Raw genomic sequence first — 224,252 nt, 5'->3', positions numbered from 1 at the left:
CGTCGCGGATCGCCGTGTGGGGGCAGGCGCCGGTCTCGACGGCCCGGATCCGTTCGGGGTCGAGTACGCCGGCCGCGCGCAACATTCGCGCGTCCTCGTCGGTGTAGATGTCGTTGGTGATGACGCCCAGCTCGAGCTCGGCCGACAGCTCGCGGCAGATCATCGCGATCAGCGAACTCTTGCCGGTACCAACTGGTCCGGCGACGCCCAGGCGGAACGAGCGGTTGTTGTCAGGCATGGAATAACCTCATTCTCTCGACGGCATGAGCTTGTGCGAACACCTCGACCAGCGGAGCCCCGTACGCCGGTACCTCGGCCGGCGTCGTCGTCCGGCTGACGGCGGTGACGAGTTCCTCGATGTCTGGATGGAGTCTCAGCAGCCAACTCGCCGCTTCGGCCGGATCGACCGGCAGCAACTTGAGCGAGGCGGCCACGACGGTCTGCGCGTCGTCGTACCCGATCAGCCTTGCGGTCTGTTCGGCTGACAACCCGGTCACGGCCGCGACGACGCCGACGACAACCGGTCGTGCGATCTCCGCGTCGGCTTTCAAGAACTCTGCTGTGGAAGGCCAAACTCGGCATGCCAACCGTAGGTAGGCGCGCCCTTGCCGGCGAGATGCCGCTCGGAGAGCCTGGCTCGGAGTACGCGCTGCCCAGGCGGCTTCGGCCTGTTCCACCAGTTCGCCATCGAGGGTGAGTTGGCGCGCGACCACCGCCGTCGCGGCCTCGACCCGGACGATGGTCCGCAATCGGTCAGCGGCGTAGCTCGCCACATCGGCGAGCCGTGTGCCGTCGGCTCCCAGGCCGGCGCGGACGGCCGGCTCCAACCCCGCCGACTGCGTATGGCCGCCGGTGGGCAGGCGCGCGTCGGCGAGCATCAGCGCGACCAACTCGGGGGAGCCCATCAGAACAGGTTGTAGAGCTGGGCGAGCGGAAGCTGTTCCGCCGGGGACGGTTCGATGAGTTCGCCGTCGACCTTGATGGCGAACGTCTCGGGGTCGATGTCGATGCTCGGCAACGCGTCGTTGTTCTTCATCTGCGCCTTGCCGATGTCGCGCGTCGGTCGGACGCCTTCGAGGCGTCTTTTCAGCCGCAGCCGATCGGCGAGCCCGTCGTCGAGGGCGGCGGGGGACACGAACGAGATGGACAGATCCGCGCCGATCGCGTCACCGAACGCCGGCCGCATCAGCACCGGCTGCGGCGTGGGGATGGACGCGTTCGGATCGCCGAGCGCGGCCCACGCGATCGCCCCGCCCTTGATGACCAGCCGCGGCCGCACCCCGAAGTACGCGGGATCCCAGAGCACGAGATCGGCCAGCTTGCCCACCTCGACCGATCCGACGACGTGATCGATGCCATGGGCAACGGCCGGGTTGATCGTGTACTTCGCGACGTACCGCCGTGCACGTTCGTTGTCGGCCGGCAGGCTGGTGCCGAGCGATCCGCGCCGCGCCTTCATCACGTGCGCCACCTGCCAGGTGCGGGTGATCACCTCGCCGATCCGCCCCATCGCTTGTGCGTCCGACGAGGTCACCGACAGCGCGCCGAGGTCGTGCAGGATGTCCTCGGCGGCGATCGTGGTCGCCCGGATCCGCGACTCGGCGAAGGCAAGATCCTCCGGTACGTCGGGGCTCAAGTGGTGGCAGACCATGAGCATGTCGAGGTGCTCGGCGACGGTGTTCACCGTGTGCGGCAGCGTGGGGTTGGTCGAGCCCGGGATGACGTGCGGGTGGCTCGCGATGGAGAGGATGTCCGGTGCGTGGCCGCCGCCGGCGCCCTCGACGTGGAACGCGTGGATCGACCTTCCGGCGATCGCGTTCAGCGTCGACTCGACGAATCCGGCCTCGTTCAGGCTGTCCGCGTGCAGGGCGACCTGGAGGCCCCAGTCGTCGGCAGCCTTCAACGCGGCATCGATCGCCGCGGGTGTGGAACCCCAGTCCTCGTGCACCTTGTAGCCGGCCGCGCCCGCGAGCGCCTGCTCGGTCAGCCCCTCGGCGCTGACCGTGTTGCCTTTGGCGAGCAGCAACACGTTGAGCGGAAAGGCGTCGAGGGCGCGGTGCATCTGCGCGAGATGCCAAGCCCCGGGCGTGACCGTGGTCGCTTTCGAACCTTCGCTCGGCCCGGTCCCGCCGCCGACGATCGTGGTGATCCCGGTCGCCGAGGCTTCGTGCAACTGCGACGGCGACAACAGGTGCACGTGCGAGTCGATCGCCCCGGCGGTCAGAATCCGCCCCTCGCCGGCAATGACGTCGGTCGAGGGACCGATCCGCAGCTCCGGGTGCACTCCGTCCGCGATGTCAGGATTGCCGGCCCGCCCCAACGCCACGATCCGACCATCCCGGATCCCGACGTCCGCCCGCACGATCCCCCACCAGTCGAGCACGAGCACGTTGGTGATCACCGTGTCGGGCGCCCCCTCGGCCCGCGTCGCCGTACCCTGCGCCATCGACTCCCGGATCGACTTCCCCCCACCGAAGATCGCTTCCTCGCCCCCGACCGTGCGATCTTCCTCCACCTCGATCCACAAATCCGTATCACCCAACCGAACCTGGTCACCAACCGTCGGCCCATACAACGCGGCGTACGCCGCCCGCGAGATCTCAACCATGGGTTGCCGCCGGGGCGGTCTCGTCGGCTGGGCTCGGCTTGATCTGAATGCCGGGCACCTTCCGTTGGCCGCCGAGTGCTACCGCTGCGACCTCCTTCGACGCTCCGGGTTCGAAGCGTTGCGACGTTCCGGAAGGGATGTCGAGGCGGAAGCCATCCGCGGCCGCGCGGTCGAAGGCGAGGGCGGTGTTGGCGTCCGGTAGGTGCAGGTGCGAACCGATCTGGACTGGGCGGTCGCCGGTGTTGACGATCACCAGCGTCAGCTTCTCGCGGTTGGCGTTCAGTTCTATCGTTCCTTCGGCGACCCGCACGGCCCCTGGGCCATTTCTGTTCATCAGATGCCTTCAGATGATTGGGTTGTGGATGGTGACGAGTTTGCGGCCGTCCGGGAAGGTGGCTTCTACCTGGACGTCTTCCAGGAGCTCCGCGACGCCGTCCATGACCTGGTCTCGGGTGAGGACCAGGCGGCCTTGTTCCATCAGGTCTGCGACGCGGGCGCCTTCGCGGGCTCGTTCTATGACCCAGGTGCTGAGCAGGGCGACCGCCTCGGGGTGGTTGAGGCGTACTCCCCGGGCCAGGCGGTCGCGGGCGACCATCCCGGCCACGGAGAGCAGCAGCTTCTCGATTTCGGACGGGGTGAAGTTCACGCCTGCGCCGCCAGCACGTGATCCGCGACCTTGTCGGTGCTGAGGCAGAGCGAGCACACGTACGCGTCGTGCGTCTCGCAAGCAGTCATGTCCGGCCGCTCGTAGTCCTGCCGGCACACGTGACAACTCAGTACTGCGCCCGACGGGTTGCCGTGTTCGTCGTACATCGGCAGGTCGATCCCGTCGCTCGTACGGCGCAGGTAGTACTTGCCGCGAGTCGCAATGGCCAACACCGGCGGCAGGACGAGTGCGAGCACGATGGCGACCAGCGGTGAGTACGGCTTGATCCCGTCGCCGAGTCCGCCGAAGAACACCAGGATCGAGACGCCCGCGGCCACTGCCATCGACACGAACCCGACCGGGTTCACGGCGTACAGCATGCCGCGACGGAACTCGGGCTCCTTCGGCGACAGCTTCAGCAGGTACTTGTTGAAGACGATGTCGGAGGCGACCACCACGATCCACGCGATCCCGCAGTTGGCGTAGAAGCCGAGGATCGTGTTGAGGAAGTCGAACATGTTGGCTTCCATCAGCACCAGCGCGATCACCAGGTTGAGCCCGAGGAACACGAGTCGCCCGGGATAGTGCCGGGTCAGCCGGGTGTAGGAGTTGGTCCACGCCAGCGAACCGGAGTACGCGTTCGTCACGTTGATCTTCACCTGGCTGATGACGACCAGTACTACGGCCAGCGTCATCGCGAGCCAGCCGGGCAGGAAGCCCTGGTAGATCTCGAGGAACTGGTGGACCGGCTCGTTGGCCACCGCGGCGCCGTCGGTCAGGTTGGCGATGAGGTAGACGGCGAGGAAGAGGCCGATCACCTGCTTGATCGCGCCGAAGATGACCCAGCCCGGTCCCGCAAGCAGCATGTGGGTCCACCAGCGACGCGAGTTCTCCGGCGTCTTCGGCGGCATGAAGCGCAGGTAGTCGATCTGCTCCGCGATCTGCGCGATCAGCGACAGGCAGACGCCGGCCGCGAGCAGCATCGAGCCAACGTCGGTCGCGCCCTTGCCCTCCTCGCCCTGGTAGTCGAAGAACGACGACACCGACTCGGGGTGCGAGACGACGAGGTAGACGAACGGCAGCACCATCAGCAGCAACCACAGCGGCGTGGTCCAGACCTGCAGCGTGGACAGCACCTTCATGCCGTAGATCACCAGCGGGAAGATCACCAGCGTCGAGACGGCGTACCCGAGCCACAACGGTACGTGGAGGCCCAGTTTCAGGCCCTGGGCCATGATCGAGCCTTCGAGCGCGAAGAAGATGAACGTGAACGACGCGAAGATCACGTTCGTCACCACCGACCCGTAGTACCCGAAGCCGCTGCCGCGGGTGATCAGGTCGAGGTCGATGTTGTAGCGCGCGGCGTAGTACGCCAGCGGCAGGCCGGTCGCGAAGATGACGACGGCGAAGATCGCGATGCCCCACAGCGCGTTCGTGGTGCCGTAGGAGATGCCGATGTTCGCGCCGATCGCGAAGTCGGCCAGGTAGGCGATACCGCCGAGCGCGGAGACGGCGACGACACCGGTCGACCACTTGCGGTACGAGCGCGGCGCGAACCGCAGCGTGTAGTCCTCGAGCGTCTCGCGGGTGGCGGCGGTGGTTTCCGGCGGGGTGGCAGTGCGGTGGTCGATCGAGGGTTCAACGGTCATGGCGAACTCCTGCGGCACCTTCGGGCGGGATGGTGCAAGGCGCCCGGCGACGCTGCCGGAACTGATGCACCCGAATGGAAGGAACCTAGGAACGCCGCGTTACGTGGGTGTTTCGAACGCGCTAAGCTCGTGTATTTCCATCTGGAAACATCCGTACTGCGGTCCGGCGGCTGGTCAGAGTGAGCGTTGGAGCCGACGGAGGCCGCCGGCGAGACCCTGCAGCCGGTCGTCGCCGAGTTCGCTGGCGATCGCGGACTCGATCCGGCGCTCCTCGGCGCGCAACCGCTCGGCGACCGTGGTGCCGACCGGGGACAACGCGGTGACCACGCGACGCCGATCGTCGGCGTGGATCCGCCGGACGACCAGACCGCGTTCGACCAGTTTGTCGACGTGCCGGGTCAGGCTCGCGTTCGGCAGTACCGCGGTCGCGGCGAGCGTGGACATCGGCAGACCGGGCTCGTCCGCGAGTGCCGACATCACCCGCCACTGCTCCAGCGACAGGCCGAACTCGGCCAGGATCGGCAGCAGTTGTTGCTCGATCCGGCGTTCGGCCTGCTTCAGCAGCAGGAGCAAGCTCGACGTCATCGGTCAGTCCTCACGCTGTCTCACGGTGTGGCGAATATAGCTCAGCACGCGCGGATCCGGCCCGGGCTGCGCAACACTGGACACGATGCTGAGCAGATCCGGCGTACGCGAGGTGCTGTCGATCGCGTTCGTGGTGCCCTTGCAAGGCCCGACCGGCATCTACGGTCCATCCTGCCTGGCCTGCGCCCAGCTCGCGGTCGAGCAGCTCAACGCCGGCCGGGGGATCGCCGGCCGTCAGGTCGAGCTCGTCCAGGTCGATGCCGGCCGTCCGCCGGCGGTCGTCGCGGAGGAGGTCGGCCGTTTGGTGGACAGCGGCCGCGTCGATGCCGTCGCGGGCTGGCACATCTCCGCGGTACGAGTCGCCCTCACCCGGCGGATCGGCGGCAAGGTCGTCTACGCGTTCGCCGCGATGCACGAGGGCAGCGACGACACTCCCGGCGTCTTCATGCTCGGCGAGCGCCCGGTCAATCAGTTGCTTCCGGCAACAGATTGGATGCGCGAACAGCACGGCGTACGCCGCTGGGCCGTGGTCGGCAATGACTACGTCTATCCCCGGGTGACTGCCTCGACCACCACCCAAGCGCTCCGTGGGTCGGGCTCTTCGGTGGTGCAAGCGGACTTTGTTCCATTGGGCACCTCTGACTTCAAGGGCGTGATCCAAGACCTGGAGCAGGCCCAGGTCGATGGCATCATCATGCTGTTGATGGGCCAGGACGCCGTGCACTTCAACCGCCAGTTCGCCAAAGCCGGGCTGAGCGACAAGCTCCTGCGGCTCAGCCCGGCGATCGAGGAGAACACGCTGCTGGCCGCCGGATCGTCGGCAAACAAGGGTTTGTATGCCGCCGCCGCATACTTCGACGGCCTCGCCACCGTCGAGAGTGGCGAGTTCGCCCGGGACTACTACGCCCGCTTCGGCACCTGGGCGCCGGCCCTCAATGCGGTCGGCGAATCCTGCTACGAGGCGGTTCGATTCCTTGCCCGGTTGGGCGAAATCGCTGGTTCGGTCACCATCGACGCCGTCTCCGCACTGCCCACCGGGCACTTTTACGACAGCCCCCGCGGCCTCCTGCGGCTCGACGGAAACCTCGTCGACCAGGACGTCTACCTCGCTGTCGCCGACGGCCTCGAATTCACCGTCGAAGATCAGATCGCCAAGATCGGCTGAGCCATCCCCAGCGGGCCGGATCTCGACTACTGTCGATCGGCATGTTGCAAGAACTCGCCAACTTGCTCATCCCCGCGCCGGAGTTCTCGATCCGTCCGAACAAACTGCACGGAGACGAGATCATCCTGCACGGCCAGCCCTTCACCGAGGACGACGGGGAGTGGCTCGATCGCAGCGTCGTCGAAGGGTTGCTCCGCGATCCCCGCGTCCAACCGGTGCTGATCGGCCGGTTCGAGGACCACGGCGTCGGTGCCCATCGCTTCGACGGCCGGAGCAAGGTGTGGAGGCCGTTCGTCCTGGCCAACTACATCCGCGACGACGGGTATCCTCCGAACGGCTCCGACGTCTGTCTGGTCGCCTACCGCTGGACTTCCCCGACAGGCAAGGCCCTGCTGGTCTTCGAACTCGACTGCTGATCGCACCTGGAGGTGGCGGCTCGCGCGCTGGCCAGTGTCAGCCGAGGTAGCCGTCTGGGCGGATGATGAACTCGTCGCCGTCCTTGGCGTAGTAGTAGGTGAAGGCTTCGGGGGAGGTGTAGGCGCCAGGGCGTGCTTCGTGGGTGATGTCGACAGCGTGCGGGTGGTCGGTCGTAGTACGGGGGTTGAAGCGGAGCAGTGTTTCGTGCGGACCGCGGAAGAGCTCGAAGAGGCGCAGTTTGTTGCCCTCGGCATCTAGCACGGGTGAGTCGGGCGCGCGGTCGCCGGTGGCGAGCGGGCCGGTGGCGTCGGGGGAGCGGTAGCTGATGTCGAGCTGGCGGGTTTCCTCGCCGCGCTCCAGTGCGCTCTCGTCGCCGTCGATGTGCTTCTGCATCAGGTCTTCGCTGAGCCCAAGCACCCGCGCCGCGTTCGTACGCCGTTCCGACTCGTACGTCGCCAGCACCTCTTCCCGCCCGTCGGCCAGTTTCCAGCCGAGGTTGTAGGCGTCCTGTACTCCGGTGTTGAGTCCCTGACCGCCCGTCGGTGGGTGGACGTGGGCCGCGTCGCCGGCGATGAACACGCGACCGACCCGGAAGCGATCGGCCAGCCGGATGTTCGGCCGCCAGACCGTCGACCAGCTGAGGTCGCGGAGCTTGGCGAAGCCCTCGCCGGCGTACTTGTCGACGAGTCCTTGCAGGGTTTCCAGCGTCGGCTCGAGATCGCGGTCACCGAGTGGCGCGCCGAACTGGAACTGGTCGCCGCCCGACAGTGGCGTCAGCACGATGCCGTCCATCGGGTTGTCCGGGCCCGCGAACCAGTACCCGTACTCGTGGTCGAGCCCGTCGGCCGAGACATCGCCGAGCAGCATCTTGAACGAGTCATCGGTGGTGCCCTCGAAGGCGATGCCGAGTTGCTTGCGGACGAAGCTCTTGCCGCCGTCCGCGCCGACCAGGTAGTCGACCTCGAGTGTCTCGCCGGTGGAGAGTTCGGCGACCACGCGGTCGTCGTACTGGGTGAAGCCGGTCAGCGCTGTGCTCAGTTCGACGCTGACACCGAAGTCGGAGAGCCGCTCGCGGAGGATCGCCTCGGTCCTGGACTGGCCGAGCATGTGGCCGTTCGGGTACGGCCGGTCGGGAGTCGGGTCGACCAGTTCGCCCATCCGCCGCTCGCCGGCGGGCCGGCCGCCGATGAAGATCTTCAGGGCTGGCATCGGGATGCCCTGCGCGAGCACCTGGTCGAGCACACCCAGATCCTCGAAGACCTCGAGCGTCCGCGGCTGCAGCCCGTCGCCGCGCGATCCCTGGAAGAACTCGTCGGCCTTGTCGATCACCCGGACGGCGATGTCGCGGCGGGCGAGCTCGATGGCGAGCGTGAGCCCGGTCGGTCCGGCACCGGCGATCAGAACAGTCATAGTGGTTCCTCAGTTCGCTGAATTGTGATTCACTGAATTTAGATTCACTATGAACCTGACTAGGGTTCGCTGTCAAGGAGGAGGTGTCCGGGTGACGACCACACGCAAGGAACAGGCGGCCGGGACCGAGGCGGCGCTGAAGCAGGCGGCGCGCGAGGTGTTCGCCGAGCGCGGCTACCTGAACACCAAGATCACCGACATCACGGCGGCGGCCGGCCGGGCGACGGGCTCCTTCTACAACCACTTCGCGGGCAAGGAAGAGTTGCTCGAAGCGCTCCTTGTCGACCTGCTGGCGGAGGTCGACGACGCAGTACTGGAAGACGCTGCGCACGATGCCGACTTCAGCCGGATCGAGTCGGTCCGCTGGCACGTCACCGCGTTCTGGCGCTTCTACAAGACGCACCTGCCGGAGATGAGTGCCATCAGGCAGGCGTCGCTGGTCGATCCGGAGCTGGGCCAGCGGCTGCGGCGGATCATGGCGGACGACGACGCGCACATGATCGAGCACCTGTCCTACCTGCCCGAGCCGCGCCCTGATCCGGAGCTGCAGATCTCGGCGATGAACTCCCTGCTCGAAGGCTTCGCCTACACCTGGCTGGTGGTCAACCCGCCGTCCGGACGCACCATCACCGACGAGGAAGCGATCGACCTCCTCACCAACCTCATCCACCACGGCCTCGCGGGACGCGAATGAACAACCTGCCACCGGTCACCACGCACGAATGGTCCGCGGAGTCGGACGCCGCCCACATCGCGGCGATCCGCGCCGACCCGGCCCGCTACTCCCACGGCGGCCTCGTCCATCTCGTCCTGGAAGTTGTCGCCTACCCGGTCGACGAAGCAGAAGCCGGTACGACGAACCGCGTGCTGGTCACCCTGCACGCCGACGGCTCGATCTCGGTCGAGGACAACGGTCGCGGCACCAACGTGTTCTTCGACGACAACGGCAAGCCGGTGGTCAAGCCGATCATGGCGACCCGCGACCTCCGCTTCTTCGACAACCCCGAAGCCGAGCTGCTCCCTGACGGGCTTCGGCGTACCGGCATGTCCGTCGTCGCGGCGCTCAGCACCTGGCTCACCCACGAGAACCACCGCGTCGACGGCGCCTGGCTCCGCCGCTACAACCACGGCCTGCCCGACAGCGACCTGACCGAGATCGAGGCCGGCCCGCACACCGGTACGGTCGTCCACTTCCAGCCCGACCCCGAGGTCTTCGGCCCTCAACAGTTGACCCCGGACGAGCTGGTGCCGTTGCTCGCCGGCTTCACCACCACCGCGACCATCGAGGTTCGTGCGGTCTAGCTACTCGTCCGGCGGGGGTGGCTCTTCGGCGCCTTCGGCTTCGTCGCGGGCGGCCCATTCCAGCAAGGTGTCAAGGGAGTAGGCCGAGTCGTCGATGGTCGCGTGCAGGTCGCCGAGCTTGGCGAAGCGGTCCGGGACGGTCGCGATGGTGAAGGCCTTCGGGTCGACGTCGTCGATCTCGTCCCAGCTGATCGGGGTCGAGACGGTGCCTTCGGGGTTGCCGCGGACGGAGTACGCGCTGGCGATGGTGTGGTCGCGGGCGTTCTGGTTGTAGTCGACGAAGAGCTTCTTCGGGTCGCGGTCCTTGCGCCACCAGGTCGTCGTGACGTCGTCGGGCGCGCGCCGCTCGACCTCCCGGGCGAACGCGAGCGCGGCGCGGCGTACGTCGGAGAAACCGTGCTCGGGCTTGATCCGCACATAGATGTGGATGCCCGAACCGCCTGACGTCTTCGGGTAACCGGTCGCGCCCAGCTCATCCAGTACTTCGCGCGCGACGTGCGCGACCCGGCGTACCCGGTCGAACGGGCAGTCGGGCATCGGGTCGAGGTCGATCCGCCACTCGTCGGGCTTCTCGGTGTCGGCGCGGCGGGAGTTCCAGGGGTGGAACTCGACCGTCGACATCTGCACCGCCCAGGCCACATGCGCGAGCTCCGTGACGCAAAGCTCGTCCGCGGTCCGGTTGTAGCGCGGGAAGTGCACCCGGACCGTCTCCATCCACGGCGGAGCGCCCTGGGGCAACCGCTTCTGGTGCACCTTGTCACCGGCCACGCCGGACGGGAACCGATGCATCATGCACGGCCGCTCGCGCAGGGCACGCACGATCCCGTCGCCGACGGACAGGTAGTACTGCACCAGGTCGAGCTTGGTCTCACCGCGCGCGGGGAAGTACACCCGGTCCGGATTGGAGATCCGCACCGTCCGGTCCCCGACCTCCAGCTCAACCGCCGGCGACTTGCTCTTGCTCGCCTTGGACTCCGCCATGCCAACAACCTAACTGCCCGGTCCGACATCCGGCAGCAACCACGGCCCACCTGCTGAGCCGTGGCAGCCGCCGTACTGCGGTCAGGCGAGGCGGGTCAGCCAGTTGTGGGGGTCTGGGGAGCGGCCGTGCTGCAGGTCGAGCAGGGACTTGCGCAGCGTGGCAGTGACCGGGCCGACGCCGTGGTCGACCGTGTGGTCGCCGATGACCACCTCACCGCCTTCCCAGGCGAGACGGCCGATCGGGGTGATCACGGCAGCGGTCCCGGAGGCGAAGACCTCGGTGATGTCGCCACTGCGCACACCGTCGCGCCAGTCGTCGGCAGAGATACGGGTCTCCACCACCTTGTGGCCGAGGTCGGCTGCCAGCTCCAGCACCGAGGCGCGGGTGACACCTTCGAGGATCGAGCCGGACAGCTCGGGCGTGGCGATCCGGCCGTCGGCGTACACGAAGAACAGGTTCATGCTGCCGCTCTCCTCGATCCAGCGGCGCTCCACTGCGTCGAGGTAGGCGACCTGGTCGCAGCCGTTCGCGACGGCTTCGGCCAGTGCGGCGAGGCTGGCTGCGTAGTTGCCGCCGCACTTGGCTGCACCAGTGCCGCCCGGGGTTGCGCGGATCGACGTACTGGACAGCCAGATGGAGACTGGCTTGGGGCCGGTGTCGAAGTACGCGCCGGCTGGTGAGGCGATCACTCCGAAGAGCACCTCCTGCGCCGGGCGCACGCTCAGCGCGGCCTCCGTGGCGATCATGTACGGCCGCAGGTAGAGGCTGGTCTCGCCACTGCCCGCCGGCGGCACCCACACCTCGTCAACTGTCACCAGTGCGCGAAGCGCCGCGACGAAAGCGTCCTCCGGCACCTGCGGCAGTGCAAGTCGCTGGGCGCTCCGGGTGAAGCGGGCAGCGTTGGCCTCCGGCCGGAACGCCCACACCGACCCGTCCTCGTGCCGGTACGCCTTCAGCCCTTCGAAGATCTCCTGCGCATAGTGCAGTACTGCGGCCGCCGGGCTGACCTTGAGTGGCGCGTACGCCGTCACCTTCTGGTCATGCCAACCGCGCTCACTGGTCCATGAGGCAAGCACCATGTGGTCGGTGAAGGACTGCCCGAAGCCCGGCTTGGCCAGTACCGCAGTACGGGCCTCTGCTGTCGCCGGGGCCGCGCTGAGCTCGACCTGGAAGTCCCACACGTCTGTCACTGTTGCTGCCTGATTCTCGCCTGTCACTCTCGGCACGCTACCCCTGCTGCCCGCTGGAACTCGACCCGCTGCCCACACTGCGGTTCTCAAACGGCCTGCGCCTCAGCAATGCGCTGAAGTCCCACACAGCGGCCCGCCCCAGATCAGACCCCCGTACTGCGGCCAGCACGTGGCTGGCCGTGTCGTACAGGTGGTGGGTGTGCCACTGGTCGGGCAGCTCCACCAGCACTCGCATTGCCACCGCCAGGCCGGCCGCGACGTCGCCGTCCAGCACGAGGCAGCGGGCAACCACCAGCTCCAGCTCGGCCCGCTCGGTGGTTTCCGACGCGCGCAGGCCGAGTGCCTGGTCGAGAGCCACGTACACGCTGGGGGTGTCGCCGAGTGTGGCCCACACTCGGCCCTCGACGGAGTATGTCTCCGCGATGCTCCACTCGAACGGCGAAGTGCTCGCAGCCGCGCGCTCCTCCAACGCCGCTGCCTGGAGATCGCGCACCGCCTGCCCGACCCCCTCTGCCTCACCCATTGCCGCCAGCACCCGGGCCCGCGCCGCGAGAGCTCGCGCGACCTCGTCCGGTCGGTCAGCCAGCGTCAGTGCGTCGCCGGCGAGCTCGAGGAGGTCGCGGAGTGGACGCTGCTCGGCCAGCCCGCTGGTCACCTCCCAGCTACGGGCGAGACTGGCGATCCGGCGCTCGGTGGAACCGTCGGCAGTCGCGCGGGCCGTCCGCCACCAGCGCCCGGCCGCGCGGATCCTGCCGAGCTGCGCCAGAGTCAGGGCGATCAGCACGGCCAGCTCAGCCGCTGGAACAGCAAGAGCAGCAGAACCAGCCGCTGCGCTCGCACGCAACAGCTGGAGGTCCGCAGCGAGCTCGGGGAGGCGCTCGGCCGGGGGAGTCGTGGCGAACTCCTGGGCGTGACTGCTCACCACAGCGCGCCACTCAGCCACCTCCCGCCCCGGGCCGAACGACCCGGCGAGCTCGTGCCGGACCGCCTCCAGCAACTCCACCCCGGCTGCCGGCCCCGGCCGCCCGGCCGTCCCGTTGAGAGCGGCCCCTTCGAGAGCCGCTCCGATCAGAGGCGGTCCTGCCAAAGCCGATCCTCCCGGAGCCGCTCCTGCCAAAGCCGATCCTGCCGGTGCCGGTGCTGCCATAGCTGGTCCAGCCAGAGCTGGTCCAGCCAGAGCTGGTCCTACCGGAGCCGGTCCTACCGGAGCCGGTCCTACCGGAGCCGGTCCTGCCGGAGCCGGTGCTGCCGGAGCCGGTCGTGCCGAAGCCGATGCGGCCGGCTGGGGGCCGGCGAAAGGCGGTGGCTCGGCGGATGTGCTCGGGCCGGTGGCAGCTTCGGGCGGCGCCGGTGGATGAGCCTGCTCGTAGGCGGTCGTCAACGCCGGGCTGGTGCCCAGCTCCCGGTCGCACAGGCGGGCGAGGTGGGCTGAGCCCGGGCGCCGGCCGCGCTCGACCTGGGACAGGTAGCTGTGGTCGTAGCCCACTCGGGTGGCAAGCTGCCGCAAGCTCAGGGCGGCTGCCTCCCGGGACCGCCTCAACTGCACGCCGAACGCTGCCTCAGCCACAGGATCCTCCCCTGCTCGAGCTGCCGGTCTGGCCGGCCCACTGGTCACGCCTGGTGGTTGCGGTGCGTAGCGAAAAGCTACAAGGCCCTACCGACAGAACCCGCCGCGGCGCCGCCCGGACAGCACCCAGACAGCAACCAGACAGCAACCACAGCCTCCTGAAACCCTTGGAGAGCTGGCCTGTCGGCGCTGTGGTGACTGTGGGCTGTTCGGGCAGCCCACAGCTCACACCTGGTGACCACACCCCCTCACCAACCAGCCTTGGACCATGAACACTCCGCAGCCAGAGCCAAGGCTCTTCCACCTGGTCCGGCCGTCCGGCACAGTCGCCGAGGGAGTCGAGTGGTCCGACGGCGCGGTGACGCTGCGCTGGCGGGGGCAATGGCCGGTGACGTCGGTCTGGGAGGGCGGTGTCGACGCGGTACTGGCGGTGCACGGCCGCAACGGCACCGCCGAACTCCGCTGGCTCGCCACACCTCCCGGCGCTGCCGCACCCCCCGACGCACCTCCGAGTGCTGCCGCATCTCCGGGAGCTGCCGCACCTGCGAGTGCTGTCGCAGCACCAGGCGCTGCCGCACCCCCCGGCGCTGCCTCTCCCGGCGCTGCCTCTCCCGGCGCTGCCGCTCCTGCGAGTGCTGTCGCATCTCCGGGAGGTGCCGCATCTCCGGGAGTTGCCGCATCTCCGGGAGGTGCCGCATCCCCGGGTGCTGCCGCAGCAGCCGGTACTGCGGCCGCTGGTGCCCCGGCGACAACCGGGACCGCGGTCCCGCCCGGCTCTCCGGCGGCTCGTTCCGGTAGCGCTGGTGGCCGACCGGCAGAGCAGCGAATGGATTGGCACGTGATCAATGGGTTGCGGCTGGCCGCACCGGGGGTAGATGGGAGGTGTGTCAGCTGTGGACTCGTCTGGCCGTGCCTGAGTTGCGGGCCGTGACGAGACAACGCTGTCAGCGGGCTGGGGGCCCGGTTTAGTCTGATGTCCGCCGATGCAGGAACCGTTCGAAGAGGTCGCAGTTGCCAGACGAATTCGAGGATCAGGACGGTCCGTCCCCCGTCCACCACTCCATCCTCACCGACCCGTTGGACGAGTTGGACGCGCAGCTGAGCCGGTTGCGCAACGTTGCCGACGAGCTGCGGGGCTCGCGGGGCAAGCCGGTTCTCGCGGGCGACCAGGTGGAGCTGATCAAGGACGGGCCGACACTGCTCCGCACCTACGAACGGCTGCAGGAGGACGCGCAGCGCGAAGTACGGGTGCTGGATCGGCCGCCGTATGTGACTCCGCCGTCGTCGCAGCAGCAGTTGGAGCTCGATCGGTTGCGGGCCGGCGTCGGGTACCGGGCGATCTACGGCACGGAGGTGTTCGAGAGCCAGGACATCCTGGGTGTGCTGCCGGCGCTGCAGTCGGCCGGTGAGGTCAGCCGGGTGCTCGCGCAGGTGCCGATGAAGATGGCGGTCGGCGACGACGACACGGCGCTGATCGGACTGACCAAACGGGCGGTGGGCGACTACCACCTGCTGATCCGCTCGTCCGGGCTGCTGGACGGGCTGATCGCGACCTTCGAGATGCTGTGGGGACTGGCGATCCCGATGCCCGGCCTGCCGTTCAGCGGTGAGTTCTCCGGACTGCGGCCGGCCGACCGCGACATCCTGTTGTTGCTGGCCGGCGGAGCGACCGACGACAAGATCAGCCGCCACCTGCGCATCAGCCCGCGAACAACGCAGCGCCGGGTCCGCGCGCTGATGGAATCCCTCGGCGCCCAGACCCGTTTCCAGGCCGGAGTCCAAGCCGCCCGCCGCCGCTGGATCTAGGCACCGCGGGCTTTCCTTCGAAAATATCCGAAGCATTTCCCGGGTCGTTTCCAGGTTTCTGAAAAGGCTGTCCCGCGTCGAGGCCGCAGGGATAATTTGAAGGCGCTTTCCCATCGAGTTGTGCAACTCAGAGGAGAATCGCCATGAGGACTGTCCTTCGTCTTGGTGCCGCGGCACTCGCGGTGGCCGGAGTCGCCGCGTTCAGCGGACCGGTCGCGCACGCCGCGCCGTCATCCACGAACGGCACGAGCGGCACGAGCAGCAGTTGCAGTACCTGGATCTCCGGCGAATGGGGTCACGGTCGTTGCTACAACTCGACCCCGTACACGCGCACCATGCACCTGCACGTCGAGTGCAACGCGTTCTACGACCCGAATGTGGACCGCGACGTGTCCGTGCCGGCGTACAGCACGGTCGAAGCGCAGGGGCACTGCTGGTCCTCGGTCGACTGGGTCACCGCGACGATCTGATCGCCCGGCACCGCCCGCACTCTTCGAGGAGTTGACCATGAAATACCTGAAGCAGGCCGCCGTGGCCGTCATCGCCCTGGCCGGAGTAGTCACCGTCGCGCCCAGCGCGCAGGCATCGACCGCGGCCGAGTCAAATTCCAGTGGAATTCTCAGTGGCTGCTCGACCCGGATTGCCGGAAATGACGGTATCGGATCGTGCTACAACACCACCGGCGTCCGGAAGACAATGATCTTCCACGTCGAATGCAACAACTGGTTCGACGGCAATATCGACAAAGAACTGGAAGTTCCTCCGTATGCGACGGTCGAGACGACCGGCCACTGCTGGTCCTCCGTGGACTGGGTGACCGCGAAGCTGCTCTGACCCCGGCTGTGCTGATCGTCGGGCGGTCCAGCCGCCCGACGATCTGTCCCACGCATTCCCGTCGCGGCGGGTTTCCCACAGCGGCGGGGATCCGACAGGGCGATGTCTTGACGGTGAGTTTTGCAAGTTCTCTACTTAATGCACTCTCGCCGCTGGAGGTCCGCCCATGCGTTCACGGTGCTCTGCCGCCCTTCTCGGGTTCCTGTTGGTTGTCGCCGGATTGGTCGGCGTCACGCAGACCGCCCAGGCGGCGAACCTGTTGACCAACCCTGGTTTCGAGGCGGATTCACTGAGTGGCTGGACCTGCTCGGGCGGCTCGGTGATCACCAGTCCCACCCACTCGGGCAGTTACGCGCTCAACGGAGCAGTGTCGGCATCGGACCTCGCCAAGTGCAGCCAGACCGTGGCGGTGCAGCCCAGTACGGCGTACACGTTGTCGGCCTGGGTGCGTGGGTCCTACGTGTACCTGGGCGTCACTGGCGGTGCCTCCACCTGGACACCGTCGGCGAGCGGCTACACGCAACTGACAGTCGCCTTCACGAGTGGTGCCAGCCAGACGTCGGCACAGATCTACCTCCACGGCTGGTACGGCCAACCGGCGTACCAGGCCGATGACGTCAACCTGGACGGCCCCGGTGGCGACCCGCCGACCGGTGGCGCTCCCGGCGTACCAGGCACGCCTTCAGTCACCAGTACTACGAACAGCGCGATCTCACTGAGTTGGCTGGCCTCCACCGGGACAGTCACGGGCTACCGCGTCTACGAAGGCTCCACCGCAGTCAAGACGGTCACTGGCACCTCCACCAGCGTCGACGGACTAGCCGCGTGTACGAGCCACAGCTATACAGTCGCCGCCTACAACAGCAACGGTGAGTCGGCCAAGAGCGCAGCAGCTTCCGGTACTACGACCGGCTGCACCAACACGGGACTCCCGAAGCACGCACTCATCGGCTACCTGCACGCAAGTTTCGCGAACGGCTCCGGCTACATCCGGATGGCCGAAATCCCGTCGCAGTGGAACATCATCAACCTGTCCTTCGGTGAGCCGACCTCTGTCACGTCCGGCGACATCCGGTTCAACCGATGCCCGGTCAGCGAGTGCCCGAACGTGGAGAGCGACGCCGACTTCCTCGCCGCGATCAAGGCGAAGCAGGCCCAGGGCAAGAAGGCGCTGATCTCGATCGGCGGGGCCAACGGCCAGGTCCAGCTCACCAGTACTGCGGCCCGCGACGCGTTCGTGAACTCGGTCAGCGCGATCATCGATCGCTGGGGCCTGGACGGGCTCGACATCGACTTCGAGGGTCACTCGCTCTACCTCAACGCCGGCGACACCGACTTCCGCAACCCGACCACTCCGGTCGTGGTGAACCTGATCAGCGCGCTGAAGACGCTCAAGGCGAAGTACGGGACGAAGTTCGTGCTGACGATGGCGCCCGAGACGTTCTTCGTACAGGTCGGCTACCAGTTCTACGGCGGCGCGGGTGGCGGCGACAACCGGACCGGCTCGTACCTGCCGGTGATCCACGCGCTGCGCGACGCCCTGACCGTCCTACACGTCCAGGACTACAACTCGGGTCCGGTGATGGGGCTCGACAACCAGTACCACAACATGGGCGGCGCGGAGTTCCACATCGCGATGACCGACATGATCAAGGCCGGCTTCCCGGTCGCGAACACCGGCCACACCTTCCCAGGACTCCGGCAGGACCAGATCGCCTTCGGTCTGCCGGCGGCAGTCAGCGCAGGGAACGGCTACACCGCCCCCGCAGCCGTTCACCAAGCGCTGGACTGTCTGGTGAAAGGCCAAAGTTGTGGTGGCTACACCCTGCGCGGCGGCGCCTCACCGTCGTTGCGCGGCCTGATGACCTGGTCGATCAACTGGGACCGCTACTACAACTGGGAGTTCCAGAACGCCCACGCGCCGTACCTGGCGGCGCTGCCGTAATCAGCCTGTGGATGAACGGCGCCCGGAATTCGCCGGTCGCTGGTATTAAAGAGCTATGCCAACGTCAACAACCCGCCCGGTGATCCTCACCGTGGACGACGATCCGGGCGTCTCCCGGTCGATCGCCCGCGACTTGAGGCGCCGGTACGGCGAGGAGAACCGGATCGTCCGGGCCGAGGCGCCCGACCAGGCCCTGGATGCGCTCAAGGAACTCAAGCTCCGGGGCGAGCCGGTCGCCCTGCTGCTCGCGGACTACCGGATGCCCGGGATGTCCGGGATCGACTTCCTGGAAGCGGCGATGGACTTGTTCCCGCTCGCCCGCCGGGTCCTGCTCACGGCGTACGCCGACACGGACGCCGCGATCCAGGCGATCAACGTCGTCGACCTGGACCACTATCTGCTGAAACCGTGGAACCCGCCGGAGGAGAAGCTCTACCCCGTGGTCGACTCGATGCTCGACCTGTGGAGGTCGACCCCGGACGCGCCGACCGACGAGACCCGGGTGATCGGCCACCGCTGGTCCGCGCCGTCGTTCGCCGCGCGCGACTTCCTCGCCCGCAACGCGGTGCCGTACCGGTGGATGGGTGTCGACGACGAGGAGAGCCAGCGGCTGCTCGCGGCCGCCGAACTCGACGGTACGACGCTGCCTGTCGTGATCACCCCGGACGGCACGGTGCTGGTCGCGCCGTCGGAGTCCGAGCTGGCCGACAAGGTCGGCCTGTCCACCCATCCGGCCGAGGAGTTCTACGACCTCGTCGTGGTCGGCGGCGGCCCGGCCGGCCTCGGTGCTGCGGTGTACGGCGCCAGTGAGGGCCTGCGGACCGTGCTGGTCGAGCAGGTCGCGACTGGGGGACAGGCGGGCCAGTCGAGCCGGATCGAGAACTACCTGGGCTTCCCCGATGGGGTGTCCGGGGCGCAGCTGACCGACCGGGCTCGGCGACAGGCGGTTCGCTTCGGTGCCGAGCTGCTGACCGCCCGGCAAGTGGTCGGGCTGGAGACGATCGGGTCCGCCCGGCGCCTGCAGTTCTCCGACGGCAGCGAGATCTCGGCGCACTCGGTCATCCTGGCGACGGGCGTCTCGTACCGGACGCTCCAGGCCCCTGGCGTGGAAGACCTGTGTGGGCGCGGCATCTACTACGGCTCGGCGACGACCGAAGGGCCGAACTGCGCCGGTCAGGACGTCTACATCATCGGCGGCGCGAACTCCGCCGGCCAGGCCGCGGTCTATTTCTCGAGACATGCCAAACGCGTGCATATGCTGGTGAGAGGTCCCTCGCTCGAGGCGACCATGTCGTCGTACCTGATCGCTCAGATCGGCGAGATCGACAACATCGAGGTGCACACCTGTACGCAGGTGGTGGCCTGCAAGGGTTCGGATCATCTGGAACGCGTGACGCTGACCAACAGCGCGACCGGGGAGAGCCGGGAGGTGGACACGGAATGGATGTTCGTGTTCATCGGAGCCGCACCCCGGACCGACTGGTTGCCGGATCACCTGTTGCGTGACGAGCGCGGCTTCGTGCTGACCGGGCCGGACCTGCGCGGGCGACCACCCGGCTGGTCACTCGACCGCGATCCGTACCACCTGGAGACGAGCATGCCGGGCGTCTTCGCGGCGGGCGACGTCCGGGCCGAGTCCGTCAAGCGGGTCGCGTCCGCGGTCGGCGACGGCGCGATGGCTGTCACCTTGGTGCACCGATACCTGGAGATGCTCTGATGACCGAGACTGTTTCGGAGACCGACGAACCGCGCCGGATCACTCGCGACGAACTCCGCACGCTGTTCCTGTTCGAGTCGCTGTCCGACGAGCAGCTCGACTGGCTGGTCCGCGAGGGCCACATCCTCGACGTCCAGGAGGGCCGCGTCTTCGCCGAGGGCGACGAGGCGACCTGCTGCTACGTGCTGATGTCCGGCGGGTTGCGGATGTGCAAGCTGCTGCAGGGCGAAGAGGTCGAGATCAACCGGACCTCCCAGCGCGGCGTGTACGCCGGTGCCTTCAACGCCTTCTTCGGCACCGACGACCGCAAGGGCTACACGGCTTCGCTGTACGTCCTGGAGCCGTCGCAGTTCTTCGTGATCGACGCCGCGGCGATGGCGACGATGATGAACACCTGGTTCCCGATGGCGGTGCACCTGATCGAGGGTTTCGTGATGGGGATGCGCCGGACCAACGAGACGATGGGGCAGCGCGAGCGGTTGCTTGCCCTCGGCTCCTTGTCGGCCGGGCTCACGCATGAGCTCAACAACCCTGCCGCGGCGGCTGTCCGGGCCGCGGCGACGCTTCGCCAGCGAGTTGCCGGGATGCGGTCCAAGCTCGCGATGCTTGCCGACGGCACCTTGGACGCCACCAAACTGCACAAGATCGTCGAGATCCAGGAGGACGCGGTCGAGCGGGTCGCGAAGGCGCGCGAACTGTCGCCGATGGAGCTCAGTGACGCGGAGGACTCGCTGTCGGACTGGCTCGACGACCATGAGGTGCGCAACAGCTGGGACGTCGCACCGGTGCTCGCGGCCGTCGGGCTGGACGTGCCGTGGATGGAAGGTGTGCTGGCCGCCGTTGGACCGGAGTACCTGGAAGGTGCTGTTCGCTGGTTGATGTACACGATCGACACCGAGTCGCTGATGAACGAGATCGACGACTCGGTGACCCGGATCTCGACGCTGGTCGGGGCGGCGAAGCAGTACTCGCAGATCGACCGGGCGCCCTACCAGATCGTCGACCTGCACGAGCTGCTGAAGTCGACGATGGTGATGATGTCGGGCAAGTTCGAGGGGCTGACGGTGGTCAAGGAGTTCGATCCGGAACTGCCGCCGATCCCGGCGTACGCGGCCGAGCTGAACCAGGTCTGGACCAACGTGATCGACAACGCGGTCGCCGCGATGAACGGCTCCGGCACGCTGACTATCCGGACCAAGCGCGACGGGGCGTTCGCCGTGGTCGAGATCGGCGACACCGGTCCCGGTATCCCGGCCGACATCCGGACCCGGATCTTCGAGCCGTTCTTCACCACCAAGCCGATCGGCGAGGGCACCGGCCTCGGCCTGGACATCTCCTGGCGGATCGTCGTGAAGAAGCACCACGGCGACCTGCGGGTCGAGTCCAAGCCCGGCGACACCCGGTTCAAGATCGTGCTGCCGATCAACCCCGAAGCCGAGATCCAGGCCCAGGCCGATCTGGTCTGAGACCTAGGGGTGGCCGACCAGCAGGCAGAACGGGTGGCCCGCGGGGTCGGCGAGGACATACAGCGGCTCACCGTCGTCCTCGGTGCGATCGAGCAACACGGTCGCACCGAGGGCCTCGGCCCGCTGCCGGTGACGCTCGAGCTCGTCCCGCGTCGGTACGGCGAAGTCCACATGCAACTGCATCGGTACGTCGTGAGCCGGCCAAGTCGACCGAGGCAGCTCATCAACCTGCTGAAACGCCAACTGACGCTGTCCGTCCCCATCGACCAGCACCAGCCAGTCGGCATCGTCTTCCCCGCCGTCGGCCGGCAACTCATCACCCGGCCGGTACCGCAGGCCGAGCAGTTCCCGGTAGAACTCGGCCAACCCGCGCACGTCGGTCGAATCCAGCACAGTGTGCATCCGTTGTGGGTAGTCCATCACCAGGCTCTCCTCTGGTTCTCGCGGCGTCTACTCTTGTCCTCCCATGAAACCCCCAACTGTGGCCCGGCTGGCGATCGCCGCGACGATTTGCTGCAGCGCGACCGGTTGCTTCCTGGCGCCCAGCGACCCCGAAGGGGTGAACATCGGGCTCCGGGTCGACGACGGCGTGGTCACCCTGTACGTGCCACTGTGCCCGGGGGAGAAGGTGACCGCCGCCTACCTGGACAACCCGCTCGGCGACGGCCAACGACTCTGGACCGGCCAGGGCCCGACCGACCCGACGTCGAAGGTGATCCGGCTCGGCGACCCCGGCTGGAAGAAGCAGAGCGGCTCCTACCGCTACGACGGCACGGAGATCGCGGTCGGCGTCGACGGCCCGGACCACTCGTACGGCGCCGGCATCATCGGCAAGATCCCCACCGACCTGCCCCCGGGTGTCTACTCCGTCGACTCGAAAACCATCACCGGCCCCGAACTGGACCAGCAGCCCCACTGCTGAGCCGCAGCGGTCCACCACCGCAAGGCCGCCCTACGGCGTGAGTCCGGCTACCGCCGCGAACACGTCCCGGACCGGCAGCGGTCGAGGATCGTTTCGCCACTTGGTCAACGCATCGGCGCGAGTGGTCTCATCCAGCCGGCCGATCCCCGCCGCGATCAGTTCCTTCGCCCGCGCGATGTCGATCTCTTCGTACTCGTAGTCGAAATCCATGTAGTAGTCGTTGCGCAAGGCATTGTTGTCGTGGAAGAACCCGGTGTTGTCGACATAGCTGTACATGTGCTCATTCGCCAACGCGGCAACCCAGACCTCCCGCTGCCCGTCCTTCACCAAGAACAACCTCATCTGCCCGTCCCGTCGATCCCGCGCACCGCGTCCTCGCGTCGGTGGACCTGCCGCTCGGCCGTGGTGCTTGTCGATTGCGCTTGCGCCGGATCGGTCCGGCGGCGTGGGTCACTGTAGTTCTTGAGCTCCACCGCGACCCCGCCCAGCGTACGGAGTTCGTGGAGCCCAGGTGGCACGTCCAGTGTGTCGGAGAGCTTGACGCACAGCGCTCCCGCCGCAGCTCGCTCGGATTCGCTGGCGTCCGCGCTGCGCTCGATCTCGTACGGGCGGGTGGTTGCCTCTTTCACAGTCGCAGAGGCGACTGAGTGAAACTGCACCTCGACCACGTCACCGGCAGGCGTGCGCAAGTCGGCGTGCAGGCCCTTGTACCGACTGCCAGGGGTGTAGGAGTGCCGAGCGGAGTCCATGGCCCAGCCGCGGGCCAGCAGTTGGTCGACCGTGGACCTCGCTGCAGCGACCAGATCTGATGGCAGCGGGCAGAGCACGGTGTAGCGCAGGACGTCCTTCGGCTCGTCTGCCTTGTCTCGCTCCAGCCGACTCTGGAACTGCCTCGCCAGCGACCTCGGTGACTTGACCCGGCAATCAAGGTGGTGAGCGGTTGCGTCATCCGGTACTGCGGCCAGGAAGTCGGCGGTGGTCCGCTGTTCGGTTGGAAGCCTCCTCTGCAAGGTGCTGATGCTGAGACGCGTGGCATCCGCGCCGTACTCGTCGACCAGTTGCGCAACGGTCGGCAACTCGTCACCCCACCGCACTGGGTGCCGCGCGCCGAACGCTGCGTGCAACTCGGCCGGCTCAGCAAGCCGATCCGTCCCTCCCATTGTTCGCACTGTTCAACGGTAGGGAGAGCGCGATGGCTGTGGGGCGCGTTCAGAGATCTGTGGATAAGTTGCGGGCTGCGGTCGGAGTCAGGCGGGGGTGGAACAAGTCGCTCAGGTCAGCGCAGTGCTGTGCCGTGGGTGTGGGTCAGGAGGGTGAGGTCTTCGCGGGTGGGGAGGGATTCCCAGTCGCCGTGGGCGCCTACGCAGAAGGCGCCGGAGGTGGTGGCTCGGGTGAGGCGGTCTTCGGGTGGGAGGTTGTCGAGCGTGGCCGAGAGGTAGCCGGAAACGAACGCGTCACCGGCCCCGATCGAGTCGACGACGGTGACCGAGAGCGCCGGGCGGTGGATGGTGCCGTCCGCCGTGTGGGTCCAGGCGCCTTTGCCGCCGGCCGTGACGACGACCTCGGTGATCGCGGTGGAGAGAAGGTCGGCGATCGGGTCCTTGGCGTCGGTGAGGAGGTCGAGTTCGTCGTCCGAGGCGAACACCGTGGTCAAGTGGGGCAGTAGCTCACGCAGTACGGCGGCTGCTTCGGTGCGCGACCAGAGACGACCCCGGTAGTTCACGTCCAGCGAAACCTGAACCCCAGCAGCAGAAGCAGCCTGTACTGCGGCCAGCGTCGCGGCGCGGGCCGTGTCGGACAGAGCCGGCGTGATGCCGGTGACGTGCAGGATGCGTGGCGGGTCGGTGAGCGCGGCGAGGCACTCCTGGGTGGTGAGGGTGGAGCCCGCCGAGCCGCGGCGGTGGTAGCTGACCCGCGTGATGTCGTGGGCGGGCTGGTCGAAGGCGATGAAGCCGGTGAACGAGTCGTCCGAGAAGCGCAGGTGACTGGTGTCGACGTTCTCCGCGCGCAGTGTGCGCTGGATCAGCCGGCCGGGCTCATCGTTGCCCACAGCACCTAACCAGGCGACGTCATGACCGAGCCGGGCCAGACCGATCGCCACGTTGCTCTCCGAACCGGCGACCGACAGGTGCACCTCACCGCCCATCCGCAGCGCTGCCTTGGAACGCACCGAGACCATCGCTTCGCCGAAGGTGAGAACGCTAGGCATCGGCGATCGCCTTCAGGAACTCGGCGGCGCGGGCGGCGAGCTCGGCTTGGGAGCCGCCTGTGCCGGCATCGCCGAGGAGAGGGGAGCCGAGGCCTACTGCGAGCGCGCCTGCCTGGAGGTACTGCGGGGCTGTGGTGACGTCCACGCCGCCGACTGCGAGGAGAGGTGCGTCCGGCAAGGGGGCGCGGAGTTCGCGGAAGTAGCCGGGGCCGTGGAGTTTCGCGGGGAAGACCTTGACGGCCAGTGCGCCGATGTCCAGAGCTGTGACGATCTCCGTCGGGGTCAGCGCTCCGCACAGCAGCGGCACGCCAAGCTCGACGCTACGAGCAGCTCCGCGAGTGATCGCCGGCGTGACGACGAAGCCGGCCCGGGCGGCCGCGACCTCGTCGGCCTGGGCCGGCGTGATGACAGTCCCGGCACCGATCAGCACCGAAGGGCCGAACTCGTCGCGCGCCCTGGCGATCGCTTCGGCGCCGCCCGGGGTGGTGAGCGAGACCTCGAGTGTGGTGATTCCGGCGGTCACCAGGGTCTGGATGCACTCCACAGCGCGATCGGGCCCGTCGGCCCGGATGATGGCCAGCACCTTGCGCCGGCTGAGTTCGGCGAGCAACTCCACGTGGTTCACCCCTTCGATGGTGGCTTTCACCGTAGTGGATCGATCACTACATAGGACGTGGGATGTCTTGCGTTTGAGACCGCCAACAGGTGGATAAGTTACGAATTGAGCAACCCGCCCCGTTGTTTACTTTCCGTTCACCGGAAGGCAGGTCCACGTACCCATGCCCAGATTCCGCCCCTTGCTGGTCTTCCTCGCTTTGCTGGCCACCGGCCTCGTCGCCGGACCGCAGCAGACCCAACCCGCCGAAGCCGCGGTCGTGCAGAGCGTTCTCTTCGAGAAAGGTGGCGCCGGCTACGGCTGCTACCGAATCCCCGCGATCGTCCGAACCAAGCTCGGCACCCTCCTCGCCTTCGCTGAAGCCCGGCGTACCTGGTGTGGCGACTCCCAGGAGATCGACCTGGTGGTCCGCCGGTCCGAAGACGACGGCCGCACCTGGTCGGCCCAGCAGATCGTGCTGTCGGGGACCGACGCCGACCCCAACGCCGTCGCGACTCGCGGCAACCCGACCCCGATCGTGGATCTGGAGACCGGCCGGATCGTGCTGCTCACCACGATGGATCCCGGCACCACGAGCCGTCCGCGGACGCCGTACGTGCAGTTCAGCGACGATGACGGCAAGACTTTCACCAAGGCCAAGAACATCGGCGCGCAGATCGACGACCCGACCTGGGGCTGGTACGCGACCGGCCCGGTGCACGGCATCCAGTTGACCCGGGGAACGCACAAGGGTCGGCTGGTGGCCGGGACCAACTACGACGTCGATGGCAGAGCCGCTGGGCAACTCGTCTACAGCGACGACAGCGGTGAGACCTGGCACAAGGGCGCCACCGACCTGCGGACCGACGGGATGGTTCCGCAGGAGATCAGTGTCGTCGAGAAGGTTGACGGCGGCATCTATGCCGGTGCCAGGAACAACAGTGCCGGTACCGGGAACGACAGCCGCGCGTTTGCCGTCAGCAACGATGGCGGTGAGACCTACGCGACCAGCTACACGACCATTCCTGGTCTGACCACGCCGATCGTGCAGGGTTCGCTGCTCCGGTTGCGGGCGACCGACCAGGGCGCGAAGTACAACCGGATCCTGTTCGCGTCGCCGGCCGATCCGGAGCGCCGCCGGTACCTGACGATCCGGTCCAGCTTCGACGAAGGCAGGACCTGGCAGTCCGTTGCCGAAGGCACCAGGACCACCAGCGACTGGTCGGGGTACTCCGACATGACCATGCTCGACACCGGCGAGATCGGCTTGCTGTACGAAGCCGGGCCGGTCGACGCGCGTGACCAGATCCGGTTCGCGCGGTTCACCGAGAACGACATCGGGCACCCCGATGCGCCGACTGGACCCACCACACCCGACGTCTCCGGGCTGGGCAACCACGGCATCCTTCGCGGCGGTACGACGGTTGTCGCGGGCAGGTTCGGCCAGGCGCGCGACCTCGACGGAACCGACGATGCGATCCAACTGCCCTTCGCCGAGTCTCTCGCGGTGGGTGCGGGTGACTTCACCGCGATGTCCTGGATCAAGTACGGGGCCCGAACCACACCGCAGGCAATCTTCTGGGGTTACAACCTTAACGAGTACTCGCAATTCTGGCTGCGCGCCGAACCGGCGGACGCGCGCATCCGCGGCCTGATCACGACCGGTGGTAACACCGCGGCCGTCGCGACCACCAAGGCCTACAACGACAACGCCTGGCACCACGTCGCGCTGCAACGCAAAGCGGGGACGCTGTCCATCTGGGTCGACGGCGTCCAGGTGGCGAGCGTCGCGTCGCCGGCCGGATCGGTCAGCCCGGGAAGACCGTTCAAGATGTACGTCGGTCAACGACTCGACGGCGCGCATCATTTCGACGGCTCGCTCGACGAGGTGCGCATCTACAAACGCGCGATCACGGCGGCCGAGCTGAACAGCATCCGGACCAGCAACGTCACCACCGTTCCGAACGCAGTACTCGACCTGCCGCTCGGGTAGCCGAACCATCAGACTGACCTGGCGGACACCACGAGCCGCCAGGTCAGCTCACCCGACTCCGGTACGACGGCCGCGTCACCCGCGCCCGCTTCAGCCAAGTCGAAGACCCTGCCGAGCATGGGTTCCACACCCAGACTCCGGTACGGCGCATCCGCGGGGAACCCGCCCAGATTGCGCCAGAGCGCCGTCGAGACAGGTTGCCCTGGGCAACTCAAGCTGAGCGTCAGGGCAACGTCCCCGTCGACGACCTCAACCGCCGGGCAGTCAACCAGCACCGCGCCCATCGCAGTACCGTCAGTCGGCCCGTAAACACTGAGATCAACCCCATCCGCAACGGGCCACGCGCCACCGATCCACGATGGCGCACCGTCAGCGTAGAGACGACATTCTGTGCTGCCTCGGGGATTGATGGTGGTGCCGACCGCGCAGTCCAGGAGGGCGTGCGCGGCCCAGATGAAGCGGTAGCCCGGGGGAGCGATCAGGCGGTAGTCGACCCAGATCGCGCCGGTCTCATCGATGTCAGGAGTCGCGCCCCCGTTGAAGCGGCGGAGCAGGACGGCTTCGTCGTACTGGATGACGTCCCAGTCCTCATCCTCCTCCAATGAGCCCCAGGGCTGATTCCACAAGCCGCCGTGGTCGGGCACCCCGCGCACGGTCGGGAAGCACTCGTCGAGCCCGCCGACATCGACGTACGAACTCATGCCTTCGCGAGAAGTCGTGAGCAGCCCCGGTCCCGGCCACAGCCACTCGCGGCCACCCAGGACGAGGGAAGTCCAGCGCCCGCCATCGTCCAGGTCGATCGCGACCTCGTTCTCCAGTAGCAAGCTCACCACTCCGCAAAAGATCCGTCGTCCTGTGTCCACACCGGGTTGCGCCAAGCATGGCCCTGCCGGTCTGCCGCCCGTACCGCGGCCTCGTCCACCGTGATCCCCAACCCCGGCAGCGGATTCCACTCCGCATGACCGCCGACCCAGTTGAACGGCGTCGGGTCGGTCACGTACGTCGTCAGATCGCTGTCGATGTTGTAGTGAATCCCGCGACTCTGCTCCTGGATCAAGAAGTTCGGCGTGGCAAACGAAACCTGCAGACTCGCCGCCAGCGAAATCGGTCCCAACGGACAATGCGGCGCCAGCAAAGCCCCGTGGGCATCAGCCAGTACTGCGATCCGCCGCAACTCCGAGATGCCACCAGCGTGGGACACATCGGGCTGGACCACCGCCACGCCGGCCTCGAGCGCGGGCATGAACTCGGCCCGGCTGTAAAGCCGCTCACCAAGGGCCACCGGCACCGTCGAAGCGCCGACCACCGACGCCAGGTGATGGAGATGCTCCGGCAACACCGGTTCCTCGACGAACAACGGATGCAAAGGCTCCACCGCCCGCATGATCCGTCGCGCGGCAGCAACCCCGACCCGGCCGTGCAGGTCGATCGCGACGTCGCGCGAGTCACCCAGCACCGATCGAGCAGCCGCCAGTCGCGCGACCATCGCATTGACCTCGGCCAGCGAAGGCGAAGGCTGGATCCGTCCACTCGCGTTCATCTTCACCGCGGTCATTCCGGCCTCGACCTGCGCCGCGACGTGGTCGGCGATCTCGGCTGGATCGTCCCCACCAACCCAGGCATAGACCCGAACGCGATCCCGCACCCGCCCGCCGAGCAGAGACGCGACGGGAGCGCCGTACACCTTCCCGGCGATGTCCCACAACGCTTGATCGATCCCGGCCAGAGCGCTGCTCAGGACCGGTCCGCCGCGATAGAAGCCGCCCTTCGCGAGGATCTGCCAGTGCCGTTCGATCTGCAGCGGATCCCGGCCGATCAGGTACTCCGACAGTACCTCGACCGCCGTCCGCACCACCTCGGCCCGCCCCTCGACCACAGGCTCGCCCCACCCAACAACGCCGTCACTGGTCTCAACCCGGCAAAACAACCACCGCGGCGCAACCAAAAACGTCTCAACCCGCTCGATCCTCACAGGCGCCCCCGCCCCGACGGCTCCGGCCCCGCCGGCTTCCGCGCCGGGGCTCCGCGCTCGTCGGACAGCCGGACCGCGGACAGATCCTCCGCGGCTTTCGCCAGGAGTTCTCGCATCGCGAGTTCGGCGCCGTCTGGATCGTGAGCCCGTACCGCGTCGACCACCCGCGCGTGACTCGGTACCGGATCATCCGAGGGATTCAGCTTGTGGACCAGTCGGTCGCGACCCGCCAGACCGGTCTCGATGACGACCTCCATCCTGGTCAGCAGCTCGTTGCCGGTGGCAGCGAGCAACGCCTTGTGGAACGCGACATCCGCCGCCGCGGCGGCAAGATCATCGGTGGCCGACGACATCGACTCCAAAGCTTCTTCCAGCAGTTCGATCTGCGCATCAGACGCCCGTACTGCGGCCAGCCGGGCCGCGGCCGGCTCGACGATCCCGCGCACCTCATGCAGTTCCTCGAGCAACTCCGGCCGGACATCGTCGTCGAAGTGCCAGCGGATCATGTCGGCATCGAGCAGGTTCCAGTCCGAGCGCGGCCGGACGAACGTGCCACGCTTCTGCCGAGCATCCACCAGCCCCTTGGCCGTCAGCACCTTGAGCGCCTCCCGGACCGCGGTCAGACTGACCCCGAGGTCGGCCTGCAACTCGGGCACGTTGATCGTCGCCCCCTCGGGAATCCGCCCCGAAAGGATGCGCTGCGCCATCACCTCCACGATCTGCCCGTGCAACCCCCGCGACACCCCGCGCTGTATCCCTGTCATGCCGAGTCCTTGACCGCTGACCAGCCGCCATCGACCACGAGGCTCGCAGCCGTCACGAACGACGCCTCCTCCGACAGCAGAAAGGCGACGGCCCGAGCGACCTCGTCGGGACGACCGAGTCGGCCGATCGCGGTCGCCCGCGCGCTCTGCGCCTTGCCCTCGGCACTGACCCGGTCCCACGCAGCGGTGTCGATCGGACCCGGAAGCACAGTGTTCACCCGGATCGAACCGCCGTACTCCACCCCGAGCTGACGCCCCAGTGCGACCAGCGCGCCCTTCGAGGCGGCGTACGCCGAATGGCCGGGGATGCCGTTCAGCGCATGCACCGACGAGACCAGTACTACGGATCCGCTGCTGGTGCTCAAGTCTTCATGCAAGGCCTTGAATCCGAGGTAGGCCGCCGTGAGGTTGACGTCGAGCTGTCGCTGCCACGACGCGGGCGGGAGTTCATGGGCCGGCTGGACGTCGATCGTGAACGCGTTGCTGACCAGTCCGGTGATCGGCCCGAGCTCGTCGCGGCCGCGGGACGAGACTTCGGCCCAGGTGTCCGGTGCCGCGACATCACCGATGACAGTCAGGGCCCGGCCGGGAATCTCCTGGCAGGGATGCAGATCCACCTGCACCACCGAGGCTCCCTCGTCGAGCAAGCGCTGGACACAAGCAGCTCCGATGCCCGTCGCCGCACCGGTCACGACGATCACCTGTCCACTCAGCCGCACCAGAGCCTCCCTGCTTTAACCATAATTTACGAATTAATGCTCACATGTCTGGACCGCACTCGGCAAGCAGGGTGAGCGGCTCGGCAAATTCCTTCCAAGTTCTTGGATCTGGCGTTTGGTAGTGACATGGCGTTCATTCTGGGCCAGGCTTATGGATGCTGGTAAGTGCTTGCCGTCGCCCAGAAGGAGACACTTGTGCGCAGTTTGACCCGCCCGAGAGCGCTCGCCGCGCTCACCGCCCTCGCCCTGACAACCCTCGCCCCCGCCGGCGGCGCCACGACCGCCGCGGCCCAGGAGCCATCCATAGCAACAACTCAAGAGTCAGCCGGCGTCCCGGTGCAGTTGGTGTCGATCACGGACTTCCACGGCTACCTGCGTCCGCCGTCCGTGGCAGACGGCGGCACCATCGCCGGAGCCGACGGCAAGGCGATCACCGTGGGTGGGGCGGCGTACCTGGCGACTCATCTCAAGAACATCCGGGCCGGCCACCGGAACTCGATCTTCTTCGCCGACGGTGACAACTTCTCCGGCTGGCCGTTCGAGGTGGACGCGCACGCCGACGAGCCGACCATCGAGGCGCTGAACGCGCTCGGCGTCGAGTTCACCAGCGTCGGCAACCACGAGCTCGACGTCTCCAGGAGCTTCCTGGTCGACCACATGGCCAAGGGCAAGTGCTTCGGCACGCCAGGGGTCGACAGCTGCTTCACCGACTCCACCGGCCGGCGCTTCCGTGGTGCGAAGTTCGACTTCCAGTCCGCCAACATCGTCGACGCCCAGGGCCGGACGATCGTCGCGCCGTACAAGATCCGCTGGGTCCGCGACGGTGCCCGCGTGTACCCGGTCGGTTTCATCGGCCTGACCGTGCCGGACACCCCGGTCGGCTCCACGTCGTACCAGCCTGACCTCAAGGCCCTCGACCCGGTTGCCTCGGCGAACGCCGCCGCTGCCGAGCTCACCCGTCGCGGCGTGAAGGCGATCGTGCTGAACATGCACGACGGCGGCACGGACGCGTCGCCGACGTACAACAACTGCGTCAACCCGAGTGGTCCGGCGATCGAGCTGGCCAAGAAGGTCACGCCGCAGATCGACGCGATCGTCACCGGGCATTGGCACTCCGCGTTCAACTGCAGCATCCCTGACCCGGCCGGCAACCCGCGCCCGGTCGTCGAGGCGGCCAACCACGGCCGGCTGATCAACGAGATCAACCTCCAGCTGGACCGGCGTACCGGCGAGGTCCTGCGCGACAAGACCACGTCCACCAACCACGCCGTCACGCGTGACGTGACGCCGGACCCGGAGCTTCAGCGGATCGTCGACTACTGGGCGGCCGCGGGAGATCGCAAGTACGCCGAAAAGGTTGCCACCATCACCGGCGACTTCACCCGTACTGCGAACGCGGCGGGCGAGAGCACGCTCGGGGATCTCGCGGCCGATGTCCATCTGTGGACGGCCCGGCAGCAGGGCGCCGCCGATCTGGGGTTGATCGCAACGAAGCCGGCCACGGGCAGTACTGCGCTCCGGGGCGACCTGCTGGTTGCCAAGGGCACCAAGCCGGGTGATGCCGAGGGCAAGGTCATGCTCGGCGAATCGTGGGACGCCTATGGGTACGGGAATCCCGTGCTCACGGTGAGCCTGACCGGCGCGCAGCTCGACGCGGTCATGGAACAGCAGTGGCAGACCCAGCCGGACGGCACCACGAAGTACGCGCCACTGGCGATCTCAGCCAACGCCACCTTCACCTACGACACCACGAAACCCGTTGGCGACCGCGGAGAGCTGACCATCGATGGAAAGCCCGTGGACCCGACACGCACCTACCGAATCGCCGCCCTCGCCTACACAGTCATCGGCGCCGACGGCTACTCAGCCTTCAAGTCGTACACCAACCCAGTCCGCAACAACACCGACCACGAAACCTTCACCACCTACCTCCGCACCCACAAAACCCTGACCCCAGCCCCGCTGACCCGGATGGTTCGGCAGGGGTAGCCGGATCGGATCCCGCCTTGGGGTAGCGCGGAAGCTACCTTGGGGCGGGCTTGTGGGTGGGTGTGGGGGCCGGGGTTTCTTTCTAGCGTCGATGGCATGCGAAGACTTGTTGTGGGCAGCCTGTTGGTTGCTTTGGTTGTTCCTGTTGGTGGTGCGTATGCGGGGGCATCGCGTGCCGAAGGCGGCGGGCTTGCCTGGCGTCAGTGTCAGAGTGGGTCTGACGATCAGCAAGGTAAGGCGCTCGACGATGCGGGCGCATCCTGTACTACGGTCCGGGTCCCGTTGGATCATCTGCATCCGGACGGGCGGACCCTCGACATCGCGATCTCGCGGATCAAAGCCGACCCCGCGAAACGGCGGGGGATCCTGTTGTCCAACTCGGGTGGGCCGGGCGCGCCCGGTCTGGCGTACCCGCTTGACTTGCAGCCGCTGCTGGGAGAGGTCGCTTCGCAGTACGACCTGATCGGGGTGGACGCTCGCTTCATGGGCCGCAGCGCCCCGCTCGACTGCGGCCCCGTCCAGCTTGCCGACCTGTACCGGTCGTCGACCACCCGTCGCGACTTCACCACGGGGAGCCGGTACGCCGCATCCTTCGCCGCTGCGTGCAGGGCAAACAACCCAGGCCTGCTTCAACACGCGAACATCCGCCAAGCGGCGCGCGACTTGGACGCGATCCGCGTCGCACTGGGCGAGGACAAGCTCTCGTACTACGGCGTCTCGTGGGGTGCGGATCTCGGTGTCGTCTACAGCCAGCTCTTCTCCGCCAAGGTCGACCGGATGGTCGTCGACAGCGTCACGGACGTGGAGGGTTCGGAGTACCAGCACCTCGCGACCGGGCTGGGTGCTGAGGCGGCCTTCGACGAGTGGGCCGCTTGGGCGGCATGGCGGGACGACAAGTACCACCTCGGACGGACCGGCATGCAGGTGAGGGCCAACATGACCGAGCTGGTGTACCGCCGCCAGCCGGTCAAGGTCGGCAAGTACCAGATCGACTCGGCCGCGATGCCATGGGTTCTGCAATCGGCGCTCGGTGACGAGAGCGATCGCGATCTGATGGCCCGCAACGTCCGGACTCTTCTCGACGCGGCTGCAGGCAAACCGATCAAGCCGTCGAAGGAGCTGCTGGGGTTCCTGGGGCAGTTCTTCGAGATCAACCCGGACCTGTCGCGTTTCGCGGCGGCGTCCCTCTCCTACACCTGTAACGACAACGGCTGGCCGCGACGGCCGGCGCAGTACTGGCGGGACGCGCAACGCGACCACAAGACGCAGCCGCTTTTCGCCGTCACGATCCTTCCGTGCGCCTACTGGACCGACCACACCACCGAGCCGGACCTTGTCATCGGCAACAACACGCCGATGCTGATCGTGCAGGCCGAGCGCGACAGCATCCCGGTCGCCTGGGCCCGCAAGCTCCACCAGAAGCTGCCGAACTCCGTCCTCAAGACGGTCGACCGCCGCGCGCACGGTGTCTACGACGAACGGATCCCGGAGATGGTTGCCGAGGTCAACCGTTACCTGGCGGGCTGACCTGCAGCTCGGCGAGCACGGCCAGCCCATCGTCGGCCCGGTCCGGAGTCAGCAGCCACGTGCAGGCCTGCTCGAACCGGGCGCCGATCTCGGCGAAACGCTCCGCGGCCTGCCGCAGTACGGCAAGGTCACCGGACAGCGTGCCTCTCGCGCGGAGTAGGCAGGCTTCGGCCCAGTCGTTCTCGCCGGCGGTCGTGGCCGCAGCTTCCAGCCACTTCTCGGCATCAGGAAGCTCGGCCACGACCGCCAGTTCGGCGCCCGCGGCGTGCGCGTACGGCGCCCACCAGAGCTCGCCGAACTCAGCGAAGGCCTGCTCGACCAGCACCCTCGACCGCGTGTTGTCGTGTACTGCGACGCGCGCGTCAGCGAAGGCGGCCACGGCGCTCAGGACGGGCGCGGCCGCGTCGCTTCCAGCTCGAGCGAGTTCGAGCGCGCGGCGCTGCCAGACCTCGAACGAACCGTCCCGCCGCAAGCCATGAACCATCGCGGCCACCGCCAGCGCGGACGACATCCACTCCTGAGGTGGCGAACCGGCCCGTTCCCAACGGGCCCAGAGGGTATCGGCGTCCGCGATGCACTCGTCGAAGCGGCCGGTCAGCCCGTTGAGGCGGATCACTCTGGGCAGCCAGAGATAGGAGCGATCGCCGGCCAGGAGATCACCCGCAGCGTCGCCGGCGTTGGAGACCAGCGGCGGAAGATTCTGGTACTCCGGTAGCGCGGCCGGCAGGTTGCCTGTGGCAACTGCGGTGGTTGCGGCGACGTGGTAGGCGTCGACGATCTCCGCCGCCGCGTAGGGCTCATGACGGGGGAGGGGGGCAACCAGTTCGAGTCTTTCGAGCGCGTACTTGCGGGCCTCTCGCAACCTTCCTGCGTTGCCGGCGGCAACACAGAGGGCGTCGAGCGCACCTGCGATCAGAACCGGATCGCCGGAGCGCCGCGCAGCATCCACGGCGGCGTGGGCGAGGGTGGTGTCCGCGCCGATCCGTCGCTCGCCGTGTTCCCAGGCTCTGGCCGTCGCCAAGAGTGCGGTGACTTGGGGATCATCATTTGTTGCCTCGTTCAAGGCCTCGGTGAGCAGTTGGGCGCTCTCGGTCCGGGGGGTGTCGTACATCGCGCCGGCGGGGTAGCGGTTGAGTGTGATCACGGCCGAGGCCAGCATCGTCGCGCGGACGTTGCCGTCGACAACTGCGCGCTCCGCCGCCTCCAGCAGGAACCGGATGGTGGCCGGGCTGTCGGACAGGATGAGAGAGACGTCCGCGGCGGAGCGGAGATCCCGCGCTGCACTGACGCCGTCCTCGGCCCGGTCGGCGGCCGCTTGATAGTGGCCGACCGCCTCGACGAATCCCTGACTGGCAAAGGCCAGGTGGCCGAGCGAGCGAGCAAGTCGGTGCGCCGTCGGGTCGGGTTGCGCGACTGTTGCCGCCAGGGCGGCGCGCAGGTCGTCCACCACCTCACCGAATAGCACGCGCCAATCGCTGGACGCCTTGTCGAGTTGGGACTCCAACTGGGCTGCTGTGGTGGCGGCCCAGTGGAGATGGCGTTCGCGGGCGGTGGCGGTCTCGCCTGCCGTCTCCAGTTGTTCCAGGGCGAACGCGCGGACGGTTTCGAGCTGACGCCAGCGGGCGCCGCGGCGTACCAGGAGGCTTTTGTCGGTGAGGCGGCCGATCAGGTCCGCGACCTCGCCTCGCGAGTACTCCGGACTGGTGGCGCAGGCGGCGTCCAGGTCGACGCCGCCGAGATAGATGCCGAGACGGCGGAAGAGCAGTCGCTCTTCGTCGTCCAGCAGGTCGTGACTCCAGCCGATCACCGCGCTGAGCGATCGGTGGCGGGAGGTGGCGGCACGGCTCCCGGACAGCAGTCGAAGCTGGTTGTCGAGGGCAAGCAGGCCGTCGATGCCGAGGGACGCCGTACGGGCTGCTGCCAGTTCGATGGCGAGTGGCATGCCGTCCAGTCGTTCACACAGGCGGGCGATGCCGGTCGGGTCGGCGGTGAAGTTGGAGTCGACGGCTCGGGCTCGGTCCTGGAAGAGCTGAACGCCGTCGGATGCGGCCGGCAGAGGCTCCAGTTGGACCACGCGTTCACCCGGTACTGCGAGGCGCTCGCGGCTGGTCGCCAGAACGCTCAGGTCCGGGCAGGCGTCGAGGAGGAGCTCGACGAGTTCCGCCGTCTCTGCTACTAGGTGCTCGCAGTTGTCGAGCACGAGCAGCGCGCGGGTTGAGGACAGTTGCTCGGTCAGTGCTTGGGCGAGGGTTTGCGGAGGGCGTTCCGTCACGCCGAGGGCGGTGGCGACTGTGCGAGCTACCAGGACGGCACGCACCGGCACCAGATCCACGAAGACGCCAGGCATGGAGGCCTCTTCCGCTACGGCCGCCGCGACGACAGCCGCGAGGCGGGTCTTGCCCATCCCGCCTGGGCCCAGCAACGTCACCAGCCCCGGCTCCCGCAGAGCCTCAGCCACCGCCGCCCCCTCAACCGCCCGCCCCACAAAAGTCGTCCGACTCCCCGGCAGCCCGCGAACCCCCGCGTCCCCAAGCGCTCCTGAGGCCGCACCACCTCGCCCCGCACCGCCGCCTGCTCCTGCGCTTGGGCTGCCCGCGAGTGCGCCACCCGCGGCTCCCGGGATCCAGCTTGAGGCTGCTGCCGCGGTGCCGGGTCGGGACTCGGCGACCAGGTCCGCGAGTTGGCGGCGGTCCGTTACGCCGTACTTGCGGAGCAGGGAGGAGACGTGGCTCTCGACCGTGCGGATCGAGATGTGGAAGGCGTGCGCGATCTGGGCGTTCGAGCGATGAGCCGCGATCGCGGCGAGCACCTCGGCCTCGCGCGCCGAGATCTCCACCTGGCCATCGGGAACCATCCGCCCATGATCGCCCATCCCCGGTCCTCCGTGCCGGATCCGTGGCGCCTCCGTGGTGAGCACGGATGCCCGGGGTGTGCCCGCCGATGGATCGTCATCGTACCGAACAACCACCACAGGAGGACGAGATGACCACCATCGGTACGACGACCACTACGACGAAGAAGGTGCAGCTGAGCGCGGTCGGGCTGTGGATCCTGCAGCTGTCCCTGGCCGTGGAGTTCTTGATGGCGGGAGTGATGAAGCTGACCGGCAACGCGGTGATGGTCGAGATGTTCGCCGAGATCGGGGCGGGGCAGTGGCTTCGGTTCCTGGTCGGGGCGCTCGAGGTGGCCGGCGCGGTCGGCGTACTGATCCCGCGCCTGACCGGGCTCGCCGCGCTCGGGCTCACGCTGCTGATGGGTGGCGCCGTGATCACCACCGCATTCGTGCTCGGGGCGTCGCCCGCCGTGCCGCTCGCCATCCTGGTGATCGCCGGGCTGGTCGCCTGGTTCCGCCGTTTCTCGACTCGCGCGCTGATCGCTCGGTTCGCCGGGGAGGTGGGTTGAGATGACCGGCTTGCTGATCCGGGGTTTCGAAGGGGACTTGATTCACCCCGAAGACGACGGCTTCGACAAAGGCCGGTCGGTCTGGAACGCGATCGTCGACCGGCGGCCCGCCTTGATCGCACGCTGCGCGAGCACCGCCGATGTGGTCGCCGCGCTCCGGTACGGACGGGAGGCCGGGCTGGAGATCGGCGTACGGGGCGGCGGCCACAGCTTCCTCGGCCTCCCGGTGGTCGAGGGCGGCTTGATGATCGACTTGTCCGGGCTGGCGACGGTCCGGGTCGACCCGGGCAGCCGGCGCGCGTGGGTCGGCGGGGGCGCGTTGCTCGGTGCGCTCGACATCGCCGCCCAACGCTTCGGCCTCGCGACGACGGCCGGCAACGTCTCGCACACCGGGGTCGGCGGCCTGACTCTCGGCGGCGGTACCGGCTGGCTGGCCCGCATGCACGGCCTCACCTGCGACAACGTCGCCTCCTACCAACTCGTGACAGCCGATGGCGCAGTACTGCGAGTTGCCGCCGACGAGCACCCGGACTTGTTCTGGGCTCTCCGTGGCGGTGGTGGGAACTTCGGAATCGTCACCGAGTTCGAGTTCCGGCTGCACCCGGTCGGCACCCAGGCGTATGTCGCGGATTTCTACTATGACTTGCAAGAAGCCCGTACTGCGCTCCGCGGCTGGCGTGATCTGTTGGGGACGACTCCGCGACAGGCAACCCCGGTCGCGCGAGTCGGCCGGTGGGAGCAGTTCGGCGGCCGTCCGATGGCGAGCATCGGTTTCGTCTGGGTCGGCGACCCGACCGAGGCCCGCCGCCTGCAAGCGCAGTACGCCGCTCTGGGCCGGCCGACCTCAGAGCGTTCCAGTGAGCTCACCTACTTGGAGCTCCAGATGGGCGACGACGACATCGAGCAACACGCGCTGCGCCGCTACTGCAAAGGCCTCTACTTGCGCGACCTCCCCGACGAAGCGATCGACGCCTTCCTCGACCAACGCACCGAGGTCAGCGCCCGCCTGGCCCTGAACGGCGGCGCCATCGCCGACGTACCACCCGGAGCCACCGCCTACAGCCACCGCGACGCACTGGTCGAGTTCACCTCGTCAGCAGGCTGGACCGACCCGGCCGACGACGACCACCGAATCACCACCATCCGCACCTACGCCGCCACCCTCGACCCCTACGCCACCGGCTCCTACGTCAACACCATCTCCGACACCGACCCCACCGCAGTACACCGCGCCTACTCCACCCCCGACCTCACCCGACTGTCCAAGGTCAAAGACCACTACGACCCGACGAACGTCTTCCGCCACACCCTCAGCATCCGCCCTTGACGCGGGTTATCTGGTGCGGTGGTGGTGGGCGAGGTCGCGCAGGTAGAGGGCGCTTTGTTTGGGGGTTCGGGTTTGGGTTGGGTAGTCGACTCGGATGATGCCGAAGCGTTTGTTGTAGCCGTAGGCCCATTCGAAGTTGTCCAGGAGGGACCAGGCCAGGTAGCCGCGGATGTCGGCGCCCTGGTTGATGGCTTCGGCTACCGCGGCGAGGTGGGAGGCGAAGTAGGCGGTGCGGCCCTCGTCGGCTACGTAGCCGGATTCGTCGGGGGTGTCTTCGAACGCGGAGCCGTTTTCGGTGATGACCATGGGGAGGCCGGGGTAGTCCTTGCTGATGCGTACCAGGAGGTCGGTGAAGCCCTCCGGGACGATCTCCCAGTCCATGGCGGTGCGGGGTTTGTTCAGCGGGAGGGTCCGGATGATCGGTAGGCCGTTGTCGTCGACGGTGCGGCCCTGGTCGTCGTACCCGGTGAACTTCTGGCTGAAGTAGTAGTTGATGCCCAGGACATCGATCGGGGCCGAGATGGTGGCCAGATCGCCTTCCTGGACGGGGATCTCGATGCCTTCGGCGGCAAGGTCGGCGATCACGTCAGCCGGGTAGCGGCCGTGGACGAGTGGGTCGAGGTACAGGCGGGCGCCCATGCCGTCGGCGCGGCGGGCTGCCTCGAGGTCCGGCTCGGCGTCGCTGGCTGGGTACGCCGTTGCGGCGTTCAGCGTGATGCCGATGTCGAGTTTGCGGGGGGCCGCTTCGCGCATGCGCTCGGTGGCGAGACCGTGGCCTAGGAGTAGGTGGTGGACTGCCGCGACGGCTGCCGGGTACTCCTTCCGGCCGGGGGCGTGCGCGCCGTACGCGTAGCCGAGCATCGCGGAGCACCACGGTTCGTTGAGCGTCGTCCAGGTGTCTACGCGGTCGCTCAACGCGTCGAAGACCAGCATCGAGTAGTCCGCGAACCTGTACGCCGTATCGCGCGCTGGCCAGCCGCCGGCGTCCTCGAGCTCCTGCGGGAGGTCCCAGTGGTAGAGCGTCACCCAGGGGTCGATGCCCTGGGCAAGGAGCTCGTCGACGAGGCGGTCGTAGAAGGCGATGCCGGCCGGGTTGACCGGGCCGGTGCCGTGCGGCTGGACGCGTGACCAGGAGACTGAGAAGCGGTAGGTGTCGAGGCCGAGTTCCTTGATCAGGGCAACGTCTTGCGGCATCCGGGTGTAGTGCTCACAGGCGACGTCACCTGTGTCACCGTTGTCGATCGCGCCGGGGACCTTGCAGAAGGTGTCCCAGATCGACGGCGTCCGGCCGTCGACGTCGACAGCTCCTTCGATCTGGTACGCCGAGGTCGCGACGCCCCAACGGAAACCGCTCGGCAGGCCGGCGATCAGTTCTTGCTCACCTGCCGGCGCGGTGAAAACGGCGGTGGGGGTGGGGTCAGTGGTGGTGGGCGCGGTGGGGGTGTTCATGGGTGGGTGTACGGCGCCTGCCTTGTGGGCCGGCGCCGTAGGGGCTCCCTTCGGGGTGTGGGGGTGGGAGATCAGCCGACCGGGACGCGGCCGGGTAGCCAGCAGGCCACCTCGCGGTTGGGGTCGTTCCTCGCCTCGGGGACGCCGAGGACGGGGATCTCCGTCGAGCAGCGGTCGAACGCGTGCGGGCATCGGGGGTGGAACGCACAACCGCTGGGCATGCCGCGCAGGTCCGGCGGCGAGCCCGGGATTCCGGCCAGCTCGCGGCGCGGGCCACGCAGCGCAGGGAAGGACTTGAGCAGTCCTTCGCTGTACGGGTGCAGGGAGTCCTTGTAGAGGTCGGCCGACTTCGCCTGCTCGACGATGCGGCCGCCGTACATGATCGCGATCCGGTCGGAGAACTCGACCAGCAGCGACAGGTCGTGGGTGATGAACAGCACGGAGAAGTCGAGCCGTTCGCGCAGTTCGACCAGCTGGGCGAGGATCTGGCGTTGCATCACGACGTCCAGCGCGGTGGTCGGTTCATCCATGATGACGACCTGTGGCTCGAGGACGAGCGCCATCCCGATCATCACCCGCTGCCGCATCCCGCCGGACAGCTGGTGCGGGTAGGCGTCCATCCGGTCCGCGGAGATGCCGACCAGCTTGAGCATCTCCTTGGCCCGGGCGACGCGCGCCTCAGAAGACAGTTGTGGCTCGTGCGCGCGGATCACGTCGAGCATCTGGGTGGAGACCTTGTGCACCGGGTTGAGCGAGTTCATCGCGCCCTGGAAGACGATCGAGGTCTCGGCCCAGCGGAACGCCCGCAGCTCGGCGTTGCTGAGCGCCATCACGTCGTACGGTTCGCCGCCGGGCGGGTGGTAGATGACGCTGCCGCCGCTGATCACACCGGGCGGTGGCAGCAGCCGGGTGATGCCGTAGGCAAGTGTCGACTTACCGCTACCGCTCTCACCGGCCAGACCGAGCACCTCACCGCGGTGCAGGGTCAGTGTGACGTCCCGGACCGCCTGGACGGCCTGGTCGCCCAGTCCGTAGTCGACGTCGAAGTTCTTGATCTCCAGTACCGGCGCCTTCATACGACTACTCATCATGCGACGCCCTTCGCTTCGTCGGTGGCCTTCCGGATCACCGGCGTGACCGGGTCCTTCTTGCCGTTCTGGGACAGGACCGGCGTGAAGCCGACCCGCATCTTGACCGTGTGGCCGTCGGCCGTCTTCACCCGGGTACGGCCGCTGCTGCGCAACCGCGGGCTGACGAACTCGTCGATGCCGAAGTTGATCAGCGACAACGCCGTACCGAGGATCGCGATCGCCAGGCCGGCCGGGACGAACCACCACCAGGCGCCCTGGGCCAGCGCTTGCTGGCTCTGCGCCCAGAACAGGATCGTGCCCCAGTTCCAGTCGGAGATCGTCGAGATGCCGATGAAGGCCAGGGTGATCTCCGACATCACGGCGAAGATCACCGTGCCGACGAAGCCCGAGGCGATGATCGCAGTCAGGTTCGGCAGGATCTCGACGGTGATGATCCGCCAGGTGCTCTCACCGGTCGCGCGGGCCGCCTCGACGTAGTCGCGCCGTCGCAACGAGAGTGTCTGCGCGCGCAGTACCCGGGCGCCCCAGGCCCACGAGGTGAGACCGATGACCAAGGCAACCATCAGGTCGCCGGCGCCGGGGATCGTGGAGGCGACGATGATGATCAGCGGCAACGCCGGGATGACGAGGAAGACGTTGGACAGCGCGGACAGGCCTTCGTCCGCCACGCCGCCGAGGAAGCCGGAGCTGACCCCGATCAGGACCGACAGAGCGGTCGCGATGATGCCGGCCAGCAGACCGACGAACATGACACCGCGGGTCCCGACGAGGACCTGGCTGAAGATGTCCTGGCCGAGGTGCGTCGTACCGAACCAGTGCTTGCCGGACGGTGCCTGGATCAGGTCGTTGCTGCGGGCCGACGGGTCGTACGGCGCGATCCACGGGCCGATGATCGCGATCAGGCAGAAGAAGCCGAGCACGACCAGGCCGGTCGCGGCCTTCGGGTTGGCGACGAACCGCAGCCGTTGGCGCTTGGCCGGAGCGGCGGCGCCGGCCGGGCCTTCGGGGGTGACCGCGGTGATGGTGGTGGCTGGTGCGGACATCGGTCAGCCCTCCTTGCGGGTGCGGGGATCGAGCAGCAGGTACGCGACGTCCGCGATCAGGTTGGCGAGCAGGACCGACATCGTGATCACCAGGAACACCCCCTGCATCAAGGGGTAGTCCTTGGACCCGACCGCCTGGAACAGGTTGTAGCCGATGCCGGGGTAGGAGAAGACGATCTCCACCAGCAGGGTGCCGCCGACGATGAAGCCGAGCGACAGCGCGAACCCGGACACGTTCGGCAGCAGCGCGTTGCGGGCCGCGTAGCTGACCATCACCCGGCGCTCGCTCAGGCCCTTGGCGTGCGCGACGGTGATGTAGTCCTCCGAGGCGACGGTGACCATCATGTTGCGCATGCTGAGGATCCAGCCGCTCACCGACGAGATCAGGATGGTGATGGCCGGCAGCAGGCTGTGCTGGACCGCGCTGCCGATGAACTCACCGTCCCACGACGGCACCAGGCCGGGCTCGTACCCACCCGACGACGGGAAGAAGCTGTCCGAGCCGGCCAGCAGCGTGATCGCCAGCAGGCCGAGCCAGAAGTACGGGATCGACGACAGGAATGTTGTCACCGGCAACAGTCCGTCCAGCCAGGAGCCGCGCCGCCAGCCGGCCAGCACGCCGAGCGACGTACCGATCATGAAGCTGGCGAAGGTGGTGATACCGACCAGCGCGATCGTCCACGGCAGGCTCTGGCCGAGGATCTCCGAGACCGGGGTCGGGAAGAACGTGAACGACAGTCCGAGGTCGCCGCGGAACACCTGGCCCCAGTAGTCGACGTACTGGCTCCACAGGCTCGCGTCCTGGTCCAGGCCGAACAGCACGTAGAGCGAGTGGATCGCCTCGGTGCTCATCTGGCCCTGGAACTTGTTGATCAGCGAGGTGACCGGGTCGCCGGGGATCATCCGCGGGATGAAGAAGTTGATCGTGATCGCGGCCCAGGCGGTGAACAGGTAGAACGCGATCCGCTGCAGCAGGAACTTCACTTCGCGGCCCCTTCCTCGTAGAGCCAGCAAGCGGCCCAGTGTTCGCCCTCGCCGGCGATCACCGGCAGTTCGAACCGGGGCGGCAGTTCGGTGGAGCACTTGGGCATCGCGTGGATGCAGCGCGGGTGGAACCGGCAACCGGTCGGCGGCGCGATCAGACTCGGCGGCTCACCGCCGGCCTCGTCCTGAGGCGCGTCCTTGGGATCCCCGACGCGGTCGAGGCGGTCGGGGTCGGGAGCGCTCTCGATCAGCAGCCGGGTGTACGGGTGCGCGGGGTGCTGGGTGACGGTCTCGGAGTCGCCGCCTTCGACCATCCGGCCGGCGTACATCACCAGCGTCTCGTCGGCGAAGTACCGGGCCGAGGCGATGTCGTGGGTGATGTAGAGAATGGCCAGGTTCAGGCGTTCTTTCAGGTCACGCAGCAGGTTCAGTACGCCGAGCCGGATGGAGACGTCGAGCATCGACACCGGCTCGTCGGCCAGCAGCGCCTCGGGGTCGGCGCCGAGTGCGCGGGCGATCGAGACCCGCTGGCGCTGCCCACCCGACAGTTCGTGCGGGAACTTGTCCAGGTAGCGCTCCGGCGGGGTGAGCTGCACGCGGTTGAGCAGGTCCGCGAGGTTCTTCTCCAGCTCGGCGGCGTTCTTGCCGGCGCGGCCGTGGATCTTCAGCGACCGGGTCAGGTGGTACCGCACGGTGTGGACCGGGTTCAGCGAGGCGAACGGGTCCTGGAAGATCATCTGCACCTGGCGGCAGTAGGCGCGGAACTTGCGCCCGCCGTGCACGGTGATCGACTTGCCGTGCAGCCGGATGTCTCCGTCGGTGCGGGAGTAGAGCTGTGCGAGCAGCCGCGCCACGGTCGACTTGCCCGAGCCGGATTCGCCGACGAGCGCGGTGACCCGGCCCCGGCGAAGCGTCAGCTGGATGTCGTCCACCGCGTGGACCGCCTTGCGCTCCTTGCTGAACAGGTCGCGCAGGCCCCGGCGTACGGGGAAGTGTTTGGTGAGGCCCTCGGCCTCGAGGACCACGTCGCCCGTGGTCACCGGTGCTGTCTCGGTCGCCGTCATGACGTTTCGAACTCCTCCTCTGATCGCGGCACCGCGGCCGGGACCCCCAGGTGGTGGGATCCCGGCCGCAGCAGGTCCTTAGGCTCCTGCGGGCTTCAGGTTCAGGACGATCTGGAGTGCGTTCTGCTGCGTCGGCTGGGCCGGCGCGTACTGGTTCGACTCGTCCGGCCAGCCGGTCCAGTTCTTCGTGCTGTACAGGCCACCGACGTTGGACGCCGAGGTCGGGATGACCGGCATCTGCTCGACCATGATCTTCTGCAGCGTGTTCAGCGCCGTGGTCCGGGTCGCGTCATCGGTCGCGTTGGCGTACTGGTCCAGCGCCTTGGTCGCCTCCGGGCTGTTGAACCGGCCGTAGTTGCCGCTCACGCCACCCTTGCCGACGGGCTTCAGGATCTTGCCGTCCATGATGTTCTGGTAGATGTCGTACGGCGTCGCGCCGCCGTTGGTCCAGTGCATCCCGGCGTCGAAGTTGCCCTCGTCGAACGCCTTGAACCAGGCGTCCTGGTTGGCCTTGTCGACGGTCGCCTTGATCCCGATCGTGGACAGGTTGTCCTTGATGATCTCCAGGTCGGTGATGTAGTCGGACCAGCCGGCCGGGTCGGTCAGCGTGATCGTGACCGGCTTGCCGGTCTTGTCCTTGAGGACGTTGCCCTCGAGCTTGTAGCCGGCCGCGGCCAGGTCGGCCTTGGCGCCGTCGACGTCGACCGCGTGCTTCTTGTCCTTGAACTCGGGCGCGATGTAGGACTCACCGGCCGGGGTCGGGATGCCGGTGACGGACTCGACCTTCGGGTAGAAGTAGCCGGCCTCACCCTGCATGAAGATGTCGTCGCGGTTGATCACCTTGTCCATCGCGCGACGCAGTGCCGGGTCGTCGAACGGCTTCTTGGTGGTGTTGATCCACAGACCGTGGATGCCGAGGTTGGCCGGGAACCACAGCTTGTGGTTCTTCGGGTCCTTGGCCTGGTAGACCGCCTTGACGTTCGGGACGAAGACGAAGCTCCACTCCGAGGCACCGTTGGCCAGCGCGGTGGTCTGCGCGTTGTTGTCGTTGTACGACGTGTAGCGCAGCTCCTTGACCTTCGGCAGCTCCTGCCAGTACGAGTCGCGGACCTCCAGCGTGGTGGTCTGTGGGGTGAACGACTTCAGCTTGTACGGGCCGGTGCCGATCGGGTTCTTCACGGTGTCCTGGCTGGGGTCCTTGAGCGCGGACCACTGCGCCTTCGGGACGACGAAGACGGTGAGCACCTTGTTCTGGTTGACGAACTGGGACCGGGTGAAGGTCAGGTCCACCTTGTTGCCCGACGTGGTGATCGTGCCGTAGGGGATCGCGTCCTGGTTCAGGCCCTCGTTGTCCTTGCGGAGCTGGAACGAGTAGGCGACGTCGGCGGCCGTCATCGGCGTACCGTCGGAGAACTTCACCCCGTCGCGGATGGTGAGCGACAGCTTGGTGAAGTTGTCGGCCCACTTCCACTCGGTGGCCAGCCAGGGCTTGCCCGGCTCGGTGGGCTTGATGCCGTTGATCATCACCAGCGGCTCGTAGATCATCCAGCGGTAACCCAGCGAGGCGCCCGACGACGAGCCGAGGAACGGATTGTGGTTCTCCGTCTGCGGACCGTTCGGCATGCCGACGTTCAGCACCGTCGCGGTGCTACCCGAGCCGGCGGTTTCCTTCTTGGCTTCCCCGTTACTGCAGGCAGCCATCAGGGCTGCCGCGAGCACGCCCGTGAGGGCTAGCGCGACTGAGCGTCGAGCTCGCATCGTTCCTCCTGTGTTTCGTCCAACTGGTTGGCGGATGACAGCGGGATGACTGTCGGTGGGTGGAGCCTGGGGGCGTTCGCATCGTGCCGTGAAAGCGCTCTCATGGGAAGAACAGCGTCCTTAACGGATCGATATCGGTGCGGTGTGTTACAGGTGCTGTCCGGCGGCGGGGCGGGGGCAGCCACCCCGCCGCCGGAGCCTTCAGCGCGGCGCGCGGTCGGGGCTGTGGCGGGCGGTCACGGGGGCGGTTGAGCTGCGGACGATCAGCGTCGTCGGCAGCACTTGGGGTTCCTCGGGCAGCGGATTGCCGCCGAAGTAGCTCATCAGCAGCCGGGCCGCGGTCTGGCCCATCTGACGCATCGGCTGGTGCACCGTGGTCAGCGGCGGTTCGGTGTGCTGGGCGTACGGGATGTCGTCGAAACCGACCACGGACACGTCGTTCGGCACGTTCCGGCCGGTCTCCCGGACGGCCTGGATGGCGCCGCCGGCGGTCAGGTCGTTGTGCGCGAAGATCGCGTCGAACCGCAGTCCAGCGCCGAGGGCCTGCTGGACGCCTCGACGGCCGGAGTCGTGGGTGAAGTCGCCTTCGATGACGAGCCGCGGGTCGAGCTCGATACCGGCCGCCGCGTAGGTGTCGCGGAAACCTTCCAGGCGTTCCTGAGTACAGCCGAACCGTTCCACGCCGGTGATCACCAGCGGATGATGGCGGCCGAGCTCCAGCAGGTGCTGGGCCGCCGTCGCGCCGCCGGTCCGGTTGGTGGTGGCGACGGACGGGAAGAGGGGCTGCTTGGCCCGGTCGTCGATCAGTACGACAGGCAGGCCGCGGGCGTGCAGCTGCTCGATGTAGGCGAGTGTGCCTTCGGGTTCGATCACCAGCAGGCCGTCGAACGACTGGGCCGAGACCTGCGAGGCGAACTGCTGCATGGATTCCTCACCCCGGTTGCAGGTGAACAGCAGCAGGCCGTAGCCCTCGGACTCGACGACGTCCACGGCGCCCTGCAGGACCTCGCCCATCCAGGGCCAGGTCAGCGAGGGGACCAGCATGCCGACGATCCGGGTCCGGCCGCGGGCCAGGCCGACGGCACGGGCGCTGGGCACGTAGCCGAGCTCCGCGATCACCTGACGGACCCGCTCGGCGGTGCGCAGATCGAGCTCGCCCTTGCCGTTCAGCACGCGGGAGACGGTGGTCTTGCTGACTCCCGCGCGGGCGGCGACATCGGCGATGGTGATCGACACTTCAGCTCCCCTCGGGCGGTTGGGGTGGGGCGGTGCGGGGTGTTCGGCGGGCCGGAACCGGTTTCGGAAGCGGTTCCGTAGAGTGAAGCGGAGTGAGTCAGCTCACGTCAATCACGAAGTGGTAACGAATCGGGACTAAGTTCACGTCTTGTAAGAAGTCTTTCGTTGTCTTTCGGCCGGGGCCGTGGGCGCCCGGCCGGGGTCGTCGCTGGTGCATGATGGAGGCTTCCGCGAGGCATCGATCTCGGCCGTCGGCAGGCGGTGACTTCCAAGGGTGGGACCGCAGACAATGGATGGACGCCGGACCACGGTGCGCGACATGCGCCGGTCCAACCGCTCAGTGCTGCTGACGAGCATCTACCGGGATGGTCCGCTCAGTCGCTTCGAGCTGGGCCACCGCACCTCGCTGAGTGCTGCCAGCGTGAGCAATCTCGTCGGTGAGCTGCTCGACGAGGGTGTGGTCGAGGAGGCCGGCTCGGTCGAGTCCGACGGCGGCCGGCCGCGGGTGCTGCTGCGCGTCGCCCCGGCCTTCGGGTACGTCGCCGGCGCCGAGGTCGGCGAGACTCGGGTCCGGGTCGAACTGTTCGATCTGGCGATGAACGTGCTGGCGACCAAGGTCTACCCGATCGAGACTCCGAAACCAGCGCCCGCGCTTGCCGTGAAATATGTGCTGGCCGGCTTGGCGGAAGTGCTCGCGGAGGCGAACATCTCGTCCGACCGGGTGATCGGTCTGGGCGTGGCCGTGGCCGGCATCGTCGAAGGACCGGCTGACGCGGTGGTTCATGCTCAAACGCTCGGCTGGGACGCGGTGCCGTTCGGCGCGATGCTGGCCGCCGAGACGGAGATCCCGATCCAGGTCGACAACGGCGCGAACACCCTCGGCCAGGCCGAGATGTGGTTCGGCGCCGGCCGAGGTGCGACGGATGCGGTCGTCGCGTTGGTCGGGTCCGGCGTCGGCGCCGCGCTCGTCACCGGCGGCTCGAGCTACCGAGGCATTCGCAGCAGCGCAGGAGAGTGGGGCCACACCACGATCGTGTACGGCGGCCGCGGGTGCCGCTGTGGCGCCGAGGGTTGCCTGGAGGCGTACGTCGGGGCCGAGGGTGTTCTCGACCGCTACCGGCTGGCCGGCGGTGAGGTCACACCGGGTGACGAGGAAGCCGCCTTCACCGGCCTGCTCGACGCCGTCGGTACTTCGGAGGTTGCGGCGAAGGTGGTCGAGGACACCATCGGCTATCTCGGCGCGGGTTTCGCGAACCTGGTCAACCTGTTCAATCCCGAGAAGATCGTGCTCGGGGGTTGGTCAGGTCTCCTGCTGGGCGAACGCTATCTCCCGCAACTCCGCGAGGCGGTCGGCCGGCACGCGCTCCGCCAGCCCTACGCGCAGGTCTCGCTCGAGCTCTGCGAACTGGGTCGCGATGCCGTAGCGATGGGCGCCGCCACCCTCCCGGTCCTCCGCCTCCTTCGTGACGGCGGCAATCCACCGCTCCCCGCGGAGTCGGCAGCTCGCTGACGATTCGCCCCCTTTCTATCGTCGGTGGTTCCGGAACCCGAAGATCGCTATGGCGGGTTCAGCGCTTCAACTATGCTTTGAAAAAACCCGCCTGCTACCCCTTGGGGGTCACTGATGGTCGAGCTCTCCCCGCTTCGGCGGGACTTCGTCTGGGGTACCGCAACCTCGGCGTACCAGATCGAAGGTGCTGTCGACGTGGACGGCCGGCTGCCGTCGATCTGGGACACCTTCTGCCGGGTTCCCGGCGCGATCGACAACGGTGACACCGGCGACGTCGCCTGCGACTCGTACCATCGCTGGCCCGAGGATCTCGAGCTGCTGAAGCAACTCGGCGTCGACGCGTACCGGTTCTCGATCGCCTGGCCCCGGGTGATTCCCACCGGTTCCGGCGCCGTCAACGCACCCGGCCTCGGGTACTACGACCGGGTGGTCGACGATTTGCTTGCCAACGGCATCAAACCCTTCGTCACCTTGTACCACTGGGATCTGCCCCAGGCGCTGCAGGATCTCGGCGGCTGGGAGAACCGCGACACGGCGTACCGGTTCGCGGAGTACGCCGCGGTCGTGGGCGCCAAGCTGGGCGATCGCGTCACCGACTGGGCCACGTTGAACGAGCCGCTGTGCTCGGCCTGGATCGGTCACTGGGAAGGGCGGATGGCGCCCGGGATCACGGATCCGGCGATCGCGGTGCGGGCGTCGTACCACCTGATGCTGGCGCACGGGCTGGGGGTCGCGGCGCTGCGCGAATCCGCGCCGAAGCCGCCGTCGGTCGGGCTGGTCGTCAACCTCAGCGGTGTCGAGCCGGCGTCGACGGAGCCCGCCGACATCCGCGCCGCGCAGGTTGCCGACGGGCACATCAACCGCTGGTGGCTCGATCCGCTGTTCGGTCGCGGCTTCCCGGTCGACATGATCGACGTGTACGGCGTGGAGTTGCCCGAGCAGCCCGGCGATGCCGAGATCATCGCGGCACCGACCGATTTCGTGGGGCTGAACTACTACTTCCGGCAGATCGTCAAGGCCGACGAATCCGTTCCGGTGCTGGGATTCAGCCAGGTGCCGGGTCCGAACCCAGAGCACACGATGCTCGACTGGGAGGTTCACCCGGCGGGGCTGGAGGAGCTGATCCTGCGGCTGACCAAGGAGTACGGAGCCGAGAAGATCTACGTGACCGAGAACGGTTCGGCCTGGGTCGACCAGCCGGACGAGGACTTCAACGTCGACGACGCCGCCCGAACCGCTTATCTGGAAGGGCATCTGGCGGCCTGCGTCCGCGCGGTTGAGCAAGGCGCTCCGCTGGCCGGGTACTTCGCGTGGTCTCTGCTGGACAACTTCGAGTGGGCCTACGGCTACGCGCCCCGCTTCGGGCTCGCCTATGTCGACTACCCGACCGGCAAGCGCGTGATGAAGACGAGCGGCAAGACCTACACCAAGCTGATCGAGAGCCACCGCCAGGCGTAAACGTAGTACGGGCCTTCTCAAGCTAGAAGGCCCGTACTTTTGTTGCTTGTTACAAGGTCCACTTCTGGGCGGCCGTGCCGTTGCAGGTCCAGATCTGCAGGCGGTTGCCGTTGGCGGGGTTGGCGGACGGGACGTCGAGGCACTTGTTCGACTGCGGGTTCACCAGATCGCGGGCGCCGGTGTAGGTCCACTGCTGGGCCGGATTCCCACTACAGGTGGCGATCTGGAGTTTGGTGCCGTCGGCAACTCCACCACCGGCGACGTCCAGACACTTGCCGAGGGCACGGATCGTGCCGTCACCCGGGCGGCTCCACTTCTGGGCCGCGGAACCGTTGCAGTCGTACAGCTGGACCGGCGTACCGTCGGATGCGTTCGCTCCGGCGACGTCCATGCACTTGCCCAGTGCCTTGACCTCGCCACCTCCACCGCCGCTGCTGGTGAGGCTGTTGACGCGGACGTAGTCGACGACCATCGTCTGTGGCATCACCGTGCTGCCGTCGGGGTAGCCGGGCCAGTAGCCGCCGACCGCCACGTTCATGATCATGAAGAACGGGTGGTCGAACACCCACGGGTCGCCGCCGAGGTCGGCCGGGGTCTTGCGGGCGAACTGGATGCCGTCGACGTACCAGGTGACGACGTTGGGCTCCCAGTCGACGGTGAAGGTGTGGAAGCCATCGGCGAACTGCTGGCCGTTCGGGAGCGTGTAGCGCGAACTGATCCCCTCGGCGGCTGAATAGCCGGGGCCGTGCAGGGTGCCGTAGGAGTTGCTCGGCTCCTTGCCGATGTTCTCCATGATGTCGATCTCGCCGTTGCCCGGCCAGCCGTTGTTGCCGGTGCCGAGCATCCAGAACGCCGGCCACAGACCCTGCGTGCGCGGGAGTTTCATCCGCGCCTCGTACCGGCCGTACGTGTTGGTGAAGGTCGCGGCGGTGAGCAGCCGGGCCGAGGTGTACTCGCACGGGCCGTAGTGGCACTGGAAGCCGCCGCTCTCGCGACGGGCCGTGATCACCAGGTTCCCGGCACCGTCCTTGGCGGAGTTGCGCGTGCTGTTGGTGTAGTACTGGCGCTCGTTGTTGCCCCAGCCGTGGCCGCCGATGTCGTAGCGCCACTTGCTGGAGTCCGGCGCCTGGCCGGCCGGGCCGTCGAAGTTGTCCTCGAAGAGCACCGGGCCGACCGCGGTGGCCGCCATCGGGGCGGTCGCAGCCGCGGCGGACGCGGCAGCCGTAGTACCGGCTGTTGCTGGGGACTGGAGGAGAGCGGTGCCGAGTACTGCGACGCCTGCGGCGGCGAGTGCTGCGGACCGGATCCGGGGACGCGGGAATCTCATGCGTGCCTCATTTCTCGCGGTTGGGGGCGGGGGGCGGACTGTCGCGAGACAGGGAATCGCTGGCTGGCAGCCTGCTGTGAGAACGCTCTCAGGTCAAGGCCACACATAAATATAAGTCGTGAAAAAAGCCTCGGCGCACCGTTGACAGCGCCGTTCACGAATGGTTACCTCGTGCTGACCATCAGTTGCGGCGCGGGCAGACGCCTCAAAAACCCTTGAGCAAAAGGGAGATCCGCCCATGCCCTCGCCTCTGCCTCGCCGCCGACGTGCACTCCTCGCCCTGGCCTGCCTCGCGGCGCTATCGGTGATCGCGACAGGCGTCAGCCACCCGCAGCCCGCGCACGCGGCCGGCGAGCAGGTCAATGTCTGGCTGACCACCACCAACGACTCCGCCGGCCGCAACGTGACCCGCGGCCTGCAACAGCAGACGCCGGTGAACTTCGGCCCGGCCGGCGGCAGCGCGAACCAGACGATCACGGTCAACGAGAACACGACGTACCAGACCTTCGAAGGCGGTGGCGCGTCCTTCACCGACAGCGCCGCGTGGCTGCTGAACAGCAGCAACACGATCAGTGCGACCACCCGCGACCAGGTGATGAAGGACCTGTTCGACCCGGTCAACGGGATCGGGCTGGCCTTCACCCGCAACCCGATGGGCGCCTCCGACCTGGCCCGGTTCAACTACTCCTACGACGACACCTGCTGCGACCTGAACGACTTCACCATCAACCACGACCTGGCCGACGTGGTGCCGCTGACCAAGCAGGCCAAGCAGCTGAACCCGGCGCTGAAGGTCAAGGGCGCGCCGTGGAGCGCGCCGGCCTGGATGAAGGACAACAACAAGTTCACCAACCGCGGCTGGCTCAAGGCCGAGTACTACCCGCTCTACGCGCAGTACTTCGTGAAGTACGTGCAGCAGAACGCGGCCCAGGGACTCAAGATCGACTACGTCTCGGTGCAGAACGAGCCGACCTGCTGCGGCACCGACAACACCGGCTACGCGTCGATGAACTGGAACGGCGCCGGCCTGCTGAACTTCACCAAGAACCACCTGATCCCGGCTTTCCGGGCGGCCGGCATCACCACCAAGGTGATGATCCTGGACTACAACTGGGGCAACTACGACGACCTCGGTTCGGTCCCGCTGAACGACGCCGGTCTGCGCGCCGACCCGCTGTTCGGCGGCATCGCCTGGCACGGCTACGGCGGTGACGTGAACCTGCAGAGCACGATCCACAACCAGTTCCCGGCCGTGAACCAGTACATGACCGAGCACTCCGGCGGGACCTGGATCCCGAACCAGCAGGTCGAGGACATGAACAACCTGATCGACTACACCCGCAACTGGAGCAAGTCCTGGGTCAAGTGGAGCCTCGGCCAGGACCAGAACATGCTTCCGTACGTCGGTGCCGGCTGCAACGTCTGCACCGGGCTGGTCACCATCCAGCGCGGCGGTTCGCGGGCCGGCCAGGTGGACAAGACGATCGAGTACTACACGATGGGCCACCTGACCAAGTTCGTGAAGCCGGGCGCGGTCCGGATCCAGTCCGACGCGAACAGCTCGGTGAAGAACGTCGCCTGGAAGAACCCCGACGGCTCCAAGGCGCTGATCGCGTACAACACGACCAGCGGCAACCAGTCGGTCCGGGTGAACTGGGGCAGCCAGTCCTTCGTCTACACGCTGCCCACGAAGACCTCGGCGACCTTCACCTGGTCGGGCAGCCAGAGCGGTGGCGGTACCGGCGGCCAGATCACCGGTCTGGCCGGCAAGTGCATCGACGTGGCCGGTGCGAACAGCGCGGACGGTACTGCGGTCAATCTGTACGACTGCAACGGCACCAGCGCGCAACAGTGGAGCCGGCCTGGTGACGGCACCCTTCGCGCCCTGGGCAAGTGCCTCGACGTGGCGGGCGGTTCGACAGCGGACGGTGCCCAGACCCAGCTCTACACCTGCAACGGCAGTGCCGCCCAGCAGTGGACCTACACGAGTGGCCGCGACCTGGTGAATCCACAGGCGAACAAGTGCCTCGATGTCACCGGCAACAACTCCGCGAACGGCACCAGGCTGCAGATCTGGAGCTGTACCGGCGCCGCGAACCAGAAGTGGACGATCTGACTTCCACCTCCTGAGCAGGTGTCCGCACGAGGACACCGGCAGCCCGACCGCCACCGCGCCCCCGGTGGCGGTCGGGCTGCGTCCGGAACGGCGCGGAATACCGGCCTTGACTCTCCGGTAGGCGGAGGGTGAAAGGTTGGCCCCATGACGGCGTCAGTGACCATCGGAGAGTTCTCCCGGCTCACCCATCTCAGCGTGAAGACCTTGCACCACTACCACGAGATCGGGCTGCTCGCGCCGGCCCGGATCGACGCGTCGTCGGGGTACCGGCGGTACGAGACGGCGCAGGTGCCGGTGGCGCAACTGATCCGGCGGCTGCGCGATCTGCAGATGCCGCTGGCCCAGGTGCGAGCGGTGGTCGAGGCGCCTGACGTCCAGACTCGCGATCAGACGTTGCGGCTGCACCTGGACCAGATGGAGCGCGAGCTCGCCCAGACCCGCGACGTGGTCACGTCACTCCGCTCGATGCTCACGCTGCCGGCGGGCGAGCTCGCGGTCGAGTACCGGTTCATGCCGGCGTTCCGGGCGTACTCCGTGACCGACCGGGTCGAGCGCGACTCGATCGGTGAGTGGTGTGCGACGACCTTCGGCCTGCTCGGCGAGATCGCCGGCCTGCACGGCATCGCGGCCACCGCCGGCGCGACGTACAGCGACGAGTTCTTCACCGAGGAAGTCGGCGAAGTGGTCGGCTTCCTGCCGGTCGCGCCGGACCAGTCCGCGATCGACCGGGTCGGGTTGACCGACCTGCCCGCGGGTTTCTTCGCGATCGCCCGGCACGACGGGCCGTTCACCGACTTCGACCGCGTCTACGGCGCGCTCGGCAGCCACGTCGCCGAGTACTGCGAGGTGGCGCCCGGGCCGATCCGTGAGCTGTACCTGGTCGGCCCCGGCGACGGCGTCGACGAGTCCGAGTTCCGTACCGAAGTCTGCTGGCCGATCCAGCGGATCCCCACCCCGAAAGGCTGAATCACCATGTCCATCACCCTCGAACACGTCGTCTTCGACTGCACCAACGCCGCCGAGCTGGCCGGCTTCTGGGCCGGTGTGCTGAAGTCGGAAGTGGATGCTGGAGGCAACGAGTTCTTCGCGACCGTGAACAAGGGCGGCGACGGGACCGTGCTGATGTTCATCCAGGTGCCCGAGCAGCGGGTCGGCAAGAACCGGCTGCACGTCGACCTCGCCACCCGCGACTGGGCCGCCGAGGTGGACCGCGTCGTCGGCCTCGGCGCCAAGCGGGTCGGCGAGTACGACGAGTACGGCACGCACTGGATCACCCTGGCCGACCCCGAGGGCAACGTCTTCGACCTCGCCGAAGTGCGCTGACCCACCGGCCGGACTCAGAGTGGTTGGTACCGGCGGCCGTCCGCGGTGCCGGCCACTTCGTCCAGCAGCTCGCGAGCCTCGGCCGTCGGCCAGCGGAAGGCACGGGCCAACTCGGCGGCGCTGGCGTCCAGCATCGTGTCGAGGTACTGACGAGCTGCCTCGCTGTGATCTGACCGGCCGCCGACATCGAACTGCTCGCAGGTGAGCGTGAGCAGGGTGGCCGGCCAGCCGTTGCTCTGCTCCTCGATCCCCGCGGTCGTCACCAGCAGGTTCTTCTGCAGCTCGCCGATTCCGCGCTGGTAGCTGTTCTTGTCGCCGACGAGCGTGCGGAGCGAGGCGCTCGACATCGGCTCCAGTGCCAGCGCCGCGGCGATCTCGTGCGCCACGGGGGAGAGTTCCAGGCGCTCGTGATCGTCCAGCTCGCCCTCGCCCGGGTAGAGAGCGGCCAGCAGGGTGGGGGACAGGAACGTGCCCCGTCCGCCGACGAAGGCGCCGTACCAGGCGAGGCCGCGCCGCGGAAGCTCGTCCTTCCAGCCCCAGACCTTCTGCTCGTTCTCGTTCATGCCCTCGGCGAAGGGCTCGACGTCCTCGCCGGTGACGGCCTCCCACAGTGACGGCCCGATCGGTTTGGGCGCCGGGAACAGCAGGGCGAAACCGACGTCGTCGATGAACTTCCCGGCCCGCTCGACCGAGCCCACCCGGCGCCCGCGCACCCACCAGCGAGTGGCCCGGGCCTGTGCGAGTTCGTCATCCCACGGTCCGTCCGGAGTACTTGTACGCGCCATCCGGACAGTCAATCACCGGGCGCCGACAGTTGGGCTCGCCGGCGACCAGGTGAGAGGCCGATGGGAGGTATTGCGAGCCGACGGCTACCGGAGGAATGTGGACAGGGACCGGTGGCGCCACCGGGGTGCCGCCCAGATCCGAAGGGGGTGGACCGTGTACGCGCGTTCCACCACGATCATGGCCAGGCCGGAGTCCATCGACGCCGGCATGGCTGAAGTGCGCGACAGCGTGATGCCCATGATCACGCAGATGGAAGGCTGTATCGGCCTGTCCATGCTGGTCGACCGGTCGTCCGGGCGGTGCATCGTCACCAGCGCCTGGCGGTCCGAGGAGGCGATGCGGGCCACCGACGAAGAGGTCCAGCCGATCCGGGAACGCATCGGGGAGATGCTTGGTGGCAGCAGCCCCCAGGTGGATGAGTGGGAAATCGCCGTCCTGCACCGCGACCACCAGTCCGCACAGGGTGCCTGCGTCCGCGTCACCTGGATGCAGGTCGACTCCGCGGACCTGGACCGGGCGATCGACGTCTACCGGCTGGCATCCCTGCCGAGGGCCGAGGAGCTCGCCGGCTTCTGCAGCGCCAGCCTGCTGGTCGACCGCAGCTCCGGTCGTGCTGTCTCCTCGGTGACCTACGACAGTTTGCAGGCGATGGAGAGCAACCGGGATGCGGCCGCAGCGCTGCGATCGGCGGCTTCGAAGGACGCTGGGGCAGAAGTGCTCGATGTGGGCGAATTCGAACTCGCGCTGGCCCACCTGCGGGTGCCCGAGCTGACCTGATTGCCGCCAGGTCAGCAAACAGGAACCTGGCAGCTGTGGTGTGGGGGACACCCGCAGCCAGGTGGGCCCTCGGACAAATCCTGGGGACCTCGGACCTGTCCGAGGTCCCCGATTCGTGTCCGCGGCAGGACCCGCAGCGACCCCGGTAACGGCCCCGCAGGACCGAAGCAACGGCTCGGACTCGATTTGGGAACGCTCCCACTGAGGTCTTGACAGCGCCCACACTGCCCTCGATGCTCTTGGGAGCGCTCCCAGATGAGGCGCAGAATATCGAGGAGGGGTCAGGCGATGAGCCAGACGAAGCGGTTCCTGGCGGTCACGGTGGCTGCCGTGACAGCAATGGGCATGGTCGGGGCATGCAGCAAGGAAACGGCCGGTACCAAGCCCGCCGCGGACGGCCAGATCAACCTGGTCGTCGACACGTTCGGGGACTTCGGCTACAAGGCGCTGGTCGAGCAGTACCAGAAGGACCATCCGAACGTGAAGGTCGAGCTGCGCAGTGTGCAGAAGCTCGACGACTACAAGCCGAAGCTGACCCAGTACCTGGCCGCCGGTACCGGCGCCGGCGACGTGGTCGCGCTCGAGGAGGGCATCCTCAACGAGTTCAAGACCCAGCCGCAGAACTTCGTCAACCTGCTCGACCACGGTGCGGCCGACCAGCAGGCCAACTTCCTGCCGTGGAAGTGGGAGCTCGGCAAGGTCGGCGCCGACGGGCCGCTGATCGGGCTCGGCACCGACGTCGGCGGCCTGGCCGTCTGCTACCGCAAGGACCTGTTCGCCAAGGCCGGCCTGCCGACCGACCGCGACGCCGTCTCGAAGCTGTGGCCGGGCTGGGACGAGTTCATCGCCACCGGTAAGAAGTTCACCGCGGCCAACACCGGCGCCAAGGGCTTCGTCGACTCGGTCACCACCAGCTTCAGCGCGATGCTGTCGCAGGCGGGCGAGACGAACTTCTACGACCGGGACAACAAGCTGATCGCGGACTCCAACCCGGTCGTCAAGCAGGCCTGGGACACCTCGATGAAGATGGTGTCGGAAGGTGTCAGCGCCAAGGTCCCGACCTGGTCGAAGGACTGGGAGGCGGGCTTCAAGAACGGCAGCTTCGCGGTCACCATGTGCCCGTCGTGGATGCTCGGCATCATCAAGACCAACTCCGGCGCCGCGAACGCGGGCAAGTGGGACGTTGCCGCGGTGCCTGGTGGCGGTGGCAACTGGGGTGGCTCGTGGCTCGCCGTACCGGCGCAGAGCAAGCACCCGAAGGAGGCCTACGAGCTGGCCAAGTTCCTGACCACTCCGGAAGGTCAGGTGGCCGCGTTCAAGGAGGCCGGTCCGCTGCCGTCCTCGCCGAAGGCCCTCGACGACCCGGCGTTCCTGGCGCTGACCAACGACTACTTCTCCAAGGCTCCGGTCGGCAAGATCTTCGGTGAAGGCGCGAAGTCGCTGAAGCCGGTCGTGCTCGGGCCGAAGCACCAGGCCGTCAAGGAGCGTGCCTTCGAGCCGGCCATGCAGGCCGTCGAGCAGGGCAAGCTCACCCCCGACAAGGCTTGGCAGCAGGCGCAGAAGACCGCTGTCAAAGAGGCGAAGTGACCTCTTCCAGCGTCGTCCGGTCGCCGGCGGCAGCACATGCTGCCGGCGACCGGGTTCCCTGGCGCTCCCGGCTTGCGCGCGCGGATGTGAAGTTCGCGCCCTACTTCTTCATCGCGCCGTTCTTCGTCCTGTTCGCGATCTTCGGGGCGTTTCCACTGATCTACACCGGCTGGGTGTCGCTGCACGACTGGCACCTGATCGGTGAGCACACCTTCGTCGGGCTCGGTAACTACACGGCGCTGTTCTCCGACCCGGACTTCTGGAACGCGCTGCGGAACACCGTCGGCATCTTCGTGATCGCGACCGTGCCGCAGCTGCTGCTGGCACTGACGATGGCGAACCTGCTGAACCGCAAGATCCGCGGCCGGACCTTCTTCCGGATGGGCGTGCTGATCCCGAACGTGACCTCGGTGGCGGCGGTCGGCATCGTCTTCGGGCAGTTGTTCGCCCGCGACGTCGGCCTGGTCAACTACGTCGTCACCACCTTCGGCCTGGACGCGATCGACTGGCAGGCCAACACCTGGTCCAGCTGGGTCGCGATCGCGGTGATGGTCGACTGGCGCTGGACCGGCTACAACACCCTGATCCTGCTCGGCGCGATGCAGGCGATCTCCAAGGACCTGTTCGAGGCGGCGGCGCTGGACGGCGCGACGCCCCGGCAGCAGTTCTGGCGGATCACCGTGCCGATGCTGCGCCCGACCCTGGTCTTCACCGTGATCATCTCCACCATCGGTGGCCTGCAGCTGTTCACCGAGCCGGTCATCTTCGGCAACGGCCGGATGCTCGGCGGCACGATGGGCCAGTTCCAGACGGTCGCGATGTACATGTACGAGACGGCGTTCCAGCGCTTCCAGTACGGCTACGGTGCCGCGATCGCCTGGTCGCTGTTCGGCCTGATCGTGGTGTTCTCGCTGATCAACCTGCTGCTGGTTCGGAGGGCGGCCCGATGACCGCGATGAGAGCCGCCTCGGTGCGGCTGTGGCGGACCAGCCCGGCGACGTACCTGGCCCTGATCGTGGGCTGTGTGCTCTCGGTCTTCCCGATCTACTGGATGGTCGTCGTGGCCACCCGGTCCAACGACGTCATCAACGACGTGCCGCCGCCGTTGCTGCCCGGTGGTGAGCTCGGCGCGAACGTCGGCCGGGTGTTCGCCAACGAGCACGCCGCGTTCGCGTACGGGCTGGTGAACTCGCTGGTGGTCTCCAGCGTGGTGACCGTGTCGGTGGTGTTCTTCTCCACGCTGGCCGGGTTCGCGTTCGCCAAGCTGCGCTTCCGGGGCCGCAACGCGATGCTGCTGATCATCGTCGCGACGATGATGGTGCCGGTCCAGCTCGGCCTGATCCCGCTGTACATGCTGATGGTGAAGATCGGCTGGAACGGCAGTCTGCAGGCGGTGATCGTGCCGTTCCTGGTCAGCGGTTTCGGCGTCTTCATGATGCGCCAGTACGCCGCCGAGGCGATCTCGGACGAGCTCGTGGAGGCAGCCCGGGTGGACGGTTGCTCGACCTTCCGGATCTACTGGAACGTCGTGCTGCCAGTACTGCGCCCCGCCGCCGCCGTGCTCGGTCTGCTGACCTTCATGCAGACCTGGAACGAGTTCATCTGGCCGTACGCCGTCCTCGACGCCAACACTCCCACTGTCCAGTTGTCGCTCAGCCTGCTGGCGACGGCGTACTACACCGACTACGCGCAGGTGTTCGCGGCGACGGCTCTGGCCACGCTGCCCTTGTTCGCGGTGTTCATCCTGTTCGGCCGCCAGATCATCGGCGGCATCATGGAAGGTTCGATCAAGTCGTGACAACCGAGAGCCAGACCGAGCCCGGCACCGGACTGGAGTTCCCCACCGGGTTCCTGTTCGGCGCGGCCACCGCCGCCTACCAGGTGGAGGGTGCCGCGACCGCCGATGGGCGCGGGCCGTCGATCTGGGACACCTTCTCGCACACGCCGGGCCGAGTGCTCGGCGGCGAGACCGGCGATGTCGCGATCGAGCACTACCACCGGTACCGCGAGGACGTCGCCCTGATGTCCGAGCTCGGGCTGAAGGCGTACCGCTTCTCGATCTCCTGGCCGAGAGTCCAGCCGAACGGTCGCGGCGCGCTCAATCCGGCGGGGGTGGACTTCTACTCGCGGCTGATCGACGAACTGCTTGCCGCCGGCATCGAGCCGTGGCCGACCCTGTACCACTGGGATCTGCCCCAGCCGCTGGAGGACGCCGGCGGCTGGCCCGAGCGCGACACGGCGGAACGGTTCGCGGACTACGCCGGCGCGATCACCGCAGTACTGGGTGATCGGGTCAAGCAGTGGACGACGCTGAACGAGCCGTGGTGCTCGGCGTTCCTCGGGTACGGGTCCGGCGTCCACGCGCCGGGACGGCAGGATCCCGCGGCAGCGGTCCGGGCCGGGCATCACCTGATGCTCGGACACGGCCTCGCCGCCGGCCTGATCAGATCCGGCGGCCACCAGGTCGGCGTGACGATCAACCTGTACGACGTGGCGCCGGTGAGCGACCGCGAGATCGACCTCGACGCGGCGCGACGGATCGACGGACTGCAGAACCGGTTCTTCCTCGACCCGGTCCTGCTGGGTTCTTACCCGGCTGACGTGGTCGCGGATCTTGCCTCGGTGACCGACTTCTCGCACGTCCGAGACGGCGATCTGGAGATCATCTCGACTCCGCTCGACGTACTGGGTGTCAACTACTACAGCCGGCATGTCGTGACGGGCGAGCAGACCGACGGTGACGACGGGCATGGGGGAGGAGTCGGCAGCGGAGCATCGCCCTGGCCGGGGAGTGAGCACGTCGGCTTCCTGAAGGGCGAGTTGCCGGTCACCGCGATGGGGTGGGAGATCCACGCCGAGGGGCTGACCCGGGTGCTCGAGCGGGTCTCGCGGGAGTACCCGCCGGTGCCGCTGTACGTCACCGAGAACGGGGCGGCCTTCGCCGACGTACCGGATGCTGACGGGCTGGTCCGCGATCCGGACCGGATCAGCTACCTGGACGGGCATCTGCGCGCCTGCCAGGCGGCGATCGACCTGGGCGTGCCGTTGCGCGGCTACTTCTGCTGGTCGCTGTTCGACAACTTCGAGTGGTCCTGGGGCTATTCGCGGCGCTTCGGGCTGGTCTACGTCGACTACGACACGCAGATCCGGACGCCGAAAAGCAGCGCGTTTTGGTACGGAGACCTGATCCGAGGCAGGCCTAGTGTCCCGCTTGCGGGACACTAGCGACATGAACGATTCCCGTCCCACCATCGAAACCGTCGCGGCCAGGGCGGGGGTGGGGCGGGGCACCGCGTCGCGAGTGGTCAATGGATCGTCCCAGGTCAGCCCCGCCGCACGGGCTGCCGTGCTCAAGGCGATCGACGAGCTGGGCTACGTACCGAACCGGGCGGCCCGCAACCTGGTGACCCGGCGTACCGACTGTGTGGCGCTGGTGATCTCGGAGCCGGGCGACCGGCTGTTCAGCGAGCCGTACTTCGCCGGGATCGTGCGTGGCATCAGCTCGGCGATGGCCCAGACCCAGCTGCAGCTGTGGCTGTCGATGGTCTCGAGCTCGAGTGAGCGCGAGCGGACCGGCCGCTTCCTGACCCGCGAGCATGTCGACGGCGTGTTGATGCTTTCTCAGCACGCCGACGACCCGCTGCCGGCGCAGGTCCGGGCCAGGGGACTGCCGCTGGTGCTGTGCGGTCAGCCGCTGGCCGCGAGTCCGGACGTTGGCGAGATGCCCTTCGTCGACGCCGACAATGCGACCGGCGGGCGCCAGGCTGCGCAGTACCTGCTGGAGCTGGGTCGCCGCCGGATCGCCTGTGTTGCCGGACCGCAGGACATGGCTGCCGGGGTGGCGCGGTTGGAGGGGTTCCGCGAGGTGGTCGGCGGCGACCTGGTCGAGTACGGCGACTTCAGCGAGGAGAGTGGAGCCAAGGCGATGACGGCTCTGCTGGAGCGGGAGCCGGAGCTGGATGCTGTGTTCGCGGCGTCCGACCCGATGGCCTTCGGGGCGATGCGGGTGCTGAAGGCGGCTGGGCGGCGGATTCCCGAGGATGTGGCCGTCGTCGGCTTCGACGGATCGCCGGGTGGCCGGCATACCGATCCGCCGCTGACCTCGGTGTTCCAGCCGACCGAGGAGATGGGCCGGGAGATGACCCGGTTGCTGCTCGGCCAGTTGGCCGGCGACCAGGCGACGGAGTCTCAGGTCATCCTGGAGACCCGGTTGGAGCTGCGCGGCAGCGCCTGAGCCGGGGTGGGCCTTGGGGTCAGCTGTCCATCTGGTCGAGATGGGCTTCGATGGCGTCGAGGCGGTCGCGCCAGAGGTAGCGGTAGGGCTCCAGCCAGGAGTCGATCTCGAGGAGCGGGGCTGGGCGGAGGCGGTACCACCGGCGTTGGGCCTCCTGGCGGACCTCGACCAGGCCGGCGTCGCGCAGTACCTTCAGGTGCTTGGAGACGGCCGGCTGGCTCAGGTCGAGTTCGTCGACCAGGTCGCCGACAGGTCGCTCGCCGTCGCGGAGCAGATCGAGGATCTGCCGGCGCCGGGGCTCCGCCAGCACCTCGAACGTAGTTGCCATACCAGGAATATACGCGGTGGCCGCGGCTCGCTGACGGCTGTTGGCGCGCCTGGGCCTAGGCGTACGGGTCGGTGATTTCTCGCAGGGACAGGAGTGCCTGGCGGAGTTGCGTGGCCTGGGTGGCGCCGAGGTGTGCGGTCCACTCGGCCTCGACCTCGGCCACCACGGCCGCCGCGATCGGGATGGTCTCCGCGCCGCGCTCGGCGATCTGGACCAGTCGCGCCCGGGCATCGGTCGGATCCGGCACCCGGCGGACGTACCCGGCTCGCTCCAACTGGTCGACCAGGAAGCCGGCCGTCTGCTTGGTCACCTGGGCCTGCTCAGCGAGCTCGGTCAAGCGGGTCCCGGTTGCGCCGATCCGCTGGAACACCCGGGCTTGCGCCGGCGTGATGTCGCCGAACCCGGCCTCGGCGAGCCGCTCGAAGACGCGGGTTTCCAGTGCGCGGTACGGGATGAACAGCAGCAGCCCGAGGTTCACGTCGTCCGCCATCCCGTCATCTTGACTGTTGGTCAGAGAGGCTGTCTAATCTAGTAAGAGAATCTTACTACTTCGCCGGGGGTGCAGGATGCAGACCGAACAGAGCTGGCGGTACGTCGACGCCGAACGCGCCGCGCTGGCCGACCTGCTCTCCGGGCTGACCGAGGCGCAGTGGTCGACGCCCTCGGTCTGTCCTGGCTGGACCGTGCGGGACGTCGCCGCGCACGTGATCTCCTCGCCGCAGGCACGCGTCCTGCCGGTGCTGGGCGGGATGGTCCGGGCGCGAGGCGACTTCAACCGGTTCGTGTTCGAGGCGGCTCGGCAGGCGGGCGCGCACTACTCGGGGGAGGAGATCGTCGCTCAGTATCGGCGCTTCGCCGGCTCCCGCCGTCACCCCATCGGCACTACGCCCGCCGACCCGCTGCTCGACGTGCTCGTCCACACCCAAGACATCGTCGTACCTCTTGGCCTCACCCACGAGATGCCGGTCGAGGCTGCGGCGGCTGCCGCCGACCGGGTCTGGTCCAAGTCTTTCCCGTTCAAGGCCCGCAAGCGCTTGACCGGCTTGCGACTGGTTGCCTCCGACATCGATTGGTCAGCGGGTGTGGGCAAAGAGATCCGCGGGCCGATCGCCGACCTGCTGCTCCTGCTCACCGGCCGCAAACCTTCCCGGCTGTCCGGCGCCGGTATCGAGCATCTCTCCGAGAAGAGCTGACTGCCGGCAGCCGGTGCTGCCGGGGTTAGGTGCCGAGGTATTGGAGGATGGCGAGGACTCGGCGGCTGTAACCGGTGACGTGGTTGAGGTCGAACTTGTCGAAGATCGAGTTGATGTGCTTTTCGACCGCGCTCTGGGAGATGAACAGGGCTTCGGCAATGGCTGAGTTGATCTGGCCCTCGGCCATCTTCGCGAGGACGTCGTGTTCGCGAGGTGTCAGGCGGTTGAGTGGGTCGGTGTGGGTGGTGCGGGCGAGGAGCTGCCGCACCATGTCGGGGTCGAACGCGACTCCGCCGGTGCCGACCCGGTCCAGGGCGTGGAGGAACTCCTCGACGTGCATCACCCGGTTCTTCAGCAGATAGCCGACGCGGTCCTGCCCGGAGACGATCAGCTCGGTCGCATAGGCCTTCTCCACGTACTGCGAGAGCACGAGGACGCCGATCGACGGCCACTGCTCCCGGATCGCCAGCGCCGCCTGGATGCCCTCGTCGGTGTGGGTCGGCGGCATCCGCACATCCACCACCACAACATCCGGCAAGCCACCTGGGACGGTGCCGGCGGACAGTTGATCTGCGGTGCCGGCGGTCGGCTGGTCGGTGGACGGCTGGTCGGTGGTGCCGGCGGACGGTTGGTCGGTGGACGGGTGGTCGGTGGTGCCGGCGGACAGTTGATCGGTGGTGCCGGCGGACGGTTGGTCGGTGGACGGGTGGTCGGTGGTGCCGGCGGACGGTTGGTCGGTGGACGGGTGGTCGGTGGTGCCGGCGGGCAGGTCGGCTACAGCTTTGATGGCGGTCAGGAGGGAGTCGGCGTCGCCTACCGAGGCGAGGACCTCATGGCCTTCTTCCCGCAGCAGCTTGGCCATGCCTTCGCGGAGCAGGACGTGGTCTTCGGCAAGCATCACCCGCATGGCAGTTCCGCCTTCACGATCGTCGGGCCACCGGCGGGACTGTCGACGGTGAAGCGTCCGTCTCCGGCGGCGACCCGGCCGGCCAATCCGCTGAGGCCGCGGCCCGCGGGGTCGGCGCCGCCGCGGCCGTTGTCGGTGACTCGCACGATCAGTTGACCGCCGCTCTGGGTGAGGCTGATCTCGAGCTTGTCCGCAGCGGAGTGTTTCGCGGCATTCGTGACCGCCTCGGAGACGACGAAATAGGCGACCGTCTCGACGGCGACGGGGAGCCGCGCCGGCAGGTCGTAGTACAGGCTGACCGGGATGCTGGAGCGGTCGGCCAGGACTGCGATGACGTCGCGGAGGCCGAGTTGGTCGAGCACGGTCGGGTACACCCGCCAGGCGACTTCGCGGAGATCGTCGAGCGCTTGCTCGGATGCTTCGTGGGCCTGCCGGACGAGCTCGGCCGCCTGCGCCGGGTCCTTGGCCCGGCGAGCGCGACTGAGCAGCAACCCGAGGGCGACCAGTCGCTGCTGGACGCCGTCGTGCAGATCGCGCTCGATGCGCCGGCGCTCGTCGTTCACCACCTCGACCACCTCGGCCCGGCTCAAGGTCAGCTCGGACACGCGGCGGGCGAGCAACTCCTCGGTCGAGGGCGCCAGGTAGCGGCGGGCCAGCCGGGCGTCCAGGACCGGTACGCCGATGATGCCCATCACGTTCAGGTAGAGCAGAATCAACCCCGGCAGCGAGACGGCAGCGAGCGAGAGCAGGCTGACTCCTCCGCCGTCCTCGATGAAGGCCCAGTCGCCCCCGAGCAGCCACGCCGACACCATCGAACCGGCCACCACCAGGCCGAGCAGGAGAAGCAGTAGGACGAAACCGCCGAGCATCCCGATCGGCCAGCGTCTGGCGATGTAGCGGAACGCCGCGCGATCGGAGTACGGGCCGAGGTCGCGGACGCCGTGGAAGCGGGCGAGACGTCGCTGCTCCAGCCGCGCCAGTTGCCGGGAGCAACGATGTCCGAAGCCGACCACGCGCGGACGGGAGCGCGGCGCCGCGACGATGGGCAGGAGCGCGAGGCTGGACACGACCAGGAAGGCGAGCTCGACCGCGCCCAGCAGTGCACCGAGCACCACCCCTGCCAGGGTGGTGCCCGCTCGCACCACGACGCGATTCCGCATGGAGGCAAGGTTAGTGGGCACCGAACGTGAGGGGACTGTGGTTTTCCACAGTTCTGTACTGTGGAAAAGCCGAGGAAACACGACGGTCGACCGCAGGGTGCGAGAGGTGTTCGCGGACCTAGCGTCGACGCCATGACCCCGACGAACCAGGTGATGATGAGCGCGATTGCGCAGGCGACGGACCAACCGACCGATGGCGTGGCGGGCTGGGCCATCGATCTGATGGAGAAGATGGGTGCCCCGGGCGCCGGCTTGGCGGTAGCCCTGGAAAACCTCTTTCCTCCGCTGCCGAGCGAGGTGATCCTGCCGCTGGCGGGCTTCGCGGCCAACCGTGGCGACCTCGGGCTGTTCAACTCCATTCTGTTCACCACGCTCGGCTCGGTGGTCGGCGCGCTCGCCCTGTACGGCGTGGGTGCCGTGCTCGGCCGGGACCGGACCCGGTCGCTGGCTGCCCACCTGCCGCTGGTGAAGGTGGCCGATGTCGACAAGGCGGAGGAGTGGTTCGCGCGGCATGGTGCCAAGGCGGTGCTGATCGGCCGGTGTGTGCCGGTGGTGCGCAGCCTGATCTCGGTGCCGGCCGGGGTGGAGCGGATGAAGATACCGCTCTTTCTCACGCTGACGGCGATCGGCAGTCTGGTCTGGAACTCGGCACTGATCATCGCCGGCTATGCGCTGGGCGAGAAATGGCACGTGGTGGAGTCGTCGGTCGGCGTTCTTCAGTATGTGGTGCTGGCCACCGCGGCGGCGTTGGTTGTTTGGTTCGTGGTTGTCAAGCTGAAGGCGAAGCGTTCACCAGCTGAGAATGTCGAGTAGCTCGCTCGACTTTGGCTAGGCTCGAGACCTCACTGCCGAACCTCTGGAGATGCGTCCCGATGCCCTCACTCGCCTTCGAGCCGCGGATCGTGCCCGACCCGCCGATCTGGCCGCAGTCCGTCGTCACCGTGGTGGGTAATCCCAAACCGGGTTCCCGTACGGCGGCGGCTGCCGCGGCCGTCGCGGAGTTGCTCGCCTCCGAGCTCGGTACGCCGTACCGGATCGACGAGTTGGTGGATCTGGTCACCTTCGCGCCGGCCATCTTCCAGGGGGAGCAGGCGGCGGAGGAGTCTCGGGAGGCGCTGGAGAGTGCGATCGAGCTGGTGTCGTCGGCGTCGGTGATCGTGGTGGCTACGCCGGTTTACAAAGGCAGCTATACGGGGTTGTTGAAGAGCTTCCTTGATGTGTTGCCGCATCAGGCGTTGGCGGGGGCGGTGGTGGTGCCGGTGACCGTGTCGGCTGCGCCTAGCCATCGGTTGCTGGCTGACATTCATCTGCGTCCGGTGCTTGCCGAGCTCGGCGCGAGCGTGCCGACTCCGCCGGTGGCGCTGGAGGAGAAAGACTTCGAAGACCTGCAGTTGCCGGTCTCCGCTTGGCTTCGCGCGAACGCCGGGCTGGTCCAGGCAACCACCATCGCGCTGCAACCCGTAGCTGAACCAACCCCCGCTCAATAAGAACAGCCGGATCGCGCTGGGCGCGATCCGGCTGGCGGTGGGTGGGGGTGGTTGCCGGAACCACGGGGTGGGCGGGGAGGCACGGCGGGCCTGGAGGTCGGGGCGGGAGCTCGGCGCCCGCTCTCGCGCCGTTCGAGCCGGCGGCCCGGCGCCCGCGCCGGGGCGCCCACTCTCGCGCCGCTCGAGGCGGCGGTCCGGCGCCCGCGCCGGCGCGGGTGGGTGGTTAGTCGGTTCGGGTGGCGGCTTCGGCTGGGCGGGTGGTGAGGGTTTTGGTGGCGGGGAGGAGGGTGGAGAGCATGGTGAGGGCGAAGGCGATGGTGATGATGGCGAGGTAGATCCAGATCGGTCCTGAAGGGAGGGCTGAGGTGGAGACTGCTGAGGCGAAGGGGAGCAGGGTTCCCAGGGCTACCAAGGTGCCGAGGACTATGCCGGCCAGGGCGATCAGGACGCCTTCGGTGGTGAGCATTCGTAGGACCTGACCTCGGGTTGAGCCCGTCAGGCGCTGCAGGCCGAACTCGCGTCGGCGGCGGACCGTCGACGAAGCCAGGGTGTTGACGACTGAGACCGCGGTGTAGGCGATCAGCATGCCGACCAGCAGGTAGTTGATCCACGCCTGCGTCTTCAGGTCTTCGTTGTTGCCGGCGATCAACGCCTCCCGATCGGCAACCTGTACGCCGGGAGTCGCCGCCGCCAGCTCGCTGAGCGCCGGCCCGATCGCCGCACCCGGCTCGGCACGTACCAGGATCTGCGGCACCAACTGGTTCGTGGTGTGAGCGGCAACCAGTTCGGCCGGGAGCACGATGCTTTCGTAGCCACGTTCGGCGGAGAAGGTCGCGATCACTCGCAGATCGACCGAGGCCCCGTCGCCGAGCGTCATCTTGATCGACGTGCCGACACCGCGCTGGATCTTCTCCGCGACGCGATCAGGCAGGGCGACCGTGTTGCCCGTCAGCCCTTCGAGTGAACCCGCCGTCAGCTTGATCGGTGCAGCGCCGTCCGGACCCTGAGCGGAGAGTCCCTGCAGCAAGGCGCCTTCTTCGTCGAAGGGAGCGTTTCGCGGCTCGTCGATGACGCCGTTGCTGGTCACGTAGGCGGAGGCGCTGGCCACGCCCGGCAGTGCCTGCACCTGGGGGAGCAGCGAAGGTGACAGACCCGCTGCGGTCGACACGAGTACGGCGTCGGCGCGCAGCTCCTTGGTGAAGGCCTTCGAAGCGGCGTCGACCTGCGTGGTCTGCATGTAGATGTTGGCGGTCGCGATACCGACGGCGAGCATCACCGGCATCACCGCGGCCGACATCGCGACGGATCGCGCCGTCACGTTGAGGATCGCGAGCCGGCCGTTCACCCGGCTGACGGCGTACAGGGGCCAGCGGAGGATAGCGAGCACGGCCTTGGTGGCCAGCGGGCCGAGGGTGGCAAGACCGATCGCCAAGCAGAGTACGGCGGGTCCTGCAGTCGCTCCTGCCAGCGGTCCGGTCATCACGGTGCCCGTGACGATCATCAGCGCGACACCGCCGCCGAGGAAGAGCAGCCCGGTCACCATCCGCACCCAGCTGAACCACTTGCGCTGCAGCGACGCCTCGACCAGCGCCTCGACCGGCCGGATCTTGGCCGAGCGGCGGCCTGCCATCAGCGCGGCACCGACAGCAGCCAGTACTGCGGCCCCGGCGCCGGCCGCGAACGGGATCAAGCCCTGGTAGAAGGTGACGTCCGGAGAGGCCACCCCGTTCGCCGACAGCCGGTCGAACAGGAATCGGCCGAGCAAAGCGCCAGGGATAACACCGACCAGGACCGCGGGCAGCGAGACCAGCATCGCCTCGCCGAGGATCATCCGCCGGACCTGACCAGGTGTCGTCCCGATGCTGCGCAGCAACGCGAACTCCCGTTGCCGCTGCTGGGCGGCCAGCGCCAGCGTCGAAGCGACCACGAACATCATCGTCATCGTCGCGATGCCACCGAACGAGCCCGCGACCGAGATCAGCACGACCTTCTTGGCACTCGCGTCCGGGTGCTCGACCACCCCGCGATCCAGCCCGGACAGCGCCGACACCTCGGCCGTCGTCTCGATCTTCTTCCGGAGCGCCTTCAGATCGGTGCCAGGGGCAACCAGTACGCCGAGCGAGGCGAACTGCCCCGGCCGGTTGGCGAACCGGCTCGCTTCCCGGTCGGAGAAGAACGTGTGCCCAGCCGGCCCGGCGGCGATACCGCTGACGGCGAAGGTGGTCTGCTGGCCACCGACCAGCAGGTTCACCTTGCCGCCGACCTTCGCCGTGAGCTGCTGCGCGGTCGTCGCGTCCAGCACGACCTCGCCGGCGCGAGGCGCAGTACCAGAAGTGAGGTTGTAAGGAGCCAGTACTGCGGAAGCCCAGTTGTGGCCCTCGCCTTGGTTGAAGCCGGACCCGACGGCGACGGGTGTCGGGAAGGTCAGGTCGCCGACGACGTCCGTGACTCCTTCCAGGGAACGGATCTTGGTTGCCACCGACGCGTCGACGCCGACCTGCTCGGTCAGCTGAGTGGCATCCTCCTGACCCGGACGCAGGTGCGTGAGCTCGCCCGTGACCACGATCGGAGCGGCCCCGAGGCGCTCGGGGGTCACGTTGGAGCGGATGCCGGTCTCCATCAGACCGCCGCAGGCGAGCACGATCGCAGTGCCGAAGATGACGGCGACGAAGGTCGCGATGAAACCGCTCTTGCGGTAGCGCAGGGTGCGGACGGCGAGGCGCATCATCGAGCGACCGCCTCGGCTGCGAGGCTCCCCTGAGCGGCGCGGGCCGCGTGGGCAGCACGGGCGGCGCGGGCGCCGAGGTGGGTGAGCCGGTCAGCGACCTGCTCGGCGGTCGGCGACAACATGCTGCCGGCCAGGACACCGTCGGCGAGGAAGACCACCTGATCGGCGTACGACGCGGCGACGGGATCGTGCGTCACCATGACCACGGTCTGGCCTTGGGTGCGGACCGGCTCACGCAGCAGGTCGAGCACGTCGGCAGCGGTCTGAGTGTCGAGGGCACCGGTCGGCTCGTCGGCGAAGATGACCGCGGGCCGGGCGACCAGGGCGCGGGCGATCGCGACGCGCTGCTGCTGGCCACCGGACAGTTCGCCGGGGCGGCTCTTGTGCTTGCCGCTCAGACCGACCCGGTCCAGCACCTCGCGGACGGCGGCCTTGTTGGGACGACGGCCGTCGAGCTCCTGCGGCAGCGTCACGTTCTGCCAGACCGTCAGCGCGGGCAGCAGGTTGAACGACTGGAAGACGAAGCCGATCCGCTCGCGGCGGAGCTCGGTCAGCTGCCGCTCGTTCAGGCCGGCCAGCGGTACGTCGTCGATCGCGACCGTGCCGGAGGTCGGCCGGTCGAGTCCTGCCGCGCAGTGCAGGAAGGTGCTCTTGCCGGAGCCGGACGGGCCCATCACGGCAGTGAAGGTGCCGCGCGCGAAGCTGATGCTGACACCGTCCAGCGCGGTGACGGCGTTGCCGCCCCGGCCGTAGATCCGGCGTACGTCCTGGAGAACCACCGAGTCGTTCGACCGGCTGAGTTCTTGTTGCTTGCGCCTCATGGCTGCCCCTTGAAGTTCTTTCCCGACTGACGAGAAAGACGCTACGGAGCGGCAGCCGCCGTCCCCAGGGAGCTGGGCAGCCTCACGGGGTGGTGCTAGGTCCCCTGTTTCCCGGTCACAGGCGGTCCAGCTCGTCGTTCAGGAGCTGGGTCACCCGCCGGACCGTTGCCTGGTGGTCCGGGCCGTCGTAGCCGCGGGGTGCGCCTTCGATCAGCATGATCAGGTAGAGATAGAGGCGGTACAGCGAGATGGTTTCGCTGAGTTCGACGCTTCCGTAGCCGGCCAGGAACTCGGGATCCACCGACGACTCGAACAAGGTCAGCGAGACGAACTCCGCGACCGGATCGCCCCACATCGCCCGCTCGCCGTCGATCAGGCCGGTGATGCGTCCGTCCTGGACGAGAATGTTGCCGTCCCACAGGTCGAAGTGGATCAACCGGGGAGTCTGTACTTCGTCCAGCAGCTTCACCCGGTCGAGGACGAGCCGGCGGAGCTGCTCGGCCGGCCGGGGCAGTTCCACCGCGAACCTGTCGGCGTCGCCGAGCACATCGTCGATCATCGACAGGAACGCCGCGCCCCAGGTCGTGACCAAACCCTTCTGCGGATAGCCGAACCCTGATCCGGTCACCTCGTGCAGCGTCGCCACGATGCCACCCAGCTCGCGCCGAAGGCCGGCTCGCTCGGGGCCGGTGACACCGCGCATCGTCGTACCGGGGAGGGCTGTCATCAGCAGGTAGTCGGTGCCGGTGTGCACGACTTCGGGGACGGGCGCCTTGCCGCGGGCCGCCTGGTAGAACATCGCTTCGGTGTGGATCAGGTCTTGTTCGTATGACATCACCGGTGCGGTGGGATCCGGAGACAGCTTGAGGATCAGGTCGGTGCCGATGCGGTAGACGGTGTTGAAGGTGCCCTCGGTCAGTTCGGTGATCTCGGTCTGCGGGCCGAGCTCGACGCCGGCTTCGCGCATTAGTTCGTGCAAGGCGGCGCGATCGAGGTAGCGCTTGTTGCTCATCGGGCCCCTTCGCCTGGCCGTTCCGCTGCGTGGCGGCGCAAGGCGTCAGCGTAGATCTCGTCCATCAGGGTGATCCGCGGAACGGCCGCGGCCAGGTCGTCCGTGGTGCTGTCGAGGATCCGGGTGAGCTGGTGTTCGTAGTACGCGATGGGCGGGAAGTCGATCTCGCGAGGGGTGCCGTCGGCCGGGGTGACGATCAACGTGAGGCCGGCTGGTCCGGCGAGCGGGCGGAGGAAGTCGCGCAGGGTGACTGTCGCCCGCTCGAAAGTGAAGACGTGTTCTGATGCCTGCTGGTCACCGACGTCGGCGATCAGAGTCGCCATGACATCAGTTGCCCAACGCAACGAAGCTTCGAACGAGCAGTCCGGCCCGTCGCAGTCCGATCGCCCTTCGGCCAGCACGGGATCCAGGCCGATCGTTGCCTGGATCGCTTGCAGCCAATAGCTTGCGGCGTCGAAGAAGATGCTGCCGCCGTGGTCGGGGCGTTCCGCGAACGTGATCCGGGTGGTGGCTGAGAGCAACGAACCGTACGGCTCCTCGTCCACGAACTCGTGGACTGTCCGCTGCCACGGATGGTCCGCGGTCGGGACCGCTTCGAAGACCTTCACGTCCGCGGCGGCGAAGGCCAGTTCGTCGACCTCGTCAGCGGTGAGGCACAGCGGCTTCTCGACGATCACGTGTTTGCCGGCGACGGCGGCCCGGACCGCCCAGCGATGATGAGCCGCGTTCTGCTCGGAGATGTAGACGGCGTCGATCGCCGGGTCGGCCAGCAGTGCCGCATAGGTGTCGTGCACAACCGGGATGCCGTGCCGGTTCGCGTACTCCTTGGCGCGGACCGGGTCATCGGCCGCGACCGCTGTGATGCCGACGCCCTGCTGGAGCAGGGTGCGTTCGGCGAGCTCGGTGGCGCCGATCAAGCCGATCTCGAGCGGCATCGGTCATCCCCCCGTGGGTGTGTGGGCTCTTACTTCAAGGTTTGAAATAACCCCGCGTGAGACAAGCTAACCGGTTAAGTCATGAGTCTCAAGCGATTGCCGGATCCGGCCGCGCGGAGCCTCGGACGGTCAGAGGTCCTCGGGGGAGGGGAGTGGGCTTTTGCGCTCGTTCTGGACCCGGAGCTCGACGCGCGACTCGGCCGCGGTCGGGTGCCACATTTCCTCGAACGGGCCCATCATCGAGGCGCCGATGCCCCGTCGCCGCGAGCGGGCCGCGGCCCAGGCAAGCAGGCCGAGAAGGCCGCCCACCGCAGCCAGACTCACCAGCAAAATCCAGATACCGCCCATCCGGTCCCACCTCCACCCGAAGGACGTCGACCGGGAAGCAATCGTTCCCGGCAGCACGTGGGCGGTCAGGTCGACTTGGGAGCGGGCTGCTGAAGCAGGGCTGCCAGGCCGGCTGAGTAGCTGTCCGGGGTGACGTCTCCGAGGATCAGCCGCTGCAGCAGGAATCCCGGCAGCAGTCCGAAGAGGACCTGGGCGACGTGTTCCGGGTCCGTGTCCGGATCGATCGTGCCGTCCTTCTGGCCCCGCTCGGCCACCGCGACGAACTTCCCGCGCACCAGCCGGTACTTCGAGGACGCGGTCGCCATGATCGTCTCGTTGTGCAGCGCCTCGGCCCAGGCCTGGATCGCCACCCTGGTCAGGTCGCCGGCAGGTTGCTCGGCGAGTCTGAGGACGTGGTCCAGCGCGGCCCGGATCGCGATTGCCGGGCTGAGCGGCTCCTCGGTCGCCAGGATCCGGTCGAAGAGCTCGTCGATCGTGCTCAGCGCGTCGTCGGCGATCGCCGCGACGATCTCGTCCTTGCTCTTGAAGTACCCGTAGACCGCGCCGGCCGACAGTCCGGAGGTGCGGATCACGTCGGCCATCGTCGTTTTGTGGAAGCCCTGCTCGATGACGCAGTGGCGCGCCGCCACGATGATCTCGTTGCGGCGGCTGGCGCGGTGTTCGTCCGAAACCTTGGGCACTCGTCGAACATAAAACGAATGTCCGTTCTTGACAACTGGAGCTCCGCCCGCCACGCTCGGATCAATAGAGAACGGTCATTCGTTTTTCATCCCGAGGAGCTGACCCGAGATGTCCACGGACCAACCCGCCACCGCGGAGCGCCGCCGTCCCCCGGTCGCGGTCGTCGTCACCCTGCTGACCGCAGTACTGACCGTCCTGCTGATCGCCTTCGCCTGGCCGGCCGCCCGGTCCGAGCCGCGGGATCTTCCGCTCGCCGTCGCCGGTCCCGCGCCGGCTGTCGCGCAAGTGCAGGGCAGCCTCGAGAAGGCGATGCCCGGCGGGTTCGAGATCACCGCAGTACCGGATCGGGCGGCGGCGGTCAGGGCGATCGAGGACCGGGACGTGTACGGCGCGATCGTGCTCGACCCGCAGGCGCCCGAGGTGCTCACCGCCTCGGCCGGCGGTCCTGCCGTCGCGCAGATCCTGACCCAGTTGTCGTCACGCATCGCGGCCCAGAATCCCGGCGTACAGGCGAAGGTGACCGATGTGGTGCCGTTGCCGGCTGACGATCCGCGGGGATCCGGACTTGCTGCCGGCGCGCTGCCGCTCGTCCTCGGCGGCATCCTCGGCGCCGCACTGCTGACCCAGTTGGTGCAGGGCGGCGGCAGAAGGATGGCCGGGGCGCTCGCCTACGCGGTGACCGGCGCCCTGGCGCTGGCCGCGGTGCTGCAGTTCTGGCTCGGCTCGTTCGAGGGCAACTACTTCGCCAACGCCGGTGTGATCGCGCTGTCGATCGCGGCGATCTCGCTGACCCTGCTGGGTCTCGAGTGGCTGCTCGGCGCAGCCGGTCTCGGCCTGGGTGCCGCGGTGATGATGCTGCTCGGCAACCCGCTGTCCGGGCTGACCAGCGCGCCGGAGATGCTGCCCAGCGGCTGGGGTGCGCTCGGTCAACTGCTGCCGCCGGGAGCAGCCGGTACTGCGCTGCGCTCCGTGAGCTTCTTCGACGGCGCCGGCGCGGGCAAGCCGTTCGTCGTGCTCGGTTGCTGGATCGCACTGGGTCTGGTGCTCTGCGGACTGGGCGCTGCGCGCAGTCGCGCCAAGAGCGTGGTTCGCGGACGTCACGAGGCGTCACCGGTGACCGTCTGACAGTTGGCGGCGCGGTGACCGGATCGTTACGAACCGGTCGCCGCGTAACCGCGTCGCGACGCCGACAACGTTGTCTCTCAACCATTGACTTCACCGGTCTCAGCCTCCTACGGTCGCGGAAAGCCCAGTGGGTTTGAGCGGTGATACCGGGATGACAACGATTGCCCGAAGGTGGACGTGATGGCCATGAAGAACGGTTTCAAGACAGCGGGTGTGCTCGCCGTCGGAGCACTCCTGCTGGGGGTCTCGGCCTGCAGCCAGGGATCGACGACGAAGACGCCGGAGGCCGGCAGCAGCCAGAGCTCCGGTCCGGCGAACATCAAGATCGCCTACCAGCAGTGGGGCCCCGGCACGGTGATGAAGAACTTCCTCACCGGCGCCAAGGCCGAGTACGAGGCTGCCAACCCCGGCTCGAAGGTCGAGATCGTGCCGATCGTGGCCAGTGAGAACGACTACTACACCAAGCTCCAGTTGATGATGCGGTCGCCGAACACGGCGCCGGACATCGTCTACGAGGACACCTTCCTGATCAACTCCGACATCACCGCGGGGTACCTGAGGCCGCTCGACGACTACATCAAGGACTGGGCGGACTGGAACCAGTTCGAGGACAGCGCCAAGGGCGCCGCGAAGGGCCAGGACGGCAAGACGTACGGCATCCCGGACGGCACGGACACCCGGGCGCTTTGGTACAACAAGCAGATCTTCGCCAAGGCCGGACTGCCGGCCGACTGGCAGCCGAAGACCTGGGACGACGTGCTCAACACGGCGAAGACGATCAAGCAGAAGGTCCCCGGCGTCATCCCGCTGAACGTGTACTCCGGCAAGCCGATGGGTGAGGCGTCCGCGATGCAGGGCTTCGAGATGCTGCTCTACGGCACCAAGGACCCGCTGTACAACTTCGACCAGAGCAAGTGGGTGGTCGGCAGCCAGGGCTTCAAGGACTCGCTCGGCTTCATCAAGACCATCTTCCTGGACGAGAAGGTCGCGCCGCAGCCCAAGCAGTCGCTCGACCCGAACTGGGGCAACAAGGTCGGCAGCGACCTGCTCCCGAACGGCAAGCTCGCGATCGCGCTCGACGGCTCCTGGCTGTACAACAACTGGCAGAAGACCGGCGCCAAGCCGTGGCCGCAGTGGACCGAGGTGCTCGGCCAGACCGCGATGCCGACCCAGAAGGGTGACGGCAAGGGCAAGGTCAGCCTGTCCGGCGGCTGGACCTGGGCGATCCCGGCCAAGTCGAAGTCTCCCGACGCCGCCTGGAACTTCATCAAGACCCTCCAGACGCCGAAGAACGCGACCAAGTACGCCACCGACGGCGCGCAGATCGCGGTCCGCAAGGACGTCGCCGCCGACCCGGGCTACAAGTCGTCGGCCAAGAGCACCCAGTTCTTCACCGACCTGGTCTCGGTCACCGTCTACCGCCCGGCGCTGCCGGAGTACCCGAAGGTCTCCAACGAGATCATCACCGCGATGGAGGCGGTGATGACCGGACAGTCGTCGCCGGAGGAAGCCGCCAAGAACTACGACCAGGCGGTCGAGAGCATCGTCGGCAAGGACAAGACGACCACCGGCCAGTGAGCCCAGCCAGTAGGCAGAGCCTCGAAGGGACTTCCCTGTGACGACATCTGCTCCCGTCGTACCCGTTCCGGCCGGCCGTCGCGCCGCCCGGAACGGGGCACCGCGCGGCGCCAAGGTCGTGAAGATGTTGCCGCTGGCCCCGGCGATCACCTTGATGGTGATCTTCCTGGCCGGCCCGATCCTGTACTGCGTCTACGCCGCGTTCACGAACATGGCGCTGACCGGTACCGGAGCGGCGAACGTGCAGTTCGTCGGGCTGGACAACTTCCGCAAGGCCTTCGGCAGCAGTGCTTTCACCAACTCGATCTGGCTGACCCTGGTGTTCACGCTGATCTCCGCGATCATCGGGCAGAACACCCTCGGGCTCGGTCTGGCGCTGCTGATGCGCCGCTCCACCAAGTTCGTCCGCAACTTCGTCGGGACCGCCGTGATCGGCGCGTGGGTGCTGCCCGAGGTGGTGGCGGCGTACCTGCTCAGCGCATTCTTCAACGACGACGGCACGCTGAACGTGATCCTGCACAAGGTCGGCCTGCCCGGCCAGGACTGGCTGTACGCGGCACCGATCATCGCGGTGTCGATCGCGAACATCTGGCGCGGTACGGCGTTCTCGATGCTGGTCTACTCGGCCGCGCTGAGCGAAGTACCGAAGGAGATCGAGGAGTCGGCCGAGATGGACGGCGCGCACGGTCCGCGCAAGCTGATCTTCGTCACGCTGCCGATGATCAGCCGCGCGATCATGACCAACCTGATGCTGATCACGCTGCAGACGCTGAGCGTGTTCGGCCTGATCTACGCGATGACGCGCGGTGGGCCCGGCACCAAGAGCCAGACGCTGCCGCTGTACATGTACGAGCAGGCGTTCAGCTTCTCCCAGATCGGCTACGGCACCGCGATCGCCCTGGTGATGCTCGCGATCGGCGCCGTCTTCTCGCTGGTCTACCTACGCGGACTCAACTCGGAGGCAGCATGATTGCCCGCGACCGGATCAGCAAGCTGACCGCGAACCTGGTTCTGCTCGGGATCGGGATTCTGTTCGTGTTGCCGTTGCTGTGGGTGTTGTTCGCCTCGGTCAACCGGACGGCGGGGTTGCGGGTCGAGTTGCCGACCAGTCCGACGTTCGACAACTTCCGGGCGGTGCTGAACACCGATACGACGTACCGGCCGGTGCTGAACGGGATCGTGCTGTGTGGCGGGGCCGCGCTGCTGACGATGATCTGCTCGGTGCTGGCGGCCTATCCGCTGTCGAGGTTCAAGACCAAGTTCAACCGGCCGTTCCTGCTGACCGTGCTGTTCTGCACCGGTCTGCCGATCACCGCGGTGATGGTGCCGGTCTACGGCTTGTTCGTCCAGCTGAATCTGGTCGACACCCTCGGCGGCACGATCATGTTCATGGCGACCTCGTCGCTGCCGTTCGCGATCTGGCTGACCAAGACGTTCATGGACGGCGTACCGATCTCGCTGGAGGAAGCGGCCTGGGTGGACGGCGCGGGCAGCATGCAGGCGCTCTACCGGATCGTGCTGCCACTGATGTGGCCGGGGATCGCGGTCGTGCTGATCTTCACCTTCATCGGGATGTGGGGCAACTTCTTCGTCCCGTTCATGCTGCTGCTGTCCCCGGAACGGCTGCCGGCCTCGGTGAGCATCTTCACCTTCTTCGGCCAGTACGGCGAACCGAACTACGGCCAGCTGGCGGCGTATTCGCTCATCTACACCTTCCCCGTGCTGCTGCTCTACCTGCTGCTGAGCAGGAAGCTTGGCGGCGCCTTCGCGCTGGGCGGTGCCATCAAGGGGTAGTACGGCGTCGCCAAGGTGCCAGGACCGGTGCAGAGGGCGTACGGTCGGTGACCATGAGCAATGCCGCGACACCACAGCGGCCGGGGGTCAGGGGCGGTCCAGCCGCTGCCACGGTGCTTGTCGTCGTGCTCGGTGTGGTCATCACCGTCGCCCTCATAGCGGTGGGCGAGCGGATGCTGCAGTACCGCAGCCCCGCGTCGCACCTGGTGCTGGAGACGATCGACGCTTGCGTCGCAGTACTGCTGTCGTACCTGGTCTACGGGCGGTTCAGGCGCAGCCGCAGCCGTCAGGACCTGCTGTTGCTGCTGGGGCTGGCCCTCCTGGGTGTGGCCAACGCCGGACTGGTTCTGACGTTGGCCCGCTCGGACTGGGCAGGTGCGCTCGGGCTGTGGCTGCCGCCGCCCTTGCGGGTGATCGGCACCTTGCTGATTGCTGCTGCCGCGCTGTTGCCGCGGCGATCGGTGGGCCCGGCGCTGCAGCGTTGGGCGCCGGCTCTCCCGGTTGTCGTGGTGCTGGTGACCGTGGCGGTGCTGCTCTGGCAGCGCGATCGCCTGCCGCAGGCGGGTGAGCTCGATCTTGGCATCGGCATGCTGACGGGAAGCAATGACCACCCGGTGCTGCTGGCCACGCAGATCCTCACCTTGACCGCCTTCGCGGCAGCGGCCGTGGCGTTCACGATTCAGGCGCGCAACCGGGACGACGTACTGCTGCGGTGGCTCGGGCCGGCGTGCGCCCTGGGTGCGATGGCAAGGGCCAACTACCTGATCTTCCCGCCGAGCGGCCCGGACTGGCTCTACAGCGGCGACGTACTGCGAACCGGGTGCTACCTGTTGCTCCTGATCGGTGCCGGCCGGGAGATCAGCCGGTACTGGGCCGCGCAGGCCGACGCGGCAGTGGCTGAGGACCGGCGGAGACTCGCTCGGGAGATGCACGATGGCGTACTACAGGAGCTGGGCTACATCCGCTCCGAGCTGGCTGCGTTCACTGCTGTCGACGAGGCTCGGGTCAACCGGATCGTCGGAGCCAGCGAGCGAGCACTGGACGAGGCTAGACAGATGCTCACCGCACTGGGGCGGACTGACGACGAGCCACTGGCCAATGCGCTGGAACGGGCCGTGGAGCAGATCGCGGAGCGGTACGGCGTCGTACTGGCGCTGGAGCTGGATGCCTCGATTCCGGCTGACTCCGCGCAGCGGCATGGGCTGGTGCGGATCGCACGGGAGGCCGTGCTGAACGCAGTACGGCACGGGCGGGCAGAGCGGATCAGTGTCGTTCTCGGCCAGGATGAGAACGGCCAGTTCCTGCAGGTGATCGACGACGGAACCGGATTCGAGCCTGGGAACCGGACCGCGGACCAGGCGGGCTTCGGCCTGATCGGCATGCGGGAGAGGGCGGAGGCTCTGCCCGGCAGCTTCGAGATCGATTCGAGCCCGGCCGGTGGCACGAGAGTGGAGGTCAGATGGTGAGCCCTGAGCCGAACCGGGTGGTGATCGCGGACGACCATCCGCAGTTGCGCGGCCGGATCCGCGCCGCGCTGGAGGCGGGCGGCTTCGAGGTCTGCGCCGAAGCCGCGACCGGGCCGGAGGCTGTGCGACTGGTCCAGGAACACAACCCGGAAGTGGTGCTGCTGGACGTGCACATGCCGGGCAACGGCATCAAGGCGGCGGCCGAGATCGGGCAGTCGATGCCGAAGGTGTCAGTGGTGATGCTGACCATCTCCCGCGACGACAACGACCTGTTCGACTCACTGCGGGCCGGCGCCGCGGGGTACCTGCTGAAGGACACCGATCCGGTCCGGCTGCCGCTGGCGTTGCGGGCGGTGCTGTCCGGCGAGGCGGCGATCCCGCGCTCCCTGGTGGCGCGGATCCTCGACGAATTCCGGGCCACCAGCGGGCCGCGGTTCGGTCGCCGGCCGAAGGTGGCGGCCAAGCTCACCTCCCGCGAGTGGGAGGTGATGGAACTGCTGGCCACCGGGCAGAGCACCGACGAGGTGGCCCGGGAGCTGTTCCTGTCGCCCACCACGGTCCGGGTCCACATCTCGTCGGTACTGCGCAAGCTCCGGGTCAAGGACCGTAAGGCGGCCATCGACCTGTTGAGCGACGACGCATCGTGAGGGCGGCATCCCTCCAGCCGCCCTCACGATCAGCTACTTGACTGCGTTCTTGCTACTTCCGCAGGTCGAACAGGGCCGAGACCGGCCCGGTGAAGCTGCTGTCCGACACGGTCACCCGGTACGTTCCGGCGGTGAGTGCGGCGCCGGTGTGCTGGCTGAGCTTGGTGGACAGGTTGTAGATGTACTGCGGGTCCGACCAGCGCATCGCCAGGCCGTTGGTGGAGACGGTCTCGATTGCCGGCTCGTTGACGACCGCGTCCGCCACGGCGTCGACCTTGGACAGCGCAACGGCCGGAGTCAGCGTCGCGACGGCGTTGCCGTCGCACCCCGTGACGATGATCTTGACCGGGATGGTGCTGCCGAGCTTGAAGACGCTCTTGGTACCCGTGGCGTTGATCGGCTGCATGAGCGCGCTCGGGGTGTTCTTGGTGGCGAAGCTCGCGGCGGCGGCAGCGGTGTCGCTCCCGGCGTCGTCATCGGTCACGGTCACGCCGATCGTGTAGTTGCCGTTCGCGGCGAAGGTGTGGCTGCCGGTCGACGGTGAGGTCGCCGGGTCGAAGGTGCTGCTGTTGCCGTCGCCCCAGTTGATGACCGTGCTGTGGGTGTCGGCCGAGCCCGGGTCGGTGAACGGCGCGTTCACCGAGACCTCACAGGCGCCGAGCCTGCTGCTGGTGACCTGGCCGATGGACGGTGCGACGTTGGAAGCGGTCCAGTCGAAGGTCTCGGTGACCGCTGCGTGCGTGCCGTCGGTGACCTGGACGACGACCGTTCCGGCCGCGTCGTCGGTGGTGGTGTGCGACCACGACCAAGTGCCGTTTCCGTTGTCCGTGACGGTTCCGAGGCCGCTCACCTTGGTGATGGCCAGCGTGTCGTTGACGTCTTCGTCGGTGAACGACCCGTGGGTAGACAGGGCTGAACCCTCGGCCCCGTTGGCGTCGGCGGGAAGGATCCCGGCGACCGGCGCGTGCGAGACCACCACGGGCTGCTGCTGGATGGTGATCGGGATCGCGACGTTGTTCTTGAAGTCGGAGTTGGGACCGCCGGTGGCGTTCCCCGTGATCGTCGCCGTGACGGTCCCGCCAACTGCGCCGGCGGCGGCCTTGAAGCTGACCGGCATTGCTTCGCAGTCGGTGAAGGTGAGCGATGCCGGAGTAGCGGTCACGCCAGCCGGCGTGACCAAGCTGATGGTGAGCGACTCGCCGCTGTTGATGTTGCAGCCGATGGTGCCGTCATTGGCGTTGGCGACGACCTGCACGGTGGTCTGACCGACCGAGCTTGCGTCGCCGGCCACCAAGGTCAAGCTGGCCCCGCCGTCGATCTCGTCCGTGATGTTGTCGGCGTGGGCTATTCCGGCGAGCACGAGGGCGGCCGTGGCTGCGATTCCCGTTGCCAGGACCGCTTGCCGAGTGAGTTTGCCGTGCTGGGACATGAAGCGACCTTCCGTGGCGTGGGTGCACACCCCTCCGGTGCACCCATCTGGCGGTAACGCTAAGTAATGCCGGGCCGGTTGGACCAGGGACGAAGGCCCCGTTGAGCGTTCAAATAACTAAACGCGTGTCGGCCTAACCTGCGAGCGCTTCGCAGATGGCCCACGCAGAGTGACGCAGGAGCGCGGCCGTTTCCTCGTCGAGGCCTTTGACCGGGAGGTCCACCGCGGTGGGGTCTTCGTGGAGCAGAGCGATCAGAAAGACGCACGCCGTCAGGTAGCTGCCGGCGAGGGCGGGATGGGAGTTGTCGGGCGCGTGCAGAGACAACTCCGGGTGTGCCGTCTGGAAGTGCTGCCAGATCAGTCCCGCGGGCACGAGCGTGGCGCCCAACTCCGCGGCGATGGTCGCGTAGGCGGTGGTCAGCGGTTCCTGAGGAGCGCCCTTGCGGGACCAGGTCATGTACAGCGCGGTCTGCGCGCCCGCCTCGCTGATCGCGGTGTGGAAGTCGCGGATGTTGTCGTGCATCCGGGCCGGGTTCTTCCCCGGCAGCGTGCTCTGTTCCTGCAGTACGACGGTGTCATAGTTGCCCGAGGCAATCTCGGCGAGGGCCTTCCCGGCGTTCAGGTGCTGCCGCAGTGAGGCCCCACCGGCGGAGATCAGCCGGTGCTCGACGGTGATGCCGCGCGCGGCGGCGAGGCCCGCGATCAGCCCCGGCAGGTTGTTCCGCGCAGTGAAGCTGTTGCCGACGAACAGGATCCGCATCGCTTCAGGATGGCACGTAGGGTGGTCCGTATGCCGCTGAACTATCCGCTTGCTGAGCAGACGCTGGACAACGGTCTGCGGGTCGTCGTCAGTTCCGACCGGAACGTGCCGATCGTGTCGGTGAACCTCTGGTACGACGTGGGGTCGCGGCACGAGCCACCGGGGCTGACCGGGTTCGCCCACCTCTTCGAGCACCTGATGTTCCAGGGCTCGCGCAACGTGGAGTCGGGGCAGCACTTCTCGCTGCTGGAGAGTGTCGGCGCGAGCCTCAACGCGAGCACCTTCTTCGACCGGACCAACTACTTCGAGTCGCTGCCCAGCGGCGGGCTCGACCTCGCGCTGTGGCTCGAGGCGGACCGGATGGGCTTCCTGCTGGACGCGGTCAACCAGGAGAACCTGGACAACCAGCGCGACGTGGTGAAGGAGGAGAAGCGGCAGAGCTACGACAACCGGCCGTACGGCGACTCGTACGAGCGGCTGGTCCGGCTGCTCTTCCCCGAGGGCCACCCGTACGCGCACATGACGATCGGCTCGATGGCCGACCTGGACGCGGCCGCGGTCGAGGACGTGCACGCCTTCTTCCGCAAGTACTACGGCCCGAACAACGCCGTCCTGACCATCGTCGGCGACGTCGCCGAGGAGGACGCGTTCGACGCGGTCAAGCGGTACTTCGGCCACCTGCAGGCCATCCCCACGCCGCCACCCGCGCCCGACGGCACGGTCGGCCCGCTGGAGGGCGTGTTCCGCGACGACGTCGTCGCGGACGTCCCGTCGGACCTGATCACGATGATGTTCCGGCTTCCCGTGGACGGTACGCCGGAGCTGGACGCCGCGGCGCTTGCGCTCGACGTGCTGGCCGGTGGCCAGAGCGGGCGGCTCAACCGCCGGCTGGTCCGTGACGAGCAGATCGCGCAGTCGGTGTCGGGCGGCGCCCTGCCGCTGATCGGTGGCGTCTCGTTCGGCACGCTGACCGGGATCGCCTCCGACGGCGTCGAGCTGCAGCAGGTCGAGGACGCACTGCTGGAAGAGGTCGAGAAGCTCGCCGAGGGCGGTATCACCGCCGACGAGCTGGCGACCGTGCAGGCGCAGGCCGAGCGGGACTGGCTCGAGCAGCTCGCCACCTGCGGCGGCCGGGCCGACGAGATCTCGCACCACGCGCTGCTGTTCGGTGACCCGAACCGGATCAACACCAGGATCGACGACCTGCGCGCCGTCACCGCCGAGCAGGTGCAGGCCGTCGCGAGCCAGTGGATCCGCGCCGGTGGCCGCGCCCAGGTGACCTACCGACGCCAGACCGAATCCGCGACCGGGGACCAGCCGGCCGGCGATGCAGCAGGGGAGCAGGAATGAGCAGCCAGGCCTTGACCACCCCGCCACCGGTGGCCCCGCCGCGCCCGTGGCGGTTCCCGCTCGCAACCAGTACGACGACCCGCTCCGGTACGCCGGTGCACGTGTTCGACCGCCCCGGCCAGTACGTCGCCACGGTGCGCGTCACGGTCGCCATGCCACTGGCCATCGAGCCGCGGGAGCTGGAAGGGATCGCGACGATCATGTCGCGCACTCTCGACGAGGGCACCGAGCTCAAGTCGGCCAACGAGTTCGCGGCGGCGCTGGAGCGGCACGGCGCGGCGTACGGGGTGGATGTCAGTTCGGACGCGTTGCACGTGGAGATCTCGGTGCCGACCTCGCAGCTGGCGCCGGCCGTCAAGCTGCTGGCCGAGGCGGTCACCCGGCCGGCCTTCAACCAGGCCGACGTCGGGCGGCACGTGACGATCCGGCTCGGTGAGATCAACCAGGAGCGCGCGAACGCCGGCTACCGCGCCCGCGAGGCCTTCGCCGCCCACCTGTTCGACGCGTCGACCCGCCGATCCCGCCCGACCGCCGGTACGCCGGACACGATCCGGCCGCTGACCAACGTCCAGGTGGCCGAGTTCTATCGCGCCAACATCGGTCCCGCGCGCGCCCAGATCCTGTTCGCCGGCGATGCCACCGGGGTCGACGTGGCCGCGATCATCGACGACGCGTTCGGTGACTGGACCTCGGACGCCGGGACCGCGATCGACACGCCTGAGCCGCTCTACCTCACGGGTGACCGGCTGGTGCTCGTCGACCGGCCCGGTTCGGTGCAGAGCCAGCTGCTGATCGGCTGCCCGGGCCCCGACCGCCGGGAGGACATCTGGGGCGCGGCCGCGGTCGCCAACCACGTCGTCGGCGGCACCATCACCTCACGCGTCGACACCGTGCTGCGCGAGGAGAAGGGCTACACCTACGGCACCCGCTCGAGCTTCAACGCTCCGCGCAAGGGCGGCACGTTCACGTTGGGCGGCGCCGTCCGGACCGAGGTCACCGGCGCCGCGATCGGTGACGCGCTCAAGATTCTGCGCGAAGCCCGGGACGGCCTGACCGACCGTGAGGTCCAGGAGGCGCAGGACAGCCTGATCCGCACCGCGCCGCTGCGCTACGAGCAGGCCGACTCCATCGCCCAGCAGGTCGGCAGCAACATCGCCGTCGGCGTACCGCTCGACTTCGCCGACACCTACCTCGCCCAGATCGCCGCGACCACCGCCGAGTCGGCCACCGAGGCCTACCGCCGGTACGTCGGAACCAACGGGCTGCTGGTGGTCGTCGTAGGGGAGGCGAAGGACGTTCGCTCCCAGCTCGCCGGGCTGGGCATCGCCGACATCACCGAGCTGAGCTGAGCTTCTGGCATCCTGCTCGGGGTCGGCGGTGGTACCTCCGGCCCTGAGCAGAGGAGCAGTACGCATGTCGTTCGACGAGCGGCGACCCCAGGACAGCGTTCCGCAGTACGCCGAGCGGCCGCAGGACCAGCCGGGCCCCGCGCCCACGCAGTACCCGCTGCAGCCCGGCTACGGGTACCCGCAACCGGCGTACGGCGTACTGCGCGACAACTCCAACGCGACCCTGGCCATGGTGCTGGGACTGGTCGGGCTGTTCACGATGTTCGTGGTGATCTCGCCGATCGCCTGGTGGAAGGCGCAGCAGGCGCTGGGCGAGATCGACGATGCGCCCGGCGTGTACAGCAACCGGGGGATGGCGATCGCCGGCCAGGTCACCGGAATCATCGGCACCATCCTGCTCGGCCTCGGCGTGCTGGTCGCCTCGAGCTTCCTGCTGATCTTCCTGATCGCCCTCGCCCGGACCTGACCGCGACCCTGACCGCGGACACTGACCGCGCGCTGGCAACGAACTGACCGGAATGATCCGGTTCAGTCGTTTGCTTGTTGATCCTGACAACGACGGACTTGCGCTGAACCCTGGTGGACCTGCCCGCGCGGCTTTACCGTGTGCCCGTCAGACTCACTTCAGGGAGGGGATCCACTCGTGAGAGACGTCCGTAGATCGTTGTGCGCGGCCACCGGCGCGTTCGCGCTGCTGGTCGGCGCACTGGCAGTCCCGGCCACCGCCGGTGCCGGTACGAAAGCGGTTGCTGGGGGCACCACGGAGTACCTGGTCCTGCTGGAAGCGGGGGCCGACCACGCTCAGGCGCTGGCCGCCGTCAAGGCAGCCGGAGGGGTCGTGGTGAAGGAGAACACGAACCTCGGCACGATGACGGTGCGCGCCGCCGCGTCCGGGTTCGTCAGCCGGGTGGCCGCGTCGCCGGCCGTCCAGGGTGCGGCGCGCAGCCGCCCGATCGGGAAGTTGCCGAAGGCCCGTTCCGGCGTGGTCGAGAAGGAGCACCTCACCGCTGTTGCCAAGGGCAAGGGTACGCGGACCGCGAAGGCCACCGCGGGCAGCACGGCCGATCCGCTCGACGCCAAGCTCTGGGGCCTGAAGATGGTCCGGGCGGACCTGTCGCACGAAGTGCAGCCGGGCAAGCGGGCGGTCAAGGTCGGCATCCTCGACTCCGGGATCGATGCGCGCAACCCCGACATCGCGCCGAACTTCGACTGGAAGCTGTCCCGCAACTTCGCTCCCGACCTGCCGGAGGTCGACGGCCCGTGTGAGTTCAGGGGCTGTGTGGACCCGGTCGGCTGGGACGACAGCGGGCACGGGACGCACGTGGCCGGTACCGTCGGCGCCGCGCTCAACGGCTTCGGTCTGTCCGGTGTCGCGCCGAACGTGTCGCTGGTCGAGATCCGGGGCGGTCAGGACAGCGGCTTCCTCTTCCTCGGTCCGGTCTCCGACGCGCTCACCTACGCAGGTGACGCCGGGCTGGACGTGGTGAACATGTCCTTCTACGTCGACCCGTGGCTGTACAACTGCCTGAACAACCCGGCCGACAGCCCGGAGGCGCAGGCCGAGCAGCGCACCATCATCGCCACCATGAAGCGGGCGCTGAACTACGCGCACGACAAGGGCGTCACGCTGGTCGGGTCGCTCGGGAACAACCACGAGGATCTCGGCAAGCCGCGGACCGACACGAGCAGCCCGGACTTCGGCGACGTTCCGCCGTACCCGCGGCCGATCGACAACGCGACCTGTATCGACCTGCCGGTCGAAGGCCCGCACGTGATCGGCGTTTCCGCCCTCGGCCCGTCGGGCAAGAAGGCGGACTACTCCAACTACGGCCTCGAGCAGATCGACGTGTCGGCACCGGGCGGCTGGTTCCGCGACTACTTCGGTACGCCGAACTACCGGACCAACGAGAACCTGATCCTGTCCACCTATCCGGTGAACAGGCTGCAGGTCGACGGTCTGGTCGACGCGGCTGGTGCGATCACCCCGGCCGGCGTGACGGCCGGCGTACAGAAGCAGTGTCCTGCCGGTGTCACGGACTACACGCAGTGTGGCTACTACAACTGGCTGCAGGGGACGTCGATGGCGTCGCCGCACGTGGCCGGCGTGGCCGCGCTGATCGTCAGCGAGTACGGGAAGAAGGGGTCGCACCACTCGTTCGGAATGGCTCCGGACAAGGTGCGGAAGATCCTGCTGGACAGCGCGCAGAGCCGGGCCTGCCCGACCCCGCGGCTGCAGACCTATCTGAACGAAGGACGCTCGGAGGAGTTCAACGCGCTCTGTGAGGGCGGCCGGGAATTCAACGGCTTCTACGGCCACGGCATCGCCGATGCCTACGCCGCGGTGACCCGGTACTGATCCAGTGAAAGGCGACGGGCCCGGTACGCCGTACCGGGCCCGTCACTTTGTTCGGGTTGGTCTACTTCGGGGCGATCAGGCAGGTGGTGCCGCGGTCGCCGTGGGTCCAGCCGTCCTCGACCGGGTGCAGGAAGAAGACGTCTGAGGGCTTGTCTGCCTTGAGTTTGGCGGCCTTGAAGCGGTCGGTGCAGCCCTTCTCGGCGGCGGCCTGGACCGTCGCGAGGCCGGGCCACGCGCCGGCCGGTAGCTCGAAGACCGCGAACACCTTGCCGCCGTTGGGCTGGTCGCACGGCTGGACCCCGATGTCCTTGACCTCGCCCTCCCTGAGTTCCGTCACGCAGTCGCCGACGCGAAGCTTCTCGGGACGCGTGGTCTGCTTGCTGGTCACCTGGCCGGACGCGTCCCGGTCGGGTTCGCTGCGGGTGCTGGCCACGAAGCCGATCAGGCCCAGACCGAGGACCCCCACCCCGGTGATCACCAGCCCGGCAACCGCCAGATTCTTGCGCTTCGGGGGCTGGTGGGGTGGGGTCGGCTTCATGGGCGGAATCTAGACCGCCGGGGGAGCAAACCTCCGGGGAGTCAGCCGGAGATGTAGTTGGAGAGTTGTTCGCGTTCGAACTCGAGCTCGCCGATTCGGGTCTTGACGACGTCGCCGATGCTGACGATGCCGGTCAGGGCGCCGTCCACGACGACCGGGACGTGCCGGATCCGGCGGTCCGTCATCAGCCGCATCAGGTTGTCGATCAGGTCGTCCGGCCCGCAGGTGTGCACCTGCTCGGTCATGATCGCGCTGACCCGCACCTGGCCCGCGTCCGGCGTACCGTTCAGCAGCCGGACCACGTCGCGCTCGGAGACGATGCCGGCGACCTCACGGCCGTCCGGGCTGACCACGACCGCGCCGATGTTGTGCTCGGCGAGCAGCGCCAGGAGCTCGGTGACGGTGGCCTCTGGGGAGATGGTGACGACTTGATTGCCTTTGCCGCGCAGTACGTCGTTGATCTTCACGGAGCCTCCTGGTGGTCGTGCGGAGCCCAATACCCAAGGGTAGCGAATGAAACCAGTGAACGGCAGGTCTGACAGAATGCGCATGGTGACCATAGCCTGTCCCGCCCGCCGGAGCGGCGGCCCGAACTCGTCACACCCGGTGGCCGGATGAGCTGGCGGGAGGACCTCGCCGTACTGCGGCACCGCGACGTCCGGATCTTCGTCAGTGCCCGGTTCATCTCGACGCTGGGGTCCTCGATCGCCCCGATCGCGCTCGTTTTCGCGGTCCTGGACGTGTCCGACGCGGCCAGCGCCGTCGGCATCGTGCTGGCCTCCCGGAGCATCCCGAACATCGTCTTCCTGCTCGTCGGCGGAGTCATCTCCGACCGGTTGCCGCGCAAACTCGTGCTGATCGTGGCGAACTCGGTCTGTGCCCTGACCCAGACACTGGCGGCCGTGCTGGTGCTGTCGGGGGACGCCGAGATCTGGCAGCTGGCCGTGATCGAGGCGGCCAACGGCATCGCGGCGGCGTTCGTCATGCCGGCCATGGTCGGCATCCTGCCGTCGATCCTGGACCGGTCCGAGCTGCCCCAGGCGAACGCGGTGTCCGGCTTCGCCCGGTCGATCGCGCTGATCGGCGGCGGCGCCGTGGCCGGCGTGATCGTCGGCCTGACCAGCCCGGGGATCGGGCTGGCCGTCGACGCGGCGACGTTCGGCCTGGGCGCGCTGCTGCTGTCGCTGCTGACCGTGCCGCCGATCGAGCGGGCGGCCAGTTCGATGCTGCACGACCTGCGGGTCGGCTGGACCGAGTTCGTTTCCCGGCAGTGGGTCTGGACGGTGGTGGCCGGGTTCCTGGTGCTGAACATGGTCTTCACGGCGTGCTACTCGACGCTCGGACCGGTGATCGCCGACGACACCTTCGGCCGGGTCGGCTGGGGTGCGGTGAGCGCGTGTTTCGGCGCCGGGCTGATCGCCGGCGGCATCGTGATGATCCGGCTGAAGCCGCGGTACCCGGTCCGGATCGGGATGTTCGGCATGTTGTCGATCGTGCCGATGTACGTGTGCCTCGCGCTGGCGCCGTACACGGCCGTGGTCGCGGGGGTGGCGTTCGTGGTGGGGCTCGGGTTCGAGCTGTTCGGGATCGGCTGGGAGACGGCGCTCGGTCAGCACATCCCGCTCGACAAGCTGTCGCGGGTTTCGTCGTACGACATGCTCGGCTCGTTCGTCGCCGGGCCGATCGGGCAGCTGTCGGTCGGCTACCTGGCCGCGGTGACCAGCGCGAAGGCAGTCGAGCTGTACGGCGCGGGCGTGCACGTCGTGGTCGTGATCGCGGTTCTGCTCGTGCCCTCGGTGTGGCGCCTGCAGCGCCACGAGACCGATCAGCCCGTGAGGGCCTGAAGCTCAGCGCTGCAGGCGTTCGAGAACCTCGGGGTGCAGCCGGCCGTTGGTGGCGACGGCGTTGGCGCCGTTCGGGCCGGGGACTCCGTCGAGGGAGGTGAACTTGCCGCCCGCCTCGTCGACGATGATCGCCAGCGCGGCCATGTCGTACAGGTTGAGCTCTGGCTCGGCGGCGATGTCGACCGCGCCCTCGGCGACCAGCATGTACGACCAGAAGTCGCCGTACGCGCGGGTCCGCCAGACCGACTCCATCAGGTCGGCGAACTGGTCCTTCTTGCCGAGTTTCTCCCAGCCCTTCAGCGAGGAGTACGACAGCGATGCGTCCTCGAGCGACGCGACGTCGCTGACCCGGCACGGCTGGGCGGACATCAGCGCGCGACCGGTCCACGCGCCGTCGCCGTACGACGCCCACCAGCGCCGGCCGAGCGCCGGCGCGGAGACCACGCCGACGACGACCTGGTCCTCGATCATCAGGCTGATCAGGGTGGCCCAGACCGGGACGCCACGGATGTAGTTCTTGGTGCCGTCGATCGGGTCGACCACCCAGCGGCGCACGCCCCAGCCGGTGGTGCCGTCCTCCTCGCCGACGAACGCGTCCCGCGGCCGGGCCCGGGCCAGCGTCTTGCGCATCACGTCCTCGACCTTGCGGTCGGACTCGCTCACCGGGGTGAGGTCGGGCTTGGTCGCGACGTGCAGGTCGAGCGCCTTGTAGCGGTCCATCGTGGTGGAGTCGGCATCGTCCGCCAGGATGTGGGCGAGCCGCAAGTCGTCCGTGTGCGAGGGCATGCCGGAAGGCTAACCTGCGCGGCCGGAAGATTGCGGATGGGTCTCGGCTGAAAGTGAACCGTCCGGGTTGGTTGAACGTGCAGCTAATGTCAGAACCCAACGACTGCTGGAGGCGACATGTTCGAGCGCTTCGGGGATCTTCCGCTCCACGTGCTGGTCATCCACCTGGCGGTGCTGGTGCTACCGGTCGCCGCGCTGGTCGCGATAGCCCACGCGCTGCTGCCGAAGTGGCGCTGGCTGCTGCGCTGGCCGACCCTGCTGCTCGGGCTCGGGGCGGTCGTCGTGGCGTACGTGGCGAAGGAGAGCGGCGAGGCGTTTGTTGCCGCAGTCCCGCAACTGCAGCCACTGGTAAAGACGCACCAGGATCGCGGCAACCTGCTGTTCTGGTTCGTGCTGGCCTTCGCGGTCCTCGCGGTGGCGGCCTTCCTGCTGCTCGGCGGCCCGACCGCACTCGCCAGCGGAAAGGGCGCCAAGGCAACCAAAAGCCGACCGCTGGAACTGGTCACCAGCGCGGCGATCGTGGTGATCGGCATCCTGGTCATCTACCAGACCATCCGCACCGGCGACTCCGGCGCCAAGGCCGTCTGGGACGGCCAACTCCCCGCCAAGTAGCCCCGGACCGCCACCACTCACAAACCTCGCCAGGTCAGGCGAGGCCGGGCGTGGGTGGGCTGTGTCCAGGGTTGCGGAGGCGGTTTGTGAGTGGGGGCGGTCCGCGACCATCAGCAGTCGCGGTCAGGCTCAGGTGGTTTCGAGGTCGCGGCCTTCGCGGCTGGCCAGCAGGCGGCGGAAGGACATGACCCGCTCGGGGTCGACGCGGCCGGCGGCGACCGCTTCGTCGAGGGCGCAGTTCGGCTCGGTCTCGGAGTGGGTGCAACCGCGCGGACAGTCGCGCGTCTCGTCGGCCAGGTCGCCGAACGCGTTGATCAGCTGATCGGGTTGCACGTGCGCCAGCCCGAACGACCGGATGCCCGGCGTGTCCACGATCCAGCCGCCATCGGGCAGCCGGAGCAGCAACGCGCTGGTCGACGTGTGCCGGCCGCGACCCGTGTTGTCGTTGACGACACCGATCGCACGGTTCGTGCCGGGCACCAACGCGTTGACCAGCGTGGACTTGCCTACGCCCGAGTGGCCGACCATCATGCTCGTCCGGTCGCGGAGCTGCTCGGCCAGCTCACTGAGATCACCGTCGCGCCGGGTGGCGACCGACTCGACGCCCAGCGGCCGGTAGATCGACAGCAGCGGATCGGGGTCGGCCAGGTCGGTCTTGGTCAGACACAGCAGCGGCCGCATGCCGGCGTCGTACGCCGCGACCAGGAACCGGTCGATCAGCCTGGTCCGGGGCTCCGGGTTCGCCACTGCGACGACGATGACGAGCTGGTCGGCGTTGGCCACCAGCGGCCGCTCGATCGGGTCGTCGTCATCGGCGGACCGGCGCAGCAGCGTCTTGCGGGGGAGCACCTCGACGATCCGGGCCAGCGTGCCCTCGTCGCCGCTGGCATCGCCGTCGAGCTTGACCAGGTCGCCGACGATGACGCCCTTGCGGCCGAGCTGGCGTGCCTTCATCGCGGTGACGACGCGATCCGATTCGCCGACCCAGCAGGTGTAGCGGCCGCGGTCGCGGGTGATGACGAAACCGGTGACGGCATCGTCGTACGTCGGCCGGTCCTTGGTGCGGGGCCGGGTCCGGCGCTTGGGCCGGTCGTACTTGGCTTCCTCGTCGTACCGCGACATCAGCTCACCAGCGCCGACCAGAGCTCAGGGAACTCCGGCAGGGTTTTCGCCGTCGTGCCGATGTTCTCGATCTCCACCCCGGTGACCGCGAGCCCGAGCACCGCGGCGGCATGCGCCATCCGGTGATCGTGGTAGGTGCCGAAAAGCCCACCGTGCAAGGGTTTCGGGCGGAACTCCAGCCCGTCGGCGGTCTGGTTCACGTCGCCACCGAGCGCGTTCAGCTCGGTCTCCAGCGCGGCCAGCCGGTCGGTCTCGTGGTTGCGCAGGTGCGCGATCCCGCGCAGGTACGACGGTCCGTCGGCGAGCGCGGCGACCGCGGCGAGCACCGGCGTCAGTTCACCGACCTCGCTCAGGTCGAGGTCCACACCCTGGACGCGGCCGGTCCCGCGAACAGTCAGCTCGCCGTCGGCCAGTGACACCTCGGCGCCGAAGCGGGTGAAGATCTCTGGCAGCTGGCCACCGGGTTGCGTGGTCTGGGCCGGCCAGCCGGTCACGGTGACCTCGCCACCCGTGACGACCGCGGCCGCGAGGAAGGGCGCCGCGTTGGACAGGTCGGGCTCGATCGCGGTGTCCAGCGCGCGAATGGGGCCGGGAGCAACGATCCAGCGGTTGGGCTCGCTGTCGTCGACCTGGACGCCCCGCTCGCGCAGCATCGCGATGGACATGTCCAGATGAGGCTGGGACGGGACCGGCTTACCGTCGTGCAGGATGTCGACGCCTTCGTCGTACCGGGCGCCGGCCAGCAGCAGGGCCGAGACGAACTGGCTCGAGCCGGAGGCGTCGAGGGTGACCTTGCCGCCGCGGACCGAGCCGGATCCGCTCACGGAGTACGGCATCCGGCCGGTGCCGTGGTCCTCGATCTGGACGCCAAGGGTGCGCAGCGCGCCGAGGATGACGTTCATCGGGCGCTCGCGGGCGTAGGGGTCGCCGTCGAAGGCGATCTCGCCGTCGGCCAGGGCCGCGACCGGCGGGACGAACCGCATCACGGTGCCGGCCAGGCCGCAGTCGACGCTCGCCGGGCCTTTGAGCGAGCCGGGTGTGACGGTGACGAGACCGTCGTGTTCGGTGATGCCCACGCCCAGTGAGACCAGGGCGGAGCGCATCAGGTTCGTGTCGCGGGCCACCAGGAGCCCGGACAGGGTGGACGGACCGTCGGCGATCGCGGCCAGGACGAGCGCCCGGTTGCTGATCGACTTCGAGCCGGGCACGGTCACCCGGCCGCTGACCGCACCGTCCGCCAACGGCGCCGGCCAGCCCTGCTGCCCTGCCATCCCACTGCCTGCCATCTCACTCCCAGCTCCGCGGATGTTTCCGCCCCGAGCCTAGCGGGCTTCACGCTCGGGCAGCGCGAGGGTGAACGGAGCTGTGGACAATCCGGCCCGACTGGTGGGCCAGACCTGTGGGCCAGGCCGGTGAGTCAGCCGAAGGGGAGTTCGGCCTTCGCCAACCGCTTGGCGTGCTTCGCCTCGCGCTTGGCGGCCCGGGCGAACTGCTTCGTTTCGCGCTTCGCGAGCTTGGCGCTGCGCTTGGTCTCGCGCTTGACCGCCTTCGCGCCGTGGCTGGCCCGCCAGGCGACGCCCGGCTTGCCCTCGGTGTCGACCGCGGCGAGCATCAGCCCACCCATCAGCCCGAGGTTCTTCATGAACTGGACCTTCTGGGTCGCCCGGACGGCCTTGTCCGACTCCTGCCAGAACGAGTGCCCGGCCAGCGTCGTCGGCACCAGCGACCCGGCCAGTACGACGGCGCCGAGGCGGCGTCCCCGGCCGGTCGCGAGCGCGAGCCCGCCGATCAGTTGCGCGGCACCGTTGAGGCGGACCAAGCCCGCCGTACTCTCCGGGATCCGGTCGCCGACCTGCGCCGGCGCCACCTTCTGGATCAGTGGGACGAACCGATCGGCGACCGGCTGAGCCTTCGGTACGAGCGGCTCCGGATCCTTGATCGCCTTCGCGCCCTGCACGACGAAGAGGATGGACAGCAACGGCCTGGCCAGTGCTCGCACGACAGTCATGGCTCCTTCTTACCTGGTCCGACAATCCCGGTGAGGCACCCGGTGCCCCGTGTGTCGTGTACCCAGGCTCAAATCGCGCATCCGTCCGGCCCGCAGGCGGCGTCGTCGGTCGCTGCCGGGCTGGTGATCAGCGTGACCGGCTGCCGCTCGGCGTTGGCCCGCCGGATCGCCTCCTGGAACACCTCGACCGGCTGGGCGCCGCTGACGCCGTACTTCTGGTCGATCACGAAGAAGGGCACCCCGTTCGCGCCGTACGAGAGAGCCTGCGCCTGGTCGGCGGCGACGTCATCCGCGTACGCCGTACCGGCCAGCACCTCGGTCACCCGGTCCTCCGGCAGGCCGGTCTCGATCGCGAGCCTGGTCAGCGTCGCGTGGTCGCCGACCGGGAGAGCGTCGGTGAAGTAAGCCTTGAGATAGCGCTCCTTGAGACGGTTCTGGGTGTCAGCCTGTACTTCGCCGGCTTCGGCGAGCTCGAGGGCGAGGTGCAGGACGCGGTGGGCGTCGGCCGTGTTGGCGGCCTTGGCGTCCGCGAGGTGGAACTCGAGACCGAGCTCCGCAGCGGTCTCCGTCACGTGCGCGTTGGCCTGCAGACCCCACTCCGGGCCGCGGCCGTACTTCTCACCCAGCCGGACGTGCAGCGGGCGGGGGTCGTCGTTGGTCGACGAGGGGTCGAGCTGGAAGCTGTGCCAGACGATCTCGGCCTGCTCGCCGGTCGCCGCCAGGGCCTCTTCCAGCCGGCGCTTCCCGATGTAGCACCACGGACAGACGACGTCGGACCAGATATCAATGCGCATGACGTGTGGCAACCGCTGCCCTCGGAGGGCTATTCCCACTGCGACCAACGCCACACACCAAGACCGCGCGGCCCCGGGGATCCGGGACCGCGCGGCTCGGGCTGGAAGATGGTCAGTTGGTCGCGGCCTTCTCGATCAGCTTCGTGGTGGTGCCGGGGTGGGAGATCATCACCAGGTGCGAGGCGCCCTCGACCTTGACGATCTTGGCTCCGGCGCGCTGTGCCATCCACAGCTCACCGGCCGGCGCGATGGCCTTGTCGCCGCTCGGGACGATCGCGTACTTCGGCAGTGCGGCCGGCGCCGACTTGGCGATCGGCTCGGTGAAGGCCGCTGCCGCGATCGGCCGCTGGGAGGCGCCGAGCAACGACTGCTCGGACCGCGGCAGGTCGGCCGCGAAGACGGTCCGGAAGGCCTCGGGTCGCATCACCAGGTCGGCCCCACCGGCGTACGTGATGGTGTTGGTGGTGTCCGCGTTGATCTCGCTGCCGGGGAACTTCGCGTTCAGTCCGCCGACCGTCTCACCGGCCTGCGGGACGAACGCGGCGACGTACACGAGCGCCTTGACGTCCGGGGCGGAGGCGAGCTGGGTGATGATCGCCCCGCCGTAGGAGTGGCCGACCAGGACCTTCGGGCCGGGGATGCCGGCCAGGACGCCGGTGAGGTAGCTGGAGTCGCTGCCGGGTCCGCGCAGCGGGTTGGCCGGTACGACGACCTGGTAGCCGTCGCGCTGGAGCTTCTCGGTGACCTCGTTCCAGCTGGAGCCGTCCGCGAAGGCGCCGTGGACCAGGACGATGGTCGGCTTCGGCTGGCTGGGGTGCTTGTCGGTGGTGGCGGTTGCGGTGGTTGCCGCGGTGGCGCCGGCTGCCAGCAGGACGAGGCTGGCACTGGCGACGAGGGCACGGCGAAGGCGATTCATGACGTGGATCTCCTGTTGTTGATGAAGGTTTGATTCAGAGCGCGGAGGCGATGAAGTCGGCGACGGCCTTGGGCTGGGAGACCGAGACGGCGTGGGATCCGTCGACCTCGATCGTGGTGGCGCCGGCCCGCTTCGCCATCGTGCGCTGGCCGTCGGGGTGGATCGCCTTGTCACCGGTCGCGACCAGGAAGTGGCTCGGCAGCCGCTTCCAGCTGGCCGGCCCGGCCTTCTCCTCGAACGCGGCGGCCGCGATCGGGCGCTGCGAGCGAGCCATCACGGTGGCCTGGTCACCCGGTACGTCGGCGGCGAACAGCTGGTGGAAGGAATCGAGCGCGATGCTCAGCCACACCTCGTCACCATCGGTGCCGGGCAACTGGTGCGGTGCCAGGCCGGAGCCGAAGTCGTTGGCCGGGAACTGGCCGAGCAGGTCCTGCAGGCTCTCGCCCTCGTCCGGCGCGAAGGCCGCGATGAAGACCAGCCCGGTGACGTTGTCGGCCTCGTTGGCCGCGGCGGTGATCACCGCGCCGCCGTACGAGTGACCGACCAGGACGACCGGGCCGTCGATCTCCCGGACCTGGGCGGCGATCCGGCTGCCGTCGCGGGCCGCGCCGCTCAGCTCGTTGGCGACGGCCAGAGTGGGGATGCCGCGGGCGGTGAGGTCGGTGACGACCTCGTTCCAGCTGGACGCGTCGGCGAACGCGCCGTGGACCAGGACGACGGTGGTGGGCTTCTCGCTCATTGCTTGTTCCTCGTTTTCTTGCGGTGGGATTTCCGGCACCGCAAGAAAACCTCGGAACGGTGAGTCCGCGAATCGACCGAACAGCGGAATCGTGAGGGGCGCTTCGACGCGGTCAGCTCACCCGGTGCACCCAAAACTCATGCGTTTGGGGGAGACGCGAACCGTTCGAGCACCAGCCGGGTCAGCTGGACCCGCGAATTCACGCCGAGCTTGCCGAAAGCGGACCTCAGGTGAGTGCCGACCGTACTGGCCGACAACACCAGCTCGTCGGCCGCCGACTTGTTGGTGTGCCCGTCGGCGACCAGCAACGCCACCCGCCGCTCCATCGGAGTCAACGCCTCCCACCCCGACTCAGGCCGAGCCCGCACAGCAGCCCACTTCCGCCGCCGAACCCCCGCAGCCTGCAACATCGCCTGCACCCTGGTTGCCGGCGCGGCGGCTCCCAACTCGGTGAAGGAGGCCAGGGCGCTCTCCAGCGCGGCAACGGCGGTCTTGCGCTCACCGGCCTCCAGCTCGACCCGGCCGTAGAGGGCTTCCGCACACGCCAGTAGCAGCGGCCGCGGCGAGCTCCGCAAGCCGTCGACCACCTCGGCCAGCCGTGCGCGTGCCGCAGCGCCGTCTGCCGTGGGGTGGTAGGTCAGCTCGTTCCAGCAGGCAACCAGCTCGGCGGTCGACCGGAACGTGAGGGTGGGGCTCGCCTCTGCCTGGCTGGTCAGGAGTTCGGCTGCTCGGGCGGCGACCTGCGGGTCCGTAGTACCGGTGGCCGCGTTGAGCAGAAGTGTGTGGCGTTCGGGGTACTCGAGCGGCGCGTTCAGCAGCCTGGCGGCCGCTGCGGTGTCTCCGTCGGCCACCTCCAAGAGCGCACGGATCTGGTCGTCGGTGGCTTGCTCGCGGGCCTCGGTCAGGCGGCCCTTCAGCAGTGCGACCAAGGCGAGAATCTGGCGGGCCGGGGTTTGGGACGACAGGTCGAAGACCTGAGTGCTCCAGCGGAGGCAGTCCTCCGCGGCGTCGGCCGCCGCCGAGAGGTTGCCGGTGGCAAGCTCCAGTCGCGCGCGCAGTGCGGACAGCTGCGGGGCCAGCCAGGAGTCGCTGGTGCCGAGCAGCTGCTTCAGGCGGTCGAGGGCACCGGCCAGGTCGTCGAGCTGCGCCCGGCAGAACAGTTCGGTGAGCTCGATGTGCATGGCTGGGTGGCTGCCGACCTCGTCCCCGGTTGCGGCTCGCGCGGCACGGTAGAGGTCGCGCGCCTCGGCGTACCGGCCGATTGCCCTGGCGCGTTCCGCGGCGGCCAGTTGCTGCACGCCGGCCGCCACTGGATCGGCTGTCTGGAACGGCTCCTCCAGCCGAGCCAGTACCCGGTATGCCCGCATCCTGTCGGCCAGTGGCGCCGAGGCTCCCGGCACGTCCAGCTCGCACTGCGTCAGCCGCCCAGTAGCCGACATGTGCGGCAGCAGGCGCAGCCGGATCGCCGCCCGCAGGTCGGGGGAGACCGGCCCGCGGTAGAGCGCAGTACCGCCCAGCAAGTCGTCTGCGAACGCCTCGGCCGCCGCGAACTGGCGTCCACCGAGCAGTACTTCGACAACGTCCTCGCCGACGTCGCCACGGATGCTGTCGTCGACCGGGGTGAGTTCGAAGGTCTGCTGGATCACGTTGATCGCGGTGATCGACATCGTCTCCAGCAGTTCGTGGGCTGCCGCGCGGAGGGTGTTGATGGCGCTGACGTCGCCAGCGGCGGCCGTCGCCAGGATGTGCGGTGCAGCAGCCGACGCGCCCCGCCCGCCGGCCAGCAGTTGATCCGCGATCGCCCGGTGCAGCGCCCGCTGGGCAGAAGGCGGCACCTCGGCCAGTACTGCGGCCCGCAGCAGCTCATGCCGGAAGCTCACCGTCGAGAGCCCGTCGGCCAGCAACCCGGCGCGGATGGCCTCATCCAGCGCGCCGGCCAGCTTGGCGATGGATTCACCCATCAGTACGGCGACATCGTCCAGCTGGAACTCACTACCGAAGACAGCCGCCGTCCGGAGCAACGCCTGGCACAGCTCCGAAGTACTGCTGACCCGTCGACGCACTCCCTCCACCAGGCCATCCGGCAGCTCGGCCAGGTACAGCCCGGCCACTAGTTGCTCCGCCAGGAACGGCACCCCTTGTACGCCGCCCAGCCGGACCGACAACGCCGGGTCGACCGGTGTGCCGAGCCGGTCGGCGGCAAGCTCCAGGACGGCCTCGGTGCTCAGCGGAGCCAACTGGATCGCGTGCACCGGTACCTGGTCCCGGACAGCGTCCACGAGCTGCTCGAACAAGGCACCGGGCGCGGGACGGGTCGCGAGTAGCCACATCACCTTCGCGCGGCTCAGCCGGGCGACGACGACCCGCAGTACGAAGTTGGTCAGCGGGTCGGCCCACTGGGCGTCGTCCAGGACGATCAGAGCCGGTACGCCGTCCAGCCGCTTGCCGATCAGGTCCGCGAGCCGCTCGCCGAGCCACAACGGCTGGGCGTTGAGTGAGGCCAGCTCCAGGAAGTGCTCGGTACTGATGAGCGGCTCGGCGCCCGACCGCAGCGCCGGAGCCAGGGAAGCCAGCGGACTGAGCTCATCCGTCTGGTGGGCTGCTGCCTGGGCTACCAGCAGTCCGTGCCGCTCTGCCTGCTCCACCAGGGCCCGGACCAGGGCAGACTTCCCGATGCCGGGCTCGCCCATGACCACGGTCAGCGACGCCTCGCCACCCTCGGCAGCCCGCATGGCCGCGAGCAACTGCCCCAGCTCAGCTGAGCGCCCCCGCAGCGGTTCCATGCGCACTTTCTACCACCAGCGCTAGCTGCAGCGGCGTACTGCGAGCAGGGCGTAGGCGCGGGCGCACTGGAGGACCTCTGCCAGTGGCACGTGCTCGTCCATGGCGTGGGCGTAGCGGACGTCGCCCGGGCCGTACTGGAGCGTGGGGATGCCAGCAGCGGCGTACTGGCGCAGGTCCGAGCCATAAGGCCCACCCTTGACCTCCGGTACTTCGGACGCTCCAGCGGCCGTTGCAGCCTGCAACGTGTCGTCCAGCAGCGGGTCCCCCTCGGGCAGCACCCCGGACGCGAACACACCACCCGGCCAGCTGACCTGCACCGGATGGGTACGCAGCCAGTCATCCGCAGCGCACGCCTCCTCGATTGCCCGCTCGAAGGCCTGTCGCGCCTCCGCGACCGGCTCACCCAGCCGTACGCCGTACCGGCCCTCTGCCACCAGCAGGTCGGGCACAGTGCTGGCCCAGTCGCCGGCCTGGATGGTCCCGACCGACAACGGGTTGGCGAGATCGAGGTGCTTGAGCAGCGGGTGCGGGTCGCGGTTGCGCTCGATCTCCAACGCGATCAACGCCTGCTGGATGAGCGTGAACTTCTCGATCGCGCTGACACCGCGGGTCCGGGTCGAGCCGTGGGTCGCGAGGCCGGGGATCTCCAGCCGGAAGGTGAGCGAGCCCGAGTTCGCCGGGATGACACCGCCGGCGGTCGGCTCCGCGATCAGGCAGGCCTCGCCCGTGTGACCGCGCTTGAGCGTCCCGAACGCGCCCAGCCCGCCGTCCTCCTCGCCGACCACGGTGTGCACGGCGAGCGGCTTGCGCAGGGTGATGCCGGTGGCGGCGATCGCGGCGACGGCACCGAGGATCGCCGCCACTCCGCCCTTCATGTCGCAGGTGCCGCGGCCCCACATGATCCCGTCGGTCACGCGCGCCGAGAACGGATCGCTGTCCGGCCAGGCCGCCAGTTCGCCGACGGGCACGACATCCACATGCCCGTTGAGGATCAGCCCCGGCGTACCGCCGCCTTGCAGGACCCCGACACAGCCCCAAGCGTCTGCCCGCTCAACCTCCATACCGGGGAAGTCGGGATCCCCGGTGGTCGCCGGCAGGTCGAACTGCCAGTGATCCACCTGGAGCCCGGTACTACGCAGCCGCTCCGCGCACCACTCCTGGATCTCAACCTCGGCCGCCGTCCCGTCGACACTCGGGATCTGCACCAACTCCCGAAGATCCGCCACGATCCGCGCATCATCCACCGCGGCCAGCACATCCCGCTCAACCTCACTCAGCATCCCGCCATCATGCATCCCGCCCTCAGCGGCCGCTGAGGGCGGGATATCGGCTAGGGGGTCAGGCGGTGGAGGTCGCGGGGGAACAGGGTTACCTCGCGGACGTTTTCCGCGCCGGTCAGGCGGGCGACGAAGCGTTCGAGGCCGATTGCGAAGCCGCCGTGGGGTGGCATGCCGTGCTTGAACGTCTGCAAGTACGAGCTGTACGCCGGTGCGGTTGCCGACTCGCCCCGGGCCTCGAGTGCCGCCACGTAGTCGCTGTAGCGGTGCAGGCGTTGCCCGCCCGTGACCAGCTCAACCCCCTTGAAAAGAAGGTCGAACGAGTTGGACCAGCGGGGGTCCGACGGCTGCGGATGGGTGTAGAACGGCCGCTTCACCATCGGATAGCCCTCGACCGCGACGAACTCGCTGCCGTGTTCGCGCAGCGCCCACTCACCGATCGCGCGTTCGTCGGCCGGTGCGAGGTCCGGCTCGTCCGGGTTCGCACCCGCCAGCCTCAGCGCTTCACTGAAATGCAGGACGGGCACCTCGGCCGGCATCTCCGGCAGCTTGACGTCGAGCCGCTCCAACGCGCCGGCCGCACGCTCACCGACTGCTGCAAGCATGTCGGCCAGAACGTTCCGTAGTACGGCGAGAACGTCGCGGTGGTCCTGGATGAAGCCCAGCTCCGCGTCGAGCGAGACGTACTCCGCGAGGTGCCGGACCGTGTCGTGCGGCTCGGCGCGGAACACCGGACCGACCTCGTAGACGCGTTCGAAGACACCGACCATCGTCTGCTTGTAGAACTGCGGCGACTGAGCCAGGTACGCCGGGCCGCCGAAGTAGTCCAGGGCGAACACGTTCGCGCCGGACTCGGTCGCCGTACCGACGATCTTCGGGGTCTGGATCTCGGTGAACCCCTGCCGGTCGAGCGAACCGCGGTAGCCGTGCAACGCGGCCGCCGCGACCTCCCAGCCGGCCCGCACCGCGGGGTGCCGCAGAGCGATCGGGGCGTTGTCCAGGATCACCGGCAACCCCGCGCCGACCGACGGACGCCACAACTCGATCGGCGGCGTCACCGCCGGCTCGGTCAACGGCTCGATGGTGGGGTCGACGATCTCGGCCCCACCCGGCGCCTGCGGGTTGGCAGCGACCGTGCCGGTCACCTGGACGACGGTCTCCTCGCCGAGTTCGTCCAGCTGGGCCAGGGTTTCCGGCGTCTTGACGACGATCTGGCTCAGGCCGGAACGGTCCCGTAGTACCAGGAAACTGACGGCTGCCAGCCGTCGTCTTCGATGGACCCAGCCGGCCACCGTGACGGTCTGGCCTACTGCTGAGGGGATCTCGTGGTTGAGAATGCGCATCGCTGTTGTTCACCTCCGTTGGTCAGATCGAACCCCGGAGGTGTGGGCGAAGGGGATCTCGCGGTGCCACCACACCTTCACCGGATCAGTTGCTGACCCGGCCTCTTGCCTTGCATTCGCTCAGGAGTGTCTTCACACCCGCCCCGCGCATCGCCTTCCCAGCTACCGGCGACTCTCTCCTGCGTGAGGTGAGGGGTGTTACTTGGTTCCTTCAGCGCGAACACCCACAGCGTAGATGCGCCGAAGCCCAACGCAAAACCAATTCCGTCAGCGTTTGGTTTGGCCGGGCGGGATGACCGCCGTGTCCGTGTCGTACCGGCCCCGGGTCGTCGCCGACACCGTGATCGTGTTCGAGGGACCCGTGCCCGGCCAGGCGGCCCATGCCGTGTTGAGCGCCTTCTGGTAGCTCTCGGTGGTGCAGGTGGCCCGCCGTACGTCGGTCGACCGCGAACACGTCCAGCCGCGGTCGAAGTACGACAGGAGCGACAGGTTGCGTCCCCACGAGATCTCCAGCGTCACCCGTCGGTTGGTGGCGCCGTTGATGGTCAGGAAGCGGTTGTAGGCAAAGGGATTCGGATCCTGGTGGGGATCCGGCGTGACGATCCGCAGCAGCCCCTCGTCCGACTGCGGGCCTGGCAGCGTCTCCGAGTCGGTGTCGTAGAGCAGCCCGGCCGTCGCCGCCACCGAGTAGGTCCGCGACGCCGACCCACCCGCCACGATGTCGAACTTCCCGTACAGCGGTGCCGGTCGGGCGGGATTGGTCGCCGTGCAGGTCCGGGTGGAGACGGTGCACTTCCAGCCCACCGGATTCGGCGCGATCGGCCAGGACAGCGCCGAGCCGTACTGGAGTTTCACGGTCACACTCGGGCGCGTCCCCGGAGCGACGGTGATGGTCCGGAAGTGCGCGTCCGGGTCAGCCTTGGTGGTGCTGAGCTTCAGCAGCGTCTCGTCAAGGCGCGGCTTCGGTGGCGGCGGGGGAGCGGGGGCTTCCAGGGTCGCGGAGTCGTCGTCGTACAGGCGGCCGGATTTCGCCGAGACCGTGAAGGTGCGCTGGGCGGCCGTCCCGCCGGTCGGTTCCGTGAAGGTGATGGGCAGTGTGGTCGGCGCGGCCGGGTTGGCCGCGGTGCACATGCCGCTGCCGTCGCTGGCCCGGGTGCACGTCCAGCCGCGCGGGCTCCCGCTCATCGGCCACTGGAGGGCCGACCCGTACTTGATGCCGATCAGCACCGGCTTGTCGTTGCTGGCCGGGACCTTGATGGTGATCAGCCAGGTGGCGGCGGTTGCGTCGGCCGCCTCGGTTGCCTCGGTGCGGAAGCTGCGCTCGCCCGGCGCCCGCCCGCCCGGTGCACCGCCGCCGCGCGGGGCCGTGATCGTCAGCAGGCCCTCGTCGAAGATCGGCGTGGTCGGGACCGGTGGCGTCGGGGTGGGCTCTGGTGGTGTCGTCGGCGCTGTGGTCGGAGCCGTGGTCGGCTCAGGCTCAGGGGGCTCAGTCGAGTCAGCGGGCTCGCTCGGCTGCGGCTCGTTGGTCGGCGGGACGACCGGCGGCTTGACGGTCGGCGGCTTCGCCGACGGGGGCTTGGCAGGTGGCGGCTTCACCGGCGGCTGGGTCGGCTGCTGCGCCGGGGGCTTGTCGATGGCTGCTGGGGGAGTCTCGTTGCCGGTGAGTGCCAAGGCGGCGATGACGGCGGCGACCACTACCACTACGGCAGTGCCCGCGCCGACCGCAGTACGGGTGCTGTTCTCTGTTGCCTTGCGCCAGCCGGTGACCAGGAAGCCGACCACGCCGACCTTGGCGCCAGAGGCTGCGGCCAGGTAGCCGAGGCCCGCAGTACCGAGCAGGGCGGGGGCGAGCAGCGCCGGCAGTGCGCTGTTGACCTCGACGAGCTCGAGGTAGACCGCCGTGCACTTGGCGCAGTCGTCCAGGTGCTCGCGGACGTTCTTGTTCTCCCGCTTGGTGAGGCCGCCGCGGACGTAGGCGCCCAGACGCTCGGTGGTCCAGCGGCAGCGGTCGCCGGCGACGTCAGCCAGGTGCTGCTGGAGATAGGCCTGCCGCAACCCCTCGCGGGCCCGGTAGGCGAGAGCGGAGACCCCGTTGGCGGTCAGGCCGAGCAGTGGGGCGATGGCGGCGGGCTTCTCGCCCTCCACCTCGGTGTGCCAGAGCACGGCCTGCCAGCGCTCGGGCAGGGAGGCGAAGGCTTTCGCCGCCGCCCCACTCTCGAAGCCGGTCACAGTCGGGTCGTCGAAACCCTGCGGCTCCCGCTCGTACGCCGCGATGTCGTCGGTGGTTTGCACCTTGCGGCCCGAGCGGATCCGGTCGACGTGGACGCGCCGGACGGTGGTCAGCAGGTACGCCCGGAAGGAGATGTCCGGGCCGCCGCCGTTGCGCAGGGCATCGAGCACCTTGGCGAAGGCGTCGCCGGCCAGGTCGTCGGCGTCGTTGGCGGGGACCAGCTGACGGGCCATCCGCTCCGCGGCATGGTGATGCCGGGCGAAGAGCTCGCCGTACGCCTCGAGGTCGCCGGCGCGAACGCGCGCGATCAGCTCCGCGTCGCTCGGTCCTTCCGGCGTCTCCATCCGAGGTCCCCCTGGGTTTGTCACTACATCGTCACCGTCTGTCACGTTGTTGCCGGGATCAAGGTTCCCATGAGGGACGGATCCGCGCACCTTTCATGACGACAGCGGCGGGGCCGAGGTTACGCGAAAAAAATCTCCGGAATCCGCGTCATGAACCCGCCCCGGCGCTGTCTCACCCCCAGAACGACGCTTCCGGCCACCCGGTCGGGAGACGAAGGGGCCATCCGAGGAGGGCACATGTCGCTGTTCGCGGACATCCGCCGACGGCTCGACCTGCGTCCCAGCCGGTCCCTGAACCTGGCGGGGTCGCCCGCCCGGGACCGGCCGGAAGCGTCGTCAGCAGAGCAACCGTGCGGAAGGAGGGAGCCGCACGGCACGGCTGGCATCGACCACAGCGCCTATCTCGCGATCGCTGAAGCGCTACAGGACGGTGCCGATGTTGTGCCCCCGAGTGACGAGGTCGGCCGCCGGCTGGCGGAAGACGGAGTCTCGTTGCTCGAGGCACTGGATGGGCTGGGTGCGCTGTACCGCTCGATCGCCGGGGGCGAGCCGGCCTTCGACGCGGTACGCGCACTCAGTTCCAGCTGGGCCGAGGCTTCACTGATCTATCTGCACTCGCTGTCGTGCGAGGACCCGCTGACCGGGCTGTCCAGCCTGGCCCACCTGCGGTCCCGGCTCGGCGAGATCTACCGGGAGGCTGAACTCCGTGGAACTTCCGTACCGGCGACCCACGCACTGGTGGTGGTCGAGCCGCTCTACCCGGCCGGGATCACGCCCGTCGAACGCGAGCTCCGGCTCATCGACGTCGCGGAGTGCCTCCGGATCGTGTTCGCGGGCGGTGACGTACTGGGCCGCCTCGGCGCACGCCGCGCGGCGGCGCTCGTCGACCGCGAGCCGCACCTGCCGGACCAGGTCGAGACGGTCCGCGCGCTGATCACCCAGTGGCGGCTGGACACCGACGAGCCACAGCTCGCCCGGGTCTGGATCGAAGGACTTCCCGCGGCCGAGCAGTGGGCCGGCCGCGTCCTGGACGAACTGGCACGCCCCGCCTAGGACCTGTGTCCGGCCGCCGACAGGGGGACGACCGGGCGCATCGAACCGGCGGCGGATCGCCTATCACGGGGTAGGCGATCCGTCGCCGCTGTCCTGGTTGGACGACAGATTTTGTCGGTGGCGATGGCTAGGGTGGCTGGTATGTGCGGGAGATACGCGTCGAGCCGGGATCCGGCTGATCTGGTGGTGGAGTTCGAGATCGAGGCCGGGAACGTGAAGGAGTCCGTGCAGGAATTGCCGGACAACTACAACGTCGCGCCGACCGACGAGGTGATCGCCGTCGTCGAGCGCAAGAACCGGGAGAACCCCGACGAGGTGGTCCGCAAGCTCACCACGGTGAAGTGGGGGCTGGTCCCGTCCTGGGCCAAGGACACCTCGATCGGCAGCCGGCTGATCAACGCGCGGATGGAGACCGTCGCGGAGAAGCCCGCGTTCAAGAAGGCCTTCGCCGTACGCCGCTGCATCCTGCCGGCCGACGGTTATTACGAGTGGTACACCTCGGAGCAGAAGGTCAACGGCAAGCCGGTCAAGCAGCCGTACTTCATCCGCCCGGCCGACGGCGGCGTGCTCGCGATGGCCGGGCTCTACGAGATCTGGCGCAACAAGGCCGTCGCCGACCCCGACTCCGACGAGGCCTGGCTGTGGACCTGCACCGTCCTCACCACCACGGCCACCGACGACCTCGGCCGCATCCACGACCGGATGCCCCTCCTCGTCGAGCCCGACCGGTACGACGCCTGGCTCAACCCGCTGAGCTCCGACCCCGACGAACTCCTGGAACTCCTCGTCCCCGCAGCCCCCGGTCGCATCGAGGCGTACGCCGTCTCGAAGGCCGTCAGCTCGGTCAAGAACAACGGCCCTCATCTCGTCGACCCCCTCCCACCGGACGGCATCGACCCCATCGACAAACCCGACGAACCCGAAGAAGTCACCCTGTTCTGAACGCTGCCGCCCGGCGGCGTGCGGTGGCGCCGCACCGGCCCGGGAAATGACAGGATGGGGCCGTGAGCGACGAACGGATTGTGCGGACGCCGCACGGTGAGGCGCGGATCGTGGCGCATCGGGCTCGGCGGCCGGTGGCGACGCTCGCACTCGGCCATGGCGCCGGTGGCGGGATCGAGGCCGGGGATCTGGCCGCGCTGGCCGCGCGGCTGCCGAAACAGGACATGAACGTGTTCCTGATCGAGCAGCCCTGGCGGCGGGCCGGCAAGAAGCTCGCGCCGGCGCCGAAGCTGCTCGACGAGGCCTGGATCTCGATCATCGGCCAACTGCGGATCAGGACCCCGCTGGTCCTGGGTGGGCGCAGTGCCGGAGCGCGCGTCGCCTGCCGGACCGCCGGCGGGCTGGGCGCGTCCGGAGTACTGGCATTGTCGTTTCCGCTGCATCCGCCGGGCCGGCCGGAGAAGTCGCGGGTCGACGAACTACAGAGCGCCCGGCTGCCGACGCTCGTAGTACAGGGGGAGCGGGATCCGTTCGGTACGCCGGAGGAGTTCCCGCCGCTGACCGAGATGGCCGTGGTGCCCGACGGTGACCACTCGTTCAAGGTGCCGAAGCGGGCGGAGCTGTCCCAGGAGGAGAGTTTCGATCTGCTGGTCGAAGCTGTGTTCGAATGGGTGACCCGGGAGATCTCCGGCTGAGCAGCCGGTCGATCAGGTGATTGAACTCCCCGCCGCGCACGGGAATGAGGTGGCGGCGGGCCGTGTTGTGATGAGCATGACGGTGACGAGTCTGGCTCCTGCGCGGAAGACCGCGAAGACCCCGGTATTCTCAGTAACGATGCCGACTCCGACGACCACCGAGACACCCGAGCAGCGGACCGAGCGCTTCGAGCGCGAGGCGCTGCCCTTCCTCGACCAGATGTACGCCGCCGCGATGCGGATGACCCGTAACCCGTCCGACGCCGAAGACCTCGTCCAGGACACCTTCGCGAAGGCGTACAGCTCGTTCCACCAGTTCACGCCCGGGACCAACCTGAAGGCGTGGCTGTACCGGATCCTGACCAACACCTTCATCAACGGTTACCGGAAGCGGCAGCGGCAGCCCACGCAGTCGCCGACCGAGGAGATCGAGGACTGGCAGCTCACCGCCGCCGAGTCGCACACTCCCGGTGGCCTGAAGTCGGCCGAGGCGGTGGCCCTGGAGCACCTGCCCGACTCCGACGTGAAGTCGGCGCTGCAGGCGATCCCGGAGGACTTCCGGCTGGCCGTGTATCTCGCTGATGTCGAGGGGTTTGCCTACAAGGAGATCGCCGACATCATGGGGACGCCGGTCGGGACCGTCATGTCGCGGTTGCACCGCGGCCGGCGCCAGCTGCGCGAGCTGCTGGCCGACTACGCCCGGGAGCGGGGCCTGATCCCCGCGTCAGACGATGCGCCGGCGGCTGGTTCCGCGGCGGCGGCCGAAAAGGAGAAGTCGTGAGCTGCGGCGAGGACCACGACGTGGACTGCGGCGAGATCCTGCAACGGGTCTACGTCTTCATCGACAACGAACTCGAAGACGCGAGCACCGACGAGATCCGCCAGCACCTCGAAGAGTGCGCACCCTGCCTCGACGAGTACGACCTCGAGCGCTGCGTGAAGAAGCTCGTGCACCGCTCCTGCGGCGACGAACACGCCCCCGACGCCCTGCGCCAGAAGATCCTGCTCCGGCTGACCCAGATCCGGATCGAGACCACCAGCCCAGGTCCAGACTGACCCCTTGAGAACAGCCCGGCTCCGGCCGGGCTTTTTCTTTTCCCAGAATGTCGAGGGCGCCCGCGAGGCTCCGACGTCCCCGGCAGAAGGTGCGCCGCCCGGCGTACCGAAGTTGTGGAGGTCTTCCGGTGAAGTACGTGATCCTGATCCACTCCAACCCCGAGCCCTGGGGCCACCCGACAACGTCGTACACCGCCGAAGGCCGGCAACTGACCACCGAACAGCGCGAGAAGATGGACCGCGACTGGGAGGCCCTGATGACCGAACTGAAAGCCTCGGGCGAATTCCTCGGCGGCGAAGCCCTGGGCGACCCAGCCCAGGGCCGCCTCTACACCGCGGGCCCCACCGGCGCGGTCACCACCGACGGCCCGTACGCCGAATCCAAGGAACACCTGGCCGGTTTCTTCCTCTTCAACTTCGCCACCCCCCAACGCGCCGAAGAAGTAGCCGCCCAGTTCATCTCGCCGGGCGACACGGTAGAACTCCGCCCTTTGATGTAGCCGCGCCTAGGACCCGCCGTACTCCGCAAGCAGCGCGCGGGCGGCCGCCTCGTCGTTGGGAAACAGCGGATGAAGAACACCCACCGCCTGACGCCAAGCGGCGACGCCCGCCGCCAGGTCGCCGGTGGCGACTTTGATCTTGCCCAGCTCGATCAGCAGCAGGCCTTCACGTTGCTGGTTGCCGTAGGCCCGGGCCAGCCGGATGCCTTGTTCGGCTTGTTCGGTGGCTGCTGTGTGGTTGCCGGTGGCCAGCGAGTTCGAGGCCATGTGCTGCAGGCATTCGGCTTGGGCGTTGCCGTCCTTGAGTTGCTCGAAGAGGTCGAAGCCCTTGCGCAAGACCTCCGACGACGCCGCGTGGAAGCCGGCCTCCTGGTAGGCCTCCCCGGCGATCAGGTGGCGCTTGGCCAGCGACCGCGGGTTGCCGGACTTCTCAGCCAGGCGGAAACTCAGTGCGAACGACTCGGTGGCCAGCTCGAACTCTCCGCGCCGGCTGTGCAATCTGCCCAGCGCGAGATGGCTGATCCCGACGACGCTCTGGTCATCGATCCGCGCACTGACCTGCAGGGCTTCCTCGGCCCAGCGGAGCGCCTCGTCCAGCCGCCCCATCAACTCGAGGACGTAGCTGAGCGAGGTGCAGCAGCGAGCTTCACCGGGCAGGTCGGCGATCGAGTTGAACATCTCCAGACTCGTGCGGAAGTGGACGAGCGACGACTCGAGGTGGCCGTGCTCGACATCGGGGATCGCGAGGTCGTGCTCCAGCCAGGCCGCGAGGCGGTCGTACCCGAGCTCACCGGCGATCTCGCGGCCGAGCCGGCCGATCGTCCGCATCTCGACCCACCGCGACCGGGCGTCGGCGTAACCGAAGAAGGCGACACCCAGCTCCGGGACGAAGGGCCGCAGGCCGGACGACTGACTTGCCTGCCGAACGAGTCCGAGGATGTTGGCCCGTTCGTGGTCGAGGAACGTCAGTGCGGTCGGGGCATCGGGAAGCTTGGGCAGCGGGCGCACCGGTGGGCCGGCCAGGCGGTGCCGGCGGCTCTCGGGATGCGTGAGCTGCTGACTTCGCCACGCCACCCCGGTGTAGTGCTGCAGCACACGGGTCAACGCATCAGTGCGGGCACCCTCGGACAGCGTCTGACTCGCAAGCTCGCGGGCGAAGGTCCGGATCAGGTCGTGCATCCGGTACCGCCCTGGTACTGCCGATGAGAGCAGGTTGAGGTCGACGAGACGCTCCAAGACGTGCTCGGCGGCGTCCTGCGGTACGTCGAGCAGGTGTGCGGCGGTGAGGATGCTGAGATCCGCCCCGTCCGGCAGGGCGAGGAACGGCAGGGCGGTCGCGGCTCTGCGGTCCACTTCTTGGTTGCTGCTGGCAAGGGATTCCACGGACCCGGCGATGCTGGCGCGGACTCCTGACTCACCGGTGCCGAACTCGTCCAGCCGGCGGTGCTCGTCGCGCAGCTGATCCACCATGTGTTCGATCGGCCAGGTCGGCCGGGCCGCGAGCCGGGCACCGATCAGGCGAACCGCCAACGGCAGCCGGCCGGTCAGCTGAGCGATGGATCGCGCCGCCGAACTCTCCGCGGCGATTCGCTCGCGGCCGGCGATCGTGGCCAGCAACTCGACCGAATCCGCCTCGGACAAGGGCGTCAGAGCAATCTGCCGGCAACCCGGCAGAGTGGTCAGCGCACGGCGGCTGGTCGTGATGACCGCCGAACCCGGCGCCCCCGGCAACAGCGGCAGCACCTGGGCAGCGCTGTTGACGTTGTCCAGCAGGATGAGCACGCGCTGACCGGCCAGCCGCGATCGATAGAGCCCGGCGAGCTCGTTGATGCCCGAAGGAACTGTCCGCTCGTCGTCGAAACCGAGCGAGCGAATCAGTTGGCTGAGTGCCTCGATCGGGTCGAGCGGAGTACCGGGGCCGTAGCCGCGCAGGTCGAGATACAGCTGTCCGTCCGGGAAGTTGTCGCCGACGAGGTGAGCAACGTGGACGGCTAAGGCAGTCTTCCCCACCCCGCCCATTCCGGTGACAGCGGCCAATTGGAGCCCGGCCGGCTGGTGATCGCCCGGCTGGAACACCTCAAGGAGATCTGCCACCTCGGCGTCGCGCCCGGTGAAGTCGGCGGAAGCAGGTGGAAGCTGCCGGGGCACCACGCGGCTGGATACGGTCGGCGGCTCAGGCTGCTCGAACCCTGGTCTGCGTGGGGTCTTTGCAGCCAAGAACAACTGCTGGGCGGACTCGGGATCCAGCCCAAGAGCGCCCGCCAGCGCCTCCACCGTCTCAACCCGAGGCCGCCGCCGCGTCCCCCGCTCCAGGAGACTGATCGCCTGCTCACTGAGCCCCGCCTTCTCAGCCAGCCGCGCCTGCGTCAGCCCAGCATCAACCCGAAACCTCCGAAGCAACTCCGCCAACGCCACCACGTCAGCCCCCCAACACCTTGCTCGCCCCAGCGACCTGCTCTCGGCGCAACTCGTCGGCTGCCGCAGTGGCCCCGTCTGCTTCAAAGATCTCGATTGCCTGGAGCCGAGTCCGCCGCGCGGCAGCCGGCTTGCCGGTGACGTCCTGGATGGTGGCCAGGTTGGCGAGCAGCCAGGCCCGGCGGTGGGTATCGCTGTGAAGCTCGGTCAACTGCAGACCTTCGCGGATCTTCTCCTCGGCTTCGGAGTAGTGGCCGCGGGCAAACTCGACCTTGGCGAGGTACTGGAGTACCTCGGCCAGACCAGTGGGATCGTCGATGCCGGCGTACAAGGTGAGCGCGGCGTGGAAGTGCCCGATCGCGGCCTCGACGGCGCCGGACGCCAGGTGGCTGGTGGCCACAACGCGATGGCGTCGCGCCAGTGACCTGTCGTTGTCGGCCAGCTCGAGGCTCGCCTGGAAGGCCTCGGCAGCTTCCGTACTGCGCCCCACCCGGTTGTACAGCACGCCAAGCGCCAGCTGACTGGTGCCGAGCGCACCCGGTTCGCCCGCGTGCTGAGCAACCTTCAGGCCTCGCTCACCCCAGGCGATCGCTTCATCCACGTGATCGAGTAGCTCGCAGACGTGACTCAGCGAAGAGCAGCAGCGCGCCAGGCCCACGGAGTTGCCGGCCGCCTCGAAATGAGAAAGGGAACGCAGCAGACGGACGCGCCCCAGCTCCAGGTGTCCCAGCTCGATGTCCGGGACGGCACGGTCGTGTTCGAGCCAGCCCCAGGTGACCGGATCGTCCTCCGCCCGTCCCGAAGCCAGGGCGAGATCGAAGAGCGTTTGCATCCGTTGCCAGTGAGCGCGAATCTCCAGGTAGCCGAACAGCCCGAGTGCCAATGACGGGCCGAACTGCCGAGCCAGTCCTGGCTCGGCAGAGGCTGCCTGGTACAGGTCGAGGATCGAGTCGTACTCTGCGTCGAACCAGGCCGGCGCCTCAGTCAGGTCCGTGAAGACCGGCACATCGGTGAGATCGAGCTCCTCGGTGGGTTGCCGCAAGCTCCAGGGATGGGTGACCCGATGTGCCTGCCATGCGGCCGCGACGTAGTACCGCAGACCTCGCTCGATGGCCGCCCGTCGTTCGGCGGCGCGTTCCTTGGCCGACAAGCGTTCACCGGCGTACGCCCGCAGCAGGTCGTGCAGCTGGTAGCGCAGGGGAGCGACCGAGTCCAGGAGGTGCAGATCGACGAGGCGCTCCAGCAGTCGTTCCGTCGTCAGGAGGGGTTTGCCCAAGAGACGGGCGACCAGCTGTGCAGAAATCTCCGGGCCGCGGGCCAGGCTCAACAGGTCGAAGGCGTCGGCGGCTTCGCGATCGGTCTCCCGTGGACTCGTGCGCAGCTCGTTCAGCGAGGAGGCAAAGGTGGCGCGGACGCCGGAGTGGTCCAGTCCGAGTTCGTCCAGGCGACGACGTTCGTCCTGTAGCTGGTCGACGAAGTGCCGCAACATCCAACTGGGACGCGCCGTCATCCGGGCGCCGATCAGCCGCAACGCGAGCGGTAGACCGCCCGTCAACTCCGCCAGCTCTCGCGCGGCTGCTTCCTCGGAGCTCACCCGGTCTTCACCGGCGACGTTCGCCAGCAGCCGCATCGACTCGGCGGCAGTGAAAGTGGGCAGGCGGACGATCACGCTCCCGGGCAGCGTCGCGAGGAACCGTCTGCTGGTGACGATGGCCGCCGATCCACCGGTTGGCAGCAGCGGCGTCAGCTGGTCCACGGAACTGGCGTCGTCCAGCAGGAGCAGCATCCGCCGTCCGGCGACCCGGGACCGGTACAGCCTCGCCATCTCGTCGACGCCGTCGGGAATCGTTTCCGGCTGCACGCCGAGGGAGCGCAGCATCTGCCCCAGAGCTTCGGCACTGGTCAGCGCGGCACCGGGGTCGTAGCCGCGGAGCGCGACGTACAGCTGGCCGTCGGGGAAGCGATCAGCGGCGAGATGCCCGGCGTGCACGGCCAGCGCGGTCTTGCCGACGCCACCCATCCCGGTGATGACAAGGCGGACGCTCGACAGTTCGGCGCGCGCGAGAGCCCCGAGCACCTTGTCCAGCGGGGCTTCCCGGCCGGTGAAGTCGGCAACGGTTTGGGGGAGTTCTCGGGGAGTCGAGGCGGAGCTCGAACTGGCGGTGGGTCTCGGCCCCGCGCCGCCCCGCGCCGCGTGGAAAAGCTGCCGCTCCTCGTCGGGCGTGAGGTTCAACGCCGAGCTGATCGCCTGGAGGGTCTCGGCCCGGGGACGTCGCCGGACCCCACGCTCCAGCAGGCTGATCGCCTGCTCGCTGAGCCCGGCGGTGTCAGCGAGTCGAGCCTGGGTCAACCCCGCAGCGATGCGGAATCCGCGGAGGAGAGCGGCCAGCGATTCCATGGTCGGCCCTCCCCTCGTCGCCCGCTTGCCAACCCTGTCGCGATCGGTCCAATCGCTACTGTAGGAGGTCGGGCGGACACACGTCCGGTGTTATCCACAGACGGGGATCGGACCGGGTGCTCGTTCCGGGGGAAACCGCGGACAAAACCGGTTGATAACGATCAGTGCCGGGTCGGTCACGAATTCATTCCAGGCAATAGCAAAGAGTGTTCAGCGGGGAACACTGAGTATATGAACCAGTTTGGTTCCTGGTCTTGCCCGGACCTGTGACCAAATTGCAAAGACCCCGGTTTTCACCGGGGTCCTCGCTGTCCGTAGTCGCCTGAGTCAGGCGTTCGGGCGCTTTCCGTGGTTCGCGCCCTTCTTCTTCCGTGCGCGACGCTTGCGGCCGGTCTTGCCCATTTGAAAGCCTCCTTGTAACAACTGCAAAGAGTCACAGTCTCTCATATCATGACGGTTCGCTCGTACGGTGCAGCGAGTCGCCCTGCTGGCCTACAGTGTTTCGCGCGTGGGCGTAATGAGCAAAATGTTGATCAGTCAGCGATGTGCTGTCTGCCCCCTGTGCCCGGCCCGACCAACCGGGCGCAAGACCGCTACCGCTGGACGGAGGTGTCGAGATGACTGATGGTTGGGACTGGTAGTCGCGGGTGCAGTCTCCGGGTAGCGTTGCGAGCGTGAACCGGCGTGTGCTTCTTCGGCTCGTGGTGGTCGTAACGACCGTCATGGCCGTCGTAGTCCTCGGTTTCGCTGCAGCACACGCGACGTTTGACGCTCCCACTGTTTGCCTGGGGCTCCTCATGCTGGTCGGAACTGTGCTCCGGCCTCGAGTTGGTCAGGTCTATCGGACCTCACTGGACTACATCCCTGTTATTGCGCTGTATCTGTTGTCCGGTGTCGGTTCGGCCATTCTGGTGTGTGCTGTCGGTGTGCTTTCCCAAGACCGACGGCACCCACTCCTCAAGAAGGTCTTCAACGGCGCGCAATCCGTGCTGTGCGCAGCTGCCGGCGGCCTGGTCTTCCACTACGCGGGCGGGCCACGGGGCGACGAGGTGCTGTCCCATCCGTGGGACGCCATCTGGACCACCACCGCGGCCAATGCGACCTGGCTCGTGGTGAACGCATTGTTGCTGTGCATCGTGCTCTCACTGGAGCCTGGCGATCCGACGCCGATCGTCTTCCTGCGCAAGGTGGCGCTGCCGACCTCTTTGTCGCTGCTCGGCTACGGCCTGCTCGCACTCCTGCTGGCCGTCTCCTGGCTGTCCGGCCTCGGTTTCCTCTCCATCCCCCTCATTTTCGTGCCGCTCTACGTGAGCCGGTGGGCCTTGTCGCAGTACGAGGTGGAGCGGGCCGCGCAAGCGGCGACCATGCGGGCCTTCATCCAGGTGATCGAGACGAAGGATCTCTACACTCGCGGGCATTCCGAGCGGGTCAGCGAAGGCGTCGGGATGCTCGGACGGCACCTGAATCTCAGTGACGACCGTCAGAACGCTCTCGAGCACGCCGGTCTCCTGCACGACGTCGGCAAGGTCGGTGTTCCGACCAGCATCATCCAGAAGCCCGGCCGGCTCGATGACTCCGAGATGGACGCGATCCGCCTGCACCCGGCCCGGGGAGTGGAGCTGATCGGCAACATCCCTTTTCTCGAAGAGGTCAAGTCCGCCGTGCTGCATCACCACGAGAAGTACGACGGGTCCGGCTATCCGGCCGGCCTGAGCGGGGAGAACATCCCGTACTTCGCCCGGATGATCGGGATCGTGGACGCCTTCGACTGTCTCACCTCGACCCGTTCGTACCGGCCGGCCCGTAGCGTCGAGGAGACGCTGGCGATTCTGGTGCAGGACCGATACAGCCACTTCGATCCGCACCTGGTCGATGCGTTTGTCGAGGTGATCAGGACGCGCGGCTGGAAGGCTGCGGTGGACCAGCCCGCGCCGGATGGCACGGTAATGGCGACCATCGACCACGACGATCTGAGCCTCGGCAGCGGTGGCGGCGCGACCGGCAGCGCGGCGGGACCCGCATAGTGGCAGGGATGACCGAAGGGCTGGAGCTGCGCAGGATGGGCAGCGGTGTGGTCATCGTGCTCGCCGGAGCGGGTGTGGCGCTGACCGCGATCATCGTGACCGCTCAGCACGGAGTGACGGAGTGGTCGTTCGCGCTGACCTTCGGCCTGCTGATCGCGGTCGGTGAGATGGTGCAGTTCCGGGTCGACCGCAGCCGCAACAGGGCGCCGATCGCCACCAGTGCCGCCCTCGGATATGCCATGTTGCGGGGTCCCTCGCTGGACATCCCCCCTGATGTTGCCCAGATCGTCGCCGTCACGGCGGTCGCCACCATCGCCGGAATCGTGCCGAGGGCCACGGCGGGCCTGTGGTGGGACGTCGTGGTGTCCTGCCGCCGGGGGCTTTCGGTGGCCTGCGCTGCTGCCGTGTTCGCCGGGCTTGCGCCGGCCCGGGTGAACTGGAGCGGTGAATGGCAGGACGCGCTCTGGCTAGGTGGTGCGATGGTACTGGCGGTCCTCAGTGCGGGCACGACGGATGCCTTGATCGGCGCGGGCCAAGCCACCGAACGCTACAACAAACCGTTCCCGGCGGCCCTCCGTGACGAACTGGTGGTGATGAGCCGGATCGGGATGGCGATGGGGATCAGTGGCGTCTTGCTGGCGGCCAGTACCTCGTTGCTCGGGTTGTGGGCTCCGCCGCTTGTGGTGGTGCCGTTGTTGTTGACTCAGTTTGCGTTTCGGCGGTTTGCTTCGGCTCAGCGGACTTATCGGACGACGGTTCGGTCGATGGCTCGGAGTACGGAGATCGCGGGGTTCAGTAGTCCTGGGCAGAATGCGCGGACCGCGAGTCTTGCCGTTGCCATTGGGAACGATCTGGGGTTGACACCGGCTCGGATGGAGGCGTTGGAGTACGCCGCGTTGTTGTCCGGGGTGGGGCAGTTGGCGTTGGCGGATCCGAGTCCGGGTGGGGCCTCGTTGCTGCGGAGCCGGGAGGAGCGGCAGCAGGCGGCTGAGATCGGGGCCTCGATCATCGAGCGCTCTGGGGTGCTGGATCACGTGGCGGAGATCGTGCGGCACTCCAACGATCCGTACCGGCACGGGCGGGCCAACAACTTGGCCATTCCGCTGGAGAGCGGGATCGTCAACGTCGCGCTGGCCTACGAGCAACTGGTCGGGGAGGACGGCGGCCAGACACCGGCCAAGGCGATGGAGAACATCGGGCTGGGGATCGGCGCGGAGTACGACCCGGTCGTCGTCGAGTCACTGCGTCGGGTGGTCGGGCGCGGCTTCCGCTTTTAGCTCTTCCCACGTTGGAACGGGGGGCGTCGGAACGCGGCCGGTGCCGCCCATACCGGCGTACAGGAGCAAGCCTGCGCCCGCGGCGATCAGTACGTCGCCTGGGCTGACCGCCTGTCCGAGGCCGGGGAGGGCGACCGGTACCACGTCGCCGAGCCAGGGGAGCCGTGTCGACGCGTCGGCCAGTTCGTGGCGGGGGTCTTCGACGAAGCCTTCGATGCCGGCGCGGGCCAGGGTGGCCAGGGAGACCGGCATCGCGCCGTTCAGGCTGACCACCAACGCGTTGCAGCCGAAGCCGAGGGCCAGCAGGGCGACGCCGGGCCGCCACAGGTTGAGGCGGAGGAAGACGCCGATGCAGATGGCGGAGCCGATCAGACCGACCGGGTAGCCGATACCGCCCGTCAGAGAGCCCAGAACCTGTCCGGTAGCGGCTGCGACGAGCCAGTGCAGGCCGGACAGCGTGTTGTCGGCCAGGTCCGTCAGACGCCCGCCGGTGAGCAGCGCCGCGACCGCGGCGAGCACCATGACGAGCAGAACCAGCAACATCTTGGTGATTCTGCCCGCCATGGCCCGTCAAACCGGCCTACTCCACTCCTGAGCGTGTCGGAGTTGCCACTACCTGTTCCTGTACTACGCCTTGGCGGGCGACGGTCCGCCCTCGTCCAGCAGTTCGGGCAGGTCCTTCACGCCGGGGTCGCCCGCGTCCGCGAGGTAGTCCGACGGGTCGGTGCTGTCCGTGCCGTCCGCGACCTTCAACGCCCGCAGCAGCAGCGTCAGCGCGATCGTGATGATCAGGTTGATGCCGAACGCGGTGAGACCGATGTAGACCATCGTGTCGGTGAACGGGATGTTGGCCAATGAGCCGCCGAAGTGCTTCTTGGTCGCCGGGTTGACCACGTTGTACGCCGTGATCGTGCCCCAGACCATCGCCACTGCCCAGCCGGCCAGTAGCGCCCACTTGTGGAACCAGCGGGTGAACAGGCCGACCACGATCGCCGGGAAGGTCTGCAGGATCCAGATCCCGCCCAGCAGTTGCAGGTTCAGCGAGACCGTCTTGTCCATCCCGAGCACGAAGACCAGCGCGCCGAACTTCACCAGCAGCGAGGCGAGCTTGGATACCTTGGCCTCCTGGGCCGGGGTGGCGTCCTTCTTCAGGAAGTCGCGATAGATGTTGCGGGTGAACAAGTTCGCCGCCGCGATCGACATGATCGCCGCCGGCACCAGCGCGCCGACCGCGATCGCCGCGAAAGCGATACCGGCGAACCAGGCCGGGAATTCCTGGTCGAACAGCCGCGGAATCGCCAGCTGCGGGTTCGCCAGCCCGTCCAGGCCCTTCACGTTGACATTGGCTTTGATCGCCATGAATCCGAGCAGGGCGAGCAGACCGAGCAACAGGGAATAGGCCGGCAGGATCGCGGCATTGCGCCGTACGACGTTCCGGTTCTTGGTGGACAGCACCGCGGTGACCGAATGCGGATACATGAACAGCGCGAGCGCCGAGCCGAGCGCCAGGGTCCAATAAGCGGAGTAGCCCGATTCGCCCGGGACGAATGCGCCGGTCGGCCGTCCGGTGGTCGGGTTCGGGGTTTCCATCTTCGTTTTCGCGGCGTCGAAGATCGAGTCCCAGCCGCCGAGCTGGCCCGGCAGGTACAGGATCGCGGCGCCGATGACGAGGTAGATCAGGCCGTCCTTGACGAACGCGATCATCGCCGGAGCGCGCAGGCCCGACGAGTAGGTGTAAGCCGCGAGGACGGCGAACGCGATCAGCAGCGGCAGGTCCTTGGCGAGCTCGTTGTTGCCGCCCAGGCCCATCGTCTCGAAGACCGCCTGCATGCCGACCAGCTGCAGCGCGATGTACGGCATCGTCGCGAGGATGCCGGTGACAGCCACCGCGAGGGACAGGCCACGGCTGCCGTAGCGGCCACCGACGAAGTCCGCCGGCGTCACGTACCCGTTGCGGTGCGCGACCGACCACAGCCGGGACATGAAGAGGAAGATGATCGGGTAGACGACAATCGTGTACGGCACCGCGAAGAACCCGCTGACCGCGCCTGTCGCGTACATCGCGGCGGGCACGGCGATGAACGTGTACGCCGTGTACAGGTCGCCGCCGAGCAGGAACCAGGTGATGAAGGTGCCGAAGCCCCGCCCACCCAGACCCCACTCGTCCAAGCTGTCCAGTTCACCGGTACGCCGCCAGCGCGCCGCGAGGAAGCCCATCACGGTGACGGCGACGAAGATCACCACGACGATGATCAGCTGGACCCAGTTGACCTCGGTGTTCACCGGTTGCCCTCCTTCCTGCTGGACCCCGCGTCAAGGCCGGATGCGGCCCGTCGCCTGCGCTCCTCCCGAGTCACCAGCCGGTACGAGATGCTCACCGTGATCGCGGAGACGAACACCCAGAGCAGCTGGTACCAGTAGAAGAACGGGAAACCCCACAAACGGGGTTCTTCCCGGGCGTAGGTGGAGACTATGAGTGGTACGACCACCGAGATCGCCAGCAGAACACCGGCGATCCAGTACGCGGGTCTGACCGCGGCAAGCTTGGACACAGCAACCTCCTCGGGACACAGGCGCGGGTGAACGCTACCGCTCGCCGCCACGCGACGACTAGACCTTCAGGGTGGGGCATGGATTCTGAGACGGCGTGGAACGTGCGGCGGGTTGTGCTGTCGGTGCTGTTTCTGCTGATCGTTGCCTTGCCGCTGTATCCGGAGCTCTTCGGCCTGGACGAGGTGACCCCGTTCACCCAGCTGGTGTCCTTCCGGCCGCAGCTGCTGGTGCTCGTGTTGCTGCTGGGTCTGGGCATGCTGCTGCGCTGGAACTGGCGCATCGCGGCCGGCCTCCTGCTCCTGCTGGCGTTGACCGGCGGCGCACTGATGGCGCCGAGGGCGCTGTCCGACCCGACGCCTCCACCCGCAGGCACTCGCGTACTGACCGTGATGGTCGCCAACGTGCTCGGTGGGGGAGCCGACGCCGGGGACGTGGCCAAACTGATCCTGGACCACAAGCCGGACATCGTGTCGTTGCCGGAGGCCCAGGTCGACGTACGGCAGGAGATCGAGGCGCACCTGCAGGGCCTGAGGTACTACGGCTACACCCAGCAGGCCAACGCGGCCGTGGAGAGCGCCACCAGCGTTCTGGTCTCGGCCACACTCGGCAGCGTCCAGTTCGACTCCGAGAAGCTGGACACCGGCAGAGTCAGCTCACAACAACCCGGTACGCCGAAACCCGGCGCGGGTGACCCGGGTGCCGAGACGATCGGCCCGGTCCAGCAGACCACCACCCAGTTCGGCCACATCATCGTCACCGGCGGCAACCTCGGCAAACTCCGGCTGATCGCGTACCACGGCTACCCGCCGCTGCCGTCGGCCGTGACGAGCTGGAAGCGAGACCTGCAGGTGATCGAGGGCTGGTGCGCGTCGGGGGTGCAGACCGTGCTGGCCGGCGACTTCAACGCCACCACCGACCACGCCGACTTCCGCGACGCCCTAGGCCGGAACTGCAAGAGCGTGGCGCCATCAGTAGGCGCCGGCCTCCAAGGCACCTGGCCGGCCGACCGCCCGGCCCTGTTCCGCACCCAGATCGACCACGTCATCGTCACCGACGGCATAGCCCCCGGCCGCTTCAGAACCTACAACCTCAAAGGCACCGACCACCTCGCCATCCTCACCACAATCGCCGTCCCCAAGAACTAACCCCACGCCTGCTCCGCCGGCCGCTCCTACGTCGCGTCCACGTTCGCCAGCTCCCACCCACCCCCGGTGCGCGGGCTCCTCCGTCGCCCGCTTGGCGAAGGCGATGGGTGGGGCGCGCCAAACTCGGCGAGCCATGGCCGTGTCTGCCAGAGCATGCTCATGCGGATCAGCCGTCCGCGGAGTTCCCGTCCGACTGCATCGCGTCGGGCGCTCCGTGACGGCCTTGGCCAGCCACGCCACCAAACGTCAACCACGGCGGGACGGCTGGCCTGCCGTGCCACCGAACGACAGCTAGAGCTCTCCTCGCCACTGGCCGGCCGGGCAACCGTCTTTCCCGGCGGGCGACGCAGGAGTCCGCGCACCGGGTGGGTGGGAGCCGGCGAACGCGGACGCGACGTAGGAGCGGACGGCGGAGCGGGCGCGGGGGAGTGGTTAGTTGTTGTTGGCGGCTGGGCGGTAGATGTAGGGCTGGGAGCCTCGGACTGCTTCGGTGAGCATCAGGAGCATGTCGGCGCGGGCTTCGATCGGGCGGCCGAAGAGTTCGTCGTCGCCGGGGATCGGGAAGCCCTTCACGCCGATCGCCAGCTGGCTGAGCAGGACGTGCAGGACGCCGCGGGCGTTGAAGACGTTTGGCGTCGGCCACTCGGGCAGCGTCTCGTGCATCAGCGGCTGCTGGGCCGCCGTCGCCGCTACCGGCTTCAGCCAGCGCTCCAGCTCGTCGCTGGTCAGCATGTTGCGGTGCAGGATCGTCATCACCGCGTGCGCGACCCGGTCGTGCTCCTCGTGCACCCACCGGTACTGCGTCTCCTTCACGATCCGGTCGGCCAGTACGTCGAGCAGCGCCCGCAGTACGCCGGCGTCGCAGTGCCGGGACCGGGCCAGCGCGCCGATCGCGTCGGCGCCGTGGGCAACGGCATGCGCCCAGCCACAGTCGGCGACGTACCCGCGCAGGTCGCGTTCGCGCAGCAGCCAGGTGGCCAGCCGGTCGCCCCAGCGCATCACCACCTCGTCGTGGACGAGGAACTCGGCGTTGTCGCGATGGATCACCTCCGCCAGCGTCAGCGCGGTGAAGGACCGCCGGAACACCGTGTCGGTACCGTCCTCACCGAGCCCGTACGCGAGACCAGCGCAGAGACCGTCACCGAAACCGGGCAGCAGATCGTCGTAGACCCCACGCTCCAGCCAGGTGGCGAGCGTCGGGTAGGCCAGTGCGTCCCGCACCTGCGGGTTGGTGCTGGCCAGGCCGCGGACAAGCTCCTCGGTGAGGTCGGTCAGTGCACGATCGCGGGGTACCGCGTAGTCCGCGGCCATCACGTCCTGCCAGTACGTCGACTCCACCAATGCATCCTTTCACTTGGACCTGCTCAATCAACACCCAAGGACCGCCTCCTGTCGAGCCTGTCCACGCCGGAGCCCGGCAACGGAGGTCCCTAGGTGGCCATGCCCTAGGCTCAGGACCGTGCCGTCCTTGAGCGATGTGGTGCGGAACCACACGACGCTGGACCAGGCGGACCTGGACCGGCTGCAACTGCTGGTGTCCGACTGGCAAATGCTGGCCGACCTGTCCTTCGCGGATCTGGTCCTGTGGCTGCCCGACACCGAGGGGCTCGGATTCTGGGCCGGCGCCCAGATGCGGCCGACCACCGGACCGACGGCGTACCTGGACGATATCGTCGGCAGCTTCATCCCGCGCGAACGCCGGCCGCTGCTCGACCAGGCCTACGACGGTGGCCGGATCTGCCGCGAGGGCGACCCGGAATGGCGCGACGACGTCCCGGTCCGGGTCGAGACGATCCCGGTACGCCGGGACAGCCGGGTGATCGCCGTGATCGCGCGGAACACCAACCTGCTCGGGGTCCGGACGCCGAGCCGGCTGGAGATCGCCTATCTGCAGAGCGCGACCGACCTGGCCCGGATGATCACCGACGGCATCTTCCCGTACGGCGGGGAGCGGTTGCTGTCGACGACCCCACGGGTGGGGGACGGGTGCATCCGGGTCGATCGGCACGGCATGGTGACGTTCGCCAGCCCCAATGCGTTGTCCGCGTACCGCCGGATGGGTCTCGTCACCGACCTGGTCGGCAGCCGGTTGAAGGACGTCACCGGCGAGCTGATCCACAGTGGCCAGAAGGTCGACGACGTCCTCGCGTCGGTGCTGACCGGCCGGGCCGCGCAGGAGATCGAGATCGAGAACTCCGACGCGACGCTGTTCCTGCGAGCGATCCCGCTGCGCGCCGAGGGCGAGCATGTGGGCGCGCTGATCCTGCTCCGGGACGTGACGGAGCTGCGGAGCCGGGAGCGGGAGCTGGTCACCAAGGAGGCGACCATCCGGGAGATTCATCATCGCGTCAAGAACAACTTGCAGACCGTCGCCGCGTTACTGCGGATGCAGGGGAGACGCATCACTGTGCCGGAGGCCCAGTCGGCGCTGGCCGAGGCAGTCCGCCGGGTGGGATCGATCGCGATCGTGCACGAGACGTTGTCGGAGTCCTTTGACGAGCACGTGGACTTCGACGATGTCGCCGACCGGGTGGCCGCGATGGTCGCCGACGTGTCGACGATCTCCACCCAGGTGACGATCAGCCGCAGCGGCAGTTTCGGCGTACTGGACTCCGAGGTGGCCACGCCGCTGGCGATGGTGCTGACCGAGCTGATGCAGAACTCCGTGGAGCACGCGTTCAGCAGCCGGTCGACGGAACCTGACCGGGGCGGTGGGGTGGGGGAAGAATCAGCGACAGGCCGCATCGAACTGGCTGCGCAGAGGTCGGTCGGGCGGATGCGGGTGGTGGTCAGCGATGACGGCAAAGGGCTTCCGGACGGCTTCGACTCGGAGACGTCCGGCAACCTGGGGCTTTCGATCGTCCGCACGCTGGTGATCGGCGAACTCGACGGAGTGCTCGAGTTCCACCCACGCGCCGACGGCCCGGGCACCACAGTCGTCCTGGACTTCCCGGTCAAGGAATAGGCCCTGCAGCAGCCGGCTCTGGAAAATCGGCCCGGTAAAAATCGAAAGGCCCCGCGGATCCCGCGGGGCCTGCTTCGTGATGCCTGATCAGGCGGTACGGATGCGGGCGCGAGCGTTGCGGCGCTTCAGCGCGCGTCGCTCGTCCTCACTCAGGCCGCCCCAGACACCGTGGTCCTGTCCGGCCTCCAGTGCCCAGGCGAGGCACTGTTCACGTACGTCGCAGCGACGGCACACCTGCTTGGCCTCCTCGATCTGCATGATCGCGGGCCCGGTGTTGCCGATGGGGAAGAACAGTTCCGGGTCCTCATCGAGGCAAACGGCCCGGTGGCGCCAATCCATGGCGGATCCCATCTCTCTCAGTAGTTTGAATAACGCTGAAGGCTGGTCTGTGCCCAATCAGCGCGCCAGTACTCGCACGGGGGTGGTGCGAAGCGTTGTGAACGTTTTCACGAACGACTCCATGTTCCCAATCTCGGGTGACCGAAACAAGGGTTATGGACTTGTCGATCCGATCACAACACTTCCTTAACACTACGAACCGGTGTGCAGCGGTGAACCCCGTCCGGAAACCGGACGGACAACCCTTGGCGCGATCACCCGTTCACTGCAAGTAACCGATCCAACGGCCCCGGGGTTACGCACAACCTCGAATCCCTGTGGGGCTGAAGTTCTGCGACCTCGAGCCTCCGGGGGAGGAGGGTCGCCGGCCCGGATGCTCACCGGCCGGACTCTGTCCTGCTCTGAGCCCGGCACTACGCTGGAGCACGTGCCGACTGAAACGACGCCGTCCACCGCTCCGCGCCCGCTCAAGCTAGCCGCGGCCGTAGTCGCTGCGGAAGGCCTCGTGCTCGCTGTTCTCGGAATTGTCGAAGCATTAACGATCGACTCGACCCGCCTGGTGATGGGTCTGACCACCGCCGGATTCCTGGTTTTGTACGGCGCCGCGCTGGTTTTCGTGGCTCGCGGGCTCTACCGGACCTCGGCGTGGAGCCGCGGCCCGGCCGTCTTCGCCCAGCTGATCCAGCTCGGCGTTGCCTGGAGCTTCTGGGGTGGCAGCACGAGCGCCGTGTCGGTGGTGCTCGCGATCGCGGCGGCCGCAGTACTGGTCGCCGTGTTCCAGAAGGTGTCGATGGAGGCGCTGACCGACGATCCCACCAAGGATCACCCGGTCCTGTAGTCACTCCTTGAGCAGGCCTGCCCGCAGTTCGGTGAGGGTGCGGGCCAGCAGGCGGGATACGTGCATCTGGGAGATGCCGATCTCGTCGGCGATCTGGGACTGGGTCATCCCACGGAAGAACCGCAGTGTCAGGATGCGCTTCTCCCGGGTGTCCAGCTGGGCCAGCAGCGGTTTGAGCGACTCGCGGTACTCGACGCTCTCCAGCGCCTCGTCCTCGCCGCCCAGGCCGTCCAGGACCGTCGTGGCGTCCGCCTCGTTCTGGTCCGGGGCGTCCAGGGAGAGCGTGTTGTAGGCGTTCGCGGACTCCAGGCCCTCGATGATCAGGTCGGCCGGCAGTCCCAGCCGCTCGGACAGTTCCCCCACCGTCGGAGCCCGGCCCTGCTCCTGGGTCAGCTCGGCCGTCGCCGCGGTCAGCGAGAGCCGCAGTTCCTGCAGCCGGCGGGGCACCCGGATCGCCCAGCCCTTGTCCCGGAAGTACCGCTTGATCTCGCCCAGGATCGTCGGCGTCGCGTACGTCGAGAACTCCACGCCGCGGTCGGAGTCGAACCGGTCGATCGCCTTGATCAGGCCGATGGTGGCCACCTGGACCAGGTCGTCGTACGGCTCACCGCGGTTGCGGAAGCGCCGGGCCAGGTGCTCCACCAGCGGCATGTGCAGCGAGACCAGGCCGTCGCGGGCCAGCGTGTGGGCCGGGTCGCCGGGGGTGGAGCCCGCCATCGCGGCGAAGAGGGTGGCGGTACGGGTACGTAGGTCGGGTTCCTGGGGCTCGCCGCCCAGGGGTCGATCCTCGGTCACGCCTTCTCCGACGTGGTCGCGGTCGCCGACACGGTGATCGTCAGCCGCCCCTCGACGGTCTCGGCCGCGGCAGACTCCACCAGTGCGGTCAGCACGGTCCAGCCGAACGAGCCGGTGTCCGGCTTCCAGCCGTTCGGCACGGTGGCCGTCGTACTGACCGTCAGCTGCGGCGGAGCGATCTCGAAAACCAGGTCCAGGACGCCGTCGGAGGCCTGCGGGAGCAGCAGCGCGCACGCCTCGTCGACCGCGATCCGCAGGTCGTCGATCGCGTCCACGGTGAAGTCGTTGCGGGCGGCGAGATTGCCGACCACGGACCGAGGTACGGCGATGTAGGCGCTGTCCGCGGGAATGCTGAGGCGGACCTCGGCGGGTCGTCCGGTGCTGCTCACTGTGTTTGCCTCCCAGGCGGGCTGAACTCTTGGGCGCTCGGCCCACCGCGTACATCTTCCATGCTGCGGCCCGTCAATGCACGGCCACAGGCAACGAGGCCGGCCCCGTACCGCGGAACCGGCCTCGAAGCGACTGTTCGCTTTACGTCGGCTCGACGTGGGTCGGGTCGAGGACCCGGCGCAGGAAGGTGCGGGTGCGCTCCTCCTGCGGGTTGCCGATCACCTCGGCCGGCGGGCCCTGTTCGACGATCACACCGGCGTCCATGAAGACGACCCGGTCCGCGACCTCGCGGGCGAAGGCCATCTCGTGGGTGACCACGAGCATCGTCATCCCGTCCAGGGCGAGCTTGCGCATCACCGTCAGGACGTCGCCGACCAGCTCGGGGTCGAGGGCCGACGTGGGCTCGTCGAAGAGCATCAGCGCCGGGTCCATCGACAGCGCCCGGGCGATCGCGACCCGCTGCTGCTGCCCACCGGACAGCTGCATCGGGTACGCCATCACCTTGTCGTTCAGGCCGACCCGGTCCAGGTTGGCCCGGGCGATCTTCTCGGCCTCGGCCGCACTGCGCTTCAGCACGGTGGTCTGTGCCACCGTGCAGTTGGCCAGCACGGACAGGTGCGGGAACAGGTTGAACTGCTGGAACACCATCCCGATCTGCGAGCGTGCCGCATCCAGGTGGCAGTCCCGGTCGGTGATGTCCTCACCGCGGACGATCACCTGTCCTTGCTGCGGGACCTCCAGCAGATTGACGCACCGCAGCAGCGTCGACTTGCCCGAGCCGGACGGCCCGATCACGCAGACCACCTCGCCCTGCTCGACGGTGAAGTCGATACCGCGCAGGACGTGGTTGCTGCCGAACGACTTGTGCAGGTTCTTGATCTCCACCAGTGCCATCAGCGTGCCCTCGCAGCCTTTGCCTCGAGCCGGCGGACCACGATGCCCAGCGGCAGGGTGATGATCAGATAGCAGAACCCGGCCGTGACGAGCGGGGTCAGGTTCGAGTAGGTGTTCGCCAGGTCCCGGCCGAACCCGGTCAGCTCGTACGCCGAGGCCGTGGTCCCGATGATGAACACCAGCGACGAGTCCTTCACCAGCAGGATCAGGTCGTTGGTCAGCGGTGGCAGCACGATCCGGAACGCCTGTGGCAGCACGATCTTGCGGGTCGCCAGACCCGGCGGCATGCCGAGTGAGCGAGCCGCCTCGAGCTGGCCCTTCGGCACCGCCTGGATGCCGGCCCGGATCACCTCGGCCATGTACGCCGCCGCGACGATGCCCAGCGCCAGCCAGACCGTGCCGTACGGGTCGAACGGGATGGTCATGCCCTCGAACGCCAGCGGCAGCAGGCTGAACGCGATGAACACCACGATCGCCGGCAGGCCACGGAAGAACTCGATGTAGGCGGTGGCCAGCCAGCGGTACGGCCCGACGCTGGACAGCCGCATCAGCGCCAGCAGCGTGCCGCCCAGCAGGCCGATCACGAAGGCGCCGGCGGTGTACTCCAGGGTCTTCACCAGGGCTTGCAGCAGACCGTCCTCGAAGGCGGACTTGATGTACTCCGGTTTGAAGAAGACGCTGCCGATCTGTCCCCAGTCGGCGGAGAAGATCGCGGCGATCAGCAGCGCGATCAGGATCGCGTACTGGATCCAGCGGGAGCGCTGGGCCCGCTGCCGCGGGCTCAGCCCCTTCCGCTCAACGGTGTCGGTTGGCCGGCTCACTTCTTCGGCTCAACCCCGAACCACTTCTTGTAGATCTCGTTGTACTTGCCGTCCGACTTGGCCGCGGCCAGCAGGGTGTTGAACTTCTCCACCAGCTTCGGCCCGCTGCCGTCCTTGAGGGCGGCGAAGCCGTACTGCTCACCGGTGTCGAACTCGGCCACCACCGCGGTGTCCGGGTTCTCCTTGACGAAGTCGTAGAGCACGCCGTTGTCGTTGATCGCGGCCTCGACCCGGCCGGACTTGACGTTGTTCTCCTGCAGCGCGAGGTCGTTGAAGACCAGCACGCTGAAGCCGATCTCCTTGGCCTTCTTGTCGGCGAAGTCCTTACCGGTGGTGTCGGCCTGGACACCGACCTTCTTGCCCTTCAGGTCCTCCAGCGACTTGTACGGCGAGTCCTTCTTCACCAGCAGCACCTGGGTGGCGTCCATGTACGGCTCGGTGATGCTGATCGCGGCCTGGCGGGCCGGGGTGATCGTCATCGCGCCCATGCCCATGTCGCACTTCTTTGCCTGGAAGGCGGCACCGGAGGTGACCTGGGCCCACTCGATGTTCACCACGTCCTGCTCCAGCCCCAGGTCCTTGGCCAGCAGGTCGAGCAGGTCGACGTCGAAGCCGACCACCTTGGTGCCTTCCTTGTACTGGAACGGCTTGTACGGCAGGTGGGTGCAGACGGTCAGCTTGCCCGGCTTGACCAGCGTGATGCCGGCCGCCTTGACCTTGTCCTCGCCTCCTCCGCCGGTACCCGGTTCGTCGCTGCCACACGAGGTCAGTACGAGCGCCAGCACGGCGACCGACGCGACGGCTGCCATGCGGCGACTCTTGCGGAGGGTGGGGACGATGTTCATCGCTAATACTCCTCGACACTGGTTCGGAACACCGGTCCGGTCGGTACCGGCCCGGATTCTCCGCATCCTGACACAGCACGTAGTCGTGTGTCGGCTGCTAACCCCCGACGAGACTCGATCGTCACCGTGCTGCAGCCGTGTGGGAACCCTCACAGATAGGACCAGTGCGTGCTGTGGTTTACTCGTAGCGACGGGTGACCCCCTGGCAACGGCGCCGTTCGACGCACCCTCATCGAACGCCCACTCTCCGTACCCACTTGCCTGCATTCCGAAGTGAAGGATCCTTCATGGTCGCCGAAGCGTTTCCGTCCACCCCTGTGCCCGCTCCCGATCCGTACGCCGGTGACCCGGTCTTCGACCTGCACCTCGGCGGCAAGATCGAGGTCACGTCCTCGGTCCAGGTGAGCGACGCCGACGAACTGTCCCGTGCCTACACCCCCGGCGTCGCCCGGGTCTGTACCGCGATCGCCGAGGACCCGTCGCTGGTCCGCAAGTACACCTGGAAGTCCAACGTGGTCGCGGTCGTCACCGACGGCACCGCGGTACTGGGACTCGGTGACATCGGGCCGGCCGCGTCGCTGCCGGTGATGGAGGGCAAAGCCCTGCTGTTCAAGGAGTTCGGCGGCGTCGACTCGGTACCGATCGCGCTGGACTGCACCGACGTGGACGAGTTCGTCGAGACCGTCGTCCGGATGGCCCCGAGCTTCGGCGGCATCAACCTGGAGGACATCTCCGCGCCGCGCTGCTTCGAGATCGAGCGCCGGCTGAAGGAACGCCTCGACATCCCGGTCTTCCACGACGACCAGCACGGTACTGCGGTCGTCGTCCTGGCCGCACTGCGCAACGCGCTGCGGTTGACGGGCAAGTCGATCGAGGACATCCGCGTGGTGATCTCCGGTGCGGGCGCGGCCGGCGTGGCGTGCGCGCGGATCCTGTTGCAGGCGGGCGTCGGCGACCTGGCCGTTGTCGACAGCAAGGGTGTGCTGCACGAGGACCGCGCCGACCTGAACCCGGTCAAGCTCTCACTGGCCAAGGACACCAACACCGGTGGCCTGTCGGGCCGGCTGGTGGACGCGCTCGATGGCGCGGACGTGTTCCTCGGCGTGTCCGGCGGCACCGTGCCGGAGGATGCGGTCGCACGGATGGCACCGGGCGCGATGATCTTCGCCCTGGCGAACCCGAACCCGGAGGTCCACCCCGACATCGCCCACCGGTACGCCGCGGTGGTCGCGACGGGCCGCTCCGACTTCCCCAACCAGATCAACAACGTCCTGGCCTTCCCCGGCATCTTCCGCGGCGCCTTCGACGTCAACGCCAGCCGAATCACCGAAGGCATGAAACTAGCCGCCGCCGAAGCCCTCGCCAACCTCATCACCCCGGACGACCTCCGCCCGGACTACGTCATCCCCTCCCCGTTCGACCCGAGGGTCGCCCCGGCAGTAGCAGCCGCGGTAGCCACCGCAGCCACCCGGGACGGGGTAGCCCGCACCTGAGGTGCGGCTCGGGTGCTTGTTGGTGACTCTGGACACTGACTGGCGGGAAGGGTCCGCTTAGGGTGAGGGACATGCTTGCTGCTTATGCCGCCAGGTTCAGTCCGGATGATCCGATCTCCGCGTTGGAGGTGGGGGAGCGGCCTGAGCCGGTGGCGCCTGAGGGGTGGGTGACGGTTGACGTCAAGGCGACCGCGTTGAACCACCACGACTTGTGGTCGCTCAAGGGCGTTGGGCTGGGTGAGCAGAGTCTGCCGATGATTCTTGGCTGCGACGCGGCCGGGATCGATCCGGACGGCAACGAGGTCGTGGTGCACGCGGTCATCTCGGATCCGGCGTGGAAGGGTGACGAGACCCTCGACCCGAAGCGGTCGCTGCTGAGTGAGCGGTATCAGGGCACCTTGGCGCAGAAGGTCGTCGTACCGGCGCACAACGTCGTACCGAAGCCTGCTGGGTTGAGCTTTGAGGAGGCGGCCTGCCTGCCGACCGCCTGGCTCACGGCGTACCGGATGTTGTTTACGCAGTCGGGGCTGAAGCCGGGCGACACCGTGCTCGTGCAGGGTGCGGGTGGCGGGGTCGCGTCGTCGCTGATTTCGCTAGCGCGTGCTGCCGGCATCCGTGTCTGGGTGACGAGCCGCGACGAGAGCAAGCGAGCGAAGGCCCTCGAGATCGGCGCGCACGAGGCGTTCGAGTCGGGCGCGCGGCTGCCCGAGCGGGTCGACGCCGTGATGGAGACAGTCGGTCAGGCAACCTGGTCGCACTCGCTGAAGTCGCTCAAGCAGGGCGGCACCCTGGTGATCTCCGGCGCGACCAGCGGCCAGGCGCCCAAGTCCGCCGAGCTCAACCGGATCTTCTTCCTGCAACTCCGCGTCCAGGGCTCCACGATGGGCACTCGCACCGAACTGTCCGAGCTGCTGCAATTCATGGCGAACGCGGGGATCAAACCGCACATCGACAGCACCTTCAAACTCGCTGACGCGCGCGAGGGCTTCACGAAGATGAATGAAGGTGACGTCTTCGGCAAGATCGTCTTCACTGTCTGAGTGGAGATCGAGATTCGCCGGGCCGAGGTTGCGGATGCGGAGGCTGGGGCCTGGTGTCATCTGAGCTGCTGGCGGGAGGCGTACGCGGAGCTGGTGGACCCCGAGCGGCTACTTGAGAAGACCAGTGACATTGAGCGGCGGGTCGAGCGGTGGGCGAGTGCGATCGGGGACGGCGTACTGCGCTGGATCGCGCTTGACCCGGATCCGGCTGCGCCGGTCCAGGATCGGGTGATCGGGTTCTCCTCGCCCGGGCCGGCGCGCGACGACGATGCGCCGACGCCGCTGGAGTTGTACGCGATCTACGTGCGGGCCAAGTGGTGGGGAAGCGGGCTCGGTGACCGGCTGCTGGATGTTGCCATCGGCAAGGAGGCGGCCAGCTTGTGGCTGCTGGAGGGAAACCAGCGGGCCAAGGCGTTCTACCGGCGGCACGGGTTCGTCGAGGACGGCGCGCGGGTGGACGAGCCGTTCTTCGGCGTACCGGAGATCCGGATGGTCCGGCCGGCTGAATAGCGGGTCCAGGGTTGCCCTGGCTTGATACACGGCCTATGTTACATAGGTAATGTTGTATCTCGCCGGGAGGTGCTCCATGCACGGTACGGACCAGACCGCACGACGGCTGCTCGATTCCTCGGCCCGGCTGTCCCGCGATCCGGAGACGGAGATCGACTGGGACGCGCCGCTCGGCGACGGGTACGGGCTGAGTCCGGAGTGGAGCACGCTGTACGGCACGGCGTACTGGGAAGAGCTGACCGAGGGCCAGCGCCGCCAGCTGACCCGGCACGAGGCCGCCTCGGTCGCCTCCACCGGGATCTGGTTCGAACTCATCCTCCAGCAGCTGATTCTCCGTGATGTCTACGGCCTGAATCCGGCGAGTGCTGAGTTCCAGTGGTCGCTGACCGAGATCGCCGACGAGTGCCGGCACTCGATCATGTTCGCCCGGGCGACGGGCCGGCTGGTCGACGCGGAGTACCGGCCGCGACCGGTCACCCGCGAGCTCGGGCGGATGTTCAAGACGGTGGCCACCGGCGAGACGGCGTACGCCGCGATCCTGGTCGCCGAAGAGGTGCTCGATGTGATGCAGCGCGACTGGATGCGCGATCGCCGGGTCGCCCCGCTGGTGCGGACGGTGAACCACATCCACGTCGTCGAGGAGTCGCGGCACATGGTGTTCGCCCGGGAGGAGACCCGGCAGCGGCTGGTCGGCAGTAGCGGGGCCCGGCGCTGGGTGAGTGCGCTGGTGATCGCGCTGGCCGCCGACATGATCGTGAGCAGCATGGTCACCCCGGCCGTCTACGCGAACGCCGGTCTCGATGCCGATCGCGCGGTCCGGGAGGCTCGGCGCAACGAGCATCACCGGGCGTTGCTGCGGTCGAGTTGCGCCAACCTGATGGACTTCTTGGGCGAGGTCGGGCTCCTGACGTCGGCGGCGACGCGGGTGTACCGGCGTACCGGGTTGCGCTGATGACGTATGTGATCGCGGGGGACTGCTGCTCGGACGCGAGTTGCGTGGCGGTCTGCCCGATGAACAGCATTCACCCCTCAGCGGATGGGTTGTTCATCGATCCGCGCACCTGCATCGATTGCGGGGCCTGTGCCGACATCTGTCCCGTCGATGCGGCCAAGCCGGCCGACCAGGCGACACCGGTCGAGGTGGAGCTGAATCGCTCGTACTTCGCCTCGCGGCCGGCCCTGGATGCGCTCGACCTGGATACGTGGGACGCGCCGAGCTTCTCGAACTGGACGGGTGGGCCGCGGCGCGTTGCGGTGGTCGGGGCTGGTCCGGCGGGGATGTACGCGACTCGGGAGCTGTTGCTGCGTAGTACCGCCGAGGTGACCGTCTTTGACCGGTTGCCGGTGGTGGGTGGGTTGGCGCGGTTCGGGGTGGCGCCCGACCATCCGTCGACGAAGCAGATCGTGGCGACCTTCGAGCGGGTGATCGCGCATCCGCGGGTCCGCTGGCGTCCGGGGACCGAGGTGGTCGCGGACGAACTGGAGGGCCGGTACGACGCGGTGGTGCACGCCGTCGGTTCGTACTCGAGCCGGCGTCTCGGCATCCCGGGCGAGGATGCGGCCGGGAGCTGCGCGGCGGGGGAGATGGTTGCCTGGTACAACAACCGCCCAGGTGCCGCGCTCGCGATGACTTTGCAGGGTCCACGGGCGGTGATCGTTGGCAATGGCAACGTTGCGCTCGACCTCGCCCGGCTGCTGATCAGCGACCGCCGCCGGCTGGCCGGCCTGCAACTCCCGCCGGCCGTCCGCGAGACGTTGGCGACCAGCGGCATCACCGAGGTGGTGATCGTCGGCCGTCGAGGTGCGGACGCAGCGGCGTACTCGCCGTCAGCCTTCCAAGACCTCCTCACCCTTGAAGGCGTCGAGGTCTGCCAGAGTCCACGCGACCTCAGCACTCATCCAGAGCCGGGCAGGCGGATCGTGTTGCGGTTCGACACCAGGGCTCTCGCGTGGGAGCCGGGAGTCGGGCTGGCCACCGACGGTGGGGTGATCTCGGCGGGCAATCTGGTCACCGCGATCGGGTTTGCCGGGCAGCCCGTCGCTGGGTTGCCGTTCGATGAGGTGCGGGGCGTCGTACCGAACGAGCGTGGTGCGGTGGTCGGGCGTCCGGGGCATTTCGTCACCGGCTGGATCAAGCGTGGGGCGCGGGGTGGAATCGGTGCCAACAGAGCCTGTGCGGAGGAGACCATACGCACTGTTCTGGCCGCCAAACCGAGCACGGAACTGACAGCGGCACGGATGTGACACCGTCTGGCGCTGACGTTTCCTCCCTGAAACATTGCCGTCGCACCGGGGCAACGAGGCTGGCGCACGCTATTCGTACCGCGGGAAACCCCCACGGTTTCGATCCGCCCGATCGATGAGTGCTGAGCAGGAGTGCCCATGAGGCCGACCTTGACGGTGATCGCCGACCCCGCCGACCGCTGGATGATGCGGGCCGCGTGCATCGGCCAGGCGCCGGCGTACGACGAGACCGCCAGTGCCTGGGAACAGCGCAAGGCGCAGGCCATCTGCCTGACCTCGTGCCCGGTGATCGAAGACTGCCGCGAGTGGGCCCGCCGGACCAAGTTCACCGGCACCGCCGCGGGCGAGAAGTTCCTCTCCGGCCGCCGCCGTGGCCGTCCCGGCCCGCAGGAGCGCCGCCGCCCCACCCCGCTGGTCGAGGAGCAGCAGGCGAGCTAGGTCCTCAGACCCCGACCAGTTCCTTCGGCCGTTCCGCTGCGACCTTCGGGGTGCGGCGGAACGGTGACGTCAGGGTCTGTACGACGTACTGGCGGTTGTGCACGATCGCTGCGATCGCCAGGACGGTGTAGATGCCCGAGAGCACATAGCGACCAGTCTGCCCCGGTACTGCGAACTGCACGGCGAACAGCCCGAGCAGCGTCCAGGCAGCCCAGCGCGGGAAGCGCAGGCTAAGCAGGACGGCCAAGCCGAGCACTGTCTGAGTGGCAGTCAGCAGGAACTCCTCTACCTGGCGACCGTCCAGGGGGAGGGCAGCAGGGCCGCCACCCATGCCATAGGCAATCGGGAGGCTGCCGATCAGCAAGGTCCACTGGTTCACCTTCGCGGAGATGAGCAGGCCGAGTGCGGCCGCTCCCTTGCCCCGCCAGGCGAACAGGATCGCCACGATGAACTCCGGCGCCTCGGAGGCCAGCGGAGCCAGCCACTGCACCAGCAGGAACTGGTCGATGCCCAGTGCGCGCCCACCCTCGACCAGTGAGTCAGCGAACGGCTCTGCCGACAGCAGGATCACTCCGGCCGCCGCGACGAACATGGAGACGACAGCGACCCGCCGCTGGACCGTGTCGAGCCCACCGATCCGCGCAGCCGGGCCGATCAGCTCCGGCTCGTCGTCGTGGTCCGACGCGGCTGCACGCCACAGGTAGTACCCGAAGAAGGCCAGCAGGGCGATGCCCAGGACCAGGTGGATCTGCCCTGTCATCGGGATGATGAAAGCGACCACACTGGCGATCGCCAGGAAGCCCAGCTCGCGGCGGTAGCCCGACTCGAGCACCAGGGCCTTGATGGGCCGCCCGCTGCGCTTGCTGGCGACGTACAGGCTGATCAGGACGACGCTGGACCAGCCGAGGCCGAGCAGGAGCCGGTTGGAGCCGGTCATGTTGGCGGCGGCATAGGCCACGTACTCCGGTTGGCTGCCGGCCGTGTGCGCGAAGTACAGGTCCACCGCGTACTCCGGCAGGACGGCGATCACCGCGAGCAGCGCGATGGCCAGGCCACCGGAGATGTCGACCTCGGCCGCCTCGGCCGCCCAGGCCAGCACGAACGAGGCGGCGACCACTCCGAGCCCGAAGACAACGATGGCCAACGGGGCCGCCGGATGCACTCCGCTCAGCCGGAGGACAACACCCGGAACAGCCGCCAGCAGGCAGAGAAAGACGGGCCGGAGTGCTCTGATCACGTGCTCAAGAATCTCATCGTTTCGATACTTTCGCAATTGCGCAAGTATGAGACCGTCCTCACCCACGGCCTGCCGCGTTCCGCACGACCTCCGCAGCGGTCACAATGACTGCGCAATGACGACACCCCCCGAACCCACGCGAGCTCAGCTCGACTCCGCCGCCAGCACGTTCGCGATGCTCTCGGCGCCCGTGCGGCTGCACCTGGTCTCACTGGCCGCCCAGGGCGAGTACGACGTCGGCACGCTGGCCGAGCGGGTAGGAGTGAGCATCGCCACCGCCAGCCAGCACCTCGGCAAGCTCCGGCTGGCCGGCATCATCACGGCCCGCCGCGACGGCCGCCGGCACATCTACACCGTCGACGACCCCCACGTCCTCAACCTGGTCGACCAGATCTTCGAACACATCGCCCCAGACGGCTCCCTGGCCCCCGACCCGCCCCTGCGCCGTCGGCCACCCCACACGGACTAATGGATGTGCCTCAGGTAGCGCTCCGGGGCATCGAGGTAAGCGCGCCAGTGCTCGACGAGCTGTAGGTCCGCCCAGGCTGTCTCGCGGATGCCCCACTCACCGACTTCCAGGATGGTGGCGCCGGGCAGAGCGGCGATGACGGGGGAGTGGGTGGCACAGAGGACTTGTGAGCCTGACTCGGCCAACTGCCTCAGTACGCCGACGACGGCGAGGCTGGAGGAGAAGGACAAGGCTGACTCCGGCTCGTCCAGGCAGTAGAAGCCGCGGCGGGTGAACCGGTCGCCGATCAGGCTGAGGAAGCTCTCGCCGTGGCTCATCCGGTGGAACGCCGGCTCAGGACGCGAGCCCGGGTGGTCCTCCAGGTAGCTGTAGAAGCCGTGCATAGTCTCGGCGCGGAGGAAGAAGCCCGCCCGGGCAGCACCGGCGCCGCGGGTCAGCTGGATCTGCTCGTACAACGGAGACTCCGTCACCCGCGTGGTCAGCCGGGCGCCGGTTGAACCGCCTTCTGGTGACATCCCGTAGGCGACGGCGATCGCCTCGACCAGGGTGGACTTCCCGGCGCCGTTCTCGCCGACCAGGAACGTGACGCCCGGGCCGAGGTCGAGCCCGTCCGTCAGGAGTTGCCGCACGGCCGGGATCGTGTGCGGCCAGTCCCGCGAAGCGCCGATGCCCTCCGCCGCGGCAACCCGTCGTACGGGATGACTGGCGAAGGGCATCTGCACACGTTAGGTGAAGAGAGGGCTAGTCGTCGTCGTCGAGGCGGGCCAGCCAGGTGGCGAAGCGTTCGATCGGGGTTTCGAACTCGGGGTTCAGGTCGACGAACTCGCGCAGCCGTTCGGCGATCCAGGCCAGCGGGACTTCCTCCTCGCCCCGCCGGCGCTCGAGCTCCTCGATCCCTCTGTCGGTGAAGTACACGTCAGCTGAAAGCCTGCTTCAGCAGCGTCGCCTGCTCGGCCTGGTGCACGCCCATCGAGCCGACCGACGGCGCGGACATGGCCGGCCGGGAGACCCGGTAGAACGGCTTGCCGCCCAGGTGCTCGGTCAGGTTCAGTGCCATGAACGGCCACGGGCCCTGGTTCGCCGGCTCGTCCTGCACCCAGCGGATCTCCTGCAGGTTCGGGTACTTCGCCAGTTCGGCCTTGATCTCGTCGGCGGCCAGCGGGTAGAGCTGCTCGACCCGCAGGATCGCAGTACTGATCTTGTCCGGCTCGGCCTTCTTGCGCTCGGCCAGCAGGTCGTAGCTGATCCGGCCCGAGGTCAGGATGACCCGCTCGACGGCCGCCGTGTTCTGCTCGGCCTCCGGGTCGTTGAGGACCGGGCGGAACGTGCCGCTGGTCAGCTCCTCCGGCTGCGAGACCGCTTCCTTGCGCCGGAGCAGCTGCTTCGGCGTGAAGACGATCAGCGGGTTGTGCTCCTCCTGCAGGGTGTGCCGGCGGAGCAGGTGGAAGTACGACGCGGGCGTCGACGGCTGGGCCACCGTCATCGCGTTCTCGGCGCACAGCTGCATGAAGCGCTCGATCCGGGCCGACGAGTGGTCCGGGCCCTGGCCCTCGTAGCCGTGCGGCAGCAGCAGGACGACACCGGACTTCTGGCCCCACTTCGCCTCACCGGCCGAGATGTACTCGTCGATGATCGACTGGGCGCCGTTGACGAAGTCGCCGAACTGCGCCTCCCAGAGCACCAGCGCGTCCGGCCGGGCCACGGAGTAGCCGTACTCGAAGCCGAGTGCGGCGTACTCGCTGAGCAGCGAGTCGTAGACGTAGAAGTTGGCCTGGTTCTCGTCCAGGTTCTGCAGCGGGACGTAGTCCTGCCCGTTCACCCGGTCGATGATCGCGGCGAACCGCTGGACGAACGTACCCCGCCGGCTGTCCTGACCGGCCAGCCGGACCGGCCGCCCGGCCAGCAGCAGCGAACCGAACGCGGTGATCTCAGCGCTGGCCCAGTCGACCGGGCCCTGGGTGATCGCGGCGGCCCGGCGCTGCAGCTGCGGCATCACCTTCGGGTGCGCGGTGAAGCCCTCCGGCAGCGTGGTGTACGCGTCGGCGATCTTCTTCAGCACCTCGGGCGTGGTCGCGGTCGCGTCCGGGCCCTCCGGCTTGTCCGGGTAGACCGGCACGGTCACGTACGGCGCCGGCGTGTCCGGCTGGCTCTTCGCCTCCCGGACCTCGGTGAACACCCGCTCCAGCCGCTGCTGGAAGTCGCGCATCGCCTGCTCGGCCTCTTCGACCGTGATGTCGCCACGGCCGATCAGGGCCTCGGTGTACAGCTTGCGGACGGACCGCTTCTGCTCGATCAGGTCGTACATCAGCGGCTGGGTGAAGCTCGGGTCGTCACCCTCGTTGTGACCGCGGCGGCGGTAGCAGACCAGGTCGATCACGACGTCCTTGTTGAACGCCTGGCGGTACTCGAAGGCCAGCGCCGCGACCCGGATGCAGGCCTCGGGGTCGTCGCCGTTCACGTGGAAGATCGGCGCCTGCACCATCCGGGCCACGTCGGTGCAGTACATCGACGAGCGGGACGAGGCCGGCGAGGTGGTGAAACCGACCTGGTTGTTGACGATCACGTGGATCGTGCCGCCGGTGCGGTAGCCGCGCAGCTGGGACAGGTTCAGCGTCTCGGCCACCACGCCCTGGCCGGCGAAGGCCGCGTCACCGTGGACGAGCACCGGCAGCACCGGGAACGCCACGCCCTGGTCGAGAATGTCCTGCTTGGCCCGGACGATGCCCTCGAGCACCGGGTCGACGGTCTCCAGGTGGGACGGGTTCGCCGCCACCGACACCTTGATCTTGTCGCCGAACTCCGAGACGAACTCGCCCTCGGCACCCAGGTGGTACTTGACGTCACCGGAGCCCTGGACGGTCCGCGGGTCGATGTTGCCGTCGAACTCGCGGAAGATCTGCCCGTACGACTTGCCGACGATGTTGGCCAGCACGTTCAGCCGGCCGCGGTGCGCCATGCCGATGGTGACCTCGTCCAGCCCGGCGCCGGCCGCCTCCTCGCAGAGCTCGTCGAGCAGCGGGATGGTGGTCTCGCCGCCTTCCAGTGAGAACCGCTTCTGGCCGACGTACTTGGTCTGCAGGAAGGTCTCGAACGCCTCGGCCTCGTTCAGCTTGGCCAGGATCCGCAGCTGCTCCTCGCGCGGCGGCTTGGTGTGCGGCCGCTCGACCCGCTCCTGGATCCACTTGCGCTGCTCGGGGTCCTGGATGTGCATGTACTCGATACCGGTGGTCCGGCAGTACGAGTCGCGCAGGATGCCGAGGATGTCGCGCAGCTTCATGAACCGGCGGTCGCTCTGCGCACCGAACGAGCCGGTGGCGAACTCGCGGTCCAGGTCCCACAGGGTCAGCCCGTGGGTGGCGACGTCCAGGTCGGGGTGGCTGCGCTGCTTGTACTCCAGCGGGTCGGTGTCGGCCATGATGTGGCCGCGCACCCGGTAGGCGTGGATCAGCTCGAGGATGCGGGCCTGCTTGCTGACGTCCTCCTCGTGGCTGTGCGGGAGGTCGGCGGCCCAGCGGATCGGCTCGTAGGGGATCCGCAGCGACTGGAAGATCTCGTCGTAGAAGCCGTCCTCGCCGAGCAGCAGCCGGTGCAGCCGGCGCAGGAACTCACCCGACTGGGCGCCCTGGATGATCCGGTGGTCGTACGTCGAGGTCAGCGTCATCACCTTGCTGACCGCGAGCTTGGCCATCGTCTCCTCGGCCGCGCCCTGGTACTCCGTCGGGTACTCCATCGCGCCGACGCCGATGATGCAGCCCTGGCCGCTCATCAGCCGCGGTACCGAGTGCTGGGTGCCGATCGTGCCGGGGTTGGTCAGGCTGATCGTGGTGCCCTGGAAGTCGGGCAGCGCGAGCTTGTTGTCCCGGGCCCGCCGGACGATGTCCTCGTAGGCCATCCAGAACTCGGCGAACGTCATCGACTCGGTCGCCTTGATCGACGGGACCAGCAGCTGCCGGGTGCCGTCGGGCTTCTGCATGTCGATGGCCAGGCCGAGGTTGATGTGCTCGGGCTGGACCAGGGTCGGCTTGCCGTCGGTCTCGTCGTACGACGCGTTCATCTCGGGCAGCGTCTTGAGCGCCTTCACCAGGGCCCAGCCGACCAGGTGGGTGAAGGAGATCTTGCCACCGCGGGCGCGGCGCAGGTGGTTGTTGACGACGATCCGGTTGTCGATCAGCAGCTTGACCGGGACCTGCCGCACGCTGGTCGCGGTCGGCACCCCGAGGCTGGTCTCCATGTTCTGCGCGGTCCGGGCCGGCGCTCCGCGCAGGATCTTGCGCTCCGCGTCCGTGCTGGTCGCGGGTGCGGGCTTGGGCTGCGCGCTGGGCGGCTGGTTCACCGTGCCTCCGGTCGGGGCGCCACTGGCGGCAGGCGCTGCCTTCTGTGTGTTCGCTGCTGGCTGGGTCTGGGTCTGGGGCTTGCTGGTCTGGGTGGCCGACGTGGCCGAGCCCGGAACCGCCGGCGCCGCCGGGGCAGGGGCCGCGGGGGCCGGTGCTGCCGCTGCCGCCTGGGCGGCGGGCCGGCTGGAGGCCGGAGCGGCTGCCGCCGTACCGCGGCTCGGCGCCTCGGGGGTCTTGTTGTCCGACACCGCATCGGGACGGGGAGCGTCAGCAGCCTTCGGCTGCTTCGCATCACCCGGGCTGTGCCCCTTGAAACCGTCGCCCTCGAAGTAGGCACTCCAGGCCGGGTCCACCGACTTGGGGTCCGCGAGGTAACTCTCGTACATCTCGTCGACCAGCCATTCGTTCGCGCCGAAGGCTGCAAGGGGGTCAGATTCTGATGGCTCGGTGGCCACTTGGCAGTTCGCCTCTTCCGATCGGGTCGGGTACCACGGGTTATGACTATGAGTGTCACAGGGAAGTTATGAGGGACTTCCCGAGCCAAGGCTAATAGCAGCCACAACTGTTCCGCAGCCCGGGATCACCGGACCAGTCGATCGAGTGGTTGGCGCCGTGGCAGTTGATCGATCGAGGCCTGAAACACTGTCGGGGCAGGTGTTCCAGCAATCGGCCGGCCCGGTGCCGATCCGCGGAACTGGACTGACGGCGGCCGGACTGCCGGACCCGTTGCAGAGGTGGGTTTCCGGCTGGTGCCACGCAGTACCGGCAAGCCTTGACGACGTCGCTCTGGCCACTGTATGCAGCTGCGTACTTGCGGGCCGTGATGGATACAATCGCGCAGAAATGTGGCCAACGTCACGCACTGGATCAGTCCACTTAGCTCCGATTGGCTACCCGGCGGACCAGTTTGAGCCCGGACCAGGTGGCATCGATCGCACAGACCTTCACGTCCACCACGCCCAGCGGCAGAGCGAGCTCGCGGACGCCGTTCTCGTCCAGATCGGTCGGCACCCCGGAGGCCCGCTTCGGCCAGGCGACCCAGATCATCCCGGCGGTGACCGTCTTCTCCAGCAGCCCCGGTAGCTGTGCTGCCAGCCGGGCGCGATCGGGGCAGAAGGCAAGGATCACGTCGTACTGCGCTGCGTCGGTGCCGTCGGCGGTCAGCTGCACGCCGTCCGGCAGTCCTTCGATCGCGAACCCGGGCGGCACGTTGTCGATCCACACCGCCTGCTCCGGCTTGATCCCGAGCTTGGCGGCCAGCGGCTTGCCCGAGTAGCCGACGGTCATGACGTGAGCATAAATGTGGTTGAAGCGGCCGGCGAGGGTGCCTAATCTTGACGGCGTCACAGTGCCGGAGTCAGGGGTGCGGGTTGTCGAACTGAGGTCTCTTTCAGCAGCGGTTGATCGCCACCGGTCGGTGCGCGGTCTCGTTCGAGATCTCGGAGTACACCCTGATGAGTCATTCCCTGACCTGTAGTGACCTCTTTTTCGCCTGGCCGGACGGCGGCGTGCTGTTCGACGGGCTGACCTTCGTGGCGGGACCGGTGCGGTCCGGGCTGGTCGGGCGCAACGGCGCCGGCAAGTCCACCCTGCTGCGGCTGATCGCCGGACGCCTCACTCCGCAACGCGGGGCGATCCGGGTCAGCGGCGAGCTCGGCTACCTGCCGCAGGACCTCACCCTCGACACCAGCCTGCGGGTCGACCAGGCCCTCGGCATCGCGGACGTCCGGGCCGCCATCACGGCGATCGAGCAGGGCGACGCGTCCGAAGCCAACTTCGCCGTCGTCGGTGACGGCTGGGACGTGGAGGAGCGGGCCGAGGCGACCCTCGGCAAGCTCGGCCTCGGCTCGATCGGCCTCGACCGCAGCGTCGGCGAACTGTCCGGCGGCGAGACGATCCTGCTCGGCCTGGCCGCCGAACTGCTCAAGCGGCCCGACGTGCTGCTGCTCGACGAACCGACCAACAACCTCGACCTGCGCGCCCGCCGCCACCTGTACGACGCGGTCGACGCCTTCCGCGGCGCGTTGCTGATCGTCAGCCACGACCGCGAGCTGCTCGACCGGGTCGACCAGATCGGCGACCTGCGCAAGGGCGAGCTGATCTGGTACGGCGGCAACCTGACGGCGTACGAGGAAGCCGTTGCCGTGGAGCAGGAGGCGGCCGAGCGGATGGTCCGGGCGGCCGGGTCGGATCTGAAGAAGCAGAAGCGGGAGCTGATCGAGGCGCGGATGAAGGTGGATCGCCGGCGGGCGGCGGGCCAGCGCGCGTTCGAGCAGGGCGGCATCCCGAAGATCGTCGCCGGCGGGCTGAAGCGGTCCGCGCAGGTGTCGGCGGGCAAGCACCTCGGCCTGCACAGCGAGCGGCTCGACGCCGCGCAGGAGGCACTCGCCGAGGCGGAGGAGAAGGTTCACGACGACGACCGGATCCGCGTCGACCTGCCGCGAACCACCGTCCCGGCGGGCAAGATCGTGCTGCGAATGGAGGACTATGTACTGCGAACCGGTCTGCACGCCGACCTGGACATCCGGGGCCCCGAGCGAATCGCGCTGACCGGGCCGAACGGCGCCGGCAAGAGCACCCTCCTGCACGCGATCGCCGCGGACGACCTACCGCTGGTCCCGTGGCGCCTGCTCCCGCAACGCCTCGACCTGCTGCAGGAGCCGTTGTCGGTGGTGGAGAACCTGGCCATCCTCGCCCCCAGCGCGGAGAACCAGGACCGCCGCGCCCGCCTGGCAAGGTTCCTGTTCCGCGGCCGAGCCGCAGACCAGCCCGTCAGCACCCTGTCCGGCGGGGAACGCTTCCGCGCAACCCTCGCGGCCCTGCTCCTCGCCGAGCCCCCACCACAACTCCTCATGCTCGACGAACCCACCAACAACCTCGACCTCGCCAGCGTCGCCCAACTCCAAGACGCCCTGGCGTCCTACAACGGCGCCCTGATCATCGCCAGCCATGACCTCCCGTTCCTCCGCGAGATCGGCATCACCCGCTGGCTCCACCTCGACCACAACGAACTCACAGAAATCGACCCGCTGTGATCCCGCTGAGCCCGGCCTGGTGGTCTCTCCACCCGGCGAACGGCCCCGCCCGCCCCGGCATCGAACGGCAACGCAGAAGCCGTGGGCGGGGACCACACCGGACAACCAGCACGAGCAGCAGACGAAGCTGCGGCCACCGCCGCGGTACAACCAGAAGAATCTGAACTAGCCGGGCGTCGGGGCGTCTTCGCGGAGCAGGCCGGTGGCCTTGAGTTCTGGCCAGAGCTCGTCCGGTACTTCGGTCCGGGCGAGCGCTGCGTTGGTGTGGACCTCGTCGGTGTTGCGGCAGCCGACGGCGATGCCGGCGACTGCTGGGTGTGCCAGCGGGAACTTCAAGGCGACCGCGGGAAGGGTAACTCCGTGGGATTCGCAGATGTCGGCGATCTTGTTGGCCTTCTCAATCAGCGACGGTGGGGCCGGGGCGTAGTTGAAGGTGGCGTCGGCCGCCGGGCGGGGCTGGGCGAGCAGGCCGGAGTTGAAGACGCCGACGGCGATCACCTGGACGTTGTGCTCCAGACAGGCCGGGAGTACGTCGTCCAGGCCGTCCGGGTCGAGCAACGTGTAGCGGCCGGCCAGCATGATGACGTCGATGTCGATCTCGCGGACGAAGCGGGTGAGCATGGCCGTCTGGTTCATGCCGGAGCCGATCGCGCCGATCAGGCCCTGGTCGCGCAACTCGATCAGGGTGGGGAAGGCGGTCGCGACGGCTTCTTCGTAGTGGTCGTCCGGGTCGTGCACGAACACGACGTCGAGCCGATCGGTCCCGAGCCGTCGCAGCGAGTCCTCGATGCTCTGCAGCACCCCGTCGCGGCTGAAGTCCCAGCGCCGCCGCCGGTTCGAGACCACGGCGAAACCCTCGCGGTCCGGCTCGGGGGTGTCGGCCTCGTAGATGATCCGGCCGACCTTCGACGACAGCACGTACTCCGACCGCGGCTTGCCCGCGAGTCCGGCCCCGAGCCGTTCCTCAGCAAGACCGAGCCCGTAGTGCGGCGCGGTGTCGAAGTACCGCCAACCCTCGTCCCAAGCAGCCTGGACGGTCGCCACCGCCTCGGCCTCGGCGACGGGGGAGAACAGCCCGGCCAGGGGAGCGCCGCCGAGCCCGATCCGGTTGCCGTCCTCGAACAGTTTCATGACCGAGCAGCCGGGAGTCGTAGGTTCTGCATGCCGCCGTCGACCGCAAGCGCAGTACCGGTGGTCGAGCCGGCCAGTGGGCTGGCGAGGTAGGCGATCGCGGTGGCGACCTCGTCGGCCGAAACGAGTCGGCCCATCGGCTGGCGGGCCTCAAGTGCGGCGCGCTCGGCGGCTGGGTCGGTGGCGACGTCGAGGAGTCGCCCTACCCACGGCGTGTCCGCAGTACCGGGATTGACGCAGTTGACGCGGATCCCCTCGCGGACGTGATCAGCAGCCATCGCCATGGTCAAAGCCAGTACTGCGCCCTTGCTCGCGCTGTACACCGCACGGTTCGGGATACCCGCTGTCGCCGCGATGGAGCACGTGTTGACGATCGCCGCGGCCGAGGAGCGCCGCAGGTAAGGCAGCACGGCTCGGGTCACCCGGGCGATCCCGACGACGTTCACGTCCAGGACGCGATGCCACTCCTCGTCCTCGTTGTCCGCGACCGTCCCCTGCGCGCCGATGCCGGCGTTGTTCACCAGGATGTCGATGCCGCCCAGCCGCTCGGCCGCTGCCGCCACCGCGTCGCGGACCGAACTGTCGTCGCTGACATCCGCGGCGATCCCGCTCAGCGGTGCGGGCACGTCCGGCTTCAGGTCGAAGACCACGACCTCGGCACCGCGCGCGGCGAGCAACGAGGCCGCGGCCAGGCCGATCCCCGAAGCGCCACCGGTCACCACGGCCTTGAGGCCGGCGAAATCAGTCACTTGTCGCTCTCCTTAGTCAGGTCGGTCCAGATCTTGCCAGCCGGGTACCGGTAGTCGTCCAGGGTCGCTGCGTCCATCTCGGCGCTGAACCCGGGCCGCAGCGGCGCGACATAGTTCCCGTCCTTGATCACAACCGGTTCCAGGAAGTGCTCGTGCAGGTGGTCGACGAACTCGATCACCCGATTCTGGGTGCTGCCGCTGACCGCGACCAGGTCGAACATCGACAGGTGCTGCACCAGCTCGCACAACCCGACCCCACCGGCATGCGGACACACCGGTACGCCGAACTTCGCCGCCAGCAGCAAGATCGCGACGTTCTCGTTGACCCCGGCGACCCGGGTCGAGTCGATCTGCAGGAACGACAGCGACTCGGCCTGCAGCATCTGCTTGAAGACCACCCGGTTCTGCACGTGCTCACCGGTCGCGATCCGCACCGGCGAGACGGCCCGCGCGATCGCGGCGTGCCCGAGGATGTCGTCCGGACTCGTCGGCTCCTCCACCCACCACACGTCGTACGGCGCCAGCGCCTCGATCCAGGCAATCGCGTCGGCCACGTCCCAGCGCTGGTTCGCGTCGATCGCGATCCGGATGTCGGGCCCGACCGCCTCGCGGGCCAGCCGCATCCGCCGGATGTCGTCCTCGAGGTCCGCGCCGACCTTCAGCTTGATCTGGGTGAACCCCTCGGCGACGGCCTCCTGGCAGAGCCGGACCAGCTTCGCGTCGTCGTACCCGAGCCAGCCGGGCGTCGTCGTGTACGCCGGATAGCCCTGCTCGCGGAGCAGCTTCTCGCGCTCGGCCCGGCCGGGAAGGGCGGCGTACAGGATCTCCAGCGCCTCCTCGCGGGTGAGCGCGTCGGTGAGGTACCGGAAATCGACCAGATCGACGATCTGTTCAGGCGTCAGGTCGGACAGCAACTTCCACAGCGGTACGCCGGCCCGCTTGGCGGCCAGGTCCCAGACGGCGTTGACGACCGCGCCGATCGCCATGTGCATGACACCCTTCTCCGGGCCCAGCCAGCGCAGCTGTGAGTCGTGCACCAGGGCTTTCCAGAAACCCCCGAGGTCGTTCAGCGTCGCGTCCACGTCGAGCCCGACGACATGCTCGCGCAACGCCTCGATCGCCGCCGTCTGGACGTCGTTGCCCCGCCCGATGGTGAAGGCGAAGCCGTGTCCCTCGAGCCCGTCGCCGGCGTCGGTCCGCAGGATCAGGTACGCCGCGGAGTAGTCCGGGTCCGCGTTCATCGCGTCGGAGCCGTCCAAGTGCAGGGACGTGGGGAAGCGGACGTCGTACGTCTCGACCTCGGAGAAGCGCGGCATGCGGAGACCCGTTTCTAGGCAGTGGGCGACCTTGTCGCATAGATCCTATAGGATATGTGGGTCACGGCGCAGCGCCCTCGGGCCCTGGTTCGCGTCCGGGCCGGGGGCTGGTGGATAGAGTCGGACGCGTGACGGACGACGGGGTACTGCGGCTGGGCAGGCGGAGCTTCGCGCCCGGGGAGTTCGCGGTGATGGCGATCGTGAACCGGACGCCCGACTCGTTCTTCGACGGTGGCGCCACCTACGCGACCCAGGCGGCGCTCGACGCGATCGACCGGGCCGTCGCGGACGGCGCCGACGTGGTGGACGTCGGTGGGGTGAAGGCCGGCTACGGCGAACACGTCAGCGAGACCGAGGAACTGCGCCGGACGGTCGAGTTCGTGGCCGAGGTCCGGTCCCGGCATCCAGACCTCGTCATCAGTGTCGATACCTACCGCAGTGGCGTCGCCAAGCGCGTCGGCGAGGCCGGCGCGAACCTCATCAACGACACCTGGTCGGGCTCCGATCCCGAGCTGGCCGCAGCTGCGGCCGAGGTCGGGGCGGGACTGGTCTGCAGTCACGTCGGCGGGCTCGCGCCTCGCACCGACCCGCACCGGATGGCGTACGACGATGTGGTCGCCGACGTCATCCGGACCACCACGGCCCTGGCCGAGAAGGCGGTCGCGGCCGGCGTACGCCGGGACGCGATCGTGATCGACCCGACCCACGACTTCGGCAAGAACACCTGGCACTCGCTGGAGGTGACGCGGCGGGTCGACGAGCTGGCCGCGACCGGCTGGCCGGTCCTGGTTGCCATGTCCAACAAGGATTTCCTGGGCGAAAGCCTCGACCTTCCGTCCGGCAAGCGCGGCCCGGCCACGATGGCCGCGGTCAGCGTTACCGCGTGGCTGGGAGCGCGGGTGTTCCGCGTTCATGATGTCGCGGGGGTTCGCCAGGCCCTCGCCCTGATCGCCGTCCTGCAAGAGACAAAACAACCTGCCTACACCCGAAGGAGCCTGGTGTGATGCGTCGCGGTTTCACCGCCGAGCAGCCGAGCAGCACGGAGATGACCGGCGAGGAGGTGATCGCCGCGTACGCCGTACCGGATCGGTCGGTGCCGCGGGTGCGGGCCAACTTCGTCACCAGTCTCGACGGCGCGGTGACGCTGGACGGGTTGTCCGGCGGGTTGTCGAACAAGGACGACCAGGAGCTCCTCGGCATGCTGCGGATGCTGGCCGACGTCGTACTGGTCGGTGCCGGGACGCTCAGGGCCGAGCAGTACAACGGTTTGCGGCTGCGCAAGACCCGGCGGGAGTGGCGCCAGGAGCAAGGCTGGCCGGAGAACCCCGTGCTCGCGATCGTGTCCGCGCGACTCGAGCTCGACCCGCACAGTTCGGTGTTCACCGAGGCGCCGGTCCGGCCGATCGTGATCACCTGTGAGTCGTCCTCGGCCGACCAGCGTCAGGCGCTCGCGGAGGTGGCCGACGTACTGGTGTGCGGGGACGAGATCGTCGATCTGAAGGCCGCGGTCGCTGCGTTGGTCAAGCGCGGCCTGCCGCAGATCCTGTGCGAGGGCGGTCCCCACCTGCTGGGTTCGTTGACGTCCGCGGATCTCGTGGACGAACTCTGCCTGACCGTCTCCCCCTTGCTGGCCGGTCCGGGCGCGCGCCGGATCACGGACGGGATCGCGTCGACCCAGGCGCACCGGCTCGATCCGATCCACGTGCTCACCGCTGACGACGGCTTCCTCTTCCTGCGGTACGGCAGGGGCTGAGTCACCGGTGCCGGTCGTCGCCGCCGCGGTCTGCCCCCACCCGCCGCTGCTGATCCCCGAGCTCGCCTCGGGCGCCGCGCCGGAGCTCAACGACCTCCGTTCAGCCTGCCTGACCGCGATCGAACACCTGGCCGCCGCAGACACCTTGGTGATCGTCGGCTCGGGTCCGGTCACCGGCACCCGGTACGACGCCACCGCGACGGGCAGCTTCGGTCCGTACGGCGCCCCCGGCGTGACCGTTGGCTCCCCGGCCGGTACGCCGGTCCTGCCCCTGTCGCTCGCAGTCGGTGCTTGGCTGGTGGAGCAGACCAAGACGGCTGACCTGCAGCGCGTCTCGATCACCGTCGCTGCGACCGAGACGCCGGCCGGCTGTCTCGCGCTCGGTCAAGAGATTGCCCAAGGCAACGAGCGGATCGCGCTGCTGGTGATGGGCGACGGCTCCGCCCGGCGCAGCGACCACGCCCCGGTTCACCTGCACCCACGGGCCGAGATCTTCGACAGCACGGTCGCGGCCGCCCTGGAGCTCGCCGACACGGATACCCTCGCCGCGCTCGACCCGGACCTGGCGACCGAACTCCACGCCGCAGGACGAGCCCCCTGGCAGGTCCTCGCCGGCGCAACCGCGCTGGCTGGGTTGCGGGGACATCTGGGCTACCACGCAGCGCCGTACGGGGTGGGCTACTTCGTGGCTAGCTGGGCTCTATAGGTACTTCGGGCCAGCGGGCCGCGGTGGCGGCCAGATCGGCGTGACCTGCTTCAGTCAGCTGGTTGGCGAGTTCAACCCGAGCAGCCCGTACTGCGTCCGCTGCCTGCTCGGCTGTCGGGTAGGGGCCGGACCAGTTGCACACCGCATCCCCGGCGAACCAGTCGCCGCTGTGCGACCGGCGTACGTGCGAGGCCGCGAGCCGGTCGGCCGGCAGCGCGTCGCCCCGCTCAGCCGCCGCTTGCACCACTGCATCGACGGTGACCACCTCCGCCGTGAGATCGCTCAACGGACGAAGGTGGACAGCGTCGGTACGGACGAACTCGTAGCCCTCAGGCGCCTGCTGAGCAATCCAGTCGAAGGCCATCGAAGCCAGCTCGGACAGCTGCCTGGCCAGCTCGGCGTCGGCGATGGTCTGTACGCCGCACAGCCGCGGATCGGTCGGCCGGAGCTCACCCTGGCAGCGTCGCATCAGCATCTCCTCGGCCGTCGACTGCCGCCGGCCGAGGATCCGCGACAACCCCACGACATCGAAGTTCAGCTCGTCCGGGGTGCGCCGGGAACCCGGCTCGTACGGCGCACCCGCTTCGGTGCCGTAGGTCGTCCACGGCCCCATGTGCCAACGCTCCAATGCCATGGGCCGAGCCTACCCAGGGCGCTTCGTAGTACCGGGGGTCAGCTCTTGGCCGGGGCCGGGACGTCGAAGGTCTTGGCCAGGTCGGTGAGGATGACCCAGGCGCCCTGCAGGCCGACCGCGGTCATCCAGGTGATGTCCTCGACCTCGTGCACCTTCGGCGCCAGCGGCTTCCACAGCGGGTTCGCCTTGAACTGGTCGGCGGTCTTCTTGCTGACCCCCTTGTCGTCGCGGTAGGTGGCCACGAAGATCGCGTCGCCGTCGGCGTCCTTGATCCGCTCGGGGCTGATCTCCAGCGCGAAGTCCTGCACGTCCTGCGACTTCGGCCGGGCCAGGCCGGCGTCGTTCAGCACGATGCCGGAGAAGCTGGCCTTCTGGTACAGCCGGGTCGGCCCGTCGACGAACCGCACCACCGAGATGGTCGGGTTCTTCGCCTTGGCGTTGATCGCCGCACCGACGGTCTTCGCGGCCGCCTCGTACGCCGAGATCTCCTCCTCGGCCCTCGCCTCGGTGCCCAGCGCCTTCGCCTCGAGCCGGATGTTGTCCTTCCAGGTCGGCCCGGTGGACTCCGACATGATGGTCGGCGCGATCTTGCTCAGCTGCTCGTAGAGCTTCTCGTGCCGCACCTTCGCCGAGACGATCAGATCGGGCTTGAGCGCGGCGATTTTCTCCAGGTTCGGCTCCGCCAGCGTGCCGACGCTCTGCGCCTCACTTCCGTACTTCGTCCGGTCCTCGCCCAGGTAGTCGGGCAGCTTCCCGTTGATGGTGCGGTAGTCGGTGTACCCGACGACCGGGGTGTCCAGGATCAGCGTGGCGTCCACGTAACTGGTGTCCAGCGCCACCACCCGCTTCGGCTTCGTCTTCACCTCGGTCTTGCCCATCGCATGCTCGACCGTCCGCGGGAATCCGTCCCCACTCCCGGCCGCGGCGGCGCCCTCTTCCTTGTCGCCACCCCCACAGCCGCTCAACACCAAGGCCGCAACCACGACCAACGAACCCACCAAGGACCGGCGCACCAGCATCTCCTCACCCATCAAGATCAAGTGAGCAAACCCTACGACACAAAGCTTAGGCTCACCTAACAAAGCCCGCTGTCCGGAGAGTGGTAAGGGTCACCTAAGGTGTGGGGATGCGTGGTGGGTGGGTGGGCCGGCCGGTGGCCTTGGGGTTGCTGGTGGTCGGGGTGGTCGTCGTGTTTGCGGCGAGCCTGGCTTTGGGGTCCCGGTGGCTTGGGATGGGCGCGGTTTGGCATGCGCTCACCGCGGACAGCGGGTCTGATGCGGATGTGATCGTGCGGAGTCTGCGGTTGCCGCGGACGACCGTGGGGGTGCTGGTGGGGGCTTGTCTCGGGGTGGCTGGGGCGTTGATGCAGGGGCATACGCGCAACGCGCTGGCCGAGCCGGGGATCTTCGGGGTGAGTGCTGGAGCCGCGTTCGCGGTGGTGCTGGGGTTGCAGGTCGGGGTGGTCGAGTCTGTCGGGTCGACGGTCTGGTGTGCGTTGATCGGCGCGCTCATCGCCACCTTCGGGGTGCAGCGGCTGGCGTCGCGGGGGAGTGGGGCGTCGCCGGTCGGGCTGGCGCTGACGGGAGCCGCGGTAGCCGCGTTGCTGGGGGCAATGACCTCGGCGATCGTTTTGCTGGACGCGAACACCCTTGACGGCTACCGGTTCTGGGCAGTCGGGTCCGTGGCCGGCCGTGGCTTCGACGTCGCCGGGCAGGTGCTGCCGTTCGCGGTGATCGGATTGTTGCTAGCGGCAATCAATGCGAGGGACCTCGATCTGCTGGCCTTGGGCGACGATGTGGCGGCCGGTCTCGGGCTGTCGATCAAACGGGCCAGGCTCGTTGGGCTGCTCGCGATCGGACTGCTGACCGCTGCCGGGGTGGCTGCCTGTGGACCGATCGGCTTTCTCGGACTGCTCGCGGGTCACGTCGCCAGGAGGATCTTCGGTGCCCGCAACAGCTGGCTGGTCCCCGCGTCGGCCCTGATCGGTGCCGCCGCGCTGGTCACCGCCGACCTGGTCGGCCGGCTGGTCGGTGGGGCCGGCGAGGTGCAAGCGGGCGTAGTACTGGGGATTGTCGGTGCGCCGCTGTTCGTGATGGTCGTGCGGCGCCGGGCGGTAGTCCTGTGAACCCACGCACGGTGGTCCTGACGGCCACCTTTGCCCTACTGGCCGTTGCCCTTGCCCTGGTCAGCCTCAGCGTCGGTACTACGAAACTCCCGCTGGCTGACGTGGTCCAGTCGCTGCTGGGCGGCGGCGACGGCGGTACTCGCCTGATCGTGCTCGAACTCCGCCTGCCTCGGGTGGCGACCGGATTGCTCGTGGGAATCGCCTTCGCAGTCTCCGGCGCCCTCCTGCAAACCTTGGCCCGCAACGCGCTCGCCAGTCCCGACATAGTCGGTGTGAACTCGGGCGCCTCGGCAGCAGCGGTCGCTGTGATCGTCCTGGCCGGCACCGGCGGCGGCAACATCTCCGGCTTCGCCGCACAAGTAGGCATCCCGCTGGCAGCCATCATCGGCGGCCTGCTGGCCACCGCCGTCGTCGGAGCCCTCTCCATCCAGCGCGGCGTCATCGATGCGGGCCGGATCGTCCTGATCGGTGTCGGCGTGGCAGCAGCGGCCAACTCGCTGGTCGCCTGGTTGCTGGTGATCGGAGACGTCACCGACGCCGGCCGAGCGGCCGCCTGGCTCGCCGGGTCCCTGAACGCAAGGACCTGGTCCGACGCGACACCTGTCGGCATAGCCGTCCTCCTGCTGCTACCGGTCGCCATGATGTTCAACCGCGACCTGGACGCGCTAGTACTGGGTGACGACGTGGCCTCCTCACTAGGTGTCCGCGTGTCCCGAGTGCGGATCGCCCTGCTCGTCATCGCCACCGTGCTGGCCGCTATGGCGACCTCGGGCGCAGGCCCGATCGCCTTCATCGCTCTGGTGGCGCCGCAGATCGCCCAGCGGCTGGCAAAGACGGAAAGACCGCCACTGCTCACTACTGCGATGCTCGGCGCGCTGTTCGTCACAGCAGCAGACCTGGTTGCCCGCAACGGCCTCGAAGTACTGCGGGTTGGCCCCTACGAACTCCCGGTCGGCGTAGTCACCGCAGCAGCCGGAGCGCCGTACCTGCTCTATCTCATCGGTCGTCAGCAGAAGGGACGGTGACCCGGTGCACGTAGAGAACCTGACCCTCGCGTACGGCGGCGACAAGCCGGTCGTGTCGGGGCTCTCCCTGGAGGTGCCGGCCGGGCAACTGACCGCGATCGTCGGCCCGAACGGTTCCGGCAAGTCCACCCTGCTGCGCGGCATGAGCCGCCTGATGGTTCCGCAGAGCGGCCGGGTCGTCCTGGACGGCAAGGACATCCACCAACTGCCGGCTCGTGAGCTCGCACGCCGGCTCGGCATCCTTCCCCAAGGCCCTGTCACCCCCGAGGGCATCACCGCCGCCGAACTGGTCTCCCGCGGTCGTCACCCGTACCGCGGGTTGTTCGCGCGGCTCAGTTCGGACGACGAGACCGCTATCGACGAGGCGCTCGCCGCTGTCGAACTCGTCGAGCTCCGGGACCGCCCTGTCGACCAGCTGTCCGGCGGCCAGCGGCAGCGGGTCTGGATCGCGATGGTGCTGGCGCAAGGGACGCAGCACCTGCTCCTGGACGAGCCGACCACCTACCTGGACCTCGCGCATGCAGTAGACGTCATGAACGTCGTCCACTCCGCAGCACACACGACCGGCCGCACTGTGGTCGTCGTACTGCACGACCTGACTCTCGCGGCGCAGTACGCGGATCACTTGGTCGTCATGGGCAACGGGGAGATCGCCGCGCAAGGCCCACCGGTGCAGGTACTGAGCGCAGAGCTGCTGCGGGAGGTGTTCGGTCTGCAGGCGACGGTGGTGGAAGTCGGGGGAGCACCTGTCGTGGTCCCGGACCGTAGGCTGGCTGTATGACGTACACCGCGAGCCGCCTCGCGGACCTGCTGGACGGCGAGGTGTCCTGGCTGTCGGTCCGTACTGCGTCCGCGGTGCCCGGCCCCGACTGGATCTCCTGCTCCGAGTTGCTCCAGGAGCAGTTGGCGGGTGGCGATCCGACGTACGCGTGGCGCACGGCGCTGCTGGACGACTACGGGCGCGAGTACGACATCGAGCCGCCAGTGCAGGTCGCGGCCATGTTCGTGCTGATGTGGTACGTCTCTGTGCCGTCCATGATCACCGGCCTCTCCACTGCACTGACAGGCGTTTCTCCCGACGTGTCACCCGAGGCACTGGCCTTCCGCAGGCATCCGACCGCGCACTACCCGACCGATGTCGCCCTGCTGTCCGACAAGACGGTCTCCCTCGAAGAAGCGGTCGTCCAGGTCGACCAGCACACCCGGGCCTTCACCGACTCCTACGAGCCGGGCGTGAAGCTGAGTTCTCTCCAGCGCCGAGGCGCGGTCGAGGACGAGCTTCGCGGCGCCATGAGGGTCCCCGAGGAGGCTGTGCACGCGGCCACCGCGGCCGAGGCCTTCGGCATCCGCCTCGACCAGGAGCTCCGCACATCCTGCTGCTTCTTCTACGCCCTCCCGAACGTCAAGGCCTGCGGCGGCTGCCCCCGCATCAAAGCCTGAACACCTCAGGCGCGGACCCGGCGCCGGTCACCAGCTCGCGAAGATAGTGCGCCACCAGGGGCACGAACTTGAACCCCTCGCCATGGAACCCGGCCGCCACACTGATCGGCCCGCGCCGGTCGATGATGAAATCCCCGCGCTCGGTGTTGTCGTAGAGGCAACTGATCGCCTCCGACCGCGTCACGTCCAGCCCCGGGAACCACTCCCGGACATACCCGGCCAACTCGGCGTCCCGTGCGGGTTCGACCTGGAAGTCCCGCTGGTCGAGCGAGATCCTCGGCCCGGTCGCGTGCAGCCCGACCTTCACGCCGTGCCCTTCCTCGAACACCCCGTACGCCCGCACGCGCCGATCCACGAAGACCGGCCACGGCGCGGACTCATCCACCGGCGCGAAGAACCGCGGCTGCTCCTGGGACGCCGAGATCGCCGGTACGTCGAGAGCACCGGCAAGAACCTGAGCAGTCCAAGGCCCAGCCGTCACCACCAACTGACGACCCCGTACTGCGCCCGCCGCCGTCTCGACCTCGACACCGTCCCCGGCAACCCGTACTCCGGTCGCCGCACACTGCGGGCGGAACTCCACCCCGAGTGAACCAGCAGACGCCCGGACCGCAGTCAACGCCTGCGAAGCCAGGGCTCGTCCCGACCAGGGCTGGTACAGCACCTGGGAGGAGAACCGCATCCCCGGCCAGCGCTCAGCAGCGGCCTCCGGCGCCAGTACGTCGTACGGGACCCCATGTCGCTCGAGCAGCGCCGCCGACTCGCCTACCTGCCGTTCGTCGAGACCGTGGTCGACACCGCCGACCGGGTCCAGCATCTGCACGCCGGTCTCGCTCTCCAGTTCCTCCCACAGCTCGCGCGCCCGTGCAGCCCGGAGCAGCTCGGCCTCGTCGTCGATCGCCAGCCGGAAGAGCCTGGTGCCGCCATGCGACCCACCACGCACATGCCCAAGCTCGTACTGCTCCAGCACGAGCACCTCACGGTCGGCTGCCGCGAGAGCGCGGGCCGCGGCCGAGCCCATCGCTCCGGCTCCGATCACGACGACGTCGTAGGTGTGCATAGCTTCTTCCTACCCGACAACCGGCCGGCACCAGTATTTCGCTCAGAGCAGAACGAATGCCCCGGCCGACCGGCTGAACAAGAATTGTCGGTGCCGCCCGGCACGATGGCGATCATGATTTCGACACAGTTCCGGGCGGCCCGGCCGGCCGCTGCCCCGTCACCGAGGGGTAACCCACAGTCGGTTGTCCACCTCCCCGGACGCGGTTAGGTTCGCTAGCGTGACCACGTCCGGCGAGTTCTCCGCGACGGCCCCGATCGGCTCCCGGGTGGAGGCCGAGGGTTACGTCGCGATGGTGTGTTTCAAGCACGGTCCGCCGTTGCTGCACGGTGTCGAGCTGGAGTGGACGGTGCACCATGCGGATGATCCGCACCGGCCCCTCGACGCCACCCACCTGAGCAAGGCCCTGGGCGCGCATGCGCCCGCGACCCTGGTCCGCGGCAGCCCGCAACTGCCACTCGGCCGGGGTTCTCTGGTCACCGTGGAGCCGGGTGGCCAGGTGGAGATCTCAGGCCCCGCCTCGGCCTTCGTGCCCGGGCTGATCGAGGACACCGTGGCCGACGTCGCGGAACTCACCAGCCTGCTGGCCGCCGAGAGCCTCGAGCCCGGCCGCCACGGCCTCGACGCCTTCCGGCCGCCCCGCCGAATCCTGACCGTTCCCCGGTACGCCGCGATGGAACGCGCCTTCGCGCGACTCGGTCCGCACGGCCCACGGATGATGTGCAGCACGGCGGGCCTGCAGGTCTGCCTGGACGCGGGCGAGGCAGACCAGACCGCACTGCGCTGGCGAGCCCTGCACGACCTCGGCCCCGCTCTGGTCGCGTTGTTCGCGAACTCACGGCACCGCGAGGGCGCCGACACCGGATGGGCGTCCGCCCGGACCGAGGCGACCTTCGGCACCTGCGCCCCCTTCACCGAACCACCGCCCCTGGACGGCGATCCAGCCGAGGCCTGGGCCCGTACTGCGATGGAAGCACCCGTGCTCTGCCTGCGTCGGGGAGAGACCTGGGACGCACCGGACGGCCTGACCTTCGGTGCCTGGGCAGAAGGTGCACTGGACGACAGACCGACGTACGGGGACCTGGACTATCACCTGTCGACGTTGTTCCCGCCCGTGCGGCCGCGCGGGTATCTGGAAGTCCGCTACCTCGACGCCCAGCCCGGGGACGGCTGGATCGCGCCGACTCTGCTCTTGTCCGCACTGTTGTCCGACCCGGCCGTCACCGACCAGGCACTGGCCGCCGCGGCTCCGGCTGCCGGTCGCTGGTTCCCCGCGGCCCGCGAGGGGCTGGACGACAAGCTCGTCCTGCAGGCCGCCCGCGACCTGGTCGAGCTGGCCACCACGAATCTGAGCCGGACCGGAGTGGATCAGGACCTGATCACCGAGGTCGGCGAACGGCTGCACTGCATCGTCGACGACACCCACAGAAGGCGAGCATCATGACCCACCAGTTGTCCGAGCTGACCGCCGAGGAGCTGCGCACGTTCGTCGCCGAGCAGCTGGAGCGCTCCCGCGCCCGGACCGTCCAGCTGACCGACGCGGTCGACACCGACGACCTGGTCCGCCAGCACTCCCGGCTGATGTCGCCGCTGGTCTGGGACTACGCGCACATCGGCAACCAGGAAGAGCTCTGGCTGGTCCGCGACGTCGGCGGCCGCGAACCGGTCCGGCAGGACATCGACGAGCTGTACGACGCGTTCATGCACGCCCGCGCGGATCGCCCGTCGCTGCCGTTGCTCGGCCCGGCCGAGACCCGGCAGTACGTCGTGGAGGTGCGCGACAAGGTGCTCGACGTGCTGGACCACGTGAAGTTCGGCGGCGACCGTGAGCTGGTCGAGAACGCCTTCGCGTTCGGCATGATCGTGCAGCACGAGCAGCAGCACGACGAGACGATGCTGGCGACCCACCAGCTCCGGACGGGCGCTCCAGTGCTCGACGCCCCCACGCCACCACCCGGCCGCCGGCTCGCGACACCCGAGGTGCTGGTGCCGGGTGGTGTCTTCGAGATGGGGACGTCGATCGAGCCCTGGGCGCTCGACAACGAGCGGCCCGCGCACCCGGTGCAGGTCGCGCCGTACGTGATCGACACGGCGCCGGTGAGCAACGGGGACTACCTGAAGTTCGTCACCGGTGGTGGTTACCAGGATCCGCAGTGGTGGTCCGAGGCCGGCTGGGCGCATGTGCAGAAGGCCTCGCTGGTCGCGCCGCGGTTCTGGGAGCTCGAAGACGGCAACTGGTTGCGGACCCGCTTCGGGCATCGCGAGCTGCTGCCGCTCGACGAGCCGGTCATGCATGTCTGTTTCTACGAAGCCGAGGCATATGCGAAGTGGGCGGGCAAGCGGCTGCCGACCGAGGAGGAGTGGGAGTTCGCGGCGCGGTACGACCCGGCGACCGGGCGGACGCGGCGCTTCCCGTGGGGCGACGAGAGCCCCGGCCCGCAGCACGCGAACCTCGGCCAGCGGCACCTGCGGCCGGCACCGATCGGGGCGTACCCGGCCGGCGCGTCACCGCTCGGCGTCGAGCAGTTGATCGGCGACATCTGGGAGTGGACCAGCAGCGACTTCAAGCCGTACCCGGGTTTCCGCGCCTTCCCGTACGACGAGTACTCGCTGGTCTTCTTCGGCACCGACTACAAGATGCTGCGCGGCGGTTCGTTCGGCACCGACGAGATCGTTGCCCGTGGCACCTTCCGGAACTGGGACTACCCGATCCGCCGGCAGATCTTCGCCGGTTTCCGCTGCGCCCGCGACCCCCGCCCCGAAGAGCTGCGCTGATGTGCCGGCACCTGGCCTACCTCGGTCCGCCGGTTCCGCTGTCCACACTGGTCATCGATCCACCACACTCGCTGTACCGCCAGAGCTGGGCGCCGGCCGACATGCGCGGCGGTGGCTCGGTCAATGCGGACGGCTTCGGGATCGGCTGGTACGTCGACGGTTCGGTCGTCCGCTATCGGCGCAGCGTGCCGATCTGGGCCGACGAGTCGTTGCCAGGACTGGCCTCGTCGATCCAGGCGAGCGCGGTGCTGGCCGCAGTACGGAACGGGACGGTCGGTTCGCCGCTGAACGAATCAGCCGTGGCGCCCTTCACCAGAGACCAGTGGTTGTTCAGTCACAACGGACTGATCAGCGGCTGGCCCGGCTCGGTCGCCAAGCTGGCCGAGTCGCTGCCCGTCACCGACCTGCTCACCCTCAACGCACCGATGGACTCTGCCCTCCTGTGGGCTCTCGTCCAAGACCGCCTGTACTCCGGTGCGCCTGCCGCCGAGGCGGTCGCATCGGTCGTCCGCGACGTCGCGGCGGCCGCACCGGAGTCGCGGCTGAACATCCTGCTCACCGACGGAGAGCAGATCGTCGCCACCACCTGGACGCACTCACTGTGGACCAGGCGGACGGCCGACGCGGTCGCCGTCAGCTCCGAGCCGTGGGCCGAGACCGGCTGGGAGCAGGTCCCCGACCACTCATTGCTCCTGGCAACCAAAAGCACGCTGGCCGTCACCCCTTTGATGGAAGGACGAGAGTGACTTCGATCGACATCCACCTGACTCCGGACTACGCCTCCCGCGCACTGCGGGAGGACGCCCGGGCCGGTCTGACGGCCGAGCCGAAGTGGCTCGCCCCGAAGTGGTTCTACGACGCCCGGGGCAGCGACCTGTTCGAGGAGATCACCCGGCTGCCGGAGTACTACCCGACCCGCGCCGAGCGGGAGATCCTCGACGCCCGGTCCGGCGAGATCGCGAAGCTGACCGGCGCGCACACGCTGGTCGAGCTCGGGTCCGGGTCGTCGGAGAAGACCCGGTTGCTGCTCGACGGGTTGCGCGACCACGGCACGCTGACCACCTTCGTGCCGTTGGACGTGTCGGAGTCGGCCTTGCGCGACGCGGCCGCCGCGATCAATGCCGACTATCCGGCGCTCACGGTGCACGGCGTGGTCGGCGACTTCACTGAGCACCTCGACAAGCTCCCCGGCGAGGCGCCCCGCGTGGTTGCCTTTCTCGGCGGGACGATCGGCAACCTGCTGCCAGCCGAGCGAGCCGAGTTCTACCGGTCCATCCACGACGTGCTGGAGCCGGGGGAGTGGTTGCTGCTCGGCACGGATCTGGTGAAGGACCCGGCCACCCTCGTCGCGGCGTACGACGACAGCGCCGGGGTGACCGCCGAGTTCAACCGGAACGTCCTGCGGGTGCTGAACCGCCAGCTCGGCGCGGACTTCGACGTGGAGGCGTTCAGTCACCGGGCCATCTGGGATCCGGAGAACGAGTGGATCGAGATGCACCTGCGCGCCGACCGGGCGATGCGGGTGCTGATCCCGGAGATCGGGCTCGAGGTCGACTTCGCCGAGGGCGAGGAGCTCAGTACCGAGGTGTCGGCCAAGTTCCGCCGCGACGGGGTCACGGCGGAACTGGACAAGGCCGGCTTCGCCCCCGGCGCCTGGTGGACCGACTCCGAGGACCGCTTCGCCCTCTCCCTCTGGCAAGCAACCTGATCAGCCGGCAAGCAACCTGATCAAAGCCGGCGGGGGAGGCGGGTGCTGATCGTCAGGGTGAGGATCACCAGGGCGGCCAGGGCGGCGAGGGTTTCGGCCATCGCCTTGCCCGGGTCGCCCTGGGCCGCTTCCAGGGAGAGGAACAGCGTGCCGATCACGGCAGCGCCCAGCGCGAGCGATGCCTGCTGGAAGGTGATCAGCGCTCCGCTGCCGACACCAGCGCGGTCACGGGGAAGATCGGCCAGCACGATGCGCAGGAACATCGGGATCTGCGAGCCGGAGGCGATCCCCCACAGGGCGAGTCCGGGGGCGAGGTCGAGAGCGGTCACGTTCGGCCAGCCGCGCAGTACCGTCACCCCCAGCACGACCACGGCGACCAAGTGGATCGACGCCGCGACGTGAATGACCCGGCTACCGAAGCGGCTGACCAGGCGTGGGCCGATGAGTGAGGCCGCCAGGTGGGTGACGGCCAGTGGGGCGAGGGTGAGGCCGGCCTGGACCGGACCGAACCGCAGGCCCTGCTGCAGCGCGATGGCCATCACGAACATGAAGCCGCCGAAGGCGATCATGAACGGCGCCATCAGACCGATGCCGATCCGTACTCCGGCGAAGCCGAACAGGCTGGGCGGCAGGAGCGGGAGCTGACCGGCTTCCTCCTTGCGCCGTTCGATCCGGAGGAAGGCGATGGTTGCCAGCGGGCAGATGGCCAGGCAGATCCAGGACCAGAGCGGCCAGCCGGCGGCCCGGCCCTCGCTGAGCGGTACGAGCAGTGCGGTCAGGGCGACCGCCAGCAGGACGGTGCCGGCGGCATCGATCGGTGCCGGGCGGTCGGACTTGGTGTCCGGGACGGTGCGCCAGGCGAGCAGGAAGCCGAGCAGGCCGATCGGGCCGTTGACGAGGAAGACGGCTCGCCAGCTGGTGCCCGCGAGGTCGGCGGCGACGAGGAGGCCACCGACGATCTGACCAACCACCATCGCGACACCGGCCATCGCGCCGTACAGGCTGACCGCGCGGTTGCGGCGGTCGCCGGAGGTGGTGGCGGCGATGGTGGCGAGGACCTGTGGGTTGAGCAGCGCGGCGGAGGCGCCTTGCACGATGCGGGCCGCGACGAGCACTTCGGCGGTGGGTGCCAGACCGCAGGCGAGCGAGCTGAGGGTGAAGGCGGTCATCGCGATCAGCAACAGCTTGCGCCGGCCGAAGGTGTCACCGAGCCGGCCGCCGAGGACGAGCAGGACCGCGAAGGCGACGCCATACCCCGCAACCACCAACTCCAGCAGAGCCGGCCCCGCCCGCAGTTCGCGCCCCATCGACGGCAACGCCACATTCACGATGAAGAAGTCGAGGATCGGCAGAGACGCGCAAGTCAACAAAGCGAACAGCCCAGCCCCGGACAAAGAGCTGGGATTGGATGGAGCCGTGGAAGGTGGTGCGGTGGGTGAGGAGGCGATGTCGGTCATAAGGTTGACGATCGCCGTCGGGTCAGGGTGGTACCAGAGTGTCTTTATCCTGGTACAACTACTACCTTGTACCAGGATCGTGCAGGGCTCATGCTGGTGGTGTGAGTGACCAGCGGCGGGCGGAGTTGGCGACCTTCCTGCGGAGCCGGCGGGAGCGGTTGACGCCCGAAGAGGTCGGGTTGCCGCGAGGACGACGGCGGCGTACTCCGGGGCTTCGGCGGGAAGAGGTCTCGCAGCTGGCCGCGATCGGGACCACCTGGTACACCTGGCTCGAGCAGGGGCGGGACATCCAGGTGTCGGCCGAGGTGCTGGACGCGATCGCGCGCACTCTCCGGCTGGACCAGAGCGAGCGGGAGCATCTGTTCGGGCTCGCCGGTTCGATCGACCCGAGCCCGGCCGCGGGGTACCTGCCGATCACCGCCGCGATCCGCGAACACCTCGACCAGCTGACCCCGCTGCCCGCCTGCGTGCAGAGCGGACGGTACGACATCCTCGCCTACAACGAGCCGTTCAGCCGGCTGATGTGCGACCTCGACGCGATCCCGCCCGAGGACCGCAACGTGATCTGGCTCGGCTTCACCAACGACGAGTGGAAGTCCCGGATGATCTCGGTCGAGCAGGTGCAGCGGCTGATGGCCGCCAAGTTCCGCGCCTCGATGACCGAGCACCTCGGCGACCCGAGCTGGAAGGCGCTGCTCAGCCGGCTCCAGGCGGCATCGCCGGAGTTCTGCGAGTACTGGGACCGCCACGACGTCCTGCGCGCCGGCAGCCAGATGAAGACCTATCGCCACCCGCAGTACGGGTTGCTGCAGTTGACGTCGACCAGCCTGTGGCTCGAGCCCGGACCGGCCCGGCCGCGGATGGTCACCTTCACCCCGGACAACGAAGAGACCCGGGAGAAGCTCAAGCTCCTCGCCGGGTCTCCGCTGGTGACCGTCTAGCCCTGGGACTTGATCAGGTCGTTGATCTTGCCGACGTAGGCCTGCAGGTCCGAGACCGGCTTCTTGCCGGTCAGGATCGGCTGGTACATCGCGGTGGTCAGGTCACCGACCTGGGACGCCCACTGGGTGGTGAAGCGAACCCCGACGGTCTTCTCGGTCGCGAGGTCCGCCTTCACCGTGTCGACGACGGTGGTCTGCCCGGCCTTGGTCAGAGCCTTGAAGTAGCTGTCCTGCGCCGGCGTGTAGGCCGGCGGAGCAACGGGCGAGGCCGGCAGCACGGCGTCCCACACCTTGGTGTTGATGTACTGGAGCACCTTGTACGACGCGTCCTCGTTCGCCGTGTACTGCGGGGTGCAGATGCCGACCGAGTCGTACAGCGTGGCCGGGCTGTTCACCTGCGGGAAGGGCGCGAACCCGTACTTGATCTTCGGCTTGTCGGTCTGGAACCCAGCCGCCAGCCACTGACCGCCGAACATCATCGGCACCTTGCCACCGGAGAACAGCGCCGGCACGTTCGACGCGTCGTACCCGGGCGGTGCGACCGCGCCGGACTTGATCGCCGCGGCCAGCTTCTCCACGCCCTCGGTGAACTTGGCGTCCGCCTCGGCCTTGGTCGGGCGGTTCACGTTGTCGGTGAACGGTGCGCCACCAGCGGACACCGAGTACATGCTCATCGTGAACGGCGCGTCCAGCGAGGTGAGCTGGTCCGCGACCAGCCCGTACTTCGCCCCGCCCTTGTTGGCCAGCTTGCCGGCGGCGGAGTACATGTCGTCCCAGCTCCAGCCGGCCTTCGGCTCGGGAATGCCGGCCGCCTTGAAGGCGTCGGCGTTGTACCAGACGCCGTAGGTGTTCATCAGCGACGGCAGGCCACCCATCTGGCCGTCACCGGTCTTCCAGTTCTCCATCGCCGAGCCGACGAACTTGTCCGCCTTGAAGTCGCCGTCACCGTCGCTGATCCGCTTCGACCAGTCGACCAGCAGGCCCTGTGAGGTGTACTGCTGCTCGGTGTCGTTGCCGCACCAGAACAGGTCGGGCAGCTTCTTCGCCTGGGTCAGCGACGCGAGTTTGTCGCCGTACCCGCCGCTCGGGGTGTCGACCAGCTGGACCTTGATGTTGTCGTCCTGGAAGCCTTCGAGGGCCTTCTTGATGGCCGTGTTCGTCTCGGGCGTCTCCCATGTCATCACCGTCACGGTGACCGGGCCGTCGGACTTGCCGCCGGAGTCCGATCCGCCGCACGCGGCCGTTGCGGTCAGCAACCCGGCGCAGGCCAGGGAGGTACCGATGATCCTTTTCACTGTTGAGCTCCTCAGGGGTGAAGTCACTTCTGCGTCGTGCTGCCCAGGGAGCCGAGGCCCTGGATGAAGTAGCGCTGCGCGGCGAAGAACAGGATCAGCGGCGGCAGCATGTAGAGCAGGTTGGTGGCCATGTAGTAGCTCCAGTTCGGCGTCTGCCCGGCGAACGGCGAGACGAACTGGGCCATCCCGACCGACAACGGCCACTTGTCGGCGGAGTACAGGTAGACCAGCGGGTTGAGGAAGTCGTTCCAGGAGGCCTGGAAGGCGAGGATGGCCATCGTGATCCAGGCCGGCCGGGTCAGTGGCAGCATCACGCTGACGAAGATCCGCAGGTGCCCGGCGCCGTCGATCTTGGCCGCCTCGTCGATCGAGTACGGGATGGCCAGGAAGTACTGCCGGGCCAGGAAGATGAACAGCGGGTTGCCGCCGAAGAAGGCCGGCACGATCAGCGGCAGCCAGGTGTCGTACCAGCCGATGCTCTTGTACAGCTGGAACAACGGGATCAGCCCCACCACGCCGGGCAGCAGCATGCTGCCGACGAACAGGTAGAACCACAGCTTGCGGCCGGGGAAGCGCAGCCGGGCCAGCGCGTACCCGGCCATCATCGCGGTCATCACCCCGCCGAGCACGCTCAGCACGGTGATGATCGTTGAGTTGAGCAACAGTCGCGGGAAGTGGATCGCCTGCGGGCCGTCCAGGAAGTTCTGCCAGTGGAACTCGTGCGGCAGCAACCTCGGCGGTACTTCGAAGACCGCGTTGCGGCTCTTCAGGCCGATGGTGATCATCCACAGCAGCGGCACGATCATCACCGCGCAGATGAACAACGCCGTTGCGTACCACGTTGTAACGCGGAGCGGCCGTTGGCCGGTACTACGCCGTGGCCGGGCGGCGGCCCGGGTCAGCGCGGGGGCGACGGTCTCGGCGGGGTCAGTCGGGAGTGTTGTCACTGTAGGTCCAGAGCGAGGAGAACTTCGCGGTCAGGGCGATCACGGCGATGATGACGATGAACAGCACCCACACCTGGGCCGAGGCGTAGCCCAGTTGCGGGACCCGGCCCAGGTTGGAGAAGCCGTTGTTGTAGATCGACAGCATCAACACGTTGGTACTGAAGCCGGGGCCACCGTTGGTGAGGATCTTCGGCTGGTTGAAGGTCTGCAGTGCGGCCGTCGTCTGCAGGATCACCTGCAGCAACATGATCGGGCTGATCATCGGCAGGGTGATCCGGAAGAACACCGAGTACTGGCCGGCGCCGTCGACGCGGGCCGCCTCGTACAGCTCGGTCGGCACCGCTTGCAGTGCGGCCAGGAAGATGATCATCGTGCCGCCGACACCCCACAGCATCACGATCACGATCGACGGCATCGACATCGACGGGCTCTGCAGCCAGGTGCTGGTCGGCACGCCGAGCTTGTCCAGCAGGGTGTTCGCCAGTCCCACTTGGGGATTGAGGATGAACTTCCACAGCGTGATGGTCGCGACCGCGGGCAGGACGACGGGCAGGTAAGCCAGCGTCCGCACGATCCGGACGCCCGCGAAGCGCTGGTTGCAGAACATCGCCAGGGCGAGCCCGATCGCCAGTGACAGCGGTACGTACAGGATCACCAGGTAGGCGGTGGCCCGCAGCGACGGCCAGAACGCGGGGTCGACGGTGAACAGCCGGCGGAAGTTGCCCAGGCCGACGAACACCGGATCGGTCAGGCCGTTGTACTTCGTCAGGGACAGGTAGAACGACCGGACCAGCGGATAGACCACGAAGACGGTGAACCCGACGATGGCCGGTGCGATGAACAGATACGCGGCCCTGGTATCGGATCCGGCGTTCCGGCTGAGGCCGCCCCCTCTCGTTCGGATCCGGCTCCGGCGTCCGTCACGATTCACTCCCGCCTCCTGGACGGTAACGTTTCCAAAGTTTACTGTGAGGTGACGATGCCGTGCCCTGAGAGGGAAGTCAACCCTGTGTCCGAAACGTTTCCAAAGCAATCCGGGTCTGCTCGGCCGACGATGATCGACGTGGCCAAGCGGGCCGGCGTGGGGTTGGGCACGGTGTCCCGGGTGGTGAACGGCGGCGCCGGCGTCCGGGACGAGACCGCCAGCCGGGTGCGGGCCGCGATCGACGAACTGGGGTTCCAGCGCAACGAGGTCGCCCGGGCGCTCCGGCCGGGCAAGAAGTCGTCCAGCCTCGCGCTGGTGCTCGGTGACCTGACCAACCCGTTCTACGCGACCATCGCGAAGGCCTCGCTCGAGGTGGCCGGGCAGGACGGTTTCGCGGTCGTGCTCGGCTCGGTCGACGAGGATCCCGAGGGGGAGCGGAGGGCGATCCAGGAGCTGATCGGGCGTCAGGTGGCCGGCTTGATGATCGTGCCGGACCAAGGGGATCACTCGTTCCTGGCCGGGGCCGGGGTACCGGTGGTGTTCGTGGACCGGCCGGCGCACGGGATCGAGGCCGACATCGTGATGGTCGACAACGAGGGCGGCGGCAAGCTGGCCACGGAACACCTGCTACGGCAGGGCCACGAACGGATCGCGATCCTGCTCGCGCCGTCGTACTACACGACCGGACGACGGTTGCGGGGCTATCGACGCGCTTGCCGCGCTGCCGGGGTCGAGGTCGACGAGAGTCTGGTCGTCCAGTTGCCCGAAGGAACTGCTGAGGCCGCGGAGAAGGCGACCCGCGAACTGATGCACCGCCCCGACGCACCGACCGCGTTGTTTGCCTCCACCAACTTCCTCACCGAGGGCGTCCTGCGCGCGCTGCGCGAAGTCACAGCGCCGCCTGGAGTTGGCGAGCCGGCAGTCGTCGGCTTCGACGACTTCCGCATGGCCGACATGTTGCCGACCCCTGTCACGGTCGTTGCCTCCGACATCGCCGAACTAGGCCGCACCGCCGCCCGCCTCCTCCTCGACCGAGCCTCGAAAACCGACACCCGCCCACCCCAACGCATCGTCCTCCCCTGCCAACTGATCCAACGCGGCTCAGGAGAGCTGGCGTTGCCGAAGTGATCAGCCACGTTGACGACCTGCCGGTCTACTACGAGTCCTTCGGCGAAGGCAGGCCGATCATCTTCCTGCCCGGCTGGGGAAACGCCAACGGCGAAGGCCGCGACATCCACGAGCCCGTCTTCGGCTCACACCCCGGTTGGCGACGCATCTACATCGACCCACCCGGCACCGGCCAAACACCGTCCCGCCCGTGGATCACCAACCAGGACGGCATGCTCGCCGTCCTGTCTCGCGCCGTCGACGACGTGGTGGGCGAAACCCCCTTCGCCCTCGCCGGTACGTCGGCCGGCGCGTTGCATGCTCGCGGCATCGTCCACCGCGACCCCGCCCGCATCCTCGGCCTGCTACTCCGCGTCCCCGGCGTGATCGTGGATCGCACGCAGCGAACGCTTCCTGCCGACGACCCAACGGTCTGGGACGCGGACTACCTCTCGGCTCTCCAGGTGAAACAAGACCTGTACTACGACCCGGCGGAGGCGATGGCCGACCTGGAGTTCCTCGGCGGCATCCAGAGTGACGTCTCGAAGTACCGGCTGAGCGTCGAGCCTCGGGCGCGACTCGAGGTGCCGACACTCATCGTCACCGGGCGGCAGGACACGATGACCGGGTACGCCGATGCTTGGCCGTTGGTGGATGACTACCCGCGCGCGACGTACGCAGTACTGGATCGGGCCGGGCATGATCTGCCGGTGGATGACGGCGGCTTGTATCAGGCCTTGGTTCGCGACTGGCTGACCCGGATGGAACAGCACCCAGGCGCTTGAGGGGCGGTGCGCCTGGGTGCTGGGTCCACTCAGAAGTTGGGCCAGGCCCAGCCGAGGTAGTTGGAGAAGTAGGGGAGTTTGGCCAGGCCGATGCCGCCTCTGACGCTGGTGGCCCAGAAGTAGCCGTCGCCGCGGGCGACGCCGACGTGGCCGTACGGAGCGGCCAGGTCCCAGAAGACCAGGGCGCCCTTGGGTGGGTTGAGGTCACCGCGATGGGCTACGCCGCGCGCCACCGCGTCGTTCCAGTCGGCCTTGGCCGAGGCCCAGATGCCGGTCTTGCCGTAGGAGTTCTCGGCCGCCATCTCGCAGTACCCCTGGAAAGCGGTCGAGCCGTTGCGGGCGGCGTACCAGGCGATGGCTTTGTCGGCGCGGGGGTTGTTCGTGCACAGCGGCGCGACCAGACCGCTGCTGCCGGTGTTGACGTAGGAGTCGGAGATGAAGCCCTTGCCGGGGATGTGGTCCCAGATCAGGCTGCGGCCGTACTTGCCGGTCACCGGTTCGCCGTAAACCTGGCAGTCGATCTGGACGGTGCCGTTCGGTTGAGTGCCGACCGCACCGAACGTGGTGGCGTTGCCGGAGCGGATGGTCACCCCGGTGCCGGAGTCGGTGACCACGGTGCCGGTGGCAGCGTGTGCCGGGAGGGCCGCGCCGCCGACGAGGGCGACGCCGCCGAGCAGGGCAGTGGCGGTGAGACGGGAGACGGTACGGAGGAGGGCGGTCCGCATGAGATTGTTCCCTTCTGGGAGAGTGCAACACTCGCAGGGAATCAGAGCGTGGCGGAGTTGTCGCAGTGGGCAACGATCCGCCCGCGCCGACTCAGAAGTTCGGCCAGGCCCAGCCGAGGTAGCTGGAGAAGTACGGCAAGCGGGCCTTGCCGATCCGGCCGTTCACGCTGGTGGCCCAGAAGGTGCCGTCCCCAACAGCCAGGCCGACGTGCCCGTAAGCGCTGATGTTCCAGAAGACGAGGGCGCCCCTCGGCGGGTTCAGGTCGCCTCGGTGAGCGACGCCGCGGCGTACGGCGTCGTTCCAGTTCGCAATGGCCGAGGCATAGATTCCGGTCCGGCCATAGGCATTCTCGACGGCCTTCTCGCAGTAACCCTGATAGGCGGTCGAACCGTTGCGGGCCGAGAACCAGGCGACCGCGTTGTCCGCCCTGGACTGCGGTACGGCGGTGACACTGGCAACCGTCGGCGCGGCGGGTGCCGGAGCGGCTTGCGCCGGCAGGACCGCACCGACGAGGGCGGCGGCGCCGGCCAGGGCGGTAATGGTGGCGCGGGCGAGGAAAGATTTCATGAGGTTTTCCTTTCGCTGCTTGGCGAATTCGAGCTGACCCGCAGACAATCAGACAGTGATCGCGTTGTCGCAGCGGGCAACCGGAAACTGAATAACCATCACTTGATAAAGTGTGTAGATTACTAACCGTGAGAGCGGGGAGTGCGGCGTGCGACCAGCTCAGGCTCGCTTCGTGATCGGCTGCCGGATGCGGGAGCTGCGGGAGGCCGCGGGCGTCCCGTTGACCAAGGCCGCTGTGCTGTCCGGCTGGGACAAGGGACACCTGTCCCGGGTCGAGCGCGGCCACACCAAACCGAGCCGCGAACTGATCGAGTGGTACGACGACTCCTTCGGTGCCGGCAGCGCGCTGGTGAACCAGTTGATGGAGCTCGACGCCGCAGTACGGGCCGGCAAGGACACCTCGATGCGGGACATGCGCCGGCGCGACTCGATGCCGCATCCGATGCTGCTGGGCGGTTCGGTTCCCGCTGATCACGACCCTGAGGACCGGGCAGAACTCGTGGGTGAGACCGTTCCCGACGGCACCCGGGTCTGCCGGGACGAGGAGTTCGAGAAGACCTGGCAGATCCGCAACAGCGGCGAGAGTCGCTGGCACGACCGCTGGCTGACCAGACAAGGAGCAGCCGGTACGCCGGGCTGGCTCCGCTCCCCGTCGCGCGCACGCCTGCCGGACGCAGTACCGGGGGAGATCGTGACGGTCCGGATGAGGTTGCAGGCGCCGTCCCAGATCGGTGCCTCGACGGCCTATTTCAAGATCACCGACGAAGCCGGCCGCCTCTACTATCCGGGGCTCGAGTCGCCGCCGCTCTACTGCACGATCTTCACTGTTTACGATCTGTAGTGCCCTGTGTCCGGAGTTATTTGGCGCTTGGGGCGCCCAGGCACGCACCTCACGGCACTTGACGAGCATCCACGATGCTCCGCATCGAGGAAACTCCTCAAGCACCGCGATGCACGCACCTGGACACCGCAATCACTCAAATAACTCCGAACACAGGGCACTAGCTGCGGGTTTGCCCTTGACGTAGCACCGAGGTTGGCCTGATCTCTGTTGCTGGAGGTCGTCGGGCGAATACGTTGCTGGTTTCCTGTCCGCCTGAACACAGGGAGACCTCAGCGTGCTCAGCCCTCGCAAGATCGCCACGGCAGCCGCCGTCGCGCTGGTAGTTCCGTTGCTCACCGCGACCACTGCCATCTCAGCCTCCGCTGCCGGTCCGAAGGATCCGCCGGTTCCTTCCATCCCGCAGCGTTATCTCGACCAGCCGATCACCTGGTCGGTCTGTTCGTTCGATGCCGCGGTCAAGCGGCTTTACCCGCAGGCGCCCACCACGAACTGCGCCAAGGTCAAGGTCCCGATGGACTGGGCCCACCCGGACGCGCACCCCGACATCGAGGTCGCCATCTCGCACAGCAAAGCGACCGGTACGTCGAAGGGCCTGATGACCACCAACCCGGGTGGCCCGGGTGGCGCCGGTCTCTCGCTGTCGGCCGCGCTGGCCGCCGAGAAGCCGCAGCTGTTCAGCGACTTCGACCTGGTCGGCTTCGACCCGCGAGGGTTCGGCCAGAGCACTCCGTTGCAGTGCATCACCACGGCCGAGGCGCTCAACGCGCTGCCGGTGACGCCGGACTACAAGGAGCGCACGAAGCTCACCCACCAGGTCGAGGTGGCCGAGGCCAAGCTGCAGGCCGACGCCTGCGCCGCGACGGAGTACGGTCAGTTCGTCAGCAGCCAGCAGACCGTCTACGACATGGACTTCGTCCGGGCCCTGTTCAAGGCGCGGCAGCTGAACTTCATCGGCTACAGCTACGGCACCTGGCTCGGCGGCTGGTACGCCGACACCTACCCGTCGCGGGTCGGGCGGTTCGTGCTCGACTCGAACATGGACTGGACCCACACCCAGTGGGACAACGTGAACTTCGACCCGTTCTCCGGCCAGCGCCGCCGCGACACCCAGCTGTTCCCCTGGATCGCCCGGCACGCCGACCAGATCACCGGACTCGGCAAGACGCCGGCCCAGGTGACCGCGAAGTACAACGGGATCCGCGCCTCGCTGACCACGCTGGTCAAGGCCGGTGAGAGCTCGGTCCGCGGTGACGACCTGGACGGCAAGATCTACAGCGCGATCTACGGCAACACCCGGTTCATCCGGGCCACGCTCGACATCCTGGTCGCCGACGAGTTCGCCAAGGCCCCGTCCGACTCGGGTGAGGTCGAGCTGGGACACGTCGACCGCGCCTGGGCCCGGCTCGCGCCGAACCTGCAGGCCTACGACACGCTCGCCGCGCTCCGTGCCCGGTACGGCGTGTCCGCGACCGCTTCGGCGGACCTGAAGGCGGCGACCCAGGTCGACTCGATGAAGAGTGTGATCGCCGATGCCCGCGCGGTCGCGGCGAAGGCGACGTCCGGTGACCAGCCGGTGAACCTCGGCGCGATCGGTACCACGGTCCGCTGCAACGACACCGCCTGGAACAAGGACCCGAAGTTCTACCTCAAGGAAGCCGACAAGATGGCGAAGAAGTACGACTTCTTCGGCTACATGAACGGCGTCCCGATGTGCGCGTTCTGGAAGTACGCGCCGCAGGACCGCACCCTCGACCTCAAGGGGTCGCCGCGGATGCTGATGGTCCAGGGCGAGCTCGACCCGGCGACGTCGTACGAGGGGGCCTGGCGGACGCACACCGACACCTCGGCCGCCACCCGGTTCGTGGCGATCGACGACGAGGGACAGCACGGTCAGTACGTCGGCTCGGCGTCGTCGTGCGCCGAGGCGATCGGTGACAAGTTCGTCTTCACCGGCGAACTGCCCGGCAAGAACCAGGTCTGCGGTACGACGCCGCTGCCCGAGGAACTGTCCGTCTACCCGGTCAGGGGTCCGGTGGACGGCAAGTCCGTGCACCTGCCGAAGTCGAAGGCCGGTAACACCAAGGTGAACCCCCTGCTCCAGCAGGCGATCGACACCGTCGCGGCGTCCGCGCTGCGGTAGTCAGAACGGTTTGCGGCTGGGGGCCCGTCCGTCCGGGCCCTCAGCTGTTCTCCGCGTCGATCTCCGCCTTGCGCTTGATCCAGCGCTCGGTGATGCCGTCGACCTCTTCCTGGATGAACTCGAGAAATCCCAAGGTGGCTCGAAGTCGCTGCTGCGACTCGCTGCCCTCGCCCGCGTTCTCCAGCATCCGCCTGATGATCTCCTCCCAGCGCACCAGCTGGCGGTCGCGCCGCATCATGCTCTGGTACCAGAAGTCGTCCTGGACGACGTAGATGTCGCGCCGGCTGCCGGGCTCCCGCTCCCGGCTGGCCATCCCCAGCTGCAGCAGGAATCGCACCGCGCCCGAGATCGCGGCCGGGCTGGCCTGCAGCTGCTCGGACAACTCGGCGGCCGTCATCCGGCCGCTCTCGCTGCCCAGGACGGCGGCGAAGATCCGGGCCGGCATCCGCGGCCAGCCGGAGTCGACGAGCACGTTGGCGAACTGCTCGGCGTACTGCCGGACGGCGGCCTCGTCGCGTGCTCTGGGTGCGCTCACCGGCCCATCATCTCCTGACATTCTCAAGATTCACAATTTTCTGAATGAAGTGTATGTTCTGAATTATGACATCAGCCATCGTGGTCTCCGGACTGCACAAGTCGTACGGCAGTACGCACGCCCTCGACGGTCTCGACCTGGAGGTCGCCACCGGAGAGGTGCACGGCTTTCTCGGCCCGAACGGCGCCGGGAAGTCCACCACCATCAGGGTCCTGCTCGGTCTGCTGAAGGGTGACGAGGGTGACGTGTCGCTGCTCGGCGGCGACCCCTGGCGCGACGCGGCCACGCTGCACCGGCGGCTGGCCTACGTCCCCGGTGACGTGAACCTGTGGCCGAACCTGACCGGCGGCGAGGTGATCGACCTGCTCGGCCGGTTGCGCGGCGGGCTGGACCCGAAGAAGCGCGACGACCTGCTGCGCCGCTTCGACCTCGACCCGACCAAGAAGGGCCGGACCTACTCCAAGGGCAACCGGCAGAAGGTCGCGCTGGTCGCCGCGCTCGCCTCCGACGTCGAGCTGCTGATCCTCGACGAACCCACCTCCGGCCTCGACCCGCTGATGGAAGAAGTCTTCCGCCAGTGCATCGAGGAGGAGCGCGGCCGCAACCGCACGGTGCTGCTGTCCAGCCACATCCTGTCCGAGGTCGAGGCGCTGTGTGACCGGATCAGCATCATCCGCCGCGGCAAGGTGGTCGAGACCGGCACGCTGGCCGACCTGCGGCACCTGACCCGCACGTCGATCCAGGCCGAGCTGGCCGGTTCGCCCAACGGACTGGCCCAGCTGCCCGGTGTCCACAGCCTCGACATCGAGGGCAACCGGGTGCGCTGCGAGGTCGACACCGCACAGCTCGACGGTGTGATGAAGCAGCTGTCGGCCAGCGGCATCAAGAGCCTGGTCGCCCAGCCGCCGACGCTGGAGGAGCTCTTCCTGCGGCACTACGAGGACGACGTCGCCGCGGCAACGGACTCGGTGGCGGCCGCGCGATGAACGACTTCGCTGGTACTGCGACCCTGGTGCGGCTCGCGCTCCGGCGCGACCGGGTGATCCTGCCGGTGTGGATCCTGGTCTTCGTCTCGATGGCCGCCGGCTCGGCCAAGGCGTCGATCGACCTCTACCCCGACGTGGCGTCGCGACTGCAAGCCGCTGAGACGTCGAACGCGTCACCGGCCCTGGTTTCCTTGTACGGAAGGATTTTCGACCCCACCTCGCTCGGCGCGCTCTCGTTGTTCAAGCTGACCGCGTTCGGCGCCCTGCTGGTCGGGCTGCTGGCTGCGATGCTCGTGGTCCGGCACACCCGAGCCGAGGAGGAGAGCGGCCGGCTGGAGCTGCTGAGCGCCGGAGTACTGGGCCGGTACGCCGCCCTCACGGCCGCGTTGATCGTCTCGGCCGCCACCGTGATCGTGCTGGGCCTGCTGACCGCGGTGAGCCTGATCGGGACCGGTCTGCCGGCGGGCGGCTCCTTCGCCTTCGGCCTCACCTGGATCTCGGCCGGCCTGGTCTTCGCCGGAGTCGGTGGGCTGACGGCCCAGCTGACCGAAGGCGCCCGGACCGCAAATGGCTTCACCGCGATCGTGCTGGGCGTCAGCTACGTACTGCGCGCTCTCGGCGACTCGGACGCGGACGGCGGCACCGGTTGGATCTCCTGGCTCTCGCCGATCGGCTGGGCCCAGCAGATCCGCCCGTACGCCGGTGATCGCTGGCTGGTCGCGTTGGCTCCGCTCGCCTTGCTGGTCGTTCTAGTGGCCGCTGCCTTCGCCTTGATCCGCCGTCGGGACGTTGGTGCCGGTCTGGTCCGGCCGCGGCCCGGTCCGGCGACTGCCGCGCCCTCGTTGCGGTCACCTCTGGCGCTGGCCTGGCGGCTGCATCGCGGGTCGCTGTTCGCGTGGGGGTTCGCCTTTCTGCTGCTGGGCTTGCTGGTCGGCAGCATCGCCTCCAACGTGGACGGGTTCGTCACGAGTGACGGCGCCAAGGAGCTGATGGAGAAACTCGGTGGCGTAAACGGCCTCACCGACGCGTTCCTCTCGACCGAGATGGGGATGATGGGGTTGCTCGCCTCGGCGTACGGGATCCAGGCGGCGCTCCGGCTCCGCTCCGAGGAGTCCGCTCTCCGGGCTGAGCCGCTGCTGGCAACGGGCGTCACGCGGTACCAGTGGCTGGCCAGCCACCTGCTGATGGCGCTGCTCGGCACCGGAGTACTGGTTCTCCTCGGTGGTCTCGGGTCCGGCATCTCCAGCGGTGCGTCGCTGGGGAACCTGGGTCGCCAACTGCCGCGGATGCTGGCCGCCGGCGCTGTCCAGTTGCCGGCGATCTGGCTGGTCACCGCGTTGGTGGTGCTCCTCTTCGGGCTGGCACCCAAGCTGGTCACGGTGGCGTGGGGCCTGTTCGGGGCGTTCCTGCTGATCGGGCAGTTCGGATCGCTCTTCGATTTGCCGCAAGGGGTGATGGACGTCTCGCCGTACGCGCACACGCCGCGCCTGCCCGGTGGTGAGTTCTCCGCCACACCGGTGGTGGTGCTCGCGGCGATCGGGCTGGGTCTGCTGCTGGTGGGGTCCGTCTCGTTCCGCCGACGGGACGTGGGCTGAGGACGGCTGCCGCTTACGATCACTGGGTGGAACTGCTGAGTGAGCGACCCGGTTCGTTCGTGGACTTCTGGACCGAGCGGCATCTGTGTGTGCTGAGCACGGTGCGCGCGGACGGGACCGTGCACGCGACACCGGTCGGCGCGACCGTGGACCTGAAGACCGGGATCGCGCGGGTGATCTGCTCGGGGACCTCGCACAAGGCCCGGCAGATCCGCGCGACCGGCTCGGCGGGTGCCGCGGTCGCGATCACGCAGGTGGACGGGCGGCGGTGGTCGACGCTGGAAGGGCGCGCGGTCCTGAGCGACGATCCCGAGAAGATCGCCGACGCCGTACGCCGCTACGCCGAGCGCTACCGCCAGCCGCGCGAGAACCCACAACGCGTGGTCCTGGAAATCACCATCACCAAGGTCCTCGGCAATGCCTGACCCGCTCACCGTCGTAGGCATCGGCGCCGACGGCTGGCCCAGCCTTTCGCCCAGTGCTCGCGAGGCGGTGCTGGCCGCCGATGTCCTGCTCGGCAGCACCCGTCAGTTGGCCTTGGTCCCGGACGGTGAGGTGAAGAAGGTTGCTTGGTCTTCGCCGTTGTCGGAGTCGTTGCCTGGGTTGCTGGCGGAGCATCGGGGGCGGCGGGTTTGTGTGTTGGCGAGTGGGGATCCGACGTTTCATGGGATCGGTACGACGTTGACGCGGATGCTGGGAGCTGATGCGGTGCGGGTGATTCCGCATCCGTCGAGTGTTTCGCTGGCTTGTGCTCGGTTGGGGTGGGCGCAGGAGCAGGTGCAGGTAGTCAGTCTCGTGGGGCATCCGCTTGAACTTGTGCAGCCGCACATCCAGCCCGGGCGGCGGTTGGTGGTGCTGAGTTGGGGCGCGCATACGCCGGCCGAGGTTGCCGGGATGCTGGTGGCTCGGGGGTACGGCGGGAGCGAGTTCACCGTCCTCGAGCAGCTGGGGTCGGCGGAGGAGCGGGTTCGCAGTACCAGGGCTGACGCTTGGGACCACGAGGTCGACGCGCTCAACGTGATCGGCGTGCTGTGCCGGCCGGACGACGGCGCGGAGTTGTTGTCGACGGCATCGGGTTTGCCGGATTCGGCGTACGAGAGTGATGGGCAGTTGACCAAGCGTGAGGTGCGTGCGGTCACCCTTTCGCGGCTCGCGCCCGTGCCTGGGCAGCTGCTCTGGGACGTCGGCGGCGGCGCGGGCAGCATCGCCATCGAATGGTTGCGCCATCACCCGAGTTGTCGCGCGGTCGCGATCGAGAAGGACCCGGATCGTGCCAAGCGACTCGACCGCAATGCAGCCACGCTCGGAGTCGCGGTCCGTACCGTCGTCGGTGCGGCCCCATCGTCGTTGGACGGGTTGGAGTCACCGGACGCCGTTTTCGTCGGTGGCGGCGCAACGGTGCCCGGTGTGATCGAGACCTGCTGGGAGGCGTTGCGGCCGGGTGGCCGGCTCGTCGTCAACGGCGTGACGCTGGAGACGGAGTCGCTGATCGCCCGCTGGTACGCCGAACTGGGTGGCGACCTCGTCCGCCTGGCCGTCCAGCGAGCTTCGGCGGTGGGCGGGATGACCGGCTGGCGTCCCGCGATGCCCGTGACGATCTGGAGCGTGACCAAGTGAGCCCCTCGACTCCGGACCGCCATGAGCCTGAGATGACCCTGCGACTCCCGACGGGCAGGAGCCTGCGATGACCGTGCACTTCATCGGCGCCGGCCCTGGTGCGGCCGACCTGATCACCGTCCGCGGCCGCGACCTGATCGCCGCCTCACCCGTCTGCCTGTACGCCGGTGCGCTCGTGCCCGTGGAACTCCTCGACCACTGCCCGGTCGGCGCTCGCAAGATCGACACGGCCTCGTTGAACCTCGACGAGATCCTCGCCGAACTGGTCGCTGCCCACTCGGCGGGCGCCGACGTCGCTCGGCTGCATTCCGGCGACCCGTCCGTCTTCAGCGCAATGGCCGAGCAGATGCGACGGCTGGACGCGTTGGGGATCCCGTACGACGTGACGCCCGGCGTACCGGCGTACGCGGCAGCGGCCGCTTCGCTGCGGCGGGAACTCACGGTCCCCGAGGTCGGCCAGACGGTCATCCTGACCCGGATCGCGGCGCGCGCAACCGCGATGCCGCCGGGGGAGGACCTGGCGACGCTCGGCTCGAGTCAGTCGACCCTGGTTCTGCACCTCGCCGTCCAGCACATCGAGCGAGTGGTGCAGGAGCTGACCCCCAACTACGGCGCCGACTGCGCGGTAGCCGTCGTCGCTCGCGCCTCCCGCGACGACGAGGTCATCCTCCGCGGCACCCTCGCCGACATCGCCGACCAGGTCCGCGCCGCCGGCATTCTCCGCACCGCCGTGATCATCGTCGGCAAAGTCCTTGCCGCCGACAACTTCCGCGACAGTCACCTGTACTCCACCACCCGCAGTCGTGCCTGACCGAATCCTGCTCCTCGGCGGCACGACCGAAGCTCGCCGACTGGCCGGCGAGTTGTCGTCCGAGTACGACGTGGTGTCGTCGCTGGCGGGCCGCGTCTCCGACCTGCGGTTGCCGGTGGGGGAGTCGCGGCAGGGCGGTTTCGGTGGCGTCGCAGGACTGACTCAATGGCTTGCTGAGCAAGGGATCGACGCAGTAGTCGACGCAACCCACCCCTTCGCCGCCACGATGACCGCCCACGCAGTAGCGGCCACCACCACCCTCAATCTCCCCCTCCTCGTACTACGCCGTCCCGGCTGGCAGCAACAACCCGAAGACACCTGGCACCGGACCCCAGACGCGCCAGCCGCCGCCACCCTCCTGCCAAAGCTGGGGCGCCGGGTCTTCCTCACCATCGGTCGGCAAGGGCTTGCCGCCTTTGCCGACACCGGTCTCTGGACGCTGGCCCGCTGTGTCGACCCACCTGACCCCGTACCGACCTGGTGCGAGCTGCTGCTGGATCGCGGCCCCTACAACCTGGCAGGCGAGCTGGAACTGCTGCGGAACCGGCAGATCGACGTACTGGTCACCAAGAACAGTGGTGGCGACATGACCGCCGCCAAGCTGACGGCCGCGCGCGAGCTCGGGATCCCGGTTGTGCTGATCGAGCGGCCGCCACTCCCGCCGGGGATCGACGTGGCGCACACCACAGGCGAAGTACGGGCCTGGCTCGCTGACCGGACCGGGTGATCTAGATTGTCGTTTCATGGGAATCCAGATCGCGCCCAGCATCCTGAACGCTGACTTCGCCAACCTCGCTGCCGAGGCGGCCGCGGTCTCCAACGCCGACTGGCTGCATGTCGACGTGATGGACAACCACTTCGTCCCGAACCTCACCCTCGGCCTGCCGGTGGTGGAGTCGCTGGCCAAGGCCGTCGCGCAGCCGATCGACTGCCACCTGATGATCGAGGACCCGGACCGCTGGGCGCCGGGGTACGTCGAAGCCGGCGCGGCCAGCGTCACCTTCCACGCCGAGGCCTGCCGGGCGCCGATCCGGACCGCCCGCGAGATCCGCGCCAAGGGCGCCCGCGCGGCGATGGCACTCAAGCCCGCCAGCCCGATCGAGCCCTACGAGGACATCCTGGTCGAGCTCGACATGATCCTGATCATGACGGTCGAGCCCGGGTTCGGCGGCCAGAAGTTCCTCGACGTGTGCCTGCCGAAGATCCGCCGGACCCGCGAGCTGATCAGCAAGCACGGCCTCGACATCTGGATCCAGATCGACGGCGGCGTCTCGACCGAGACGATCGAGCGCTGTGCCGACGCGGGCGCTGACGTCTTCGTCGCCGGTTCGGCGGTCTACAAGGCCGACGACCCCAACCTGATGGTCGACCAGCTCCGCACTCTGGCGGCCGGCGCGAGCAAGCTCGACGGGGGAGCGCGTTGATGAGTGAGCACAAGCCGGTGGAGAGCTGGCTCACCGACATGGACGGCGTGCTCGTGCACGAGGAGCGCGCGATCCCCGGGGCCAGTGAGTTCATCGGGTCGTTGCAGGCCTCGGGCAAGAAGTTCCTGGTGCTGACCAACAACTCGATCTTCACCCCTCGCGACCTGCGCGCCCGGTTGCTTGCCGGTGGCATCGATGTGCCCGAGCAGGCGATCTGGACGTCGGCGCTGGCCACCGCCCAGTTCCTGGACGACCAGCGACCGGGCGGTACGGCGTACGTGATCGGCGAGGCCGGCCTGACCACCGCGCTGCACGAGGTCGGCTACGTGTTGACCGAGCGCGCGCCGGACTACGTGGTGCTGGGGGAGACCCGGACGTACTCGTTCGAGGCGATCACCCGGGCGATCCGGCTGATCGCCGGCGGAGCGCGTTTCCTGGCCACCAACCCCGACCCGACCGGCCCGTCCACCGAGGGCCCGCTGCCCGCCACCGGTTCGGTCGCCGCGCTGATCACCCGCGCCACCGGCGTCGCGCCGTACTTCGTCGGCAAGCCCAACCCGCTGATGATGCGCAGCGCCCTGAACCGGATCGAGGCCCACTCCGAGACCTCGGTGATGATCGGGGACCGGATGGACACCGACATCATCAGCGGCCTCGAAGCCGGCCTGCGGAGCATCCTCGTTCTGTCCGGCTCCACCGGCGAACACGAGGTCGAACGCTTCCCCTACCGCCCGACGCGCATCGTCGAGTCCATCGCCGACGTGGTGCCGCTCATCGCCGCCATGTCCTGAAGCTGGTCAGGGACGACAGGCCAAGCGGAAGCCGTAGCCCTTGGCCTTGAGGGCTTTCAGGATGGCCGGCAGAGCGGCGACGGTTTGGCTGCGATCGCCGCCGCCGTCGTGGAAGAGGATCACCGAACCGTCCTGTACTGCGGTGAGCACGTGCTGGACGATCGCGGCCTGGCCGGGGCGGGTCCAGTCGCGGGAGTCGAGGGTCCACAGGACGAGCTTCTTGCCGAGCGCCGACGCGCGCTTCTTCACGACGCTGTTCGTGCCGCCGTACGGCGGTCGCAGGCAGCGTGGGGTGGTGTCCGTCTGCTCGAGGATGAGTCCGTCGGTGGCCTCGACCTGCTGCTGGAAGCTCGCCCAGGAGAGCTTGCGCAGATCGGGATGCGACCAGGTGTGGTTCTGCACGTCGTGCCCGCGATCGTGGACGCGCCGGGTCAGCTCCGGTGCCCTCTCCACCTCCTTGCCGACCGCGAAGAAGGTCGCCTTCGCGCCGTACTCGTCGAGGATGTCGAGGATCTTGGGCGTGAAGGCCGGATCCGGGCCGTCGTCGAAGGTCAGGGCGACGTACTTGGTCGGCGCCGGGGGCGGTGGCAGCGCGGCGACCGGCTTGCCGGCGTCCGGGCTGCACGCGGCGAGCGCGGCGAGGGCGGCGATCAGGGTCAGGGCGAGCGCCAGTACGGCGTACCGGCGGGCTTCGAGCGGCGGACGACTGCTCATGCGTGCTCTCCAACGTGGGTGGCCTCACTACCTCACGCACCCACCATCGGCGCGATCCCGGGGAAAACCGGGATCCACGCCGCTTCCGCGTCAACTACCACGGATACCGGACGCTCAGCTGCACCAGAGCGCGTAGAAGGTGTAGCCGCGCGCCTTGAGGGTTCTCAGGATGGTCGGCAGCGCGGCGACGGTCTGGCTCCGGTTGCCGCCGCCGTCGTGCATGAGCACCACTGAGCCGCTGCGCACTCTGGTGAGCACCCGCCGGGTGATCACCGAAGTACCGGGACGGGCCCAGTCGCCGGTATCCACCGACCACAACGTGACCCGTTTGCCGAGCGCGGCCGCCCGCTTGGCGACCACGCTGTTGGTGGCACCGTACGGCGGCCGGAGGCAGCGCGGGGTGTAGCCCGTCTGCCGCCGGAGAACTCGATCCGTCGACTGCACCTGCGACTTGAAGGTCGACCAGCGCACCTTGCGGAGATTCGGGTGCGACCAGGTGTGGTTCTGCACGCTGTGCCCGTACTGGTCGGCACGCCGGGTCAGGTACGGACGGCGCGCCGCGTTCTCGCCGATCTGGAAGAAGGTCGCCCGGACGCCGTAGCGCCGGAGGATGGCCAGGATCTGCGCAGTGCACTTCGGGTGCGGCCCGTCGTCGAAGGTGAGATACACGTACTTCGCCGCGGTCGCGGCCTGCGGCGCCAACGGGGCAGCCGCCGCCTGCGGTGCCATCGGGGCGGCGGTTGTGCTCACCGTGTGCTGCTCGGGTACCGCCTCCGCCGCGAGACCGGCGGTCAGGCCCAAACCGATGCCGAGCGCAACGGTTTGGGCCGGCAGACGAGGAAACATTGGTGCCCCCAGACGCCGATGGTGAAGACCTCGAAAGAAGGGTTCTCTCTCCACCATCGACCTGTTGGGCCGGAATTACTAGAGCACCTGCGAGAGAAACTGCCGCAGGCGTGGCGACTCGGCCGCCGTGAACAGCTGCTCCGGTACGCCGGACTCGACCACGACGCCACGATCCATGAACGCGACCTGATCGGACACTTGCCGCGCGAATCCCATCTCGTGCGTGACGACGATCATCGTCATCCCCGCTTGAGCCAAGTCGGCCATCAGGCCCAGCACGCCCTTCACCAGTTCCGGGTCGAGCGCCGAGGTCGCCTCGTCGAACAGCATCACCTCGGGTTTCATCGCCAGCGCCCGCGCGATCGCAACTCGTTGCTGCTGGCCACCGGAAAGGTTGCCTGGTCGCGCCGACTCCTTCTCCTTCAGACCGACCAGTTCGAGCTGCACGCGGGCCGCCTCGATCGCGCCCTCCGTGGTCAGCTTCTTGATCTTGCGCAGCGGCAGGGTGATGTTCTCCAGCACCGTCTTGTGCGGGAACAGGTTGAAGTGCTGGAACACCATCCCGATCCGCCTCCGCAACTCGTCCGGGTTGCTGCGTAGTACGGACTCGCCGCCGAGCTTGATGTCACCGGCGTCCGGTTCGAGCAACCGATTGGTGGCCCGCAGCAACGTCGACTTACCGGACCCGGACGGGCCGATCACACACGCGGTCTTGCCCGCCGGTACTACGAGGTCGACGCCGCGCAGGACCTTGTTGTTGCCAAAGGCAAGCTCGATGCCGGTGAGCTCCAGGCTCGCCGCGGCCTCAACGATGGTCGGCATGGGTGAGCTCCTCGACCTCGAGATCGGCGGGGCGGCCCTCACGCAGCCGCTTGTCGAAGTAGTTGACCAGGTGGGTCAACGGGACGGTGATGATCAGGTAGAAGATTCCTGCGAGCAGCAGGGGTGACAGGTTGCCGTTCGTCGCGGCGGAGTCCTGACCGATCCGGAACAGCTCGCGCTGACTGGCCAGCAAACCCAGGAAGTAGACCAGGCTGGACTCTTTGACCAAGGCGATGAACTGGTTCACCAGGGCCGGCAGGACCCGGCGTACGCCTTGTGGAATGACCACCAGCCGCATCCCGGAGGTGTAGCTGAAGCCGAGCGCCCGCGCTGCTTCCAGTTGGCCCTTCTCGACGCTCTGGATGCCGGAGCGGAAGATCTCACCGATGTAGGCGGCAGCGATCAGCGAGAGCGCGAGGATGCCCAGCGGGTACGGGTTCGGGCCCCACCAGTGCCGGGTGATCGGCGACAGTCCCTGGCCGATCAGCAGGATGGTCAGGATCGCCGGCAGGCCGCGGAAGATGTCGGTGTAGATCTTGGCCGGCCACCGCAGCCACCGCCGGCGGGACAGCCCCATCACCGCCACGATCATGCCGAGCACGGTGCCCAGCACGACCGAGGCGGCGGCGAGGATGAGGGTGTTGACCAGCCCCACCTTCAGCATCTCGGGCAGGACCGCCTTCATCGACTCCCAGTCGAGGAAGGTGTCTTTCAGAGTGGACCAGATGTCCATCTCAGCCGGCTGCGGGGGTGGCCGACGGCGCGGTGAACTTCACCGAGCCGCTGCCGGGCTTGAAGTTCACCGGAACCGCGCGACCCGGGTAGTACTGCTCGACCAGCTTGGTCCAGGTGCCGTCGGCAATCACCTCGTCGAGGGCCTTGTTGACGGCGTCGCGCAGTTTGTCGTTGCTCTTGGCCACCGCGAAGGCCATCGGGGCGTCGCTGAGCTCCTTGGCGGCCAGGATGACAGTGCCGCCACCTTGCTCCTTGGCCATCTTCTCGCCGATCTCGGCGGGGGAGACCCAGGCGTCGGCGGTGCCCGCCTTGAGCTGGCCGAGTGCGGCGTTGTAGTTCGGCACCCGGACCGGGTTCAGCTGCTTCTGGGTGGCGTAGTCGTCCTGGACGGTGCCCTGGACGACGACCACCCGCTTGCCGCCGAGCTGGTCGAAACTCTTGATACCGGAGGTCTTGGTGGTGTTCAGGCCGAGGTAGCCGAAGTCGTAGCCATTGCTGAAGGCAACCGTCTTCTTGCGCGCCTCGGTGACCGTGATGGACGAGCTGCCGAGGTCGAACTGGCCGCCGTTGACCTGCGAGAGCAGGGCGGAGAAGTCGGTGCCGACGAACTCGGGCTTCAGGTTCAGCTTCGCCGCGACCGCGGTGATCAGGTCGTTGTCGAAGCCGGTGAACTTGCCGTCCTTGACGTAGACGTTGGGCGGCGCGTCGGTGAGCGTACCGATCCGCAGCGTGCCCGCCTGGAGCAGGCCGAGATCGGGGCCGGAGGCATCGGACTTGTCGTCGCTGCCGCAGGCTGCCAGCGCGACGGCCAGGGTGACGGCCGTACCGAGAGCGGCGAGGCGGCGGAAGGCGCTGATGGCGCGCACAGGTGTCTCCTTAGAACCAGGGTGTTCGGGTCTCGGTGGGGGTGACCCACCACCCGACGCTAACGCCGCCTGACGCGCACGAATTCCACCCGGACAACGGATGAGACGACGCCGGAATGTCTACCTAGTCCGTGATATATGAGTCAGCGGTGGCGCTCGTAGTGGGCCACGGCGTCGTCGGTCCGGCCGGTGCCGTAGGTGAGGAGGAGCTCGGCGAGGCCGGGGGATTCGGTGGCGATCAGCTCCGCGGCCCGCTGGACTTCGCCGGCCGAGGCGACACCGCGGATGAGGTCCTGGATCTCCCGTACTACGCTGCGCGGGTCCGGGCGTGAGGTGCTTGCTGCGGGCATCGAGTTCGGCGGGGCGGTGGCCGGTGTCGATCGGGTGAACGCGCCGGTGCTGCCGCGAATGTCGTCCAGCTCCATCGCGATCTGTGGCTCCGCGATCCCTTCCTCGTTGACGCGGTGCACGAGCAGATCGAGCCGCTGGAGTCGCGACACCACGGCCGGGTTGCCGATTTTGACTCGCTGGCCGCTCATCAGTTGCGACAGCATGGGTGCGGACAGGCCGATCGCCTCGGCGAGCCGGGCCTGGGTCAGGCCGAGGGTGCCGGCGATCCGGCGCATCAGCACGCCGAGCGGTTCGCCGTACAGTTCCGTCTGCTGCCGCAGGTTCTGCTCGGTCTGCTCCACGCCTCCATCTTCGCACCAGCGAACGCGCAAAGCCAGGCTGAGCTGACTTGACATTCGCTATTGCAAACAGCAAAGATTGCGATAGCGAATTCACCTGGAGGAAGAACATGACCCGAACGAAGGGCCCTCGCCGCCTCGCGGCCCTCGTCCTGCTCGCCGCCGTGGTCCTGGCGTGGCTACCGACCGGGGCCGCGCACGCCGATCCCGAGCCGGGCGACAGCGGCAAATTGGTGCTGGTGCTCGACTCGTCGGGTTCGATGAAGGAGCCGGCCGGTGACGGCAAGACGAAGATCGTCGCGGCCCGGACGGCTTTGACCCAGGTCGTGGGCAAGCTGCCCGAGACTTCGCAGGTCGGTCTGCGGGTTTACGGCGCGACGGTGTTCAAACGCAGTCAGCCAGGCGCGTGCACGGACACCCAGTTGACCGTCCCGATCGGGACCGGCAACCGGCCCCAGTTGCTCACCGCCATCTCGGCGTACAAGCCCTTTGGTGAGACGCCCATCGGATACGCGCTGCAGCAGGCGGCGAAGGATCTCGGGCCGACCGGCCAGCGCACGATCGTGCTCGTCTCGGACGGCGAGGCCACCTGCGCACCGGAGCCGTGCGTGGTCGCCCAGGAGATCGCCAAGCAGGGCATCGACCTGAAGATCGACGTGGTCGGGTTCCGGGTCGGCGCGAAGGCGCGCAGCCAGTTGCAGTGTGTTGCCCGTGCGGGCCGCGGCGACTACTACGACGCCGACTCCACGATCGACCTCGAGGCCGGCCTGGATCGCCTGTCCACCCGCGCCTTCCGGCCGTTCCGCATCTCCGGGACGCCGGTGCAGGGCGCGCCGCAGCAGGAGGGCGCACCGGTGCTTGCCCCCGGCCACTACTCGGACACGTTCAACGGCGCGGCCGCGAAGTACTACGTGGTGAAGCGGACCATCCCCGGCTCGACGCTGCGAGCTGGTGTCAGCTTCCGGCGGCCGTCGGGTGGCAGCCTGGTCATCCAGACAGAGGTCAAGCTCAACACCACCGACGGCAAGAACTGCGGCTGGAGCTACCCCCGCGCCTTCGAAGGCCACCAGGGCCTTGCGACCGGTACTGCGTCGAGCTGGTCCGACTGGCGGAAGGAGTGCGCTGAGTCCGACCAGATGGTCCTCACGGTCTCACCGGGCAAGGACTACCGCGAACTCGCGGCCGTCCCGTACGAACTGCGGATCGACGAGGAGCCACCGGTGACGTCGACCACGAACCTCCCGGCCGGTGCCGGCGACCCGGTGTGGGTCTCGATGCCCGGGTCCACCCCGCGCGAGATCGTTCCGGGCTCCAGCTTCGCCGACGCGCCGGTACTGGAGCCGGGCAGCTACAAGACCACGCTGATGCCGGGCGAGATGCAGCTCTACAAGGTCAAGGCGGACTGGGGCCAACGGATCCAGGCGCAGGTCACCGTGCCCCAACTCGGCGGCGCGACCGCCGAGGCCCTCGGCATGATCCGGTACGTCGACACCGCGCTGATCTCGCCGATCGGTGAAGACGTGTACGCCGTCTTCGCCAAGAAGACACCGGGAACGGGCAAGCGCGGCGTACTCACCAAGCAGGGGATCGTGCACGGGATCACCACCAAGGAGATCCGCTACCTGAACCGCAACGGCCCCAACAACCAGGACCAGGGAACGTCGACGCCGGGCGAGTACTACGTCGCCGTCGGGCTCAGCCGGAAAGACGAGGACAAGGCGTTCACGATCCCGATGACCCTGACCATCGGGCTCCAGGGAACCGCGGGCACGGGGCGCCCGGAGTACGCCGACGGCGCGACACCGGTAACGGGCGACTCTGTAACCCCAACCCCGACCTCAACTCCTGACTCAACCGCAACCGCAGCCCCTCCCAACGAAAAGCCCGAAGCCGGCGGCCCCATCAAGAACACCAGCGACACCCCTTCCGCCGACGGTGTGCCGGTAACCCTGATCGCCGCCCTAGCCGGCGGGGCCCTACTCCTCCTACTGCTAGGCACCTGGGCAACCCTCCGCCTCCGCAAGCCGCCTGCACCGCCTCTCCGCTGACAGGCCTCCTGACCGCGCCCGGCTGTCCCCTCCAGCCGGGCGCGCCTGCCTTCCGGGTTCCGGTACCTTCTTGCGGGTGGAGGCGTTCGCTGGGCGGTACGTGCTGATCGATCTGGTCGGTACTGGTGGGATGGGATCGGTGTGGCGGGCGTGGGACCTGCGGCGTAAGGGATATGTCGCCGCGAAGGTGCTCGGGCAGCACGATGCGGCGACCCTCTTGCGGTTCGTGCGGGAGCAGTCGTTGCGGATCGAGCATCCTCATGTGGTGGCGCCGCATGGGTGGGCTGCGGATGACGACAAGGTTGTGTTCGCGATGGACCTGGTCCGCGGCGGCTCGGTCGCCACTCTGCTCGGTGATCACGGCCCGCTGCCGGCGTCGTACGTCGCGGTGCTGATCGATCAGCTGCTGCACGGGTTGTCGGCGGTTCACGCGGCTGGCATCGTCCATCGCGACCTGAAGCCGGCCAACCTGTTGCTAGACGCAACTGGCACCGCGACACCACGCCTGCGACTCTCGGATTTCGGCATCGCCGGCCTGGTTGGCGAGCCGAGGATGACGCGCCACAGCACGATCCTCGGCACGCCCGGCTACATCGCACCGGAACAGCTAGCAGGCGCAGACCCGGACCCCCGCCAAGACCTCTACACCGTAGGCGCAGTAGCCGCCGAACTCCTCACCGGCGAGCGCCCCGGAATCAATGGCGACCTACCCACCGGCGAAGCAGACAACCCGCTGTGGGACCTGATCCGCCTGCTCACGATGGAAGATCCAGAGAACCGACCCGCATCAGCCGCCGCCGCTGGTCGCCTACTCGCGCAGACCACCCTGATCCCCCCACCCACCACCACCCCGTGGACCACTAACCCAGACCCACCCGAAGTCTTCAACCAACTCCCACCCCTCCCACCCCCCTGGACCCCCACCGGCCCCACCCCACCCCAAGCCAAGCAGACACCTGCATTTGCTCCGCCTGTGGAGGCACCTTCGGTGGGTCCGGCTGGGCCGTCGGGTGGGCAGGCACATGCGGTTGCTCCGGCTGAAGCTGCCGGGCAGGTACCTGCGGTTGGTTCGGGTGGGTCTGCTGCTGGGCAGGCGTCTGCGGTGGCGCCGACGGGAGGTGGTGGCGGGCGCGGGTTGGTGTGGGTGGCGGTTGGGAGTTTTGGGGGTGCGGCTGGGCTGCTTGGGGTGGCTGTCTGGCTTCTTCTGCGGGGTTAGTTCGAGGCGCGGAGGGTGCGCATTTTGGAGCGGGCTCCGCAGGTGTTCATGGAGCACCAGCGGCGGCGGTGGCCGCGGCTGGTGTCTAGGAAGAGGAGGGTGCAGGTGGAGTCCTCGCACTCGCGGATCGACTCCACGTCCGGGCCGGTCAGTAGGTCGATGCCGTCGCGGGCGACGGCGGCTAGTACTGCGGAAATTGTCGGTGTCGGGTCGTCTCGGTGTAGCGCGCCCGAGTGGATCGCGAGACCCGGCACCGGGGTTGGGTGAGCGGCCCAGTGGTTGACGATTTCGACGTCGGCCGGCTGCGCGGATACCCGTCCGAGCGCCGACATCGTCAACCTGTAAAGGGCTTCCCGCAAGGCCCGAGCCGCCTCCAGATCGGCCGGCCCAGGGGAAAGCGCCCGGGGAGCCGCCGGGTCAGCCGGGGCCGCGAGGCCGGCTAGTTGGGACCAGCGGGTTAGGTCTTGTGGGGTGCGTAGGCGTTCTAGTGGGGTCGTGTTGCGTTTGCCGAGGGTGCCTAGGAAGTTGAGGGCCGGGCGGCCGCCGATGAAGGGGAAGGCGAGTAGGTCGACGGTCATCAGTTCGCCTGGGGACCCGCCTGGCTGCGGGCGCTTGCCAGTTCGTACAGGATGGTGTTGACCGGGGTCGGGGTTCCGGTTTGCCGGCCGAGGCGGACGACGGCGCCGGTCCAGGCTTCCAGCTCTGAAGGCTTTCCGGCCTTGATATCGCGTTGCAGCGAAGTCGTCCCGGCCTCTGGCAAGCTGTCGAGGAACGCCAAAGTGTTGTCCAAGGCATCAGCCGGCAGCTCGACTCCGGTCGCCTTCGCGACCTGCTTGATCTCGTTCATGCTGTCGACGATCAACTGCCTGAGCCCGGGACGACCGCGCAGTACGCCGAACGGTGCGTCGGCGAGCGTGGCGACCGCGCCGAATGATCCCAGCGCGAGGAACTTGCTCCACAGCGCCACCCAGACATCAGCCGGTACGACGGCGGTCAGCTTCGAGGCCTGCAGCGCGTCGCGCAGCCGCTCGACCCGCTCGCTTACCCGGTTGTCCCACTCGCCGAACGTCAGCTTCGCCGGCCCGCCGATGTGCCGCACCCGTCCCGGCCCGTCGAGGAACGCGATGATCTCGACAGCCCCCGGCAGTACGGCGTCCTGCCCAACGGCATCGGCCACCTCGCGCGGCGCCTCGACCCCGTTCTGCGTGGTGACGACCGCGGTCCCAGGGCCCACCAGCGGCTGCAGCGACTTGATCGCCTCCCCGAGCTGCCACGTCTTCACGCCCAGCAACACGTAGTCGACCTCACCGATCTCCGCCGGGTCATCAGTCGCCACCACCGATCCCACAGAGAAATCACCCGCGACGCTCTCGACCACCAGCCCGTCCCGGCGCAACGCGGCCAGTTGCTCACCCCGCGCCACAAACCTCACGTCGTAGCCGGCCTCGGCCAACCGCCCACCGAAGTACCCGCCAACGCCACCCGCACCCAGCACCGCGATCCTCAGAGTCATGCGGCGATGTTACCGCTCAAACCGGTAACTGCCTACCCGGGGAGTCGAGTACTGCGAAGCCGCCCACGCTGACCATGCCGGCCGGTGTGATGTCCTGCACGCGGACCTGGATCTCGGAGGCCCGGCCGTGCTGGACGACGAGATCTCTGCCGAGCGATTGAGCGAGGACCATCGACGCGGAACCGCAGGCTTCGTCTTCGGGCTTGCCTTCGCTCGGGGCGAACTGGCGGGCTCGGACCCGGCCGCGGTTCTCGTCGATCCAGGCCCAGACCTGCACCGGCTCGTCGGCTGGAGGCCCGGGGATGGCATCCACGTCCGCCGGTTCAGGCACCTGCCGGTGACGGTCGTTCGGCGACCAACTTGCGGGAGCCTGGGCCCACCGTCGTCCGTCATCGTCGGACCACACCGCCACCGGCCCGGTGGGGAGGAGGAGTTGCGTGCCCGACCATCCGATCGACGCGAGGACTTCGAGCACGCCGAGCGTCGTATGAGCGACGAAACGACGCGGCATCATCCGGTTGTGCAGCACGTACTGCCTGGTCGATGGATCCACGAACGCCGTACCAGGCTCCGCCACGCTTGCGGCGAGACGCTGCCGGGCTTCCTCGTCCGGCCACTCGTCCGTCGCCAGCAGGTGAATCCGGAAGCCGTTGCCTCCCCGTCGGTCGGGGCCGGTGAATGATCGTCCTGCGAAGGTCTGCACGGCCAGCAGGCTATTTCAGGATGTGACCCAGGTCGTTGTGGGATTCGCCGGGCGTGGCACACTTCAAGTACGAGTGAACCCACTCGCGTGCTCCGGGGTCGGTGTAATTCCGAGCCGGCGGTGACAGTCCGCGACCCGGCCGTAGCAACATCTCGGCCGGTTGACCTGGTGGAATTCCAGGACCGACGGTGAAAGTCCGGATGGGAGGCGCACGCGATCGGCGGGTGCGCTCCGGCGTCCGGGCGCGGCTGAGAGCCAACCGTCTCCCGAGCGACGGGTCCGCGCGTGCGCCGGTTGTCATGGCCCCGGTGTGCGTCCGTGACAACGAGGGACCTGTCAGTGAAGAACGCCTCGCCGATCGACATCGCCTGGATGCGTCGTGCCGTCGAGCTGGCCGCGCACGGTATCGGCTCCACCCATCCGAACCCGGTCGTCGGCTGTGTCATCACCGCCCGCGACGGGCACCCGGTCGGCGAAGGGTTCCACGCCTATCCGGGTGGCCCGCACGCCGAGGTCGAGGCGCTCGCGATGGCCGGCGACCGCGCCCGCGGCGGTACGGCGTACGTGACGCTCGAGCCGTGTAACCACACCGGCCGGACCGGGCCGTGCTCGGATGCGCTGATCGCGGCCGGGATCGCGCGGGTCGTGTACGCCGTACCGGATCCGAACAAGCAGGCCGCTGGTGGCGCCGAGAAGCTCGAGTCCAAGAACATCCGGGTGGAACAAGGCGTGCTTCAGGACGAGGCCGAGGCTGTGAACCACGTCTGGCTGCACAGTGTGCGCCAGGGCCGCCCGTTCGTCACCTGGAAGTTCGCCACCACGCTCGACGGGCGCTCGGCCGCGCCGGACCGGTCGAGCAAGTGGATCACCGGCCCGCTCGCCCGCGCCGACGTGCACAAGAAGCGGGCCGAGTGCGATGCGATTGCCGTCGGCACCCAAACCGTGCTGACCGACGACCCCGAGCTGACCGTCCGCGACGAGCAGGACCGCCCGGCCGCCCGGCAGCCGCTGCGGGTCGTGGTCGGCGATCGGCCGATCCCGCTGACCGCCAGGGTCCGCAACGACCGCGCCGAGACCCTGCTGCTGCCCACGCACGACCCCGCCGAGGTGTTGCGTCAGCTCGACGACCACCAGATCCGCCACCTCTGGCTCGAAGGCGGCCCGACGCTGGCCGCCGCGTTCCTGCGCGCCGGCCTGGTCGACCAGATCGTCGCGTACGTCGCGCCGGCGTTCCTCGGCTCCGGCTTCGCCGCGATCGGCGACCTCGGCGCGGAATCGATCGACCACCTCAAACGGTTTCACCTTGCGGACGTGGCCCGTCTCGGCGACGACGTCCGGCTCACCCTGACTCCCCTGGGAGGGAAGTAGATGTTCACCGGAATCATCGAAGAACTCGGCACGGTCGAGTCCCTGGACCTGCTCGACGGCGACGCCGCGCGGCTCACCATCCGCGGACCGAAAGTGACCGAGGACGCCGGGCACGGTGACTCGATCTCGGTGAACGGCTGTTGCCTCACGGTGATCGAGCACGGCGACGGCACCTTCACTGCCGACGTGATGCGCGAGACGCTGCAACGCACCAGTCTCGGCAGCGTCGAGAAGGGCTCGAAGGTCAACCTCGAGCGCGCGGTCGCCGCCCATGCCCGGCTGGGCGGCCACATCGTCCAGGGTCACGTCGACGGCGTCGGCACGATCGCGAGCCGCGAACCCGCCGAGCACTGGGAGCTGGTCCGGATCGCGGCGCCGGCCGAGATTCTCCGGTACGTCGCGGAGAAGGGCTCGATCGCCGTCGACGGCGTCTCGCTCACGGTCACCGATGTGGACGACGCCACCGGGACCTTCGGGATCAGCCTGATCCCGACCACGCTCGAGCTGACCGTGCTGGGGCAGAACAAGATCGGCGACACCGTCAACCTCGAGGTCGACGTGATCGCCAAGTACGTCGAGCGGCTGCTCACCGCGAGCGCGCAGCCCGGACAGGCCGGAGGCATCGCATGAACTTCTTCGACTGGTTGCTGCACTCGCAGGTCACCATCGGTGGATCGCCGGTGCTGGTTCGCGAGATCGTCGGCAACGTCTTCGGGCTGGGCAGCGCGCTGTTCGGCATGCGCCGGCTGGTCGCGGCCTGGCCGGTCGGCATCGTCGGCAACGTTCTGCTGTTCACCGTTTTTGTCGGTGGACTGTTCGACAACCCGCAGGACAAGGACCTTTGGGGCCAGGCCGGACGGCAGGTCTTCTTCGCGCTCGTCAGCCTCTACGGCTGGTACCGCTGGTACCAGACCCGGCACGGCGGCGCGGCGACCGGAGTACAGCCGCGGTGGGCGACGGCTCGTCAGCGGCTCGAGTTGCTGGGCGCCGCGGTCGTCCTCTACGCGATCGCGTACCCGGTACTGAAGGCTCTGGGCTCGTGGGGACCGCAGTGGGACGCGTGGATCCTGACCGGCTCCATCCTGGCGACGTACGGGATGGCGCGGGGGTACGTCGAGTTCTGGCTGATCTGGATCGCGGTGGACGTCGTCGGCGTACCGCTGCTGGTGCAGGCGAAGTTCTACCCGTCGGCGACCATGTACGTCGTCTACGGGCTGTTCTGTGTCCTCGGGTTCGCCTCGTGGTGGCGGATCCAGAATCGCGAGGCGGCCACCCCGGCCACTCCTGAGCCAGTGACGGTGGGCTGACCGATGGGCGAGGTACTGAAGCTCGACACGATCGAGCACGCGATCGACGAGATCCGGGCCGGCCGGCCGGTCATCGTGGTCGACGACGAGGACCGCGAGAACGAGGGCGACCTGGTCTTCGCGGCCTCCAAGGCGACTCCGGAGCTGCTGGCCTTCCTGATCCGCTACAGCTCCGGCGTTGTCTGCGTCCCGATGGAGGCCGCCGAGCTCGACCGGCTGGGCATCCCGTTGATGACACCGCACAACCGCGAGCGGCTGCGGACGGCGTACACGATCTCGGTGGATGCCCGCGACAACGTCACCACCGGCATCTCGGCAGCGGACCGGGCCCGGACTATCCGGGTGCTGGCCGACTCGGCGTCGGAGTCGTATGACCTGGTGCAGCCGGGACATATCTTCCCGCTGCGGGCGCGCGAAGGCGGCGTACTCGTGCGGCCGGGTCACACCGAGGCCTCGCTGGATCTCGCCCGGCTGGCCGGTCTCCGGCCGTCCGCGGTGATCGCCGAGCTGGTGAACGACGACGGCACGATGAAGCGTGGCGCCGACCTGCGCACGTTCGCCGACGAACACGGCCTGGTGCTGGTCTCGATCGAGGACCTGATCCGGTACCGGCGACGGACCGAGAGCCAGATCGAGCGCGTCGCGACCACAACCCTGCCCACCCGGTACGGCGATTTTGTTGCCCACGGCTACCGGAACACCGTTGACGGGTCGGAACAACTCGCCCTGGTCCGCGGCGAGCTCGGTGATGGGCCGACCCTGGTCCGGCTGCACTCGGAATGCCTGACCGGTGACGTGTTCGGCTCGCTGCGCTGCGACTGCGGTCCGCAGCTCGACGAGGCGATGCGCCAGGTCGCGGCCGAAGGCGGCGTGGTGGTCTACCTGCGCGGCCACGAAGGTCGTGGGATCGGGCTGTTGCACAAACTGCAGGCGTACGAGTTGCAGGACGCGGGCCGCGACACGGTCGACGCGAACCTGGACCTCGGCCTGCCCGCCGACGCGCGCGACTACGGCACCGGCGCGCAGATCCTGGCCGACCTCGGCATCACGTCGGTGAAGTTGCTGACCAACAACCCGGCCAAGCTGGCCGGCGTCCAGGGGTACGGGATCGACGTGATCGAGCGCCTCGGGATCTCGATCGACCCGACCGAGCACAATCTGCGGTACCTGCGGACCAAACGCGACCGGATGGGCCACCACCTGCCCACCGGCACAGACGAGAACGGAGCCGGCTGATGTCGGGCAGCGGAGCACCCATCATCGAGATCCCGCGAGCTGAAGGGGCCCGGGTGGCGGTCGTCGCCGCCCAGTGGCATCCGCAGGTCACCGACTCCCTGGTCGCCGGCGCCGAGCGCGCACTGGCCGACTCCGGCGTCACCGACTACAAGGTCGTCCGGGTGCCGGGCTCCTTCGAGCTCCCGGTCGCCGCCTTGCACGCCGCCAAGAGCGGGTACGACGCGGTGGTCGCGCTGGGCGTGGTGATCCGTGGGGACACTCCGCACTTCGAGTACGTCTGCCAGGCGGCGACCGAGGGGCTGATGCGGGTCGCCATGGATACCGGCGTACCGGTCGGGTTCGGGCTGCTCACCTGTGACAACGACCCGCAGGCGCTCGACCGGGCCGGTCTGCCGGACAGCCGGGAGGACAAGGGCTACGAGTCCGCCCAGGCCGCGCTGTCCACGTTGCTCGCGGCCCGGGCGCTGCAGAACGCTAGCGGCTGACAGTGGTCTCCTGCTGCATCCACGAGAGCTTCTCGGGGTTGCGGACGTAGTACAGGCCGCTGATGAGGCCCTCCTCGACGAGGAGGGCCATCACGCCGTCCAGCTCGCCGTCGAGGTAGACGGCGACCGCCGGGCTGCCGTTGACCTGGACCGGTTCGACCGTCAGCTGGCTGGTGACCCGGCCCAGGCCGCCCATCATCAGGCGTCCGACCTTGTCGGCGCCCAGGATCGGGCGCTGGACGGTCTGCTTGATCCCGCCGCCGTCGCCGAGCAGGACGACGTCCGGCGCGAGGATCTCGATCAGACCTTGCAGATCGCCGGTGGTGACCGCCTTCTGGAACGCCGCGACGGCGCCTTTCGACTCGGCGGCAGACACCACCCCGCGGGGCCGGCGGGCGGCGACGTGGTTGCGTGCCCGGTGCGCGATCTGGCGGACCGCGGCCGGGGTCTTGCCGACGGCTTCCGCGATCTCGTCGTACTCGAGCGCGAAGACATCGCGCAGCACGAAGACCGCCCGCTCGGTCGGCGTGAGGGTTTCGAGGACCAGCAGCATCGCCATCGAGACGCTGTCGGACAGCTCGACGTCGTCCGCCACGTCGGGCGCGGTCAGCAGCGGCTCGGGCAGCCAGGAGCCGACGTACGACTCCTTGCGCCGGCCGAGCGACCGCAGTTTGTTGAGCGCCTGCCGGGTGGTGATCCGGACCAGGTACGCGCGGTGCTCCCGCACGGTCTCGAGGTCGACCTTCGCCCAGCGCAGCCAGGTCTCCTGCAGGACGTCCTCCGCATCCGTGGCCGAGCCGAGCATCTCGTAGGCAACGGTGAAGAGCAGATTGCGGTGGGCAACGAATGCCTCGGTCGCGGAGTCCATCTGCGTGCTCCTGTCTGATCGCACTGGCCGGGGGTCAGTCACCAGACACCGGCCGGTGCCGCCTTGTGACAAGTGTGCCGCGTGGTCCACGTCACGTGGTCAGGCCGTCACAGGAAGCGGCTGGGTGGTGCCTTGTGGTCAGCAAACACAATCACCCAAGGAGTGCACGATGGAAGCTCGTCTGAACCTGATGACCAACCCGGCAACCGGGAAGCTCATGAAGCACTTCATCGCGATGCACCGGATCATCAGCGAATCGTCGGTGCCCGCCACCACCCAGCACCTGGTCACGCTGCGCGCCAGCCAGATCAACGGCTGCAGCGTCTGCACCGACATGCACTCGAAGGACGCGTTGCACGCCGGCGAGACGCAGGACCGGCTCAACCTGGTCGCGGCCTGGCGGGAGGCCGGCGCGTTCACCGAGGCCGAACGCGCGGCGCTGGAGCTGACCGAGCAGGGCACCCGGGTCGCCGACGCGGCCGGTGGGGTCAGCGACGACGTGTGGGCGAATGCCGCCAAGTACTACGACGAGGACCAGCTCGCCACCCTGGTCTGCCTGATCAGCCTGATCAACACGGCCAACCGGCTCAACATCATCGTCCAGCAGCCCGTCGGCAACTACCAGCCCGGCATGCTGCACTGACCGGCCCCGCGACCTGGGCTGACCGGCCCGGCCAGCTGCACTGACCGGGCCGGCGACCTGGCACGGTCAGGCGATGCGCGTGTGGCGCATCTTCCAGTTGCTGTGCCAGGTCTTGCCGCCGTCGGTGGAGAAGAACTGCTCCCAGTTCGACTGCTCGGCGCCGGGCGTCCAGACGAAGCGGACGTCGATCGGCCGGCCTTCCCAGGTGTCCGGGCCCTCGAAGATGCCGATGCCGTCCTCGGTGAAGGCGCCGATGACCGGTGACTCGAGCTTGCCCCGCAGGCTGTTGATCCAATGGATGGACCAGGTCTTGGTGGTGGGGTTGTAGAGCCTGAGCGTCGCGCCGCGGAAACCCTCGGACGGGTACCAGCCCTCGTCGAAGCTGATCGAGCCGTCGAAGTACGTGAAGGCCTTCAGCTTCGACTCGAGCTGGTACCACTCGGCCGGCTCGCCCAGCGGCGGCCGCCGGCGTTCGTTGTGCATGTCCCACTCGCCGACCTGGAAGTCGAAGTCGCCGGTCACCTTCGGGATGTCGACCCGCGGCGGGGCGGTGTCGCGACGGGTGAAGTCCATCGTCCAGTTGACCTCCCAGGTCTCGCCACCGTCCTCGGAGAACGACTGCTCCCAGTGCGCCGTCGTCGCGGTGATGTCCGACCAGGCGTAGCTGACCAGGATCGTCCGGCCGTCGAGCTGCTCCTCGCCGACCAGCCAGCACGACGTGCCGTCGTCGGACCAGCGGCCGCGCACCGGCGGGTTGACCACCATCGTCTTGCTGCTGATCCAGTAGATCGTCCAGTCCTTCTCCACCGGGTCGAACAACCGCACCGACATCCCGTACGACGACTTGGTCGGGAACTGCATCTCGTCGATGCTGATCGCGCCGTCGAAGTGGGTCCGCGCGGTACACGTCCCGTCGTACGTCTCCCACTCGTCGCTGCCGACGAACACCTTGGCCAGCCGACGGTGCCGGACGTCGAAGTGCCCGGTCAGGAAGTCGAAGTCGCTGGTCACCTTCGGGAACGGACCCCGCGGCGTGAACGTCATCGTCCAGTTGCTCTCCCAGGTCGCGCCGTCGTCGGCGGAGAAGAACTGCTCCCAGACCGGTACGTCGCCTCTCGTCCAGCGGAAGCGGACTTCCACCGGCTTCCCGTCGTGCTCGTCGGTCCCTTCGAGGATGCCTACCCCGTCCGGTCCGAAGCCGCCGAACACGGGTGGCTCCAGCACGTTGCGCGAGCTGTTGATCCAGTAGATCGCCCAGGTGCCGGCCTCGACGTCGTACAGGCGAACCGTCATCCCGTCGAAGTCCTCGGTCGGGAAGATCGTCTCGTCGATGGAGACGGCGCCGTCGAAGAGCGTGTAGGCCTCCGACGTCCCGGGGAACTCGCGCCACTTGTCGCTGCCGGTCAGCGGCGCGGTCAGGCGACGGTGCTGCACCTCCCACTGGCCGACGAAGAAGTCGAAGTCGCCGGTGACCTTGGGGACGTCGAGCGCCGGCGGTTCGGTCGCGCGCCGGGTCAGGTCCATCGTCCAGTTGGTTTCCCAGGTTTCGCCGCCGTCCTCGGAGTACGCCTGCTCCCAGTGCGCGGTCTCCTCGGTGACGCCGGACCAGCGCAGGCGGACCGGGATCCTGCGATCGCCGAGGTCGTCCTCGCCGTACAGGGTGCAGACGCCGTCGGACCAACTACCGCGGACCGGCGGCTGCAGTCGGCCCGTGCGGCTGTCGACCCAGTAGATCGTCCACGCGTCTTCGGCCGGATCGTAGAGGCGCAGTGACATCCCGTACCGGCCTTTGCTCGGGAAGCGCGCCTCGTCAACGCTGACGGCGCCGGCGAAGTGGGTCCGCCCGGTGCACGTGCCGGCGAACTCCTCCCATTCGCCGCCGGGCTGCAGGACGCGGTTGACCACGTCGAAGTGGCCGACCAGGAAGTCGAAGTCGTCGGTGACCTTGGTGATTCTGCTCATGACCACACCTTCTCGCCAATACCTGACAGCGAGTGGCAGTGATTCCGGCTAACCTCGGAGCATGCGATCGAGCCGGCTGTTGCAGATCCTCCTGCTGCTGCAGACGCGCCGTCAGCTCACCGCCCGCGAGCTCGCCGACGAGCTGGAGGTTTCGCTCCGGACGATCTACCGGGACGTCGAGGCACTCGCCGCGGCGGGAGTCCCGGTGTACGCCGACCAGGGCCGCGCCGGCGGCTATCGGCTGGTCGACGGGTACCGCACCAAACTCACCGGGCTCAACGAGGGGGAGGCGGCGGCCCTGTTCCTGGTCGGGATGCCGGGACCGGCCGCGGCACTCGGGTTGACCGAGCAGACCAGCGCGGCCGAGCTCAAGCTGCTCGCCGCGCTCGCACCGGACCAGCGGGATCGCGCCGGGCGGCTGAAGAACCGCTTTCACCTCGACATGCCCGCCTGGTACCGGGACGCCGAGGATTCGCCGTACCTGTCGTCGGTCGCGTCGGCGGTCATGGAGGATCGCCGGATCAAGGTGCTCTACCGGCGCTGGGAGGCGCCGCGGGAGGTCGAGCGGACGCTCGAACCGTACGGGCTGGTGCTCAAGAACGGCAGTTGGTACGTGGTGGCCGCGACGAGAGGCGGAGTACGGACGTATCGCGTCTCCAACATCCTGCAGCTCGCGCCGACCGACGAGGCGTTCACCCGGCCTGCCGACTTCGACCTCGCCGGGTTCTGGCAGGCGCACCTGGACCGCTTCGAGCGGCAACGGTTCGTCGGCGAGGCGCTGGTCCGGATCTCGGCGGGGCTGGTTGCCCGCCTCAGCGACCTGTCGGCGGCGCCCTTGCTCAAGGCCATCGCGGACACTGGCGCGGAACCGGCCGTGGACGGGAGCATCACGGTCGCACTGCCGATCGAGTCGCCGGGCCACGCCGCGCAGCAACTGATCCGCTACGGCAAGGCTCTGGAGGTTTTGGAGCCGCCCGAGCTGCGAGCCGAGCTCAAGCGGCTGGCCGAGGAAGTCAGCGGGCTGTACTCCTGATCAGTTCCTCCGGTACTGCGTACTGCGTGTTGCCGTTGTACCCGGTCACGGTCGTCGCCATCGTGAGCGAGTTGAGCAGCGCTTCCTCGGTCGCTTCGGTCGTTGCGTAGAAGACGTCCTTCAAGGCTTTGTCTCTTATCGGCGGGACCGCTCGGTTGGTGCTGAAGGCGATCGCGTAGTCGCCGCTGCCCGGGGAGAAGTCGGACCCGACCCTGCCCATCGCGAAGACGGCCCGCCGGGCTACCCGGCCCAACTGCCGGGCATCCACGGGCAGGTCGGTGGCGACCACGATCATGCAGGAGTTCCCCTCCGGCGCCGGCTTCTCCACCGGCGGCTTGATCGGCGTACCGAGCACCGTCAAGGTCCCGGAGAAGTTCGCCTGCACCAGCACGCCGACCGTCCCGCCGGAGGCCGCGCCGCCCTCGACCGCCGCTCCGTCCCCGACCCGGCGCGACGACGTACCGATGCCTGCTTTGAAGCCGAGAGCGGTGGTGCCGGTGCCGGCTCCGACGTTGCCTTCCGCCGGCAGATCTGCCGAGGCTGAGTCGAGAGCGGCGAAGACGTGATCGGGAGTGATCGGCCGGGAGCGGATGTCCGACAGATAACCGTCGTTGGTCTCACCTACCACCGGGTTGAGGCTGGTGGCCGTGGGGTTGCGCTCCAGAAGCCAACTGAGCAACGCATCCGCGACCCGGAACACCGACAGCGTCCCGGTCAGCAGGATCGGCGTCTCGACCACGCCCAGTTCGTCCACCTGCGTGGACCCGACCAGCTTCCCGTACCCGTTGCCCACCGCAACCGCCGCGGGCAGGCCGGCGGCGAAGTCGGGCGGCACGATGGCGGTGACCCCGGTGTTCAGCTCACCCGTCGCCAGCGTCGTCTGCCCGACCAGCACCCCCGGTACGTCGGTGATGGCGTTCAGCGGCCCGGTCGGCAGAACTCCCGGCACAACCCCCAGCTCACGAATTCGCATGCCAGCTATCGTCGGGCAGATGGTCGAGAAGTTGCAGCGAATTAGCGGCCGGGTGTGGCTCTACCCCCACGATCCGGATTCCGACGCGGTCCGTGCCTCGGTCGCGTTGATCGTCGACGACCGCGGCAGCGTGCTCGTCGACGCGGGCAACAGCCCGCTGCACGCCCGCGAGATCCAGCAGGCGATCGCGGCCGCCGGTCTGGACCAGCCGACCACGCTCGTCTACACGCACCACCACTGGGACCACACGTGGGGCGCCTCGGCGTGGGGCGATGTCGAGATCGTCGCGCAGGCGTCGGCGGTGGACCTTCCCGAGGCGGAGGCCGCGCGACCCTGGAGTCATCAGTACCTCCGCGACCAGGTCGCGGAGAATCCGAAACTCGGACCGAGCTTCCGGGCCCGCGCACTCGCCGTGCCCGACTGGAGGGACTTCGCCATCCGGCTCCCGGACCGCACCTTCGACGACCACCTCAGCCTGCGTACCGGCGTACAGGTGAGGCATGTGGGTGGGCGGCATGCGCCTGATTCTTCGGTGGTCGTGGTGCCGGATTCAGGGGTGATGTTGCTCGGGGACTGCTACTTCCCGCCGCCGTTCCACCTGCGGGGCGAGGACGACGGGATCGACTTCGCGATGGCGAAACGGCTGCTCGCCGAGGGGCACCGGTGGTACGTCGACGCGCACTCGGCGCCGCGGGAAAGTCCGGAGAGCGAGACCTGAGCGCAACCGGCCGGGCGGCGACCTCTAGGCTGGAGCCGCGATGAAGACCTTTGACGAACTCTTCGCCGAGCTGGGCGAGAAGGCGCTGACCCGACCGGAGGGCTCCGGCACGGTGGCAGCGCTGGATGCCGGCGTGCACACGATCGGCAAGAAGCTGGTCGAGGAGGCCGCCGAGTCCTGGATGGCCGCCGAGCACGAGGGCAAGGAACGGGCCGCGGAGGAGCTGAGCCAGCTGCTCTACCACGCGCAGGTGATGATGCACGCGCTCGGCCTGAGCCTCGACGACGTGTACCGACATCTGTAGGAGCGCGTCTACAGACCCGGTTCACCCCTCTCCGAAAGGCCGTTCATGCTGCGCGTCGCAGTACCCAACAAAGGCTCGCTGAGCGAGGCCGCCACGTCCATCCTGGCCGAGGCCGGCTACCGGCAGCGCCGGACCACCAAAGACCTGTCCCTGACCGACCCGGACAACGGGGTCGAGTTCTACTACCTGCGCCCGCGCGACATCGCCGTGTACGTCGGTGAGGGCACCCTCGACGTCGGCATCTCCGGCCGCGACCTGGTGCTCGACTCGCACGCCGACGCGGACACCATCCTGGAGCTCGGCTTCGGCGGCTCGACCTTCCGGTTCGCCGGCCGGCCGGGCGTCGCGCAGTCGGTGAAGGACCTGCAGGGCAAGCGGATCGCCACCTCGTTCGCCGGCATCCTCAAGGACCACCTGGTCGAGAACGGCGTCGACGCGTCGGTGGTCAAGCTCGACGGCGCGGTCGAGTCCGCGGTCCAGCTCGGCGTCGCGGACGTGATCGCCGACGTCGTCGAGACCGGTACGACGCTGCGCCAGGCGGGCCTGGAGGTGTTCGGCGAGGTGATCCTCAAGTCCGAGGCGGTGCTGATCAAGCGCAACGGCGTCGAGCAGCCGGCCGGGCTGGAGCAACTGGTCCGCCGGCTCGAGGGCGTCCTGGTCGCCCGCAACTACGTGATGATGGACTACGACATCCGCGCCGAGGCGGTGGAGGCCGCGAACGCGGTCGCGCCCGGCCTGGAGTCGCCGACGGTCTCGCCGCTTCATCGCGAAGGCTGGGTCGCCGTCCGGGTGATGGTGCTCCGAGCCGACGCACAGCGGATCATGGACCAGCTCTGGGAGGTCGGGGCGCGCGCGATCCTGACCACCGACATCCACGCCTGCCGGATCTGAGCGGATGACCCCGAAGACGTTGTGGACGTTCCGGCCGTGGGCGATCGCGATGATGGCCGGCGTGATGGGACTGTCGATGATCGCCATCTTCGCGGTGATCTGGTTCCAGCTGTCGTCCGACGCCCGCGACACGTTCACCTTGTTTCAGCGGCTCACTCTGCTGGCGTTCTTCGGCACCGTGCTCTATCTGCTGTACCGGATGGGGACGGTGAGCGTCTCGGCGTACGAGGACTGTTTGCGGGTGCGGAACGTCTTCCGCAGCTACCGGTACGAGTGGACCGACGTGAAGGCGCTGCGGTTCCGCGCGGGTGACCCGTGGCTGCAGCTGTTCGACGCCGAGGGCAACCGGCTCGGCGTACTGGCAGTGCAGGCGTCCGAGGGATCACGAGCGAGCCGCGCGGCCAATGAACTGGCAGCGGTGGCTCGCTCGCACGGGGCCGGCTAGACGCTGATCGTGAAGCTGGTGGTGTGGTCGTCGCCGGGCTTCAGTACTACGAGATCGTCGCCGCTGATGAAGGCGTCCGGGGGACAGGTCATCGGCTCGACGGCCAAGCCGGCGCGGTTGAGGGCGCCCGCGGTGTAGAGCTGCATCCACTTGGTGTCGCTGGTGAGCCGGGCGGTGTTGCCGGTCTCGGGATCGGTCAGCCGGACTTCCCAGGTCGACGGCAGGCCGGTGAACGCGTTGTCGATGTCGAGATCGCCGAGCTTGTGAGCCTGCTGGAAGTCGTACTGCGAACCCGCGACCGGGGCGAGGCCGACCGGGCTCAACTTGTCGGGCGTGACCTCGAGCCAGCTCTCGGCGGTGAACTCGAGCACGCACTCGTCGATCTGGCGGCCGACGGTGAGGTACGGGTGCGAGCCGAACCCGTACGGCGCGTCGCTGGCGCCGATGTTGGTGGCGCGGGCGGTGATGGCCAGACCGGTGGTGGGGTCGAGCTGGTAGGTGAGGGTCAGGTCCAGCTGGTGCGGGTACCCCGGCTGCCCGTGCAACCGGTGAGCGAGCTCCACAAACGACTCGTCGGTGCCGTCATCCACCCGCTCCCAGTTGGCCCAGCGGGTCAACCCGTGGATCGCGTTACTCCGCGGCGGCTCGGTCAGATAAAGCTGCTGCTCGACGCCTTGGAACGTGTACTTGCCATCCGTAACCCGATTCGGCCACGGCATCAGATGCTGGCCCATCCCAGCTCTGGCCGGCTGATCCTCCGCATACCCGATCACCACCTCCCGCCCACCCCACGAGAGCCCGCGCAACCCACCCCCCACACTGACCACAGTCCCGGAGTACTCCCCAGCACGAACCACCCACTGCGCACCCGACGGCAAAACACTCATGCCGACATCCTCACTCACACTCGCCCCCACCGCGCCCCTCACCCCCGAGCCGCGCCCCCGGGTGCTGCCCCTTGCGCTTACTGCGAGCTGGGTGGGGCGCCGCCCGCCGACTTAGCTGGCGGCTGAGTTGTGGGGGAGGTTTACGGATTTGGTGATGAGTTCTGTGGAGGGGTTGTGGGGGATGGTGGGGTTGCCGTCGGCTATCAGGTTGGCTCGGGTTCGGGTGTTTTCGGTGGCGAAGTGGTCTCGTTCCCAGCGCATCCAGTCGAGCCAGCGGTCGCGGAGGGCCTCGCCGTCGCGGTCTATGCCGCGTTCCAGCCGGACCTCGTTGGTCGTCTCGATCCAGATCTTCAGCGACTGCCAGGGGTCGGCGTCGCGGTCGCAGGAGGTGACGCCTTCGACGATCAGCAGCTCGACGGTCGCCGGTACGAGATGCAGCTCGGCGTACGCGCCGGTGCCCCAGTCGTAGCGACGATAACGGCCTTCGCGACCGTCGGCGAGCCGGGTCAGCACGTGGTCACGCAGGAGCGCGAAACCGCGGACCGCACCGTCCCACCCGTCGTACAGGTCGTCCATGTGCAGCACCAGGGTGTGCAGGCCGCGCGCCTCCGCACGCGCGGCGAAGCGGTCGGCCAGGGTGCTCTTCCCGGATCCGGCCGGGCCGTCGATGCTGATCAGCCGGGTCCGGCCGAGCCGGGCGGGGGCCGCCTGGACGTGGTCGAGCAGGCTGTCGATGGTCAGGGGGTCGCCGGCCTCAGCGGCTGCCGAGGCGCGGGGCGTCAGGGATTTGCTGGTCAGGGAGTCGCTGGTCAGGCGATTAGTTGATTCCATGGCGTTTCAGGATGTCCTCGATCTCGTCGAACTCCGACGATTCCTGCCCCTTGGCCGCCTTGGGGGCTTTGGCGGCCTTCGGGGTCTTGGCGGGCTTGCCCGCGTCGGCCGGTGCCGGACCGCTCGCGGTCAGCTCACCGATCGCGTCAGCAGCCGGCCGGGTGGCCGGCTGCGGCTTGCTTGCCTTCCCCGTGCTTGCCTTCTCCGTGCTCCCCCGCCGGCCCTTGGCCACGCCGGAGACGACGTAGAGCACGACCGAGACGCCGAACAGCGCCACGCCGGCCCACACGCTGGGGGAGAAGATCAGGTTGGTGACCCAGTTGCTGACGGACTTCACCACGTCCCAGAGCACCTCGAGCAGCCCGGTCAGGTACAGCGAGACCGGGAGCAACGACCAAGCCACGCCGCGGGCCCCGGAAGCGAGTCCACGGCGCCGCCAGGCGGCCCAGGAGCCGATCAGGCCGAGCAGCGTGAGGCCGACACAGAACGGCAGCAGCGTCAGATCATTGAAGTCAGGCACACACCCAGGCTCGCACAGCTGCGCCACGAACCAAGGGGGAACAGCCCTGACACCACCCTGAAACGGCCCTTGCCGGACAATGAAGGGGTGCAACCAGAACGCAGGCTCGCTTTCACCGGATTCGACGACGATGACGGATGCGCCGACGCCGCGCTCAGTGCGGCGTTGCGGGCGGGGGAGCAGGGGCCGATTCTGGCCGCGGTGACGAGGGCGCGGCTGCTGGTGCCGGTGGTGGCGATGCTCGGCGAGGTCGAGTACGACGAGCGCGGGCTCGCGCACGACAAGACCTCCGACATGGCGGTCGCGTTGCTCCAGGGGCAGGACGGCCGGAACGCGCTGCTGGCGTTCACCAGCACCGAGAGTCTCGCCCGCTGGAGTCCAGAGGCCAGGCCGATGCCGGCCCAGTCGCAGCTGGTCGCGACGGCCGCGATCCAGGAAGGCGCCGCCGCCATCGTGATCGACGTGGCCGGCCCGGCGCCCGCAGTACTGGAAACCGACGATGTACGCCGAATCGCCGCCGGCCTCCAGGTGGTCAGGCTGGAGGATGGCGGCTACGGCTGGATCACGACCGGCGACTGAGCTGTCCGGGAGTTCACCCCGCCGGAGAGTTGACCGCGTCCATCGGCTTGGCGCGCATCGCGATCCGGCCGGTGATACCTGTGACGGGGAGGACCAGCAGCAGGACCAGGACGATCCAGCCGAGCAGGACCCAGATCGGTCCGGACGGGATCGGCCAGCCGCGGGTCGCGATGGCGATCGGGAAGATGCTGAACGCTGCGGCGACCAGGCCCAGCACCAACCCGAAGGCTGCGATCACCAAATTCTCCAGGTAGAGCATCTTCGCAACCTGCTTGCGGGTCGATCCGGTCAGCCGTTGCAGGCCGAACTCGCGGCGCCGGTCGAGCACCGCCACGGCGATCGTGTTGATCGAGGCGATCGCGGTGTAGGCGATCGCGATCGCGGCCAGCAGGTAACCGATCCAGGCGTCGACCCCGAGGCCGGCGTCGTACCCGGCCGACAGCAGGTCGCGGTCGCCGATCGTTGTCCCCGGCCACTTTCCCAGCTGGATCGCCTTCGGCTCCGAAGTGGTCAGCAGGAGCTGGCTCGGCAGCCCGGTCGTGGTGTGCGCGGCCAGCAGGGCCGAGGGCAACAAGATCGACTCGTACCCCGAGGTGCCGTCGACGATCGCGACGATCTTCACCTTGACCAGTGCGTCGTCACCGAGCCGCACGCCGAGCTGGTCCCCGACTCCGACCTTGAGGTCCTTGGCCGCCGCGGCGGGCACGGCAACCGTGTCCCCAGTCAGCTGGTCCAGCGAGCCGGCGTGCACCTTCCCCTTGTAAACAGGGCCGTTGAGGCCGAGCAGCGGCCAGGGGTCGCTCGTGTGAGTGGTGTCGTACGGCTCCTCGATCCAGCCCTTGCTCCGGACCAGTTCCGAGGCGGCGGTGACGCCCGGAGTACTGCGGACCTGGTCGAACAGGCCCTGCGGAATCCCGCCCGTGTCACTCGTGATGACCGTGTTCGCCACCAGGTTGTCCGTGTACGCCTCGACCGCCGCCTTCTGCTGCGTGGTCTGGGTATAGATGTTGCCCAGGGCAATCGCCGTGGCGAGCGTGATCGGGACCAGGATCGCCGCGAACTGCACCGCCCGGATCCGCAGGTTGATCGCGGCCAGCACGCCGTTGGTGCCGGCCCGGCGCTCGAGGAAGGCGGTGATCCGGGTGGTGAGCATCGTGCGGATCACCAGCGGGCCGAGGACGGCGACCGCGATCGAACCGGTGAGCACGGCCGGCCCACCGATCGCAGCGGCGTTCGTGGGGCTCATGAAGATCGTGGAGATGCCGACAGCGACGGTCGCCGCGGCGAAGACGGCGCCGATGATCAACCGGATCCTGCCGATCGCGACCGGCGGTACGGCGGCCTCCGTCAGTGCCTGGATCGGCCGGATCCGGGCCGCGCGTCCGGCGGCGAACCCGACGGTCAGCCGCAGGATCACGAACGTCAGCAAAGCGGCACCCGCGAAGGGCAGCGGTCCTTGGTCGAAGCGCAACTCCGACGGTACGACGCCATTGCCGCTCAGCAGCCCGAAGATCCAGTCACCCGTCGTGCGGCCGAGCAGCAGCCCGCCGGCCAGCGCGATCAGCGAGACCAGCATCGTCTCGGCGACAACCATCTTGTGCACCTGACCCGGCGTCGCGCCGCTGGCCCGCAGCAGGGCGAGCTCCCGGCGGCGCTGCCGGACGGACAGCCCGATCGTGGCGGACACGACCAGCGCCATCACGACCGCGACGATGCCACCGAAGACGCCCGACAGGATGATCAACGGCAGACTCGTCGCGATTCCGGCGAACTCGGCCGCGCCGCGATCGTCACCGACCAGCGCGGAGACGCCCTCGGGCAAGTCGAGTCGCTTGGCAAGGTCGGCGGCCGTCGTACCGGGGGCCGGGAAGACCCCGATCGCGTCGACTCGCTGGGGCGTGTCGGCCGGGGCGAAGAAGACGGACGGTACGTCGACCTTGTGCTGCGGCGAGGCGATGCCGGCCAGGACGAACTCGCGCTGGACGCCGCTGACGATCACGTTCACCTTGTCGCCGGGCTTCGCGCTCCCGGCCAGCCGGTTGTCGAGGACGACCTGGCCGGCAGCGGGCGCAGTACCGGCCGTGAGCTTGTACGGCGTGAGTTCGGCCGAGGCCCAACTGTGGCCCGCCAGGGGATCGTGGCCGGGGGCAACTACTGCGGGGAAGGAGACATCGGGGATCGCCTTCGCGACTCCCGGCGTACCGGCCAGCTTGGCGACGAGGGCGGGGTCGACGCCGTGGCGCTCGGGGTACGCCACGGAGCCGGAGCCGTTCGGTGGGTGGTAGGCGGGGCGGCCGGTGACGATGATCGGCGCGTCCGCGAGGCGCTGGGGTGAGGCGTTCAGCCGCAGGCCGGTCTCGAGCAGGCCGCCGGCGGCCGACATCAGCGCGCTGCCGAGCAGGACGGCGACGAAGATCGCGAGGAAGGCGGCGGTCCGGAAGCGCAGGCTGGAAAGGGCTAGGCGGATCATCTCGGGACTCCGGCTTCGGGTGACCGGCGGGCGGCAGCGAGCCGGGCGAGCTGCGCGAGCTCGGCCGCGATGCTTTCGGCGGTGTGGGTGGGGGACTCGGACACGATCTGGCCGTCGACGAGGAACACGACGTTGTCGGCGTACGAGGCGGCGACCGGATCGTGGGTGACCATCACGATGGTCTGCCCGGCGGCGCGGGTCTGGTCGCGCAGCAGCGTCAGTACTTCGAGCGCCGTCTGACTGTCCAGCGCGCCGGTGGGCTCGTCGGCGAACAGGACGGCGGACGAGCAGGCGAGGGCGCGGGCGATGGCGACCCGCTGTTGCTGGCCGCCCGACAATTCGTTCGGCCGGTGCTTGGTCCGCTGGTCGAGGCCGACGCTCTGGATGACCTTCGCCACCCAAGCGCTGTCGGGAGTACGGCCCGCGAGAGTCAACGGGAGAACGACATTTTGGTACACGGTCAGCGCGGGCATCAGGTTGAAGGCCTGGAAGACGAAGGCGACGTGTTCGCGGCGGAGCTCGGTCAACGCGGTCTCGTCCAGGCCGCGCAACGGCGTACCGGCCAGGTGGACTTCGCCGGAGGTGGGTTCGTCGAGGCCTGCGGCACAGTGCAGCAGCGTGCTCTTGCCGGAGCCGGACGGGCCCATCACCGCGGTGAAGGTGCCTTGGGTGAAGGAGTGGCTGACACCGCCCAGCGCGGTGACCGCGCCGGACCCGGTGCCGTAGAGCTTCTGGACGTCGGTGAGCTGGACCGGGGCGTTCATCGGTTCACCTTCGGGTCCAGCTGGGACTTGCGGTGGTACGACTCGTGCGTCCACCACAGGATGCCGACGCAGAGACCGAGACCGAGGTCAGACCACAGCCACCACGGCCAGTCGAGATGCCCGAAGCCTGCCAGCACCACCCAGATGACGAACTGGATCGCGCAGACCGCCAGCCAGCCGACCGAGGCGAGCCGCAGTGCCAGGGTCAGCCCGGCCGGCGGTACAGCGTCGTGCAGACCGGCCAGCACCTCGCGCAGCTGACCCCGCCGGTGGGAGTCGTTGAGCAGGCGGTGCCGGTCGGCCGCCTGCTGGGCGGACAGCGCGCCCTGCCGGGCCGCGCTCTCGATCTTCGCGTGGGCCGCCTGCTTGTCGTGGTAGCTGAGCTCCAGCTCGTCGGGGGAGACCAGCGGGCCGAGGGTGGCGTGCAGGGTGTTCATGAGGGGCTTCCTTCTGCTCTGTTGGCCCGCTTGGCCGCGGTGCCTGGCGAGAAACAGCGTATGGGTTGAACAGTTTCATTCTGGAGGGTCTTGCAACCCGTTTCCGGGGTGGGCCTAGCTCCCCCGCGGGCGGGGTGGCAGGCCTTCCCGCCACCACGACCGAGGTGCGGGAGGATAGGGACATGAGTGACGAGCCGGCGCAGTTACCGCCCGGACTCGCGCTGTCCTGGGGCGTGCTGCCCGTCCAGCGGCGCGGGCCGAAGCCGGCCCTCAGCGTCGACCAGATCGTGGCCACCGGCATCGAGTTCGGGGACAGCCAGGGTTTCGAGGCCATCTCGCTGCAGAAGATCGCGGCCCACCTGGGCGTCAGCACCAACGCGATGTACCGCTACGTCAGGTCCAAGGACGAACTGATCGTGCTGGTCGCCGAAAAGGCCTGGGGGCGCGCGCCCGACCACATCGCCGCCTCACCCGGCTGGCGCGCCGGCGGCCGGGCATGGGTCAAGGCACAGGTCGACCGGTACGCCGAGCGCCCGTGGTTGCTCGACGTGCCGATCCTCGGGGCGCCGGTGACCCCCAACCTGCTGCACTGGGTCGAGACGCTGCTGGTGGTGATGGACGACAGCGGGCTGAACCAGCACGACGCGCTCGGTTGCGCGGTGCTCTTCGACGGCTACGCCCGCAGCTACGCGAACCTGGCCCGCCAGCTCGCCGCGAGCGATTCCATGCCGGTCGAGTCAGCGGCCGTCGGCGAGTTCCTGGTCCCGAGACTGAAGTCGGCCGGCTACGACCGCCTGTTCGCGATGTACACGAACCACGAGTACGAAGACACCCTCGACGACGACTTCGACTTCGGCCTGGACCGCATCCTCGACGGCATCCAGGTCCTCATCGACCGCCGCTAGCTGGGCAGAGTGATGCGGACGGGGCCCGTGGTGCGGACCTCGACCCAGGCTTGGTGGAAGGGGCTGCCTGGGGCGAGTTCGGCGCGGCGGGTGGGGGCTGTGCGGGGGTTGAAGGGGGCTTCGAGGGTGGCGGCCGGTTGGTGGGTGATGCCGGTGGCGCGGATTTCGGTGATGGCGTCGGCGAGGGCCTGGGCGGCGGGTTTGCGCTGGTGGTCGACGGTGAAGAGGCCCAGGTCGTACTCGCGGTCCGGGAAGTCCAGCAGCCGGCGGTCGATGTCGTGCGAGGACCACCAGGTGATGCCCCAGAGGGCCGGGTTGTGGATGACGAGCTCGACGGTACGGCGGGTGAACTCGGCCTGCAGCTCGACGGGGATGTCAGGCCCCGGTACGCCGATCTCTTGCAGCCAGACAGGCCTTGAGCTGTCCAGCGAAGTGGCGGCCGCGAGCTCGACCAGGTAGTCGGCGTGCGTCAGGGTCGCCGGTCCGAGCGGGCCGTCCACCCGTGAAACCCCGTTGAAAACCCACGAGTGGACGGTGCTCAGATCACCCAGGTCGACGACGTCGGCCGGGAGGAAGGGGTGGGCGGGCTTGTACCAGGCGTCGTCGAAGACCGAGTGCAGCGCGAGCACGTCCGGCGCTGCCTTCTTCACCGTGACCAACAAGTCCTGTGCCCAGGCGGTGGAGGCCTCCGGTGTCGTCGAGCTGTCCGGCCAGAGGTTGTTCACCTCGTTGCCGAGGGTGATGGCGAAGACGTTCGGCTTGGTGGCCACCGCGCGCGCCACCGCATCGACGTACGCCGTCAGGCCGGCGCGGACCGTCTCGCTCTCGAACAGGCTGTCGCGGTGCCAGGTGAGCACCCAGGAGGGCAGGAAGTCGAAGCTGGACAGGTGGCCCTGGATCAGGTCGACCGCCACGGTCAGGCCGTGCTCCGCGGCGGCGTCGATCAGGTCGAGCAGGTCCTCGATCGCGCGCTCGCGGATGATCGCCCGGTTCGGCTGGATCCACGGCCAGACCGGGAACACCCGGACGTGGTCCAGGCCCAGCCCGGCCAGATCGGCGAAGTCCCGGCGGACCGCCGCCGGGTCGTAGTCGAGCCAGCTGTAGAACCACCCCTGGGAGGGCACGTAGTTCGCGCCGAACCGGGGCGTGGCGGGATCCGAGAGCATGGATCAGATGCTAAATCGGTTTAGCGGATTACGCCAACTGCCGGTTCACTGCTTGGGCGGGGCGGTGGACTCCCGGACGGTCAGAACGGGGTCCGCGGTGCGCAGATTGATCACCTTGGCCGGCTCGGCGACCACCTCGAGCAGCACCTCGGCCGCCTGCCGGCCGAACTCGAAGGTGTCCCGGGACAGCGCGGTCAGCGCCGGGTGCATCAGCTGGGTCAGGATCGAGTCGTCGAACGCGACGATCGACAGGTCCCCCGGGACGGCGACGCCCATCTCCATCGCCACCCCCAGCCCGGCCACCGCCATCACGTCGCTGTCGTAGACGATCGCGGTCGGCCGCTCCGCCTGGGAGAGCAGCTTGCGGGTGGTGGCGGCGCCTTCGGCATCGCTGAAGTCGGTGGTCAGCGACGGCGCGTCGATCAGCCCGAGCCGGGGGATGGCGTCGCGGACGGCGCGGATCCGGCGCTGGGTGTGCTGGAAGTTCGGCGTACCGGCGACGTGGGCGATCCGGCGGTGGCCGAGTGCGGCCAGGTAGTCCACGATCGAGAGCATCGCGTCGCGGTCGTCCGCCCAGACCGACGGCAGCGCGCCCTTGCCGCCACGTCCGCCGATCACCACGGCGGGCAGTTCGAGCGCTCGCAGCGCCTCGACCCGCGGGTCCTTCACGGTCAGGTCGACCAGGATGACGCCGTCCACCCGGTGCTCCGAGGACCAGCGCCGGTACACCTCGATCTCGGCGTCGGTGTCCTCGACGATCAGCAGCTGCAGCGAGATCGAGTGCGCGGACAGGCCGGACTGCAGGCCGGAGACCAGGTGGGCGAAGAACGGTTCGACCCCGAGCGTGCGGGCCGGCCGGGCGATCACCAGCCCGACGGAGTCCACCCGGGAGGCACCGAGCGCGCGGGCGGCGCTGTGTGGCCGCCAGCTCATCTGCTCGGCGATCTGGAGGATCCTGGCCCGGGTCGCGTCACTCACCCCGGGACGTCCGTTCAGTGCGAACGAGACAGCCCCCTTGGAGACCCCCGCCTTGTCCGCGATGTCCGCGATGGTCGGTCGCGCCATCTCGCCCTCCTCAGCCTGGGTTCGGGTGTCCGGTCGGCCCACTCACCCTTGACAGCGGATTCTACGATGTGGATAGTGCAGGAGCTATACCGGTTTATCACCTCAGGAGAATTCCATGCGTAGTCGTCGTCTGACCGGGGTGGCAGCTCTTGCCGTCGCGGCCCTCACTCTCGCTGGTTGTGGCCTCGGTTCCTCCGATGACACCTCGTCGGGCAGCAAGCCCACGGTCGACGCGAACGCCCAGGTGACGGGCGAGGTGAGCTTCCAGACCTGGGCGCTCAAGCCGAAGTTCACGTCGTACGTCGAAGGCGTGATCAAGGCCTTCGAGACGAAGTACCCGGGGACCAAGGTCACCTGGCTGGACCAGCCCGGTGACGGGTACGACAAGAAGGTGCTGAGCCAGGCGTCGGCCGGCCAGCTGCCCGACGTGGTCAACCTGCCGCCGGACTTCGCGCTCCCGCTGGCCAAGCAGCAGATGCTGCTCGACGTCGGCGCGGCCGACCCCAAGATCGCCGAGGAGTACGTCGAGGGCGGCGTGCAGGCGTACCAGTACCAAGGGCAGAACGGCACCTTCGGCTACCCGTGGTACCTGAACACCGACATCGACTACTGGAACGCGACCAAGTTCGCCGCGGTCGGTCTGGACGCGAAGAACCCGCCGAAGACCTTCGACGAGCTGCTCGCCGCCGCCAAGGTGATGCACGACAAGTCCGGCGGCAAGGAGTACATGATGAGCCGGCTGCCCGGCATCGGTGACTTCACCAACGCGGGCGTCAAGGTGCTGAGCGACGACGGCAAGACCTTCACCTTCAACACCCCCGAGGCCGTTGCCCTGCTGGACAAGTACGCCGCCGCCTACAAGGCCGGCTACCTGCCGCGCGACATCCTCACCCAGGAGTACCTGGGCAACTCCAAGCTCTTCACCCAGAACAAGGTCGCCTGGACCACCGGTGGCGGTAACGCGATCCAGGACTTCACCAAGGACAACCCGTCGCTGAAGGGCAAGATCGTGCCGTCGCCGGCCCTCGACACCCCGCCGCTGTACGTGCAGGGGCTGTCCGTCTCGGCGAAGACCAAGAACCAGGCGGCCGCGATCGCGCTGGCCCGCTTCGTCACCAACGCGGAGAACCAGGCGGCGTTCGCGAAGATCGTCAACATCTTCCCGTCGACCAAGGCCTCCGCCCAGGACCCGTACTTCTCCAAGAGCGACGGTACGCCGGAGTCCGACGCCAAGGTGCTCGCGTTCGAGTCCCTGGCCAAGGCGAAGGTGCTCCAGCCGCCGGTGATCAGCGGCGCCACCAACGACTTCATCAACCAGCAGATCTCACTCGCGATCTCCGGCAAGGTGTCGTCGAAGCAGGCCCTGGACGCCGCGGTGGCCAAGGCCAACCAGCTGCTCGCCTCCTGATCGATGCGCTACCACCGCTGGTTCACGCCCTGGGTGCTGGTCATCCCAGCACTCACCTGGTTGCTGGTGTTCAACCTCTGGCCGTCGATCAACACCGTCATCCTGTCGTTCACCAACGCCAAACCGATCGGCGGCGGGACCTTCGTCGGGCTGAAGAACTTCGAGGCCCTGCTGCACGACGAGCAGTTGCGCTGGGCGCTGCTCAACAGCGTCATCTACATGGTGGTCTGCCTGCCGTTCCTGACCATCCTGCCGCTGCTGCTCGCCCTGCTGGTGGAGAAGAAGCTGCCCGGGATCACGTTCTTCCGGACCGCCTTCTACACCCCGGTGGTCGCGTCCGCGGTCGTCGTCGCGCTGATCTGGCAGTGGATTCTCGACGACCGCGGCCTGGTCAACGGCCTGGCCGAGAAGCTCGGCGTGATCTCCGGGCCGCTGCCGTTCCTCAGTGACCAGTGGCTGCTGCTGTTCAGCGCGATCAGCCTGACGATCTGGAAGGGGCTCGGGTACTACATGATCATCTACCTGGCCGCCCTCGGGAACGTCGGCCGCGAGCTGCACGAGGCCGCGGCGGTCGACGGCGCGTCCGCGTTCCGCCGGTTCGTCAACGTGACGATTCCCGGGGTGCGCGGAACGATGATCCTGATCTCGATCCTGATCTCGGTGTCGGCGCTGCGGGTCTTCTCCGAACTGTTCATCCTCAGCGGCGGAAAGGGCGGCCCGGGCGGCCGGGACAACTCCGTCGTGATGCTGATCCAGCAGTACAGCCAAGGCTTCGAAGGCAACCTCGGCTACGCCTCCGCCCTGTCCATCGTCCTGTTCTTCGTGACGGTCGTCCCCATGCTGCTCCTGGCCCGCATGAACAGAAAGGCGGCGGACGCATGAGCGCTGCGCTTTTGGCCTCGCCTCCGGCTCGGCGGGTCATGGGGCTAACCTCCCGGCCTTCCCTCGTCACTCCGGTCGCTTCGCTCCCTCCACTCCTCAGTCCAGTCCGGGAGGCCCCATGACCACGGTGACTGACCCCGTTCGCCCGGTAGCCGTACCGGATGCGACCGGTACTGCGCCGCCGAAGCGGCGGAAGCGGGCGGGGTTCGGGTTCAACTCGATGTCGCCGGGCGAGAAGCTGATGCGGTACCTGCTGCTGGCGTTCGTGCTGCTGATCACGATCGGGCCGTTCCTGTGGCAGCTGTCCACCTCGCTGAAGGGTTCGGGGGAGGACATCTACACCCGGATCCCGCGGCTGTTCCCGTCCCAGCCGACGCTGGACCACTACGGCGCGGTGGCCGACACCATCCCGGTCTGGGACTACATGCGCAACTCGCTGCAGGTCGCCGTACTGGTGGTCGGCGGCAACATCATCGGGTCGTCGCTGGCCGGGTTCGCGTTGTCCCGGCTGGAGTTCCGGTTCCGGCGGATCGTGCTCGGGCTGTTCCTGGCGACGCTGGTGCTGCCGGGCGAGGTGACGATCATTTCGCAGTACGTGACCGTGCGGGAGCTCGGGCTGGCCAACACGCTGTTGGGGGTGGCACTGCCCGGCATGATCGGGGCGCTGAACGTGCTGCTGATGTACAACGCGTTCCGCTCGCTGCCGGTCGAGGTGGACCAGGCAGCGGTGGTCGACGGTGCGAACGTCTGGCAGCGCTTCCTCTACATCGGGCTGCCGTCGGTGCGCGGAACGATCAGCGTGGTCGCGATCTTCGCCTTCATCGGCGCCTGGGACGACTTCCTCTGGCCGCTGATCGTGCTGACCGACCCGGACAAGTACACGCTGACCGTCGGCCTGCAGTACCTGTCCGGCACGTTCAGCAACAACCCCCGGCTGATCGCGGCCGGCACGATGATCGCGTTCATCCCGATCGTGATCGTCTTCGCGGTCTGCCAGCGGTTCTTCTTCAAGGGCGTCGAGGAAGGCGCCGTCAAGGGCTAGCGCACGGGGCCGGTCGCGGGTTACTCCGCGACCGGCAGCGGCTTCGTGTACTGCGGGCGGGAGGCCGCCGTCGGGTGGACCTCGCCGGTGTACTTCTCGCCGGGGCCGGCGCCCGGCTCGTCGGGGATGGTCGAGGCCTCCTTGAAGGCGAGCTGGAGCGAGCGCAGGCCGTCGCGGAGGGGAGCGGCGTGGTGGTGGCCGAGAGACGGGGCCGAGGCGTCGAGGAGGCCCGCGAGGGCGTCGATGAGGGAGCGTGCCTCGTCGAGGTCGCGGTGCTCGGGGAGATCCTCGGCCAGACCGAGGTGGACCGCCGCCGCGCTCATCAGGTGCAGCGCAGCGGTCGAGATGATCTCCACACTCGGTACTTCGGCGATGTCGCGGGACACCGTCGACAGCGGATCCACCCGGCTCTCCGCCTCGGCGGTGGGGGTGGTGGCGGGCGAAGTGGAGACTTGGTCGCTCATGCTGCTACTCTTGCATGGCGACCGACCCGGTCCGATGGTGACCCCTGAGCGGAATGTTCGAGGGACGTCAGCGGTTCAGGTCTAAGCGGAGGGCCACCTCCCACCCAGCTGATGCACAGTCGGCGGGTCCCGGTCACGTCGAGGTTCTGCGGCTCAGGCCGGAGTACCGAGGCGATCGTACGGCGAGTTTCCCGGTCACGGGACGCGAGCCGTCGATCTGGGAATTGGGCCTTCGTGTGGACGCACGAGGGCCTTTTGTCGTTTCGGCGAGCGGCTCGCGGGCGTCGGCGAGGTGGCACCCAGTCAACGAACAACCCAGGAGGACCCATCACCATTGAACTGCGCGTCAACGAGCGCATCCGCGTACCTGAGGTGCGCCTGGTCGGCCCGAACGGTGAGCAGGTAGGCATCGTCCGGATCGAGGACGCACTTCGGTTGGCACAGGAAGCCGATCTCGACCTGGTCGAGGTTGCGGCCACGGCACGCCCGCCGGTCTGCAAGCTGATGGATTTCGGCAAGTACAAGTACGAGACCGCGCAGAAGGCGCGTGAGTCACGCCGGAACCAGACCAACACCGTCATCAAAGAGATGAAGCTGCGGCCGAAGATCGACCCGCACGACTACGAGACCAAAAAGGGTCACGTCGTCCGGTTCCTGCGTGGCGGTGACAAGGTCAAGATCACCATCATGTTCCGCGGACGTGAGCAGTCCCGGCCCGAGCTCGGGTTCCGGTTGCTGCAGCGGCTGGCCGAAGACGTGCAGGAGCTCGGCTTCGTCGAGTCCTCACCGCGTCAGGACGGCCGGAACATGATCATGGTGCTCGGACCGCACAAGAAGAAGTCCGAGGCGCGCGTGGACGTGGAAGCCGAAAAGGCCAAGAAGCTCGCCGAGCACGAGGCCGAGCTGGAGGCCGAGCGTCAGGAGCGTGCTGAGCAGCTGAAGCAGCACGAGGCCGAGCAGGCCGCCGGCGCGACGAAGAAGCCGAAGGGTCCGGCAGACAACCTCGATCCGGAGTGACGTGTCGCTCCGGCCCGCCGGGTTGGCAAGCCGGAGCAGTCACCAGATCGAGTCAACGAAAGAAAACCAGGAGCACATAGCCATGCCGAAGATGAAGACCCACTCGGGGATGAAGAAGCGCGTCCGGATCACCGGTTCGGGCAAGCTGCGTCGCGAGCAGACCGGCAAGCGTCACCTCGCCGAGGCGAAGTCGACCAAGCGCAAGCGCCGTCTGTCGGGAACCGTCGAGGTCGCCCCGTCGCACGTCAAGAAGGCCAAGAAGCTCCTCGGTATCTGAGCGCCTCCTTTCCCACCCCGAACACCCCCGCCGGGTGGACCACCTTCTCCGGCGCAGAAATACAAGGAGTAACACCTCATGGCACGCGTGAAGCGGGCAGTCAACGCCCACAAGAAGCGTCGCGTCGTCCTCGAGCAGGCCAGCGGTTACCGCGGCCAGCGTTCGAGGCTGTACCGCAAGGCCAAGGAGCAGGTCACCCACTCGCTCGTCTACGCCTACCGTGACCGCAAGGCGCGCAAGGGCGACTTCCGCAAGCTGTGGATCCAGCGGATCAACGCCGCGGCCCGCGCCGAAGGCCTGACCTACAACCGTCTCATCCAGGGTCTTCGCCTGGCCGAGATCGAGGTCGACCGCAAGATCCTCGCCGACCTGGCGGTCAACGACCCGAAGGCGTTCTCGGCGCTGCTCGCGCTGGCGAAGGCGGCCCTGCCGGCCGACCTGAACGCCAAGAGCGACGCCGCGGCCTGAGCCGCAGCGTTCCTCCGAGCACCCCGATAGCACCCGAAGTGGCGAGCCCAGGTCTGCTGACCGCACAGTCCGTGCGGATCAAGCAGGCCCGAAGGCTCGCCACTCGTGCGTTCCGCCGCAAGTCCGGCCGCTTCCTGGCCGAAGGCCCGCAGGCTGTTCGCGAGGCACTCGAACACCGCGAGCTGGTCGTCGAGGTGTACGCCGAGCCCGACGTCGCCACCCGGCACCGGGATCTGCGCGACCTCGCCCAGCTCGCCGACGTCCCGTGGTACGACGTCAACCGCGCCGCGATCGAGGCGCTGAGCGAGACGGTCACCTCGCAAGGTGTCGTCGCCGTGTGCCAGCTGGTCGACGTACCGCTCGACGAGGCCGTACTGCGCACCGCGCGGCTGGTGGCCGTCGGCGTCCAGGTGCGCGACCCCGGCAATGTCGGCACGCTGATCCGTACTGCGGACGCGGCCGGGGCGGATGCCGTCGTACTGTCGGCCGAATCGGTCGATCCGCACAACCCCAAGGCTGTCCGGGCCAGCGTCGGCAGCCTTTTCCATCTGCCGATCACCGTCGAGGCCGATGTAGTGACAGCCGCCAAGGCCTGGCGCGAGCAAGGGCTGCAAGTGCTCGCCGCCGATGGGTACGGCAGCTCCGATCTCGACGAGTGCATCGAGGACGGCACGCTGGCGAAGCCGTCCGTGTGGCTGTTCGGCAACGAGGCCCACGGGCTGCCCGACGGGTTCGACGCGATCGTCGACCGTTCGGTGAAGGTCCCGATCTATGGCCGGGCCGAGTCCCTCAATCTCGCGACCGCGGCCGCGATCTGCCTATACGCATCAGCCCGCGCCCAGCGCCGATGACCGGGCTGCCGTTCGGGCTACCGGGGCGGTTCTGGCGGGGGAATCTGCATACGCACTCGAACGCCTCCGATGGAGCGTTGTCGCCGGCCGAGACCGCGCGGGTGTATCGCGAGGCCGGCTACGACTTCGTGGCGATCACCGACCACTTCCGGCCGGAGTACGGGTTTCCGGTGACGGACACGCGGGAGTTGCGGTCGGAGGGATTCACCACGCTGGTCGGCGCCGAGCTGCACGCACCGCGCACTGAGCTGGGCGAGTCCTGGCACATCGTGGCGGTCGGTCTCCCGCTGGATTTCGAACCGCCAGGGGAGACGGAGACGGGACCTGAGCTCGCGCGCCGGGCTCGGGCCGCGGGGGCATTCATCGGGATGGCCCATCCGGCGGCCTCGCTTCTGACAGCGGTCGATGCGGAGAGCCTGGACGCGGCCCACTCGGTCGAGGTCTACAACGCGCTCGCCGACCGCGAGAACCGTGGCGACAGCTGGCACCTCACCGATGTCCTGCTGAACCGCGGTCATCGGTTTTCGACGTACGCCGCGGACGACGCGCACCTGCAACCCCAGGACCCGCCTCCGTGCCAGGCATGGGTCCACGTCCGCACCGAAACCCTCGACCCGGACGCACTGCTGGCCGCGTTGAAGGCCGGCCACTTCTACTCCAGTACCGGTCCGGAGTTGTACGACGTACGTCTCGACGACGATGTGGTCGTGGTCAGCTGCTCACCGGTGACGAAGATCCTGCTGAGCGGTGGCCATCCTGGCGCAGAAGTTGCCCAGGGCATCGATCTGACCGAGTGCTCGCTCCCGCTGGCGCTCTTCCGCGGGTACCACTGCCGGATCACGATCGAGGACGCCACCAGCGGCCGCGCCTGGACCAACCCGATCCACCTGCCCCCTGTGGATAACTCAACGCACTGAATCCCCTTGGTGTGCAAGGCTTTCGTCACGTGTTGCCGACGAAAGGACCTCCGACATGCTGTGGCCCGCGCTCCAGGCTCTCTCCACCGGCGAACTGTCCGAAGACCAGGTCAGCTGGCTCAAGGAGACGTTCGGCCTGACCGAAGGCCCCCGGACGGAGCCACCGGGTGCCGCGGACAGCCTGGCGCACCGGAGGCTGACCGACCCCGACGGTGTCGAGCTCGTCCTCGACCTGGCCTGCATGAACGGCGAGGCCTGGCTGTTCACGCTCTTCCAGACGACGGGCGACAAGCCGTCCGCGGCCTTCGTCGAGACTCAACGCGCCGCGTTCCGATCTGCCATCGACCACCTCGGTCTCCGGCTGGTCGAGATCGAGCCGCCGGCCACCGCCGACGAGGTGCTGGTCATTCCCGAAGATCCAGCCACCGCCGCGGCAACCGCGTTCGACCTCGACTGGGATCTGCCGGAGGAACTGGACGGGGTGTGGCGGTATCTCCAGGTGCGCCCGGATGCGCCGCGGGAGGTCCGGGAGGTCAAGCTGCGCGCGTTGATGGACACCATGGTGTGGAAGGAGGCACCGGCGCGGCTGCGCCGGGAGGCGCAGGAGTTCCTCGATGGCCGCTGACGGGTTACCCCCGCCTGGATCGGACGAGCGGCTCGGGTGCGAGCGTCTCGGCAACGCACTGTTGACGGACAACGGCCGGGTCGTCCGTACGCCGCAGGCGACGACCATCGCGGTCGAGGCGCTGGCTGCGCGGATGCGCTCGTCGACCCTCGAGCTGGCGTTGGCCGCAACGGGTCTTGTCGTCGGAAGCGACATGGTCGGCCGGCTGGGTGACAGCCGGTACGTGCTGCTCCCGTACGACGAGCGCTATCCGTCGAAGGGTGCCGACGTACTGCACTCGGACGAGCTCCGCACCGCGCAGTACCGGCCGTTAGCGCATCGTGCCATCCGGATGGACACCGCGGAGGCTGAGCGTCTCGTGCGGATGATCGCGACCAGCGAGCTGATGGGTGCTTGGTCGCACGGTTCGAGTCACAATGCCCGGGCGCTGGCGTTGCAGGAGATCACCGCTGGTGAGTTCGGGCTGTCTGGGGTGCGTCGCTCGCAGCTGGATGGTGATACCCGGTGGAAGGTGGAGCGCGAGCTCAGGTACAACACGGATGCGTTGACCGACTTCGTGCGGACGCAGTACGCGATGACCCAGGAGCTTCTGCAAGCGCGTGGGATCACCGAACTGGTCTCGTACCGGGCCCACATCTGGTCAGCCGAGGAGCGGCCGCCGTGGGGTGAGAACAAGCTGGGCACCGTCGTCGAGGCTCCGCAGCGACCGCTGGCAGGCTGGTCGCCCGACCGCCAGGTGATCGCGGACTGGCTGAAGGTGCGGCGAGAGCCAGGCGTGATCCTTGCCGCGCGGCACTCGGCGCGGGATCTTGTCTCGCTCCCGATGACCGGGATGGGAGTGCTGAGCCAGAAGAGGTGGGTGACGCTGCCTGGCGATCACCGGGCGGTGGTGGACGGCGTCCTGTCCGATCGGCTGATCGACGAGCGGAAGCGGTCGGCTGTGCTCGCCGGCCCGCCTGCCAGAAGCCTTTCCGGGGCAACGCAGGCAGTCAGTCCTGAGTGGCAGCCGCACCTGGTCGCGGCGCGACTGAGAGCGCCGGACGCACTGGATGCCCGGATCGGGCGAATCCTCGACGGCCACGAGGAAGCGCCGTCGTGGTGGTTGCGGGACGATTCCGGGTACGCCATCGCGCGCCGGGATCTGGAATTCCTGCGGATCGACCCGCAGCACCTGCGGTGGATGCTCACCGGCGAGTCGCCGATGGGCCTCACCCCCAGGCTGTACCGGCAGTTCGCTGCCGAGATGCTGGCGGCGCTCGAGCATGACCGGATCAAGGCATCCCAGGTCGACATCAGGCTCAAGGGCACTGCGGCCGAGTTCTTCTCCGGCCCGCGCAAGACGCTGCCCACCGAGGCCGAGCTGGCCGGCAAGCCGGAGGCGCTGGCCCGGATGCGGGAGTGGTTCGGCAGCGACGACCGGCGGCCGCTACGCCGTCCGTACGACGCTATGTACCGGCTCGGACTTGAGCCGGAGCCAAGCGACTACGACCTCGACATCAACAGCACGGCTGCGGTCCGGGTGGCCCGGGCCTACTGGCGTGACCAGCTCAATGACCGTTACCCCGGAGACTTCATGGGCGGCCATGGCTACCTCGACAAGCAGGCGGTCCGCGGCGCCCTCCCGAGCCTGTCCGACTGGGCCAGGCGCTGGGAAGACAGACTCAACCGGCCCTTGTCACTCGGCGTCTTCGAGTCCAGCGGGCCCTTCGACGAAGCTGCGCTGGGACGCAAGGTGTCAGCTCACTTCAAGGACTCCGACTGGATCATCCACAGTCCGCGCAACGTCATCGGGCCGAGTTCGCCGCTCGGGCAGCCGGGCGTGGCCGCGGTGCGGCCGGACCATCTGCGTCGGGCCGCCGGCCGTGAACACCACTCCAGGCAGCGCGTTGGGCGCGGAGCAGGCTAGCTCTTGACCTTGGACTGGAGGCCGTCGAGGAGGGCTTCCAGGCCGAAGGTGAAGGATTCGCTGAAGGTGGTGTCGATGTCGCGGTTGACGCGGCGGCGGATGGACTCGCGCATGTCGTCGTCGTCGGCGGTGGCTTCGGCTTCGTGCATCACGACATCTGCCCACTCGGTCAGTGACCGGCCGGACTTGCGGGAGACCTCGCGGGTGGCGACCTCGGCGCTCGCGGTGCCGAGCGTGTAGGCCATCACGCTGCCCATCGCGTAGTCCAGGTCGTTGCCGGTGAAGCCGGCGGCGCCGAACAAGGTCAGCCCGCGGGCGCCGAGCTTCATCGCGTTCGGTCCGATGCTCGGCCGGGTGTACATCACCTCGGGCAGCCAGTGATGCCGGATCACGGCCGCGCGCAGGCTGTGGCCGAACAGCAGCGCGCCGTTGCGCCAGCCGGCCAGCGCCGGATCCGGTACGTCGATCTCGCCCCAGATCTCGTCGATCAAGAGGTCGATCAGGTCGTCCTTGGTCGGCACGTGCCAGTACAGGCTGGTCGCGCCGGCGCCGAGCTTGGCGGCCAGTTTGCGGATGCTGAGCCCGGCCAGCCCCTCGGCGTCGAGCGTCGCGATCGCGGTCTTCACGATCTGCTCCCGGGTGAGGGTCTCCCGGGCGGGTGCCGCGGCCGGTTTCCGGGTCCAGATCGATTCCTTCATGGAGCCATCCTAGCCAATGGACTAGAACACTGTGCGAGTCGTGTCGTACAGTGTGCGAGTGACTAGTACACCGTTCGAGTCTCCCGCGACCGGCCATCCGCGACGCTGGTGGATTCTCCTGATCTTGTGCCTCAGCCTGATGGTGCTGGTGGTCGACAACACCGTCCTCAACCTGGCGATCCCGTCGCTGATGCGGGACCTCGCCGCGACGCCGGCGGACATCCAATGGGTGATCGACGCCTACATCCTGGCGTTCGCCGGCCTGCTGCTGACCGCGGGAAGCCTGTCCGACCGGTTCGGCCGGCGGAAGATGCTGCTGCTCGGGCTGGTGATCTTCGGGGTGGCGTCGCTGCTCGCCACGCTGGCCCAGAACCCGTGGCAACTGATCGCCTGCCGCGGCCTGATGGGTGTCGGCGGATCGCTGCTCATGCCGAGCACCCTGTCGCTGCTGTTCACCGTCTTCCCGCCGGAGGAACAGCGCAAGGCGATGGCCGGCTGGTCGATGGTGGCGATGGTCGGCGTAGTGGCCGGCCCGACCGTCGGCGGCGTGCTGCTGAACCACTTCTGGTGGGGCTCGATCTTCTGGCTGAACGTACCGATCGCGATCCTGGCGATCGTCGGCACGCTCGTCCTGATCCCGGAGTCGCGTGGTCCCGCGCGGCCGGTCGACCCGGTCGGCGCTGTGCTCTCGATGGTCGGCATGGGCGCGGTGGTCTGGGCGATCATCTCGATCCCGGCGGACGGGATCGGGTCGGCGAAGGTCCTCGGCGGGCTGGCCGTGGGCGTGGTCGGGCTGCTCGGCTTCGCGCTGTGGGAGCGGCGGAGCGCGCATCCGATGGTGCCGCTCGAACTGTTCCGCGACCGGAACTTCAGCGGGACGAGCTTCTCGATCGTGTTGCTGTCGTTCACGGCCGGTGGGTTGCTGCTGGCGCTGACGCAGTACTTGCAGTTCGTGCTCGGCTACAGCCCTTTGAAGGCCGGCCTCGCCCTCATCCCGTACGCCGTCGCCGCGACGGTCTTCAATGGACTTGGGGCGACGCTGGGTAAGAAGCTCGCTGATCGCACGCTGATCGTGGTCGGCCTTGCGGTGATCGCCGTGAGCTTCGGCATCCTGTCGCAGGTCTCGGAGTCGTCGGGGTACGGACTGCTGATCGTTGGGTTGATGGTGATGGGAGTCGGCGGTGGCCTCGCGGGGCCGGCGGCGTACACGTTGCTGATGCAAGCTGTGCCCGCGGAGCATCGCGGGGTGGGGTCGGCGATGAACGACACGGTGCAGCAGACGGGGGCAGCCCTGTCGGTCGCGGTCCTGGGCAGCGTGCTCGCGGCGGCGTACACGTCGTCGCTTCCGGACTCGGTACCGGAAGCCGGCCGCAACTCGATCGCGGACACTCTCGCCCTGGGACCAGAATTCCTCGGAGCCGCCCGCTCAGCCTTCACCGACGCGATGTCCATCGCCATGACAGTCGGCCTCATCGGCGCCGCCGCGGGTGCGGTTGTCGCCCTCGTAGTCCTACCCCGCCGTTCCACCGCAACTTTCGAACCCGACCTCGTCGAGGCATCTTCGGAGCCTGCTCAGGACTGATCCGCCGGGTATTTCCCCACGCGCTCTCCGACGCCCGCTCCTACGTCGCGTGCTCGTTCGCCCACCCACCCTGCTAGGCGCTCCTCCGTCGCGCGGTTCGACCGCGGTGGTGGGCTTGCCCCCGTTGGGTGGACACCTTGTCTGGCGAGATGTTGATCTCGTGGGAAGGATGTCGTTATGGGAAAGGCGAGGAAGTACACGCCG

At 68.3% G+C, this 224,252-nt stretch carries 218 protein-coding genes, 1 pseudogene and 1 riboswitch (1 of these 220 running past the window's edge); of the genes and pseudogenes, 111 read left to right on the top strand and 108 right to left on the bottom strand.

Annotation, left to right across the window (positions count from 1 at the left end):
• From ureG to AB0F51_RS28250, 7 genes are all read right to left on the bottom strand, one after another.
• A protein-coding gene (gene ureG, locus AB0F51_RS28280) for an urease accessory protein UreG (RefSeq protein WP_360284768.1) crosses the window boundary here: on the bottom strand, positions 1–238 show its start. 479 nt of this gene lie to the left of the window's left edge; only the first 238 of its 717 coding nucleotides appear in the window; it begins with the start codon at positions 236–238; the stop codon falls past the left edge of the window.
• Entirely contained in the window at positions 231–905 is a 675-nt protein-coding gene (locus AB0F51_RS28275; protein ID WP_360284767.1) for an urease accessory UreF family protein, read from the bottom strand. Before AB0F51_RS28275 ends, ureG begins: the two co-directional genes overlap by 8 nt.
• Positions 905–2,608 carry an urease subunit alpha gene (locus tag AB0F51_RS28270; RefSeq protein WP_360284766.1) on the bottom strand — a complete coding sequence of 568 codons (1,704 nt, stop codon included), beginning with the start codon at positions 2,606–2,608 and terminating at the stop codon, positions 905–907. Before AB0F51_RS28270 ends, AB0F51_RS28275 begins: the two co-directional genes overlap by 1 nt.
• Positions 2,601–2,942 carry an urease subunit beta gene (ureB, locus tag AB0F51_RS28265; protein WP_360284764.1) on the bottom strand — a complete coding sequence of 114 codons (342 nt, stop codon included), beginning with the start codon at positions 2,940–2,942 and terminating at the stop codon, positions 2,601–2,603. Before ureB ends, AB0F51_RS28270 begins: the two co-directional genes overlap by 8 nt.
• A gap of 9 nt (positions 2,943–2,951) precedes the next feature.
• Entirely contained in the window at positions 2,952–3,254 is a 303-nt protein-coding gene (locus AB0F51_RS28260; RefSeq protein ID WP_360284763.1) for an urease subunit gamma, read from the bottom strand.
• Positions 3,251–4,903, bottom strand: coding sequence for a hypothetical protein (locus tag AB0F51_RS28255; protein WP_360284762.1), 1,653 nt, complete (start codon positions 4,901–4,903; stop codon positions 3,251–3,253). Before AB0F51_RS28255 ends, AB0F51_RS28260 begins: the two co-directional genes overlap by 4 nt.
• Before the next feature lie 174 nt (positions 4,904–5,077).
• Positions 5,078–5,488 carry a MarR family transcriptional regulator gene (locus AB0F51_RS28250; RefSeq protein WP_360284760.1) on the bottom strand — a complete coding sequence of 137 codons (411 nt, stop codon included), beginning with the start codon at positions 5,486–5,488 and terminating at the stop codon, positions 5,078–5,080.
• 85 nt (positions 5,489–5,573) lie between these two features.
• Here AB0F51_RS28250 and AB0F51_RS28245 point away from each other — a divergent pair, with 85 nt between their 5' ends.
• Positions 5,574–6,653 carry a substrate-binding domain-containing protein gene (locus AB0F51_RS28245; RefSeq protein WP_360284759.1) on the top strand — a complete coding sequence of 360 codons (1,080 nt, stop codon included), beginning with the start codon at positions 5,574–5,576 and terminating at the stop codon, positions 6,651–6,653.
• Positions 6,654–6,694: 41 nt separating this feature from the next.
• The gene (locus AB0F51_RS28240) at positions 6,695–7,069 is read left to right on the top strand and encodes a hypothetical protein (RefSeq protein ID WP_360284757.1); all 375 of its coding nucleotides are present in this window, start codon (positions 6,695–6,697) and stop codon (positions 7,067–7,069) included.
• A 37-nt stretch (positions 7,070–7,106) separates the two neighbouring features.
• Here the strand turns inward: AB0F51_RS28240 and AB0F51_RS28235 are convergent, their stop codons facing one another.
• Positions 7,107–8,480 (bottom strand): FAD-dependent monooxygenase, encoded by a 1,374-nt coding sequence (locus AB0F51_RS28235; RefSeq protein ID WP_360284755.1) that lies wholly within the window; start codon positions 8,478–8,480, stop codon positions 7,107–7,109.
• A 91-nt stretch (positions 8,481–8,571) separates the two neighbouring features.
• Here AB0F51_RS28235 and AB0F51_RS28230 point away from each other — a divergent pair, with 91 nt between their 5' ends.
• Together AB0F51_RS28230 and AB0F51_RS28225 are read left to right on the top strand one after the other, a co-directional pair.
• Positions 8,572–9,174, top strand: coding sequence for a TetR/AcrR family transcriptional regulator (locus AB0F51_RS28230; RefSeq protein WP_360284754.1), 603 nt, complete (start codon positions 8,572–8,574; stop codon positions 9,172–9,174).
• A complete protein-coding gene (locus AB0F51_RS28225) occupies positions 9,171–9,782 on the top strand; it encodes a hypothetical protein (RefSeq protein WP_360284752.1) in 612 nt (203 codons plus the stop codon). Before AB0F51_RS28230 ends, AB0F51_RS28225 begins: the two co-directional genes overlap by 4 nt.
• On the opposite strand, the gene ligD is transcribed toward AB0F51_RS28225, so the two are convergent.
• The 4 genes and pseudogenes from ligD to AB0F51_RS28205 all read right to left on the bottom strand — a co-directional run.
• Positions 9,783–10,763 carry a non-homologous end-joining DNA ligase gene (gene ligD, locus AB0F51_RS28220; RefSeq protein ID WP_360284750.1) on the bottom strand — a complete coding sequence of 327 codons (981 nt, stop codon included), beginning with the start codon at positions 10,761–10,763 and terminating at the stop codon, positions 9,783–9,785.
• Between the two features lie 81 nt (positions 10,764–10,844).
• Positions 10,845–11,990: a branched-chain amino acid aminotransferase gene (locus AB0F51_RS28215; RefSeq protein WP_360284748.1), complete on the bottom strand. Its 1,146-nt coding sequence runs from the start codon at positions 11,988–11,990 to the stop codon at positions 10,845–10,847.
• Position 11,991: 1 nt separating this feature from the next.
• Positions 11,992–13,041: an XRE family transcriptional regulator gene (locus AB0F51_RS28210; protein WP_360284937.1), complete on the bottom strand. Its 1,050-nt coding sequence runs from the start codon at positions 13,039–13,041 to the stop codon at positions 11,992–11,994.
• A gap of 300 nt (positions 13,042–13,341) precedes the next feature.
• Positions 13,342–13,500: pseudogene (locus AB0F51_RS28205) on the bottom strand (helix-turn-helix transcriptional regulator); the annotation flags it as partial.
• A gap of 1,032 nt (positions 13,501–14,532) precedes the next feature.
• Here AB0F51_RS28205 and AB0F51_RS28200 point away from each other — a divergent pair.
• The 6 genes from AB0F51_RS28200 (at position 14,533) to AB0F51_RS28175 (ending at position 21,289) form a co-directional block, all read left to right on the top strand.
• Positions 14,533–15,327 (top strand): helix-turn-helix transcriptional regulator, encoded by a 795-nt coding sequence (locus AB0F51_RS28200; protein WP_360284747.1) that lies wholly within the window; start codon positions 14,533–14,535, stop codon positions 15,325–15,327.
• 143 nt (positions 15,328–15,470) lie between these two features.
• Positions 15,471–15,797 (top strand): hypothetical protein, encoded by a 327-nt coding sequence (locus tag AB0F51_RS28195; protein WP_360284745.1) that lies wholly within the window; start codon positions 15,471–15,473, stop codon positions 15,795–15,797.
• A gap of 37 nt (positions 15,798–15,834) precedes the next feature.
• Positions 15,835–16,161: a hypothetical protein gene (locus AB0F51_RS28190; RefSeq protein WP_360284744.1), complete on the top strand. Its 327-nt coding sequence runs from the start codon at positions 15,835–15,837 to the stop codon at positions 16,159–16,161.
• Between the two features lie 166 nt (positions 16,162–16,327).
• Positions 16,328–18,106: a glycoside hydrolase family 18 protein gene (locus tag AB0F51_RS28185; RefSeq protein WP_360284742.1), complete on the top strand. Its 1,779-nt coding sequence runs from the start codon at positions 16,328–16,330 to the stop codon at positions 18,104–18,106.
• 55 nt (positions 18,107–18,161) lie between these two features.
• Entirely contained in the window at positions 18,162–19,823 is a 1,662-nt protein-coding gene (locus AB0F51_RS28180; RefSeq protein WP_360284740.1) for an FAD-dependent oxidoreductase, read from the top strand.
• Positions 19,823–21,289 (top strand): ATP-binding protein, encoded by a 1,467-nt coding sequence (locus AB0F51_RS28175; protein WP_360284738.1) that lies wholly within the window; start codon positions 19,823–19,825, stop codon positions 21,287–21,289. Before AB0F51_RS28180 ends, AB0F51_RS28175 begins: the two co-directional genes overlap by 1 nt.
• 3 nt (positions 21,290–21,292) lie before the next feature.
• On the opposite strand, the gene AB0F51_RS28170 is transcribed toward AB0F51_RS28175, so the two are convergent.
• Positions 21,293–21,709, bottom strand: coding sequence for a VOC family protein (locus AB0F51_RS28170; protein ID WP_360284736.1), 417 nt, complete (start codon positions 21,707–21,709; stop codon positions 21,293–21,295).
• 46 nt (positions 21,710–21,755) lie between these two features.
• Between AB0F51_RS28170 and AB0F51_RS28165 the strand changes: the two genes are divergently transcribed.
• Complete coding sequence (locus AB0F51_RS28165) at positions 21,756–22,211, top strand: hypothetical protein (RefSeq protein WP_360284734.1); 456 nt, start codon at positions 21,756–21,758, stop codon at positions 22,209–22,211.
• A 30-nt stretch (positions 22,212–22,241) separates the two neighbouring features.
• On the opposite strand, the gene AB0F51_RS28160 is transcribed toward AB0F51_RS28165, so the two are convergent.
• The 4 genes from AB0F51_RS28160 to AB0F51_RS28145 all read right to left on the bottom strand — a co-directional run bounded on the left by AB0F51_RS28160 (position 22,242) and on the right by AB0F51_RS28145 (position 25,045).
• Positions 22,242–22,553, bottom strand: a complete 312-nt coding sequence (locus tag AB0F51_RS28160; protein ID WP_360284733.1) for a hypothetical protein — start codon at positions 22,551–22,553, stop codon at positions 22,242–22,244.
• Positions 22,550–23,371: a hypothetical protein gene (locus AB0F51_RS28155; RefSeq protein WP_360284929.1), complete on the bottom strand. Its 822-nt coding sequence runs from the start codon at positions 23,369–23,371 to the stop codon at positions 22,550–22,552. The genes AB0F51_RS28160 and AB0F51_RS28155 overlap by 4 nt, the downstream gene beginning before the upstream one ends.
• A gap of 116 nt (positions 23,372–23,487) precedes the next feature.
• Positions 23,488–24,420 carry a sugar kinase gene (locus AB0F51_RS28150; RefSeq protein ID WP_360284732.1) on the bottom strand — a complete coding sequence of 311 codons (933 nt, stop codon included), beginning with the start codon at positions 24,418–24,420 and terminating at the stop codon, positions 23,488–23,490.
• The gene (locus tag AB0F51_RS28145) at positions 24,413–25,045 is read right to left on the bottom strand and encodes a bifunctional 4-hydroxy-2-oxoglutarate aldolase/2-dehydro-3-deoxy-phosphogluconate aldolase (protein WP_360284731.1); all 633 of its coding nucleotides are present in this window, start codon (positions 25,043–25,045) and stop codon (positions 24,413–24,415) included. The genes AB0F51_RS28150 and AB0F51_RS28145 overlap by 8 nt, the downstream gene beginning before the upstream one ends.
• A 154-nt stretch (positions 25,046–25,199) precedes the next feature.
• Between AB0F51_RS28145 and AB0F51_RS28140 the strand changes: the two genes are divergently transcribed.
• Complete coding sequence (locus AB0F51_RS28140) at positions 25,200–27,008, top strand: sialidase family protein (protein ID WP_360284729.1); 1,809 nt, start codon at positions 25,200–25,202, stop codon at positions 27,006–27,008.
• Positions 27,009–27,016: 8 nt separating this feature from the next.
• Here AB0F51_RS28140 and AB0F51_RS28135 read toward each other — a convergent pair whose 3' ends face one another.
• From AB0F51_RS28135 to AB0F51_RS28120, 4 genes are read right to left on the bottom strand one after another with little or no spacing between them, the layout of a single operon-like run.
• Positions 27,017–27,838: a hypothetical protein gene (locus AB0F51_RS28135; RefSeq protein ID WP_360284728.1), complete on the bottom strand. Its 822-nt coding sequence runs from the start codon at positions 27,836–27,838 to the stop codon at positions 27,017–27,019.
• Positions 27,835–28,980, bottom strand: a complete 1,146-nt coding sequence (gene dgoD / locus AB0F51_RS28130) for a galactonate dehydratase (protein WP_360284727.1) — start codon at positions 28,978–28,980, stop codon at positions 27,835–27,837. Before dgoD ends, AB0F51_RS28135 begins: the two co-directional genes overlap by 4 nt.
• Positions 28,977–29,744 carry a FadR/GntR family transcriptional regulator gene (locus AB0F51_RS28125; protein WP_360284726.1) on the bottom strand — a complete coding sequence of 256 codons (768 nt, stop codon included), beginning with the start codon at positions 29,742–29,744 and terminating at the stop codon, positions 28,977–28,979. The genes dgoD and AB0F51_RS28125 overlap by 4 nt, the downstream gene beginning before the upstream one ends.
• Entirely contained in the window at positions 29,741–30,463 is a 723-nt protein-coding gene (locus AB0F51_RS28120; protein ID WP_360284725.1) for an SDR family oxidoreductase, read from the bottom strand. The genes AB0F51_RS28125 and AB0F51_RS28120 overlap by 4 nt, the downstream gene beginning before the upstream one ends.
• 195 nt (positions 30,464–30,658) lie before the next feature.
• On the opposite strand from AB0F51_RS28120, the gene AB0F51_RS28115 reads away from it, so the two are divergent.
• Together AB0F51_RS28115 and AB0F51_RS28110 are read left to right on the top strand one after the other, a co-directional pair.
• Complete coding sequence (locus tag AB0F51_RS28115) at positions 30,659–32,452, top strand: bifunctional metallophosphatase/5'-nucleotidase (protein ID WP_360284724.1); 1,794 nt, start codon at positions 30,659–30,661, stop codon at positions 32,450–32,452.
• Between the two features lie 96 nt (positions 32,453–32,548).
• On the top strand, positions 32,549–33,979 hold the full coding sequence (locus AB0F51_RS28110; RefSeq protein ID WP_360284722.1) for an alpha/beta hydrolase: 1,431 nt from the start codon (positions 32,549–32,551) through the stop codon (positions 33,977–33,979).
• Here AB0F51_RS28110 and AB0F51_RS28105 read toward each other — a convergent pair.
• Positions 33,957–36,833, bottom strand: coding sequence for a LuxR C-terminal-related transcriptional regulator (locus AB0F51_RS28105; protein WP_360284721.1), 2,877 nt, complete (start codon positions 36,831–36,833; stop codon positions 33,957–33,959). The two genes, AB0F51_RS28110 and AB0F51_RS28105, sit on opposite strands and share 23 nt — an antisense overlap.
• 86 nt (positions 36,834–36,919) lie before the next feature.
• Between AB0F51_RS28105 and AB0F51_RS28100 the strand changes: the two genes are divergently transcribed.
• Both AB0F51_RS28100 and AB0F51_RS28095 read left to right on the top strand, forming a co-directional pair.
• On the top strand, positions 36,920–37,381 hold the full coding sequence (locus AB0F51_RS28100; RefSeq protein WP_360284720.1) for a DoxX family protein: 462 nt from the start codon (positions 36,920–36,922) through the stop codon (positions 37,379–37,381).
• Position 37,382: 1 nt separating this feature from the next.
• The gene (locus tag AB0F51_RS28095) at positions 37,383–38,708 is read left to right on the top strand and encodes an FAD-binding oxidoreductase (RefSeq protein WP_360284718.1); all 1,326 of its coding nucleotides are present in this window, start codon (positions 37,383–37,385) and stop codon (positions 38,706–38,708) included.
• A 6-nt stretch (positions 38,709–38,714) separates the two neighbouring features.
• Here AB0F51_RS28095 and AB0F51_RS28090 read toward each other — a convergent pair whose 3' ends face one another.
• The 7 genes from AB0F51_RS28090 to AB0F51_RS28060 form a co-directional block, all read right to left on the bottom strand.
• Positions 38,715–40,157, bottom strand: coding sequence for a GH1 family beta-glucosidase (locus AB0F51_RS28090; RefSeq protein WP_360284717.1), 1,443 nt, complete (start codon positions 40,155–40,157; stop codon positions 38,715–38,717).
• 71 nt (positions 40,158–40,228) lie between these two features.
• A complete protein-coding gene (locus AB0F51_RS28085; protein ID WP_360284716.1) occupies positions 40,229–41,248 on the bottom strand; it encodes an ABC transporter ATP-binding protein in 1,020 nt (339 codons plus the stop codon).
• Positions 41,245–42,291 (bottom strand): ABC transporter permease, encoded by a 1,047-nt coding sequence (locus tag AB0F51_RS28080; RefSeq protein ID WP_360284714.1) that lies wholly within the window; start codon positions 42,289–42,291, stop codon positions 41,245–41,247. The genes AB0F51_RS28085 and AB0F51_RS28080 overlap by 4 nt, the downstream gene beginning before the upstream one ends.
• Positions 42,292–42,294: 3 nt before the next feature.
• Positions 42,295–43,275 (bottom strand): ABC transporter permease, encoded by a 981-nt coding sequence (locus AB0F51_RS28075; RefSeq protein ID WP_360284713.1) that lies wholly within the window; start codon positions 43,273–43,275, stop codon positions 42,295–42,297.
• The gene (locus AB0F51_RS28070) at positions 43,272–44,339 is read right to left on the bottom strand and encodes an ABC transporter ATP-binding protein (RefSeq protein ID WP_360284711.1); all 1,068 of its coding nucleotides are present in this window, start codon (positions 44,337–44,339) and stop codon (positions 43,272–43,274) included. The genes AB0F51_RS28075 and AB0F51_RS28070 overlap by 4 nt, the downstream gene beginning before the upstream one ends.
• Positions 44,340–44,417: 78 nt before the next feature.
• Entirely contained in the window at positions 44,418–46,097 is a 1,680-nt protein-coding gene (locus AB0F51_RS28065; protein WP_360284709.1) for an ABC transporter substrate-binding protein, read from the bottom strand.
• Positions 46,098–46,298: 201 nt separating this feature from the next.
• The gene (locus AB0F51_RS28060) at positions 46,299–47,333 is read right to left on the bottom strand and encodes a LacI family DNA-binding transcriptional regulator (protein ID WP_360284707.1); all 1,035 of its coding nucleotides are present in this window, start codon (positions 47,331–47,333) and stop codon (positions 46,299–46,301) included.
• 289 nt (positions 47,334–47,622) lie between these two features.
• On the opposite strand from AB0F51_RS28060, the gene AB0F51_RS28055 reads away from it, so the two are divergent.
• Positions 47,623–48,843 (top strand): ROK family protein, encoded by a 1,221-nt coding sequence (locus AB0F51_RS28055; protein WP_360284705.1) that lies wholly within the window; start codon positions 47,623–47,625, stop codon positions 48,841–48,843.
• A 114-nt stretch (positions 48,844–48,957) separates the two neighbouring features.
• Positions 48,958–50,301: a GH1 family beta-glucosidase gene (locus tag AB0F51_RS28050; RefSeq protein WP_360284703.1), complete on the top strand. Its 1,344-nt coding sequence runs from the start codon at positions 48,958–48,960 to the stop codon at positions 50,299–50,301.
• Between the two features lie 49 nt (positions 50,302–50,350).
• On the opposite strand, the gene AB0F51_RS28045 is transcribed toward AB0F51_RS28050, so the two are convergent.
• Positions 50,351–51,628, bottom strand: coding sequence for a family 16 glycosylhydrolase (locus tag AB0F51_RS28045; RefSeq protein ID WP_360284702.1), 1,278 nt, complete (start codon positions 51,626–51,628; stop codon positions 50,351–50,353).
• A 238-nt stretch (positions 51,629–51,866) separates the two neighbouring features.
• Here AB0F51_RS28045 and AB0F51_RS28040 point away from each other — a divergent pair, with 238 nt between their 5' ends.
• The 3 genes from AB0F51_RS28040 to AB0F51_RS28030 all read left to right on the top strand — a co-directional run bounded on the left by AB0F51_RS28040 (position 51,867) and on the right by AB0F51_RS28030 (position 55,067).
• The gene (locus tag AB0F51_RS28040) at positions 51,867–53,744 is read left to right on the top strand and encodes a ricin-type beta-trefoil lectin domain protein (protein ID WP_360284701.1); all 1,878 of its coding nucleotides are present in this window, start codon (positions 51,867–51,869) and stop codon (positions 53,742–53,744) included.
• Positions 53,745–53,888: 144 nt separating this feature from the next.
• Positions 53,889–54,710, top strand: a complete 822-nt coding sequence (locus AB0F51_RS28035) for a MerR family transcriptional regulator (RefSeq protein ID WP_360284699.1) — start codon at positions 53,889–53,891, stop codon at positions 54,708–54,710.
• 6 nt (positions 54,711–54,716) lie between these two features.
• A complete protein-coding gene (locus AB0F51_RS28030) occupies positions 54,717–55,067 on the top strand; it encodes a VOC family protein (protein WP_360284697.1) in 351 nt (116 codons plus the stop codon).
• Positions 55,068–55,081: 14 nt separating this feature from the next.
• Here the strand turns inward: AB0F51_RS28030 and AB0F51_RS28025 are convergent, their stop codons facing one another.
• The gene (locus AB0F51_RS28025) at positions 55,082–55,852 is read right to left on the bottom strand and encodes a hypothetical protein (RefSeq protein ID WP_360284695.1); all 771 of its coding nucleotides are present in this window, start codon (positions 55,850–55,852) and stop codon (positions 55,082–55,084) included.
• 154 nt (positions 55,853–56,006) lie between these two features.
• Here AB0F51_RS28025 and AB0F51_RS28020 point away from each other — a divergent pair, with 154 nt between their 5' ends.
• The 6 genes from AB0F51_RS28020 to AB0F51_RS27995 all read left to right on the top strand — a co-directional run bounded on the left by AB0F51_RS28020 (position 56,007) and on the right by AB0F51_RS27995 (position 62,451).
• Positions 56,007–56,630 carry an antibiotic biosynthesis monooxygenase gene (locus tag AB0F51_RS28020; RefSeq protein ID WP_360284694.1) on the top strand — a complete coding sequence of 208 codons (624 nt, stop codon included), beginning with the start codon at positions 56,007–56,009 and terminating at the stop codon, positions 56,628–56,630.
• A gap of 288 nt (positions 56,631–56,918) precedes the next feature.
• Positions 56,919–58,217: an extracellular solute-binding protein gene (locus AB0F51_RS28015; protein WP_360284692.1), complete on the top strand. Its 1,299-nt coding sequence runs from the start codon at positions 56,919–56,921 to the stop codon at positions 58,215–58,217.
• Positions 58,214–59,167: a sugar ABC transporter permease gene (locus AB0F51_RS28010; RefSeq protein ID WP_360284690.1), complete on the top strand. Its 954-nt coding sequence runs from the start codon at positions 58,214–58,216 to the stop codon at positions 59,165–59,167. The genes AB0F51_RS28015 and AB0F51_RS28010 overlap by 4 nt, the downstream gene beginning before the upstream one ends.
• Positions 59,164–60,015 (top strand): carbohydrate ABC transporter permease, encoded by an 852-nt coding sequence (locus AB0F51_RS28005; RefSeq protein ID WP_360284689.1) that lies wholly within the window; start codon positions 59,164–59,166, stop codon positions 60,013–60,015. Before AB0F51_RS28010 ends, AB0F51_RS28005 begins: the two co-directional genes overlap by 4 nt.
• Positions 60,012–61,442, top strand: coding sequence for a GH1 family beta-glucosidase (locus tag AB0F51_RS28000; RefSeq protein ID WP_360284688.1), 1,431 nt, complete (start codon positions 60,012–60,014; stop codon positions 61,440–61,442). The genes AB0F51_RS28005 and AB0F51_RS28000 overlap by 4 nt, the downstream gene beginning before the upstream one ends.
• Positions 61,443–61,446: 4 nt before the next feature.
• Entirely contained in the window at positions 61,447–62,451 is a 1,005-nt protein-coding gene (locus AB0F51_RS27995; protein ID WP_360284687.1) for a LacI family DNA-binding transcriptional regulator, read from the top strand.
• Between the two features lie 19 nt (positions 62,452–62,470).
• Here AB0F51_RS27995 and AB0F51_RS27990 read toward each other — a convergent pair whose 3' ends face one another.
• Complete coding sequence (locus AB0F51_RS27990) at positions 62,471–62,779, bottom strand: metalloregulator ArsR/SmtB family transcription factor (RefSeq protein WP_360284686.1); 309 nt, start codon at positions 62,777–62,779, stop codon at positions 62,471–62,473.
• Between the two features lie 55 nt (positions 62,780–62,834).
• On the bottom strand, positions 62,835–63,269 hold the full coding sequence (locus tag AB0F51_RS27985) for a MarR family transcriptional regulator (RefSeq protein WP_360284685.1): 435 nt from the start codon (positions 63,267–63,269) through the stop codon (positions 62,835–62,837).
• 76 nt (positions 63,270–63,345) lie between these two features.
• Between AB0F51_RS27985 and AB0F51_RS27980 the strand changes: the two genes are divergently transcribed.
• Positions 63,346–63,972, top strand: a complete 627-nt coding sequence (locus AB0F51_RS27980) for a maleylpyruvate isomerase family mycothiol-dependent enzyme (RefSeq protein WP_360284683.1) — start codon at positions 63,346–63,348, stop codon at positions 63,970–63,972.
• Between the two features lie 25 nt (positions 63,973–63,997).
• Here AB0F51_RS27980 and AB0F51_RS27975 read toward each other — a convergent pair whose 3' ends face one another.
• Together AB0F51_RS27975 and AB0F51_RS27970 are read right to left on the bottom strand one after the other, a co-directional pair.
• The gene (locus tag AB0F51_RS27975) at positions 63,998–64,879 is read right to left on the bottom strand and encodes a LuxR C-terminal-related transcriptional regulator (RefSeq protein ID WP_360284682.1); all 882 of its coding nucleotides are present in this window, start codon (positions 64,877–64,879) and stop codon (positions 63,998–64,000) included.
• Positions 64,870–66,039 (bottom strand): histidine kinase, encoded by a 1,170-nt coding sequence (locus AB0F51_RS27970; RefSeq protein ID WP_360284680.1) that lies wholly within the window; start codon positions 66,037–66,039, stop codon positions 64,870–64,872. Before AB0F51_RS27970 ends, AB0F51_RS27975 begins: the two co-directional genes overlap by 10 nt.
• Before the next feature lie 132 nt (positions 66,040–66,171).
• On the opposite strand from AB0F51_RS27970, the gene AB0F51_RS27965 reads away from it, so the two are divergent.
• A complete protein-coding gene (locus AB0F51_RS27965; protein WP_360284678.1) occupies positions 66,172–66,852 on the top strand; it encodes a DedA family protein in 681 nt (226 codons plus the stop codon).
• A gap of 59 nt (positions 66,853–66,911) precedes the next feature.
• Positions 66,912–67,526: an NAD(P)H-dependent oxidoreductase gene (locus AB0F51_RS27960; RefSeq protein WP_360284676.1), complete on the top strand. Its 615-nt coding sequence runs from the start codon at positions 66,912–66,914 to the stop codon at positions 67,524–67,526.
• A 223-nt stretch (positions 67,527–67,749) separates the two neighbouring features.
• Here the strand turns inward: AB0F51_RS27960 and AB0F51_RS27955 are convergent, their stop codons facing one another.
• The 6 genes from AB0F51_RS27955 to AB0F51_RS27930 form a co-directional block, all read right to left on the bottom strand.
• Positions 67,750–70,254 (bottom strand): FtsX-like permease family protein, encoded by a 2,505-nt coding sequence (locus AB0F51_RS27955; protein WP_360284674.1) that lies wholly within the window; start codon positions 70,252–70,254, stop codon positions 67,750–67,752.
• Entirely contained in the window at positions 70,251–71,075 is an 825-nt protein-coding gene (locus tag AB0F51_RS27950) for an ABC transporter ATP-binding protein (protein ID WP_360284673.1), read from the bottom strand. The genes AB0F51_RS27955 and AB0F51_RS27950 overlap by 4 nt, the downstream gene beginning before the upstream one ends.
• A gap of 115 nt (positions 71,076–71,190) precedes the next feature.
• Positions 71,191–72,087: an aminoglycoside phosphotransferase family protein gene (locus AB0F51_RS27945; RefSeq protein WP_360284671.1), complete on the bottom strand. Its 897-nt coding sequence runs from the start codon at positions 72,085–72,087 to the stop codon at positions 71,191–71,193.
• Positions 72,084–73,022 carry a Gfo/Idh/MocA family oxidoreductase gene (locus tag AB0F51_RS27940; RefSeq protein WP_360284670.1) on the bottom strand — a complete coding sequence of 313 codons (939 nt, stop codon included), beginning with the start codon at positions 73,020–73,022 and terminating at the stop codon, positions 72,084–72,086. Before AB0F51_RS27940 ends, AB0F51_RS27945 begins: the two co-directional genes overlap by 4 nt.
• A gap of 129 nt (positions 73,023–73,151) precedes the next feature.
• Entirely contained in the window at positions 73,152–73,370 is a 219-nt protein-coding gene (locus AB0F51_RS27935) for a hypothetical protein (protein ID WP_360284668.1), read from the bottom strand.
• 65 nt (positions 73,371–73,435) lie between these two features.
• Positions 73,436–74,050 carry a TetR/AcrR family transcriptional regulator gene (locus AB0F51_RS27930; RefSeq protein ID WP_360284667.1) on the bottom strand — a complete coding sequence of 205 codons (615 nt, stop codon included), beginning with the start codon at positions 74,048–74,050 and terminating at the stop codon, positions 73,436–73,438.
• A gap of 109 nt (positions 74,051–74,159) precedes the next feature.
• Between AB0F51_RS27930 and AB0F51_RS27925 the strand changes: the two genes are divergently transcribed.
• The 6 genes from AB0F51_RS27925 (at position 74,160) to AB0F51_RS27900 (ending at position 80,661) form a co-directional block, all read left to right on the top strand.
• Entirely contained in the window at positions 74,160–75,176 is a 1,017-nt protein-coding gene (locus tag AB0F51_RS27925) for a hypothetical protein (protein WP_360284666.1), read from the top strand.
• Positions 75,177–75,356: 180 nt separating this feature from the next.
• On the top strand, positions 75,357–76,754 hold the full coding sequence (locus AB0F51_RS27920; RefSeq protein WP_360284664.1) for an extracellular solute-binding protein: 1,398 nt from the start codon (positions 75,357–75,359) through the stop codon (positions 76,752–76,754).
• A 37-nt stretch (positions 76,755–76,791) separates the two neighbouring features.
• Entirely contained in the window at positions 76,792–77,724 is a 933-nt protein-coding gene (locus AB0F51_RS27915; RefSeq protein ID WP_360284662.1) for a sugar ABC transporter permease, read from the top strand.
• Positions 77,721–78,548: a carbohydrate ABC transporter permease gene (locus AB0F51_RS27910; protein ID WP_360284660.1), complete on the top strand. Its 828-nt coding sequence runs from the start codon at positions 77,721–77,723 to the stop codon at positions 78,546–78,548. Before AB0F51_RS27915 ends, AB0F51_RS27910 begins: the two co-directional genes overlap by 4 nt.
• A 53-nt stretch (positions 78,549–78,601) precedes the next feature.
• Positions 78,602–80,014, top strand: coding sequence for an ATP-binding protein (locus tag AB0F51_RS27905; RefSeq protein WP_360284658.1), 1,413 nt, complete (start codon positions 78,602–78,604; stop codon positions 80,012–80,014).
• Positions 80,008–80,661, top strand: a complete 654-nt coding sequence (locus AB0F51_RS27900; protein ID WP_360284657.1) for a response regulator transcription factor — start codon at positions 80,008–80,010, stop codon at positions 80,659–80,661. The genes AB0F51_RS27905 and AB0F51_RS27900 overlap by 7 nt, the downstream gene beginning before the upstream one ends.
• Before the next feature lie 52 nt (positions 80,662–80,713).
• Here the strand turns inward: AB0F51_RS27900 and AB0F51_RS27895 are convergent, their stop codons facing one another.
• Together AB0F51_RS27895 and AB0F51_RS27890 are read right to left on the bottom strand one after the other, a co-directional pair.
• Complete coding sequence (locus AB0F51_RS27895) at positions 80,714–82,090, bottom strand: PxKF domain-containing protein (RefSeq protein ID WP_360284656.1); 1,377 nt, start codon at positions 82,088–82,090, stop codon at positions 80,714–80,716.
• 133 nt (positions 82,091–82,223) lie between these two features.
• On the bottom strand, positions 82,224–82,850 hold the full coding sequence (locus tag AB0F51_RS27890) for a hypothetical protein (RefSeq protein ID WP_360284654.1): 627 nt from the start codon (positions 82,848–82,850) through the stop codon (positions 82,224–82,226).
• Positions 82,851–82,880: 30 nt separating this feature from the next.
• On the opposite strand from AB0F51_RS27890, the gene AB0F51_RS27885 reads away from it, so the two are divergent.
• From AB0F51_RS27885 to AB0F51_RS27870, 4 genes are all read left to right on the top strand, one after another.
• Positions 82,881–84,200 carry a pitrilysin family protein gene (locus AB0F51_RS27885; RefSeq protein ID WP_360284653.1) on the top strand — a complete coding sequence of 440 codons (1,320 nt, stop codon included), beginning with the start codon at positions 82,881–82,883 and terminating at the stop codon, positions 84,198–84,200.
• Entirely contained in the window at positions 84,197–85,549 is a 1,353-nt protein-coding gene (locus tag AB0F51_RS27880) for a pitrilysin family protein (protein ID WP_360284652.1), read from the top strand. Before AB0F51_RS27885 ends, AB0F51_RS27880 begins: the two co-directional genes overlap by 4 nt.
• Positions 85,550–85,613: 64 nt before the next feature.
• A complete protein-coding gene (locus tag AB0F51_RS27875; protein ID WP_360284651.1) occupies positions 85,614–86,015 on the top strand; it encodes a DUF4190 domain-containing protein in 402 nt (133 codons plus the stop codon).
• A 177-nt stretch (positions 86,016–86,192) separates the two neighbouring features.
• Positions 86,193–87,905: a S8 family serine peptidase gene (locus AB0F51_RS27870; protein ID WP_360284650.1), complete on the top strand. Its 1,713-nt coding sequence runs from the start codon at positions 86,193–86,195 to the stop codon at positions 87,903–87,905.
• A gap of 61 nt (positions 87,906–87,966) precedes the next feature.
• Here AB0F51_RS27870 and AB0F51_RS27865 read toward each other — a convergent pair whose 3' ends face one another.
• Together AB0F51_RS27865 and AB0F51_RS27860 are read right to left on the bottom strand one after the other, a co-directional pair.
• Positions 87,967–88,443 carry a hypothetical protein gene (locus tag AB0F51_RS27865; protein ID WP_360284649.1) on the bottom strand — a complete coding sequence of 159 codons (477 nt, stop codon included), beginning with the start codon at positions 88,441–88,443 and terminating at the stop codon, positions 87,967–87,969.
• A 41-nt stretch (positions 88,444–88,484) separates the two neighbouring features.
• On the bottom strand, positions 88,485–88,910 hold the full coding sequence (locus AB0F51_RS27860) for a CBS domain-containing protein (protein ID WP_360284647.1): 426 nt from the start codon (positions 88,908–88,910) through the stop codon (positions 88,485–88,487).
• 147 nt (positions 88,911–89,057) lie between these two features.
• Here AB0F51_RS27860 and AB0F51_RS27855 point away from each other — a divergent pair, with 147 nt between their 5' ends.
• Positions 89,058–90,287 (top strand): MFS transporter, encoded by a 1,230-nt coding sequence (locus AB0F51_RS27855; protein ID WP_360284646.1) that lies wholly within the window; start codon positions 89,058–89,060, stop codon positions 90,285–90,287.
• Positions 90,288–90,290: 3 nt separating this feature from the next.
• On the opposite strand, the gene hisN is transcribed toward AB0F51_RS27855, so the two are convergent.
• Positions 90,291–91,073, bottom strand: coding sequence for a histidinol-phosphatase (hisN, locus tag AB0F51_RS27850; RefSeq protein ID WP_360284645.1), 783 nt, complete (start codon positions 91,071–91,073; stop codon positions 90,291–90,293).
• Between the two features lie 117 nt (positions 91,074–91,190).
• On the opposite strand from hisN, the gene AB0F51_RS27845 reads away from it, so the two are divergent.
• A complete protein-coding gene (locus tag AB0F51_RS27845; RefSeq protein WP_360284644.1) occupies positions 91,191–91,685 on the top strand; it encodes a DUF2231 domain-containing protein in 495 nt (164 codons plus the stop codon).
• Between the two features lie 129 nt (positions 91,686–91,814).
• Here the strand turns inward: AB0F51_RS27845 and rsgA are convergent, their stop codons facing one another.
• The 10 genes from rsgA to AB0F51_RS27795 form a co-directional block, all read right to left on the bottom strand.
• The gene (gene rsgA, locus AB0F51_RS27840; protein WP_360284642.1) at positions 91,815–92,807 is read right to left on the bottom strand and encodes a ribosome small subunit-dependent GTPase A; all 993 of its coding nucleotides are present in this window, start codon (positions 92,805–92,807) and stop codon (positions 91,815–91,817) included.
• Positions 92,807–94,078, bottom strand: coding sequence for a 3-phosphoshikimate 1-carboxyvinyltransferase (gene aroA / locus AB0F51_RS27835; RefSeq protein WP_360284927.1), 1,272 nt, complete (start codon positions 94,076–94,078; stop codon positions 92,807–92,809). Before aroA ends, rsgA begins: the two co-directional genes overlap by 1 nt.
• 146 nt (positions 94,079–94,224) lie before the next feature.
• Positions 94,225–94,815, bottom strand: a complete 591-nt coding sequence (locus tag AB0F51_RS27830; protein ID WP_360284641.1) for a DoxX family protein — start codon at positions 94,813–94,815, stop codon at positions 94,225–94,227.
• A gap of 68 nt (positions 94,816–94,883) precedes the next feature.
• Positions 94,884–95,609, bottom strand: coding sequence for a DsbA family oxidoreductase (locus tag AB0F51_RS27825; protein ID WP_360284639.1), 726 nt, complete (start codon positions 95,607–95,609; stop codon positions 94,884–94,886).
• Positions 95,610–95,721: 112 nt separating this feature from the next.
• Positions 95,722–96,525 (bottom strand): alpha/beta hydrolase, encoded by an 804-nt coding sequence (locus tag AB0F51_RS27820; protein WP_360284638.1) that lies wholly within the window; start codon positions 96,523–96,525, stop codon positions 95,722–95,724.
• A 34-nt stretch (positions 96,526–96,559) separates the two neighbouring features.
• The gene (locus tag AB0F51_RS27815) at positions 96,560–97,264 is read right to left on the bottom strand and encodes an alpha/beta hydrolase (RefSeq protein ID WP_360284636.1); all 705 of its coding nucleotides are present in this window, start codon (positions 97,262–97,264) and stop codon (positions 96,560–96,562) included.
• Between the two features lie 137 nt (positions 97,265–97,401).
• Positions 97,402–100,047, bottom strand: a complete 2,646-nt coding sequence (locus AB0F51_RS27810; protein ID WP_360284635.1) for an AAA family ATPase — start codon at positions 100,045–100,047, stop codon at positions 97,402–97,404.
• A gap of 21 nt (positions 100,048–100,068) precedes the next feature.
• Positions 100,069–101,328 (bottom strand): ArgE/DapE family deacylase, encoded by a 1,260-nt coding sequence (locus tag AB0F51_RS27805; protein ID WP_360284633.1) that lies wholly within the window; start codon positions 101,326–101,328, stop codon positions 100,069–100,071.
• Between the two features lie 50 nt (positions 101,329–101,378).
• The gene (aspS, locus tag AB0F51_RS27800) at positions 101,379–102,668 is read right to left on the bottom strand and encodes an aspartate--tRNA(Asn) ligase (RefSeq protein WP_360284632.1); all 1,290 of its coding nucleotides are present in this window, start codon (positions 102,666–102,668) and stop codon (positions 101,379–101,381) included.
• A 267-nt stretch (positions 102,669–102,935) separates the two neighbouring features.
• Positions 102,936–105,242: a sigma-70 family RNA polymerase sigma factor gene (locus AB0F51_RS27795; protein ID WP_360284630.1), complete on the bottom strand. Its 2,307-nt coding sequence runs from the start codon at positions 105,240–105,242 to the stop codon at positions 102,936–102,938.
• Positions 105,243–105,479: 237 nt separating this feature from the next.
• Here AB0F51_RS27795 and AB0F51_RS27790 point away from each other — a divergent pair, with 237 nt between their 5' ends.
• The 6 genes from AB0F51_RS27790 to AB0F51_RS27765 all read left to right on the top strand — a co-directional run bounded on the left by AB0F51_RS27790 (position 105,480) and on the right by AB0F51_RS27765 (position 109,488).
• The gene (locus AB0F51_RS27790; protein ID WP_360284629.1) at positions 105,480–106,295 is read left to right on the top strand and encodes a hypothetical protein; all 816 of its coding nucleotides are present in this window, start codon (positions 105,480–105,482) and stop codon (positions 106,293–106,295) included.
• A gap of 141 nt (positions 106,296–106,436) precedes the next feature.
• Positions 106,437–107,237, top strand: a complete 801-nt coding sequence (locus AB0F51_RS27785) for an SOS response-associated peptidase (RefSeq protein WP_360284627.1) — start codon at positions 106,437–106,439, stop codon at positions 107,235–107,237.
• Positions 107,238–107,299: 62 nt separating this feature from the next.
• Entirely contained in the window at positions 107,300–107,932 is a 633-nt protein-coding gene (locus AB0F51_RS27780; protein ID WP_360284626.1) for an alpha/beta family hydrolase, read from the top strand.
• A gap of 139 nt (positions 107,933–108,071) precedes the next feature.
• Positions 108,072–108,713 carry a sigma-70 family RNA polymerase sigma factor gene (locus tag AB0F51_RS27775; protein ID WP_360284625.1) on the top strand — a complete coding sequence of 214 codons (642 nt, stop codon included), beginning with the start codon at positions 108,072–108,074 and terminating at the stop codon, positions 108,711–108,713.
• The gene (gene rsrA / locus AB0F51_RS27770) at positions 108,710–108,988 is read left to right on the top strand and encodes a mycothiol system anti-sigma-R factor (protein ID WP_360284624.1); all 279 of its coding nucleotides are present in this window, start codon (positions 108,710–108,712) and stop codon (positions 108,986–108,988) included. Before AB0F51_RS27775 ends, rsrA begins: the two co-directional genes overlap by 4 nt.
• 128 nt (positions 108,989–109,116) lie before the next feature.
• Positions 109,117–109,488, top strand: coding sequence for a YciI family protein (locus AB0F51_RS27765; protein WP_360284623.1), 372 nt, complete (start codon positions 109,117–109,119; stop codon positions 109,486–109,488).
• Positions 109,489–109,494: 6 nt separating this feature from the next.
• On the opposite strand, the gene AB0F51_RS27760 is transcribed toward AB0F51_RS27765, so the two are convergent.
• Positions 109,495–111,906 carry a helix-turn-helix domain-containing protein gene (locus tag AB0F51_RS27760; RefSeq protein ID WP_360284622.1) on the bottom strand — a complete coding sequence of 804 codons (2,412 nt, stop codon included), beginning with the start codon at positions 111,904–111,906 and terminating at the stop codon, positions 109,495–109,497.
• A gap of 1 nt (position 111,907) precedes the next feature.
• Positions 111,908–114,301, bottom strand: a complete 2,394-nt coding sequence (locus AB0F51_RS27755; protein WP_360284621.1) for an NB-ARC domain-containing protein — start codon at positions 114,299–114,301, stop codon at positions 111,908–111,910.
• A 926-nt stretch (positions 114,302–115,227) separates the two neighbouring features.
• Between AB0F51_RS27755 and AB0F51_RS27750 the strand changes: the two genes are divergently transcribed.
• Together AB0F51_RS27750 and AB0F51_RS27745 are read left to right on the top strand one after the other, a co-directional pair.
• Entirely contained in the window at positions 115,228–116,325 is a 1,098-nt protein-coding gene (locus AB0F51_RS27750; RefSeq protein WP_360284620.1) for an HD-GYP domain-containing protein, read from the top strand.
• Between the two features lie 8 nt (positions 116,326–116,333).
• Positions 116,334–117,602 carry an HD domain-containing phosphohydrolase gene (locus AB0F51_RS27745; RefSeq protein ID WP_360284618.1) on the top strand — a complete coding sequence of 423 codons (1,269 nt, stop codon included), beginning with the start codon at positions 116,334–116,336 and terminating at the stop codon, positions 117,600–117,602.
• On the opposite strand, the gene AB0F51_RS27740 is transcribed toward AB0F51_RS27745, so the two are convergent.
• The 3 genes from AB0F51_RS27740 to AB0F51_RS27730 form a co-directional block, all read right to left on the bottom strand.
• Positions 117,564–118,145 carry a DUF5317 domain-containing protein gene (locus tag AB0F51_RS27740; protein ID WP_360284616.1) on the bottom strand — a complete coding sequence of 194 codons (582 nt, stop codon included), beginning with the start codon at positions 118,143–118,145 and terminating at the stop codon, positions 117,564–117,566. The two genes, AB0F51_RS27745 and AB0F51_RS27740, sit on opposite strands and share 39 nt — an antisense overlap.
• Before the next feature lie 84 nt (positions 118,146–118,229).
• A complete protein-coding gene (gene mctP, locus AB0F51_RS27735; RefSeq protein WP_360284614.1) occupies positions 118,230–119,885 on the bottom strand; it encodes a monocarboxylate uptake permease MctP in 1,656 nt (551 codons plus the stop codon).
• The gene (locus tag AB0F51_RS27730) at positions 119,882–120,154 is read right to left on the bottom strand and encodes a DUF3311 domain-containing protein (protein ID WP_360284612.1); all 273 of its coding nucleotides are present in this window, start codon (positions 120,152–120,154) and stop codon (positions 119,882–119,884) included. The genes mctP and AB0F51_RS27730 overlap by 4 nt, the downstream gene beginning before the upstream one ends.
• Before the next feature lie 78 nt (positions 120,155–120,232).
• On the opposite strand from AB0F51_RS27730, the gene AB0F51_RS27725 reads away from it, so the two are divergent.
• Positions 120,233–121,300 carry an endonuclease/exonuclease/phosphatase family protein gene (locus AB0F51_RS27725; RefSeq protein WP_360284611.1) on the top strand — a complete coding sequence of 356 codons (1,068 nt, stop codon included), beginning with the start codon at positions 120,233–120,235 and terminating at the stop codon, positions 121,298–121,300.
• Between the two features lie 432 nt (positions 121,301–121,732).
• Here AB0F51_RS27725 and AB0F51_RS27720 read toward each other — a convergent pair whose 3' ends face one another.
• A complete protein-coding gene (locus AB0F51_RS27720; protein ID WP_360284610.1) occupies positions 121,733–122,638 on the bottom strand; it encodes a DUF2785 domain-containing protein in 906 nt (301 codons plus the stop codon).
• 121 nt (positions 122,639–122,759) lie between these two features.
• On the opposite strand from AB0F51_RS27720, the gene AB0F51_RS27715 reads away from it, so the two are divergent.
• Positions 122,760–124,265 (top strand): histidine kinase N-terminal domain-containing protein, encoded by a 1,506-nt coding sequence (locus AB0F51_RS27715; RefSeq protein WP_360284608.1) that lies wholly within the window; start codon positions 122,760–122,762, stop codon positions 124,263–124,265.
• 87 nt (positions 124,266–124,352) lie between these two features.
• On the opposite strand, the gene AB0F51_RS27710 is transcribed toward AB0F51_RS27715, so the two are convergent.
• Positions 124,353–124,604 (bottom strand): WhiB family transcriptional regulator, encoded by a 252-nt coding sequence (locus AB0F51_RS27710; RefSeq protein WP_012922773.1) that lies wholly within the window; start codon positions 124,602–124,604, stop codon positions 124,353–124,355.
• A gap of 427 nt (positions 124,605–125,031) precedes the next feature.
• Here AB0F51_RS27710 and AB0F51_RS27705 point away from each other — a divergent pair, with 427 nt between their 5' ends.
• Complete coding sequence (locus AB0F51_RS27705) at positions 125,032–125,442, top strand: hypothetical protein (protein WP_360284607.1); 411 nt, start codon at positions 125,032–125,034, stop codon at positions 125,440–125,442.
• Here the strand turns inward: AB0F51_RS27705 and AB0F51_RS27700 are convergent, their stop codons facing one another.
• The 5 genes from AB0F51_RS27700 to AB0F51_RS27680 form a co-directional block, all read right to left on the bottom strand.
• Complete coding sequence (locus AB0F51_RS27700; RefSeq protein ID WP_360284605.1) at positions 125,443–126,237, bottom strand: RNA polymerase sigma factor SigF; 795 nt, start codon at positions 126,235–126,237, stop codon at positions 125,443–125,445.
• On the bottom strand, positions 126,234–126,626 hold the full coding sequence (locus tag AB0F51_RS27695; protein ID WP_360284603.1) for an anti-sigma regulatory factor: 393 nt from the start codon (positions 126,624–126,626) through the stop codon (positions 126,234–126,236). Before AB0F51_RS27695 ends, AB0F51_RS27700 begins: the two co-directional genes overlap by 4 nt.
• A gap of 142 nt (positions 126,627–126,768) precedes the next feature.
• Complete coding sequence (locus tag AB0F51_RS27690; RefSeq protein ID WP_360284602.1) at positions 126,769–127,521, bottom strand: amino acid ABC transporter ATP-binding protein; 753 nt, start codon at positions 127,519–127,521, stop codon at positions 126,769–126,771.
• Complete coding sequence (locus AB0F51_RS27685) at positions 127,521–128,342, bottom strand: amino acid ABC transporter permease (protein ID WP_360284600.1); 822 nt, start codon at positions 128,340–128,342, stop codon at positions 127,521–127,523. The genes AB0F51_RS27690 and AB0F51_RS27685 overlap by 1 nt, the downstream gene beginning before the upstream one ends.
• Positions 128,339–129,187 (bottom strand): transporter substrate-binding domain-containing protein, encoded by an 849-nt coding sequence (locus AB0F51_RS27680; protein ID WP_360284599.1) that lies wholly within the window; start codon positions 129,185–129,187, stop codon positions 128,339–128,341. The genes AB0F51_RS27685 and AB0F51_RS27680 overlap by 4 nt, the downstream gene beginning before the upstream one ends.
• Before the next feature lie 287 nt (positions 129,188–129,474).
• Between AB0F51_RS27680 and AB0F51_RS27675 the strand changes: the two genes are divergently transcribed.
• From AB0F51_RS27675 to AB0F51_RS27650, 6 genes are all read left to right on the top strand, one after another.
• Positions 129,475–130,680 (top strand): NADP-dependent malic enzyme, encoded by a 1,206-nt coding sequence (locus AB0F51_RS27675; protein WP_360284598.1) that lies wholly within the window; start codon positions 129,475–129,477, stop codon positions 130,678–130,680.
• Positions 130,681–130,751: 71 nt separating this feature from the next.
• Positions 130,752–131,720 carry a zinc-binding dehydrogenase gene (locus tag AB0F51_RS27670; RefSeq protein ID WP_360284597.1) on the top strand — a complete coding sequence of 323 codons (969 nt, stop codon included), beginning with the start codon at positions 130,752–130,754 and terminating at the stop codon, positions 131,718–131,720.
• Entirely contained in the window at positions 131,721–132,230 is a 510-nt protein-coding gene (locus AB0F51_RS27665) for a GNAT family N-acetyltransferase (protein ID WP_360284596.1), read from the top strand.
• 76 nt (positions 132,231–132,306) lie between these two features.
• On the top strand, positions 132,307–133,182 hold the full coding sequence (locus tag AB0F51_RS27660) for a diiron oxygenase (RefSeq protein WP_360284595.1): 876 nt from the start codon (positions 132,307–132,309) through the stop codon (positions 133,180–133,182).
• On the top strand, positions 133,182–134,474 hold the full coding sequence (locus AB0F51_RS27655; RefSeq protein WP_360284594.1) for an FAD-dependent oxidoreductase: 1,293 nt from the start codon (positions 133,182–133,184) through the stop codon (positions 134,472–134,474). The genes AB0F51_RS27660 and AB0F51_RS27655 overlap by 1 nt, the downstream gene beginning before the upstream one ends.
• A 138-nt stretch (positions 134,475–134,612) precedes the next feature.
• Positions 134,613–134,912, top strand: coding sequence for a WhiB family transcriptional regulator (locus AB0F51_RS27650; protein ID WP_360284592.1), 300 nt, complete (start codon positions 134,613–134,615; stop codon positions 134,910–134,912).
• Between the two features lie 4 nt (positions 134,913–134,916).
• On the opposite strand, the gene AB0F51_RS27645 is transcribed toward AB0F51_RS27650, so the two are convergent.
• Entirely contained in the window at positions 134,917–136,149 is a 1,233-nt protein-coding gene (locus AB0F51_RS27645) for a sodium:proton exchanger (protein WP_360284591.1), read from the bottom strand.
• Positions 136,150–136,264: 115 nt separating this feature from the next.
• Between AB0F51_RS27645 and AB0F51_RS27640 the strand changes: the two genes are divergently transcribed.
• Positions 136,265–136,618 carry a metalloregulator ArsR/SmtB family transcription factor gene (locus AB0F51_RS27640; RefSeq protein ID WP_020389459.1) on the top strand — a complete coding sequence of 118 codons (354 nt, stop codon included), beginning with the start codon at positions 136,265–136,267 and terminating at the stop codon, positions 136,616–136,618.
• On the opposite strand, the gene AB0F51_RS27635 is transcribed toward AB0F51_RS27640, so the two are convergent.
• From AB0F51_RS27635 to AB0F51_RS27620, 4 genes are all read right to left on the bottom strand, one after another.
• Positions 136,615–137,334: an AAA family ATPase gene (locus AB0F51_RS27635; RefSeq protein WP_360284590.1), complete on the bottom strand. Its 720-nt coding sequence runs from the start codon at positions 137,332–137,334 to the stop codon at positions 136,615–136,617. The genes AB0F51_RS27640 and AB0F51_RS27635 overlap by 4 nt on opposite strands.
• Positions 137,335–137,359: 25 nt before the next feature.
• The gene (locus AB0F51_RS27630; RefSeq protein ID WP_360284588.1) at positions 137,360–137,533 is read right to left on the bottom strand and encodes a DUF6104 family protein; all 174 of its coding nucleotides are present in this window, start codon (positions 137,531–137,533) and stop codon (positions 137,360–137,362) included.
• A 1-nt stretch (position 137,534) separates the two neighbouring features.
• Positions 137,535–141,407 carry a multifunctional oxoglutarate decarboxylase/oxoglutarate dehydrogenase thiamine pyrophosphate-binding subunit/dihydrolipoyllysine-residue succinyltransferase subunit gene (locus AB0F51_RS27625; RefSeq protein WP_360284586.1) on the bottom strand — a complete coding sequence of 1,291 codons (3,873 nt, stop codon included), beginning with the start codon at positions 141,405–141,407 and terminating at the stop codon, positions 137,535–137,537.
• 421 nt (positions 141,408–141,828) lie between these two features.
• Complete coding sequence (locus AB0F51_RS27620; RefSeq protein WP_360284585.1) at positions 141,829–142,239, bottom strand: DUF3052 domain-containing protein; 411 nt, start codon at positions 142,237–142,239, stop codon at positions 141,829–141,831.
• 167 nt (positions 142,240–142,406) lie between these two features.
• On the opposite strand from AB0F51_RS27620, the gene AB0F51_RS27615 reads away from it, so the two are divergent.
• A complete protein-coding gene (locus AB0F51_RS27615; RefSeq protein ID WP_360284583.1) occupies positions 142,407–143,987 on the top strand; it encodes an ATP-binding cassette domain-containing protein in 1,581 nt (526 codons plus the stop codon).
• Positions 143,988–144,152: 165 nt separating this feature from the next.
• On the opposite strand, the gene AB0F51_RS27610 is transcribed toward AB0F51_RS27615, so the two are convergent.
• From AB0F51_RS27610 to AB0F51_RS27600, 3 genes are read right to left on the bottom strand one after another with little or no spacing between them, the layout of a single operon-like run.
• Positions 144,153–145,118: an aldo/keto reductase gene (locus AB0F51_RS27610; protein WP_360284582.1), complete on the bottom strand. Its 966-nt coding sequence runs from the start codon at positions 145,116–145,118 to the stop codon at positions 144,153–144,155.
• The gene (locus AB0F51_RS27605; RefSeq protein WP_360284581.1) at positions 145,115–145,867 is read right to left on the bottom strand and encodes an SDR family oxidoreductase; all 753 of its coding nucleotides are present in this window, start codon (positions 145,865–145,867) and stop codon (positions 145,115–145,117) included. The genes AB0F51_RS27610 and AB0F51_RS27605 overlap by 4 nt, the downstream gene beginning before the upstream one ends.
• Complete coding sequence (locus tag AB0F51_RS27600) at positions 145,864–147,183, bottom strand: L-fuconate dehydratase (RefSeq protein ID WP_360284580.1); 1,320 nt, start codon at positions 147,181–147,183, stop codon at positions 145,864–145,866. The genes AB0F51_RS27605 and AB0F51_RS27600 overlap by 4 nt, the downstream gene beginning before the upstream one ends.
• A 128-nt stretch (positions 147,184–147,311) precedes the next feature.
• On the opposite strand from AB0F51_RS27600, the gene folP reads away from it, so the two are divergent.
• Genes folP through AB0F51_RS27585 form a run of 3 tightly spaced genes read left to right on the top strand, consistent with a single transcriptional unit; the run spans position 147,312 to position 149,642 of the window.
• Entirely contained in the window at positions 147,312–148,187 is an 876-nt protein-coding gene (gene folP, locus AB0F51_RS27595; protein WP_360284579.1) for a dihydropteroate synthase, read from the top strand.
• Positions 148,187–148,936 (top strand): pyrimidine reductase family protein, encoded by a 750-nt coding sequence (locus tag AB0F51_RS27590; protein ID WP_360284926.1) that lies wholly within the window; start codon positions 148,187–148,189, stop codon positions 148,934–148,936. The genes folP and AB0F51_RS27590 overlap by 1 nt, the downstream gene beginning before the upstream one ends.
• Positions 148,937–148,943: 7 nt before the next feature.
• The gene (locus tag AB0F51_RS27585) at positions 148,944–149,642 is read left to right on the top strand and encodes a class III extradiol dioxygenase subunit B-like domain-containing protein (RefSeq protein WP_360284578.1); all 699 of its coding nucleotides are present in this window, start codon (positions 148,944–148,946) and stop codon (positions 149,640–149,642) included.
• Here AB0F51_RS27585 and AB0F51_RS27580 read toward each other — a convergent pair.
• Positions 149,626–150,276: a hypothetical protein gene (locus tag AB0F51_RS27580; protein WP_360284577.1), complete on the bottom strand. Its 651-nt coding sequence runs from the start codon at positions 150,274–150,276 to the stop codon at positions 149,626–149,628. The genes AB0F51_RS27585 and AB0F51_RS27580 overlap by 17 nt on opposite strands.
• 38 nt (positions 150,277–150,314) lie before the next feature.
• A complete protein-coding gene (locus AB0F51_RS27575) occupies positions 150,315–151,307 on the bottom strand; it encodes an iron-siderophore ABC transporter substrate-binding protein (protein ID WP_360284576.1) in 993 nt (330 codons plus the stop codon).
• Between the two features lie 95 nt (positions 151,308–151,402).
• Between AB0F51_RS27575 and AB0F51_RS27570 the strand changes: the two genes are divergently transcribed.
• From AB0F51_RS27570 to AB0F51_RS27555, 4 genes are read left to right on the top strand one after another with little or no spacing between them, the layout of a single operon-like run.
• Positions 151,403–152,401, top strand: a complete 999-nt coding sequence (locus AB0F51_RS27570) for an iron ABC transporter permease (protein ID WP_360284575.1) — start codon at positions 151,403–151,405, stop codon at positions 152,399–152,401.
• Positions 152,398–153,426 carry an iron ABC transporter permease gene (locus AB0F51_RS27565; RefSeq protein ID WP_360284574.1) on the top strand — a complete coding sequence of 343 codons (1,029 nt, stop codon included), beginning with the start codon at positions 152,398–152,400 and terminating at the stop codon, positions 153,424–153,426. The genes AB0F51_RS27570 and AB0F51_RS27565 overlap by 4 nt, the downstream gene beginning before the upstream one ends.
• Before the next feature lie 4 nt (positions 153,427–153,430).
• Entirely contained in the window at positions 153,431–154,207 is a 777-nt protein-coding gene (locus AB0F51_RS27560) for an ABC transporter ATP-binding protein (RefSeq protein ID WP_360284572.1), read from the top strand.
• Positions 154,204–154,866 (top strand): (2Fe-2S)-binding protein, encoded by a 663-nt coding sequence (locus AB0F51_RS27555; RefSeq protein ID WP_360284570.1) that lies wholly within the window; start codon positions 154,204–154,206, stop codon positions 154,864–154,866. The genes AB0F51_RS27560 and AB0F51_RS27555 overlap by 4 nt, the downstream gene beginning before the upstream one ends.
• Here AB0F51_RS27555 and AB0F51_RS27550 read toward each other — a convergent pair.
• Positions 154,856–155,926 (bottom strand): FAD-dependent oxidoreductase, encoded by a 1,071-nt coding sequence (locus AB0F51_RS27550; protein WP_360284568.1) that lies wholly within the window; start codon positions 155,924–155,926, stop codon positions 154,856–154,858. The genes AB0F51_RS27555 and AB0F51_RS27550 overlap by 11 nt on opposite strands.
• A gap of 220 nt (positions 155,927–156,146) precedes the next feature.
• On the opposite strand from AB0F51_RS27550, the gene AB0F51_RS27545 reads away from it, so the two are divergent.
• From AB0F51_RS27545 to egtD, 4 genes are read left to right on the top strand one after another with little or no spacing between them, the layout of a single operon-like run.
• Positions 156,147–157,370, top strand: coding sequence for a glutamate-cysteine ligase family protein (locus AB0F51_RS27545; RefSeq protein ID WP_360284566.1), 1,224 nt, complete (start codon positions 156,147–156,149; stop codon positions 157,368–157,370).
• Complete coding sequence (gene egtB / locus AB0F51_RS27540; protein WP_360284565.1) at positions 157,367–158,701, top strand: ergothioneine biosynthesis protein EgtB; 1,335 nt, start codon at positions 157,367–157,369, stop codon at positions 158,699–158,701. The genes AB0F51_RS27545 and egtB overlap by 4 nt, the downstream gene beginning before the upstream one ends.
• Complete coding sequence (gene egtC, locus AB0F51_RS27535; protein ID WP_360284564.1) at positions 158,701–159,447, top strand: ergothioneine biosynthesis protein EgtC; 747 nt, start codon at positions 158,701–158,703, stop codon at positions 159,445–159,447. The genes egtB and egtC overlap by 1 nt, the downstream gene beginning before the upstream one ends.
• Complete coding sequence (egtD, locus tag AB0F51_RS27530; RefSeq protein ID WP_360284562.1) at positions 159,444–160,409, top strand: L-histidine N(alpha)-methyltransferase; 966 nt, start codon at positions 159,444–159,446, stop codon at positions 160,407–160,409. The genes egtC and egtD overlap by 4 nt, the downstream gene beginning before the upstream one ends.
• A gap of 20 nt (positions 160,410–160,429) precedes the next feature.
• Here egtD and AB0F51_RS27525 read toward each other — a convergent pair whose 3' ends face one another.
• Positions 160,430–161,866: an MFS transporter gene (locus tag AB0F51_RS27525; protein ID WP_360284561.1), complete on the bottom strand. Its 1,437-nt coding sequence runs from the start codon at positions 161,864–161,866 to the stop codon at positions 160,430–160,432.
• Between the two features lie 101 nt (positions 161,867–161,967).
• On the opposite strand from AB0F51_RS27525, the gene AB0F51_RS27520 reads away from it, so the two are divergent.
• On the top strand, positions 161,968–162,807 hold the full coding sequence (locus AB0F51_RS27520; protein ID WP_360284559.1) for a helix-turn-helix transcriptional regulator: 840 nt from the start codon (positions 161,968–161,970) through the stop codon (positions 162,805–162,807).
• Here the strand turns inward: AB0F51_RS27520 and AB0F51_RS27515 are convergent.
• The 3 genes from AB0F51_RS27515 to AB0F51_RS27505 are packed head-to-tail and all read right to left on the bottom strand — an operon-like array spanning position 162,804 to position 165,980.
• A complete protein-coding gene (locus AB0F51_RS27515; RefSeq protein ID WP_360284558.1) occupies positions 162,804–164,102 on the bottom strand; it encodes an extracellular solute-binding protein in 1,299 nt (432 codons plus the stop codon). The two genes, AB0F51_RS27520 and AB0F51_RS27515, sit on opposite strands and share 4 nt — an antisense overlap.
• A gap of 23 nt (positions 164,103–164,125) precedes the next feature.
• The gene (locus tag AB0F51_RS27510; protein WP_360284557.1) at positions 164,126–165,049 is read right to left on the bottom strand and encodes a carbohydrate ABC transporter permease; all 924 of its coding nucleotides are present in this window, start codon (positions 165,047–165,049) and stop codon (positions 164,126–164,128) included.
• Positions 165,030–165,980, bottom strand: coding sequence for a sugar ABC transporter permease (locus tag AB0F51_RS27505; RefSeq protein WP_360284556.1), 951 nt, complete (start codon positions 165,978–165,980; stop codon positions 165,030–165,032). Before AB0F51_RS27505 ends, AB0F51_RS27510 begins: the two co-directional genes overlap by 20 nt.
• Positions 165,981–166,103: 123 nt before the next feature.
• Here AB0F51_RS27505 and AB0F51_RS27500 point away from each other — a divergent pair, with 123 nt between their 5' ends.
• A complete protein-coding gene (locus tag AB0F51_RS27500; protein WP_360284555.1) occupies positions 166,104–167,102 on the top strand; it encodes a LacI family DNA-binding transcriptional regulator in 999 nt (332 codons plus the stop codon).
• The gene (locus AB0F51_RS27495) at positions 167,099–167,866 is read left to right on the top strand and encodes an alpha/beta hydrolase (protein ID WP_360284553.1); all 768 of its coding nucleotides are present in this window, start codon (positions 167,099–167,101) and stop codon (positions 167,864–167,866) included. The genes AB0F51_RS27500 and AB0F51_RS27495 overlap by 4 nt, the downstream gene beginning before the upstream one ends.
• 29 nt (positions 167,867–167,895) lie before the next feature.
• On the opposite strand, the gene AB0F51_RS27490 is transcribed toward AB0F51_RS27495, so the two are convergent.
• Together AB0F51_RS27490 and AB0F51_RS27485 are read right to left on the bottom strand one after the other, a co-directional pair.
• The gene (locus AB0F51_RS27490; RefSeq protein ID WP_360284552.1) at positions 167,896–168,591 is read right to left on the bottom strand and encodes a CHAP domain-containing protein; all 696 of its coding nucleotides are present in this window, start codon (positions 168,589–168,591) and stop codon (positions 167,896–167,898) included.
• A 91-nt stretch (positions 168,592–168,682) separates the two neighbouring features.
• Positions 168,683–169,159: a CHAP domain-containing protein gene (locus AB0F51_RS27485; RefSeq protein ID WP_360284551.1), complete on the bottom strand. Its 477-nt coding sequence runs from the start codon at positions 169,157–169,159 to the stop codon at positions 168,683–168,685.
• Between the two features lie 148 nt (positions 169,160–169,307).
• Here AB0F51_RS27485 and AB0F51_RS27480 point away from each other — a divergent pair, with 148 nt between their 5' ends.
• Entirely contained in the window at positions 169,308–170,000 is a 693-nt protein-coding gene (locus tag AB0F51_RS27480) for an NBR1-Ig-like domain-containing protein (RefSeq protein ID WP_360284550.1), read from the top strand.
• Between the two features lie 277 nt (positions 170,001–170,277).
• The gene (locus tag AB0F51_RS27475; protein WP_360284548.1) at positions 170,278–172,143 is read left to right on the top strand and encodes an alpha/beta fold hydrolase; all 1,866 of its coding nucleotides are present in this window, start codon (positions 170,278–170,280) and stop codon (positions 172,141–172,143) included.
• Between the two features lie 40 nt (positions 172,144–172,183).
• Here the strand turns inward: AB0F51_RS27475 and AB0F51_RS27470 are convergent, their stop codons facing one another.
• The gene (locus AB0F51_RS27470; protein WP_360284547.1) at positions 172,184–172,678 is read right to left on the bottom strand and encodes a MarR family transcriptional regulator; all 495 of its coding nucleotides are present in this window, start codon (positions 172,676–172,678) and stop codon (positions 172,184–172,186) included.
• A gap of 65 nt (positions 172,679–172,743) precedes the next feature.
• On the opposite strand from AB0F51_RS27470, the gene AB0F51_RS27465 reads away from it, so the two are divergent.
• The 8 genes from AB0F51_RS27465 (at position 172,744) to AB0F51_RS27430 (ending at position 179,902) form a co-directional block, all read left to right on the top strand.
• Entirely contained in the window at positions 172,744–173,664 is a 921-nt protein-coding gene (locus AB0F51_RS27465; protein ID WP_360284546.1) for an ABC transporter ATP-binding protein, read from the top strand.
• Positions 173,661–175,259 carry an ABC transporter permease gene (locus tag AB0F51_RS27460; protein ID WP_360284544.1) on the top strand — a complete coding sequence of 533 codons (1,599 nt, stop codon included), beginning with the start codon at positions 173,661–173,663 and terminating at the stop codon, positions 175,257–175,259. The genes AB0F51_RS27465 and AB0F51_RS27460 overlap by 4 nt, the downstream gene beginning before the upstream one ends.
• 26 nt (positions 175,260–175,285) lie before the next feature.
• On the top strand, positions 175,286–175,684 hold the full coding sequence (locus AB0F51_RS27455; protein ID WP_360284543.1) for a TIGR03618 family F420-dependent PPOX class oxidoreductase: 399 nt from the start codon (positions 175,286–175,288) through the stop codon (positions 175,682–175,684).
• Entirely contained in the window at positions 175,677–176,876 is a 1,200-nt protein-coding gene (gene cbiE, locus AB0F51_RS27450) for a precorrin-6y C5,15-methyltransferase (decarboxylating) subunit CbiE (protein ID WP_360284542.1), read from the top strand. The genes AB0F51_RS27455 and cbiE overlap by 8 nt, the downstream gene beginning before the upstream one ends.
• Before the next feature lie 67 nt (positions 176,877–176,943).
• On the top strand, positions 176,944–177,687 hold the full coding sequence (gene cobM, locus AB0F51_RS27445) for a precorrin-4 C(11)-methyltransferase (protein WP_360284541.1): 744 nt from the start codon (positions 176,944–176,946) through the stop codon (positions 177,685–177,687).
• Entirely contained in the window at positions 177,680–178,414 is a 735-nt protein-coding gene (locus AB0F51_RS27440; RefSeq protein WP_360284539.1) for a cobalt-precorrin-6A reductase, read from the top strand. Before cobM ends, AB0F51_RS27440 begins: the two co-directional genes overlap by 8 nt.
• A 16-nt stretch (positions 178,415–178,430) precedes the next feature.
• On the top strand, positions 178,431–179,111 hold the full coding sequence (gene rpe / locus AB0F51_RS27435) for a ribulose-phosphate 3-epimerase (protein WP_360284537.1): 681 nt from the start codon (positions 178,431–178,433) through the stop codon (positions 179,109–179,111).
• Entirely contained in the window at positions 179,111–179,902 is a 792-nt protein-coding gene (locus tag AB0F51_RS27430; protein WP_020393043.1) for an HAD-IIA family hydrolase, read from the top strand. Before rpe ends, AB0F51_RS27430 begins: the two co-directional genes overlap by 1 nt.
• Before the next feature lie 6 nt (positions 179,903–179,908).
• Here AB0F51_RS27430 and AB0F51_RS27425 read toward each other — a convergent pair whose 3' ends face one another.
• From AB0F51_RS27425 to AB0F51_RS27400, 6 genes are all read right to left on the bottom strand, one after another.
• Positions 179,909–180,616: a polysaccharide deacetylase family protein gene (locus tag AB0F51_RS27425; RefSeq protein WP_360284535.1), complete on the bottom strand. Its 708-nt coding sequence runs from the start codon at positions 180,614–180,616 to the stop codon at positions 179,909–179,911.
• A 114-nt stretch (positions 180,617–180,730) separates the two neighbouring features.
• The gene (locus tag AB0F51_RS27420) at positions 180,731–181,366 is read right to left on the bottom strand and encodes a polysaccharide deacetylase family protein (protein WP_360284533.1); all 636 of its coding nucleotides are present in this window, start codon (positions 181,364–181,366) and stop codon (positions 180,731–180,733) included.
• A gap of 174 nt (positions 181,367–181,540) precedes the next feature.
• Entirely contained in the window at positions 181,541–182,284 is a 744-nt protein-coding gene (locus AB0F51_RS27415) for an amino acid ABC transporter ATP-binding protein (protein WP_360284532.1), read from the bottom strand.
• Entirely contained in the window at positions 182,268–183,017 is a 750-nt protein-coding gene (locus AB0F51_RS27410) for an amino acid ABC transporter permease (protein WP_360284530.1), read from the bottom strand. Before AB0F51_RS27410 ends, AB0F51_RS27415 begins: the two co-directional genes overlap by 17 nt.
• Before the next feature lies 1 nt (position 183,018).
• Entirely contained in the window at positions 183,019–183,885 is an 867-nt protein-coding gene (locus AB0F51_RS27405; RefSeq protein ID WP_360284528.1) for an ABC transporter substrate-binding protein, read from the bottom strand.
• 143 nt (positions 183,886–184,028) lie between these two features.
• The gene (locus AB0F51_RS27400; RefSeq protein ID WP_360284527.1) at positions 184,029–184,577 is read right to left on the bottom strand and encodes a DNA-binding protein; all 549 of its coding nucleotides are present in this window, start codon (positions 184,575–184,577) and stop codon (positions 184,029–184,031) included.
• 107 nt (positions 184,578–184,684) lie between these two features.
• Between AB0F51_RS27400 and AB0F51_RS27395 the strand changes: the two genes are divergently transcribed.
• Together AB0F51_RS27395 and AB0F51_RS27390 are read left to right on the top strand one after the other, a co-directional pair.
• Positions 184,685–186,622, top strand: coding sequence for a VWA domain-containing protein (locus AB0F51_RS27395; protein WP_360284526.1), 1,938 nt, complete (start codon positions 184,685–184,687; stop codon positions 186,620–186,622).
• Positions 186,623–186,698: 76 nt separating this feature from the next.
• Positions 186,699–187,838, top strand: coding sequence for a serine/threonine-protein kinase (locus AB0F51_RS27390; RefSeq protein WP_360284524.1), 1,140 nt, complete (start codon positions 186,699–186,701; stop codon positions 187,836–187,838).
• Here AB0F51_RS27390 and AB0F51_RS27385 read toward each other — a convergent pair.
• Genes AB0F51_RS27385 through AB0F51_RS27375 form a run of 3 tightly spaced genes read right to left on the bottom strand, consistent with a single transcriptional unit; the run spans position 187,835 to position 190,054 of the window.
• Complete coding sequence (locus AB0F51_RS27385; protein WP_360284522.1) at positions 187,835–188,416, bottom strand: ABATE domain-containing protein; 582 nt, start codon at positions 188,414–188,416, stop codon at positions 187,835–187,837. The two genes, AB0F51_RS27390 and AB0F51_RS27385, sit on opposite strands and share 4 nt — an antisense overlap.
• The gene (locus AB0F51_RS27380) at positions 188,416–189,351 is read right to left on the bottom strand and encodes a 2-dehydropantoate 2-reductase (RefSeq protein ID WP_360284521.1); all 936 of its coding nucleotides are present in this window, start codon (positions 189,349–189,351) and stop codon (positions 188,416–188,418) included. The genes AB0F51_RS27385 and AB0F51_RS27380 overlap by 1 nt, the downstream gene beginning before the upstream one ends.
• Before the next feature lie 16 nt (positions 189,352–189,367).
• Positions 189,368–190,054, bottom strand: coding sequence for a hypothetical protein (locus AB0F51_RS27375; RefSeq protein ID WP_360284519.1), 687 nt, complete (start codon positions 190,052–190,054; stop codon positions 189,368–189,370).
• An 83-nt stretch (positions 190,055–190,137) separates the two neighbouring features.
• A riboswitch (FMN riboswitch) is annotated at positions 190,138–190,271 on the top strand.
• Positions 190,272–190,372: 101 nt separating this feature from the next.
• On the opposite strand from AB0F51_RS27375, the gene ribD reads away from it, so the two are divergent.
• Genes ribD through ribH form a run of 5 tightly spaced genes read left to right on the top strand, consistent with a single transcriptional unit; the run spans position 190,373 to position 194,450 of the window.
• Positions 190,373–191,422, top strand: a complete 1,050-nt coding sequence (gene ribD / locus AB0F51_RS27370) for a bifunctional diaminohydroxyphosphoribosylaminopyrimidine deaminase/5-amino-6-(5-phosphoribosylamino)uracil reductase RibD (protein ID WP_360284517.1) — start codon at positions 190,373–190,375, stop codon at positions 191,420–191,422.
• On the top strand, positions 191,423–192,052 hold the full coding sequence (locus AB0F51_RS27365; RefSeq protein ID WP_360284516.1) for a riboflavin synthase: 630 nt from the start codon (positions 191,423–191,425) through the stop codon (positions 192,050–192,052).
• Positions 192,049–192,729: a nicotinamide riboside transporter PnuC gene (pnuC, locus tag AB0F51_RS27360; RefSeq protein WP_360284514.1), complete on the top strand. Its 681-nt coding sequence runs from the start codon at positions 192,049–192,051 to the stop codon at positions 192,727–192,729. The genes AB0F51_RS27365 and pnuC overlap by 4 nt, the downstream gene beginning before the upstream one ends.
• 3 nt (positions 192,730–192,732) lie before the next feature.
• Positions 192,733–193,965, top strand: a complete 1,233-nt coding sequence (locus AB0F51_RS27355) for a bifunctional 3,4-dihydroxy-2-butanone-4-phosphate synthase/GTP cyclohydrolase II (protein WP_360284513.1) — start codon at positions 192,733–192,735, stop codon at positions 193,963–193,965.
• Entirely contained in the window at positions 193,965–194,450 is a 486-nt protein-coding gene (gene ribH / locus AB0F51_RS27350) for a 6,7-dimethyl-8-ribityllumazine synthase (protein ID WP_360284511.1), read from the top strand. Before AB0F51_RS27355 ends, ribH begins: the two co-directional genes overlap by 1 nt.
• On the opposite strand, the gene AB0F51_RS27345 is transcribed toward ribH, so the two are convergent.
• Complete coding sequence (locus AB0F51_RS27345; protein WP_360284510.1) at positions 194,440–195,318, bottom strand: RNA polymerase sigma-70 factor; 879 nt, start codon at positions 195,316–195,318, stop codon at positions 194,440–194,442. The two genes, ribH and AB0F51_RS27345, sit on opposite strands and share 11 nt — an antisense overlap.
• Before the next feature lie 169 nt (positions 195,319–195,487).
• On the opposite strand from AB0F51_RS27345, the gene AB0F51_RS27340 reads away from it, so the two are divergent.
• Entirely contained in the window at positions 195,488–195,961 is a 474-nt protein-coding gene (locus AB0F51_RS27340) for a carboxymuconolactone decarboxylase family protein (RefSeq protein ID WP_360284508.1), read from the top strand.
• 66 nt (positions 195,962–196,027) lie between these two features.
• On the opposite strand, the gene AB0F51_RS27335 is transcribed toward AB0F51_RS27340, so the two are convergent.
• Entirely contained in the window at positions 196,028–197,923 is a 1,896-nt protein-coding gene (locus AB0F51_RS27335; RefSeq protein WP_360284507.1) for a hypothetical protein, read from the bottom strand.
• A gap of 61 nt (positions 197,924–197,984) precedes the next feature.
• Between AB0F51_RS27335 and AB0F51_RS27330 the strand changes: the two genes are divergently transcribed.
• On the top strand, positions 197,985–198,956 hold the full coding sequence (locus tag AB0F51_RS27330; RefSeq protein ID WP_360284506.1) for a WYL domain-containing protein: 972 nt from the start codon (positions 197,985–197,987) through the stop codon (positions 198,954–198,956).
• Here AB0F51_RS27330 and AB0F51_RS27325 read toward each other — a convergent pair.
• A complete protein-coding gene (locus AB0F51_RS27325) occupies positions 198,937–199,929 on the bottom strand; it encodes a P1 family peptidase (RefSeq protein ID WP_360284504.1) in 993 nt (330 codons plus the stop codon). The genes AB0F51_RS27330 and AB0F51_RS27325 overlap by 20 nt on opposite strands.
• 19 nt (positions 199,930–199,948) lie before the next feature.
• On the opposite strand from AB0F51_RS27325, the gene AB0F51_RS27320 reads away from it, so the two are divergent.
• From AB0F51_RS27320 to AB0F51_RS27305, 4 genes are read left to right on the top strand one after another with little or no spacing between them, the layout of a single operon-like run.
• A complete protein-coding gene (locus AB0F51_RS27320; RefSeq protein ID WP_360284503.1) occupies positions 199,949–200,647 on the top strand; it encodes an MBL fold metallo-hydrolase in 699 nt (232 codons plus the stop codon).
• Between the two features lie 40 nt (positions 200,648–200,687).
• Positions 200,688–200,951: a phosphoribosyl-ATP diphosphatase gene (locus AB0F51_RS27315; protein WP_020390973.1), complete on the top strand. Its 264-nt coding sequence runs from the start codon at positions 200,688–200,690 to the stop codon at positions 200,949–200,951.
• 45 nt (positions 200,952–200,996) lie between these two features.
• Complete coding sequence (hisG, locus tag AB0F51_RS27310; protein WP_360284502.1) at positions 200,997–201,842, top strand: ATP phosphoribosyltransferase; 846 nt, start codon at positions 200,997–200,999, stop codon at positions 201,840–201,842.
• Between the two features lie 4 nt (positions 201,843–201,846).
• Complete coding sequence (locus AB0F51_RS27305; protein WP_360284501.1) at positions 201,847–202,287, top strand: PH domain-containing protein; 441 nt, start codon at positions 201,847–201,849, stop codon at positions 202,285–202,287.
• Here the strand turns inward: AB0F51_RS27305 and AB0F51_RS27300 are convergent.
• The 3 genes from AB0F51_RS27300 to AB0F51_RS27290 form a co-directional block, all read right to left on the bottom strand.
• Positions 202,284–203,174 (bottom strand): aldose-1-epimerase, encoded by an 891-nt coding sequence (locus tag AB0F51_RS27300; RefSeq protein ID WP_360284500.1) that lies wholly within the window; start codon positions 203,172–203,174, stop codon positions 202,284–202,286. The genes AB0F51_RS27305 and AB0F51_RS27300 overlap by 4 nt on opposite strands.
• Before the next feature lie 111 nt (positions 203,175–203,285).
• Complete coding sequence (locus tag AB0F51_RS27295) at positions 203,286–204,005, bottom strand: hypothetical protein (protein WP_360284499.1); 720 nt, start codon at positions 204,003–204,005, stop codon at positions 203,286–203,288.
• Complete coding sequence (locus tag AB0F51_RS27290; protein WP_360284498.1) at positions 203,992–204,525, bottom strand: hypothetical protein; 534 nt, start codon at positions 204,523–204,525, stop codon at positions 203,992–203,994. Before AB0F51_RS27290 ends, AB0F51_RS27295 begins: the two co-directional genes overlap by 14 nt.
• 87 nt (positions 204,526–204,612) lie before the next feature.
• Between AB0F51_RS27290 and AB0F51_RS27285 the strand changes: the two genes are divergently transcribed.
• Complete coding sequence (locus AB0F51_RS27285) at positions 204,613–205,104, top strand: SseB family protein (RefSeq protein WP_360284497.1); 492 nt, start codon at positions 204,613–204,615, stop codon at positions 205,102–205,104.
• A gap of 13 nt (positions 205,105–205,117) precedes the next feature.
• Here AB0F51_RS27285 and AB0F51_RS27280 read toward each other — a convergent pair whose 3' ends face one another.
• Genes AB0F51_RS27280 through AB0F51_RS27270 form a run of 3 tightly spaced genes read right to left on the bottom strand, consistent with a single transcriptional unit; the run spans position 205,118 to position 208,775 of the window.
• On the bottom strand, positions 205,118–207,574 hold the full coding sequence (locus AB0F51_RS27280; RefSeq protein ID WP_360284496.1) for an ABC transporter permease: 2,457 nt from the start codon (positions 207,572–207,574) through the stop codon (positions 205,118–205,120).
• On the bottom strand, positions 207,571–208,338 hold the full coding sequence (locus AB0F51_RS27275; RefSeq protein WP_360284494.1) for an ABC transporter ATP-binding protein: 768 nt from the start codon (positions 208,336–208,338) through the stop codon (positions 207,571–207,573). Before AB0F51_RS27275 ends, AB0F51_RS27280 begins: the two co-directional genes overlap by 4 nt.
• Positions 208,335–208,775, bottom strand: a complete 441-nt coding sequence (locus tag AB0F51_RS27270) for a hypothetical protein (RefSeq protein WP_360284493.1) — start codon at positions 208,773–208,775, stop codon at positions 208,335–208,337. Before AB0F51_RS27270 ends, AB0F51_RS27275 begins: the two co-directional genes overlap by 4 nt.
• A gap of 182 nt (positions 208,776–208,957) precedes the next feature.
• On the opposite strand from AB0F51_RS27270, the gene AB0F51_RS27265 reads away from it, so the two are divergent.
• Positions 208,958–209,680: a TetR/AcrR family transcriptional regulator gene (locus AB0F51_RS27265; protein ID WP_360284491.1), complete on the top strand. Its 723-nt coding sequence runs from the start codon at positions 208,958–208,960 to the stop codon at positions 209,678–209,680.
• On the opposite strand, the gene AB0F51_RS27260 is transcribed toward AB0F51_RS27265, so the two are convergent.
• Complete coding sequence (locus AB0F51_RS27260; protein ID WP_360284489.1) at positions 209,677–210,846, bottom strand: glycosyl hydrolase; 1,170 nt, start codon at positions 210,844–210,846, stop codon at positions 209,677–209,679. The two genes, AB0F51_RS27265 and AB0F51_RS27260, sit on opposite strands and share 4 nt — an antisense overlap.
• A 45-nt stretch (positions 210,847–210,891) precedes the next feature.
• Entirely contained in the window at positions 210,892–211,911 is a 1,020-nt protein-coding gene (locus tag AB0F51_RS27255) for a LacI family DNA-binding transcriptional regulator (protein ID WP_360284487.1), read from the bottom strand.
• Positions 211,912–212,026: 115 nt separating this feature from the next.
• Here AB0F51_RS27255 and AB0F51_RS27250 point away from each other — a divergent pair, with 115 nt between their 5' ends.
• The 3 genes from AB0F51_RS27250 (at position 212,027) to AB0F51_RS27240 (ending at position 215,243) form a co-directional block, all read left to right on the top strand.
• A complete protein-coding gene (locus AB0F51_RS27250) occupies positions 212,027–213,319 on the top strand; it encodes a sugar ABC transporter substrate-binding protein (RefSeq protein ID WP_360284486.1) in 1,293 nt (430 codons plus the stop codon).
• 3 nt (positions 213,320–213,322) lie between these two features.
• Positions 213,323–214,201 carry a sugar ABC transporter permease gene (locus tag AB0F51_RS27245; RefSeq protein WP_360284484.1) on the top strand — a complete coding sequence of 293 codons (879 nt, stop codon included), beginning with the start codon at positions 213,323–213,325 and terminating at the stop codon, positions 214,199–214,201.
• 118 nt (positions 214,202–214,319) lie between these two features.
• A complete protein-coding gene (locus AB0F51_RS27240) occupies positions 214,320–215,243 on the top strand; it encodes a carbohydrate ABC transporter permease (protein ID WP_360284482.1) in 924 nt (307 codons plus the stop codon).
• 20 nt (positions 215,244–215,263) lie between these two features.
• Here the strand turns inward: AB0F51_RS27240 and AB0F51_RS27235 are convergent, their stop codons facing one another.
• A complete protein-coding gene (locus AB0F51_RS27235) occupies positions 215,264–215,707 on the bottom strand; it encodes a DUF1844 domain-containing protein (protein WP_360284481.1) in 444 nt (147 codons plus the stop codon).
• A gap of 327 nt (positions 215,708–216,034) precedes the next feature.
• On the opposite strand from AB0F51_RS27235, the gene infC reads away from it, so the two are divergent.
• The 7 genes from infC to AB0F51_RS27200 all read left to right on the top strand — a co-directional run bounded on the left by infC (position 216,035) and on the right by AB0F51_RS27200 (position 221,768).
• The gene (gene infC / locus AB0F51_RS27230; protein ID WP_360284924.1) at positions 216,035–216,724 is read left to right on the top strand and encodes a translation initiation factor IF-3; all 690 of its coding nucleotides are present in this window, start codon (positions 216,035–216,037) and stop codon (positions 216,722–216,724) included.
• 82 nt (positions 216,725–216,806) lie between these two features.
• On the top strand, positions 216,807–217,001 hold the full coding sequence (rpmI, locus tag AB0F51_RS27225) for a 50S ribosomal protein L35 (protein ID WP_360284479.1): 195 nt from the start codon (positions 216,807–216,809) through the stop codon (positions 216,999–217,001).
• A 78-nt stretch (positions 217,002–217,079) separates the two neighbouring features.
• The gene (gene rplT / locus AB0F51_RS27220; RefSeq protein WP_360284478.1) at positions 217,080–217,469 is read left to right on the top strand and encodes a 50S ribosomal protein L20; all 390 of its coding nucleotides are present in this window, start codon (positions 217,080–217,082) and stop codon (positions 217,467–217,469) included.
• Positions 217,470–217,507: 38 nt separating this feature from the next.
• Positions 217,508–218,320, top strand: coding sequence for an RNA methyltransferase (locus tag AB0F51_RS27215; protein ID WP_360284476.1), 813 nt, complete (start codon positions 217,508–217,510; stop codon positions 218,318–218,320).
• The gene (locus tag AB0F51_RS27210) at positions 218,317–219,237 is read left to right on the top strand and encodes a CehA/McbA family metallohydrolase (protein WP_360284475.1); all 921 of its coding nucleotides are present in this window, start codon (positions 218,317–218,319) and stop codon (positions 219,235–219,237) included. The genes AB0F51_RS27215 and AB0F51_RS27210 overlap by 4 nt, the downstream gene beginning before the upstream one ends.
• A gap of 55 nt (positions 219,238–219,292) precedes the next feature.
• Positions 219,293–219,862, top strand: coding sequence for a hypothetical protein (locus AB0F51_RS27205; RefSeq protein WP_360284473.1), 570 nt, complete (start codon positions 219,293–219,295; stop codon positions 219,860–219,862).
• Positions 219,852–221,768, top strand: a complete 1,917-nt coding sequence (locus tag AB0F51_RS27200) for a hypothetical protein (RefSeq protein ID WP_360284471.1) — start codon at positions 219,852–219,854, stop codon at positions 221,766–221,768. Before AB0F51_RS27205 ends, AB0F51_RS27200 begins: the two co-directional genes overlap by 11 nt.
• Here AB0F51_RS27200 and AB0F51_RS27195 read toward each other — a convergent pair.
• A complete protein-coding gene (locus tag AB0F51_RS27195) occupies positions 221,765–222,466 on the bottom strand; it encodes a TetR/AcrR family transcriptional regulator C-terminal domain-containing protein (protein ID WP_360284470.1) in 702 nt (233 codons plus the stop codon). The genes AB0F51_RS27200 and AB0F51_RS27195 overlap by 4 nt on opposite strands.
• 58 nt (positions 222,467–222,524) lie before the next feature.
• Here AB0F51_RS27195 and AB0F51_RS27190 point away from each other — a divergent pair, with 58 nt between their 5' ends.
• Positions 222,525–224,048: an MFS transporter gene (locus AB0F51_RS27190; protein WP_360284469.1), complete on the top strand. Its 1,524-nt coding sequence runs from the start codon at positions 222,525–222,527 to the stop codon at positions 224,046–224,048.
• The last annotated feature ends 204 nt before the right edge of the window (positions 224,049–224,252 follow it).

It is taken from the genome of Kribbella sp. NPDC023855 (genome assembly GCF_040639475.1).
GTDB lineage: Bacteria > Actinomycetota > Actinomycetes > Propionibacteriales > Kribbellaceae > Kribbella.
Note: the sequence above shows the minus strand (reverse complement) of the source record. Positions and strands in the feature narration are given on the sequence as shown.

Excerpts from the sequence above, each read along its gene's own strand:
- AB0F51_RS27995 (WP_360284687.1), top strand. The coding sequence starts at position 61,447 with ATGAACGATTCCCGTCCCACCATCGAAACCGTCGCGGCCAGGGCGGGG.
- AB0F51_RS27320 (WP_360284503.1), top strand. The coding sequence starts at position 199,949 with ATGGTCGAGAAGTTGCAGCGAATTAGCGGCCGGGTGTGGCTCTACCCC.
- AB0F51_RS28035 (WP_360284699.1), top strand. The coding sequence starts at position 53,889 with ATGACGGCGTCAGTGACCATCGGAGAGTTCTCCCGGCTCACCCATCTC.
- AB0F51_RS28165 (WP_360284734.1), top strand. The coding sequence starts at position 21,756 with ATGAAACCCCCAACTGTGGCCCGGCTGGCGATCGCCGCGACGATTTGC.
- AB0F51_RS27820 (WP_360284638.1), bottom strand. The coding sequence starts at position 96,525 with ATGAATCGCCTTCGCCGTGCCCTCGTCGCCAGTGCCAGCCTCGTCCTG.
- AB0F51_RS27900 (WP_360284657.1), top strand. The coding sequence starts at position 80,008 with ATGGTGAGCCCTGAGCCGAACCGGGTGGTGATCGCGGACGACCATCCG.
- AB0F51_RS27920 (WP_360284664.1), top strand. The coding sequence starts at position 75,357 with ATGGCCATGAAGAACGGTTTCAAGACAGCGGGTGTGCTCGCCGTCGGA.
- AB0F51_RS28225 (WP_360284752.1), top strand. The coding sequence starts at position 9,171 with ATGAACAACCTGCCACCGGTCACCACGCACGAATGGTCCGCGGAGTCG.
- AB0F51_RS27490 (WP_360284552.1), bottom strand. The coding sequence starts at position 168,591 with ATGCGGACCGCCCTCCTCCGTACCGTCTCCCGTCTCACCGCCACTGCC.
- AB0F51_RS27410 (WP_360284530.1), bottom strand. The coding sequence starts at position 183,017 with ATGGACATCTGGTCCACTCTGAAAGACACCTTCCTCGACTGGGAGTCG.
- cobM (WP_360284541.1), top strand. The coding sequence starts at position 176,944 with ATGACCGTGCACTTCATCGGCGCCGGCCCTGGTGCGGCCGACCTGATC.
- AB0F51_RS27950 (WP_360284673.1), bottom strand. The coding sequence starts at position 71,075 with ATGAGGCGCAAGCAACAAGAACTCAGCCGGTCGAACGACTCGGTGGTT.
- AB0F51_RS27755 (WP_360284621.1), bottom strand. The coding sequence starts at position 114,301 with ATGGAATCGCTGGCCGCTCTCCTCCGCGGATTCCGCATCGCTGCGGGG.
- AB0F51_RS27785 (WP_360284627.1), top strand. The coding sequence starts at position 106,437 with ATGTGCGGGAGATACGCGTCGAGCCGGGATCCGGCTGATCTGGTGGTG.
- AB0F51_RS27975 (WP_360284682.1), bottom strand. The coding sequence starts at position 64,879 with ATGCGGGTGATGCTTGCCGAAGACCACGTCCTGCTCCGCGAAGGCATG.
- AB0F51_RS27395 (WP_360284526.1), top strand. The coding sequence starts at position 184,685 with ATGACCCGAACGAAGGGCCCTCGCCGCCTCGCGGCCCTCGTCCTGCTC.
- AB0F51_RS27575 (WP_360284576.1), bottom strand. The coding sequence starts at position 151,307 with ATGGGTGAGGAGATGCTGGTGCGCCGGTCCTTGGTGGGTTCGTTGGTC.
- AB0F51_RS27555 (WP_360284570.1), top strand. The coding sequence starts at position 154,204 with ATGACGTACACCGCGAGCCGCCTCGCGGACCTGCTGGACGGCGAGGTG.
- AB0F51_RS27250 (WP_360284486.1), top strand. The coding sequence starts at position 212,027 with ATGCGTAGTCGTCGTCTGACCGGGGTGGCAGCTCTTGCCGTCGCGGCC.
- AB0F51_RS28185 (WP_360284742.1), top strand. The coding sequence starts at position 16,328 with ATGCGTTCACGGTGCTCTGCCGCCCTTCTCGGGTTCCTGTTGGTTGTC.
- AB0F51_RS27465 (WP_360284546.1), top strand. The coding sequence starts at position 172,744 with ATGACATCAGCCATCGTGGTCTCCGGACTGCACAAGTCGTACGGCAGT.
- AB0F51_RS28005 (WP_360284689.1), top strand. The coding sequence starts at position 59,164 with ATGACCGCGATGAGAGCCGCCTCGGTGCGGCTGTGGCGGACCAGCCCG.
- rplT (WP_360284478.1), top strand. The coding sequence starts at position 217,080 with ATGGCACGCGTGAAGCGGGCAGTCAACGCCCACAAGAAGCGTCGCGTC.
- AB0F51_RS27295 (WP_360284499.1), bottom strand. The coding sequence starts at position 204,005 with ATGGAATCAACTAATCGCCTGACCAGCGACTCCCTGACCAGCAAATCC.
- AB0F51_RS28150 (WP_360284732.1), bottom strand. The coding sequence starts at position 24,420 with ATGCCTAGCGTTCTCACCTTCGGCGAAGCGATGGTCTCGGTGCGTTCC.
- AB0F51_RS28095 (WP_360284718.1), top strand. The coding sequence starts at position 37,383 with ATGACCGGCTTGCTGATCCGGGGTTTCGAAGGGGACTTGATTCACCCC.
- AB0F51_RS27590 (WP_360284926.1), top strand. The coding sequence starts at position 148,187 with ATGCGTCGCGGTTTCACCGCCGAGCAGCCGAGCAGCACGGAGATGACC.
- AB0F51_RS27935 (WP_360284668.1), bottom strand. The coding sequence starts at position 73,370 with ATGGGCGGTATCTGGATTTTGCTGGTGAGTCTGGCTGCGGTGGGCGGC.
- AB0F51_RS27895 (WP_360284656.1), bottom strand. The coding sequence starts at position 82,090 with ATGTCCCAGCACGGCAAACTCACTCGGCAAGCGGTCCTGGCAACGGGA.
- AB0F51_RS27255 (WP_360284487.1), bottom strand. The coding sequence starts at position 211,911 with ATGGCGCGACCGACCATCGCGGACATCGCGGACAAGGCGGGGGTCTCC.
- AB0F51_RS27275 (WP_360284494.1), bottom strand. The coding sequence starts at position 208,338 with ATGAACGCCCCGGTCCAGCTCACCGACGTCCAGAAGCTCTACGGCACC.
- aroA (WP_360284927.1), bottom strand. The coding sequence starts at position 94,078 with ATGGCAGGGCAGCAGGGCTGGCCGGCGCCGTTGGCGGACGGTGCGGTC.
- AB0F51_RS27425 (WP_360284535.1), bottom strand. The coding sequence starts at position 180,616 with ATGAGCAGTCGTCCGCCGCTCGAAGCCCGCCGGTACGCCGTACTGGCG.
- AB0F51_RS27325 (WP_360284504.1), bottom strand. The coding sequence starts at position 199,929 with ATGCGAATTCGTGAGCTGGGGGTTGTGCCGGGAGTTCTGCCGACCGGG.
- AB0F51_RS28160 (WP_360284733.1), bottom strand. The coding sequence starts at position 22,553 with ATGAGGTTGTTCTTGGTGAAGGACGGGCAGCGGGAGGTCTGGGTTGCC.
- AB0F51_RS27745 (WP_360284618.1), top strand. The coding sequence starts at position 116,334 with ATGACCGAAGGGCTGGAGCTGCGCAGGATGGGCAGCGGTGTGGTCATC.
- AB0F51_RS27610 (WP_360284582.1), bottom strand. The coding sequence starts at position 145,118 with ATGAAACTGTTCGAGGACGGCAACCGGATCGGGCTCGGCGGCGCTCCC.
- egtC (WP_360284564.1), top strand. The coding sequence starts at position 158,701 with ATGTGCCGGCACCTGGCCTACCTCGGTCCGCCGGTTCCGCTGTCCACA.
- AB0F51_RS27970 (WP_360284680.1), bottom strand. The coding sequence starts at position 66,039 with ATGCGGAATCGCGTCGTGGTGCGAGCGGGCACCACCCTGGCAGGGGTG.
- AB0F51_RS28105 (WP_360284721.1), bottom strand. The coding sequence starts at position 36,833 with ATGGTTCCCGATGGCCAGGTGGAGATCTCGGCGCGCGAGGCCGAGGTG.
- AB0F51_RS28055 (WP_360284705.1), top strand. The coding sequence starts at position 47,623 with ATGGATGGACGCCGGACCACGGTGCGCGACATGCGCCGGTCCAACCGC.
- AB0F51_RS27825 (WP_360284639.1), bottom strand. The coding sequence starts at position 95,609 with ATGCGCATTGATATCTGGTCCGACGTCGTCTGTCCGTGGTGCTACATC.
- ribH (WP_360284511.1), top strand. The coding sequence starts at position 193,965 with ATGTCGGGCAGCGGAGCACCCATCATCGAGATCCCGCGAGCTGAAGGG.
- AB0F51_RS27740 (WP_360284616.1), bottom strand. The coding sequence starts at position 118,145 with ATGTTGCTGGTTCTGCTCGTCATGGTGCTCGCCGCGGTCGCGGCGCTG.
- AB0F51_RS27415 (WP_360284532.1), bottom strand. The coding sequence starts at position 182,284 with ATGCCGACCATCGTTGAGGCCGCGGCGAGCCTGGAGCTCACCGGCATC.
- AB0F51_RS27845 (WP_360284644.1), top strand. The coding sequence starts at position 91,191 with ATGTTCGAGCGCTTCGGGGATCTTCCGCTCCACGTGCTGGTCATCCAC.
- AB0F51_RS27265 (WP_360284491.1), top strand. The coding sequence starts at position 208,958 with ATGAGTGACGAGCCGGCGCAGTTACCGCCCGGACTCGCGCTGTCCTGG.
- AB0F51_RS27280 (WP_360284496.1), bottom strand. The coding sequence starts at position 207,574 with ATGATCCGCCTAGCCCTTTCCAGCCTGCGCTTCCGGACCGCCGCCTTC.
- AB0F51_RS27790 (WP_360284629.1), top strand. The coding sequence starts at position 105,480 with ATGTCGCTGTTCGCGGACATCCGCCGACGGCTCGACCTGCGTCCCAGC.
- AB0F51_RS28070 (WP_360284711.1), bottom strand. The coding sequence starts at position 44,339 with ATGACGGCGACCGAGACAGCACCGGTGACCACGGGCGACGTGGTCCTC.
- AB0F51_RS27580 (WP_360284577.1), bottom strand. The coding sequence starts at position 150,276 with ATGGCATTGGAGCGTTGGCACATGGGGCCGTGGACGACCTACGGCACC.
- AB0F51_RS27905 (WP_360284658.1), top strand. The coding sequence starts at position 78,602 with ATGAGCAATGCCGCGACACCACAGCGGCCGGGGGTCAGGGGCGGTCCA.
- AB0F51_RS27865 (WP_360284649.1), bottom strand. The coding sequence starts at position 88,443 with ATGAAGCCGACCCCACCCCACCAGCCCCCGAAGCGCAAGAATCTGGCG.
- AB0F51_RS28140 (WP_360284729.1), top strand. The coding sequence starts at position 25,200 with ATGCCCAGATTCCGCCCCTTGCTGGTCTTCCTCGCTTTGCTGGCCACC.
- AB0F51_RS27710 (WP_012922773.1), bottom strand. The coding sequence starts at position 124,604 with ATGGATTGGCGCCACCGGGCCGTTTGCCTCGATGAGGACCCGGAACTG.
- hisG (WP_360284502.1), top strand. The coding sequence starts at position 200,997 with ATGCTGCGCGTCGCAGTACCCAACAAAGGCTCGCTGAGCGAGGCCGCC.
- AB0F51_RS28110 (WP_360284722.1), top strand. The coding sequence starts at position 32,549 with ATGCGAAGACTTGTTGTGGGCAGCCTGTTGGTTGCTTTGGTTGTTCCT.
- AB0F51_RS27875 (WP_360284651.1), top strand. The coding sequence starts at position 85,614 with ATGTCGTTCGACGAGCGGCGACCCCAGGACAGCGTTCCGCAGTACGCC.
- AB0F51_RS28190 (WP_360284744.1), top strand. The coding sequence starts at position 15,835 with ATGAAATACCTGAAGCAGGCCGCCGTGGCCGTCATCGCCCTGGCCGGA.
- rpe (WP_360284537.1), top strand. The coding sequence starts at position 178,431 with ATGGGAATCCAGATCGCGCCCAGCATCCTGAACGCTGACTTCGCCAAC.
- AB0F51_RS27810 (WP_360284635.1), bottom strand. The coding sequence starts at position 100,047 with ATGGAACCGCTGCGGGGGCGCTCAGCTGAGCTGGGGCAGTTGCTCGCG.
- AB0F51_RS27910 (WP_360284660.1), top strand. The coding sequence starts at position 77,721 with ATGATTGCCCGCGACCGGATCAGCAAGCTGACCGCGAACCTGGTTCTG.
- AB0F51_RS28170 (WP_360284736.1), bottom strand. The coding sequence starts at position 21,709 with ATGGACTACCCACAACGGATGCACACTGTGCTGGATTCGACCGACGTG.
- AB0F51_RS27945 (WP_360284671.1), bottom strand. The coding sequence starts at position 72,087 with ATGAGCAACAAGCGCTACCTCGATCGCGCCGCCTTGCACGAACTAATG.
- AB0F51_RS27670 (WP_360284597.1), top strand. The coding sequence starts at position 130,752 with ATGCTTGCTGCTTATGCCGCCAGGTTCAGTCCGGATGATCCGATCTCC.
- AB0F51_RS27830 (WP_360284641.1), bottom strand. The coding sequence starts at position 94,815 with ATGACTGTCGTGCGAGCACTGGCCAGGCCGTTGCTGTCCATCCTCTTC.
- AB0F51_RS27205 (WP_360284473.1), top strand. The coding sequence starts at position 219,293 with ATGCTGTGGCCCGCGCTCCAGGCTCTCTCCACCGGCGAACTGTCCGAA.
- AB0F51_RS27650 (WP_360284592.1), top strand. The coding sequence starts at position 134,613 with ATGAGGCCGACCTTGACGGTGATCGCCGACCCCGCCGACCGCTGGATG.
- AB0F51_RS27985 (WP_360284685.1), bottom strand. The coding sequence starts at position 63,269 with ATGGCGGACGACGTGAACCTCGGGCTGCTGCTGTTCATCCCGTACCGC.
- AB0F51_RS27885 (WP_360284653.1), top strand. The coding sequence starts at position 82,881 with ATGCCGCTGAACTATCCGCTTGCTGAGCAGACGCTGGACAACGGTCTG.
- AB0F51_RS27925 (WP_360284666.1), top strand. The coding sequence starts at position 74,160 with ATGTCCACGGACCAACCCGCCACCGCGGAGCGCCGCCGTCCCCCGGTC.
- AB0F51_RS27195 (WP_360284470.1), bottom strand. The coding sequence starts at position 222,466 with ATGAAGGAATCGATCTGGACCCGGAAACCGGCCGCGGCACCCGCCCGG.
- AB0F51_RS28275 (WP_360284767.1), bottom strand. The coding sequence starts at position 905 with ATGGGCTCCCCCGAGTTGGTCGCGCTGATGCTCGCCGACGCGCGCCTG.
- pnuC (WP_360284514.1), top strand. The coding sequence starts at position 192,049 with ATGAACTTCTTCGACTGGTTGCTGCACTCGCAGGTCACCATCGGTGGA.
- AB0F51_RS28015 (WP_360284692.1), top strand. The coding sequence starts at position 56,919 with ATGAGCCAGACGAAGCGGTTCCTGGCGGTCACGGTGGCTGCCGTGACA.
- AB0F51_RS27385 (WP_360284522.1), bottom strand. The coding sequence starts at position 188,416 with ATGACCGTCGACCTACTCGCCTTCCCCTTCATCGGCGGCCGCCCGGCC.
- AB0F51_RS28030 (WP_360284697.1), top strand. The coding sequence starts at position 54,717 with ATGTCCATCACCCTCGAACACGTCGTCTTCGACTGCACCAACGCCGCC.
- AB0F51_RS27430 (WP_020393043.1), top strand. The coding sequence starts at position 179,111 with ATGAGTGAGCACAAGCCGGTGGAGAGCTGGCTCACCGACATGGACGGC.
- AB0F51_RS27500 (WP_360284555.1), top strand. The coding sequence starts at position 166,104 with ATGATCGACGTGGCCAAGCGGGCCGGCGTGGGGTTGGGCACGGTGTCC.
- AB0F51_RS27550 (WP_360284568.1), bottom strand. The coding sequence starts at position 155,926 with ATGCACACCTACGACGTCGTCGTGATCGGAGCCGGAGCGATGGGCTCG.
- AB0F51_RS27890 (WP_360284654.1), bottom strand. The coding sequence starts at position 82,850 with ATGCGGATCCTGTTCGTCGGCAACAGCTTCACTGCGCGGAACAACCTG.
- AB0F51_RS27270 (WP_360284493.1), bottom strand. The coding sequence starts at position 208,775 with ATGAACACCCTGCACGCCACCCTCGGCCCGCTGGTCTCCCCCGACGAG.
- AB0F51_RS27955 (WP_360284674.1), bottom strand. The coding sequence starts at position 70,254 with ATGATGCGCCTCGCCGTCCGCACCCTGCGCTACCGCAAGAGCGGTTTC.
- cbiE (WP_360284542.1), top strand. The coding sequence starts at position 175,677 with ATGCCTGACCCGCTCACCGTCGTAGGCATCGGCGCCGACGGCTGGCCC.
- AB0F51_RS27620 (WP_360284585.1), bottom strand. The coding sequence starts at position 142,239 with ATGACCGTCGGCTACTCGGGCAAGCCGCTGGCCGCCAAGCTCGGGATC.
- AB0F51_RS28270 (WP_360284766.1), bottom strand. The coding sequence starts at position 2,608 with ATGGTTGAGATCTCGCGGGCGGCGTACGCCGCGTTGTATGGGCCGACG.
- AB0F51_RS27200 (WP_360284471.1), top strand. The coding sequence starts at position 219,852 with ATGGCCGCTGACGGGTTACCCCCGCCTGGATCGGACGAGCGGCTCGGG.
- AB0F51_RS27675 (WP_360284598.1), top strand. The coding sequence starts at position 129,475 with ATGGTCGCCGAAGCGTTTCCGTCCACCCCTGTGCCCGCTCCCGATCCG.
- AB0F51_RS28195 (WP_360284745.1), top strand. The coding sequence starts at position 15,471 with ATGAGGACTGTCCTTCGTCTTGGTGCCGCGGCACTCGCGGTGGCCGGA.
- rsgA (WP_360284642.1), bottom strand. The coding sequence starts at position 92,807 with ATGTCGCGGTACGACGAGGAAGCCAAGTACGACCGGCCCAAGCGCCGG.
- AB0F51_RS28050 (WP_360284703.1), top strand. The coding sequence starts at position 48,958 with ATGGTCGAGCTCTCCCCGCTTCGGCGGGACTTCGTCTGGGGTACCGCA.
- AB0F51_RS27485 (WP_360284551.1), bottom strand. The coding sequence starts at position 169,159 with ATGAAATCTTTCCTCGCCCGCGCCACCATTACCGCCCTGGCCGGCGCC.
- AB0F51_RS28255 (WP_360284762.1), bottom strand. The coding sequence starts at position 4,903 with ATGACCGTTGAACCCTCGATCGACCACCGCACTGCCACCCCGCCGGAA.
- AB0F51_RS27260 (WP_360284489.1), bottom strand. The coding sequence starts at position 210,846 with ATGCTCTCGGATCCCGCCACGCCCCGGTTCGGCGCGAACTACGTGCCC.
- AB0F51_RS28065 (WP_360284709.1), bottom strand. The coding sequence starts at position 46,097 with ATGCGAGCTCGACGCTCAGTCGCGCTAGCCCTCACGGGCGTGCTCGCG.
- AB0F51_RS27330 (WP_360284506.1), top strand. The coding sequence starts at position 197,985 with ATGCGATCGAGCCGGCTGTTGCAGATCCTCCTGCTGCTGCAGACGCGC.
- AB0F51_RS28045 (WP_360284702.1), bottom strand. The coding sequence starts at position 51,628 with ATGAGATTCCCGCGTCCCCGGATCCGGTCCGCAGCACTCGCCGCCGCA.
- ureB (WP_360284764.1), bottom strand. The coding sequence starts at position 2,942 with ATGAACAGAAATGGCCCAGGGGCCGTGCGGGTCGCCGAAGGAACGATA.
- AB0F51_RS27635 (WP_360284590.1), bottom strand. The coding sequence starts at position 137,334 with ATGCCCTTCGCCAGTCATCCCGTACGACGGGTTGCCGCGGCGGAGGGC.
- AB0F51_RS27235 (WP_360284481.1), bottom strand. The coding sequence starts at position 215,707 with ATGAGCGACCAAGTCTCCACTTCGCCCGCCACCACCCCCACCGCCGAG.
- AB0F51_RS27615 (WP_360284583.1), top strand. The coding sequence starts at position 142,407 with ATGAGTCATTCCCTGACCTGTAGTGACCTCTTTTTCGCCTGGCCGGAC.
- AB0F51_RS27815 (WP_360284636.1), bottom strand. The coding sequence starts at position 97,264 with ATGAGCGAGAAGCCCACCACCGTCGTCCTGGTCCACGGCGCGTTCGCC.
- AB0F51_RS27600 (WP_360284580.1), bottom strand. The coding sequence starts at position 147,183 with ATGCCGCGCTTCTCCGAGGTCGAGACGTACGACGTCCGCTTCCCCACG.
- AB0F51_RS27960 (WP_360284676.1), top strand. The coding sequence starts at position 66,912 with ATGCCCTCACTCGCCTTCGAGCCGCGGATCGTGCCCGACCCGCCGATC.
- AB0F51_RS27990 (WP_360284686.1), bottom strand. The coding sequence starts at position 62,779 with ATGGCAACTACGTTCGAGGTGCTGGCGGAGCCCCGGCGCCGGCAGATC.
- AB0F51_RS27335 (WP_360284507.1), bottom strand. The coding sequence starts at position 197,923 with ATGAGCAGAATCACCAAGGTCACCGACGACTTCGACTTCCTGGTCGGC.
- AB0F51_RS27805 (WP_360284633.1), bottom strand. The coding sequence starts at position 101,328 with ATGCTGAGTGAGGTTGAGCGGGATGTGCTGGCCGCGGTGGATGATGCG.
- AB0F51_RS28240 (WP_360284757.1), top strand. The coding sequence starts at position 6,695 with ATGTTGCAAGAACTCGCCAACTTGCTCATCCCCGCGCCGGAGTTCTCG.
- AB0F51_RS27940 (WP_360284670.1), bottom strand. The coding sequence starts at position 73,022 with ATGCCGCTCGAGATCGGCTTGATCGGCGCCACCGAGCTCGCCGAACGC.
- AB0F51_RS28155 (WP_360284929.1), bottom strand. The coding sequence starts at position 23,371 with ATGGGAGGGACGGATCGGCTTGCTGAGCCGGCCGAGTTGCACGCAGCG.
- AB0F51_RS27880 (WP_360284652.1), top strand. The coding sequence starts at position 84,197 with ATGAGCAGCCAGGCCTTGACCACCCCGCCACCGGTGGCCCCGCCGCGC.
- AB0F51_RS27725 (WP_360284611.1), top strand. The coding sequence starts at position 120,233 with ATGGATTCTGAGACGGCGTGGAACGTGCGGCGGGTTGTGCTGTCGGTG.
- AB0F51_RS28025 (WP_360284695.1), bottom strand. The coding sequence starts at position 55,852 with ATGGCGCGTACAAGTACTCCGGACGGACCGTGGGATGACGAACTCGCA.
- AB0F51_RS27340 (WP_360284508.1), top strand. The coding sequence starts at position 195,488 with ATGGAAGCTCGTCTGAACCTGATGACCAACCCGGCAACCGGGAAGCTC.
- AB0F51_RS27365 (WP_360284516.1), top strand. The coding sequence starts at position 191,423 with ATGTTCACCGGAATCATCGAAGAACTCGGCACGGTCGAGTCCCTGGAC.
- AB0F51_RS27570 (WP_360284575.1), top strand. The coding sequence starts at position 151,403 with ATGCGTGGTGGGTGGGTGGGCCGGCCGGTGGCCTTGGGGTTGCTGGTG.
- AB0F51_RS27680 (WP_360284599.1), bottom strand. The coding sequence starts at position 129,187 with ATGAACATCGTCCCCACCCTCCGCAAGAGTCGCCGCATGGCAGCCGTC.
- rpmI (WP_360284479.1), top strand. The coding sequence starts at position 216,807 with ATGCCGAAGATGAAGACCCACTCGGGGATGAAGAAGCGCGTCCGGATC.
- egtB (WP_360284565.1), top strand. The coding sequence starts at position 157,367 with ATGACCCACCAGTTGTCCGAGCTGACCGCCGAGGAGCTGCGCACGTTC.
- ligD (WP_360284750.1), bottom strand. The coding sequence starts at position 10,763 with ATGGCGGAGTCCAAGGCGAGCAAGAGCAAGTCGCCGGCGGTTGAGCTG.
- AB0F51_RS27525 (WP_360284561.1), bottom strand. The coding sequence starts at position 161,866 with ATGACCGACATCGCCTCCTCACCCACCGCACCACCTTCCACGGCTCCA.
- AB0F51_RS28040 (WP_360284701.1), top strand. The coding sequence starts at position 51,867 with ATGCCCTCGCCTCTGCCTCGCCGCCGACGTGCACTCCTCGCCCTGGCC.
- AB0F51_RS28125 (WP_360284726.1), bottom strand. The coding sequence starts at position 29,744 with ATGACAGGGATACAGCGCGGGGTGTCGCGGGGGTTGCACGGGCAGATC.
- AB0F51_RS27795 (WP_360284630.1), bottom strand. The coding sequence starts at position 105,242 with ATGGAGACGCCGGAAGGACCGAGCGACGCGGAGCTGATCGCGCGCGTT.
- AB0F51_RS28090 (WP_360284717.1), bottom strand. The coding sequence starts at position 40,157 with ATGAACACCCCCACCGCGCCCACCACCACTGACCCCACCCCCACCGCC.
- AB0F51_RS28100 (WP_360284720.1), top strand. The coding sequence starts at position 36,920 with ATGGATCGTCATCGTACCGAACAACCACCACAGGAGGACGAGATGACC.
- AB0F51_RS27355 (WP_360284513.1), top strand. The coding sequence starts at position 192,733 with ATGGGCGAGGTACTGAAGCTCGACACGATCGAGCACGCGATCGACGAG.
- AB0F51_RS27655 (WP_360284594.1), top strand. The coding sequence starts at position 133,182 with ATGACGTATGTGATCGCGGGGGACTGCTGCTCGGACGCGAGTTGCGTG.
- AB0F51_RS28085 (WP_360284716.1), bottom strand. The coding sequence starts at position 41,248 with ATGATGAGTAGTCGTATGAAGGCGCCGGTACTGGAGATCAAGAACTTC.
- AB0F51_RS27965 (WP_360284678.1), top strand. The coding sequence starts at position 66,172 with ATGACCCCGACGAACCAGGTGATGATGAGCGCGATTGCGCAGGCGACG.
- AB0F51_RS27855 (WP_360284646.1), top strand. The coding sequence starts at position 89,058 with ATGAGCTGGCGGGAGGACCTCGCCGTACTGCGGCACCGCGACGTCCGG.
- AB0F51_RS28250 (WP_360284760.1), bottom strand. The coding sequence starts at position 5,488 with ATGACGTCGAGCTTGCTCCTGCTGCTGAAGCAGGCCGAACGCCGGATC.
- AB0F51_RS27980 (WP_360284683.1), top strand. The coding sequence starts at position 63,346 with ATGCAGACCGAACAGAGCTGGCGGTACGTCGACGCCGAACGCGCCGCG.
- aspS (WP_360284632.1), bottom strand. The coding sequence starts at position 102,668 with ATGCGCATTCTCAACCACGAGATCCCCTCAGCAGTAGGCCAGACCGTC.
- AB0F51_RS27460 (WP_360284544.1), top strand. The coding sequence starts at position 173,661 with ATGAACGACTTCGCTGGTACTGCGACCCTGGTGCGGCTCGCGCTCCGG.
- AB0F51_RS27245 (WP_360284484.1), top strand. The coding sequence starts at position 213,323 with ATGCGCTACCACCGCTGGTTCACGCCCTGGGTGCTGGTCATCCCAGCA.
- AB0F51_RS27210 (WP_360284475.1), top strand. The coding sequence starts at position 218,317 with ATGACCGGGCTGCCGTTCGGGCTACCGGGGCGGTTCTGGCGGGGGAAT.
- AB0F51_RS27640 (WP_020389459.1), top strand. The coding sequence starts at position 136,265 with ATGACGACACCCCCCGAACCCACGCGAGCTCAGCTCGACTCCGCCGCC.
- AB0F51_RS28080 (WP_360284714.1), bottom strand. The coding sequence starts at position 42,291 with ATGTCCGCACCAGCCACCACCATCACCGCGGTCACCCCCGAAGGCCCG.
- AB0F51_RS28180 (WP_360284740.1), top strand. The coding sequence starts at position 18,162 with ATGCCAACGTCAACAACCCGCCCGGTGATCCTCACCGTGGACGACGAT.
- AB0F51_RS27345 (WP_360284510.1), bottom strand. The coding sequence starts at position 195,318 with ATGGACTCCGCGACCGAGGCATTCGTTGCCCACCGCAATCTGCTCTTC.
- AB0F51_RS27660 (WP_360284595.1), top strand. The coding sequence starts at position 132,307 with ATGCACGGTACGGACCAGACCGCACGACGGCTGCTCGATTCCTCGGCC.
- AB0F51_RS27305 (WP_360284501.1), top strand. The coding sequence starts at position 201,847 with ATGACCCCGAAGACGTTGTGGACGTTCCGGCCGTGGGCGATCGCGATG.
- AB0F51_RS28235 (WP_360284755.1), bottom strand. The coding sequence starts at position 8,480 with ATGACTGTTCTGATCGCCGGTGCCGGACCGACCGGGCTCACGCTCGCC.
- AB0F51_RS27240 (WP_360284482.1), top strand. The coding sequence starts at position 214,320 with ATGACCACGGTGACTGACCCCGTTCGCCCGGTAGCCGTACCGGATGCG.
- AB0F51_RS27315 (WP_020390973.1), top strand. The coding sequence starts at position 200,688 with ATGAAGACCTTTGACGAACTCTTCGCCGAGCTGGGCGAGAAGGCGCTG.
- AB0F51_RS27690 (WP_360284602.1), bottom strand. The coding sequence starts at position 127,521 with ATGGCACTGGTGGAGATCAAGAACCTGCACAAGTCGTTCGGCAGCAAC.
- AB0F51_RS27300 (WP_360284500.1), bottom strand. The coding sequence starts at position 203,174 with ATGAGTGTTTTGCCGTCGGGTGCGCAGTGGGTGGTTCGTGCTGGGGAG.
- AB0F51_RS27380 (WP_360284521.1), bottom strand. The coding sequence starts at position 189,351 with ATGACTCTGAGGATCGCGGTGCTGGGTGCGGGTGGCGTTGGCGGGTAC.
- AB0F51_RS27775 (WP_360284625.1), top strand. The coding sequence starts at position 108,072 with ATGCCGACTCCGACGACCACCGAGACACCCGAGCAGCGGACCGAGCGC.
- AB0F51_RS28245 (WP_360284759.1), top strand. The coding sequence starts at position 5,574 with ATGCTGAGCAGATCCGGCGTACGCGAGGTGCTGTCGATCGCGTTCGTG.
- hisN (WP_360284645.1), bottom strand. The coding sequence starts at position 91,073 with ATGCCCTCGCACACGGACGACTTGCGGCTCGCCCACATCCTGGCGGAC.
- AB0F51_RS28175 (WP_360284738.1), top strand. The coding sequence starts at position 19,823 with ATGACCGAGACTGTTTCGGAGACCGACGAACCGCGCCGGATCACTCGC.